At 72.1% G+C, this 224,416-nt stretch carries 220 protein-coding genes, 2 tRNA genes, 1 pseudogene and 1 riboswitch (1 of these 224 cut by a window edge); of the genes and pseudogenes, 82 read left to right on the top strand and 141 right to left on the bottom strand.

The window, feature by feature from the left end:
* Positions 1-357: helix-turn-helix domain-containing protein (locus NCI01_RS13985; RefSeq protein WP_254182110.1), on the bottom strand; the 357-nt coding region annotated here is incomplete at its 3' end.
* A 122-nt stretch (positions 358-479) separates the two neighbouring features.
* On the opposite strand from NCI01_RS13985, the gene NCI01_RS13990 reads away from it, so the two are divergent.
* Complete coding sequence (locus tag NCI01_RS13990) at positions 480-1,469, top strand: YihY/virulence factor BrkB family protein (RefSeq protein ID WP_254182111.1); 990 nt, start codon at positions 480-482, stop codon at positions 1,467-1,469.
* Here NCI01_RS13990 and NCI01_RS13995 read toward each other — a convergent pair.
* The 4 genes from NCI01_RS13995 to NCI01_RS14010 form a co-directional block, all read right to left on the bottom strand.
* A complete protein-coding gene (locus NCI01_RS13995; protein WP_372495182.1) occupies positions 1,459-1,983 on the bottom strand; it encodes an HAD family hydrolase in 525 nt (174 codons plus the stop codon). The two genes, NCI01_RS13990 and NCI01_RS13995, sit on opposite strands and share 11 nt — an antisense overlap.
* A gap of 129 nt (positions 1,984-2,112) precedes the next feature.
* A complete protein-coding gene (locus NCI01_RS14000) occupies positions 2,113-2,583 on the bottom strand; it encodes a PTS sugar transporter subunit IIA (protein ID WP_254182113.1) in 471 nt (156 codons plus the stop codon).
* Positions 2,580-2,813, bottom strand: coding sequence for a PTS sugar transporter subunit IIB (locus NCI01_RS14005; protein WP_254182114.1), 234 nt, complete (start codon positions 2,811-2,813; stop codon positions 2,580-2,582). The genes NCI01_RS14000 and NCI01_RS14005 overlap by 4 nt, the downstream gene beginning before the upstream one ends.
* The gene (locus NCI01_RS14010; RefSeq protein WP_254182115.1) at positions 2,810-3,880 is read right to left on the bottom strand and encodes an SIS domain-containing protein; all 1,071 of its coding nucleotides are present in this window, start codon (positions 3,878-3,880) and stop codon (positions 2,810-2,812) included. The genes NCI01_RS14005 and NCI01_RS14010 overlap by 4 nt, the downstream gene beginning before the upstream one ends.
* Before the next feature lie 94 nt (positions 3,881-3,974).
* On the opposite strand from NCI01_RS14010, the gene NCI01_RS14015 reads away from it, so the two are divergent.
* Genes NCI01_RS14015 through nagA form a run of 3 tightly spaced genes read left to right on the top strand, consistent with a single transcriptional unit; the run spans position 3,975 to position 7,127 of the window.
* Complete coding sequence (locus NCI01_RS14015; RefSeq protein WP_254182116.1) at positions 3,975-4,742, top strand: GntR family transcriptional regulator; 768 nt, start codon at positions 3,975-3,977, stop codon at positions 4,740-4,742.
* Entirely contained in the window at positions 4,742-5,995 is a 1,254-nt protein-coding gene (locus NCI01_RS14020; protein WP_254182117.1) for a PTS transporter subunit EIIC, read from the top strand. The genes NCI01_RS14015 and NCI01_RS14020 overlap by 1 nt, the downstream gene beginning before the upstream one ends.
* 1 nt (position 5,996) lies before the next feature.
* The gene (gene nagA / locus NCI01_RS14025) at positions 5,997-7,127 is read left to right on the top strand and encodes an N-acetylglucosamine-6-phosphate deacetylase (RefSeq protein WP_254182118.1); all 1,131 of its coding nucleotides are present in this window, start codon (positions 5,997-5,999) and stop codon (positions 7,125-7,127) included.
* A 470-nt stretch (positions 7,128-7,597) separates the two neighbouring features.
* Here the strand turns inward: nagA and NCI01_RS14030 are convergent, their stop codons facing one another.
* From NCI01_RS14030 to NCI01_RS14040, 3 genes are read right to left on the bottom strand one after another with little or no spacing between them, the layout of a single operon-like run.
* Positions 7,598-8,524: a carbohydrate ABC transporter permease gene (locus NCI01_RS14030; RefSeq protein ID WP_254182119.1), complete on the bottom strand. Its 927-nt coding sequence runs from the start codon at positions 8,522-8,524 to the stop codon at positions 7,598-7,600.
* Positions 8,521-9,468 carry a carbohydrate ABC transporter permease gene (locus NCI01_RS14035; RefSeq protein ID WP_254182120.1) on the bottom strand — a complete coding sequence of 316 codons (948 nt, stop codon included), beginning with the start codon at positions 9,466-9,468 and terminating at the stop codon, positions 8,521-8,523. Before NCI01_RS14035 ends, NCI01_RS14030 begins: the two co-directional genes overlap by 4 nt.
* 2 nt (positions 9,469-9,470) lie before the next feature.
* Positions 9,471-10,799, bottom strand: a complete 1,329-nt coding sequence (locus NCI01_RS14040; RefSeq protein ID WP_254182121.1) for an ABC transporter substrate-binding protein — start codon at positions 10,797-10,799, stop codon at positions 9,471-9,473.
* Between the two features lie 176 nt (positions 10,800-10,975).
* Here NCI01_RS14040 and NCI01_RS14045 point away from each other — a divergent pair, with 176 nt between their 5' ends.
* Genes NCI01_RS14045 through NCI01_RS14060 form a run of 4 tightly spaced genes read left to right on the top strand, consistent with a single transcriptional unit; the run spans position 10,976 to position 16,585 of the window.
* Positions 10,976-13,000 (top strand): beta-galactosidase, encoded by a 2,025-nt coding sequence (locus tag NCI01_RS14045; RefSeq protein WP_254182122.1) that lies wholly within the window; start codon positions 10,976-10,978, stop codon positions 12,998-13,000.
* The gene (locus NCI01_RS14050; protein ID WP_254182123.1) at positions 13,000-13,815 is read left to right on the top strand and encodes a DeoR/GlpR family DNA-binding transcription regulator; all 816 of its coding nucleotides are present in this window, start codon (positions 13,000-13,002) and stop codon (positions 13,813-13,815) included. The genes NCI01_RS14045 and NCI01_RS14050 overlap by 1 nt, the downstream gene beginning before the upstream one ends.
* Positions 13,812-15,938, top strand: coding sequence for an alpha-galactosidase (locus NCI01_RS14055; RefSeq protein WP_254182124.1), 2,127 nt, complete (start codon positions 13,812-13,814; stop codon positions 15,936-15,938). Before NCI01_RS14050 ends, NCI01_RS14055 begins: the two co-directional genes overlap by 4 nt.
* Before the next feature lie 29 nt (positions 15,939-15,967).
* Entirely contained in the window at positions 15,968-16,585 is a 618-nt protein-coding gene (locus tag NCI01_RS14060; RefSeq protein WP_254182125.1) for a class I SAM-dependent methyltransferase, read from the top strand.
* A gap of 24 nt (positions 16,586-16,609) precedes the next feature.
* On the opposite strand, the gene NCI01_RS14065 is transcribed toward NCI01_RS14060, so the two are convergent.
* Positions 16,610-21,241 carry a 3-keto-alpha-glucoside-1,2-lyase-like domain-containing protein gene (locus tag NCI01_RS14065; protein ID WP_254182126.1) on the bottom strand — a complete coding sequence of 1,544 codons (4,632 nt, stop codon included), beginning with the start codon at positions 21,239-21,241 and terminating at the stop codon, positions 16,610-16,612.
* Positions 21,242-21,496: 255 nt separating this feature from the next.
* On the opposite strand from NCI01_RS14065, the gene NCI01_RS14070 reads away from it, so the two are divergent.
* A complete protein-coding gene (locus NCI01_RS14070) occupies positions 21,497-23,698 on the top strand; it encodes an MMPL family transporter (protein WP_254182127.1) in 2,202 nt (733 codons plus the stop codon).
* Here the strand turns inward: NCI01_RS14070 and NCI01_RS14075 are convergent.
* A complete protein-coding gene (locus NCI01_RS14075) occupies positions 23,650-23,889 on the bottom strand; it encodes a hypothetical protein (RefSeq protein WP_254182128.1) in 240 nt (79 codons plus the stop codon). The genes NCI01_RS14070 and NCI01_RS14075 overlap by 49 nt on opposite strands.
* Positions 23,890-23,934: 45 nt before the next feature.
* Complete coding sequence (mca, locus tag NCI01_RS14080; RefSeq protein WP_254182129.1) at positions 23,935-24,834, bottom strand: mycothiol conjugate amidase Mca; 900 nt, start codon at positions 24,832-24,834, stop codon at positions 23,935-23,937.
* 38 nt (positions 24,835-24,872) lie between these two features.
* Here mca and NCI01_RS14085 point away from each other — a divergent pair, with 38 nt between their 5' ends.
* Together NCI01_RS14085 and greA are read left to right on the top strand one after the other, a co-directional pair.
* Complete coding sequence (locus tag NCI01_RS14085) at positions 24,873-25,262, top strand: DUF4307 domain-containing protein (RefSeq protein WP_254182130.1); 390 nt, start codon at positions 24,873-24,875, stop codon at positions 25,260-25,262.
* Between the two features lie 175 nt (positions 25,263-25,437).
* Entirely contained in the window at positions 25,438-25,929 is a 492-nt protein-coding gene (gene greA, locus NCI01_RS14090; RefSeq protein ID WP_254182131.1) for a transcription elongation factor GreA, read from the top strand.
* Between the two features lie 176 nt (positions 25,930-26,105).
* Here greA and ilvA read toward each other — a convergent pair whose 3' ends face one another.
* Genes ilvA through NCI01_RS14115 form a run of 5 tightly spaced genes read right to left on the bottom strand, consistent with a single transcriptional unit; the run spans position 26,106 to position 31,581 of the window.
* Positions 26,106-27,314 carry a threonine ammonia-lyase gene (ilvA, locus tag NCI01_RS14095; protein WP_254182132.1) on the bottom strand — a complete coding sequence of 403 codons (1,209 nt, stop codon included), beginning with the start codon at positions 27,312-27,314 and terminating at the stop codon, positions 26,106-26,108.
* On the bottom strand, positions 27,311-28,684 hold the full coding sequence (locus NCI01_RS14100) for an AI-2E family transporter (RefSeq protein WP_254182133.1): 1,374 nt from the start codon (positions 28,682-28,684) through the stop codon (positions 27,311-27,313). Before NCI01_RS14100 ends, ilvA begins: the two co-directional genes overlap by 4 nt.
* A 10-nt stretch (positions 28,685-28,694) precedes the next feature.
* Positions 28,695-30,101 (bottom strand): glutamate mutase L, encoded by a 1,407-nt coding sequence (locus NCI01_RS14105; RefSeq protein WP_254182134.1) that lies wholly within the window; start codon positions 30,099-30,101, stop codon positions 28,695-28,697.
* Positions 30,098-30,418, bottom strand: coding sequence for a YidH family protein (locus NCI01_RS14110; RefSeq protein WP_254182135.1), 321 nt, complete (start codon positions 30,416-30,418; stop codon positions 30,098-30,100). Before NCI01_RS14110 ends, NCI01_RS14105 begins: the two co-directional genes overlap by 4 nt.
* A gap of 2 nt (positions 30,419-30,420) precedes the next feature.
* Positions 30,421-31,581: a cystathionine gamma-synthase gene (locus NCI01_RS14115; protein WP_372495166.1), complete on the bottom strand. Its 1,161-nt coding sequence runs from the start codon at positions 31,579-31,581 to the stop codon at positions 30,421-30,423.
* Between the two features lie 76 nt (positions 31,582-31,657).
* On the opposite strand from NCI01_RS14115, the gene msrA reads away from it, so the two are divergent.
* Positions 31,658-32,308, top strand: coding sequence for a peptide-methionine (S)-S-oxide reductase MsrA (msrA, locus tag NCI01_RS14120; protein ID WP_254182136.1), 651 nt, complete (start codon positions 31,658-31,660; stop codon positions 32,306-32,308).
* Between the two features lie 15 nt (positions 32,309-32,323).
* Here msrA and NCI01_RS14125 read toward each other — a convergent pair whose 3' ends face one another.
* The gene (locus NCI01_RS14125; protein ID WP_254182137.1) at positions 32,324-32,734 is read right to left on the bottom strand and encodes a pilus assembly protein CpaE; all 411 of its coding nucleotides are present in this window, start codon (positions 32,732-32,734) and stop codon (positions 32,324-32,326) included.
* A 74-nt stretch (positions 32,735-32,808) separates the two neighbouring features.
* On the opposite strand from NCI01_RS14125, the gene NCI01_RS14130 reads away from it, so the two are divergent.
* From NCI01_RS14130 to NCI01_RS14145, 4 genes are read left to right on the top strand one after another with little or no spacing between them, the layout of a single operon-like run.
* Positions 32,809-33,714, top strand: coding sequence for a GNAT family N-acetyltransferase (locus NCI01_RS14130; RefSeq protein WP_254182138.1), 906 nt, complete (start codon positions 32,809-32,811; stop codon positions 33,712-33,714).
* A 39-nt stretch (positions 33,715-33,753) separates the two neighbouring features.
* Positions 33,754-34,674, top strand: coding sequence for a carbohydrate kinase family protein (locus NCI01_RS14135; protein WP_254182139.1), 921 nt, complete (start codon positions 33,754-33,756; stop codon positions 34,672-34,674).
* A 35-nt stretch (positions 34,675-34,709) separates the two neighbouring features.
* Positions 34,710-35,078 carry a YciI family protein gene (locus NCI01_RS14140; RefSeq protein WP_254182140.1) on the top strand — a complete coding sequence of 123 codons (369 nt, stop codon included), beginning with the start codon at positions 34,710-34,712 and terminating at the stop codon, positions 35,076-35,078.
* A 4-nt stretch (positions 35,079-35,082) separates the two neighbouring features.
* On the top strand, positions 35,083-35,442 hold the full coding sequence (locus NCI01_RS14145) for a hypothetical protein (protein ID WP_254182141.1): 360 nt from the start codon (positions 35,083-35,085) through the stop codon (positions 35,440-35,442).
* Here NCI01_RS14145 and NCI01_RS14150 read toward each other — a convergent pair.
* The 3 genes from NCI01_RS14150 to NCI01_RS14160 all read right to left on the bottom strand — a co-directional run bounded on the left by NCI01_RS14150 (position 35,420) and on the right by NCI01_RS14160 (position 37,993).
* Positions 35,420-35,962 carry a hypothetical protein gene (locus NCI01_RS14150; RefSeq protein ID WP_254182142.1) on the bottom strand — a complete coding sequence of 181 codons (543 nt, stop codon included), beginning with the start codon at positions 35,960-35,962 and terminating at the stop codon, positions 35,420-35,422. The genes NCI01_RS14145 and NCI01_RS14150 overlap by 23 nt on opposite strands.
* Positions 35,963-36,053: 91 nt before the next feature.
* On the bottom strand, positions 36,054-36,341 hold the full coding sequence (locus NCI01_RS14155; protein WP_254182143.1) for a DUF1905 domain-containing protein: 288 nt from the start codon (positions 36,339-36,341) through the stop codon (positions 36,054-36,056).
* Positions 36,342-36,505: 164 nt separating this feature from the next.
* Entirely contained in the window at positions 36,506-37,993 is a 1,488-nt protein-coding gene (locus NCI01_RS14160; RefSeq protein WP_254182144.1) for a S8 family serine peptidase, read from the bottom strand.
* Between the two features lie 122 nt (positions 37,994-38,115).
* On the opposite strand from NCI01_RS14160, the gene NCI01_RS14165 reads away from it, so the two are divergent.
* Together NCI01_RS14165 and NCI01_RS14170 are read left to right on the top strand one after the other, a co-directional pair.
* Positions 38,116-39,468: an ABC1 kinase family protein gene (locus NCI01_RS14165; protein ID WP_254182145.1), complete on the top strand. Its 1,353-nt coding sequence runs from the start codon at positions 38,116-38,118 to the stop codon at positions 39,466-39,468.
* 28 nt (positions 39,469-39,496) lie between these two features.
* Positions 39,497-39,901 carry a nuclear transport factor 2 family protein gene (locus tag NCI01_RS14170; protein WP_254182146.1) on the top strand — a complete coding sequence of 135 codons (405 nt, stop codon included), beginning with the start codon at positions 39,497-39,499 and terminating at the stop codon, positions 39,899-39,901.
* Here the strand turns inward: NCI01_RS14170 and NCI01_RS14175 are convergent.
* The 3 genes from NCI01_RS14175 to NCI01_RS14185 are packed head-to-tail and all read right to left on the bottom strand — an operon-like array spanning position 39,898 to position 43,821.
* Positions 39,898-41,892, bottom strand: a complete 1,995-nt coding sequence (locus NCI01_RS14175; protein ID WP_254182147.1) for a VWA domain-containing protein — start codon at positions 41,890-41,892, stop codon at positions 39,898-39,900. The genes NCI01_RS14170 and NCI01_RS14175 overlap by 4 nt on opposite strands.
* Complete coding sequence (locus NCI01_RS14180; RefSeq protein WP_254182148.1) at positions 41,889-42,425, bottom strand: GNAT family N-acetyltransferase; 537 nt, start codon at positions 42,423-42,425, stop codon at positions 41,889-41,891. The genes NCI01_RS14175 and NCI01_RS14180 overlap by 4 nt, the downstream gene beginning before the upstream one ends.
* A complete protein-coding gene (locus tag NCI01_RS14185; protein WP_254182149.1) occupies positions 42,418-43,821 on the bottom strand; it encodes a sigma 54-interacting transcriptional regulator in 1,404 nt (467 codons plus the stop codon). Before NCI01_RS14185 ends, NCI01_RS14180 begins: the two co-directional genes overlap by 8 nt.
* Before the next feature lie 158 nt (positions 43,822-43,979).
* Between NCI01_RS14185 and NCI01_RS14190 the strand changes: the two genes are divergently transcribed.
* Together NCI01_RS14190 and NCI01_RS14195 are read left to right on the top strand one after the other, a co-directional pair.
* The gene (locus NCI01_RS14190; protein WP_254182150.1) at positions 43,980-44,420 is read left to right on the top strand and encodes a pyridoxamine 5'-phosphate oxidase family protein; all 441 of its coding nucleotides are present in this window, start codon (positions 43,980-43,982) and stop codon (positions 44,418-44,420) included.
* A 16-nt stretch (positions 44,421-44,436) separates the two neighbouring features.
* Complete coding sequence (locus NCI01_RS14195; RefSeq protein WP_254182151.1) at positions 44,437-46,023, top strand: sensor histidine kinase; 1,587 nt, start codon at positions 44,437-44,439, stop codon at positions 46,021-46,023.
* Between the two features lie 84 nt (positions 46,024-46,107).
* On the opposite strand, the gene NCI01_RS14200 is transcribed toward NCI01_RS14195, so the two are convergent.
* The 3 genes from NCI01_RS14200 to NCI01_RS14210 form a co-directional block, all read right to left on the bottom strand.
* Positions 46,108-46,719, bottom strand: a complete 612-nt coding sequence (locus NCI01_RS14200; protein ID WP_254182152.1) for a hypothetical protein — start codon at positions 46,717-46,719, stop codon at positions 46,108-46,110.
* 125 nt (positions 46,720-46,844) lie between these two features.
* Positions 46,845-47,495 carry a response regulator gene (locus NCI01_RS14205; RefSeq protein ID WP_254182153.1) on the bottom strand — a complete coding sequence of 217 codons (651 nt, stop codon included), beginning with the start codon at positions 47,493-47,495 and terminating at the stop codon, positions 46,845-46,847.
* A gap of 49 nt (positions 47,496-47,544) precedes the next feature.
* Positions 47,545-48,027 carry a GNAT family N-acetyltransferase gene (locus tag NCI01_RS14210; RefSeq protein ID WP_254182154.1) on the bottom strand — a complete coding sequence of 161 codons (483 nt, stop codon included), beginning with the start codon at positions 48,025-48,027 and terminating at the stop codon, positions 47,545-47,547.
* A gap of 94 nt (positions 48,028-48,121) precedes the next feature.
* Here NCI01_RS14210 and NCI01_RS14215 point away from each other — a divergent pair, with 94 nt between their 5' ends.
* Complete coding sequence (locus NCI01_RS14215; protein WP_254182155.1) at positions 48,122-48,505, top strand: VOC family protein; 384 nt, start codon at positions 48,122-48,124, stop codon at positions 48,503-48,505.
* Here the strand turns inward: NCI01_RS14215 and NCI01_RS14220 are convergent.
* Both NCI01_RS14220 and abmR read right to left on the bottom strand, forming a co-directional pair.
* Positions 48,502-49,038 carry a DinB family protein gene (locus NCI01_RS14220; RefSeq protein WP_254182156.1) on the bottom strand — a complete coding sequence of 179 codons (537 nt, stop codon included), beginning with the start codon at positions 49,036-49,038 and terminating at the stop codon, positions 48,502-48,504. The two genes, NCI01_RS14215 and NCI01_RS14220, sit on opposite strands and share 4 nt — an antisense overlap.
* 17 nt (positions 49,039-49,055) lie before the next feature.
* Positions 49,056-49,598, bottom strand: coding sequence for an ATP-binding transcription factor AbmR (abmR, locus tag NCI01_RS14225; RefSeq protein ID WP_302182082.1), 543 nt, complete (start codon positions 49,596-49,598; stop codon positions 49,056-49,058).
* A gap of 51 nt (positions 49,599-49,649) precedes the next feature.
* Here abmR and NCI01_RS14230 point away from each other — a divergent pair, with 51 nt between their 5' ends.
* Positions 49,650-50,012 carry a YchJ family protein gene (locus tag NCI01_RS14230; RefSeq protein ID WP_254182157.1) on the top strand — a complete coding sequence of 121 codons (363 nt, stop codon included), beginning with the start codon at positions 49,650-49,652 and terminating at the stop codon, positions 50,010-50,012.
* Here NCI01_RS14230 and NCI01_RS14235 read toward each other — a convergent pair.
* The 5 genes from NCI01_RS14235 to NCI01_RS14255 are packed head-to-tail and all read right to left on the bottom strand — an operon-like array spanning position 50,005 to position 54,343.
* Positions 50,005-50,634 (bottom strand): YigZ family protein, encoded by a 630-nt coding sequence (locus tag NCI01_RS14235; RefSeq protein WP_254182158.1) that lies wholly within the window; start codon positions 50,632-50,634, stop codon positions 50,005-50,007. The two genes, NCI01_RS14230 and NCI01_RS14235, sit on opposite strands and share 8 nt — an antisense overlap.
* On the bottom strand, positions 50,631-51,680 hold the full coding sequence (locus NCI01_RS14240) for a YihY/virulence factor BrkB family protein (protein ID WP_254182159.1): 1,050 nt from the start codon (positions 51,678-51,680) through the stop codon (positions 50,631-50,633). Before NCI01_RS14240 ends, NCI01_RS14235 begins: the two co-directional genes overlap by 4 nt.
* A gap of 22 nt (positions 51,681-51,702) precedes the next feature.
* Positions 51,703-52,482, bottom strand: a complete 780-nt coding sequence (locus NCI01_RS14245) for a TSUP family transporter (RefSeq protein WP_254182160.1) — start codon at positions 52,480-52,482, stop codon at positions 51,703-51,705.
* A 14-nt stretch (positions 52,483-52,496) separates the two neighbouring features.
* Positions 52,497-52,952, bottom strand: coding sequence for a hypothetical protein (locus tag NCI01_RS14250; protein ID WP_254182161.1), 456 nt, complete (start codon positions 52,950-52,952; stop codon positions 52,497-52,499).
* Entirely contained in the window at positions 52,949-54,343 is a 1,395-nt protein-coding gene (locus NCI01_RS14255; protein WP_254182162.1) for a cystathionine beta-synthase, read from the bottom strand. Before NCI01_RS14255 ends, NCI01_RS14250 begins: the two co-directional genes overlap by 4 nt.
* Before the next feature lie 62 nt (positions 54,344-54,405).
* On the opposite strand from NCI01_RS14255, the gene NCI01_RS14260 reads away from it, so the two are divergent.
* Positions 54,406-55,446, top strand: a complete 1,041-nt coding sequence (locus NCI01_RS14260; protein WP_254182163.1) for an SGNH/GDSL hydrolase family protein — start codon at positions 54,406-54,408, stop codon at positions 55,444-55,446.
* Positions 55,447-55,498: 52 nt separating this feature from the next.
* Here NCI01_RS14260 and NCI01_RS14265 read toward each other — a convergent pair whose 3' ends face one another.
* The 4 genes and pseudogenes from NCI01_RS14265 to NCI01_RS14280 form a co-directional block, all read right to left on the bottom strand.
* Positions 55,499-56,368, bottom strand: a complete 870-nt coding sequence (locus tag NCI01_RS14265) for a Bax inhibitor-1/YccA family protein (RefSeq protein WP_254182164.1) — start codon at positions 56,366-56,368, stop codon at positions 55,499-55,501.
* 145 nt (positions 56,369-56,513) lie between these two features.
* Positions 56,514-57,839: a calcium-binding protein gene (locus tag NCI01_RS14270; protein ID WP_254182165.1), complete on the bottom strand. Its 1,326-nt coding sequence runs from the start codon at positions 57,837-57,839 to the stop codon at positions 56,514-56,516.
* Positions 57,840-57,872: 33 nt separating this feature from the next.
* Positions 57,873-59,222 (bottom strand): HNH endonuclease, encoded by a 1,350-nt coding sequence (locus tag NCI01_RS14275; protein WP_254182166.1) that lies wholly within the window; start codon positions 59,220-59,222, stop codon positions 57,873-57,875.
* 104 nt (positions 59,223-59,326) lie between these two features.
* Positions 59,327-59,806 (bottom strand): annotated as a pseudogene (locus tag NCI01_RS14280) (GNAT family N-acetyltransferase); the annotation flags it as partial.
* A gap of 378 nt (positions 59,807-60,184) precedes the next feature.
* On the opposite strand from NCI01_RS14280, the gene NCI01_RS14285 reads away from it, so the two are divergent.
* Both NCI01_RS14285 and NCI01_RS14290 read left to right on the top strand, forming a co-directional pair.
* Entirely contained in the window at positions 60,185-60,511 is a 327-nt protein-coding gene (locus NCI01_RS14285) for a hypothetical protein (RefSeq protein ID WP_254182167.1), read from the top strand.
* A gap of 83 nt (positions 60,512-60,594) precedes the next feature.
* On the top strand, positions 60,595-60,870 hold the full coding sequence (locus NCI01_RS14290; protein WP_254182168.1) for a hypothetical protein: 276 nt from the start codon (positions 60,595-60,597) through the stop codon (positions 60,868-60,870).
* Positions 60,871-61,004: 134 nt separating this feature from the next.
* Here the strand turns inward: NCI01_RS14290 and NCI01_RS14295 are convergent, their stop codons facing one another.
* From NCI01_RS14295 to eno, 21 genes are all read right to left on the bottom strand, one after another.
* Positions 61,005-62,177: a GmrSD restriction endonuclease domain-containing protein gene (locus tag NCI01_RS14295; RefSeq protein WP_254182169.1), complete on the bottom strand. Its 1,173-nt coding sequence runs from the start codon at positions 62,175-62,177 to the stop codon at positions 61,005-61,007.
* Entirely contained in the window at positions 62,174-63,397 is a 1,224-nt protein-coding gene (locus NCI01_RS14300; RefSeq protein WP_254182170.1) for an adenine-specific methyltransferase EcoRI family protein, read from the bottom strand. The genes NCI01_RS14295 and NCI01_RS14300 overlap by 4 nt, the downstream gene beginning before the upstream one ends.
* 78 nt (positions 63,398-63,475) lie before the next feature.
* Positions 63,476-64,801: a tyrosine-type recombinase/integrase gene (locus NCI01_RS14305; protein ID WP_254182171.1), complete on the bottom strand. Its 1,326-nt coding sequence runs from the start codon at positions 64,799-64,801 to the stop codon at positions 63,476-63,478.
* Positions 64,801-65,013 carry a hypothetical protein gene (locus NCI01_RS14310; protein ID WP_254182172.1) on the bottom strand — a complete coding sequence of 71 codons (213 nt, stop codon included), beginning with the start codon at positions 65,011-65,013 and terminating at the stop codon, positions 64,801-64,803. Before NCI01_RS14310 ends, NCI01_RS14305 begins: the two co-directional genes overlap by 1 nt.
* Positions 65,013-65,672, bottom strand: coding sequence for a recombinase family protein (locus tag NCI01_RS14315; RefSeq protein ID WP_254182173.1), 660 nt, complete (start codon positions 65,670-65,672; stop codon positions 65,013-65,015). Before NCI01_RS14315 ends, NCI01_RS14310 begins: the two co-directional genes overlap by 1 nt.
* Positions 65,673-65,838: 166 nt before the next feature.
* Entirely contained in the window at positions 65,839-66,594 is a 756-nt protein-coding gene (locus NCI01_RS14320; protein ID WP_254182174.1) for a hypothetical protein, read from the bottom strand.
* A gap of 165 nt (positions 66,595-66,759) precedes the next feature.
* Positions 66,760-67,881, bottom strand: a complete 1,122-nt coding sequence (locus NCI01_RS14325; protein ID WP_254182175.1) for an AAA family ATPase — start codon at positions 67,879-67,881, stop codon at positions 66,760-66,762.
* Complete coding sequence (locus tag NCI01_RS14330; protein WP_254182176.1) at positions 67,878-68,558, bottom strand: toprim domain-containing protein; 681 nt, start codon at positions 68,556-68,558, stop codon at positions 67,878-67,880. Before NCI01_RS14330 ends, NCI01_RS14325 begins: the two co-directional genes overlap by 4 nt.
* The gene (locus tag NCI01_RS14335; RefSeq protein ID WP_254182177.1) at positions 68,555-68,797 is read right to left on the bottom strand and encodes a hypothetical protein; all 243 of its coding nucleotides are present in this window, start codon (positions 68,795-68,797) and stop codon (positions 68,555-68,557) included. The genes NCI01_RS14330 and NCI01_RS14335 overlap by 4 nt, the downstream gene beginning before the upstream one ends.
* 92 nt (positions 68,798-68,889) lie before the next feature.
* Complete coding sequence (locus NCI01_RS14340; protein ID WP_254182178.1) at positions 68,890-69,096, bottom strand: helix-turn-helix domain-containing protein; 207 nt, start codon at positions 69,094-69,096, stop codon at positions 68,890-68,892.
* Complete coding sequence (locus NCI01_RS14345; RefSeq protein ID WP_254182179.1) at positions 69,089-69,514, bottom strand: hypothetical protein; 426 nt, start codon at positions 69,512-69,514, stop codon at positions 69,089-69,091. Before NCI01_RS14345 ends, NCI01_RS14340 begins: the two co-directional genes overlap by 8 nt.
* Positions 69,514-70,614, bottom strand: coding sequence for a hypothetical protein (locus NCI01_RS14350; protein ID WP_254182180.1), 1,101 nt, complete (start codon positions 70,612-70,614; stop codon positions 69,514-69,516). The genes NCI01_RS14345 and NCI01_RS14350 overlap by 1 nt, the downstream gene beginning before the upstream one ends.
* Before the next feature lie 194 nt (positions 70,615-70,808).
* Positions 70,809-71,036, bottom strand: a complete 228-nt coding sequence (locus NCI01_RS14355) for a hypothetical protein (RefSeq protein ID WP_254182181.1) — start codon at positions 71,034-71,036, stop codon at positions 70,809-70,811.
* Between the two features lie 369 nt (positions 71,037-71,405).
* Positions 71,406-71,479 (bottom strand) — tRNA-Leu (locus NCI01_RS14360).
* Positions 71,480-71,496: 17 nt separating this feature from the next.
* Positions 71,497-72,054 carry a peptide deformylase gene (gene def, locus NCI01_RS14365; RefSeq protein WP_254182182.1) on the bottom strand — a complete coding sequence of 186 codons (558 nt, stop codon included), beginning with the start codon at positions 72,052-72,054 and terminating at the stop codon, positions 71,497-71,499.
* Between the two features lie 11 nt (positions 72,055-72,065).
* Positions 72,066-72,584, bottom strand: coding sequence for a glycine cleavage system transcriptional repressor (locus NCI01_RS14370; RefSeq protein ID WP_254182183.1), 519 nt, complete (start codon positions 72,582-72,584; stop codon positions 72,066-72,068).
* A 13-nt stretch (positions 72,585-72,597) separates the two neighbouring features.
* Positions 72,598-73,431 carry a uracil-DNA glycosylase gene (locus NCI01_RS14375; RefSeq protein ID WP_254182184.1) on the bottom strand — a complete coding sequence of 278 codons (834 nt, stop codon included), beginning with the start codon at positions 73,429-73,431 and terminating at the stop codon, positions 72,598-72,600.
* Positions 73,428-74,360: a Ppx/GppA phosphatase family protein gene (locus NCI01_RS14380; RefSeq protein WP_254182185.1), complete on the bottom strand. Its 933-nt coding sequence runs from the start codon at positions 74,358-74,360 to the stop codon at positions 73,428-73,430. Before NCI01_RS14380 ends, NCI01_RS14375 begins: the two co-directional genes overlap by 4 nt.
* Positions 74,361-74,364: 4 nt before the next feature.
* Complete coding sequence (locus tag NCI01_RS14385; protein WP_254182186.1) at positions 74,365-74,889, bottom strand: DUF501 domain-containing protein; 525 nt, start codon at positions 74,887-74,889, stop codon at positions 74,365-74,367.
* On the bottom strand, positions 74,886-75,506 hold the full coding sequence (locus NCI01_RS14390) for an FtsB family cell division protein (protein WP_254182187.1): 621 nt from the start codon (positions 75,504-75,506) through the stop codon (positions 74,886-74,888). The genes NCI01_RS14385 and NCI01_RS14390 overlap by 4 nt, the downstream gene beginning before the upstream one ends.
* Positions 75,507-75,525: 19 nt before the next feature.
* Entirely contained in the window at positions 75,526-76,803 is a 1,278-nt protein-coding gene (eno, locus tag NCI01_RS14395) for a phosphopyruvate hydratase (protein WP_254182188.1), read from the bottom strand.
* Between the two features lie 131 nt (positions 76,804-76,934).
* On the opposite strand from eno, the gene NCI01_RS14400 reads away from it, so the two are divergent.
* Both NCI01_RS14400 and NCI01_RS14405 read left to right on the top strand, forming a co-directional pair.
* The gene (locus NCI01_RS14400) at positions 76,935-77,756 is read left to right on the top strand and encodes a helix-turn-helix domain-containing protein (protein WP_254182189.1); all 822 of its coding nucleotides are present in this window, start codon (positions 76,935-76,937) and stop codon (positions 77,754-77,756) included.
* The gene (locus tag NCI01_RS14405) at positions 77,753-78,994 is read left to right on the top strand and encodes an APC family permease (RefSeq protein ID WP_254182190.1); all 1,242 of its coding nucleotides are present in this window, start codon (positions 77,753-77,755) and stop codon (positions 78,992-78,994) included. Before NCI01_RS14400 ends, NCI01_RS14405 begins: the two co-directional genes overlap by 4 nt.
* A gap of 45 nt (positions 78,995-79,039) precedes the next feature.
* Here NCI01_RS14405 and NCI01_RS14410 read toward each other — a convergent pair whose 3' ends face one another.
* From NCI01_RS14410 to mfd, 3 genes are read right to left on the bottom strand one after another with little or no spacing between them, the layout of a single operon-like run.
* A complete protein-coding gene (locus NCI01_RS14410; RefSeq protein WP_254182191.1) occupies positions 79,040-79,459 on the bottom strand; it encodes a MazG nucleotide pyrophosphohydrolase domain-containing protein in 420 nt (139 codons plus the stop codon).
* Between the two features lie 4 nt (positions 79,460-79,463).
* Complete coding sequence (locus NCI01_RS14415; protein WP_254182192.1) at positions 79,464-80,141, bottom strand: hypothetical protein; 678 nt, start codon at positions 80,139-80,141, stop codon at positions 79,464-79,466.
* Positions 80,142-80,145: 4 nt separating this feature from the next.
* A complete protein-coding gene (mfd, locus tag NCI01_RS14420) occupies positions 80,146-83,736 on the bottom strand; it encodes a transcription-repair coupling factor (protein WP_254182193.1) in 3,591 nt (1,196 codons plus the stop codon).
* 157 nt (positions 83,737-83,893) lie between these two features.
* Here mfd and NCI01_RS14425 point away from each other — a divergent pair, with 157 nt between their 5' ends.
* Complete coding sequence (locus NCI01_RS14425) at positions 83,894-84,571, top strand: hypothetical protein (protein ID WP_254182194.1); 678 nt, start codon at positions 83,894-83,896, stop codon at positions 84,569-84,571.
* Between the two features lie 80 nt (positions 84,572-84,651).
* Here NCI01_RS14425 and NCI01_RS14430 read toward each other — a convergent pair whose 3' ends face one another.
* Entirely contained in the window at positions 84,652-86,580 is a 1,929-nt protein-coding gene (locus NCI01_RS14430) for a sugar-binding domain-containing protein (protein WP_254182195.1), read from the bottom strand.
* A 137-nt stretch (positions 86,581-86,717) separates the two neighbouring features.
* Here NCI01_RS14430 and NCI01_RS14435 point away from each other — a divergent pair, with 137 nt between their 5' ends.
* From NCI01_RS14435 to NCI01_RS14455, 5 genes are all read left to right on the top strand, one after another.
* The gene (locus NCI01_RS14435) at positions 86,718-87,725 is read left to right on the top strand and encodes a LacI family DNA-binding transcriptional regulator (protein WP_254182196.1); all 1,008 of its coding nucleotides are present in this window, start codon (positions 86,718-86,720) and stop codon (positions 87,723-87,725) included.
* A gap of 101 nt (positions 87,726-87,826) precedes the next feature.
* Entirely contained in the window at positions 87,827-89,137 is a 1,311-nt protein-coding gene (locus NCI01_RS14440; protein WP_254182197.1) for an ABC transporter substrate-binding protein, read from the top strand.
* Positions 89,138-89,141: 4 nt separating this feature from the next.
* Positions 89,142-90,119, top strand: a complete 978-nt coding sequence (locus NCI01_RS14445; protein WP_254182198.1) for a carbohydrate ABC transporter permease — start codon at positions 89,142-89,144, stop codon at positions 90,117-90,119.
* Positions 90,116-91,006, top strand: coding sequence for a carbohydrate ABC transporter permease (locus tag NCI01_RS14450; RefSeq protein WP_254182199.1), 891 nt, complete (start codon positions 90,116-90,118; stop codon positions 91,004-91,006). Before NCI01_RS14445 ends, NCI01_RS14450 begins: the two co-directional genes overlap by 4 nt.
* 49 nt (positions 91,007-91,055) lie before the next feature.
* Positions 91,056-92,528 (top strand): M28 family peptidase, encoded by a 1,473-nt coding sequence (locus NCI01_RS14455; RefSeq protein ID WP_254182200.1) that lies wholly within the window; start codon positions 91,056-91,058, stop codon positions 92,526-92,528.
* Between the two features lies 1 nt (position 92,529).
* On the opposite strand, the gene NCI01_RS14460 is transcribed toward NCI01_RS14455, so the two are convergent.
* Positions 92,530-92,940, bottom strand: coding sequence for a VOC family protein (locus NCI01_RS14460; RefSeq protein WP_254182201.1), 411 nt, complete (start codon positions 92,938-92,940; stop codon positions 92,530-92,532).
* A 49-nt stretch (positions 92,941-92,989) separates the two neighbouring features.
* Positions 92,990-93,055, top strand: a riboswitch (guanidine-III (ykkC-III) riboswitch).
* A gap of 12 nt (positions 93,056-93,067) precedes the next feature.
* Here NCI01_RS14460 and NCI01_RS14465 point away from each other — a divergent pair.
* Entirely contained in the window at positions 93,068-93,382 is a 315-nt protein-coding gene (locus NCI01_RS14465; protein WP_254182202.1) for a DMT family transporter, read from the top strand.
* A 23-nt stretch (positions 93,383-93,405) separates the two neighbouring features.
* Here NCI01_RS14465 and NCI01_RS14470 read toward each other — a convergent pair whose 3' ends face one another.
* Complete coding sequence (locus NCI01_RS14470) at positions 93,406-94,176, bottom strand: 3'(2'),5'-bisphosphate nucleotidase CysQ (RefSeq protein WP_254182203.1); 771 nt, start codon at positions 94,174-94,176, stop codon at positions 93,406-93,408.
* 9 nt (positions 94,177-94,185) lie between these two features.
* Positions 94,186-94,950, bottom strand: coding sequence for a helix-turn-helix transcriptional regulator (locus NCI01_RS14475; RefSeq protein WP_254182204.1), 765 nt, complete (start codon positions 94,948-94,950; stop codon positions 94,186-94,188).
* Between the two features lie 472 nt (positions 94,951-95,422).
* Between NCI01_RS14475 and NCI01_RS14480 the strand changes: the two genes are divergently transcribed.
* The 6 genes from NCI01_RS14480 to NCI01_RS14505 all read left to right on the top strand — a co-directional run bounded on the left by NCI01_RS14480 (position 95,423) and on the right by NCI01_RS14505 (position 102,599).
* Complete coding sequence (locus NCI01_RS14480) at positions 95,423-96,916, top strand: sensor histidine kinase (protein WP_254182205.1); 1,494 nt, start codon at positions 95,423-95,425, stop codon at positions 96,914-96,916.
* Entirely contained in the window at positions 96,894-97,577 is a 684-nt protein-coding gene (locus NCI01_RS22785; protein WP_254182206.1) for a LuxR C-terminal-related transcriptional regulator, read from the top strand. Before NCI01_RS14480 ends, NCI01_RS22785 begins: the two co-directional genes overlap by 23 nt.
* A 375-nt stretch (positions 97,578-97,952) precedes the next feature.
* Entirely contained in the window at positions 97,953-99,491 is a 1,539-nt protein-coding gene (locus NCI01_RS14490; protein ID WP_254182207.1) for an exopolysaccharide biosynthesis polyprenyl glycosylphosphotransferase, read from the top strand.
* Between the two features lie 42 nt (positions 99,492-99,533).
* Positions 99,534-100,304, top strand: coding sequence for a hypothetical protein (locus tag NCI01_RS14495; protein ID WP_254182208.1), 771 nt, complete (start codon positions 99,534-99,536; stop codon positions 100,302-100,304).
* Positions 100,305-100,309: 5 nt separating this feature from the next.
* The gene (locus NCI01_RS14500) at positions 100,310-101,575 is read left to right on the top strand and encodes an MFS transporter (RefSeq protein ID WP_254182209.1); all 1,266 of its coding nucleotides are present in this window, start codon (positions 100,310-100,312) and stop codon (positions 101,573-101,575) included.
* A gap of 7 nt (positions 101,576-101,582) precedes the next feature.
* The gene (locus NCI01_RS14505) at positions 101,583-102,599 is read left to right on the top strand and encodes a hypothetical protein (RefSeq protein WP_254182210.1); all 1,017 of its coding nucleotides are present in this window, start codon (positions 101,583-101,585) and stop codon (positions 102,597-102,599) included.
* A gap of 6 nt (positions 102,600-102,605) precedes the next feature.
* On the opposite strand, the gene NCI01_RS14510 is transcribed toward NCI01_RS14505, so the two are convergent.
* The 5 genes from NCI01_RS14510 to NCI01_RS14530 are packed head-to-tail and all read right to left on the bottom strand — an operon-like array spanning position 102,606 to position 108,379.
* Complete coding sequence (locus tag NCI01_RS14510) at positions 102,606-104,360, bottom strand: adenine nucleotide alpha hydrolase family protein (RefSeq protein ID WP_254182211.1); 1,755 nt, start codon at positions 104,358-104,360, stop codon at positions 102,606-102,608.
* 24 nt (positions 104,361-104,384) lie between these two features.
* Complete coding sequence (locus NCI01_RS14515; protein ID WP_254182212.1) at positions 104,385-104,645, bottom strand: acyl carrier protein; 261 nt, start codon at positions 104,643-104,645, stop codon at positions 104,385-104,387.
* Between the two features lie 53 nt (positions 104,646-104,698).
* Complete coding sequence (locus NCI01_RS14520) at positions 104,699-105,925, bottom strand: pyridoxal-dependent decarboxylase, exosortase A system-associated (protein WP_254182213.1); 1,227 nt, start codon at positions 105,923-105,925, stop codon at positions 104,699-104,701.
* Positions 105,922-107,493: an acyl-CoA ligase (AMP-forming), exosortase A system-associated gene (locus NCI01_RS14525; protein WP_254182214.1), complete on the bottom strand. Its 1,572-nt coding sequence runs from the start codon at positions 107,491-107,493 to the stop codon at positions 105,922-105,924. The genes NCI01_RS14520 and NCI01_RS14525 overlap by 4 nt, the downstream gene beginning before the upstream one ends.
* 25 nt (positions 107,494-107,518) lie before the next feature.
* Positions 107,519-108,379 (bottom strand): hypothetical protein, encoded by an 861-nt coding sequence (locus tag NCI01_RS14530; protein ID WP_254182215.1) that lies wholly within the window; start codon positions 108,377-108,379, stop codon positions 107,519-107,521.
* Between the two features lie 119 nt (positions 108,380-108,498).
* Between NCI01_RS14530 and NCI01_RS14535 the strand changes: the two genes are divergently transcribed.
* Positions 108,499-109,170, top strand: a complete 672-nt coding sequence (locus NCI01_RS14535) for a polysaccharide deacetylase family protein (protein WP_254182216.1) — start codon at positions 108,499-108,501, stop codon at positions 109,168-109,170.
* Here NCI01_RS14535 and NCI01_RS14540 read toward each other — a convergent pair.
* From NCI01_RS14540 to NCI01_RS14610, 15 genes are all read right to left on the bottom strand, one after another.
* Entirely contained in the window at positions 109,114-110,409 is a 1,296-nt protein-coding gene (locus NCI01_RS14540; RefSeq protein WP_254182217.1) for a rhamnosyltransferase WsaF family glycosyltransferase, read from the bottom strand. The two genes, NCI01_RS14535 and NCI01_RS14540, sit on opposite strands and share 57 nt — an antisense overlap.
* Entirely contained in the window at positions 110,406-111,881 is a 1,476-nt protein-coding gene (locus tag NCI01_RS14545; RefSeq protein ID WP_254182218.1) for an oligosaccharide flippase family protein, read from the bottom strand. The genes NCI01_RS14540 and NCI01_RS14545 overlap by 4 nt, the downstream gene beginning before the upstream one ends.
* Positions 111,882-111,886: 5 nt before the next feature.
* Positions 111,887-112,945 (bottom strand): glycosyltransferase family 2 protein, encoded by a 1,059-nt coding sequence (locus tag NCI01_RS14550; protein WP_302182085.1) that lies wholly within the window; start codon positions 112,943-112,945, stop codon positions 111,887-111,889.
* Positions 112,946-113,061: 116 nt separating this feature from the next.
* Positions 113,062-117,777 carry a DUF4082 domain-containing protein gene (locus tag NCI01_RS14555; protein WP_254182220.1) on the bottom strand — a complete coding sequence of 1,572 codons (4,716 nt, stop codon included), beginning with the start codon at positions 117,775-117,777 and terminating at the stop codon, positions 113,062-113,064.
* Between the two features lie 156 nt (positions 117,778-117,933).
* A complete protein-coding gene (locus NCI01_RS22790) occupies positions 117,934-118,926 on the bottom strand; it encodes a glycosyltransferase (RefSeq protein WP_254182221.1) in 993 nt (330 codons plus the stop codon).
* Positions 118,923-120,080 (bottom strand): DegT/DnrJ/EryC1/StrS family aminotransferase, encoded by a 1,158-nt coding sequence (locus tag NCI01_RS14565; protein ID WP_254182222.1) that lies wholly within the window; start codon positions 120,078-120,080, stop codon positions 118,923-118,925. The genes NCI01_RS22790 and NCI01_RS14565 overlap by 4 nt, the downstream gene beginning before the upstream one ends.
* On the bottom strand, positions 120,077-120,721 hold the full coding sequence (locus tag NCI01_RS14570) for a NeuD/PglB/VioB family sugar acetyltransferase (RefSeq protein WP_254182223.1): 645 nt from the start codon (positions 120,719-120,721) through the stop codon (positions 120,077-120,079). Before NCI01_RS14570 ends, NCI01_RS14565 begins: the two co-directional genes overlap by 4 nt.
* Positions 120,718-121,869, bottom strand: a complete 1,152-nt coding sequence (locus NCI01_RS14575; protein WP_254182224.1) for a DegT/DnrJ/EryC1/StrS family aminotransferase — start codon at positions 121,867-121,869, stop codon at positions 120,718-120,720. Before NCI01_RS14575 ends, NCI01_RS14570 begins: the two co-directional genes overlap by 4 nt.
* Positions 121,866-122,873: an NAD-dependent epimerase/dehydratase family protein gene (locus NCI01_RS14580; protein WP_254182225.1), complete on the bottom strand. Its 1,008-nt coding sequence runs from the start codon at positions 122,871-122,873 to the stop codon at positions 121,866-121,868. Before NCI01_RS14580 ends, NCI01_RS14575 begins: the two co-directional genes overlap by 4 nt.
* On the bottom strand, positions 122,870-123,994 hold the full coding sequence (locus NCI01_RS14585) for a Gfo/Idh/MocA family protein (protein WP_254182226.1): 1,125 nt from the start codon (positions 123,992-123,994) through the stop codon (positions 122,870-122,872). Before NCI01_RS14585 ends, NCI01_RS14580 begins: the two co-directional genes overlap by 4 nt.
* Positions 123,991-124,620 carry an acyltransferase gene (locus NCI01_RS14590; protein WP_254182227.1) on the bottom strand — a complete coding sequence of 210 codons (630 nt, stop codon included), beginning with the start codon at positions 124,618-124,620 and terminating at the stop codon, positions 123,991-123,993. Before NCI01_RS14590 ends, NCI01_RS14585 begins: the two co-directional genes overlap by 4 nt.
* On the bottom strand, positions 124,617-125,456 hold the full coding sequence (locus NCI01_RS14595) for a glycosyltransferase family 2 protein (RefSeq protein ID WP_254182228.1): 840 nt from the start codon (positions 125,454-125,456) through the stop codon (positions 124,617-124,619). Before NCI01_RS14595 ends, NCI01_RS14590 begins: the two co-directional genes overlap by 4 nt.
* Positions 125,457-125,567: 111 nt before the next feature.
* A complete protein-coding gene (locus NCI01_RS14600; protein WP_254182229.1) occupies positions 125,568-126,284 on the bottom strand; it encodes a hypothetical protein in 717 nt (238 codons plus the stop codon).
* 87 nt (positions 126,285-126,371) lie between these two features.
* Complete coding sequence (gene pth, locus NCI01_RS14605) at positions 126,372-126,974, bottom strand: aminoacyl-tRNA hydrolase (RefSeq protein WP_254182230.1); 603 nt, start codon at positions 126,972-126,974, stop codon at positions 126,372-126,374.
* Between the two features lie 132 nt (positions 126,975-127,106).
* On the bottom strand, positions 127,107-127,793 hold the full coding sequence (locus tag NCI01_RS14610) for a 50S ribosomal protein L25/general stress protein Ctc (RefSeq protein WP_254182231.1): 687 nt from the start codon (positions 127,791-127,793) through the stop codon (positions 127,107-127,109).
* A gap of 273 nt (positions 127,794-128,066) precedes the next feature.
* On the opposite strand from NCI01_RS14610, the gene pepN reads away from it, so the two are divergent.
* Positions 128,067-130,478, top strand: a complete 2,412-nt coding sequence (gene pepN / locus NCI01_RS14615; protein WP_254182494.1) for an aminopeptidase N — start codon at positions 128,067-128,069, stop codon at positions 130,476-130,478.
* Positions 130,479-130,635: 157 nt separating this feature from the next.
* On the opposite strand, the gene NCI01_RS14620 is transcribed toward pepN, so the two are convergent.
* The 3 genes from NCI01_RS14620 to NCI01_RS14630 all read right to left on the bottom strand — a co-directional run bounded on the left by NCI01_RS14620 (position 130,636) and on the right by NCI01_RS14630 (position 133,868).
* Positions 130,636-131,607, bottom strand: a complete 972-nt coding sequence (locus NCI01_RS14620) for a ribose-phosphate diphosphokinase (RefSeq protein ID WP_254182232.1) — start codon at positions 131,605-131,607, stop codon at positions 130,636-130,638.
* A gap of 111 nt (positions 131,608-131,718) precedes the next feature.
* On the bottom strand, positions 131,719-133,155 hold the full coding sequence (glmU, locus tag NCI01_RS14625; RefSeq protein WP_254182233.1) for a bifunctional UDP-N-acetylglucosamine diphosphorylase/glucosamine-1-phosphate N-acetyltransferase GlmU: 1,437 nt from the start codon (positions 133,153-133,155) through the stop codon (positions 131,719-131,721).
* A gap of 35 nt (positions 133,156-133,190) precedes the next feature.
* Positions 133,191-133,868 carry a hypothetical protein gene (locus tag NCI01_RS14630; RefSeq protein WP_254182234.1) on the bottom strand — a complete coding sequence of 226 codons (678 nt, stop codon included), beginning with the start codon at positions 133,866-133,868 and terminating at the stop codon, positions 133,191-133,193.
* Positions 133,869-133,979: 111 nt separating this feature from the next.
* Between NCI01_RS14630 and NCI01_RS14635 the strand changes: the two genes are divergently transcribed.
* Genes NCI01_RS14635 through NCI01_RS22795 form a run of 4 tightly spaced genes read left to right on the top strand, consistent with a single transcriptional unit; the run spans position 133,980 to position 138,329 of the window.
* Complete coding sequence (locus NCI01_RS14635) at positions 133,980-134,816, top strand: hypothetical protein (protein ID WP_254182235.1); 837 nt, start codon at positions 133,980-133,982, stop codon at positions 134,814-134,816.
* Between the two features lie 21 nt (positions 134,817-134,837).
* The gene (locus NCI01_RS14640) at positions 134,838-136,130 is read left to right on the top strand and encodes an O-antigen ligase family protein (RefSeq protein WP_254182236.1); all 1,293 of its coding nucleotides are present in this window, start codon (positions 134,838-134,840) and stop codon (positions 136,128-136,130) included.
* Positions 136,131-136,175: 45 nt separating this feature from the next.
* Complete coding sequence (locus NCI01_RS14645) at positions 136,176-137,075, top strand: glycosyltransferase (protein ID WP_254182237.1); 900 nt, start codon at positions 136,176-136,178, stop codon at positions 137,073-137,075.
* An 18-nt stretch (positions 137,076-137,093) separates the two neighbouring features.
* The gene (locus NCI01_RS22795) at positions 137,094-138,329 is read left to right on the top strand and encodes a glycosyltransferase family 4 protein (RefSeq protein ID WP_254182238.1); all 1,236 of its coding nucleotides are present in this window, start codon (positions 137,094-137,096) and stop codon (positions 138,327-138,329) included.
* 13 nt (positions 138,330-138,342) lie between these two features.
* On the opposite strand, the gene NCI01_RS14655 is transcribed toward NCI01_RS22795, so the two are convergent.
* Positions 138,343-139,299, bottom strand: a complete 957-nt coding sequence (locus NCI01_RS14655) for a hypothetical protein (protein WP_254182239.1) — start codon at positions 139,297-139,299, stop codon at positions 138,343-138,345.
* Positions 139,300-139,561: 262 nt separating this feature from the next.
* Here NCI01_RS14655 and NCI01_RS14660 point away from each other — a divergent pair, with 262 nt between their 5' ends.
* Together NCI01_RS14660 and NCI01_RS14665 are read left to right on the top strand one after the other, a co-directional pair.
* Positions 139,562-140,200 carry a class I SAM-dependent methyltransferase gene (locus tag NCI01_RS14660; protein ID WP_254182240.1) on the top strand — a complete coding sequence of 213 codons (639 nt, stop codon included), beginning with the start codon at positions 139,562-139,564 and terminating at the stop codon, positions 140,198-140,200.
* A 169-nt stretch (positions 140,201-140,369) separates the two neighbouring features.
* A complete protein-coding gene (locus NCI01_RS14665) occupies positions 140,370-142,055 on the top strand; it encodes a SulP family inorganic anion transporter (protein ID WP_254182241.1) in 1,686 nt (561 codons plus the stop codon).
* Here the strand turns inward: NCI01_RS14665 and NCI01_RS14670 are convergent.
* On the bottom strand, positions 142,027-143,388 hold the full coding sequence (locus tag NCI01_RS14670) for a glycosyltransferase (RefSeq protein ID WP_254182242.1): 1,362 nt from the start codon (positions 143,386-143,388) through the stop codon (positions 142,027-142,029). The two genes, NCI01_RS14665 and NCI01_RS14670, sit on opposite strands and share 29 nt — an antisense overlap.
* Entirely contained in the window at positions 143,385-143,669 is a 285-nt protein-coding gene (locus tag NCI01_RS14675; protein WP_254182243.1) for a hypothetical protein, read from the bottom strand. The genes NCI01_RS14670 and NCI01_RS14675 overlap by 4 nt, the downstream gene beginning before the upstream one ends.
* Positions 143,670-143,872: 203 nt before the next feature.
* Between NCI01_RS14675 and NCI01_RS14680 the strand changes: the two genes are divergently transcribed.
* Genes NCI01_RS14680 through NCI01_RS14690 form a run of 3 tightly spaced genes read left to right on the top strand, consistent with a single transcriptional unit; the run spans position 143,873 to position 147,537 of the window.
* Positions 143,873-145,402 (top strand): DUF4389 domain-containing protein, encoded by a 1,530-nt coding sequence (locus NCI01_RS14680; RefSeq protein WP_254182244.1) that lies wholly within the window; start codon positions 143,873-143,875, stop codon positions 145,400-145,402.
* Positions 145,399-146,412: a zinc-dependent alcohol dehydrogenase gene (locus NCI01_RS14685; RefSeq protein WP_254182245.1), complete on the top strand. Its 1,014-nt coding sequence runs from the start codon at positions 145,399-145,401 to the stop codon at positions 146,410-146,412. Before NCI01_RS14680 ends, NCI01_RS14685 begins: the two co-directional genes overlap by 4 nt.
* A 9-nt stretch (positions 146,413-146,421) precedes the next feature.
* Positions 146,422-147,537, top strand: a complete 1,116-nt coding sequence (locus NCI01_RS14690) for an alpha/beta hydrolase (protein ID WP_254182246.1) — start codon at positions 146,422-146,424, stop codon at positions 147,535-147,537.
* Between the two features lie 112 nt (positions 147,538-147,649).
* Here NCI01_RS14690 and NCI01_RS14695 read toward each other — a convergent pair whose 3' ends face one another.
* Both NCI01_RS14695 and NCI01_RS14700 read right to left on the bottom strand, forming a co-directional pair.
* Positions 147,650-148,027 carry a hypothetical protein gene (locus NCI01_RS14695; protein WP_254182247.1) on the bottom strand — a complete coding sequence of 126 codons (378 nt, stop codon included), beginning with the start codon at positions 148,025-148,027 and terminating at the stop codon, positions 147,650-147,652.
* 27 nt (positions 148,028-148,054) lie between these two features.
* Positions 148,055-148,133, bottom strand: a tRNA-Gln gene (locus tag NCI01_RS14700).
* Positions 148,134-148,258: 125 nt separating this feature from the next.
* Here NCI01_RS14700 and NCI01_RS14705 point away from each other — a divergent pair.
* From NCI01_RS14705 to NCI01_RS14720, 4 genes are read left to right on the top strand one after another with little or no spacing between them, the layout of a single operon-like run.
* Complete coding sequence (locus tag NCI01_RS14705) at positions 148,259-149,218, top strand: ABC transporter ATP-binding protein (protein ID WP_254182248.1); 960 nt, start codon at positions 148,259-148,261, stop codon at positions 149,216-149,218.
* Positions 149,211-150,107 carry an ABC transporter permease gene (locus tag NCI01_RS14710; protein WP_254182249.1) on the top strand — a complete coding sequence of 299 codons (897 nt, stop codon included), beginning with the start codon at positions 149,211-149,213 and terminating at the stop codon, positions 150,105-150,107. The genes NCI01_RS14705 and NCI01_RS14710 overlap by 8 nt, the downstream gene beginning before the upstream one ends.
* The gene (locus NCI01_RS14715; protein ID WP_254182250.1) at positions 150,104-151,015 is read left to right on the top strand and encodes an ABC transporter ATP-binding protein; all 912 of its coding nucleotides are present in this window, start codon (positions 150,104-150,106) and stop codon (positions 151,013-151,015) included. Before NCI01_RS14710 ends, NCI01_RS14715 begins: the two co-directional genes overlap by 4 nt.
* Before the next feature lie 13 nt (positions 151,016-151,028).
* A complete protein-coding gene (locus NCI01_RS14720; RefSeq protein WP_254182251.1) occupies positions 151,029-151,727 on the top strand; it encodes an ABC transporter permease subunit in 699 nt (232 codons plus the stop codon).
* A gap of 6 nt (positions 151,728-151,733) precedes the next feature.
* Here the strand turns inward: NCI01_RS14720 and NCI01_RS14725 are convergent, their stop codons facing one another.
* Genes NCI01_RS14725 through NCI01_RS14745 form a run of 5 tightly spaced genes read right to left on the bottom strand, consistent with a single transcriptional unit; the run spans position 151,734 to position 154,791 of the window.
* Complete coding sequence (locus NCI01_RS14725; protein ID WP_254182252.1) at positions 151,734-152,447, bottom strand: hypothetical protein; 714 nt, start codon at positions 152,445-152,447, stop codon at positions 151,734-151,736.
* Positions 152,435-153,703 (bottom strand): hypothetical protein, encoded by a 1,269-nt coding sequence (locus tag NCI01_RS14730; RefSeq protein ID WP_254182253.1) that lies wholly within the window; start codon positions 153,701-153,703, stop codon positions 152,435-152,437. The genes NCI01_RS14725 and NCI01_RS14730 overlap by 13 nt, the downstream gene beginning before the upstream one ends.
* Positions 153,700-153,993, bottom strand: coding sequence for a hypothetical protein (locus NCI01_RS14735; RefSeq protein ID WP_254182254.1), 294 nt, complete (start codon positions 153,991-153,993; stop codon positions 153,700-153,702). Before NCI01_RS14735 ends, NCI01_RS14730 begins: the two co-directional genes overlap by 4 nt.
* Entirely contained in the window at positions 153,990-154,385 is a 396-nt protein-coding gene (locus tag NCI01_RS14740; protein WP_254182255.1) for an SAV_915 family protein, read from the bottom strand. The genes NCI01_RS14735 and NCI01_RS14740 overlap by 4 nt, the downstream gene beginning before the upstream one ends.
* A gap of 10 nt (positions 154,386-154,395) precedes the next feature.
* Positions 154,396-154,791, bottom strand: coding sequence for a hypothetical protein (locus NCI01_RS14745; protein WP_254182256.1), 396 nt, complete (start codon positions 154,789-154,791; stop codon positions 154,396-154,398).
* 40 nt (positions 154,792-154,831) lie between these two features.
* Between NCI01_RS14745 and NCI01_RS14750 the strand changes: the two genes are divergently transcribed.
* Both NCI01_RS14750 and NCI01_RS14755 read left to right on the top strand, forming a co-directional pair.
* Positions 154,832-155,953: an ATP-dependent DNA ligase gene (locus NCI01_RS14750; RefSeq protein ID WP_254182257.1), complete on the top strand. Its 1,122-nt coding sequence runs from the start codon at positions 154,832-154,834 to the stop codon at positions 155,951-155,953.
* The gene (locus NCI01_RS14755) at positions 155,950-156,549 is read left to right on the top strand and encodes a hypothetical protein (protein ID WP_254182258.1); all 600 of its coding nucleotides are present in this window, start codon (positions 155,950-155,952) and stop codon (positions 156,547-156,549) included. The genes NCI01_RS14750 and NCI01_RS14755 overlap by 4 nt, the downstream gene beginning before the upstream one ends.
* 117 nt (positions 156,550-156,666) lie before the next feature.
* On the opposite strand, the gene NCI01_RS14760 is transcribed toward NCI01_RS14755, so the two are convergent.
* Positions 156,667-157,764: a sulfotransferase family protein gene (locus tag NCI01_RS14760; protein WP_254182259.1), complete on the bottom strand. Its 1,098-nt coding sequence runs from the start codon at positions 157,762-157,764 to the stop codon at positions 156,667-156,669.
* Between the two features lie 87 nt (positions 157,765-157,851).
* On the opposite strand from NCI01_RS14760, the gene NCI01_RS14765 reads away from it, so the two are divergent.
* A complete protein-coding gene (locus NCI01_RS14765) occupies positions 157,852-160,620 on the top strand; it encodes a stealth family protein (protein ID WP_254182260.1) in 2,769 nt (922 codons plus the stop codon).
* A gap of 135 nt (positions 160,621-160,755) precedes the next feature.
* Here the strand turns inward: NCI01_RS14765 and NCI01_RS14770 are convergent, their stop codons facing one another.
* Positions 160,756-161,838 (bottom strand): DNA polymerase domain-containing protein, encoded by a 1,083-nt coding sequence (locus NCI01_RS14770; RefSeq protein WP_254182261.1) that lies wholly within the window; start codon positions 161,836-161,838, stop codon positions 160,756-160,758.
* Positions 161,839-161,986: 148 nt separating this feature from the next.
* Here NCI01_RS14770 and msrB point away from each other — a divergent pair, with 148 nt between their 5' ends.
* The gene (msrB, locus tag NCI01_RS14775; protein WP_254182262.1) at positions 161,987-162,385 is read left to right on the top strand and encodes a peptide-methionine (R)-S-oxide reductase MsrB; all 399 of its coding nucleotides are present in this window, start codon (positions 161,987-161,989) and stop codon (positions 162,383-162,385) included.
* Here msrB and NCI01_RS14780 read toward each other — a convergent pair whose 3' ends face one another.
* Genes NCI01_RS14780 through hemG form a run of 3 tightly spaced genes read right to left on the bottom strand, consistent with a single transcriptional unit; the run spans position 162,386 to position 165,367 of the window.
* On the bottom strand, positions 162,386-163,228 hold the full coding sequence (locus NCI01_RS14780; RefSeq protein WP_254182263.1) for a hypothetical protein: 843 nt from the start codon (positions 163,226-163,228) through the stop codon (positions 162,386-162,388).
* Between the two features lie 38 nt (positions 163,229-163,266).
* Positions 163,267-163,998: a hydrogen peroxide-dependent heme synthase gene (gene hemQ, locus NCI01_RS14785; protein WP_254182264.1), complete on the bottom strand. Its 732-nt coding sequence runs from the start codon at positions 163,996-163,998 to the stop codon at positions 163,267-163,269.
* A 4-nt stretch (positions 163,999-164,002) separates the two neighbouring features.
* Complete coding sequence (hemG, locus tag NCI01_RS14790) at positions 164,003-165,367, bottom strand: protoporphyrinogen oxidase (RefSeq protein ID WP_254182265.1); 1,365 nt, start codon at positions 165,365-165,367, stop codon at positions 164,003-164,005.
* Between the two features lie 54 nt (positions 165,368-165,421).
* Here hemG and NCI01_RS14795 point away from each other — a divergent pair, with 54 nt between their 5' ends.
* Positions 165,422-166,282: an NYN domain-containing protein gene (locus NCI01_RS14795; protein ID WP_254182266.1), complete on the top strand. Its 861-nt coding sequence runs from the start codon at positions 165,422-165,424 to the stop codon at positions 166,280-166,282.
* 80 nt (positions 166,283-166,362) lie between these two features.
* Positions 166,363-167,355: a DUF4349 domain-containing protein gene (locus NCI01_RS14800; protein ID WP_254182267.1), complete on the top strand. Its 993-nt coding sequence runs from the start codon at positions 166,363-166,365 to the stop codon at positions 167,353-167,355.
* A 9-nt stretch (positions 167,356-167,364) separates the two neighbouring features.
* Here the strand turns inward: NCI01_RS14800 and NCI01_RS14805 are convergent, their stop codons facing one another.
* The 6 genes from NCI01_RS14805 to NCI01_RS14830 form a co-directional block, all read right to left on the bottom strand.
* Positions 167,365-168,711: an MFS transporter gene (locus NCI01_RS14805; RefSeq protein WP_254182268.1), complete on the bottom strand. Its 1,347-nt coding sequence runs from the start codon at positions 168,709-168,711 to the stop codon at positions 167,365-167,367.
* Complete coding sequence (locus tag NCI01_RS14810) at positions 168,708-169,325, bottom strand: flavin reductase family protein (protein ID WP_254182269.1); 618 nt, start codon at positions 169,323-169,325, stop codon at positions 168,708-168,710. Before NCI01_RS14810 ends, NCI01_RS14805 begins: the two co-directional genes overlap by 4 nt.
* Positions 169,322-169,846: an NADPH-dependent FMN reductase gene (locus NCI01_RS14815; RefSeq protein ID WP_254182270.1), complete on the bottom strand. Its 525-nt coding sequence runs from the start codon at positions 169,844-169,846 to the stop codon at positions 169,322-169,324. The genes NCI01_RS14810 and NCI01_RS14815 overlap by 4 nt, the downstream gene beginning before the upstream one ends.
* Positions 169,843-170,985, bottom strand: coding sequence for an LLM class flavin-dependent oxidoreductase (locus NCI01_RS14820; protein ID WP_254182271.1), 1,143 nt, complete (start codon positions 170,983-170,985; stop codon positions 169,843-169,845). The genes NCI01_RS14815 and NCI01_RS14820 overlap by 4 nt, the downstream gene beginning before the upstream one ends.
* A 46-nt stretch (positions 170,986-171,031) precedes the next feature.
* Positions 171,032-172,258, bottom strand: a complete 1,227-nt coding sequence (locus NCI01_RS14825; RefSeq protein WP_254182272.1) for an SfnB family sulfur acquisition oxidoreductase — start codon at positions 172,256-172,258, stop codon at positions 171,032-171,034.
* A 176-nt stretch (positions 172,259-172,434) separates the two neighbouring features.
* Positions 172,435-173,739, bottom strand: a complete 1,305-nt coding sequence (locus NCI01_RS14830; RefSeq protein WP_254182273.1) for an acyl-CoA dehydrogenase family protein — start codon at positions 173,737-173,739, stop codon at positions 172,435-172,437.
* A gap of 160 nt (positions 173,740-173,899) precedes the next feature.
* Here NCI01_RS14830 and NCI01_RS14835 point away from each other — a divergent pair, with 160 nt between their 5' ends.
* Positions 173,900-174,844, top strand: coding sequence for a LysR family transcriptional regulator (locus tag NCI01_RS14835; RefSeq protein ID WP_254182274.1), 945 nt, complete (start codon positions 173,900-173,902; stop codon positions 174,842-174,844).
* Here the strand turns inward: NCI01_RS14835 and hemE are convergent.
* On the bottom strand, positions 174,790-175,851 hold the full coding sequence (gene hemE, locus NCI01_RS14840) for a uroporphyrinogen decarboxylase (RefSeq protein ID WP_254182275.1): 1,062 nt from the start codon (positions 175,849-175,851) through the stop codon (positions 174,790-174,792). The genes NCI01_RS14835 and hemE overlap by 55 nt on opposite strands.
* 71 nt (positions 175,852-175,922) lie before the next feature.
* On the opposite strand from hemE, the gene NCI01_RS14845 reads away from it, so the two are divergent.
* Together NCI01_RS14845 and NCI01_RS14850 are read left to right on the top strand one after the other, a co-directional pair.
* Positions 175,923-176,543 (top strand): DUF3000 domain-containing protein, encoded by a 621-nt coding sequence (locus NCI01_RS14845; RefSeq protein ID WP_254182276.1) that lies wholly within the window; start codon positions 175,923-175,925, stop codon positions 176,541-176,543.
* Between the two features lie 4 nt (positions 176,544-176,547).
* On the top strand, positions 176,548-177,873 hold the full coding sequence (locus tag NCI01_RS14850; protein WP_254182277.1) for an HRDC domain-containing protein: 1,326 nt from the start codon (positions 176,548-176,550) through the stop codon (positions 177,871-177,873).
* A gap of 3 nt (positions 177,874-177,876) precedes the next feature.
* Here the strand turns inward: NCI01_RS14850 and NCI01_RS14855 are convergent, their stop codons facing one another.
* The 5 genes from NCI01_RS14855 to NCI01_RS14875 form a co-directional block, all read right to left on the bottom strand.
* Entirely contained in the window at positions 177,877-179,289 is a 1,413-nt protein-coding gene (locus tag NCI01_RS14855) for an ABC transporter substrate-binding protein (RefSeq protein ID WP_254182278.1), read from the bottom strand.
* A gap of 9 nt (positions 179,290-179,298) precedes the next feature.
* Positions 179,299-179,766 carry a type II toxin-antitoxin system PemK/MazF family toxin gene (locus NCI01_RS14860; RefSeq protein WP_254182279.1) on the bottom strand — a complete coding sequence of 156 codons (468 nt, stop codon included), beginning with the start codon at positions 179,764-179,766 and terminating at the stop codon, positions 179,299-179,301.
* A gap of 138 nt (positions 179,767-179,904) precedes the next feature.
* On the bottom strand, positions 179,905-180,498 hold the full coding sequence (locus NCI01_RS14865) for a hypothetical protein (RefSeq protein ID WP_254182280.1): 594 nt from the start codon (positions 180,496-180,498) through the stop codon (positions 179,905-179,907).
* A gap of 20 nt (positions 180,499-180,518) precedes the next feature.
* Positions 180,519-184,415, bottom strand: a complete 3,897-nt coding sequence (hrpA, locus tag NCI01_RS14870; RefSeq protein ID WP_254182281.1) for an ATP-dependent RNA helicase HrpA — start codon at positions 184,413-184,415, stop codon at positions 180,519-180,521.
* Between the two features lie 146 nt (positions 184,416-184,561).
* Positions 184,562-184,996, bottom strand: a complete 435-nt coding sequence (locus tag NCI01_RS14875) for a hypothetical protein (protein ID WP_254182282.1) — start codon at positions 184,994-184,996, stop codon at positions 184,562-184,564.
* A gap of 256 nt (positions 184,997-185,252) precedes the next feature.
* On the opposite strand from NCI01_RS14875, the gene NCI01_RS14880 reads away from it, so the two are divergent.
* The 6 genes from NCI01_RS14880 (at position 185,253) to NCI01_RS14905 (ending at position 190,630) form a co-directional block, all read left to right on the top strand.
* The gene (locus tag NCI01_RS14880; RefSeq protein WP_254182283.1) at positions 185,253-185,660 is read left to right on the top strand and encodes a YciI family protein; all 408 of its coding nucleotides are present in this window, start codon (positions 185,253-185,255) and stop codon (positions 185,658-185,660) included.
* Positions 185,657-186,832, top strand: coding sequence for an RNA polymerase sigma factor (locus tag NCI01_RS14885; RefSeq protein WP_254182284.1), 1,176 nt, complete (start codon positions 185,657-185,659; stop codon positions 186,830-186,832). The genes NCI01_RS14880 and NCI01_RS14885 overlap by 4 nt, the downstream gene beginning before the upstream one ends.
* Before the next feature lie 39 nt (positions 186,833-186,871).
* Positions 186,872-187,597 carry a response regulator transcription factor gene (locus tag NCI01_RS14890; RefSeq protein ID WP_254182285.1) on the top strand — a complete coding sequence of 242 codons (726 nt, stop codon included), beginning with the start codon at positions 186,872-186,874 and terminating at the stop codon, positions 187,595-187,597.
* Positions 187,597-189,012, top strand: coding sequence for a sensor histidine kinase (locus NCI01_RS14895; RefSeq protein WP_254182286.1), 1,416 nt, complete (start codon positions 187,597-187,599; stop codon positions 189,010-189,012). Before NCI01_RS14890 ends, NCI01_RS14895 begins: the two co-directional genes overlap by 1 nt.
* A 20-nt stretch (positions 189,013-189,032) precedes the next feature.
* On the top strand, positions 189,033-189,866 hold the full coding sequence (locus tag NCI01_RS14900; protein WP_254182287.1) for an SDR family NAD(P)-dependent oxidoreductase: 834 nt from the start codon (positions 189,033-189,035) through the stop codon (positions 189,864-189,866).
* A gap of 194 nt (positions 189,867-190,060) precedes the next feature.
* On the top strand, positions 190,061-190,630 hold the full coding sequence (locus NCI01_RS14905; RefSeq protein WP_254182288.1) for a ribonuclease FAU-1 family protein: 570 nt from the start codon (positions 190,061-190,063) through the stop codon (positions 190,628-190,630).
* On the opposite strand, the gene NCI01_RS14910 is transcribed toward NCI01_RS14905, so the two are convergent.
* Complete coding sequence (locus NCI01_RS14910; protein ID WP_254182289.1) at positions 190,608-192,029, bottom strand: threonine/serine exporter family protein; 1,422 nt, start codon at positions 192,027-192,029, stop codon at positions 190,608-190,610. The genes NCI01_RS14905 and NCI01_RS14910 overlap by 23 nt on opposite strands.
* A 79-nt stretch (positions 192,030-192,108) precedes the next feature.
* Here NCI01_RS14910 and NCI01_RS14915 point away from each other — a divergent pair, with 79 nt between their 5' ends.
* Positions 192,109-193,242, top strand: coding sequence for a glutamate--cysteine ligase (locus NCI01_RS14915; RefSeq protein WP_254182290.1), 1,134 nt, complete (start codon positions 192,109-192,111; stop codon positions 193,240-193,242).
* A gap of 116 nt (positions 193,243-193,358) precedes the next feature.
* Positions 193,359-194,771 (top strand): WS/DGAT/MGAT family O-acyltransferase, encoded by a 1,413-nt coding sequence (locus NCI01_RS14920; RefSeq protein WP_254182291.1) that lies wholly within the window; start codon positions 193,359-193,361, stop codon positions 194,769-194,771.
* Positions 194,772-194,862: 91 nt separating this feature from the next.
* Here NCI01_RS14920 and NCI01_RS14925 read toward each other — a convergent pair whose 3' ends face one another.
* Positions 194,863-196,089: a site-specific DNA-methyltransferase gene (locus tag NCI01_RS14925; RefSeq protein ID WP_254182292.1), complete on the bottom strand. Its 1,227-nt coding sequence runs from the start codon at positions 196,087-196,089 to the stop codon at positions 194,863-194,865.
* Between the two features lie 113 nt (positions 196,090-196,202).
* Here NCI01_RS14925 and NCI01_RS14930 point away from each other — a divergent pair, with 113 nt between their 5' ends.
* Complete coding sequence (locus tag NCI01_RS14930; RefSeq protein ID WP_254182293.1) at positions 196,203-197,654, top strand: phosphodiester glycosidase family protein; 1,452 nt, start codon at positions 196,203-196,205, stop codon at positions 197,652-197,654.
* A gap of 16 nt (positions 197,655-197,670) precedes the next feature.
* Here NCI01_RS14930 and NCI01_RS14935 read toward each other — a convergent pair whose 3' ends face one another.
* A complete protein-coding gene (locus NCI01_RS14935) occupies positions 197,671-198,279 on the bottom strand; it encodes a hypothetical protein (protein ID WP_254182294.1) in 609 nt (202 codons plus the stop codon).
* A gap of 98 nt (positions 198,280-198,377) precedes the next feature.
* On the opposite strand from NCI01_RS14935, the gene NCI01_RS14940 reads away from it, so the two are divergent.
* Positions 198,378-199,415, top strand: a complete 1,038-nt coding sequence (locus NCI01_RS14940) for a GTP pyrophosphokinase (protein ID WP_302182086.1) — start codon at positions 198,378-198,380, stop codon at positions 199,413-199,415.
* 33 nt (positions 199,416-199,448) lie between these two features.
* Positions 199,449-200,633 (top strand): calcium:cation antiporter, encoded by a 1,185-nt coding sequence (locus NCI01_RS14945; RefSeq protein ID WP_254182295.1) that lies wholly within the window; start codon positions 199,449-199,451, stop codon positions 200,631-200,633.
* A gap of 91 nt (positions 200,634-200,724) precedes the next feature.
* Here NCI01_RS14945 and NCI01_RS14950 read toward each other — a convergent pair whose 3' ends face one another.
* The 7 genes from NCI01_RS14950 to NCI01_RS14980 form a co-directional block, all read right to left on the bottom strand.
* Positions 200,725-201,540, bottom strand: coding sequence for an ABC transporter substrate-binding protein (locus NCI01_RS14950; protein ID WP_254182296.1), 816 nt, complete (start codon positions 201,538-201,540; stop codon positions 200,725-200,727).
* Positions 201,541-201,544: 4 nt separating this feature from the next.
* The gene (locus NCI01_RS14955; protein WP_056906137.1) at positions 201,545-202,141 is read right to left on the bottom strand and encodes a GTP-binding protein; all 597 of its coding nucleotides are present in this window, start codon (positions 202,139-202,141) and stop codon (positions 201,545-201,547) included.
* Positions 202,122-202,490 carry a DUF742 domain-containing protein gene (locus NCI01_RS14960; protein ID WP_254182297.1) on the bottom strand — a complete coding sequence of 123 codons (369 nt, stop codon included), beginning with the start codon at positions 202,488-202,490 and terminating at the stop codon, positions 202,122-202,124. The genes NCI01_RS14955 and NCI01_RS14960 overlap by 20 nt, the downstream gene beginning before the upstream one ends.
* Before the next feature lie 14 nt (positions 202,491-202,504).
* Complete coding sequence (locus tag NCI01_RS14965; protein ID WP_254182298.1) at positions 202,505-202,942, bottom strand: roadblock/LC7 domain-containing protein; 438 nt, start codon at positions 202,940-202,942, stop codon at positions 202,505-202,507.
* Complete coding sequence (locus NCI01_RS14970) at positions 202,939-206,403, bottom strand: sensor histidine kinase (RefSeq protein ID WP_254182299.1); 3,465 nt, start codon at positions 206,401-206,403, stop codon at positions 202,939-202,941. The genes NCI01_RS14965 and NCI01_RS14970 overlap by 4 nt, the downstream gene beginning before the upstream one ends.
* A gap of 343 nt (positions 206,404-206,746) precedes the next feature.
* Positions 206,747-206,959, bottom strand: coding sequence for a hypervirulence associated TUDOR domain-containing protein (locus tag NCI01_RS14975; RefSeq protein WP_254182300.1), 213 nt, complete (start codon positions 206,957-206,959; stop codon positions 206,747-206,749).
* 41 nt (positions 206,960-207,000) lie between these two features.
* Positions 207,001-207,561, bottom strand: coding sequence for a helix-turn-helix domain-containing protein (locus tag NCI01_RS14980; RefSeq protein WP_254182301.1), 561 nt, complete (start codon positions 207,559-207,561; stop codon positions 207,001-207,003).
* Between the two features lie 67 nt (positions 207,562-207,628).
* Here NCI01_RS14980 and NCI01_RS14985 point away from each other — a divergent pair, with 67 nt between their 5' ends.
* Positions 207,629-209,197: a bifunctional NAD(P)/FAD-dependent oxidoreductase/class I SAM-dependent methyltransferase gene (locus NCI01_RS14985; protein WP_254182302.1), complete on the top strand. Its 1,569-nt coding sequence runs from the start codon at positions 207,629-207,631 to the stop codon at positions 209,195-209,197.
* A gap of 27 nt (positions 209,198-209,224) precedes the next feature.
* Here the strand turns inward: NCI01_RS14985 and NCI01_RS14990 are convergent, their stop codons facing one another.
* Together NCI01_RS14990 and NCI01_RS14995 are read right to left on the bottom strand one after the other, a co-directional pair.
* Complete coding sequence (locus NCI01_RS14990; protein WP_254182303.1) at positions 209,225-209,743, bottom strand: gluconokinase; 519 nt, start codon at positions 209,741-209,743, stop codon at positions 209,225-209,227.
* Positions 209,740-211,107: a GntP family permease gene (locus NCI01_RS14995; protein ID WP_254182495.1), complete on the bottom strand. Its 1,368-nt coding sequence runs from the start codon at positions 211,105-211,107 to the stop codon at positions 209,740-209,742. The genes NCI01_RS14990 and NCI01_RS14995 overlap by 4 nt, the downstream gene beginning before the upstream one ends.
* 167 nt (positions 211,108-211,274) lie before the next feature.
* Between NCI01_RS14995 and NCI01_RS15000 the strand changes: the two genes are divergently transcribed.
* From NCI01_RS15000 to NCI01_RS15010, 3 genes are all read left to right on the top strand, one after another.
* Positions 211,275-211,595, top strand: coding sequence for a WXG100 family type VII secretion target (locus tag NCI01_RS15000; RefSeq protein WP_254182304.1), 321 nt, complete (start codon positions 211,275-211,277; stop codon positions 211,593-211,595).
* 117 nt (positions 211,596-211,712) lie between these two features.
* On the top strand, positions 211,713-212,042 hold the full coding sequence (locus tag NCI01_RS15005) for a WXG100 family type VII secretion target (protein ID WP_254182305.1): 330 nt from the start codon (positions 211,713-211,715) through the stop codon (positions 212,040-212,042).
* A complete protein-coding gene (locus tag NCI01_RS15010) occupies positions 212,039-212,338 on the top strand; it encodes a WXG100 family type VII secretion target (protein WP_254182306.1) in 300 nt (99 codons plus the stop codon). The genes NCI01_RS15005 and NCI01_RS15010 overlap by 4 nt, the downstream gene beginning before the upstream one ends.
* Here the strand turns inward: NCI01_RS15010 and NCI01_RS15015 are convergent.
* Both NCI01_RS15015 and NCI01_RS15020 read right to left on the bottom strand, forming a co-directional pair.
* Positions 212,328-213,086: an MOSC domain-containing protein gene (locus NCI01_RS15015; RefSeq protein WP_254182307.1), complete on the bottom strand. Its 759-nt coding sequence runs from the start codon at positions 213,084-213,086 to the stop codon at positions 212,328-212,330. The two genes, NCI01_RS15010 and NCI01_RS15015, sit on opposite strands and share 11 nt — an antisense overlap.
* A gap of 26 nt (positions 213,087-213,112) precedes the next feature.
* Positions 213,113-213,622: a hypothetical protein gene (locus NCI01_RS15020; protein WP_254182308.1), complete on the bottom strand. Its 510-nt coding sequence runs from the start codon at positions 213,620-213,622 to the stop codon at positions 213,113-213,115.
* Positions 213,623-213,772: 150 nt separating this feature from the next.
* On the opposite strand from NCI01_RS15020, the gene NCI01_RS15025 reads away from it, so the two are divergent.
* The 3 genes from NCI01_RS15025 to NCI01_RS15035 all read left to right on the top strand — a co-directional run bounded on the left by NCI01_RS15025 (position 213,773) and on the right by NCI01_RS15035 (position 216,281).
* Complete coding sequence (locus tag NCI01_RS15025; protein ID WP_254182309.1) at positions 213,773-215,146, top strand: RNase A-like domain-containing protein; 1,374 nt, start codon at positions 213,773-213,775, stop codon at positions 215,144-215,146.
* A 13-nt stretch (positions 215,147-215,159) separates the two neighbouring features.
* Positions 215,160-215,459: a contact-dependent growth inhibition system immunity protein gene (locus NCI01_RS15030; RefSeq protein ID WP_254182310.1), complete on the top strand. Its 300-nt coding sequence runs from the start codon at positions 215,160-215,162 to the stop codon at positions 215,457-215,459.
* 90 nt (positions 215,460-215,549) lie between these two features.
* Positions 215,550-216,281: a matrixin family metalloprotease gene (locus tag NCI01_RS15035; protein WP_254182311.1), complete on the top strand. Its 732-nt coding sequence runs from the start codon at positions 215,550-215,552 to the stop codon at positions 216,279-216,281.
* 155 nt (positions 216,282-216,436) lie between these two features.
* Here the strand turns inward: NCI01_RS15035 and NCI01_RS15040 are convergent, their stop codons facing one another.
* The 12 genes from NCI01_RS15040 to NCI01_RS15095 form a co-directional block, all read right to left on the bottom strand.
* The gene (locus NCI01_RS15040) at positions 216,437-217,918 is read right to left on the bottom strand and encodes a cryptochrome/photolyase family protein (RefSeq protein WP_254182312.1); all 1,482 of its coding nucleotides are present in this window, start codon (positions 217,916-217,918) and stop codon (positions 216,437-216,439) included.
* A gap of 40 nt (positions 217,919-217,958) precedes the next feature.
* Positions 217,959-218,180 carry a hypothetical protein gene (locus NCI01_RS15045; protein WP_254182313.1) on the bottom strand — a complete coding sequence of 74 codons (222 nt, stop codon included), beginning with the start codon at positions 218,178-218,180 and terminating at the stop codon, positions 217,959-217,961.
* A 62-nt stretch (positions 218,181-218,242) separates the two neighbouring features.
* Positions 218,243-219,076 (bottom strand): carbohydrate ABC transporter permease, encoded by an 834-nt coding sequence (locus NCI01_RS15050; RefSeq protein WP_254182314.1) that lies wholly within the window; start codon positions 219,074-219,076, stop codon positions 218,243-218,245.
* A 7-nt stretch (positions 219,077-219,083) separates the two neighbouring features.
* Complete coding sequence (locus tag NCI01_RS15055) at positions 219,084-219,980, bottom strand: carbohydrate ABC transporter permease (protein ID WP_254182315.1); 897 nt, start codon at positions 219,978-219,980, stop codon at positions 219,084-219,086.
* A complete protein-coding gene (locus NCI01_RS15060; protein ID WP_254182316.1) occupies positions 219,977-221,278 on the bottom strand; it encodes an ABC transporter substrate-binding protein in 1,302 nt (433 codons plus the stop codon). Before NCI01_RS15060 ends, NCI01_RS15055 begins: the two co-directional genes overlap by 4 nt.
* Positions 221,279-221,352: 74 nt before the next feature.
* Positions 221,353-221,862 carry a mycothiol transferase gene (locus tag NCI01_RS15065; protein ID WP_254182317.1) on the bottom strand — a complete coding sequence of 170 codons (510 nt, stop codon included), beginning with the start codon at positions 221,860-221,862 and terminating at the stop codon, positions 221,353-221,355.
* 4 nt (positions 221,863-221,866) lie between these two features.
* Positions 221,867-222,106: a hypothetical protein gene (locus NCI01_RS15070; protein ID WP_254182318.1), complete on the bottom strand. Its 240-nt coding sequence runs from the start codon at positions 222,104-222,106 to the stop codon at positions 221,867-221,869.
* Positions 222,107-222,163: 57 nt separating this feature from the next.
* Positions 222,164-222,487, bottom strand: coding sequence for a hypothetical protein (locus tag NCI01_RS15075; RefSeq protein WP_254182319.1), 324 nt, complete (start codon positions 222,485-222,487; stop codon positions 222,164-222,166).
* A 1-nt stretch (position 222,488) separates the two neighbouring features.
* On the bottom strand, positions 222,489-222,893 hold the full coding sequence (locus NCI01_RS15080) for a hypothetical protein (RefSeq protein WP_254182320.1): 405 nt from the start codon (positions 222,891-222,893) through the stop codon (positions 222,489-222,491).
* Entirely contained in the window at positions 222,890-223,186 is a 297-nt protein-coding gene (locus tag NCI01_RS15085; RefSeq protein WP_254182321.1) for a hypothetical protein, read from the bottom strand. Before NCI01_RS15085 ends, NCI01_RS15080 begins: the two co-directional genes overlap by 4 nt.
* Positions 223,183-223,776, bottom strand: coding sequence for a hypothetical protein (locus NCI01_RS15090; RefSeq protein ID WP_254182322.1), 594 nt, complete (start codon positions 223,774-223,776; stop codon positions 223,183-223,185). Before NCI01_RS15090 ends, NCI01_RS15085 begins: the two co-directional genes overlap by 4 nt.
* Before the next feature lie 40 nt (positions 223,777-223,816).
* Positions 223,817-224,416: the 3' portion of a serine hydrolase domain-containing protein gene (locus NCI01_RS15095; RefSeq protein ID WP_254182323.1), read on the bottom strand. It continues 552 nt past the right edge of the window; the window shows 600 of its 1,152 coding nt (coding positions 553-1,152); its start codon lies off the right edge, out of view; it ends in the stop codon at positions 223,817-223,819.

Below are 224,416 nucleotides of genomic sequence, written 5' to 3' on the forward strand. Positions count from 1 at the left end.
GCAGCGATAGCGGCTGAGGACCTTGTGCACGGTCGAGGGGTGCAGGCCGAGGTGGTACCCGATCCGGGCGGGGCCCCAGCGGCGGGTGATGCGGAGCCCGACGATGCGGCGTTCTGTGCGGCGCTCCAGCCGGGTCGGGCTGCGGCGCGGACGCGAGGACCGATCGAGCATGTCGCCTGCGACGGGGACGCGGCCGGTGGCCAGAACCTGCCGGTAGCGACGCACCCACCGTCCGACGGTCGAGGTGCCGACCGAGAACCGCTCCGCGGCACGGGCGTAGGGGAAGTCGCCTTCCACGACGAGCTGGGCCAGGCGTAGGCGACCTGCCGGGGTCAAGGTGGCGTTAGCGTGGGACATGAAGGCCTCCGTTGGTGAGACGTGGTTGCGTGGTAGCTCCACACCTCACCCGGAGGTCTTCGTCATCGTCCACCCGACCCGCCGTGCTCAACGTCCGTGGTCAGAACACCTAGGGTGCGCCCATGACCACCGCACGCACCGTCCCCGTCACCACCGAGATGGACGGTGACGAGCTGGACGCGATGGACGCCTGGCACCTCGCGCGCCAGCACGGCCTGCGGACCATCGCGGTCGAGTCGTTCGTGCGGTTCCGCTACGGCGACGGGTTCACCAACTCGCGTGCGCTCGCCCTGCAGGCGTGCCTCGCCGTCGTCCCCTTCCTGCTGGCCCTGACCGGCCTCGCCTCCGACATCGACGAGGAGCGTCCGGCCGCCGTCGTCGCCCACGTCGTCGACTCCCTCTCCCCCGGCTCGGGCGACGGCGACGCCCTCGCGTCGGCGGTCGACGGGTCGGACGCCTCCGAGCGCGCCGGGGAGATCGCGCTGGTCCTCGGCCTGGGCTTCGCGCTCGTCTCGATGACCACGGCGATGGCGCAGGTCGAGCGCGGCGCCAACCGCATCTACGGCATCCGACGCGACCGCAAGGCGCTGCACAAGTACGGCCGGGCGGCGGTGCTGACGGCCGTGCTCGCCGGTCCTGTGGGCATCGGGTTCGTGATGATCGTCGGGGGCGGCGCCCTCGGCGAGGCGATGGCGGACAACTACGGCTGGTCCGACACCTCGGTCGACTGGTGGAACGGCCTGCGATGGCCGATCGGCATCGCGCTGCTCGTCTTCGCGATCGCCGTGCTGCTCGACCACGCGCCGCGACGGCGCCAGCCGGCGCTGTCCTGGCTCGCCCTCGGGTCGGGCATCGCGGTCGTGCTCAACGCGATGGCCACGGCCGGGCTGGCGGCCTACGTCTCGTTCAGCGGCTCGTTCGGCAGCGTGTACGGCCCGCTCGCCGGCATCTTCGCCCTGCTGCTGTGGGCGTTGCTGTCCTCGGTCGCCTTCTTCTACGGCACCGCGGTGTGCGCGCAGCTCGAGGCGCTGCGCGCCGGCGAGGTCGCCCCGGCGCTCGACGACCCGGGGCGCCCGCACGCGCGCACCGTGGGCGACCAGGTCACGGGCTGACCGACGGCACGACGGCCAGCAGCGGACGGAGGTCGTCGTGCACTTCGACCGCGCCGGCCGCGCTGAGCTGCGCGTGCTCGTGCGTCGTCCGGATGCCGTGCACGCGACGTACGCCGGCGCCGAGGGCCGCGCGCACGCCTGCGGGTGAGTCCTCGGCGGCGACCGCGTGCTCCGGGTCGACGTCGAGCCGCTCGCAGGCGAGGGCGTAGCCGGCCGGGTGCGGCTTTCCGTCGACGACGTCGCGAGCGGTGACGACGAGGTCGACCGCGTCGAGCGGCAGGGACAGCGCCGCGAGCGACCGCTCGACCCAGGCGGGTCCGGCCGAGGTGACGATCGCGAGGGGTGTGTCCGCCGCGCGGGCGGCGACCAGCAGGTCGCGCGCGCCCGGCACCGGAGCGGGCGGCTCGTCGGGCACGAAGGCGACGACCTCGCGCGCCATGTGGTCCGGGTCGAGCCCCGACCAGGGACCGGGCTCGGTCGCGAAGACGTCCTCGGCGCGGCGGCCCGTGAAGATCGCGAGGTCGGGGAGCTCCCAGCCGCGGTGGGCGAAACCAGGCGACGTACGACGCGCGGTGGAGCGGCTCGGAGTCGACGAGGGTGCCGTCGAGGTCGAGCAGGAAGGCCGAGACCGGCGCGCGGCCGCTCACGGGGTCCTGAAGAGCAGGTCGCCGGCGGCGACGGCCGCACCGATCGCGTCGCTGGTCACCGAGCCCTTCTCGCCGTCCATCAGCACCACCGGCACGACTGGCGAGACGTCCTGACCGCCGGCGGTGGCCGGCAGCGCGGACGGGTCCCACGTGATCATCGGGTCGCCCGCGGCGACGTCGCTGCCCTGGGTGGCAAGGACGTCGAAGCCCTCCCCCTCCAGCCGCACGGTGTTGATGCCGAGGTGCACGAGCACGCCGACGCCGTCGCCGAGGACGACGAAGGCGTGCGGGAGGAGCTTGAGGACCGTGCCCGCGATCGGCGAGACCACGGTGGTGCGGCCGCCGGACGGGTCGGCGAGCGGCTCGATGGCGACGCCCGGGCCGACCATCTCCTCGGCGAAGACGGGGTCCGGCACGTCCGTCATCGCGACGACCCGGCCCGGGCAGGGCGACAGCACGTCCGTCACATCAGGTCCTCGATGTCGTCGGCCAGGTTGTCCGCCTCGGGTCCGACGACGACCTGGACGACCGCGCCGCTCGCCATCACGCCGTGGGCGCCGGCTGCCTTGAGGGCGGCCTGGTCGACCAGCGAGCCGTCCTTGACCTCGGTGCGGAGCCGGGTGATGCAGGCCTCGATCTCGACGACGTTGTCGGCGCCGCCGAGCCCGGCGAGGATCTGCTCTGCCTTGGTGCTCATCGATGGTTCCTTTCGGTCTGGGTGACCTTGTCGAGTCCACGGGGGTTGTCGGGATCGAGGCCGAGGCGTCGCGCCATCTGCTCGATCATCCTCTGCGCCGGGACGATCGACGCGAGGGGCTCGACCACCTCCGGGAGGTCCGGGCCGGCGAGGTGCAGGTCGCAGCCGCGGGCGAAGTCGCGCGTGCCCCCGATGCCGAGGACGTGGGCGCCGCGCTCCTGCAGGTCGCGCACGAGGTCGGCCATCGGCTCGGCCAGCGGTCCGCTCGCGGACGCGACGAGGACGGCGAGCAGACCCTCGCTGACGACGGAGATCGGGCCGTGCCGCAGGTCGGCGTAGGAGTAGCCGCGCACCGGGCGCAGGCAGGTCTCCTCCATCTTCAGCGCCGTCTCAAGCGCCGTGCCGAGCAGGAGCCCGCGACCCGACACGACCACCCGACCGGCGCTCGCGAGCGCCTCGGCCGCGGCGGAGACGTCGGCACCGAGCAGCCCCTCCACCTCGTCGGGCACCCGCGCGAGCTCGGCGGCGAGTGACGGTCCGGTGCCGAGCGCGTCGGCGAGGACGGCGAGCGCCACCAGCTGCGTGAGGTACGTCTTGGTCGCGGGCACGGCGACCTCCGGCCCGGCCTGCGTCACCAGCGCCACCTCGGCGGCGTCGACGAGCGGCGAGCCTGCGACGTTGCTGATCGCGACCGTCGTGGCGCCGCACGAGGCGGCCCATGCCTGCGTCTCGACGATCTCGGCCGTGGCACCCGACTGCGACACCGAGACCACCAGCGCGTCGGACAGGTCGAGGCGCGCGCGGTAGTGCGTCGCGACGCTGGGAGCGGCCAGCGCGGCGGGGACGCCGGAGGAGACCTCCAGCAGGTAGCGGCCGTAGGTCGCGGCGTTGTCGCTGGAGCCGCGCGCGACGAGCAGCACGCGGCGACGACCGGCGAAAGCCGCGCGCAGCCGCTCCTGCTCGGGCAGCAGGTGCTCGAGCGTGCGACGCACCGCATCGGGCTGCTCGGCGATCTCGGAGGCCATGCGGGTGCTGCCGGCGATCGCCGTGCTCGTGCTGGTGCTCATGGTGGTCCTTGACAGATTCGGCTCGCGGTGGCCATGCTCCCAACTGGTACGTACCAGACCGTACCAATGGATCCACCGGGAGTCGAGAGGTCAGATGAGCCGCAGGATCGACGACGGCCCGCGGCCCAAGCACGCGCAGCTGAGCGACGCGCTGGCCGAGCTCGCGACCCGCGAGCTCGACCCCGACACCGCCATCCCGTCGGAGCGCGAGCTGATGGCGACGTACGACGTCTCGCGCGCCACCGTCCGCAAGGCGATCGACGGGCTCGTCGCCAGTGGCCTGCTGCACCGCATCCAGGGCAAGGGCACCTTCGTCGCCCGCCCGCGCGTGGAGAGCCGGCTGCACCTCGCGTCGTTCACCGAGGACATGCGCCGGCGCGGGCTGACCCCCTCGACGCGGCTGATGCGTGTGGACGAGGAGCGCCCACCGGCGGAGATCGCGCGCACGCTCCGCCTCGGCGCACGCGGCACGGCGTGGCGCATCGACCGCGTACGCCTGGCGGACGGCCAGCCGATGGCGATCGAGCAGGGCTGGTACCCCCGCGCCCTCCTGCCCGACCTCGACACCGAGGACCTCACCGGCTCGCTCTACACCCTGTTCGCCGGGCGCTACGACCTCGTCATCGACGGCGCGGAGCAGACCCTGTGGGGCGAGGCCGCCGAGGGCGCGACCGCACGCCGCCTCGAGGCCCCCGTCCACACGCCCCTCCTCGTCTTCCGCCGCTTGTCCAGCGCGGCCGGCCGACCGGTCGAGCACGTCGTCTCGCGCTACCGCGGCGACCGCTACCAGGTCCACATGAGCCTCGGCGCCGCATCGGGCGACGCCGGGAGAACCAGCACCGCCAGAAGGGAACGATCCTGATGACCACCCAGGACACCACGCAGGACAGACGCAGGCTCAACCTCGCACCGGTCCAGAAGTTCGGGCGCAGCCTCATGCTCCCGATCGCCGCCCTGCCCGTCGCGGCGCTGCTGCTGCGCCTCGGGCAGCCGGACCTGCTCGGCGAGGACGGGGTCGGCTGGACGAACGTCGCCGCCGTCATCGGCGCCGCCGGCGACGCGCTGTTCGCCAACCTGCCGCTGCTCTTCGCCGTCGGCATCGCGATCGGCATGGCCCGCAAGGCCGACGGGTCGACCGCGCTCGCCGCGGTCGTGGGCTACCTGGTCTTCACCGGCGTCGGCGACGCGATGTCACCGGTCATCCTCGGCCTGCCCGAGGGCGACGCCGAGCAGGAGCTGATCAACTACGGCGTCCTCGGCGGCATCGTCACCGGCCTGGTCAGCGCGTTCCTCTGGCAGCGCTACCACCGGATCTCGCTCCCGCCCTACCTCGCGTTCTTCGGCGGGCGCCGCTTCGTCCCGATCATCACGGCCTTCGCGATGCTCGCCGTCTCGGTGCTGATGAGCTTCGTCTACCCCGCCTTCGACGCCGGCATCACCGGCCTCGGCGAGTGGGTGACCGCCAACGCGGTGCTCGGCGGTTTCGTGTACGGATTCCTCAACCGGCTGCTGATCCCGCTCGGGCTGCACCACATCCTCAACAACCCGCCGTGGTTCATCTTCGGCGAGTACCAGAGCGGCGGCGAGGTCTACCACGGAGACATCGCCCGCTTCCTGGCGGGCGACCCCACCGCCGGCGCGTTCATGACCGGCTTCTTCCCGATCATGATGTTCGCCCTCCCCGCCGCGGCGCTGGCGATCTGGCACGAGGCACGCCCGGAGAACAAGAAGCTCGTCGGCGGCATCATGCTCTCGGCCGCGCTGACCGCCTTCCTGACCGGCGTCACCGAGCCGCTCGAGTTCGCGTTCATGTTCGTCGCGTTCCCGCTCTACGTCATCCACGCGTTCCTCACCGGCACCTCGATGGCGCTGGTCAACGCGCTCGGGATCAAGGACGGCTTCGGCTTCTCCGCCGGACTCTTCGACTACGTCCTGAACTTCAACATCGCCACCAAGCCGCTGCTGATCATCCCGATCGGCCTGGCCTACGCGGCGATCTACTACGTGCTCTTCCGGTTCGTCATCCGCAGGTGGAACCTCAGGACTCCGGGCCGCGAGGACGACGGCGACCCGGCCGCCGGCGGCTCGATCGTCGAGCAGGACGACAAGGCCTGACGTGATCCTGACGGCAGCACAGGTGGTCACCCCGGCGCGCATCCTGGCGCCGGGGTGGCTGCTCCTCGACGGCGACCTCATCGCCGGTGTCGGCGAGGGACCGCCGCCCCGACCGGCCGACGTCGACCTGGGCCCCGTCACGGTGACCCCCGGCTTCGTCGACCTGCACGTGCACGGCGGCGGCGGGGCGTCGTTCGACGTGGGTACGGCGGACGCTGCCGCCGTCGCGGCGTCCACCCACCTCGCCCACGGCACCACCTCGATGGCCGCCAGCCTGGTCACCGACACCTCCGACCGGATGGCCGCCGCCGTCCGCGAGCTGGCGCCGCTGGTCGAGGACGGCCGGCTGGCCGGGATCCACCTCGAGGGTCCGTGGCTCAGCCCACGGCGCTCCGGCGCCCACCGGCCGGGCTCGCTGTCGGACCCCGGACCGGCGGCGATCGACGGCCTGCTGTCGGCCGGCGACGGCGCGATCCGCATGGTCACCCTCGCCCCCGAGCTGCCCGGCGGGCTCGACGCCGTACGACGACTCGCCGCGGCCGGCGTGCTCGTCGCGATCGGCCACACCGACGCGACGTACGACGAGGCGCGCGCCGCGATCGACGCGGGTGCCCGCCTCGGCACCCACCTCTTCAACGCCATGCGTCCCCTGCACCACCGCGACCCCGGGGCCGTGGGGGCGCTGCTCGACGCGCCCGTCGACGTCGAGCTGGTCGCCGACGGGGTGCACCTGCACCCCGTCGTCCTCCGCACGGTCTTCGCGACCAAGCCGGGCCGCTGCATCCTGGTCACCGACGCGATGGCGGCGGCCGGCGCACCCGACGGCGACTACCGGCTCGGCCCGATGGCGATCGAGGTGCGCGAGGGCGTCGCCCGCCTCGCCTCACCGGGCGGTGACGGCGCCATCGCGGGCTCCACGCTGACGATGGACGCGGCGGTGCGCTTCTGCGTGGGCACCGCCGGCCTCCCGCTGCTCGACGTCGTGCACGCCGCCAGCACCGCCCCCGCCCGCGCGTGGGGCCTCGACGACGTCGGCGCGGTCGAGCCCGGACGCCGGGCCGACCTGGTCGTGCTCGACGAGCGGCTGCACGTCGTCCGCGTGATGCGCGCCGGCGTCTGGCACGACTGGTGAGGGGTTGAGCAACGCCGCCGCAGCAACCTGCGACGGCGTTCCCCTGCATCTGGACGGGTTGGCTGCCTATCAGTAGTCGCTGGGGCACCAGAAGTTCGACGATGCGTACGCCCGGCCGTTGACCACTGCGAAGGCGCGGTACTTGCCGGCGTAGGACGGGTGATTCGCCCAACCAGTCCGGAAGGTGTTGACCGTGCCTACGAGTTCCAGCGCGCCTCGACACACCACGGTCGACGACCATGAGTTGTATCCGACTTCCTTCTGGAGGCAGAGCCGATCGCCCTGGCGAATCGTGCAGTCGTTGAAGCGTCCCTCTGCGGTGATCGTCCCCCACATGTATCGGGACACGTGCACGTTCGGTGCGCACGCTGCGTTGGCCGCAGGGATCGGAGCCAACACATTGACGAAGCCCGCCGCGAGCAACCCCGCAAAAACTGCCCCTTGTCGAGGAAACCCGTTGGTCCAGTCCGTCAGCCCTTGGTCGACCCCAACGTCAGACCGGAGACGAACTGCTTCTGCAGCGCGAAGAACACCACCAGCACGGGCAGCGCCACGATGATCGATCCCGCCGCGACCAGGTTCGTGTCGGTGAAGAACTGGCCCCGGAGGTTGTTGAGCGCCGAGGTCACGGGCAGCTTGTTGCCCTGCTGGATCAGCACCGTCGCCCAGAAGAACTCGTTGTAGATCCACGTCACCTGCAGCGTGGCGAGGGCGGCGAGGGCGGGGCGTACGAGCGGCATGGTGAGCTGCCAGTACTGGCGCCACACGCTCGCGCCGTCGAGCTCGGCCGACTCGTAGATCTCGTAGGGCAGCGTCTTCATGTAGTTGCTGAGCACGAAGGTGCAGAAGCCCATCTGGAAGGCGGTGTTGACCAGGATCAACGCCCAGAAGCTGTTGAGCAGGGAGCCGGTGTCGCTCATGAAGAGCGGGAGCGGCACCTCGCGGAACATCCGGAAGACCGGGATGAGCAGCGCCTGCGGCGGCAGCAGGTTGGCGGCGAGGAACACGCCGAGCAGGGTGAGGTTGAACCGGTAGCTGAACCGGGCCAGCACGAAGGCGACCATCGAGGACAGCCACAGCGTGAGCAGCACCGCGGGGACGGTGATGAGGAGCGAGTTGCGCAGGTGGAGCCCGAAGTTGCCGCGAGACCACGCGTCCTCGTAGTTGGAGGTGGTCCACCCGCCGAAGGAGAGGTAGCCGTTGGCCTGGGTGTACTCGTACTCGCGGAAGGAGTTGATCAGCGCCCACAGGAGCGGGAAGAGCCACGCCAGCGCCAGCACGGCGACGATCACCGTTGCGATCGCACCGCGGCGCCGGCTCAGCACGCCGCCCTCCTGCCGCCGTGGCGGCACGGGGGCCGAGGCCGGCGGCGCGGCGGTCGGGGTCTGGGTGCTCATCGGGTGCGCTCCTCACGGAAGACGTTGCGCAGGTAGATGGTGATGAAGACCGACGAGATGAGCATCATGATCACGGCCAGCGCCGAGCCGAAGCCGTAGCGCGTCGCCTCGCCGATGACGTTCTGGGCGACGAGGGCGCCGATGACCTCGAGCCCGTTGCGGCCCTTGTTGATGACCCACACGATGTCGAACGCGCGCAGCGACTCGATGACCACGATGACGATCACGATCAGGTTGATCGGTCGCATCACCGGGAAGATCACGTTGAAGAAGGTCTTCACCTCACCGGCGCCGTCGACCGCCGCCGCCTCGCGGAGGCTGGCGTCGACGCCCTTCAGGCCGGCCAGGTAGATGAGCATGATGTAGCCGGTGTGCCGCCACGCCGTGGCGACGAGCACCGCCCACAGGTTGATGTCGGGGTCGCCGTACCAGTCGATCTGGGTGCCGAAGACGTCGTTGATGAGGCCCTGGTCGCGGGAGTAGAAGAGCTGCCAGATGAAGCCGATCAGTGCCATCGAGAGCACGACCGGCATGTAGAACGCCGTCTGGTAGAACCGGCTGCCGCGCATCTCCCGGTCCAGGACGACCGCGAGGAGCATCCCGAGCACCGTCGGGAAGAGGAAGAGGAACACCAGCCAGATCAGGTTGTGCTGGATCGCCGGCCAGAACGGCGGGTAGATCGTGGCGATGTCCTTGTAGTTCTGGAAGCCGACCCACTCGATGGTGTCGAGGTCGCCGAAGCCGTTCCACTTCCCGAAGGACAGGGCGAAGGACAGGGCGGCCGGCACCCACACCAGCAGCACGACCAGCACGAGCGGGATCGTGACCATCGTGATGACGACCCACCGGTCCCGTGTGGGCAGCTTCTTCTCGCGCCCCTGGGGTGGCGCCGCAGCACGCTGCTGCTGCGGCGCCTCCGCTCGGGTCTGCTCGATGTCGGTCATGGTCAGAAGATCGAGTTCGCCTGCTCCTGGATGCTGGCGGTGATGCCGTCGATGTCGTCGGGGTTCTTCAGGAACTCCTGGATCGACGGGATCATCACCGTGTTGGCGAAGTCGGCGTTGGTGTCGCGGTCCATGAACTGCGCGATGTTGGCGGCCGCACTCACCACCTCCACCGACTTCTTCTGCAGGTCGCTGTAGGTCGAGGTGCTGGCGCCGGAGTTGGCCGCGATGAACGGCGCGTCGGCCGCGTTGTTGCCCGCGTCGGCCGCCTGGGCGCTCCCGAGCCACTTGATCATCTCCTTGCCGGCCTCCTGGTTCTGGCCGGCCGCCGCCACGCAGAAGCCGTCGATCGGCGCGTCGAGGGAGTCGGCCGGGATCGAGGAGTCGAGCTGGGGGAAGGTGAAGAAGTCCAGGTCCTCGCCGTTCTCACCGAGGGCGTCGACCACGAAGGTGCCGAGGAGGTACATGCCGCACTCGCCCTTGCCCATCGCGGTCGCCGCCTCCTGCCACGTGCGGCCGAGCGGATCGGCCTGGTGGTAGGGCAGCAGCGTGCGCCACGTGTCGAAGACGAGCTTGACCTCGTCGCCGTCCCACGCCTCGTCGCCGGCCATCAGGCTCATGTGGAAGTCGAAGCCGTTGAGGCGCATGTTGAGGATGTCGAACGTGCCCATCGCCGGCCAGCCGTCCTTGTCGCCGAAGGCGAACGGCGTGATGCCCTTGCCCTGCATGTCGTCCATGAGCGCCATGAAGTCGTCGTTGGTCTCGGGCGCCACCCAGCCGTTCTTCTCGAAGACGGACTTCCGGTAGAAGACCGCCCACGGGTAGTAGCTCACCGGCACGAAGTACTGCTTGCCGTCGGGCGCGGTGGAGGCCTGCTTGAACGAGTCGTTGAGGCCGTCGATCGGCCAGACGTCACTCAGGTCGGTGATCAGGCCGTTCTCCGCGAACTGCGCCATCCGGAAGCCGGCGAACCAGGTGAACACGTCGTCGGGCGTGCCCTGGAGGTAGGTGTTGATGCTCTCCTGGAAGGTGTTGTGGTCGACGGCGTTGAGGCTGACCTTGGTGTCGGTCTCCTTGGTGTAGGCGTCGGCCATCCCCTTGAGCCGGTCGTAGGCCGGGCCCGACCCGTCGGCCTCGTTGATGCCGAACTTCACGGTCGCACCGGAGCCCGACGAGGGCCCGGAGTCGTCGTCACCGCCGCACGCGGCGAGCAGGTTGGCCCCACCCACGGCGAGGCCGCTGAGCGCCATGCCGCGCAGCACGGTGCGGCGCGAGGCGGCCATGGTGGTGAGCGCCGAGCGGGGGATGGCGCTGGAACGGGACAGTGACACGACGGCCTCCTGGACACGCTTGGGACAAAACCAAACAGGGGAGCACAGCATGTGACGGTCGCCACAGCCCCGTCAACCCCTGGGGAGGGTCATTTCGCACCAGATCAAACATTTCCGAACCCAAATCCTCGTTGAACCGTTGACTTTGCGATGTGAGGGTCGACACAGTTGGCCGCATGCCGACATCCCTGCCCGCACTGGCCTTCGGCGGCGACTACAACCCCGAGCAGTGGCCCGCAGCGGCCCATCGCGAGGACCGCGAGCTGATGCGCGAGGCGGGGGTCGACCTCGTCACGCTCGCGGTCTTCTCGTGGGCCTGGCTGCAGCCGCGTCCCGGCGCGTGGGAGTTCGGCTGGCTCGACGAGCAGATGGACGACCTCCACGCGGCTGGCATCAAGGTCGACCTCGCCACGGCCACCGCCTCCCCGCCGCCCTGGCTGACCCACCGCCACCCCGAGATGCTCCCGGTCACGCAGGACGGACGCACGCTGTGGCCGGGCGGACGGCAGTCCTTCTGCCCCAGCTCGCCGGTCTACCGCGAGCACGCCCTCGAGCTCTGCACCCGGATGGCCGAGCGCTACCACGACCACCCCGCGCTCGCTCTCTGGCACGTGTCCAACGAGCTCGGCTGCCACAACGCCCGCTGCTACTGCGACACCAGCGCGGCGGCGTTCCGGACGTGGCTGCGGGCCAGGTACGACGACGACGTGGCCCGCCTCAACGACGCGTGGGGCACCGCGTTCTGGTCGCAGCGCTACGACGACTTCGCGCAGGTGCTGCCGCCCCGGGTGGCACCCACCCACGCCAACCCCACGCAGCAGCTCGACTTCGCGCGCTTCTCCTCCGACCAGCTCCTCGACAACTTCGTCGTCGAGCGAGACGTCCTGCACCGGCTCTCCCCGGGCGTCCCCGTGACGACCAACTTCATGGTGATGCGCCAGACGCCGCAGATGGACTACCTGCGGTGGGGCCGCGAGCTCGACGTGGTCTCCAACGACCACTACCTGATCGGCGAGGAGGACGGCGGCCACCGCGAGCTGGCGTTCAGCGCCGACCTCACGCGCGGCACGGCGGACGGGCGCCCGTGGCTGCTGATGGAGCACTCCACCAGCGCGGTCAACTGGCAGCCGCGCAACCGGGCCAAGCTCCCCGGCGAGATGATCCGCAACAGCCTGTCGCACGTCGCGCACGGCGCCGACGCGGTGCTGTTCTTCCAGTGGCGCGCCTCGCGCGCCGGGGCCGAGAAGTTCCACTCCGGGCTCCTCCCCCATGCCGGCACCGACACCCGCCAGTGGCGCGAGGTCGTCGAGCTCTCGCGCGTGCTCGACGCCGCCGAGGAGGCTGCGGGCAGCACGGCGCGCAACCAGGCGGCGATCCTCTTCGACTACGAGGCGTGGTGGGCCTGCGAGCTCGACTCGCACCCGAGCATCGACGTGCGCTACCGCGACCGGGCCGAGGACCTGCACCGGGCGCTGTCGGCCCGCGGCGTGGGCGTCGACGTCGTCCACCCGTCGACCGACCTGTCGTCCTACCGGCTCGTCGTGGTGCCCACCCTCTACCTCGTCGACGACGCCGCCGTGGCGTCCCTGACCGCGGCCGCGGAGGCGGGCGCCACGGTGGTGATCACCTACTTCAGCGGCATCGTCGACGAGTCCGACCACATCCGCCTCGGGGGCTACCCCGGCGCCTTCCGTGACCTGCTCGGCGTCCGCGCCACCGAGTTCCTCCCGTTGCTGAGCGGCCAGTCGGTGGTCGTCGAGGGACTCGGCAGCGACCCCGTCACTGCCGACACCTGGGCCGAGGACCTCGAGCTCGCCGGTGCGGAGGCGGTGGCGACGTACGCCGACGGGCCTGCCGCGGGGCTCCCCGCCGTCACGCGCCGGGCGGTCGGCGAGGGCACCGCGTGGTACGTCGCGACGCGCCTCGACCCCGCCGGCACCGACCGGCTGGTGGAGCGTCTCGTCGACGAGACCGGCGTCGAGACGCTCCCCGGCGCCGCGGACCTCGTCGAGGTCACCCGCCGCGTGGGCGAGGACGCGAGCTGGCTGTTCGTGATCAACCACGGGGAGGCGCCCGCCCCGGTCGACGTGCACGGGCGGGAGCTGGTCACCGGACGAGACGTCGCCGGGGACCTTCGGGTGCCGCCCGGCGGCGTGGCCGTCGTCCGCGAGTCCGCCCGACCGGCCGGCAGGGAGGCGTGATGCTCGCCGCCCAGCGCCGCGGACGGATCCTCGCCGAGCTCAACCGCGACGGGACGGTGCGCGTCACCGACCTCGTCGAGCTGCTGGGCGTCTCCGACATGACCGTGCGGCGCGACCTCGTGGCGCTGCACCGCGAGGGGCTGCTGGAGAAGGTGCACGGCGGCGCGCTCGCCGTCGACGAGCCGTCGTCGTCCGAGCCCGGCTTCGCCGCGAAGTCGGTGCAGCGTCGGCGGGAGAAGGAGGCGATCGCCGCAGCCGCGGCCGAGCTGGTGCACACCGGCATGGCGATCGCGGTCTCGGCCGGCACCACCACCCACGCCCTCACCGAGCACATCGCCCGGATCCCCAACCTCACCGTCGTCACCAACTCCGTGTGGGTGGCCGACGTGCTGCACCGCACCGGCGACGCCACCACCTCGGTCCTCCTCACCGGCGGGCTGCGCACACCGTCCGACGCCCTGGTGGGCCCGGTCGCGGTGTCGTCGCTGCGCAGCCTCCACGTCGACGCCTTCTTCATGGGTGTCCACGGCATGGACGTGCGCGCCGGCTTCAGCACCCCCAACCTGCTCGAGTCGGAGACCAACCGCGCGATGATCGAGCGATCGCGCCGCCTGATCGTGTGCGCCGACTCGAGCAAGTGGGGGGTCGTGGGGCTCAGCAGCATGGCCGGGCTGTCGGAGGCGGCGGTCCTGGTCACTGACTCCGGGCTCTCCGCCCACGCCAGCGGCGCCCTCGCCGACCACGTGGGCGAGCTGGTCGTCGTGGACCCGGTCGACGGCGACGACGACGCCCTGGCCGAGGCAGGCGACTCATGAGCGCCGCGCCCGTCCACCTCCAGCGTGGCGGCGTCAGCGTCGTGCTGGCCCGCGACACCGACGGCATCCCGCGCGTCGTGCACTGGGGCGCCGCGCTCGGCGACCTCGGCGAGGCCGACCTGACCGGGCTGGCCGATGCCCGGCGTCCAGGCGTGTCCCACTCGGCGTACGACGGACCGCGCACGACCGGGCTGGTGCCCGACGGCACGCGAGGCTACGCCGGCACCCCGGCCCTGTCCGGCCACCGCGTGGGCGGCAATGCCCGGGCGGTGACGCCGAGCCTGGTCGCGTGGGACGTGCACGTCGACGGTGACGCGAGCCTCACCTGCACCTCCACCGACGACGAAGCGGGCTGGTCCGTGCGGGTCGGGCTGTCGCTGGACGACGCCGGGCTCCTCCACGCCCGCACCTCGGTGACCAACACCGCCGCCGGCGACCTGCACCTCGCCTCGGTCCTGACCGCGCTGCCCGTCGGCGCCCACGCCACCGAGTTGCTGGACCTGACCGGGCGGTGGTGCAAGGAGCGCTCCCCGCAGCGGCACCCCTGGGTGCAGGGCACCCACCGCCGCGACGCGCGCCACGGCCGCACCGGCCACGACGCCACGCTGGTCATGGTCGCCGGCACTCCCGGGTTCGGCTTCGGCGCCGGCGAGGTGTGGGCCCTGCACACCGCGTGGAGCGGCAACCACACCCACTACGCCGAGCGCACGCCCGAGGGCGAGTGCCTGATCGGCGGCGGCGAGCTCCTCGACCCCGGCGAGGTCGTCCTCGCACCCGGCGAGACCTACGACGGGCCGCGCGTGCTGGGCTCCTGGTCGGGCACCGGCCTCGACGCGATGAGCCACCGCTTCCACGCCCACCTGCGCTCGCTCACGCCGCGGGTGCGCACCGAGCGGCCGGTCATCGCCAACTCGTGGGAGGCGGTCTACTTCGACCACTCCCTGGAGCGGCTCGCCGAGCTCGCCGACGCCGCGGCCTCCGTCGGCGTCGAGCGCTTCGTCCTCGACGACGGCTGGTTCCTCGGCCGCCGCGACGACAAGTCCGGGCTCGGCGACTGGGCGGTCGACCCCGACGTCTGGCCGCAGGGACTGGGCCCGCTCGTCGAGCACGTCACGGGCCGCGGCATGGAGTTCGGGCTGTGGGTGGAGCCGGAGATGGTCAACCTCGACTCCGAGACCGCTCGCAGCCACCCCGGTCGCGTGCTGCGCGGTCGCGCCGCCGCGCCGCCCGAGTGGCGCCACCAGCAGGTGCTCGACCTGCAGGACGAGGGGGCCTACGACGACCTGCGCGCCGCCCTCCTCGCCTTGCTCGACGAGCTCGACATCGCCTACCTCAAGTGGGACCACAACCGCGATCTCACCGACGCCGTCCACGACGGCCGCCCCGCGGTGCACGGGCAGACGCGCGCGTTCTACCGGCTCCTCGACGAGCTGCGCGACGCCCACCGGACGCTCGAGATCGAGTCGTGCTCCTCGGGCGGCGCGCGGGTCGACGCCGAGGTCCTGTCCCGCACCGACCGGATCTGGCCCAGCGACACTATCGACGCCCTTGAGCGCCAGCACCTCCAGCGCTGGACCTCGCTGCTCGTTCCGCCCGAGCTTATCGGCTCGCACGTCGGCGGCCCGACCGCGCACACCACGGGGCGGACGCACTCGCTGCGCTACCGGGCCGCGGCCGCCCTGCTCTACTGGTTCGGCATCGAGTGGGACGTGTCCCGACTCGACGAGGCGACCCTCGCCGAGCTGCAGGAGTGGGTCGCGCTGCACAAGCGGGTGCGGCCCCTCATCGGCACCGGCACCCTCGTGCACCCCGACCACCCGGACCCCGCGGTGGTGGTGACGGGCATCGTGGCCGAGGACCGCTCGGAGGCCTGGTACGTCGTCGCGACGGTGGCCGCCACCGCGACCCAGCACCCGGCACCGCTCAGGCTCACGGGGCTCGACCCGGACCGGCGCTACCGCCTGACCGAGGAGGTGCCGCGAGGCATCGGCGCCGACCTCAGCGGAGCCTGGTCCGGCGACGGTGCGGAGCTGAGCGGGCGCGTCATCGCGAGCTCCGGGGTCGCGCTGCCGGTCATGCGTCCGGAGGAGGCCCTGGTCCTGCGGGTCGTGGCCGTGGGCTGAGGCGGCCTCCCGGGCCTACCCTGCTGGACATGGACGCACACGCCTGGGACGAGCGCTACGCCGCGAGCGACCTGGTCTGGTCGCGCGAGCCCAACCAGTTCGTGGCCGCCGAGCTCGCCGACCTGGCTCCGGGCACCGCGGTCGACCTCGCCGCCGGCGAGGGCCGCAACGCCATCTGGCTCGCCTCGCGCGGCTGGTCGGCCACGGCGGTGGACTTCTCGCAGGTCGCCCTCGACAAGGGGGCGCGCCTCGGCGAGGGCCTCGACGTGGCGTGGGTGTGCGCCGACGCCACCGCCTGGACGCCGGACGAGCCGGTGGACCTCGTGGTGATCGCCTACCTGCAGGTGCCCGCCGCCGACCGCCGGCGGGCGGTCCGCAACGCGGTGCGGATGCTGCGCCCGGGCGGGACGCTGCTGCTGGTCGCCCACGACTCGACCAACCTGACCGACGGCACCGGCGGGCCGCAGGACCCTGCCGTGCTGATGAGCGCCGACGACGTCGTCGGTGACCTGACCAGCGCCGACGACCTCGACGTCGAGGTGCTGCGCGCAGAGCGGGTCGCCCGCGAGGTCACCTCGGACGACGGCCACGGTGGCGAGGAACGGCGTACGGCCTGGGACTGCCTGGTCCGGGTGGTCAGGCGCTGAGCGCGCCCGACCACCCGGGACCGGTCACGGCTTCGACGCTGGGGTGACCACTCTGACCTGTGCCGTCCCGCTGCCGGGCTGCACCTCGTCGTCACCAGCGTAGGTGGCGACCAGCTCGACGGTCCTCGGTCTGCCGAGCGGACCGATCGTGATCCGTGCCTGACCGTCCACCAGCTCCACAGCAGGCAGCTTCTTCCCGTCGACCGAGAGCACCACCTCGCCGGTCGGGGGCTCCTCTGCTGACGAGCTGACCTCGATCAGCACCTGGGCCTTCTTGCCGGTCCTCACCTCGTCCGGCGCCTGGATCGTCACCGTGGAGGCGACGGGTCCGGAGTCGACAACCTTCAGCTGCGCGCTCCCCTGGCCCGGGTCGGTGGCCACGTCGCCGGCGTAGTCAGCCACCAGCTCCACGGTCTTCGGGCCCCCGAACGGGCCGACCTCGAAGGTCGCCTTCCCGTCCTCGAGCTCCACCGCCGGCAGCTCGGTGCCGTCGACCGACAGCACCACCTCACCGGTCGGCGCCGCCTCGGCGGCCGAGTCGACCTCGACCACGACCTCGGCCTTCTTGCCCGTCTCGACCTCCTCGGGGGCGGTGACGGTCACCTCGGCCGGGACGTTCTCCGGGTCGGCGAGGTCCATGACCTGCACGTCGCGGTAGAACACGCTCTCACCGCCGCCGTGGTTCTGCAGGCCGATGTACGACGGCCAGGTCAGGCGCTTGGTCTCCGTCTCCGGGCTGGTGAAGTCGTTCACCAGCTCGTCGTTGAGGTAGATCCGGATCCGCTTGCCCTCCACCTTGATCTCGTAGTGGTTCCACTCCCCGACCGGGTTGAGCGCCGCGTCGCGAGCCGGCAGGTCGGCGGACTGGAAGTTGTAGACCGCGCCGGTGGTGCTGTCGGGGTCGTCGGTGGCGTCGATCTGGATTTCGTAGCCACGGTCCACGGCCACCCACGGGTCACCCGCCGGGTTGGCCGGGTCACCGTCGTACCGGGGCGTGGTCTCCGGGTTCGGGAACCCGACGAAGACGCCGCCGTTGTCGTCCTTGACGAGCTTCCAGTCCAGCTGCAGCGAGTAGTCGCCCTCGAGCGGCTCCGAGTGCCACAGCAGGCCCAGGCCGCCGTTGGTCTTCAGCGTGCAGTCGGCCTCGCGGGTGAACACGCCGGGACCGGCCATGTTCCACTCCTCCAGGCTCTCCGCCGTGCCGTCGAACAGCGTCCGGTAGCCGGGGTCGGCAGCGGTCGCCTCGCACGTGTCGGGCTCGATGACCGGGTCGCCGCTGACGCGGAACCAGTCGAACGCGCCGACCTGGCTGCCGGTGCCGTTGTAGGCGGCGACACCGATCTTGGGAGCGACCAGCCCCGTGGCGGGGTAGCCCGCGCCCATGGACTGCCACGTGGTGCCCTGGTCGGTCGACCACCGGCCCTGGATGGCGGAGCCGGTCGAGACCAGCTGCAGCTGGAGCTCGTCCGGAGCGGCGCCCTCGGGAAGGTCGGCGTTGGTGTAGACCATGTCGCCGTTGATGCGGCGACCCAGCTCGAGCACCCAGTCGCCGTCGGGCTTCTCCATCGCGACGAGCTTGGCGTAGTTGGTCGCGCTGGTCCAGGCGACCAGACCACCCTGGAGGTAGTCGTCCGTGCCCGTCATCGTGAGCTGCGTGGTGGCGGCCCAGGGACCCTCGGCGGGCGAGTCCTGCAGGACCATGTTCTTCGCGTCGACCGCGCCCCCGGAGAGGTCACCGGCCTGGGCGTTGATGCGCAGCTGGCCACCGGACACCGCGACGCCGCTCGCCGTCTTGTTGAGGATCGTGCTCCAGCGGCAGGTGTCGAGCGTGGAACCCTCAAACTCGTCGTCGGCACCCGGCGTCTCGCCCGGCGCACACGCCGAGCGGGCACCGAGGGCCAGGTAGTCGAGGTTGACGTTGCCGTTGTCACCGGCGTCGCGGGCGATCCTGACGACGTTGGCACCGGCCTCGAGCTCGATCTGGTCCTCGTAGGTCAGCCAGGTCTTCCACGACTCACCCGGCGGCAGGAGCAGCTTCTTGACGAAGACGTCGTTGACGTAGAGCGACATCTGCTTCGTCTGGTTGGGCTGCGGGTTGGGGCCGTTGGCGTAGCCGAGCTTGATCGCGTGGAAGCCGGCCGCCGTCGTGGTCAGGTCGAAGGTCACCGCGGTTCCGTCGTTCTCGAAGCCACCGACGTAGCCGGTGCCGCTGTAGCCCGCGTGCTCGGTCTGGACCCGGTTGCCCTGGCCCGTGATGGTGCCGTCCTCGGCCTCGACACGACCTCCGGTCGGGTCGATCAGCTTCACGTGGTCGAGGTTGACGTGGCCGTCGTCGCCCTGCTCGTAGACGATCTCGACCCTGGTGGCGCCGGCAGGAAGCGTCACCGGGACCGTGACGGTGCCCCAGGTCTTCCAGTCCGCGAACGGCGGCAGTGCGACCTCCTGGCGCTCCTCGCCGATGTAGAGGCTCATCTTCTTGGTCTGGTTGGGCTGCGGGTTGGGGCCGTTGGCGTAGCGGATCTGCAGCTCGTACGCCCCGGCCTTCGGCGCGACCACCTCGACCGCGCTGCCCGAGCCGACGGTCTGGATGCCGTCGACGAAGCCCGAGCCGGTGTATCCGGCGTGCTCGGTGTCGATGCCCGCCGTGCCGGACAGCTCGCCGTCCTCGAGCTCGTAGATGCCGTCCGGAGCCGGCTCCGGCTCCTCGGCGACGTAGCCCGGGTAGCTGTTGAGGGTGTACCACGCCTCGGTGCTCCAGAGCGTCTCGCCGGAGGCGGACTCGAACGGGCGCGGCGAGCGGACGTGGACGACCCGGTCGGGCTTCATGCCGTCGATCTGCAGGGTGACCGTACGGCCGTCCTCGCTGGCCGTCGCGCCGGTGACCTGGAGCGACTCCTCGTCCAGCTTGGGGCCGCCGTACTGCGCGGTGGCGCGGTAGCGCCACTGCTCGACCTGGTACTTGGACGCCAGGTCCTCCAGCGTCGCGGCGGAGAGGGGCTCGGTGTAGGTGACCTCGAAGCCGCCCTCGACGACGTCCATCGACGCCATGTCGAAGGGCACGTCACCGCTCAGGTCGAGCTTCTGCAGGCCGTAGCGCAGCTTGCCGGTCTGTCCCCAGTTGCCGCCGGCGCCGAGGCCACCGACGACGATCGAGCCGTCGGGGCCCTTGAGCACGCGGCTGATGCCGGCCTCGAGGCCCTGGGTCATCCGGAAGAGAGCGCCCTGGTAGCGGCCGTCGACCTTCTCGAGGTCGGCGCGCTGCAGACCGCCGTAGGTCACGTCACCGATGAACATCTGGCCCTGGTAGGGGCCGGCGTCGACCATGACGGGCGTGCTCGGCGAGTTGGCGATCTCGTTCTGCGGCATCCACAGGACGGGCTTGGTCACCGGCTGGTCGTCGAAGCGACCGGGCGAGCCGTCGGGCTCGGTCGTGAAGTGGTTGTAGAACTCTCCGGGCTTGACCTCGATGAGCTTGTTGGCAGGCAGCCAGCCGCCCTGGTTGTCGGTCACGAAGATCTCGCCCTCGGGACCCCAGCCCATGCCGTGCGGGGTGCGCAGGCCGCCGGCGACGTAGTCGATCGCGCCGGTCTCCTTGTCGATGGTGATGTGCGTGCCACGGTCGTAGGAGCCCTGCGGCACGGTGGTGGCACCACCGAGGTTGATCGACACGGACAGGTTCACGTGGAACTTGCCGTCCTTGTAGAGCATGCCGAAGCCGAACTCGTGGAAGTTCCCGTCGAACGGGTACTTCGCGATCTCCTGCTGGCCCTGGAACACGCCCTGGGCGTCCTCCTCGGTCAGCTTGATGAGCCCGGTCTTCTCCGAGATGTAGATCTCGCCGTCGACGACCTTGATGCCCTGCGGCTCCTTCAGGCCGCTGGCGATCCTGGTGCGGGTGACGTCGGCGGGCGACGTCGCGTCCTGCACGCCGCTGAGGCGGTGGAGCTCGCCGAGCTCGACGTTTCCCTGGTCGTTGCCGTTGCCGCCCCAGGTGAGGACGAGGAGGTCCTCGCCGTCCCACTCCAGGCCGGTCACCTGCGGCTCGAAGCCGTCGGGGCGCAGGTCGACGAGGTCGTAGGCCGGGTTGACGGAGTCGAGCTGGAGCCCGTCTCCCGCGGAGTCCTGCTGTCCCTCGCACTGCTTGAAGCCCGGGGCGGTGACGCGGGTGACGTCGGCCTCGGTGCTCAGCGCGCTGGCGGGGACCAGGGAGAACGTGGTGGCGCCCGGCGGCATCCACTCGAGGGTCAGCCGCTCGCCGCCACCGGCCTCGAAGTAGTCGACGCGCAGTGCGTGCACGGCGCCGGCGGTCAGCGTGACGCTGCCCTCCATGGCCGTGTCTCCGTGCAGCCCGTCGTGGTCGACGACCACCTGGTCGTCGATCGTCAGCCGTGAGCCGTCGTCGCTGGTGAGGCGGAAGCGGTAGGTGCCGCCCGTCTCGACGCTGAGGTTGGCCAGCGCCTCCACGACGAAGTTGTCCTGCAGGCCGCCGAAGTCGGAGGGCGAGCGCCAGTCGACGACCTGCTTGAGCTGGTCGACGTTGGGCGTCTGCCCGGCCTTGAGGGTGCACAGCTCCGAGATCGGCTGGCCCAGCTGGAAGGCGCGCATGGTGATGCCCGGCTCGTCGCCGGCAGGGATCGCGGACGCGCTGGGCGTCACCGCGGCGAGGCTGGCCGCCACAGCGGTGGCCAGGGCCGCCGTGGTCCAACGGGACCGGCGGCGAGACCGTGCGCCGACGGCGCGCGATCGGGTGTGGACGGGGAACGACGACACTCGGAACCTCCTGGGACCCCGACGGCACGACACACGTCGGGACGGTTGTGACGTCGCTCACCCTAGGACGCATCCGACGCTTTGTGAACAACTTTTGACTGGCAATCGCCAAAAGGGTGGACCACCGTTACAGTCACGCTCGTGCTCGACGACCTCGGACGACTGCTCCACCGGTGGCGACGGGGGGTCCTCGGGGCGTGGGCGGTCCTCGTCGTCCTCGGCGGGGTCCTCGGCGGGTCGGTCTTCGACGTGGCCGAGGCCCCCGACCCCCTCCGCGACGACGCCGAGTCGGCCCAGGTGGCCCAGCTGCTCGAGGCCAGTGACCCCGAGGGCGAGCTGGTGGTCGCGGTGCTCTCGGGCGCCGACATCTACGGCGTCGACCTCATCGACCAGGCCACGCGGGTGCTGCACGACGTGCGCGACCTGCCCGACGTCGTGGAGGTGCGCGACCCGTGGACCACCGGCGCGCAGGACCTCGTCCGGCCCGACCGCCTCGGCACGATTGTCACCGTCGAGATCGACCACACCGTCGATCGCGACCGCGCGCTGGCCGCTGCCGCGAAGGTGGAGGAGACGCTGCAGACGGTCGGGATGCCGGAGGTGCTGGTGGGCGGGCCCCTGCTCGCCGAGGAGGCGTTCGGGGAGCAGGCGGTGCAGGACGCCGCGCGCGGCGAGGGGGTTGCGGTCCTCGTGCTGGTCGTCGTCCTCGCCCTCGCCCTGGGCGGGCTCGTCGTCGGGCTGCTGCCCGTCGTCACGGCGCTCGGCTCGGTCAGCGTGGCCCTGCTGGCACTGGCCGGTCTGGCGCGCCTGACCCCGGTGAGCGACTACGCCGTCAACGTCGTCACGCTCCTCGGCCTCGGCCTGGCCGTCGACTACGCCTTGCTGGTCCTGGGCCGCTTCCGGGAGGAGCGGGCGGCGGCATCACGCGACGCCGACGTGGGCGCCGTGCTGGGACGCACCCTGGCCACCGCCGGACGTACGGTCCTCGTCTCGGGCCTCACGGTCGCGACCGCGCTGGCGGGGCTGCTCGTGCTCCGCGACCCGGTGCTCTCGCCCATGGCTGTCGGCGGCCTCGTCGCGGTCGCGGGCGCGACGCTGACCGGGCTCACCCTCGCGCCGGCCCTCGTCGCGGTCTCGCACGCCCGGATCCCCGCCCCGGCGGCCCGACGGGTCCTGGGCGGCACCCCCAGCGCACACGCGCTGCTGCCGCGTCTGGCACGGCTCGCCCAGCGCCGCCCGTGGCCGGTCCTGCTCGGGTGCACGGCCCTGCTGCTCCTGCTCAGCACTCCGCTCCTGGCGCTCGACCTGCGCAACTCCGACGCCCGCACCCTGCCCCGCGACAGCGAGCCGCGCCTGACCCAGGCGGCCATCGAGGCCGGCTTCCCCGACCAGGACGAGACCCCGATCACCGTGCTGGTCGAGGCGGAGTTCACCTCCCAGGAGACCGCCGACGCGATGGCCGGCCTCGCGGGCATCCCGGGCGTGGTCGACGTGCTGCTGTTCGACCCGGTGCCCGGCGAGGTCAGCCAGCTGCTGGTCGAGCCGGAGCCCGACGCCGCCGGCGACTACGACGGTCCGAAGGTCCAGGACCTCGTACGCCGCATGCGCGCCGCCGACCTCGGCGTGGACGTGCTGGTGGGCGGTCCCACCGCGGAGCTGGTCGACACCCGCGACGCCCTCGCCGACCGGGCGCCGTGGGCGATCCTGGTCGTCGCGCTGCTCACCGCCCTGCTCCTGGGCCGCCTGACCCGCTCCGTCGTCGTACCGCTCAAGGCGGTCGCCCTCAACCTGCTCTCCCTCGGGGCGACGCTCGGCGTCGTCGTCGCGGTCTTCCAGTGGGGCTGGGGGTCGTCGGTGCTGCGCTTCGACTCGTGGGGCGCGCTCGACGTCACCACTCCCCTGCTGCTGTTCATGTTCGCGTTCGGCCTGTCGATGGACTACCACGTCTTCCTCGTCGCCCGGATCCGCGAGGCCTACGACGAGGCCCTGGCGCGGCCGCGACGCAAGCGCGACGGCCCGGCCGACCTGCGGGCGCTGAGCGACGAGGCCGTCCTCACGGGCATCACCGCCTCGGGGCCGGTCGTGACGCTCGCCGCCGTCGCGATCGGGATCGTGTTCCTGGGGTTCGCGCTGGGCAAGCTCGTCGCGGTGAAGGAGATCGGCGTCGGCATGACCGTGGCCGTGCTGCTGGACGTCACCGTCGTGCGCGGGCTGCTCCTGCCGGCGTCGATGACGCTGCTGGGAGGGTGGAACTGGTGGCTGCCCGGGCGGGGGCGGCAGGACCGAGGAGCGGCTCAGCGCTCGTCGGTGGGAGCGGAGGAGTCCGCCTCCTCGGTGCGCTGAACCGGCTCGTCGCCGTAGACGCCGGCGTCCTTGGCCGCCTGGGCCTTGCGCAGCTGCTTGACCAGGCTGAACGCGATCACGACGACCGCCAGGATCATGAAGATCCACACCGCGAAGCCCAGCGGCCCGGCCTTGACCTCGGTGGGCTCGGGGGTCTGGTCTTCGAGGAGGACGATCAGCAGGTCGAGCATGCCTCCATCATCCCACTGACCTGTTCAGGAGCAGGCGTCGGCCCGTCAGGGAGCGGGCGTCGGGATGCCGGCGAAGAGGTCGTCCTCGGGGCGTGCGCTCTCCACGTGGGAGTGGACCAGCTCGTAGTCCTCGGTGGGCCAGACCTTCTGCTGGATCTCGCGCGGGATCGCGAACCACATGCCGTCGGGGTCGATCTGCGTGGCGTGGGCGAGCAGCGCCTGGTCGCGGACACCGAAGTAGTCGCCGCACGGCACCCGCGTGGTGATCCGGTCGTCCCACTCCGGCTCGCGCTCCCACTTCTCGAGGCGCTCGGTGTAGGGCGACTCGAGGTCGTGGGCGAGCATCGCCTCGTGGAGGGCGTTGGTCTTCGCCCAGCTCCAGCCGTGGTGGTAGTAGAGCTTCATCGGCTGCCACGGCTCCCCCGCGTCGGGGAACAGCTCGGGGTCCCCGGCCGCGTGGTAGGCGGCGACGGAGACCTCGTGGCAGCGGATGTGGTCGGGGTGCGGATAGCCGCCGCGCTCGTCGTACGTCGTCAGCACGTGGGGGCGGAACGAGCGGATCAGCCGGACCAGGCGCTCGGTCGCCTCCTCGAGCGGCACCAGCGCGAAGCAGCCCTCCGGGAGCGGCGGCAGCGGGTCGCCCTCGGGCCAGCCCGAGTCGACGAAGCCGAGCCAGTCCTGGCGGATGCCGAGGATGTCGCGCGCGCGGTGCATCTCCTCGCGGCGGATCTCGGTGATGTTCTCCCAGACCTCCGGGCGGTCCATCTTGGCGTTGAGCACCGACCCGCGCTCTCCGCCGGTGCACGTGACGACGTGGACGTCGACGCCCTCGGCGACGTACTTCGCGGTCGACGCCGCCCCCTTGCTCGACTCGTCGTCGGGGTGGGCGTGGACGTGCATGAGTCGGAGTCCGGCGCGGGGCCGGTCGGCGGGAGGCTGGGCCATGGCCCGCAGTCTAGGAGCCCCCGCTTAGGCTTCTGTGCGTGACCACCGACCTCGCAGACCGCTACGGGGCACCCGCGCGGTGGCGACGTCCCGCAGTCGTCGGGCTGGCGGTCGTCCTGGCCGTCGTCGGGCTCACCTGGCTCGGCTGGACGGCGTGGTTCCACGGCAGCCCCGACGTCCGCTCCGAGGTCGTCACCTTCGAGGTGACCGGCGATCACCAGGTCGAGGCGCGCGTCGACGTCCGGCTCGCCGACGGCGTCGAGGCCAGCTGCCGCGTACGCGCGCTCGCCGAGGACAAGACGGCGGTCGGCGAGCTCGCCTTCACCCCCGTCGACGGCGTCAACCAGGTGGTCATCCGCACCGAGCGCCGCGCGACCTCCGTGGAGAAGCTGGGGTGCACCGCACCCGACCAGCCGCGCCCCCGCTGAGCCGTCGGCCTGCACTTTTGCCGCAGGCTTGCTAACCTGATCGTTCTGCCCGTCCGGGTGCGCTGGCCGACGTCCGTCGCCGCGCCGACTCCGATCGGACGGAAGACACCACCGACCCGATGCGGGCGCGCTGAGGCACACCTGCATCCAGTACCACGTGAGCAGGAGCATCGACATGACCGACCAGGGCACCATCTGGCTGACCCAGGAGGCCTACGACAAGCTGAAGGCCGAGCTCGACGACCTCAAGGGTCCCAAGCGCCAGGAGATCATCGAGCGCATCTCGGCCGCCCGCGACGAGGGCGACCTGAAGGAGAACGGCGGCTACCACGCCGCCAAGGACGAGCAGGGCAAGCAGGAGGCCCGCATCCGTCAGCTCGAGGACATGCTGCGCAAGGCGGAGGTCGGCGAGACGCCGCCCAACGACGGCGTGGTCGAGCCCGGCATGGTCGTCACCGTCGACTTCGGCGACGGCGACACCGAGAAGTTCCTCCTCGGCGCCCGCGAGAACCTCTCCGAGGGCGACGACCTCGACGTCTACTCCCCCCAGTCCGCGATGGGGGCCGCGATCAACGGGCAGTCCCGCGGCGACAAGGTCTCCTACACCGCGCCCAACGGCAAGGAGCTGACCGTCACGATCGTCGACGCGGAGCCCTACAAGGCCTGAGCGTCACCGCCGCACGCGCTTCTCCTGAGCGGTGCGTGAGGGGCATCCCGGAGCCCGGGAATCCTCCTCGCGCACCGCTCAGCCGCATCTCCGGGCGCGTCGTCCCCCGAGCGGTGTCGCACGCGGCTTCGACGCCGGCCGTGTGCCCCTCATCCACCGCTCGTTGAGCACGCCGCTCAGGTGTTGACCCGGTAGCCCCGCTCGCGGAGGCGCTCCATCAGGTGCTCGGCGTGCGCCTCGCCGCGGGTCTCGAGCTGGATGCGCACCTCGACCTCGTTGAGGGTGAGCGACGGGGAGATCCGTTCGTGCGCCACCTCGAGCACGTTGGCCCCCTCCGCACCGACCTCGCCGAGGAGCGAGGCCAGGCCTCCGGGGAGGTCGGGGATGCACACGCGCAGGTAGAGGTAGCGCCCGGCCGCGGCGAGGCCGTGGCGGATGACCTTGCTCAGCAGGAGCGGGTCGATGTTGCCGCCGGAGAGCACCGCGACGGCCGGCGTCTCGAAGCCGGTCGGGTTGTCGAGCATCGCCGCGACGGCGGCCGCGCCGGCGGGTTCGACGACCTGCTTGGCCCGCTCGATCAGGGCGAGCAGCGCCCGCGAGAGCGACTCCTCGGAGACGGTCACGATCTCGTCGACGTGGTCGCGCACCGCCGCGAAGGTGATGTCACCGGGGCGGCCCACCGCGATGCCGTCGGCCATCGTGCTCATCGACTCCAGCGGGACCGGCCGGCCGGCCGCGAGCGACCCGGGATAGGCGGCGGCACCCTCGGCCTGCACGCCGACGACGCGTACGTCCGGGCGCAGCGCCTTGACCGCGATCGCCACCCCGGCCAGCAGCCCTCCCCCGCCGGTCGGCACCAGCACGGTGCGTACGTCGGGTGCCTGCTCGAGGACCTCGAGCCCGAGCGTGCCCTGCCCGGCGACGATGTCGACGTGGTCGAAGGGGTGGATGAGCACGGCGCCGGTCTCCTCGGCGAACTGCCGGGCGGCGGCCAGCGAGTCCTCGAGGTAGCGGCCGTGGAAGACGACGTCCGCGCCGTAGCCGCGGGTCGCCTTCTCCTTGGGGATGGGCGCCCCCTCGGGCATGAAGACCGTCGACTTGATGCCGAGGGTGGTGGCCGCGAGCGCGACGCCCTGGGCGTGGTTGCCGGCGGACGCCGCGACGACGCCCTTGGCCCGCTCCTCGGCGGAGAGGCGCGCGATCCGGACGTAGGCGCCGCGGGACTTGAACGAGCCGGTGCGCTGGAGGTTCTCGCACTTCAGCGAGACCGGCCCACCGACCAGCGCGGAGAGCCAGCGCGACTCCTCCATCGGCGTGGTCACCGTGACGCCCTCGAGCATCTCGCGCGCGGCGACGATGTCGGCCAGGGAGCATTCCTCGGTCATGACCGGTCCTTCTCGTCAGGGTCGTCGGGGGCGTCGGGGCCCGCGAGCGGGCTGTCGTCGTGGACCTCGTCGCGCTCGTGGGGAGGTGGCGCGATGTCCTCCTCGAGCGCGTCGTCCGGGTCGTCCTCGCCGACGTCGGTGTAGGACGCCAGGTGCTGGGCGACCGCGTTGCCCGCCGCGGCCAGGGGGACGGCGATGAGCGCACCCGCGATGCCGGCCACGAGCACTCCGCAGCCGATGGCGACGATCACGCCGAGCGGGTGCAGCGACACGAAGCGGCCCATCAGGAACGGCTGCAGCACGTGGCCCTCGATCTGCTGGACCAGGATGACGCCGCCCAGCATGAGGAGCGCCGTCCAGGGCCCCTGGTCCACGAGCGCGACGAGGATGGCGACCAGACCGGCGACGGTGGCGCCGATCATCGGCACGAACGCGCCGAGGAAGACCAGGACGCCGATGGCGACCACGAAGGGCACGCCGAGGAACCAGGCGACGAGCATGATGCCGATCGCGTCGGCGAGGGCGACCAGGACGGTGGCCCGCACGAACTGCGTCAGCGACACCCACGCCACGCGGCCGGAGGCGTCGACGCGCTCGCGCGCGGCACGGGGGGCGATGCGCACCAGCCACGACCAGATCCGTTCGCCGTCGGCGAGGAAGAAGTAGGTGGAGAACAGCACGATGAAGAAGCCCGCGACCACGTGGCCGACGGCCGTGCCGACCTCGGTCGCGCGGGTGAGGATCCCGTCGGCACCGGTGCTGCCGGAGACTGCGGACTGCACCTGCTCGATGTAGCTGTCGAGCTGGGACTCCGACACGTGGAAGGGCCCCGTTCGCAGCCACTCGCGGACCTGGTCCAGGCCGGTGACCACCGAGTCGGCGAGGTCGTTGGCACCCTGGGCGACCTGCTGGCCGACGAAGGTGAGCAGCAGCGCCACCGTGCCGATGCCGAGCAGCATGACGACACCGGTCGCGAGACCGCGCGGAACCCCGATCCGCCGCAGCCAGATGACCATCGGCGTGGCCAGCGCGGCGACGAGCAGCGAGATCGCGATCGGCAGCGCGATCACCGCGAAGAAGCGCAGCGTCCACAGCAGGCCGAGCGCCGCGACCGCGATGACGATCAGCCGCCACGACCAGGCGGCGGCGAGGTCGAGCCCCCACGGCACCTGGGCCCGGCTGAAGTTGGAGGGACCGGTCGTGAAGGCGGGTTCGGACCGGCGCTCGGCGCGCCCCTGGGCCCACTGCGCGACGATGCGCTCGGTGAGACCGTCCTCCTCCCGGGCGAGGGCGGCGAAGAGTCGCCGCCGCCCCCTCTCCAACTCGGTGTCACCCGGCGCGTCGGGTGACGGTCTGCCCTGGTCGCTCACGTCCGCCACGCTACCGATCCCCCGCGGACCTGAGACCACCCAGCAGACGGTGTGCGGCGACGGGGTGCTCCTCGGCCAGCAGGCCGGCGGCGGCGAGCACGTAGTCGTGGTCGACGACGACCCGAGGAGCGCGCGGCAGCTGCCAGCCGCCCTCGAAGGCGTCGCCGGTCGCCGGCGCCAGCACCCGGCGTACGGCGTCAGGGCCGCCGTGGCGCAGCACGCCGCCCGACCCGACCAGCAGGTCGACCTCGCGGAGGTCCTTGCCGCTGCGCTCGACCACGCGGCCCTCCGGGCTCACCACGACGCGGCTGCGGCCCGCGTGGCGCTCGAGGGCGATGCGGACCGCTGCCGCGGCGATGGCGAGGTCGGCCTCCTGCTCGGCGGCCGGGTCGGGGCAGCCGTCCGGGAGGAGGTCGGGACGTTCGCGACGTCGTACGGCGGCGGCGTGCAGGTCGTCGTGGCCCGCCGCCTCGACCGTGGAGACCGCCGACCAGCGCATGCCGAGGTCGCCCTCGACCGTGCGGGTCACGGGAGTGGTGGCCACGACCTCGCGGGCGAGAGCACCGTCCTCGGGGTCGAGCTCCACGACGCTGTGCACGTCGGTGGTGGCACCGCCGACGTCGACGACCACGACGTCGCCGGCCCCGCGGTGCTGGTCGTCGAGGCCGCGCGCGAGCAGCTCGACACCGGTGAGCACGACGTCGGGCGTCGCCCCGCGCACCATGGCGGTGAAGGTGCGGCCATGGGCGTCGGTGCGGCTGCTCAGGTGCTTGCCGCCGATGACGTGGCTCAGGAAGATCTCGCGGATGGCGCGCCGCGCGCCGTCGGGGGCGAGCACGCCGATGCGGGGCACGACGTTGTCGGCGAGCACGTGCGGGGTGCCGGAGGCGTCGAGCAGCTCGGCCACGACGGGCTGCGAGTCGACGTTGCCGGCCACGACGACCGGGCCCGGCCACCGCACGCCGGTCAGGAAGCGGGCGTCGCCCTCGAGCACCTCGGCGTTGCCGCCGTCGGTGCCGCCGACCAGCAGCACCACGTCGGGCTCCGCGGCCCGGAGCTCGGCCAGCTTGGCCTCGTCGAGGCCGCCATGCAGCACCAGCACGACCTTGCCGCCGCTGGACAGGGCGACACGGCGCCCGGCCTCGGCGGTGACCAGCTCCTCGTTGCCGACGACCGCGATCCGCAGCCCGCCGCCGGCGCTGGAGCAGGCGAGCACCTCGGCGTCGAGGGCGCTCGGGTCCTGCTCGGCGAGCGCGGCCACGCAGGCGTCGTAGCCGTCGAGGACGTCGCCGTCGCCCGACGCGTCGGGCAGCGTGGTGGGGTGGCTCGCGGTCGCGAGCAGCGCGCCGCTGTCGAGGTCGACGAGCGCGGCCTTGGTGAAGGTCGACCCGAAGTCGACGCAGACGACCGCGCTCACGCGACGAGCACGCTGGCGACGCCCGCGACGACGGCGACCAGCACGGCGCCCGTCATCACGACGGCGGTCACCGTGTTGGTGGGCAGCGTCTCGCCCCGGCGGATGGCGCGGTCGGCCCTCCTGAAGTGCGAGTAGCCCGCCACGCCCGACAGCGCACCCGCGGCCAGGAGGACGAGGGAGAGCGTCGTGGTCGCCACCGTGACCTCGAAGAGGTGGAAGACCGCGACACCGGCCGCGACCAGCCCGATCGCGGTGCGCACCCAGGCGAGGAACGTCCGCTCGTTGGCGAGGGTGAAGCGGATGTCCGGATCGGCCACGGTCAGCCCAGGGCCCGGTCGAGGTCGGCGACGAGGTCGTCGACGCTCTCGATGCCGACGCTGAGCCGGACGAGGTCGTCCGGGACCTCGAGGTCGGTGCCCGCGACGCTCGCGTGGGTCATCCGCCCGGGGTGCTCGATCAGCGACTCGACGCCGCCGAGCGACTCCCCCAGCGTGAACACCTCGGCGCGCTCGCAGACCGCGAGGGCCTGCTCGAGGCCACCCGCGACGCGGAACGAGACCATGCCGCCGAAGCGGCGCATCTGGCGCGCGGCCACCTCGTGGCCGGCGTGGCCGGAGAGGCCCGGGTAGATCACCTCGGTGACCCGCGGGTCGCCGTCGAGGAACGCCACGACCCGCTCCGCGTTGTCGCAGTGGCGGTCCATCCGCACGCCGAGGGTCTTGAGGCCGCGGTGGGTCAGGAACGCGTCGAAGGGTCCCGCGACCGCGCCCATGGCGTTCTGGTGGTAGCCGATCCTCTCGGCGAGCTCGAGGTCGCGCACGACGACCGCTCCCCCGACCACGTCGCTGTGCCCGCCGACGTACTTGGTCGTGGAGTGCACCACCACGTCCGCGCCGAGCGTGAGGGGCTGCTGGAGGTAGGGCGAGGCGAAGGTGTTGTCGACGACGAGCAGCGCGCCAGCGTCGTGGGCGACGGTGGCGAGGGCCTCGATGTCGCCGATGGTGAGCATCGGGTTGGTGGGCGTCTCGACCCACACCAGCTTGGTGCGGCCGGGCTCGACGGCCGCGGCCACCGCGTCGGTGTCGGCGACCGATGCCGAGCTGTGGTCGGTGCCCCAGACCTTGGCGACCTTGTCGAAGAGGCGGTGCGTGCCGCCGTAGGCGTCGTCGGGGATGACGACGTGGTCGCCCGGGCGGGTCAGCGCGCGGATGATCGTGTCCTCGGCGGCGAGGCCGGAGGCGAAGGCGAACCCCTTCTCGCCGTCCTCGACCGCTGCCAGCGCGCCCTCGAGCGCCGTACGGGTCGGGTTGGCGGACCGGCTGTACTCGTAGCCGCCGCGCAGGCCGCCGACACCGTCCTGCTTGTAGGTGCTGCTGGCGTAGATGGGCGGGTTGACCGCCCCGGTCATCGCGTCGGGCTCGTAGCCGGCGTGGATCGCACGCGTCTCGAACCCGGCCTTGTTGGCGCGTTCCTGGGTCACGATCCGAGGGTAGACCCCGCGGTCCTCGGCCCGGACAGGGGAACGACCGACTTGTGCGGGGCGCGACAATGGAGGCATGTTCGGATTCGGCAAGCCCACCACCCTGCCCACCCCCGACCAGGCGCTCCCGGGGCGCGAGCAGCAGACGTGGACCCTGGGCGAGCACGTGGTCCTGCACACCCCCGTCGTCAGCGACGACGTCCCCGACGGCCACGAGGTCGCGATCCTCGGCCTCGGCTGCTTCTGGGGCGCCGAGGAGATCTACTGGCAGGTCCCCGGCGTCTGGTCGACCTCCGTCGGCTACGCCGGCGGCAGCACCCCCAACCCCACCTACGACGAGGTCTGCAGCGGCCACACTGGCCACACCGAGGCCGTCCGTGTCGTCTTCGACCCGGCGAAGGTGTCCTACGCCGACCTGGTGAAGAAGTTCTTCGAGATCCACGACCCCACCCAGGGCATGCGCCAGGGCAACGACGTCGGCACCCAGTACCGCTCGGCGATCTACTGGACCACGCCCGAGCAGGAGCAGGTCGCCCGCGAGCTGACCAAGGCCTACGGCGAGGAGCTCGCCCGCCGCGGCCTCGGCGAGATCACCACCGAGATCCGCCCTGCCAGCGAGACGCCCTACTACTACGCCGAGGACGCCCACCAGCAGTACCTCGCCAAGAACCCCTTCGGCTACCGCTGCCACGCCAACACGGGCGTGAAGTTCCCCGAGACCGTCTGAGCAGGCTGCTGCCGGTCACACCTGGCGGCCACGCTCGATCAGGCTCAGCACGGCACGCGCCGCGGCGTCGGCCGCCCCGACGTCGACGTGGTCCTCCTGCTGCTCCCCCACCTGCAGCCGTACGACGTGCCCGCCCGAGCGCGCGGTGAGGCTGAGGAAGTGCCTGCCGAGGCGCTCGAGCAGCTGGTCGAGGCGCGGCAGCCACACCGCCTCGTGGTCCTCGATGGCGTCGAGGGCCCACTCGGTCGTGCCGTTGAGGGCGAGGACGCGGCCGGTGGGGTAGTCCCGCACCTCGACGACCATGTCGCTGACGGTGAAGACCTCCTGCTCGAGCTCGCGGTCGGGCAGCCAGAACCGGTCGCCGTTGGCGGGCGTCCACGCGAGCCCGGCGTCGTGCAGGCGGCGGGCGAGGTCAGGGGAGATCACCTCGCCAGTGTCGCTCAGGCCGGGTGACGCAATCTCGCTGGCGCGTCACGAGGTCACACCTGCACGATGACCCCATGACGGCCCCGAGCGGACTCCCCGACGGACTCACCACCCGGCCTCTCACCCTCGCCGACGCCGAGGCGGTGCACCGCGCCATCGCTGCCGAGGAGGTGGTGGACCTCGGCGAGGCGGAGATGACCCTGGAGGACGTCGTCGCCGACTGGCAGCGGCCCAGCTATGACATCGCCGCGCGCACGATCGGCGTCTTCGACGGCGACCAGCTCGTGGCCTACGGCGACTTCAGCGATGTCGACGTGGCCTACGCCGCGGTCCTCCCGACCTACCAGGGCCGCGGCATCGGCACCGCCATCGCGCGGTGGCTGCAGGCGACGGCCCGCGCCGCGGGGTCCACCAGGATCGGCACCCAGGTGCCGCAGGACAGCGCGGCGGACCGGCTCATGCGCGACCTCGGCTACGAGGAGCGCTGGACGGCCTGGGACCTCGAGCTGCCCAGGGACACCAGCATCGAGGCGCAGCCCCTGCCCGAGGGCTTCGTGCTGCGCGACGCCACCGAGTCCGACCGGGCCTCGGCCTGGACGCTGGTCGAGGACTGCTTCCTGGAGTGGTCCGAGCGCGACCGGATGAGCCTCACGGACTTCGGCGCGCGGGTGTGGGACCGACCCGGCTTCGCACCGTGGAACCTGCGCCTGCTCGTCTCGCCCGACGATGGGCTCGTGGGCGCCACCCATGTCTTCCTGGCCGGTGACAGCGCCTACGTGGCCCGCATCGCGGTCCGCCCCGACCACCGCGGTCGCGGCCTGGCGCCGTCGATGCTGGTGGACGCGTTCGGTCGAGCCCGCGAGCACGGCGCCGACCGCTGCTACCTCTCCACCGACACGCGGGCGGGGGCGCGCGGGCTCTACGAGAAGGTGGGCATGGTCGTGGCCTCGACGTGGGTGAACCGGGCCATCACGCTCTGACAGCACCGGGGTCCGACCCCGCCCGCTAGCCTCCTCGCCATGGTCGAGGTGGTCGTGCACGGCCCGGCGTCGTGGAACCAGGTCGTCGACCTGGACGAGCTTCCCGCGCCCGTGCCGCACATGCAGTTCGCGCGGGCGCACCGGAGCGTGCTCGGCGGCACGTCCGCGGGCAAGGCGGCGCACCTCCGGGAGCTCGGCGTCGACGTCGAGCTCCACACCGTCCTGGGCACCGACGCCGCGGCGGCGGAGATCGAGGCGGCGCTGCGGCGGGCCGCGGTCCGGAGCGTGACGACGTACGTCGACGGGCCGAGCGAGCGGCACCTCAACCTGATGGACCCCCGGGGTGGGCGCGTCTCGCTCTACCTCGACGTCCCGCGGGTGGGGCCCGAGCACACCGCCGCCGCGACGCCGACCCTGCGCCGAGCAGCCGCCGGTGCGCGCGCCGTCGTCCTCGACCTGAGCGAGACCTCACGCGCCGTGGTCGACGACGTCGTCGCGAGCGGCACCCCGATCTGGACCGACCTGCACGACTGGGACGGACGGAGCGCCTTCCACGCGCCCTTCGCCGACGCGGCGAGCTTCGTCTTCATGAACGGCGACCGCGCGCCGTCGGTGCGCGAGCTGCTCCGGGCCTGCGTCTCGCGAGGAGCGGAGCTCGCCGTCTGCACGCTCGGCGCCGACGGCGCCCTGGCGATGGACGGCCGGGGCGAGGAGATCCACGTCGCGGCCGAGCCGGTCGCGAGCGTCGTCGACACCAACGGGGCCGGTGACGGGTTCATGGCCGGCTACCTCGCCGCCCACCTCGACGGCGCGGACGTGCCCACGGCGCTGGCGGCGGGCGCGCGGCAGGCCGCCCGCGCCCTCGGCACCCACCAGCTCTGCCCCTCGCTCGACGGCTCGTCAGACCTCTCGTCCGACCGGGCTGTCGATCCGGGCGGGCCTCGTCCGTCAGAGTGGTGACGGGCCGCACGGGGCGGCCGCACAGGAGGAGCGACATGACGCAGTACGCCATCTACTTCAACCAGCAGTGGGTCGGGGACCACCCGGCCGAGTGGTTTCAGACCCGGGTCGAGCCGAGCATGGCGGTGATCGGCGAGATGAAGGCGGCCGGCGTCCTGGTCTTCGCCGGCGGGCTCGAGGAGGACATCTCCCAGGCCTTCAGCGCCGACGCGACGAGCGGGACCATCTCGATCACCGACGGTCCCTACACGGAGACCACCGAGTTCCTCGGCGGTCTCACCGTCATCGACGTCCCCGACGACGACGCCGCCCGCTACTGGGCGGGACGGGTCGCCGAGGGATGCGGCTGGCCGCAGGAGGTCCGCCGCTTCGGAGCCGTGCCCGAGCTCGGGTCGAGGGACTGAGCCGGTGGCCGACCGACCCGAGATCGTCTGCATCTGCGGCTCGACCCGGTTCGCGGACGAGATGAGCATCGCGAACCGCGACCTGACCTTCTCGGGGGTCATCGTCGTCGCGCCGGGCGTCTTCCTGCGGACCGCGGAGCACGGGACGGACGGGGCCGACGAGGCGGGCCGGACGATCACCGACGAGCAGAAGGCGGCGCTGGACGCCCTGCACCTCCGCAAGATCGACCTCGCCGACCGGGTCCTGGTCGTCAACCCGGGCGGCTACATCGGCGAGTCCACGAGCCGGGAGATCGCCTACGCCCACGCCACCGGCAAGCCGGTCTCCTACACCGAGGCGGCTACTGCGCCACCCAGCCGGTGAAGCTGCGCGGCTCGCCGAGCCAGTCGGTCGGGGTGGTGCTGCCGTCGGTGCGCGTGCCCGCGACCCGCACGGCGACGCGGACCTCCTCCGGTGAGCCGAGCGCCTCGCGCGAGATCCGGAACCGCACGTGCTCGGTGTCGTAGTCGACCTTCATCCGATACGAGCCCTCGACGGGCTCGCCACGCCTGTCCGAGAAGCCGTCGACCGCGAGCAGCTGGTAGTCGGTGCCCTCGAAGAAGCCACCCGAGAAGAGGTACTCCGGGCCGCGGTCGTCGGGGTCGGTGTCGAGGAACACCGAGCCGGACGACCCGGTCCGCCAGGACGGCCGCAGGTTGGTGTGGGTCGTCGTCACGACGACGTTGGCGCTCTTGTGCTCGACCTCGACCGACAGGAGGTCGACGCCGTGGCCGAGGTCCGCGGGGTCGGAGACGCCGATGCCGTCGGCGTTGGCCGCGGAGGTCTGGGTCAGGGCGAGGGCGGCGACCGCGAGGGTCGCGGCGCTCAGGAGGGTCGTACGCATCGGTGCTGGTCCGTTCTGTCGTCGGGCCCCCCGGGCGGGGGACTGACAGGAGAGACGCGATCGAGCGCCTCGAGGTTGCACCGGACGTCCCTCAGTCGCGCCCGACCTGCATCCGCACCTCGACGACCTGACCGAGATCGACGTCCTCGGCGCGACGCACGGCCACCTTCAACGGGAGGAACCACGTGTCCTCGCGGGGGAACATGGCCGTGGTGAACTCCGTCTCGCCGATCCACGCGCGGACGGGCACGACGCCCCAGTAGACGACCTCGGCCTTCACCTCGTCGACGAGGTCGGCCGCGTCGGACGGGAGCACGACGAAGACGTAGGGCGCCGGGCCGCGCCACTCGACCACCTCGCCGGCGAACTCGATCTCCATCGCCCCACCTTCCCAGCAACCGGGCCCGCGGGCGTGCAGGTGCCCGCACGGACACCGAGGCGGGCGGAAGACCCCACGGCCTCCGCCCGCCTCGCACCGTCGCGCCCCTGTCGCACGACGGCCCTCCTCGGAGGGTCTGGTCCAGCCCTGTGGTGAGCCGGTGCTCAGCCCAGGGCCGCGACTGCCGCCACGACGTCGACCAGGCCGTGGCCCTTGTCGTACGACGTGGTGCCGACCGGGCCGGACTGGTAGGCCGCCCCGTCGGTGAACTTGTGCGCCGATACCTTCAGCGCCCATTCGATGTCGGCGGGCGTCGCCGTCGGGTCGGCCTGGAACAGCTGGGCCACGATCCCGGCGACGTGCGGCGCCGCCATCGACGTACCGCTGATGGTGTTGAAGGTGCCGAGGTCGAGCGCGCCGGGACCGTTGCGGAAGTCCAGGCCGGTCGAGCAGATCGCCAGGTAGGGGCGGCACGAGGACGTGATGTTCTCGCCCGGCGCGGAGATGTCGGGCCAGGTCGAGGCGTCGGAGGCCAGGCCACGCGAGCTGTAGTCGGAGACGACGCCCTCACGCGTGCCGGTGTCCTGGTCGTAGTAGGACGCCACGGAGAGGATGCCGCCGGTGGGGTCCTGGCCGGGCGGGTTGGTGAGGCTCGTCGAGCCGTCGCCGCCGTCGTTGCCGGCCGCCCAGACGGTCACGACGCCCTCGGCCGCCAGCGCCCGCTGCAGCTTGACCGTGGCCGACTCCGGGTCGAAGTCGCCCCCGCCGCTGGGACCGTAGGAGTTGTTGGTGACCTTGATCGGCGGGCACGTCGACGCCGGTACGCCGGCCCCGCACGGCGCCTCGTGGTTCTCCAGCACCCAGTTGAGGGCGGAGTCGGCGCCGAGGATCACGATGCCCGCACCGGTGGAGATGGAGACGAGCTTGGCCCCGGGGGCGGCGCCCTGGAGCTTGCCACCGTCGGTCAGCGTGGTCGGCCGCCCGGCGACGATGCCGCTGACGTGGGTGCCGTGACCGCCGACCGAGAGGGTGTCGGTGTCGACGAAGGCGGGCACGCGCTGCACCGAGCAGGTCTCGGTCAGCGGCTCGCACAGCGCCTTGAGGTTGGCGACGACCGCGCTCGAGCCGTCGGCCTCCTCGAAGTAGGGGTGGGTCGGGTCGACGCCGGAGTCGATGACCGCGACGCTCACCCCGCGACCGGTCAGCGGCGTGCCGTCGGCGCCGGTGAGGGTGGCAGCCGCCTCGGCACCGCGGGTCGCGGTGTTGGAGGTCTCGGCCAGGTCTTGGCTGAAGAACTCGATCGGCTGCGCGCCGCCCTCGACGTAGGTCACGCCGGGCGCGGTGCGCACCGCCTGGACCTGGCTCCTCGACGCGTGGGCGATGACGACGCCGATGCGCTCGAACTCGCCGGCCTTGCTCATCCCGGTCGCCGCGACGGCCTCGCGCGCGGCGCGGATCGAGGTGCCGTGCACCATCACCGTCGTCCTGCCGGTCAGGCCGGCCAGCTGGCCGGCCAGGAAGTCGGAGACGTCGGCGGGCGCGGCGCTCTGCGAGGCGGCCTGCCCGGCGGCCGGCGCTGTGGCACCGACGCCGAAGGTCGCCGTCGCGGCGAGCACGCTCGCGGCGCAGGCGAGAAGGGTCTTGGGTCGCACGTGTTCCTCCCGAGAGGTAGCGGTCGTCGTGGGGCTCAACGAGGCGGCGGGCCGGAGGTCACGCACGGGTTCCGCGGAGTCGCCTCCAGCGGAGGTGACCGGCCATCAGCGATGATGGAGGCATGACCGACCTCCCGCGCAAGGCCGCCGCTCGCACGGCCCGGCTCGCTGCACTCCCGCTCGGCTACGCGGGCCGTCAGGCGATGGGGCTGGGCAGGCGTCTCGGCGGCGCGTCCGCGGACGCGGTGCTGACCGACGTCCAGCAGCGCACGGCCGAGCAGCTCTTCCGGACGCTGGGCGAGCTCAAGGGCGGGGCGATGAAGTTCGGCCAGGCGCTCAGCGTGCTGGAGTCGGCCCTGCCCGAGGAGGTCACCGCGCCCTACCGGGAGCACCTCACCGCGCTGCAGGACTCCGCTCCGCCGATGCCGACCTCGACGGTGCGCGAGCAGCTCACCACCTACCTGGGGGACGACTGGCGAGAGCGGCTGGTCTGGCTCGACGGCGCCCCCACCGCGGCCGCCTCGATCGGCCAGGTGCACCGCGGGACGTGGCGCGACCTCGCGTCCGACGAGATGACCGAGCGCGACGTGGCGGTCAAGGTGCAGTACCCCGGTGCCGGGGAGGCGCTGATGTCCGACCTGCGCCAGATCTCGCGGGTCGCACGCGGCATGGCGCCGGTCTTCCCCGGCCTCGACATCAAGCCGCTCGTCGCCGAGCTCCAGGCACGTGCCGCCGACGAGCTCGACTACCACCTCGAGGCGGAGGCGCAGTCGGCCTTCGCCGAGGCCTTCGCCGACCATCCCGACATCGTCGTGCCGGAGGTGGTGTCGGTCGGCGAGCAGGTGCTCGTGACCGAGTGGATGGAGTCGCCCCACTCGCTCGCCCACATCATCCGTGACGGCACGCAGGAGGAGCGCGACCACTACGGCGAGATCTTCGTCCGCTTCCTCTTCGAGGGGCCGAAGCGCACCGGCATGCTCCACGCCGACCCGCACCCGGGCAACTTCCGGGTCCTCCCGGCGCCCGACGGCAGTCCCGGCCGTCTGGGCGTCCTCGACTTCGGTGCCGTCGCCCGCCTCGCGGAGGGCGGGATGCCCGAGGCGACGGGGCGGCTGATGCGCATCGCGCTGGACAACGACGACGAGTCGTTGGTCGCCGGGCTCCGCGCCGAGGGCTTCATCAGGGACCGGATCGAGGTCGACCCGCGACAGGTCCTCGAATACCTCGCGCCCTTCATCGAGCCCGCCGCCCAGGAACGCTTCACCTTCACGCGCGAGTGGATGCGCGAGCAGTTCGAGCGCGTCAACGACCCGCGCTCGGAGTCGTTCACCCTCGCGATGAAGCTCAACCTCCCGACGTCCTACCTGCTGATCCACCGCACCTGGATCGGCGCCATCGGCCTGCTCAGCCAGCTGGGCGCCAGCGTCCCCTTCCGCGAGATCCTCGAGGAGTCGCTGCCGGGGTTCGCTGAGTAGCCCGTCCGGCACTGGCACGATGACGCGCATGGATGCAGCCGCCGCCCTCGCCCGCTGGCACGCCGTCGTCGAGAGCCGCGACCCGGCCGGGTTGCCGGGCTTCATCGCCGAGGACGCGGTCTTCCGGAGCCCGGCGGTGCACACGCCGCAGGTCGGGCGGGACACGGTGGTCGGCTACCTGACCGCCGCCTTCACCGTCCTCGGACCGGCACTGGCCTACGAGCGTGAGTGGCTCGGCGAGGACTCCGCCGTGCTGCAGTTCCGCACCGAGGTCGGCGGCCTCGACGTCTCGGGCGTCGACATGATCACGTGGGACGCCGACGGGCAGATCGTCGACTTCACGGTGATGGTGCGCCCGAAGAAGGCCCTCGACGTCGTCATCGAGCAGATGGGCGCCGAGCTGCTGCGGATGCTCGAGGCCGCCGGCTCCTAGACCCAGAACCCCCGCCCGCCGCCGTACCAGTCGCCGAAGTGCTCGCGGTAGGACGACGCGGGACCGCGCGAGCCGAGGTAGGACCCGACGACCGCCGCGCCGAGGTCGTCGAGCTCGGGGCTCACCATCCGCCCGTCGACCCGGCGCGCCATCGAGTCGATGAAGCGCGCGAGACCGGGGTCCTCGCCGAGCCGGAAGAACGTCGTCTGCGCCCCGAGGCGCGCCGCGGCGTCGAGCTCGCGCACCGAGTGGGCGATCGTCAGCGGGTGCGGCGGGTAGGAGAACCACACGTCCCCGTCGGGCTCGAGGTGCGCCGTCGGCTCGCCGTCGGTGACGACGAGCAGCACGGGCTGCGCGTTGGGGTGCTTGCTGAAGAACCGGTTGGCCAGCAGCAACCCGTGGTGGAGGTTGGTGCCCTTGTCCCACCGGGCGTCGAGGGCGGTCAGCTCCTCGATCTCCATCACCTGGGCGTGCCGGCCGAAGGCGATGAGCTGGATGTCGTCGCCCCGGAAGCGGGAGCGCACCAGCTGGTGGAGCGCCAGCGCCGTGCGCTTCATCGGCACCCACCGCCCGTCCATCGCCATCGAGAACGACGTGTCGACCAGCAGCGCGACCGCGGCCTGGGTGCGGGCCTCGGTCTCGACGACCTCGATGTCGTCGACCTGGATGCGCACCGGCGAGGCGCCGCCCCGCAGCACGGCGTTGGTGATCGTGCGGGGCACGTCCCACGGCTCGGTCGAGCCGAACTCCCAGCGCCGGGTGGCGCCCGACTGCTCGCCCGCGAGTCCCGTCGTACGCGTCTCGCGCGCGCCGGCACGCCCGCTCATCCGCTCGGCGACGTCCCGCAGCAGCGCCTTGCCGAGCTGGCGCATCGCCTTGGGCGAGAGCCGCAGCTCGCCGTCGGAGCCGCGCTTGAGGTAGCCGCTGTCCCGCAGCGCCCGCTCGAGCTCCTGCAGGGTCTTGGCGGCGACCGCGGCCTCGCTGCCGAGCTGCTTGGCCAGGGCGTCGAGGTCGACGTCGTCCATCCGCGCGCCGTGGTGCGACTGGGCGAGCTGGTCGGCGAGCGCGTCGAGCTGGGCGAGGTCCTGGAGCGCGCCGGTGCCGTCGCCGAGGCCCATGCCCTGGTCGCCCTCGAAGCTCTCCGAGCCCGACCAGTCCTCGCCCGGGCGGAGGGCCTGCAGGTTGGCGTCCATGCGCGCCAGCTGCTCCATCAGCTGCGGCGACCCGAAGGCCTGCTGGGAGAGCTCCATCAGCTCCTGGCGCTGCTCGGGCGTCATCGAGTTGAGCATCCGCTGGGCGGCGGCCGCGCGCTGGGCGAGCGAGTCGAGCAGCTCGTCCATGTCCTGCGGGTCGTCGGGGAAGAAGTCTCCGTGCTTGTCCATGAAGTCGCGGAACTCGTCGTCGGTGACTCCCCCGGCCGCGTGCTTCTCCAGCAGGTCGTTGAGGTCGGAGAGCATCTCTTGGACGGCCTGCCGGTCCTCCTCGGTCGCCCCCTCCAGCGCCTGCTTCATCCCGGCGAAGCGCTGGTCAAGCAGCTCGCGGCCGAGGAGGTCCTTGATCTCCTCGTAGGCCTCGCGTGCCTCGGAGGACTGCCAGTCGTACGACGACAGCTCGCCCACCGCGGCCGGCGTGGAGGTCGGCAGGTTGTCGAGCATGAGCTCGCGGAAGGCGCGGTCCCCGTCGTCCATCGTGATGTCGCGGGCGAGCTGTCCCCGCTCGGCGAGCACCGCCTTGTCGAGGAGCTCGCGGACCTCGCGCATCGTGCCGTCGAGGTCGTTGCGCTGGAGGATCTCGCGGCGCTTCTCCGCGACCCGACGAGCCAGCTCGTCGAGCCCGGCCTGGTCGGTGCCCCCGCGTCGCAGGAACTCGCGCATCGCGCGCTCGGGCGAGTAGCCGGCCATGACGTCCTGCCCGATGGCGTCGAGCGCCTCGGCCAGGTCGACCGGCGGGGCGAGCGGGTCGCCGCCGTCGTACTTGCGGAACCTGCTCATCGGAGCCTCTTCACCATCCACACGTCGTCGGGCCACTCGCCGTCACCGACGCGCTCGACCTCCTCGAAGCCGCGGGCGCGGTAGAAGTCGTAGGCACGGTCGTTGCCGGCGACGACCTCCAGCCACAGCTCGTCCCCCTCGACCATCGCCTCGATCCCGGCGAGCAGCCGGGAGCCGATCCCCCGGCCGTGGTGGTCGGGATGGACGTAGAGCTTCCACATCACCTCGCGGTCCCCGCCGGCGTGCGGGTCGGTGACGTGGGGGAAGTCGCGGTAGGACCGCGAGAGCCGGCCGAGGTTGGCCAGTGCGACCACCTCGCCGTCCACCTCGGCGACGAGGTGGACGTTGCGGGCGAGGGACGTCTCGAACACCTCGGGCACCCACCACTCGTCGAGCATCCGCTGGGCGTAGGCGGAGTCGATGGGACCGTAGGTCGGCGGCACGACCGCCTCGCCGAGCGCACGGAACGCCGCGATGTCGTCGGTCGCGCCGCGGCGGACGGTGACGACGTCGCCGACGGTCGCCTCAGCCATAGACGGTCTCTCCCGCTTCGGTGTCCTTGCCGATCCGGCGGGCGAGGTAGAGCCCCTCCAGCGCGAGCTCGATCGCGGCCGCCCGCTCGCCGTCGTTGGTGGCGCCGAGGCGGTCGCAGACCTCGTCGTAGAGGTCGGACTCCCCCAGCACCGGCAGCCCGGCCAGGAAGTCGCGGGCCCCGACGCGGGCGCCGGTGCTGACCATCGCGCCCTCCTCGATGGCCTCGACCAGCAGCCGCAGGTCGATCCCGGCCAGGTGCGCGCGCACGGTCTCGGCGACGGCGGTGCGGAGCAGGTGCGTGAGGATCTCGCTCTCGCGGCCCTCCTCGCCGGTCTCGAACTCGATCTTGCCGCCGAGCACGTCGACTGCGGTCTCGAGGTCGACGACCCGCGCCACGGCCTCGTCCTCGCCCTGGGTGGTCGCCCGGTGCAGCGCAGCGGCCGCGATCGTCTCCGCGCCGGCGATCGCGAATCGGGCGCTGACGCCCGAGCGCTGGTCGACCGACTGGGAGTCGCGCAGGTGGCGGGTGAAGCGCGCGAGCACTTCGAGGAGGTAGGCGGGCACCTCGGCGACGAGGTCGGCCTCCTGCTCGATGACCGCGATCTCCTCTGCGACCTGGCGGGGGTAGTGGGTCCGGATCTCGGCGCCGAAGCGGTCCTTGAGCGGGGTGATGATGCGGCCGCGGTTGGTGTAGTCCTCCGGGTTGGCGCTCGCCACGACGAGGACGTCCAGCGGGAGCCGCAGCACGTAGCCGCGGATCTGGATGTCGCGCTCCTCCATCACGTTGAGCATCGCCACCTGGATGCGCTCGGCGAGGTCGGGCAGCTCGTTGATCGCGACGATGCCGCGGTGGCTGCGTGGGATGAGCCCGAAGTGGATGGTCTCCGGGTCGCCGAGGTGGCGCCCCTCGGCCACCTTCATCGGGTCGACGTCCCCGATGAGGTCGGCGACCGAGGTGTCGGGCGTTGCCAGCTTCTCCGCGTAGCGCTCGTCGCGGTGGCGCCACGAGATGCGCAGGTCGTCGCCGTAGGTCGCCACGGCCTGCTGGGAGGTGACGGTCACGGGCTCGTAGGGGTGCTCGCCGAGCTCGGAGCCGGAGATGACCGGGGTCCACTCGTCGAGCAGCGCGACCAGCGAGCGCAGGAGGCGGGTCTTGCCCTGGCCGCGCTCGCCCAGGAGCACGATGTCGTGGCCGGCGAGCAGCGCCCGCTCGACCTGTGGGATGACGGAGTCGGAGAAGCCGTGCAGCCCGGGCCACGGGTCCACGCCCTCGCGCAACCGCGCGAGGAGGTTGTCGCGGAGCTCCTGGCGCAGGGGCTTGAGCTGGTGGCCGCTCTCCCGGAGCTGGCCGAGGGTGCTGGGTGATGGGTGCTGCTTCTGGTCCACGTCGGTCACGTCCTCCACGCTAGACCGGCCCGTCAACGTCGAGTGCGCTCGAAGTCGGCGCAGCCGGCGGTCGGACGACTCCCGCCCCTTTGACGAAGGGACCTTCGACCCTGCCCCGGGAGAGGGGCGTGGGCAAGGGTGGAGGCCCACCTACAGGAGGCACCCCCATGCACACCACCCACGACCTCTCCCGGGAGGACTGCGCGCGCCTGCTCAACGCCGGCGTCGCCGGTCGGGTCGCGGTCGGCACCCCGACAGGACCGCACATCGTGCCGGTCAACTACGCCGTGGACGAGGAGTCGATCCTCATCCGCACCACCGCCTACAGCCTCCTCGGCACCTACGGCCGTGGCGCGCTGCTGTGCTTCGAGGTCGACCAGTTCGACTACGAGCTCAAGCGCGGCTGGAGCGTCGTGGTGCGCGGACGTGGGTCGTTCGTCGACGACCAGGACGAGCTCGCCGAGATCTCCCGGCACTGGGAGCCGCGCCCCTGGGCGACAGGGCAGCGCAACCTCGTCGTCCGCATCCCGTGGACCGAGGTGACCGGTCGCCAGCTCGGTGGCGGCTGGGACCCGTGGGAGCATCTCCCCGTGCAGCGGCTCGCCTAGCGGCACACTGGTGGGTGTGACCCACACTCCCGCCCCCGATCTGGGGGCCGACGCCCGTTCGCTGCTCGAGGCCGTCACCGCGATCTCGAGCGACCTCGACCTCACGAGCGTGCTCACCCGCATCGTCGAGGCGGCGACCGCGCTGACCGGCGCGACCTACGGCGCGCTCGGCGTGCTGGGCAGCGACGGCGAGCTGGTCGAGTTCGTCACGACCGGCATCGACGAGCGGTCCCGCGCGCTCATCGGCGACCTGCCCCGCGGGCGCGGCATCCTCGGCGTGATCATCGAGGACCCGTCCGGCCTGCGGCTCACCGACCTCAGCGCGCACCCCTCGTCCGTGGGCTTCCCGCCCAACCACCCGCCCATGACGTCGTTCCTCGGCATGCCGGTGCGGATCCGCGGCACCGTCTTCGGCAACCTCTACCTGACCGAGAAGGCCGGCGGCGGCCCGTTCACCGACGCCGACGAGCAGCTCGTCGAGGAGCTCGCCCGCACGGCCGGCTACGTCATCAGCAACGCGCGCGCGTTCGCGCTGAGCGAGCGTCGGCGGCAGTGGCTGGAGGCGTCGGCCGAGCTCGCCGAGCTGCTGCAGCCGCCGGTCGACCTCGACGAGGTGCTGCCCCAGATCGTGTCGACGGCGCGCCAGGTCGCCCACGCGCGGGCGGTGGCGCTGTGGTCCTCGCGAGGTCCCGACCACGACACCGTCAGCGTCGCCCCCGACCTGGACGCCGACGACGACGGGGTCGCCACCCTCCTCGCCGAGGCGCGGGCCGGCCTCGACCACGGCAGCGGCGGTGCGGCGGTGACCACCACGATCGAGGGCGCGGGCGGCGTGCCGCTCGTCGTCGTCCCGCTACGGTCCCACCTCGCACCCGTCACCGCCCTGGTCGCCGTCGCCCAGCCCGGCTCCGGCCTGCTCGACGTCGAGGAGCGCGACCTCTTCACCGGGTTCGCCGACCAGCTGGCGCTCTCCCTCGACCGCACCCAGGCCCTCGCCGACCGCCAGGAGCTGGCACTGATCTCGGACCGCGAGCGGATCGCCCGCGACCTGCACGACGTCGTGATCCAACGGCTCTTCGCGACCGGCCTGCAGCTCCAGGGCGTCGCGGCGATGACCGAGGGCAGTGCGATCTCGGAGCGGCTCGACAAGTCCGTGGCAGAGCTCGACGACACCATCAAGGCGATCCGCGGCACGATCTTCGAGCTCCAGGACCGTCGCGGCGACTCCCTGCGCGCGGCGATCCGCAAGCTCGTCAAGGAGTACGTCCCGGTGCTGGGCTTCACGCCGGTCGTGCGCACCTCCGGGCCGGTCGACACCGCGGTCCCTCCCGCGCTGGGCGCCCAGCTGCTCGCCGTGCTCCGGGAGGCGGTGTCCAACGTCGCCCGCCACGCCCTCGCCGACGGCGCCGAGGTCGACGTCGGCGTGGTGGACGACCGCCTCGAGCTGCGGGTGGCCGACGACGGCGTCGGGGTGCCGGCCGAGGTGTCGGAGAGCGGCTTGCGCAACGCGCGCCGGCGCGCCGACGACCTCGGCGGGACGCTCGAGGTCTCCCGGGCCGGTGCCCGCGGCACCGTGCTCAAGTGGCGGGTCCCGCTGCACTGACCCGGCGTCAGCGGTTCCCGGACTGCGCCCACGCCAGAGGACCCGGCGCCGGGGAAGGCGCCGGGTCCCCGTGAGGGCCTGATGTCATCGCAGGACGGGGTACTTCCGTACCAGTCCGGTGCGGTTCCACCAGTGACCCAGCCCCCACGTGGTGCCGGCCGCGCCGAGTGCGAGGACGATCATCGCGATGAACCCGATGAGGTGGTCGTCGACGATCGGGTTGTTCTCCAGCGGGAGCACGGCGGCGTACATGAAGGCGTACATCAGGGCGCCGGCAGCGGTGCCGATCCGCATCCCGACCCCCAGCAGGAGGGTCACGCCGACACCGAGCAGGCCGGCCATGAAGAGCCAGTCGGCCCAGGCGTCACCGGCCATGTTGGTCCACATGTCCTTGAGCGGGTTGTCGGCGGGGACACCGAAGGAGAGGAACCCCTCGGTCGGGCTGCCGCCGTTGAGCCAGGCGGCGTCCTGTGCCATGAAGTCGATCCCCGCGCGGGAACCGTCTTCGGCGTACTGGGCCCCGGTGCTGAAGCCCAGGGCGAAGGTCTTGTCGAGGAAGGCCCACAGGAAGGTGAATCCGAAGGCGATCCGGAGGGCGGCCAGGGCGCGGGCAAGGCCGATGCTGCGGACCTCTTCCGTCTCCGAGGTGGTCACGCCCTCGTGACTGATGTGGTGCTGGCGGTGGATGACGTTCATCGTCATCTCCTCCTCGAGTGGTGGGTTTACCGGGTCACCACCAGAGTCCCAACACGGCGCTGCAGCCGTCAGGGTCGCCGGTCACCGCGTCGGCGGGACCTAGGTCCCGAGCTGCGCAGAGGGCCTCAGCGCGGGGTGTCGCCGAGGAGCTTGGAGGCCAGCACGGCCGCCTGCGTGCGCCGCTCGAGGCCGAGCTTGGCGAGGATGCTGGAGACGTAGTTCTTCACCGTCTTCTCGGCCAGGAACATCTGCTCGGCGATCTGCCGGTTGGTCAGGCCCTCGGCGATGTGTCCCAGCAGGATCCGCTCCTGGTCGGTCAGCGAGGCCAGCTCGTCGGGCGTCTCGGGACCCTTGCGGATCCGCTCCAGCACGGTCGCGGTCATCGCGGGGTCGATCAGCGACCTGCCGGAGGCGACGTGGCGCACCGCGGTCACCAGGTCGGAGCTGCGGATCTCCTTGAGCACGTAGCCCGCGGCGCCGGCCATGATGGCGGCGAACAGCGCCTCGTCGTCGTCGTAGGACGTGAGGATGAGGGCGTTGATCGTGGGGTCGACCGCCCGGACGGTCCGGCACACCTCGATCCCCGAGCCGTCAGGCAGCCTCGCGTCGAGCACGGCGACGTCGGGGCGCAGGGCCGGGATGCGGGCCGCCGCCTCGGTGGCGGACGCGGACTGCCCGACCACGACGATGTCGTCCTGCTGCTCGAGCAGGAACTTGAGGCCCTCACGCACGACGTCGTGGTCGTCGAGGAGGTAGACGCGGATCGGCTCAGCCATGGGGACATTCCACCAGACGCGGACCTGCCCGCGCCTCGTTCGCCACGGATCAGCCCAGGTCGAGGTACATCACGTGCAGCCCGACCCGGCCGTGCTGCGCGCTGTCGAACGCGCCGGGCACGGTGCCGACGATCGCGAAGCCCAGGTCCTGCCACAGCCGGACCGCGGCGGTGTTGGTCTCGACGACGGCGTTGAACTGGATGCCGGCGAACCCCTCCGCCCGGTGCCAGGCGACCATGTCCTCGGCCAGCCGCCGGCCGACGCCGCGACCGCGCGCGGATGCGTCGACCATGAACGACGCGGTGCCGACGTGGGCGCCGCGGCCCGGGCGGTTGGGACCCATCTTGGCGGAGCCGAGGATGCGGCCGTCCTCCTCGAGGACGGTCACGCGGCTGCCGTCGAACCACCACCCGCGGGCCTGGTCCGTCGTGGCGCCGAGCGGGTAGGCGTAGGTCTCACCCGCCTCGACGATGTCGCGCCAGAAGGGCCAGACCGCCGGCCAGTCGGTCTCGCTCGCCGCCCTGATCCCCATCCGTGCTCCCCTTCCTCCACCGGTCTGGAGCAGTCTCCCGACCCTGTCCCGACGGGCGCACACTGGGGGTGACCAGGCCGAGAGGGAGGATCCCATGTCGCTCACGCACCGCACGGTCGCGATGATGATGCCGGTCACCGACGTCGACCGCGCCCGCACCTTCTACTCCGAGTCGCTCGGGCTCGACTACACCGGCACCAACGACGAGGGCAGCGCGATCTACGCGCTCGACGGCGGGTCGACGCTCGTCCTCCTCCCCCGCCCCGACAGCCGTCCGTCCGACAGCACCGCGATGAGCTTCGAGGTCGACGACATCACCGCCGAGATCGATGAGCTCGAGCAGCGGGGCGTCGTGTTCGAGGACTACGACCTCCCGGACCTCAGGACGGTCGACCACGTGTGCGTCCTGGGCGCCGAGAAGGCGGCGTGGTTCAAGGACCCCGACGGCAACGTGCTCTGCCTGCACCAGGAGACCTAGACGTCGGTGGCGCCGTCGATGGACTGACGGATCAGGTCGGCGTGGCCGGCGTGGCGGGCGTACTCCTCGACCATGTGGACCAGCACCCAGCGGATGGTGGCGGTCTGGCCCTTCTCGAGCGGGCGCGGGCGCGCGACCGGACGGCCCAGGTCGGGGTCCTCCGCGAGCGCGGCGTCCAGGCAGGCGTCGGACCGCTCGATGGCGGCGGCGAGCAGGGCGTCGAGCTCGGCGTGGGTCTCGCCGGCGGCGCTGTGCCAGTCCCAGTCGGCGTCGTCGTCCCAGGGAGCGGTGTCCCACGGCGGAGCGGGCTCGTTGGCGGCGAGGTGGTAGGAGAACCACCAATCCTCCACGAAGGCGAGGTGCTTGAGCATCCCGCCCAGGGTGAGGTCGCTCGGCGCCAGCGGCTGGTCGAGCTGCGCGTCGGTGAGCCCGCTCGCCTGCAACCGGATGGTCGCGCGGTAGTGGTCGAGGAACGAGCGGAGCATCCCGACCTCGTCGTTGCTGAAGGTCGTCGCGGGCCGCTCGATCGTCATGCCCGCACGTTAGCTGCTCAGAGGGACGGACCCTCCCCCCGGAGCTTGTCGACCTCCGCCATGGCGTCGCGCAGCTGGTCGAGCCACTCGTCGGCGTGCTCGCCGACCAGGCGCACCGACCACGCCAGGGCGTCGGAGCGCGACCGGGCGACCCCGGCGTCGACGAGCGTGTCGAGCACGCGACGCTCGGGCTGGCGCAGCCGGGTCATCACCGGCGCGGCCACGTGGGTGAAGAGCGCCTCGGTGTCACCGAGCCGCACCCCCCACGACACCTTGCGCTCGTAGCGGGCCTGGGCCTCGAGGGCGATCTCGATGCGCTCGGCCTTCGTCTCGGAGCGGAAGCGGCCGATGCGGCCCTCGGCCTCGGCCCCGCTCACGTCGTCGGCACCGGCCAGGGTGCCGACGACCAGGATCTCCTCGCGGTCGACGGTGACGTCGACCGCGCTGAACCATGCCTCGGGCAGACGCCCGTGGAACCACTCGGACGCGTCGGACGCGTCCGGCAGGTCAGCGACCTGCCACCCGCCGCGGCGACCGCGACGGCTCTCATCTGTCTTCATGTATTACATGATTACACCGCAACACAAACGAGGGCCGGTACGGTCAGGAGCGTGCTCACCAGTCCCTGTCCCTGCGGGTCCGGCGCGACGTACGACGCCTGCTGCGGGCCGCTGCTCGCCAACGTCGCCCAGGCCACCTCGCCGGAGCAGCTGATGCGGTCGCGCTACACCGCCTTCGTCACCGGCGACGCCGACCACCTCTTCCGCACCTGGCACCCCCGCACCCGGCCCGACGACGTGCGTCCCGATCCCGCCACCCGGTGGACCGGGCTCCGGATCGTCGCCGCGGAGGGCGACACCGTCGAGTTCGTCGCCCAGTGGGAGACAAGCCGGGAGGGCGGCGAGATGCACGAGGTGAGCAGGTTCGAGCAGCGCGCCGGCCGGTGGTGCTACGTCGACGGCGACGTCACCTGAGGGAGTCGGTCCAGCGCTCGCCGACGCTCTCGAGGACGCCCTGCCCGGCGGTGGCCGCCGCGACCGCTGCTTCCACCCGGCCCACCTCGTCGGGTGCCGCGGCGAGCAGCACCCGCACGCGGGCGTCGTAGGCCACGTCGAGCACCACGACGCCGCGCGAGCGCAGCTCGCCCTCCACCCGCCCGGCGTCGGCGTGGTCGAGCTCGAGGGCCAGCTCGGTGAGCAGCGACCGGCGCAGCACCCCGGCCTCCGCCACGGCGCCGCGCACCGCGTCGCCGTAGGCCCGCACGAGGCCGCCGGCCCCCAGCAACGTGCCGCCGAACCACCGGGTCACGACGGCAGCGACGTCACTCAGCCCGGCCCCACGGAGCACGTCGAGCATCGGCGCACCGGCGGTGCCCGCCGGCTCGCCGTCGTCGGACGAGCGCTGGAGGCTGCCGTCCGGGCCCAGCACGAAGGCCGAGCAGTGGTGCCGGGCGTCCCAGTGCTCACGGCGCAGCGCCGCGACGAGCGCGCGGGCGTCGTCCTCGGTGGCCACGCGGCGGAGCGTGCAGAGGAAGCGGGACCCGCGGTCCTCGACCACGGAGGTCGTGCCGCGGGCGATGGTGAGGTAGGACGTCACGCCGGCCGCTGCGTCGGCTCGTCCGCGGTGCCCGGTGGGGCGGCGGGCTCCTCGTCCTCGTCCTTGCGGTCCGCCGGCCCGGGGTCCCAGCGGACCACCACCTTCTCGAAGCCCTTGTGCCGCTGCATCCGGGCGTAGAGGGCGTAGGCCTCGCGGTCCGCGTCGGTCAGCTGCACGTTGTCGGTGAAGGGGGTGAGCAGCGCCCGGGGCCACAGCCGCCGCGCCAGCACCACGTTGACCTCGGTGGCGAGCACCGCCATCACGGCGCCGATCCACAGGAAGCCGATGAGGCCGAGGACCAGCCCGAAGGTCTTGGTCATCGACGAGGTGTTGACCAGCACCCGGTCGACGTAGGCCGCACCACCGATCTGGAGCAGCTGCCACAGCACGGCCAGGGTGAAGCCGCCCGGCGCCGCCCGCCAGAACGAGTGCTGGCCGGTGGCGGCGAAGCGGAAGAGGTAGGTCAGCCCGGTGCCGACCACCAGGACCGTCAGCACCGGCAGCAGCGCCTTGAGCCCGTTGCCGATCACCTCGGTGAAGACGTCGGTGGTGCTCGCGATCGTCGACACCACGGTCACCGCGAGCAGGGAGAGCCCCGCGGTGAGGAGCAGCAGCAGGGTCTTGACGCGCGCGTAGAACGGGTTGGGGCGGCTGTTGCGCGGCACCGACCACGCCACGTGCTGGGTGTTCTGGAGCGCCTGGCCGAGGCCCATCGCGCCGTAGAGGGCCGCCAGGCCACCGATGACCACACCACCGACCGAGCCCTGCAGCCCCTGGGGCCGGCCGAGCTCGTCACCGATGATCGGGAACTGCGACAGCGCGGAGTTGAGGATGGACTCCTGCCACTGCGGCTCCCCACGCAGGATGAGGCCCAGGATCGAGGTGCCGAGCAGCATGAGCGGGAAGATCGCGATGAAGGCGTAGTAGGCGAGCGCGGCCGCGAGGTAGGGACCCTGGTCGTCGAAGTACTTGTAGACGACCGCGATCGGGAAGCCGAGCACCCGGTGGCGCCGCTGGAACCCGTCGACTGCCGAGACCGCTCCCACGAGGTGGAGGCTACCGGCCGGGTCACCACCAGCCGAGCAGGCCGCCGCCGAGCCGCACGACGAAGCCCGACACGACGACGAGGAAGAAGGCGCGCACGAAGCGGGCACCGCGTGCCATCGCGGTCCGGGCACCGAGGTAGCCGCCCGTCACGTTGGCCGCCGCCATCACCAGCGCGAGGTCCCAGATGACCGCTCCCTGAGGGATGAAGACGGCGAGGGCGGCGAGGTTGGTCGCCCAGTTGGCGAGCTTGGCCTTGGCGGAGGCCTCGAGGAAGTTGTAGCCGAGCAGCCCCACCAGCGCGAAGACCAGGAACGACCCCGTGCCGGGGCCGATCGCGCCGTCGTAGAAGCCGATCGTCAGGCCGGTCAGCGCGACGACGGTGAGGTGCCGGCCGCCCTGGAACCGCAGGCTGGTGAGCTCGCCGACGCTCGGCTTGAACCACACGTAGCCGCCGACGAGCACGAGCACCACCAGGATGATCGGGTCGAAGGCGCTGCGCGGCAGCATCGAGGCGACCAGCGCTCCCCCGGCCGACCCGAGCCCGGCGGCGAGCATCAGCGGCAGGAAGGTGCGGGGGTCGGGCCGGATGCGCCGGACGTACGTCGCCGCGCTGATGGAGGTGCCGCAGAACGACGCGAGCTTGTTGGTCGCCGCGATCTGCACGACCGACGCGCCGGGCAGGCCCACGAGCAGGGCCGGCAGCTGCACGAGCCCACCCCCGCCGACCACCGCGTCGACGAAGCCGGCGACCAGCGCCGCGGCCACCAGGAAGAGGATGACCTCCACGGAGAGGTCACCCATGGCGAGCCCCCACGTCAGCCGGAGGTCGTGTCTCGGCTGAACTCCTGCACCACGACCGCGTCGTAGTCCTCGGGCATCGTGGCGCTGAGGCCGGGACAGACGAACTGCTGCGACTGGTCGGGGAGCATCGACCGCGCCGAGCAGTTGACGGTCGCCAGCGCCGACCCGTCGGCGGAGAAGACCATCTGGAAGAGGGCGGTCCGCTCCTCGTCGGAGGTGTTCTTGATCGTCCCCTTCACCTCGGGGGTGACCACCTTCTCGTCCATGCCGGCCGAGCGCTCGATGCCGGTGAGCTCCCAGCCGTCCTCGACCGCGAAGTCGTTCCAGGTGAAGGCCTTGCCGACCTCCACCTCGACCGGGTCGGTGCCGGCGGCCGCGCCGGAGCCGTCGTCGTCGCTGCAGGCGACCAGGGTGGCGAGGCACGCGACCACGACGAGGCCCCTCGTGAGCCCCGCTGCGGGGCGCCTCACGAGGCGGCCACGAAGGTGAGCAGGTCCTGCCTGGTCAGCACGCCGATGGGCTTGCCGTCCTCGTGGACCAGGACCGCGTCGGCCTTCTCGAGGAGCGACACGGCGTCGGCCGCGGCCTCGGTCGAGCCGATCGTCGGGAGTGCCTCGGACATGTGGTCCTCGACCTGGTCGGTGAGCCGGGCCGTGCCGGCGAAGAGGGCGTCGAGCAGGGTGCGCTCCGACACCGACCCCGCGACCTCGGCGGCCACGATCGGCGGCTCGGCACGCACGACCGGCATCTGGCTGACGCCGTACTCCTGGAGGATGTGCACGGCCTCGGCGATCGTCTCGCCGGGGTGGGTGTGCACCAGGTCGGGCAGCTGGCCCGACTTGCCGCGCAGCACCTCGCCGACGGTGCGCTGGTCGGCCTGCGCGCCGCTGGCGAAGCCGTACTGGGCGAGCCAGTCGTCGTTGAAGATCTTGGTGAGGTAGCCGCGACCGGAGTCGGGCAGCAGGACGACGACGACGGCGTCGGTGCGTCCCTCGGCGGCGAGCTCGTGGGCGACCTGCCGCGCGGCCCAGGCCGCCATGCCGCAGGACCCGCCGACGAGCAGCGCCTCCTCGCGGGCGAGGCGGCGGGTGAAGGCGAAGGAGTCGGCGTCGGAGACCTCGATGACGCGGTCGGCCACCGTGCGGTCGTAGGTGTCGGGCCAGAAGTCCTCACCGACGCCCTCGACGAGGTAGGGGCGGCCCGTTCCGCCGGAGTAGACCGACCCCGCCGGGTCGGCGCCGATGACCTGGATGTCCGGGTTCTGTTCCTTGAGGTAGCGCCCGACGCCGCTGATCGTGCCGCCGGTGCCCATGCCGCACACGAAGTGGGTGATCTTCCCCTCCGTCTGCTCCCAGATCTCGGGGCCGGTGGTCTCGTAGTGCGAGCGCGGGTTGTGCGGGTTCGCGTACTGGTTGGGCTTCCACGCACCCGGCTGGGAGGCGAGGCGGTCCGAGACGTTGTAGTAGGAGTCCGGGTGCTCGGGCGCGACCGCGGTCGGGCACACCACGACCTCGGCGCCGTAGGCCTTGAGCACGTTGCGCTTGTCGACGCTGACCTTGTCGGGGCACACGAAGACGCACTTGTAGCCCTTCTGCTGGGCCACCATCGCCAGGCCGACACCGGTGTTGCCGGAGGTCGGCTCGACGATCGTGCCGCCGGGCTGGAGCTCGCCGGACGCCTCGGCCGCCTCGATCATGCGGGTGGCGATGCGGTCCTTCACCGACCCGCCCGGGTTGAGGTACTCCACCTTCGCGAGGACCAGCGGACCGTCGGACGCGGTCTCGGGGAGGTCCAGGGTCCGGCTGAGCCGGACGAGGGGGGTGTTGCCGATCAGGTCGATGACGGAGTTCGCGTACTGCACCCGGCCAATCTAGCCGTCTACTCGTCCGTAGCCGTCACTGCCGGTTGCGTAGCATCGACGCCGTGGGGGCAACTGGAGCAGCACGCAAGCTGGCATCGGCCGCGGCCCTGGGCGGCGGCGGACTCTCCGTGCTCGGCGCCGGGCTCTACGGCGTCCTGGTCGCCGAGGCGAAGATCGCGCGGAGGGTGATCGGCAACGCGACCGACGTACCTCCCCAGGCGACGGGCTGGTACGGCCGCGGCCGGCCCGGCCCGGCGATCCGCATCGCCCTCCTCGGTGACTCCGCCGCGGCCGGCTACGGGGTCGACCGCGTCGAGGACACCACCGGCGCCCACCTCGCCACCGGCGTGGCGGCCCAGGCCGACCGCCGGGTGCACCTGCGGTCCTTCGCCGTCGTCGGGGCCCAGTCCAGCGCGCTGGCCGAGCAGGTCGACGCCGCGATCGGCACCCACCCGGACGTCGCCGTCGTCCTCATCGGCGCCAACGACGTGACCCACACCGTGCTGCCGTCGGCGTCGGTGCGCCACCTCGCCGAGGGCGTACGACGCCTGCGCGAGGAGGGCGTCGCCGTCGTGGTCGGCACCTGCCCCGACCTCGGCACGATCCGACCCATCCCGCCGCCGCTCAAGCAGGTGGCGCGCGAGTGGTCGCGCCGCCTCGCGGCCGCGCAGACCATCACCGTCATCGAGAACGGCGGCCGGACGGTCTCCCTAGGCGACATCCTCGGCCCCGAGTTCGACGCCGCACCAGCCCTGATGTTCGGCCCCGACCGCTTCCACCCCTCGGCCGACGGCTACAAGCAGCTCGCGTCGGTGCTCATCCCGTCGTGCCTCGCCGCGCTCGACCTGCTGCCCGAGGACGAGGCGCTGCCCGAGCCGCGCCGGCGCGAGGGCATCCTCCCGGTCGCGGCCGCGGCCGTGCGTGCTGCTCGTACGCCGGGCACCGAGGTCGACGGCACCGAGGTCGGCGGCACCCAGCGCGGCCTCCGCGGCCGCTGGGTCGAGCTGCGCCACCGCCGCCGTCGTCCCTCCACCGACGCCGAGTCGCCGCGCGAGCACGAGGAGGACTCGGCCTCCGACATGCCGACGGCCCGCCCGAGCTGAGCTCGAGCGGGCCGGCGGGGTTGATCAGCGGTGGATCAGCTGAGCGGCTGGATCAGTCGCCACGCAGGATCGCGAGGATCCGGAGCAGGTTGGTGTAGATCCAGACCAGGCTGACGGTCAGGCCGAAGGCCGCGCGCCACGACTCGCGGTCCGGGAGGCCTGCGGCGACGCCGTTCTCGACGAAGTCGAAGTCGAGGATCAGCATGAAGACACCGAGCACCAGGCCGGCGATCGCCATCACGAGGCCGAGGGGACCGAAACCGAAGAGACCCGTCTGGATGCCGAAGAGGCTCAGCACCATCGACAGCAGGCCGAGGCCCACCATGCCGAACATGGCCGCGATCACGAAGGTGCGGAACTTGGCGCCGACCTTGATGTCGAGGAACTTGTAGGCGGCCAGCGTGCCGGCGAAGGCGGCGAAGGTGCCGAGGACCGCCTGCGTGACGATGCCGTCGCCGAACTGGGCGTCGAACACCTTGCTGATCGCGCCGAGCGCGACACCCTCCGCGGCGGCGAAGGTCAGCACCAGGGCGGGGCTGATGACGCGCTTGAAGCTGTTGACCAGCGACAGCAGGAAGGCCGCACCGGCGCCCAGCATGGACAGCGTCAGCGCGCGGCCATAGGCCTCCTGGCTGACACCGTTGACGTCGACGATGTCACCGATCCACCACCAGGTGGCGAAGGCTGAGGCGAAGACGAGGGCGATCGAGATGGCGGTCTTCTGGACCACCGAGTCGACCGTCATCCGGCCCTGGTCCACCTGCCCGGGCGTGCCGGTGCCCCACTGCGAGGGGTCGGTGCCGGTGTCGCCGTAGCCGGGGTAGGACGAGCCACCCGCGGGGTAGGTCTGGCTGCCGTAGGCGTTGGAGGAGGCTCGGTTGAACTCCTCGGATCGGGCGAAGACAGGGTTGTTGCTTCTCATGGTCTCTCCTTGGAGGCCGCCTCCGGAGCTTCCGGAGGGTCGACGCCGTCGCGGTGACGGCGCCTGTCGTGTCAGCCCACTCTAGCCGGGGTGACATCACGTCAAACGTGGGCGGACGGCGCGCTGTTCCCGTCACAGCAACTTCTCAGGATGCGCGTGGCCGCTCGCAGCCGAGCAGCTCCTCGCCGCGACAGCGGTCCTCGCCGCGGCCGCCCACGACGCGGTCGCGACCCCGTCCGCCGAGAAGGACGTCGTCCGCGGCCGACCCGATCAGTACGTCGTCGCCCCCGCGGCCGCGCGCGGTGTAGGCCGAGCTCCCCCTGACCCGGTCGGGCCCCGCGGTGCCGAGGTAGGTCCACCGCCCTGCGCCGGACGGCATCACCACCCGCTCGACCCCCGTGAGCGTGGCGCGGACCGCCCGCTGGCGCGCGAGGCGTACGACGAACCGCCCCCGCGCGAGGTCGACCACCCCGCGGGCCCGGCGGCCGGTGTTGCCGACCGACAGCAGGACCTCGTCGCGTCCGTCACCGCCTGCGACCGTGTGGCGTCCGACGTCGAGCTGGGCGACCAGACGGTCACGGCCGGAACCGCCGTCGAGGGTCGCGGGACCGCGCGTCTTGGTGAGGTCGTCGCGGCCGGCACCGCCGAGCAGCACGTCGTCGCCCCCGGACGAGTCGAGGGAGTCGTCTCCGTCTCCCCCGTCGAAGACGTCGTCGGCCGGTTCGCCCGGGGCGGGTGAGTACTCGTCCCAGTCGTTGAGCACGAGGTCGTCGCCACCGCGGGCGTCGACGCGGTCGCCGCCGCCCTTGCCGATCAGCTGGTCGGAGCGCTCGGTCCCGAGCAGGTGGTCGGCGTGCGTGGAACCGATCAGCTCGACGACGTAGCCGATCCTCGGCTGCGGCTGGTCGACGACGACGGTGTCGTTGCCCTCACCCGTCGCGACGCCACTGACGAGGTCGACGGTCACGCCGGCCCCCGAGCCGGAGTAGTCGATGGTGTCCGGGGGGTTCCAGCCGTCGCCGCGCAGGACGGTGTTGACGCCGACGTCGACGAGGTCGTCGCCCGGACCGGGCACGAGCGCGTCGCCGGCGGGCTCGTCGGCGCTCTCGAAGACGTTGACCAGGCCGTTGGTGCCGCCGAAGAGGCGGTCGTCGCCCGGTCCTCCCGCGAGCTCGTCGGGCCCGGCGTCGCCGCAGATGGTGTCGTCGCCCCCGCCGCCGACGATGACGTCGGTCCCGTCGAGGCCGGCGATCACGTCGTCGCCCGCGGTGCCGACGAGGCGGTCGGCGCCGTCGGTGCCCACGATCATGGCCGGCAACCCGTCACAGGTCGCCGCGACCGACCGCGCGGGCACAGCGGATGAAGCGGTCACGGCGCCCGACGCGGGAGCGACCGCGACGACAGCGCAGGCGAGGCAGGCGAGGCAGGCGAGGCAGGCGAAGGTGGCGCCGAGCGCGTTCCGAGATGGCATGGGCCCACCATGCACCCCGCCGCGCCCGAGCGCCTACGACGCGAGGGTGAAGCTGCTCGCCAGCCGGAGCTCGGCGGGCGACCAGGTCACCTCCCCCGCCGGACCGCCGGGGAGCGGCGGGGAGGTGGACCGGATGATGCGGAGGTGCTCGGTGACGCCGTGGACCTCGTGGCGGCTGGTCTGACCCGGATCGGCCACCCAGGAGGCCCAGCCGGGTGACTCCTTGACGTAGTTGCAGCGCTCGCACAGGCCCTGGCCGTTGCTGGCCTCGGTGCGGCCGTCGGCGGCGGCAGGGACGACGTGGTCGTGGTGCCGGATGGCAGCGTTGCAGCCAGGGGTGCGGCAGGTGCCGCCGTCGCGGAGGTGGATGAGCTCGGCCAGCAGCCCCTCGAAGCGGCGGCTCGTGGACTCCATCGCGACAAGGGCGCGGTCCTCGGGGCTCGCGAAGAGCCGCCGGAGGGCAGCCTTGGCGGCGTGGCTGGCGCGACGCACCCACGCAGTGCACAGCTCCGCGGGCAGGAAGCCCTCGCCCTGCACCAGACCGGGCTCGGTGCCGTCCCCGAGGAGCGACTCGACGCCGATGACGAGGTTGACCCGCACCGGGACGGCGTCGGTCACGGTCTCGTCGCCGGTGATCCGCGCCGCGAGGGTGTCGGCCCGGACCTGGCCGGCGGTGCGCTGGTCGCCCTGCGCCCGGGCGGTCGCGGCCGCGTCGTCGAGGGCCGCTCGGACCGCGGAGAGGACCTCGAGGGGCAGCGTCGCGGTGAGCTGCCCGGTGCCGTCGTCGAGGCGCCGCGACGTCACCCGGCGCTCGGCCCGGGCCCGGGCGTGCCGCCTCGCCTCTGCCTCCGCGGCGACGGTCAGGCACGAGCGTCGGACCGCCTGGCGCAGGCGGGCGTCGCCGAGTCCGGCGAGCCGCGGGGCGAGGTCGTCGTCGACACGGGCGCGCTGCTCGGGCGCGAGGTGGGCGACCTCGCGGGCGATCATGAAGGCACGGTCCTCGGTGAGCTCGCCGCGGCCGAGCGCGGCCAGCGTGAGCGGGAGGTCGTCGCGGAGCCGCCGCGACAGCAGCACGCGCTGCTCCCCCGCATGCGGGCTGGCCAGCGTCGCGAGCGCGACCTCCGCGCCGATCGACATCGCCCGCGGCGGCGTACGACGTCCGGCCGCCGGCACGTCCTCGGTGGCGGCGTCCTCTGCGAAGGTGGTCGTGACGACCGCCTGGGCGGCCGCGGCCGCGGACTTGATCCGCTCCAGGGCCTCGAGCCGGTCGAGCAGGTCGGCACCCCCGCCGGCAGGCGCCAGGGCAACCAGGGAGTCAGCCAGGAGGTCGGCCAGCGCGTGCAGGTCATCGGCCTGCCACGCCTGGCCTCCTGCCTGAGCCACCATTCCGACACCTCCCGTGTTGGTCGAACGTATGTTCGATTGTCTCACGCCTCTCGGCCCAGGTCAACGGCCCGAGAACATGTGGAGATGCCCCAAGCGCCTCGTCAGCGGGGGTCGGTCGCAAGGACGTCGTAGGTGAGCTCGTCGGTGAAGGTCCCGTCGAGGAGCAGGTCGCTCTGGCGCATGCGTACCGTTCGCCGGAACCCGGCCGCCTCAGCCACTCGCTGCGAGCCCACGTTGCCCACGGCCACCACCAGCGTGATCCCGGCCAGACCTCCACCACCGTCACTCACTGGCGTGAAGGCCTCGCCGACGACCGCCCGAGCAGCGGCGGTGGTGACGCCGGATCCACGCGCTTCCGGATGTGCCCAGTAGCCCAGTGCAGCAGTGTCGGTCAGCTCGCCGCCGCGGCCGATCAGGCTGATGTGACCGAGCAGGTCGTCGGTCGCCGTGTCGGCGATTGCCCAGCTCATGTGGGTGCCCGCCTCGACGCCGGCGAGCGCGCGTTTGATCAACCCGTGAGCATGGTCGAGGCCGTACCGCTCGTTGATGACCTCACCTCCGAGCCACGTGACCGTCTCCGGGTCCGCGCATGCCTGCTGCCCCCGCTGGCCACTCGGTGCCCCGGCTGGGGTTCGAACCCAGACTGTGCGGTTTTTAAGACCCTCAACTAGACCCTATAGGGTCCACGGCGGTCCGGGTCGGTCCGCGCCCTCGTCAGCCGTTTGTGCTGGTCAGCCTGAGTTTTGCACGCCTCGCACACGGTTTCAGTGGGGATTCACGTCGAGGCCGAATGCGACTGATGCCGGAGCGCCGAAGGAGCGCCGTGACGCGTGGGCACTCGGCAGTGCAACCCACGCACACCCCGACCTGCGGAATGAGGAAGACGCCCAACGGCAGGCGTACGGTTCGCCGCTCCTCGCGCTCTGCAAGGGAGCGCCGAACCGAAGGGAATGGCTGCCATGCCCGAGAACAGCACCCGAGTCCGACACGCGGTAAGCCGCTCCACAGGAGCGACGACCTGGACCCGCAAGGACGGCGACGAGTGGCGCACGACCTGCCTCAACCACGGGGCGGAGACGACCGCCTCCGCTCGCGGCCAAGCTTGGAAGAACGGCTCGACCCCAGCCAACTTCTGCTCCAAGTGCAAGGCCATCGTTGCCGGCAAGGCGGAGAAGATCACGGAAGGTCGGCTTGACCTCCCCGCCCCCAAGGCGAAGAAGCCGGCAACGAAGAAGACCGCCGCGACGACCACCGTCAAGAAGGCCGCTCGGGTTAGCGCCGCGTAGTCGTCCAGTCACACCCCGCTCGCAAGGCTGGCCCGTCGAGGCCCGGCCTTGCAGCACACCCGCTGGGAACCAACTATGTAGCCATGGACATTAGTGAGACCAGCGAGGTCATCAAGGCCCTAAATGCTGCCGCATCCGGTTCGGAGACATGGCGCCAGGAAACGTTCGTTATGCAGCGTGAGAGCGAGACTCACGGCTGGCAAGACGTCACGATCACCATCCTTGATCGGGGGCCCTCAATCTCACCGCGTTACGCGGTGTCGGCCGAGACCGCCGGTGGGCAACGGTGCGCGGGCAATTCGGGCGACGACCTCGAGGTCGTCATTGCGACTGTTCATTGGTACCAACTCGACCACTGACGAGGCGACCGCAAGTTGTGCTTAGGCGGATCGGTAGGTCGCGCTGGGCGCTCGCCCCAGCCGCCCGGCCTAGATCCGCCTCAGGTGGGTTTGCGGGCTGTCGGGTGGGGCGTGCGCCGCTAACTCGGCGGAATCTAGCGGTTGCCCTTCGCTTGATTGTGGGTCTTGCAGAGCATCTCGCAGTTCGCGAGATCCGTCTTGCCGCCCTTCGACCAGGCGGTTACATGGTCGGCGTCCATCTCGGCCCGCTTGTAGATCCGAGCTTGGTTGGCGTTGGTCAACCCCGCGCACGTCGGGCAGTTGGACACGCCCTTCGCCTTGGCCGCTTTAGTCTGCTTTTCGTAGGCGGCGCGCTTGACGGGCTCCTCGAAGAGACGGATGTCTAGAAGCTTCGGATCGGATTCGCCGCCGAGCAAGTACTCATAGATGCCCTTGGGCGCTCTCACGGCGTCGTCCGCGCGCAACTCGTCGATCCGCTTGTCAAGCGCCGCGGCGCTGTAGGAGGTCTTGTTGTACTCCTCGTACAGACGACCCCACTCAAGACCCTTCATCTCTGGGTCCGGGGAACGGGTGAACACGCTCCCGATCCAGTCGATCACTGTCGTGAAGTAGGTCTTGAGGCCGTCGATATTGGTGTCATTACGATGAGCCGCCATGTAGGCGTCGATCGATTGGCCCTCCGACGCTGCAACCCAGTTGAGTGCAACCCCGAGGACTTCCTGACGCTTCACATCGCCTCTGATGTACGACTGCCACTTCTGGAGGTTGGCGTTGCGAGGGTTGCTGTACTCAGCCTTGGCCGCAGTGATGAACGGCCCGGAGTAGATCGCATTGAGAAGTTCCTGAGCGTTCAGCGGGACGCCAGCGATATTGATCGTCTGGAACCACTCCTTAATCTCCTTCTCTTTGCCTTCGCACTCGTAGACCAAGAGATCGCTGTCCAGGATCTTCTGCTGCTCATCCTTAGGAAGCGACGAGAAGGTCTGCTCGTTGCCATTGACCTTGATGGCGAACTTGCCAGTAACGAAGCGCCCCACGCTCGTGATGCGCTGCTGGCCGTCCAAGACCTCTAGGTCGCCGTCCGGCTTGACGTTGAAGTAGATAAGTCCGAGTGGATACCCCTTTAACAGCGAGTCGATGACAGCCTTGTCGCGGCCCTTGGCGTCATCGTAGATGTAGTTCCGCTGATACTCCGGCTGGATCGTCAACTTGCCGTTGAGGCCGAAGACACCCTTCGCCTCCAGCATGTTGAAGACAAAGCCCTCAACAACCTGTTCGACGGTGTAGTGCTTGAGGTTGGTCTTCACTTGGCGACCTTTCGCTTGATCAGGACTCGCTTGAACGAAGACACGTAATACTCGCCATCAACTTCGTAGTAGGGCTCGCCGTCTGGAGGGCTGTCGAGCTTGAACGCGGGACCACTGTTTAGGGCCCCCACCTTCTTGCGCGACCCATCGGGCTTCACCAGTGTCTGACCAGGATAGGTCTTCGTGGATATGTCCGACCACGTTTGAGTGAGGCTTACGATCTCAAACTGGTCAGGGTTATACCTATCAAGAAATGAGATCGGAACGCCCATCAAGCCGTCGTAGTCACTGGGGATGGCATCGGTCCGCGGGACGTCGATGGCATCGAAGTTGTCCATCGTGCGATAGCCCTTGCCTCTGACCACCTTGTGCTTGCTGAACTTGATGTTGTCTTCCATAGACATCAACTGCATCGGCTCGTGACGACGGCCGTGATCCAGGTTGGTCCACCAGCAAGAATTTCCGAGCCTGGTGAAGTTGTGCAGATCGTTGGGCGCGTACCCGAGACGCTTTGCCTTCGCAGCGTCCTTCGGATCCACCGCCATGCCCTTCGGGACGCCGAATACCATGTCGGATGTGTTGCCAGTCGCACCCTTCCAAATCGTGTTGCTCCTGACGAGGGCGAAGAAGTCCTTCGTCGTGACGGCGGCATCGCTCCCGATGACGGAGAACTTCTTGTTGCTCTCGATGAGCCAAGCGATGAATGCTCGGAACATGCTGAACGGCGGATTGGTGATGATGACGTCCGCCTCATCGCGAAGCGCCGTCACTTCCGCGCTTCTGAAGTCACCGTCGCCCTCGAGGTACTCCCATTGGAGGTCGTCGATATTGATGACGCCGTCACCGTTGTGGTCCTCGCGCTCTAGGACAAACTTCTTGCCGTTGACTCGAGTCCTCGACGGGTCGAAGTGCTCGTCCTCTGTCTCGAACAGAGTCGGAGCGTAGAAGCTTCCAGCCGGGTTGCTGTCTGGCGCATACGACGTTGAGATCAACTTCTTGAGACCAAGTGTGGTGAAGTTGAGAGCGAAGTACTTGGCGAAGTTGGACCACTCGGGATCGTCACACGGGCAGAGGACGACCTTGTCGCGGAACACGTCAGGGTCGTACTCCCGGTAGGCGTTGATCTCACTTTCGATGTCAGCCCACTGCGTGTAGAACTCGTCCTGCTTCACTCGCCGCGCTGTCGAGAGATGGCTGTTGTTGAACCCGGTTGACGTCACAGGGCGACCCTAGAGGAACGCGGCGACAAGACCCGACGATCCCGTCCCCAAAGCAACTTTGGTCTCAGTCCGCGGCTCTCAAGAAGCCGACACCGGCAGGCGCGTGACGTTAGGGGCCGCCCACATGGCTGCGGTGGCGTTGCGCTTGTCCCGGTCGGGCTGTGAGTGTGAGTAGCGGTCGAGCGTCATCTTGGTGCTGGCGTGGCCCAGACGCTCGGCGATCTCCACGATGCTCAACGCGCCTGGCCGGCCGATCTGCTCGACCAGCCACGAGGCGTGGAAGTGCCTCAGGTCGTAGAAGCGCACCGACGTCGGCAAGCTTGCGCTGGTACGCAGGCTCGACCAGTAGCGCATCGTGAACCACCCGTGTCGCAATGGACGGTTGAACACCAGCCAGTCGACGTCCGTCCCGGTCTTGCGCTGCTTCGCGCCGCGCTTGAACTCCCCCACCCCGGGGACCACGGGTAGGAGGGAGGGGTCAGCGGGTAGCCGGTCGGGGTGAGCGGCGAACCACCTGGCGGCTCGGGCCTGCTGCGTCGTCAGGTGAACGCGGAGCGCATCAGCGGTGAAGTCATCGAGGTCGATGGTGCGGCGGGAGCGTCGAGTCTTGGGTACGTCCTCGTAGATCGACTCCCCCGTGGTCCGGTCCTTCACGAGCACGCGCCGAACGAGTATCTGGTCGCACGCGGCTGATACGTCGCGCAGTTGCAGCGCGCACAGCTCTTCTGGTCGCATCCCCGTCGCAGCGGCTAACCGGACGTAGATGCCCCACGGCTCAGGAGTGTTTGCGATCAGCAAGTGAACCTGCTCGACGGTCGGGATGACCCGCTCGGCCTGCTGCGTGCTCAAGTCACGCTGTCCAGGGACTGCGACGCCGACGGTCGGATCGCGCAGGATCAGTCCGTTTTGCACGGCGTACCGGATCACTCGACGGAACGTGTAGAAGTTCTTCCGCGCCGTGCTGGGGCTTCGGGTGGCCGTGGTCTCCTTCAACCACGCCGTGACCTCGCGGTGGGTGATGTCGCCGATTCGCCTGTGGCCCCAGTGGGTGCGGACGAGCGACCGCGACCCGAGCACTACCTGCGCGTGCTGGCTGTAGCCAGCCTTCTTGCCCGACGCACTCGTGTAAGTGCCTAGCCATTCCTCAGCGACGGTCTGGAAGGTGGCGTCGCCGCGCGCCGGGTCGACCCACGCGAGCCGCTGGGAGTGCTTGGCGGCCGGTGACTCTTCGTCGCGCCAGCGCTCGGCGTCGCCCTTCGTGCGGAACCCACCCTTGGTGCGCTTCTTGAAAGCTTGATGCGGGTCCTCATACAGAACCTCCCACCGGCGCTTGCTCGATGGGAGGTTCTTGGTGCGGTACGACTCGCGTATCCACGCACGCGGTCCTGTCTTCCTTCTGGCCATCAGTCGGCCTCCTTCTTCTTGGGTCGTCGAGGTCTCCCGAGCAACTGCGTGGGGTTCGGCTCGTCCCGCAACGGGTAGCCGAGAATCTTCTTCTGGTCAGCGAGCGGCACGAGTGCTGAGAAGACCTTGCGCCGGGCTTCCTCGCGCTCGCGCTCAATGCGGCGGTCGTACTCGTCCGGGTCCCAGGGAGGGGGCGAAGCGGGGGTGGTCATCAGGCCACCGCCTTGGTTGCGCTGTTGTAGATGCGCCGCACCGTCGAGGGCTGCCAGTGCGGACGACCCTCTGGACTACGGATGCCCTCATCCGTCAGCACCTGGGCGATGGCGTTGAAGGACTTGCCGTCCTCGCGCTCGGCACAGATGCGCTTGACCACCGCCGTGGATGCGACGCGCTTGCGGCCGAGCGGCTTGCCCTCACGGCGACGCTGCGCCATGCCGTCACGGATGCGAGTCCGGATCAACTCCCGCTCCAACTCGGCGAACGTCGCCAGCATGTGGGCGAGTGCGCGGCCTTGAGGCGTCGCTAGATCGATGCCCAGGTCGAGCACCACGAGGTTCCAGCCCTGCGCCTGCGCCGTGGCGAGGATGTCGGCAGCGTGCGCCACCGACCTGGCCAGCCGGTCAAGCTTGCTCACGACGAGGGCGTCAGCCCTACCTCCGGCGAGCATGTCGAGTGCTCGCGCTAGGTCGGCGTTGATGTACGCGCCCGAACAGCCGGGGTCACTCGCCCACTCGACCTCCCATTCCTCTCGAGCAGCCCTCTCTCGAATCGCCTCGCGTTGAGCGTCGAGCGAATGGCCGTTGGCGGCCTGCTCTCGCGTGCTCACGCGGGTGTAGCCGATCACGTGCATCGGCTCTTGCCTCTTGCCCATCAGCACTCCTCTCGTCGGTTCCGACGGGGCGCTAACTACAGGTCGAGCCTTACGCCCCGCCCCGCGACGCTAGGTTGCGGCTGTGAGGCAGCGCTGCTCTCGCACGTCACTTGGGGTTTGCCGGGGCCGCGCGGCTCGGTTGGGGCCGAGCCCAGCCGGCCCGGCCTCACCCAGGCTCACGCCCATACGGCCACGCGGTCGTGTGTCCCCGGTCGTACTCGCTCGGCACGCCTCGGGTGTCAGGCGGCTCCGGAAGGATGCTCACTACCTCGCCGGGCACGGTGTCGGCGTCGGGGTCGATGCGCTGAGGCTCGTCCTCGTCGTCGTACGGAGCCCAAGCTTTCGCCTGCGCTTCCGTGGCGTGCGTCTCCATGTCCTCCCATGAGTGATCACCAGATGCGAGGGCTGATGGTGAGTGGCCCCGGTCGAGTTGGACGGTTCCCGTCGCCGGGTCCAAGCCGACGGCATCGGCCAACACCTGGTCGAACTTGGTCATCCCGACCTCGATCACCATGCCCGGCTTGAAGCCGGTGCGGTCCAGCACCAGTTGCGCGGCCCGGACCTTGTTGTGGTCGTCGGTGTTCGGATCGGTCAGCACCTTGTGGAGTGCCGCGAGTGCCGGATCGACCAACTCGAGAAGCCGTTCCTTGGCGGCCTTCTTCTGCCCCGGGTGGTTGCCTCCGTGCTTGATGCAGACGAGTGCTCCCGCACGTGGGTTCGCTCCGCACGGCTTCCCCGCGTTGGGGCCGTGCTTGGTATGACCGGCGCATCGCCCGTGAACCTGACCGCACTTGTCGCATGGCGGTCGCTTCGCGGACGGCGCCGCACTTTCACGCTGCTTCGTGCTGCGGGCCTTGCCCCGGCCGTCCTTGCCAACGGTCGTTCTAGGCGCGCTCCCCTTGCCCTTGTTCTTCTTGCCCATCACTTCCTCCTTCGATCCGAACCGGTCGAGCGGTTCGTTCGTTTGGGGTCCGAGCGGTTCGGTTCGGGCGGTTCGCCCCTACGGGGCGCGCGAACCGCCGAACCGCTACCCGTACGCGGTTCGCGATCGGACCGCCGAACCGTTCCCGAACCGCCGAACCGCACATCAGTCAGCACCCCCAGGAACCACTCGAAGCGCCGAGAACTCCTGCTTGACCACGTACTGCGCGCGGTTGCCAGAGCCCTCATTCGCCACGAAGCCATCACGGCACAGGTGCTCGACGGCGAGGGCGATGCGTTCGTTGGTGCCCTTCACGCCGCTTCGGACCAGACGCAGTGAGGCACCGGGGTTCTTACCGATGAAGTCACAGACGTCCTGCATGAGCATGCGGAAGCCGTACTGCTCAGCGAGCGGCTTGTCCGCTTCAGGATCGACGGCCTCGTTGACCTCCGTGGTCTCGATCCAGGCATCGACCCCGGCCCCGCCGCCAGTCGCGTCGCAATGAAGGTCGGCTACGTAGCGCTGGCGGGCCTTTCCGCCAATCGATACGTACGCCACGCCGCCTGGGCTGTCCTTGGCGAGCAGCAGCCGGGAGACGCCGTGCTTGCCCGCCCCGAACGGCCGCAGCGACTCGACCATGTACATGGCGCCCTTGATGCCGGCCTTCTTATGCTGCGTGCCGATCGTCCAGTTGCCGCGTCCGTCGCGATCCTTCACGACGTGATCCAGTTCCACGATGGCTGGCCCGTCGTAGCCATCAACCGCCCCCTTGGTCTGGAAGCGGCGAGCGAACAACGCGAACCAAGCGGCAGCGTCCTCGGAAGAGTTGATGCTGAGCCCGTGCAACGAGTAGGCCTCCGTCACGCCATCGAGCACCACCAGCGACGGCGACCATCGCTTCACCATCAGTCGGAAGCGCCGCTGGTCCTCCTCGCTGATCGCATCATCAGGCCGGAAGTAGTGGAAGTGCTTCTTGATGCGAGCGTTGGTCGCGCCGAGCAACTTCAGCCGGTAGACGATGGACCGGTCGTTCGCCTCCATGTCGACGTACATGACATGTCGCCCGAGCTTGATCTCCTGCACGCTGGCCAAGAGCAGTAGCCACGACTTCATCGACTCCGGCTCGCCACCGACGCTGTGGACCTCGTTCGGATAGAACAGGGCGCGAGTACGGCTCTTGTCGCCGCTCGTGTCCGTCCACGTACCCACGGCAGGCTCAGGCGGCGGAGCACCGGCCAGAGCAGCGTCGAGGTTGATCGGCTTCGACCAGTGCGTGCGCTCGCTCATTGCGCGACCCCGCTCTGGTATTCGCGCCAGGAGATGCGCTCGCCGGACGCCCGCAAACTCGCCCTGTAGGTGCCTGCGCGCTCCCGAACCTCGCTAGGCCGCAGGCGCTCGTAGGCAGACAGCCCTAGCCCCACCCCAGCCACGTCAGTGAGGTCCTTATGGGCCGGGTCGATGGGCCGGTAGAGGCGTATCCGCTTCGGGTCGACACCCGCGCCGACCAGCCGCCTACGCCGCAGGTTTGCTGCGTAGTGACCGGCGTCGTCGTTGTCGACGAGGATCTTGATCCGCGACCGCGACCCGTACCGCGTGAACCACTCGGCCTGATCGGGGTTGAACTCAGCGGCGCCTTGCCAGTTCGTAGTCGTTGCCCAGCCCCAGAGCGCGGTGCCGGTGTCGCAGTCGCGCTCGCCCTCGCAGAAATAGACCGGAGCATGCACTCGCAAGGCAGACAGGAGGGAGGGGAGGTTGTACATGGCCTTGGCCGACCAGTCGGGCTGGTACCGCTCAAGACAGCCGCGACTGCCCTTCCACGCCATGTATCCGTCGCGGTACACAGCGGCCTGCTGACGGAACTTGTAGCGCCTCTCTTCCCACCCCTCCCTCCTGATCTTGCGCAGGACGGGACGGCCTCGGACGTCGGTGTAGTGGTAGACCGCACCATCGCGCTGCATGGTCACACCAGCGCTTGGGCCCACGCGGGGCCAACGGTCATGAACTCGGTGACGTCTGCTAGATCGGTGATCCGATCCCAAGGGATGATCACTGTCCAGCCGTCTTGCTCATGTCCGGTGTCATCGATGTGGAGCACGAGGCTGTGCTCACAGGAGCCGATGACCCAACCGAGCGCATCAGCGCCGGTGTCGGTCTCTACGCGGACGATGAGGTCCGTACGGGAACTAGCCTTGAAGTGCGACATGGGAACTCCTTCCACGGGTTTGTCGCGAGGGTGCAGCGCCGGTGAGGCTGCTCGGATCGACGTAAGGCCCCCACCGGCGCTGCGGATCGTGGTCAGGCCTCGCCGGGCCTGTACTGCGCTGCGAGCCAGCGCTCGAATGACTCGGGGCTGACGCGGATCTTCCCGAGCCGGATGGACTCGACTTCTCCAGTGGCGACGAGTCGCCGCACCATGCGGAATGAGACCTCGTATTCCTCTGCAAGCTCGCGCTGGTCGGGCCAGTCGGCCGCCTGTCGAGCGATCGTCTTCATGTCAGCCATCGGTGGCCTCCTTCGTGATGAGCACGTCAGGTCGCAGGCGACTCGCGCACGAGCCGCACAACAGCAGCGGGACGAGGTTGCGAGGCACAGCGATCACCGCGGCACCCGCGATGCGCCGCACGGAGCGGCATCGGTCGCACTCCCCACCTAGCGGCATGCTCCCGATGACTTGCCGAGTGATGTCGTGCTCGCTGATCGCGTCGTCGAGGTCGACCAGCCGGCCATTGGCCCACAGCAGGTATGCGCGGTCGTCGCGCAGACCCGGCCAGTCGTCCCCCAGCCGCTCAAGAACGACGCGCTCGACCTCGGCATCGGCCATGAGTTGCTGATTCCAAGGCCACGCGTGCTCGACCTCATTCACCAGCGCCAGCACTTGATCAACATGCGCTCGCTGTCCAGGCGTCAGTCGGATATCCATCAGCCGACCCCGACGAACTGCGACGGCGCGGTGTACGTACCGCTCGCGGTGACCTGCAGAACCGCAGCCGCACCCCGGTGCCGCACGCCGGTGCCGAAGCCACGGACGAACAAGGCATCCTGTAGCGGATAGTCAGGAACACGACCTCGCACGATGTTGAGGCCGCGCAAGCTTGTCGTCGGGTGCTCGCGGAAGCCGACGGGGTTGAACTGACTGTTGTCGCCGCCCGTGGATACGCAGAGCACGTAGCCAGCAGGGATGAGCGAATTCTCCCCAACCCACGCGGGCCCGTACGCACCGATGAGCGGCTGATCGCCGATCGATGCCGGAGGCGTGTCACCGACCACCGTCTCAGTCGTGAGCCGAGCCGGAGCGCCAGCGCCAGGGATGAAGTCGAACGAGCCAGAGCCGCCACTGGCGGTGCTGCGGAACCCGCGGATCACGTTCGCCTGCGCGCGGTTCACCAACAGGACGAGCCGACCGTTGCGGCCTTGCCCGTAACCGTGCTCCAGAACAAGCTCCATGAGCGCATCCACGCTGACCTGAGTGAGGCTCGCGTTGGCCGTCGTGACGTAGTGAGTGTGAGTCGGTCCGAAGGTCCTTCCGTCGTAATCCGGCGGCACCATCGAGTCGCCGTTCCACAACGGCAGAACCGCCTTCCCCTCCTTGTTGGTGCGGGCGGTGTTGTTGAACAAGGCCGCCATAACGCCTTGAAAGACCTGCTTGGAGTCGGCCTCCATCACTGAGTTCGTGATGGCGTCCGTCTGCTCCTTGGTAGCGTCGGCGAGGAACTGCCAGGTGAATCGCGTCGCCGCGTCGCGCCAGCGGAACATGAAGCCCAGTTCCGCCTGAGTGATAGTGGGCCGCGTGCCAACCGGCTCGCCGTACTCGGACGCGTCCTCGAAGTCGTTGCCGGTGAAGGTCTGGAGGACCGCGTCAACAGAGAGCGTGGTCTTGAACGAGAGCAGGTTGACGATCGTGCCGCGGCGAGCGTTGTACTCGGCGACCGCGTCGCTGTAGTCCTGCCAAAGCTTGTTGAGATCGGTGCCGTCAGCGAGCGCAGTGAGCAGATCGCCTCCGGCGTTGATGCCCCTTGCCATGAGCGTCCCCTTCCGGGATTGATTGAGCCTTCAATCAACGACGCTAAGGTGCTCGCTCGACCGGTCTGTGCCGTTCGTGTGCGCCCCGTGCGGCGCTCACTCCTCTGGCGACCTCTATTGAGTTGTCAATCCGAGCGTCCTGCTGAGCGCCCTCACCCACCCCCGACGACTTGGTCAGGAGTGAGAGACAGCGCTCAGGAAGCGCGTTTTGGAGCCCGACCGGCCTTCTTGCCGACGGGCACCATCGACCGCTCCATGAGCGCTTCGAGGTCGGCGGTCTTGAAGAAGCACGGCCCTGTGGGACCGCCCGGATAGAAGCGGTTCAGCCGCCCCTCGTACGACCAGCGCTTGAGTTGGCGCTCGGACAGTCCGAATACGGCGGGGACGTCCTGCTTGCGGATGTACATCGGGTGCTCGGTCACGCGAGGCTCCTCGGATCAGCGGGTCCGAAGACGACATTGGCCACCAGACCCGACGTTGCTGTCGGATCGGTGGCCCATGGAGCACCAGCCGTCACTGGTTGGGCTACCGCGTACCAGGGTGCGTCCTCTGCCAGCGATCTCTTTCGCTGCGGGGCTCGTCGCCTGCCTGACGTTCTGCCGCGATCCTACGCCGGTCCACGAGCATGCGGTTGCTGCTCAGCAGCCTCCCTCGACCGCCTCCGGCCGCCGTGGACCGCGGTGAAGCCGTGGTGTTGTCGGAGCGCCGAAAGAGCGCGACATTCCCTGCACGTCGAGCGCTCCGATCCCGAATCGCGGTCGCCGCCGCAGGTAGGCGTGGGTTTCACTCGGTGCCCCGGCTGGGGTTCGAACCCAGACTGTGCGGTTTTTAAGACCGCTTCCTCTACCGGTTGGGATACCGGGGCGTCGACCCGCAGTCGGGTCAGAGGTAGGTCTTCCGAGCGTAGACGGCGTGCGCGCCGGCCGCGCGGTCGAGGAAGAGCAGCCCGTCGCAGTGGTCGATCTCGTGCTGCAGCGCCCGCGCCTCGAAGGCCTCGGCCTCGAGCTCGACCTCCTCGCCGGTGCCGGGCAGCCATCCGCGTACGACGATCCGGCTGGGGCGCTTCACGTCGCCGGTGAAGTCGGGCACGGACATGCAGCCCTCGCGCGCCTTCTCGTTGCGGCTGCCGGAGACGACCTCGGCGTTGCACAGCACGAAGGTGCCGTGGTGCCCGCGGGTCTTGGGGTGCTCGGACACGTCGACGCAGAACACCTTGGCCCCCACCCCGACCTGGGGCGCGGCCAGCCCGACGCAGCCGGGCGAGACGCGCATGGTGGCGACGAGGTCGGCGGCGAGGCGTACGACGTCGGGCGAGGTCGGGTCGACCGTCTCGCCGAGCGTGGACAGCACGGCCGCGGGCGCGCGGACGACCTCGCGCACCTCTCCGGCCACGCCGAGATCGGTCTCGGCCCACTCCAGGACCCGAGTGTTGACGACCATGGCGCGGCCGCTCAGAGCTCGTCGGCGTCGGCCGGGTGGAGCGAGACCCCGACACCGAGGTCGGCGGCGACGCGCGTCAGCTCGCCCTCGACGGCGGCCACGTCGGCGCCCGCCGGCAGGTCGACCTCCGCGACGAGCAGGTAGAGGTCACCGGCGAGACGCGTGGTGAGGTCGGTGATGTTGCCTCCCGCCCCGGCGACGACCGCAGCGACGGCCGACACGATGCCGGGGCGGTCCGCGCCGTGCACCGACAGCACCCACGCGGTGCCGTCGCCGGCTTCCACGTGCTCGGTCGGGACCTCCCGGACGGTGACGGTGAGGCTGCCGTCGGCGGTGAGCGGCGCGAGCGCCTGCTCGATCTCCGCGTCGGGCGCCGCGCCCTCGCACACCAGCATCATCGCGAAGTGGCCGCGCAGCAGGGTCATCGTCGAGTCCTCGAGGTTGAGGCCCAGCCCGGCGAGCTTGTCGGTGGTCTCGGCGATGATGCCGGGACGGTCGTGGCCGAGGACGGTGATGGCGTGGAGGGTCACGTCCGACATGGTCTCAGAGGTCGGAGCGTGTCAGCGCCCGTGCCCGCTCGAAGACCTCGTCGGTCATCTCGCGGGTGAGCCGGCGGGTGTAGGTGTTGTGCGGCGAGGGGTGGTAGCAGCCGAGCAGCGTCACGTCGCCCAGCGCCACCTCGGCACCGTGGGCGAACTTTGGACGCCTCGCCGGTGCGGGCGCCCCGGCCGCGACCAGCGAGCGGACGGCCCCTTCCCACCCGAACGCCCCCAGCGCCACGACCGCCCGCACGGTGGGGAGCAGCGCCAGCTCGGCGGCGATCCACGGCGCGCAGGTGTCGCGCTCGACGGCGGTCGGCTTGTTGTCCGGGGGCGCGCACCTCACGGTCGCGACCATGCGCGCCCCGACGAGCCGCTGCCCGTCGCCGGCGTGGTCACTGGTCCCCTGCGCCGCCCAGCCCGTGCGGTGCAGGCTCGCGAAGAGCCAGTCGGCGCTCGGGTCGCCGGTGAAGATGCGGCCGGTGCGGTTGCCGCCGTTGGCCGCCGGGGCCAGCCCGACGACGAGCAGCGACGGCTCGGGGTCGCCCCAGCCCGGGATCGGGCGCCCCCAGTAGGGCTGGTCGGCGAACGACGCCCGCTTCTCCACCGCGACGCCCTCGCGCCACGCGACCAGCCGCGGGCACGCCGAGCACACGCTCACCCGGGCGTCGAGCTCGGGCAGCGGCGCGTCGTGGGCGAGTCGTCGTACGTCGTCGGCGTCGCGCGCCACCGGCGTGTCCGGCGCGCCCGGGTCGTCGGGCCACCCGACGCCGGGAGCCACGGGGCTGGTGAACGCCCCGCCGACGACGGGGTGGGGCAGCAGGACGGGGCCGGTCATCGCGCGATGGCGGCGGCGATGCCGTGCAGGATGTCGGCCTCGGAGACCACGTGCTCCATGACCGGCACGCGGTCGAGGATGCGGGTCCAGATGAGGGCGCCCGCGCCGATGACGTCGGCGCGTCCGGGGTGCATGTAGGGCAGCGACCGTCGCTGGGCGACGGTCATCGCGAGCAGGTCGGCGACGTAGGAGGCGGTCGCGGCGTTGGGCAGGACGGCCTGGTCGAACGCCTCGCGGTCGTAGCAGCCCAGGCCAAGCACGCCGCACGCGACGGTCTTGATCGTGCCCGAGGTGCCGACGACGGTGCGCGCGCGCCCGAGCGGGATGCCGGAGTCGTCGAGGTGCCGGTCGATGTCGGCGACGCACGCCGCGACCTCGTCGGCGGTGGGCGGGTCACCGGCGAGGTGGCGCTCGTGGAGCCGGACGGAGCCGATGTCCATCGACACCGCCCTCCGGTCGCCGCCGCGCCCCAGCACCAGCTCGGTCGAGCCGCCGCCGATGTCGACGACGAGCACCGGCTCGGGCGGCATCGGGACCTGCGCGGCGATGGCGCCGGCGTAGACCAGCGCCGCCTCCTCGTCGCCGGACAGCACCTCCGGCTCGATGCCCAGCCGACGGCGTACGCCCTCGGCGAAGACCGCGGCGTTGCTCGCGTCACGGGTGGCGGACGTGGCGCAGAAGCGCATCCGCTCGGTCGGGACACCGTGGCGCCGGATCACCTCGGCGAACTCGTCGATGGCCGCGAAGGTGCGCTCCAGCGCCTCGTCGGCGAGCAGGCCCGTGCGGTCGACGCCCTGGCCGAGCCGCACGACGCGGGAGTCACGCAGCGCGACGTCGAGCCGTCCGTCGTCGCGGACGGTCCCGATGAGGACCTTGATCGAGTTGGTCCCGCAGTCGATCGCCGCGACGGTGGTCTCCGACTGGGTCATGCCGTCATTGTGCCGGGGGCCGCTCGACGCAGGGACCGGACGCCCACCAGTCGCCGAGCAGGTCGAGGACCTCGTCGCCCAGCGGGTTGACCCCGCGGCCCATCGCGAGGGACTGGCCGGCGAGCACGTGGAGGCACTTGACCCGGTCGGGCATCCCGCCGGCGGTGATGCCCTCGATCTCGGGGACGTCGAGCCCGGCCCGCTCGCCCACCTCGGCGCGGAAGGCGAGGTAGCGCTCGTGCGCCGTCCGGTAGGCCGCCGCGAGCTCCTCGTCGGTGCCGAGGCGCTCCTGCATCTCCTTCATCAGGCCGGACCCCTCGAGGGTGCCGATGCGTGAGGCGGCGCGCGGGCAGGTCAGGTAGAAGGTCGTCGGGAACGGGGTGCCGTTGGGCAGCCGGGGCTCGGTGGTCACCACGTCGGGGTTGCCGCACGGGCACCGGTGGCCGACGGAGTCGATGCCGCGGGGTCGCCGCTTGAGCTGGGCGTGGATGGCGGCCTCGTCGGCCGGGTCGATCTTCTGCTGGTTCACTGCTTCGTCCCGTCGACGAGGTCGACCGGCTCCTGTTCGGGCGGGGGCGGGTTGCCGGCGAGCTCCATCGACTCCCACGCCGATGTCCACCAGGCCTTGGGCACCGTCTTGATGACGTCGTCCGGGTCGTTGAGCGAGGCCTGTGCCTCGATGGGCTCGCCGTCGGGCCCGATCACCTCGAAGCCGGCCTCGCCGGGCATCAGGTAGCCGAACCGGGCGCGGGCCTGCGCCTTGACGTAGGCGGGATCGTCCCACCGCTTCTTCTCACGCTCGAGGTCGTTGATGCTGGCCTCGCGCTCGGCGATCTGGGCCTTGAGGTCGCCGATGTGGGACCGCTGCTGGAGGTAGGCCCGCAGCGAGGACGCGTAGGACACGGTCAGCACCGCGAGCACGAGCACCAGCACCGCGGCACGCCCGGTGAAGCGAGGCCGGCGCGCGGTGCTGCGCGTGGCAGGACGCGCCGTCGCGGCGAGGGGCTCCGCGGTCCGCGAGGACGTCGTACGCGTCCCGGCCGCCCTCGGTCGTGAGCCGCGGGCGCCGGGGTGCGTGCTGGAGCCCTGCCTCGGACCGCGCGACCCTCCGGGCCCGCCCCGAGGCGTACGGCGCTGGGAAGGCATGCAGGCCAGTCTGCCTGCTTCAGCCCTTGAATCGCGGGAAGGCGCCCCGGCCGGCGTAGCGAGCCGCGTCACCCAGCTCGTCCTCGATGCGGAGCAGCTGGTTGTACTTCGCGACGCGGTCGGAGCGGGCCGGCGCACCGGTCTTGATCTGGCCGCAGTTGGTGGCCACGGCGAGGTCGGCGATGGTGGTGTCCTCGGTCTCGCCCGAGCGGTGGCTCATCATGTTGCGGAAGCCGGCGCGGTGGGCGAGCTCGACGGCGTCGAGGGTCTCGGTGAGCGAACCGATCTGGTTGACCTTGACGAGCATCGCGTTGGCCTGGCCGCCGTCGATGCCGCGCTGCAGGCGCTCGACATTGGTGACGAACAGGTCGTCGCCGACGAGCTGGGCCTTGGTGCCGAGCGCCTCGGTGATCGCCTTCCAGCCGTCCCAGTCGTCCTCGTCGAGCGGGTCCTCGATGGAGACGATCGGGTAGCTGGCGACGAGGTCGGCGTAGTAGTCGACCATCGCGTCGGTCTTCACCTTCTTGCCCTCGAAGGTGTAGGAGCCCTTCTCGAAGAACTCGCTCGCGGCGACGTCCATCGCCAGCGCGATGTCCTTGCCGAGGGTGAAGCCGGCGGACTTGACGGCCTCCGCGATGAGGTCGAGCGCGGCGCGGTTGCTCTCCAGGTCGGGGGCGAAGCCGCCCTCGTCGCCCAGGCCCGTCGACAGGCCCTTCTTCTTCAGCACCGACTTGAGGGCGTGGTAGACCTCGGCGCCGTGCTGGAGGGCCTCGCGGAAGGTCGGCGCGCCGATCGGCGCGATCATGAACTCCTGGACGTCGACGTTGGAGTCGGCGTGGGCGCCGCCGTTGACGATGTTCATCATCGGCACCGGCAGCAGGTGGGCGTTGGGGCCGCCGACGTAGCGGAAGAGCGGCAGACCGGCCGACTCCGCGGCCGCCTTGGCGGTGGCGAGCGAGACGCCGAGGATGGCGTTGGCGCCGAGCTTGGCCTTGTTGGCGGTGCCGTCGAGGTCGAGCATCGTCTGGTCGACGAGGCGCTGGTCGTCGGCGTCGAGGCCGACGACCGCGCCGGCGATCGAGTCGATCACGCCGTCGACGGCCTTCTGCACGCCCTTGCCGAGGTAGCGCTTGCCGCCGTCGCGCAGCTCCACCGCCTCGAAGGCGCCGGTGGAGGCGCCGCTGGGCACGGCCGCGCGGCCGAAGGCCCCGTCGTCGAGCATGACCTCCACCTCGACGGTGGGGTTGCCGCGCGAATCGAGGATTTCGCGGGCACCGACTGCAGCGATGATCGACATGGCAGGACTCCTGTGGGGAACGTCTGAGGATCTCGAGGGACCCGGTGGGATCCCGTGGGGCGGCTGCCAGCCTAGTCACGCGCGAGACGTACGTCGTCGGGGTGTCCGTGCGCGCCGCTACCGTGCGCCGCGTGCCGACCCCCGCCGACCACCTCCTGGCCCTCGTCGAGCGCGCCGGGCGGGCCGGGGAGGACGACGCGATGCTCGACCGGCTGCGCCTGGCGATGGCCGGGGAGTCCCCGGCGAGGTTCGCCGGCCGCCTCGTGCTCGAGCGGGCCGCCCACCTGGTGGCGACGACCGATCGCACCCTCGGCGACATCGCGTCCGAGTCCGGCTTCCGGGGCTACGACGTCTTCGCGCGCGCCTTCCGGCGCGAGCTCGGCGCCCTGCCGTCGCAGTGGCGGGCCGACCCGACGTCCCACCTGATCGACGCCCCGGGCGACGCCCACGTCCACCCGCCGGACGGCGTCCGGCTGCCCGCTCGGTGGACGATGGACTCCGTGGACCTGGTCGTCGACATGGCAGAGCGCCACGTGCGCCTCGTGACGAGCCTCGTCGAGGCCGCCGCACAGGTGGCCGGGCCCGAGCTCGACCGACCCGTCGACGGTGGCGCCCTCCGATCGGCCCTGGCCTCCGCCGTGCGGCAGCTGACCGTCTTCACCGCCCTCGCCCGCGACACCGACGCCGACACCGACACACCGGCCGACGACGAGCACCTGGGCGTGCTGCTCGAGCGCGTGGCGCGGGTCGGTCCCGACTTCGTCGGGTCGGTCGCCCGGCTGGGCGCGACCGGTCGCTTCGACGAGGCGTTCGTCGAGGCGTTCGGGCCGGAACCCACCACGACCTCGTTCGCCTCGATGCTCACCCGCATGCTCACCGACGCCGACGACACGCTCCTGCTCGTCCGGACCCGGCTCCGCGAGTGCGGCGTCGCCTGGCAGGTGCCCGCATGAGCGCCCAGCCCGCCCTCGCCCGCCGCCTGGGCACCGCCGACGCGGTCGTGGTCGGGCTGAGCGCGATGCTCGGGGCGGGCGTCTTCGTGGCGTTCGCCCCGGCCGCGGAGGCCGCCGGTCGCGGGCTCCTCCTCGGCCTGGCGATCGCGGCCGTCATCGCCTTCTGCAACGCCGTGGCGTCCGCCCAGCTCGCCTCGTCGCACCCCGCGTCGGGCGGCACCTACCTCTTCGGTCGCGAGGTCCTCGGCCCGTGGTGGGGCTTCCTGGCCGGGTGGGGGTTCGTCGTCGGCAAGACCGCCTCGTGCGCCGCGATGGCCATGACCTTCGCCGCCTACGCCGCGCCCGGCGCCGGCGCGTGGCAACGCGCACTCTCGGCGCTCGCGGTGGTGGCGTTCACCGTCCTCAACCTGCGCGGGGTCACCCGCACGGCGACCGCGGCCAAGGTCCTGCTCGCCGCCACCCTCGTGGTGCTCGTCGGGTTCCTCGTCCTCACCGCGGCGGGCGACGCCGCGCCGGTCGGCCCCCTCGCCGCGACCGGGGGCGCGTGGGGCGTCCTGCAGGCCGCGGGGCTGCTGTTCTTCGCCTTCGCCGGCTACGCCCGGATCGCCACCCTCGCCGAGGAGGTCCGCCGCCCCGAGGTCCTCGGTCGCGCGATCCTCGTCGCGCTCGGCACCGCGGTCGTCCTCTACCTGCTCGTCGCCCTGGCCCTGGTCCACGTCCTCCGCGACGCCCTCCCCACGTCCGAGGTGCCCGTCGCCGACGCGACCGCGTCGCTAGGCGCCGACTGGGCCGTCCCGCTGGCCCGGGTCGGAGCCGCCGCGGCCGCCCTCGGCGCCCTGCTCGCCCTCCTGGCCGGTGTCGGGCGTACGACGCTCGCGATGGCCCGCGAGCGCGACCTGCCGGCGCCCCTCGCCTCGGTCGACGAGCGCCACCGGGTGCCCGACACCGCGCAGGTCGTCATCGGCGTCGCGGTGGTCGCGCTCGTGCTGCTCGCCGACCTGCGCGGGGCGATCGGCTTCTCGTCGTTCGGGGTGCTCGTCTACTACGCCGTCGCCAACCTCGCCGCGATGCGCCAGCCGCCCGAGCAGCGCCGCTGGCCGCGGGCGCTCCAGGTGCTCGGCCTGGTCGGCTGCGTCGTCCTGGCCGCCGCTCTCCCCCTCGGCTCGGTGCTGGCCGGGCTCGCCGTGCTCGGCGTCGGGGTCCTCGGACGGGCGGTCGCGCTGCGACGCCGTACGTGACCGATCGCTGACGTCATGGGAATCGGCGGTGCGAACCGACGATCCTCATGACGTCCCGTCGCCGGCCGCCTTCTCCGCCTTCTCCGCCTTCTCGGCTGCCTTGGCCGCGTTCCACAGGCGCAGCACCTCGGCGGCGTCGGTGGCGACCGCGTCGCCGAAGACGTGGGGGTTGCGCCGCTCCATCTTGGCGATCACCCCGCGGGCCACGTCGTCGAGGGTGAAGTCACCCGCCTCCTCGGCGATCACCGCGTGGATGACCACCTGCAGCAGCAGGTCGCCCAGCTCGTCGCATAGCGCGGCCGGGTCGCCCGACTCGATCGCCTCGACGACCTCCTCGGCCTCCTCGCGCACGAACGGGATCAGCGAGGTGTGGGTCTGCTCCCGCTTCCACGCGCACTCGCGCCGCAGCACCCGCATCTGCTCGGCGAAGTCCTCCAGGGCCGAGCCCTCGGGCGAGGCGGTCACGAGCTCAGCCGCAGCGGTGGCTGACCGGGAGCGTCTCGGCGAAGGCCGGGTCGGGCTCGGTCGCCAGGCCCGCCTTCGCGGTCTCGCCGACCGCCACCGACGTGTTGGTGTCGACCGCGGACAGCACGCCGTCGACGTTGCGCAGGCCGAAGCGCGGGTCGATCTCGAGGTCGTGGGTGTTGGGCCACTGGTTGAACACGTCGATGCCCGCCTGCGTGGTCTGCTCGGCGGTCGGCTCGGTGACGCCCTGCTCCTCCAGGACGATCCGGCCGACCTGGTCGAGGATGTCCTGGGCGTAGGCCGAGGTGGACGCCAGCTCGACGAAGTCGTCGCGGACCTCCTCGGGCTGGGCCTCCGCCGCGGTCTGGCGCTGCGCGACGTCGTCGTAGTAGGTCGAGCCCGGCTCCACGCCGTACTCGTCGGCGATCTGCGAGGCCTGCGAGCGCAGCGTCAGCAGCTGGACGACGTACTGGCGCACGAAGCCCATCGGCACCGCCGACTCGAGCTCGCCCACCGCCGTGCAGTAGTTGGACGTGACCTCGTCGACGTGGCGCGTCGAGATCTCCTCGTCACCGACCTTGACCGCGACACCGGGGCTGGCGCTGCCGCATCCGGTCAGCAGCAGTCCTGCGAGGGCCACCATCACCCAGGTGGGCGCGGCCGTCAGGCGGGTCTTGCTCACGAGGTCACTCCTTGGTCGAGACGGTCGAGGCGGTCGAGGCGGCGACGGGCGCCGGAGCGGCGATGACGTCGTCGATCACGCCGCGGGCCCATTCAAGCAGGGCGACACCCGCCACCGGGCGTACGGGGAAGCCGTTCTCCTGCGGCCGCGGCACCAGGATCGTGCTCGTGGGCGCCTTGACGACGCTCTTGGGGTGCAGCCGCTGGAGGCGTACGACGCGCGAGTCGGGCAGGTCGACCGGGGCGAACCGGACGAACTTGCCGGCCAGCGTCACCTCGCCGACCCCGACCTGGCGGCAGCGGGCGCGGAAGCGCGCCACGACGAGCAGCGACTCCACGACCGCGGGCGGGTTGCCGTAGCGGTCGAGCAGCTCGGCGCGGACCTCGTCGACGTCGGCGTCGGTGCGCACCTCGGCCAGCCGCTTGTAGATCTCGAGCCGCAGCCGCTCGCTGGGGATGTAGTCGTGCGGCAGGTGGGCGTCCACCGGCAGCTCGATGCGGACCTCGGCGAGCTCCTCCTCGTTGCCGCCCTTGAAGTCGGCGACGGCCTCGCCGACGAGCCGGACGTAGAGGTCGAAGCCGACGTCGGCGATGTGGCCGGACTGCTCACCGCCGAGGAGGTTGCCCGCCCCGCGGATCTCGAGGTCCTTCATCGCGATCGCCATGCCGCCACCGAGGTCGGAGTGCTGCGCCAGCGTCGCGAGCCGCTCGTGGGCGGTCTCGGTCAGCGGCTTCTCCGCCGGGTAGAGGAAGTAGGCGTAGGCCCGCTCGCGGGAGCGGCCGACGCGACCGCGCAGCTGGTGCAGCTGGGAGAGACCGAGGGTGTCGGAGCGCTCGATGATCATCGTGTTGGCGTTGGACACGTCGAGGCCGCTCTCCACGATGGTCGTGCAGACCAGGACGTCGAAGCGCTTCTCCCAGAAGTCGAGCATGACCTGCTCGAGGGCGTGCTCGCCCATCTGGCCGTGGGCGGTGGCGACGCGCGCCTCCGGGACGAGCTCGCGGATCCGGGCGGCGGCCTTCTCGATGGACTGCACCCGGTTGTGGATGTAGAAGACCTGGCCCTCGCGCAGCAGCTCGCGGCGCACGGCCGCGACGACCTGGCGGTCCTCGTAGGCGCCGACGTAGGTCAGGACCGGGTGGCGCTCCTCCGGGGGCGTGGTGATCGTGGACATCTCGCGGATGCCGGTGACCGCCATCTCCAGGGTGCGCGGGATCGGCGTCGCGCTCATCGAGAGCACGTCGACCGACGTGCGCATCCGCTTCATCTGCTCCTTGTGCTCGACACCGAAGCGCTGCTCCTCGTCGACGATGATGAGGCCGAGGTCCTTCATCTTGATCTCGGGGTTGAGCAGGCGGTGGGTGCCGACCACGATGTCGACCGAGCCGTCGGTCAGGCCGGCGATGACCTCCTTGGCCTCCTTGTCGGTCTGGAAGCGCGACAGGCCCTTGATGACGACCGGGAAGCCCGACATCCGCTCGGAGAAGGTCGACATGTGCTGGGTGACGAGCAGCGTCGTCGGCACCAGCACCGCGACCTGCTTGCCGTCCTGCACCGCCTTGAAGGCTGCCCGCACCGCGATCTCGGTCTTGCCGTAGCCGACGTCACCGCACACGAGGCGGTCCATCGGCACCACCTGGCGCATGTCGGCCTTGACCTCGTCGACGGTCGTGAGCTGGTCGACGGTCTCGGTGAACGGGAAGGCGTCCTCGAGCTCGCGCTGCCACGGGGTGTCGGGGCCGTAGGCGTAGCCCTTGGTGGCCTGGCGCGCGGCGTAGAGCTTGATCAGCTCGGCCGCGATCTCGCGGACCGCGCGGCGCGCCTTGTTCTTGCGCTTGGTCCAGTCGCCGCCGCCGAGGCGGTCGAGGCTGGGGTTCTCGCCGCCGACGTAGCGGGTGACCTGGTCGAGGGTGTCGGCCGGGACGTAGAGCATGTCGTTGGGACCGCCGCGCTTGCTGGGGCCGTACTCGAGGACGAGGTACTCCCGCACCGCGCCGCCGATCTCGCGCTGCTTCATCTCCACGAAGCGGCCCACCCCGTGCTGCTCGTGCACGACGTAGTCGCCGGCCTTGAGCTCCAGCGGGTCGATCTGCTTCTTGCGGCGCGTGGGCATCTTCCGCATGTCGCGGGTCGAGGTCTTCTGCCCCGACAGGTCGTCACCGGTGACGACGGCGACCTTCGCCTCGTCGTCGACGATGCCGTGCACGAGGTGTCCGCACGTCACGGTCACCACGTTGGCCCCGGCGGACTCGCCCTCCTCGACGAGGCGCGCGGCGAGGTCGTTCTCGCCCAGCAGCTCGACGAACCGCTGCGCGGGTCCGTGACCCGCGTGGACGACCACCACGTCGACGCCGTCGGTGAGCCAGCCGCGGATGTCGTCGACGGCCTGCTGGAGGTCGCCGCGGTAGGCCTCGGCGGGGTGCGTGGGCAGCGCGAGGGAGCTGTCGTCCTCCTCGATCCCGAAGGGGCTGACCGTCCACCACGCGTGCCCGAGGCCGAGGGCGTGGAGGCGTACGTCGGCGATCTCGCGGTAGGACGCCGCGCCGAGGTCGATGGGTGCGGTGCCGCCACCCGCCGCGGCGGCCCACGAGGCGCCCAGGAACTCCTCGCTCGTCGCGACCAGGTCGTGGGCGCGGGTGCGGGCGCGCTCGGGGTCGAGGACGAGGACGGTGGTGTCGGCGGGCATCAGGTCGACGAGCAGCTCCATGGAGTCGACCAGCGCGGGCGCGAGCGACTCCATGCCCTCGACGGCGATGCCGGCGGCCATCTTGTCGGTGAGCTCGAGCAGCTGCGGGTGCGCCTGGCCGAGCTCGGCGGCGCGGCGTCGTACGTCGTCGGTGAGCAGCAGCTCGCGGCATGGGGGCGCCCAGAGCCGGTCCACCGCCTCGAGGGTGCGCTGGTCGGCGACGGAGAAGCTGCGGATCTCCTCGACGTCGTCGCCCCAGAACTCCACACGCAGCGGGTGCTCCTCGGTGGGCGGGAAGACGTCGACGATGCCGCCGCGGACCGCGAACTCGCCGCGCCGCTCGACCATGTCGACGCGTGAGTACGCCGCGTCGGCCAGGCCGCGCACGACGTCCTCGAGCGAGGTGGTGTCTCCCGGGGCCAGCTCGACCGGCTCGATGTCGGCGAGCCCGGTGACCTGGGGCTGCAGCAGGCTGCGGATGGGCGCGACCACCACCTTCAGCGGCCCGTTGGCGGCGTCGGTGCCGGGGTGGCGCAGGCGGCGCAGGACGGCGAGCCGGCGGCCGACCGTGTCGCTGCGCGGGCTCAGGCGCTCGTGGGGCAGCGTCTCCCAGCTCGGGTAGTAGGCGACCGCGTCGGGGTCGACGAGGTCGGCCAGCTCCTCGACCAGGTCCTCGGCCTCGCGCGAGGTCGCGGTGACCGCGAGGACCGTCCGGCCGCGCTCCACGAGGCCGTGGACGACGAAGGGCCGGACCGCGCCGGGCCCGGTCAGGTCGAGCGAGGACTGCACCGCGGCGTCGGCGAGGGCCCCGCCCAGCGTGGGGGCGGCGACGACGCGCCGGGCGACGGCGGCGAGGGGCGTGGACGGCACGGGAGGTTCCTTCGAGAGCACGCGGAAGAGCCCCCACATGGGCAGGAGGCGGGGGAGGATGAAAGTCTACGGGGGCTGCCGGACACGGGCGCGCGGGGGACGAGGGGTTTGTCCCGTGCGGCTCAGGGGTAGCACCAACCTCAACGCCCGGCGTCGCCGGGCGGACAGAACTTCTCCTGAGAGGAACAACGGGGACATGCGCACCACTCGTCTCATCGCCGGCGCGGTCAGCGCCGGACTGCTCGGCCTGACGCCGATCGCCATCGCGGCGCCGAGCCAGGCGGCCGACACCTGGACCACCGCCACCACCGCCACGCCGAGCACCGACAAGGTGGTCTACGGCGGCGACCTCTACATCACCGTCGACCTGACGAGCTCCGACGGCTACGCGCCCGGCGGCACCGAGGGCACCGTGACCCTGATGGCCCTGGAGGCCGGCGGCAGCGCCTGGGTCCCGGTCGCGACCGCGGAGAACACCTACGCGTCGTTCTACGACGTGAAGCCGCAGATGAACACCCAGTACAAGGTCGTCTACAGCGGGTTCACCGCCACGACCAGCTACCAGGACAACTACACGCCGAGCGAGTCCGCGCCCTTCACCATCGGCGTCGCGCGCAAGATCACCGCGCCCAAGTCCGGCTTCGTGATCAAGGGCAAGGTCACGCCCGACTACGCCAAGAAGAAGATCGTCATCAAGGTCTCCAAGAAGGAGAAGAAGGGCTACAAGTCCTGGAAGACGATCAAGACCAACAAGAAGGGCAAGTACGAGGTCCGCCTGCCCCGCCGCGGCGGCACCTGGTACTGGACCTTCACCACCAAGGGCGACTCGAAGTACCTCGCCAACGGCTTCGGCTGGCGCACCTGGGTCTCCTGACCCCCTCGCACCTCACGCACGTCCCGCGCACGGCCCGGCAGAGCACCGCTCTGCCGGGCCGTCGCACGTCCGCCCAGCGGTCAGGGGGCGCCGTCGCGGGTCGGCTCGGCGGCGTCGGCGCGCGTCTCGTCGACCTCGCTCGCCGGGTCGGAGCGCGCGGGCCGCGACAGGGCGGCACGGATGTGCTCGACCGGGGCCTTGGGCTGCCGGTCGGCCGTGAGGAGCCCGTTGTCCTCCTGCTCGGTGTCGGTCAGCTGGGTGTAGCAGAACCCCGCGATCGTGGGGCTGTCCACGAGCGCATCGACGAGCTCCGCCAGCTTGGCGACGAGGTCCTCGGCGCTGGCGACGGTCGAGTAGCCGAACCACTCCTGGCCCTCGTCCGGCTTGAAGGACAGGCCGCCGAACTCCGTGACGACGACGGGTTGCCCGCGCTCGGTGCCCTCCTCCAGCAGCACCCTGCGGCGGCCCGGCCGCCCGTCGCGCAGGCTCCGGTCGAGGGCCTCCTGGGTGCCGTAGCGCTCGCGGAGCCCGCGGCCGCTCGGGCCGTAGTCGTGCACGCCCCAGATGTCGCTGTCCGTGTGCTCCCAGCCGTCGTTGCTGATCGCCGGCCGGCTGGCGTCCACCGACCGCGTGAGGTGGTAGAGCGCGGAGGCGAAGTGCCGCTGGGCGGGGTCGTGCTCGACCATCTGGAAGCCCCAGCTCTCGTTGAGCGGCACCCACGTGACGATGCAGGGGTGGCTGCGGTCGCGCCGGACGACCTCCAGCCACTCGCGGGTGAGGCGCTCGACCATCGTCGGCGAGTAGGCGTAGGGGCTCGGCATCTCCCCCCAGACCACCAGGCCGAGGCGGTCGCACCAGTAGAGGAAGCGCGGGTCCTCCACCTTCTGGTGGACGCGGACGCCGTTGAAGCCGAGGGCCTTGATGAGCTCGACCTCGCGGCGCAGCGCCCCGGGCGAGGGCGCGGCGAGGTGGGACTCGGGCCAGTACCCCTGGCCCAGCACCAGCCGCAGGAAGTAGGGCTGGTTGTTGAGCAGGAAGTGACCGTCGGCGTAGCCGACCCGGCGGAAGCCGGTGTAGCTGGTGACCTCGTCGACCGGCTCGCCGTCGCGCAGCAGCGCGAGGTCGACGTCGAGGAGGTTGGGCCACTCCGGTCGCCACGTGATCCGGTGGACCTCTTGGTAGTTGCGCGCGAACGGCAGCTCCACCGAGACCCGCACCTCGGGGTCGATGACGGCCACCGTCGTCTCCGCCAACGTCTCGCCCTCGAACCGCACGCGGCACCGCAGGGCGAGGCCGGTCCCCGCGGACCGTGGGACGCGCGCCTCGACGTCGACGCGACCGCGGACGACGTCGGGGCTGATGTGCAGGTCGGTGAGGTGGGCGGGGCTGACCCGCTCCCACCACACCGGCTGCCAGATCCCGGTCGTGCGGTGGTACCAGATGGTGTGGGGCTTCTCGGCCCAGTCCTGCTTGCCCCTCGGCTGGGTGACGTCGTCGTGCCAGTCCTCGGCGCGGACCACCACGACCTGGTCGTCGGTGGAGGCGTCGAGGGCGTGGGTGACGTCGAGGGTGAAGGAGGAGTGCCCACCTTCGTGGTCGCCGACGCGGTGGCCGTTGACCCAGACCGTGCAGCGGTAGTCGACCGCCCCGAAGGTGAGCAGGATCCGGTCGCCGTCGTCAGGACGCGGGCACGGCACGACGCGTCGGTACCAGACGACCGGGTGGTAGCCGGTGTCGTGGATGCCCGAGAGCCGGGACTCGGGCGGGAACGGGACGACGATCTCGCGGTCGAACACGGCCTCCTGCGTCCACCACGACTCGTCGAGGCCGCGGTCCGCGTCGTCGTGGGCGAAACCCCACGCGCCGTCGAGCTCGACCCACTCCGCCCGGGCGAACTGCGGCCGGGGATGCAGGACCTCGTCCTCCTCCGTGACGTCCGGTGCTTCCTGGGCGTCCGCGGTCTCCGGCGCTTCCGGTGCTTCCGGTGCGGTGGCGGGCGGCTGGGGCACGTGCTCTCCTAGGGTCGAGGCGGGCGCCGGGCGGCACGCTGGCGTGCGGCGATGGGGGGCTCCCCGTATGTTTACATCGTTGGAGAAGCCCAGCAACCCGCGCGTCACGCCGCGCAGTGCGTCACGGAGGACAGGTCATGGCTGTCAGGCTGAAGGACGTCGCCGAGATGGCCGGCGTGTCGGTGAAGACGGTCTCCAACGTCATCAACGGCTACCCGCACGTCAGCGCGACGACGCGCGCCCGCGTGGAGGCGGCCGTCGAGGCGCTGGGCTACCGGCCGAACCTCCAGGCGCGCAGCCTCCGCACGGGTCGCAGCGGGGTCATCGCACTGGGGGTGCCCCGGCTCGACGAGGTCTACTTCGCCGAGGTGGCGGCGCACGTGATCGACGCCGCCGGCGCGCTGGGACTGACCGTGCTGGTGGAGCAGACCGACGGCGAGCGGGAACGCGAGCTCGAGGTGCTGTCGGGGATCCGGCCGGGGATGGTCGACGGGGTGATCCTGAGCCCCCTCGGGTTGAGCCGCACGGACGTCGACGAGACCACGCGTGGGGTCCCGGTGGTGCTCCTGGGCGAGCGGGTGTCGGGAAGCGCGGTGGACCACCTGCGCATCGACAACGTCGAAGCCGCTCGACAGCTGACGCGCAGCCTGCTGACGAGCGGCCGGCGACGCGTCGCTGTCGTCGGCGTACCCACCGGCTCGCACGCGAGCGCCGCCCGGCTGCGCCTCGACGGCTACCAGCGCGCGCACGGGGACCTCGACGTCGCCTGGGACGACGAGCTGTGGATGTCGGTCGCCGGCTATCGGCGCGCCGACGGCGCGGAGGCCGTGCACCGGCTGGTCGGGACCGGGAAGCCGTTCGACGCCATCTTCTGCTTCAACGACCTACTCGCGCTCGGCGCCCTCGCGGTCCTCCGCCGGCACAGCGTCCGGGTGCCCGAGGACGTTGCCGTCGCGGGCTTCGACGACATCGACGAGTGCTCCTACAGCGTCCCGACGCTGACCTCGGTGTCCCCCGACAAGGGTGAGCTCGCGCTGCGCGCCGTGCACACCCTGCAGGCGCGCATGGACGGGGCCGGCGACGTCCCCGACCCGGAGGTCCCCTTCGCCGTCGTCCAGCGCGAGAGCACCGCGTCCAGCCGCTGAGGCGCGCGTACGAGGCCCGGAGCGCGGCTATTTACATCGTTGGAGAACCGGTGTAGACCAGTGGCCGTGTGAACCCCGACACACGCCCGAGGAGTTGAGTGATGGCCCTGACCCGACGACAGCTCCTGGCGATCGCCGGTGGCGCTGCCATGACGTCCGTCGTGAGCGGGTGCGGCGGATCGACGGTCCCGACCATCGACACCGGATCGGCCCTCGGCGCGAGCTATGACGGGCCGCCCGTGACCATCAGCTACTGGCACGGTTTCACGGGCGGCGACGGTCCCGCCATGCGCGACCTGGTGGACCGGTTCAACTCCGAGCAGGACCGCATCACGGTGGAGCAGAACACGATCAACTGGGCGCAGTACTACCAGCGGGTGGTGGCCGCGATCCACGCCGGCCGCGGGCCCGACGTCGGGGCGATGCACCTCGAGCAGCTCGCGACGCAGGCGGCCCGCCAGACCGTGAACCCCCTCGACGACGTCCTCGAGGAGCTCGGCCTCAGCGCAGAGCAGTACCCCGAGCAGGTGTGGAACGCCGGGGTCGTCGACGGCGTCAGGTACGGCGTCCCGCTGGACGTGCACTGCCTGGCCAGCTACGCCAACCGGTCGATGCTCCAACGCGTCGACGTGTCGCAGCAGCCGCGCACCGGCGCCGAGCTCCGCGAGGTGCTCGACGCGATGACCGCCGCCGGCCTCGAGACGCCGTTCTGGATGCCCAACCGCTGGCCGGCCCACCTGATGTTCCTCTCCCTGCTGTGGCAGTTCGGCGGCGAGCCCTACGCGGAGGACGGCAGCGAGGCGCTCTTCGACAGCGACGCCGGCGTCGAGGCCCTGTCCTGGATGCGCCAGCAGGTGGAGGACGGCTACAGCCCGGACAACGTGGCCGTGGACACCCAGTACACCGCGTTCAAGAACGGCGAGGGTGCCTTCACCTGGGACGGCATCTGGCAGGTCAACGACCTCCAGGCGGCCGCGGAGGACCTCGACTGGGGCATGGCGCCGATCCCGACCATCGGCGAGAAGCCGGCGGTGTGGGCCAACTCCCACCACCTCGTCCTGTTCCGCGACCGGAGCCCCGACGACGACCGGCTGCAGGCGGGGAAGGCGTTCATCCGCTACCTCACCGAGCAGTCGGCCGCGTGGTCGGGCGCCGGCATGATCCCCGCCCGCAACGAGGCGCGGGAGACCCCCGAGTTCACCGACTCCCCCCAGGCGGCGCTGGCTCCGGCCATCCCCGCGATGCGCTTCCTGCCCAGCGTCCCCGGCGTGCCCGACGTGCAGGCGCAGACGCTGGAGACCGCGGTGAGCGAGGCGATCCTCGGGCGCCTGGCCCCCGACGCCGCCCTGCGCGACGCCGCCGGCCGCGCGACCAAGCTGCTGCAGGCCAACCTCGACAAGTTCGGGCGGTGACACGATGACCACGACCCAGACGCGGGACGACGCGAGCCAGGACGTCCGACCCGACCCGGCGCGAGGCACGCCGGGCAGCGGGCGGCGCCCGCACGAGAACCGCGACGCCTACCTGTTCCTGGCCCCCTACCTGCTGCTGTTCGTGGCGTTCGTGATCGCCCCGTTCGGCTACGGCCTGTGGATCAGCCTCCACGAGTACGACTACTCGCTGCCCGAGAAGCCCTGGGTGGGCCTGGACAACTACACCGGGCTCCTCGACGGCACGTCCCCCTACGCCGAGGCGTTCTGGGACTCGATGAAGGCGACGTGGATCTTCACCGTCCTCTCGGTGCCGCTGCTGCTGGTGCTGCCGCTGCTCGTGGCCATGGTGATGAACGAGAAGTTCCGCGGCCGCAACCTCTTCCGGGCGATGTACTTCGCGCCCTACGTGCTCGGCGTGGCCGTGGTCGCCGTGCTGTGGCGCTACCTCCTCGACTCCAACATCGGGCTGGTCAACCACTACCTCGGCGTGCTCGGGCTGCCGTCCGACACCGCGTGGCTGACCTCGCAGCCGTGGGCGTGGATCTCCCTCGTCGCCGTCACCGTGTGGTGGACGCTGGGGTTCAACGCGATCATCTACCTCGCCGCGCTCGGGGAGATCTCCCCCGACCTCTACGAGGCCGCCCGGATGGACGGCGCCAACGGCTGGCAGCGCTTCGTCCACGTCACGCTGCCGGGCCTGCGTCCCGTGCTGCTGTTCGTCACCAGCGTGACGATCATCGCCTCCGTCAACATGTTCGGCCAGTCGTTCCTGATGACCCAGGGCGGACCGGGCACCGAGACACGCACCGCGATCTACCAGATCGCCGACACCGGCCTGACCAACTTCAACTCGGGGGACTCGACCGCGATGTCGATGATCTTCTCGTTCTTCCTGATGCTCGTCAGCGTCCTGGTCTTCTTCCTCTTCCGCGACCGTGAGCCGGAGGGCAACCGACGATGAGCACTGCCACCCCCACCCGCGAGCACGACACCGAGCGACCGCACGAGGACGACGGCGGCAGCCCTGCGCGGCTGCGCCGGATCCTGAAGTACGGCGTCCTCGGCGTCCTGACGCTGCTCTTCGTCAGCCCGCTGCTCTACATGCTGTCCACGGCGTTCAAGACGACGGGCGACGCCGCCTCACCCGACCCGCAGTGGATCCCCGACAACCCCACCACCGGTGCCTTCGAGGCGATCCTGGGCAACGACGGCACGCCGGTCGTGCGCTGGCTCGTGAACTCGCTGGTCGCAGCAGGCCTGCAGTCGCTGCTCATCGTGGCCACGGCGGCGCTCGCCGGCTACGCGCTGGCCCGCATGGACTTCGCCGGGAAGAAGTGGGTCTTCGGCATCATCATCGGCACGCTGTTCATCCCGCCGGTCATCCTGCTGATCCCCAACTACCTGATCACCAGCCGCATCGGGTGGCTCGACACCCTGGCGGCGGTCATCGTGCCGGGTGCCGCCGGCGCGTTCGGGGTGTTCTTCATGCGCCAGTTCTTCCTCGGCATCCCGCCCGAGCTGGAGGAGGCGGCCTCCATGGACGGCGCCGGACGGTTCCGCACCTTCGTCACCGTGGTGCTCCCGCTGTCGCGGCCGGCACTGGTGACGCTCGGCATGCTGTCGTTCCTCACCAACTGGAACGACTTCCTGTGGCCGGTCTACGTCCTGTTCTCCCCGGAGAGCCAGACCCTCCCCGCAGGTCTGGCCACGCTGCAGAACGCCAACGCCGTGCGCTACGACCTGCTCATGGCGGGCGCGGTGATCGCCTCGGCGCCCGTGCTGGTCCTCTACGCCGCCGCCCAGCGCTTCGTCGTCGAGGGGGTCTCCCGAGCCGGGTTGAAGGGCTGACGCCCCAATCCTTTACCGTTCGACTGCCGAACACATAGGTTCGCTCTCCATGAACCACATCTCGGGATCCGACCAGTCCACCCTGCGCAGGAGAAGCCTGCTCGCCGGAGCCGCCGGCACCGTCGCCGTCGTCGCGGCCGGCCAGCCCGCCTGGGCCGCCGACACCACACGTCCGGGCGCCGTACGAGCTCCGTCCCTCGCCGTCCTCGACCGCCAGGTCGTGAAGGGCATCCGCCCCTCGCGCGCGCTGGCCGACCTGCAGGTGCTGTCCGAGCGCATCGGCCCGCGCATCGGCGGCACCGCCTCGGAGAAGGCGGCCGCCGAGTTCGCCCTGACCTCCTTCCGCAGCGCCGGCTGCAGCGACGTCCGCCTCGAGCCGTTCGCGGTGGCCGACAAGTTCCTCGCCGACATCGGTGACCCGGACGGCCAGCTGCCCGACGACATCTGCTGGCAGGCCGGCGCGTCCCCCGACGCCGGGCTCGATGCCGCCCCCGTCACCGGGCGCGTGGTCGACGTGAAGGCCGCGACCGCACCCGCGTGGCCCGCCGACCCGGCCGCGATCACGGGCGCGGTCGTCCTGGCCGACGACGCGCAGGACCCGGTCCCGGCGACGCGGGTCAACCTGCGCGCCGCCTTCGTGCTCGAGGCGCAGCGGCGCGGGGCCGCGGCCGTGATCCTGCTGCCGGCCGACCTCGAGTACCCCCGCCGGGCGTCGGCGGCGTCCCTGCGCCTGGTGCCCACCACGGGCACGTCGGCGCCCCCGTGGACGCCTGTCGCGGCGATCCCCGTGCTGGGGGTCGCGCAGGTGCAGAAGCGGGTGCTGCGCGAGGACCTGGCGGTCCGGCCCCTGCGGCTGACCGTCGGCACGACCTCGCACCGCGGGCTGACGAGCAACAACGTGTTCGCCGACATCCCCGGCCGATCCGGCGCGTCCGGACCGCTCGTCTACATCTCGGGCCACTACGACTCCGTCATCGGTGCGCCCGGCGCCAACGACGACGGCTCGGGCACCGTGCTGACCCTCGAGCTCGCCCGCGTCCTCACCCGCCTGCGCAAGCCCGAGGCCACCGTCCGGCTGGCGCTGTGGGGCTCGGAGGAGCAGGGTCTGATCGGCTCGCGCTACCACGTCGCCCAGCTGCCCAGCGCCGACCGCGCCCGCATCCGCGGGGTCTTCCAGAACGACATGGTCGGCACCAGCTGGAGCCCGGCCACCCGCTACTGGCAGCTGTCGTTCTCGGGCACCGGCAACGCCACGACCGACCAGATCACGGCCGCCGCCGGCCGGCTGGGCTACGAGCCGCAGATCTCACCGGTGACCCAGCGGGGCGCCAGCGACCACCAGTCCTTCCAGGAGGTCGGGATCGCCTCGGCCAACTTCTCCTGGCGCGGCGAGGCGACGCCCGCCCTGCTCGAGCCGCCCTACCACTCGCCCGAGGACACCATCGAGAAGAACATCAGCATCGACCGGCTGACGGTGAGCACGGAGATGATCGGCTGCGCGGCCTACGCCCTGGCCCAGTGAGTCACGCGGGCGGGGGTGGACCGGCGTCCACCTCCGCCTGCGAGCGCAGCACGCAGAACTGGTTGCCCTCCGGGTCCGCGAACACGACCCACCCGGTGCCGGGCCCGTACTGCCCGCGCTGGTCGGCGACCTCCGTGGCGCCGAGGCCACGCACCCGCTCGATCTCGTCGTCCCGGCTGCCCTCCCGCGGGCGCAGGTCGAAGTGGATCCGCTTGGCGGGCAGGTCGGCGTCGGGCAACTCGATGAAGAGGATGCTGTGTCCGGTGTCGGGGTCGAGGATCATGCACTCCTCGTGCCCCGGCTCGTTGGGGTCGCCGTCCACGTCGACGTAGCCGAGCAGCGACTTCCACCACTCCGAGAGCGTGTAGGCGTCGTGGCAGTCGACGGTGGTGTGCGAGACGAAGGAGGTCATGGCGCCACGCTGTCGCGAGGCAGCGTCTCCCCGCAAGCGGATATGCTCGAACCTGCCCCGACCCGGGGCGACCGGACGAGGGAGCCGTACCCGGAGACGCGACAAGACGGCCGTCGAGGAGATGGCCATGGCGTGGTTCGTGCTCGTCCTGTCGGGAGTGCTGGAGGCCGTGTGGGCCACCGCGCTCGGTCGTTCGGAGGGCCTCACCCGCCCGGTGCCGACCGCCACCTTCCTGGTCGCGCTCGCGATGAGCATGGGCGGCCTGGGCTACGCCATGCGCACGCTGCCGGTCGGCACGTCGTACGCCGTGTGGGTCGGCATCGGCGCGGTGCTGACCGTGGTCGTCGCGATGGCCACCGGCACCGAGGCCTTCTCGGTGGTGAAGGCACTGCTGCTGACCGGCCTCGTCGGCTGCATCATCGGGCTCAAGCTCGTCCACTGAGCCTGAGCCCGCCCGGCTTCGGCTCAGGAGGTTCCGTGGCGCTTGACGAAGTCCACGATCTGCTCCGCGAGCTCGGGGCGGCAGACGATGAGGTCGGGCAGCGAGGTGTCGTCCTCGTTGTAGACCAGCGGTGAGCCGTCGACGCGGCTGCAGTGCAGGCCGGCGGACCGCGCCACCGCGACCGGGGCCGCGTTGTCCCACTGGTACTGCCCACCGGCGTGGACGTAGGCGTCGGCGAGGTCGCGCACGACGCTCATCACCTTCACACCGGCGCTGCCCATCGGCACGAGCTCGGCGTCGAGCTCCGCGGCGAGGGCCTCGACGAAGGCCGGCGGACGGCTGCGCGAGACGGCGATGCGGGGACGCTGCGACGTCCGCGGCGGCACCACGCTGGGTCGTCCGGTGCTGAAGGTCTCCCCCAGCGCCGGCTGCGCGACGGCGCCGGCGACCAGGTCGCCGTCCTCCCAGAGGGCCACGTGGACCGCCCAGTCGTCGCGGGGCGGCTCGGAGAACTCCCGGGTGCCGTCGAGCGGGTCGATGATCCACACGCGCCGGGCGGTCAGCCGCGACTTGTCGTCGGCCGCCTCCTCGGAGAGCACGGCGTCGTCGGGACGGTGCTGGGTGAGGATCCGGTCGAGCTCGGCCTGCGCGGCGGCGTCGCCGGCGTCCTTGAGCGCCTTCCCCTCCAGGCCGTCGGCCTGCGCCCCGGCGCGTACGTCGAGGAGCACCGAGCCGGCCCGTTCGGCCGCCCAGACGGCGAAGGAGTGGTCGTCGAGCGTGGTGGGATCCATCATGGGCGCAGCCTATCGACGGGCGACGCCCACCCTCTCGCCGCGGCTGCGGTCGTCACCCGGGTCGTCGCCCGGGTCCTCACCCGCCTGCCGGGGTCGGGGCACCAGGTCGGAGCCCGTCACCTCGTAGACCTCGTGGAACATCGCGACGGCCTTGAGCTGCGTGGAGGCACCCAGCTTGGCGCGCAGCGCCTTGACGTGGCTGCGGACCGTGCCCTCGGCGACCCCCATCTCCACCCCGACCTCGGCGACCCGCCGCCCGGAGGCGAGGAGCTCGAGCACCCGACGCTGCTGGGGGGACAGCGACTCGAGCTGCTCTCGCACGTGCCGGCGGCGGTCGCGGTCGAGGGCCCAGGAGGTGCGCAACGCCGCTCGCTCCTCGGGGTCCATCGACGAGGCGCCGGCGGTCAGGCGTTTGACGACCTCGGCGAGCTGCGTGACCGAGGTCGTCACGGTCACGACGTCGACGGCGTCGTTGGCGAGCAGCCCTCCCCAGCGGGTGGAGGCGTCGGCGGAGCTGACCACGACGACGCGCACGTCGCCGGGCTGGGCGAACGCCTCGACATGGCCGACGACCGCGGAGTTGTCAACCCCGTCCACGATGGCGATGACCACCGCAGGTCGAAGCGGTGTGGACGACTCCGAGACGTCCTCCTCGAGCACCGACTCCCACCTCCGGGTCTCGGCCGGCACGCCGACCGAGCGCAGGGCGGCCGTGACCGCCTGCGCCACCAGGAGGTGCGGGGACAGCACCCACACCGGACCTGCCACGCTCATGAGCCCCTCCCTCCGCCTGACAGTGGGACCAGCCTCTCCGGCGCGGGCCCCGGCACGTCGACCCTTTGGCGAACGTGCACCTATTTGGGGACGCGGCCCGCCTCGACCTGCCCCACGACCCCGGCCCGGCACCCTCGCTTACCCCCTTGAGGGGAAATCGGCCCGCGCTGACACCGCGCTGGGGACGTCCTGAGGGGCTCCTTGACGAAGCCTCCACGACTCCTGCGAACGGCGGACCAGACCGCCTTTGCCCCAATTGCGGTACGACCACACAATCGTTGGACCCCCCGCACCGTGAGCTGCAGTCTCGGCCGAGAGCCTGGCTCACACGAATGACGCACACGGCAACAGGGACACACGCAACAAGGACACACGACGGGTCGACAGCTTTGGGAGGCGGTCGACGCGTCTCGACGACACACGGCAGTAGCAGGGGGGGTAGCAGGAGATGCTGGGGTTCTGCAGGGGGAACATGCGCCACCGGTGCCGGACGGGCGTCACGGGGCTCGCCTCGTTCCTCGTCCTGGTCTGGATCGGCTCGGGGACGGACCACGCGTGGTGGTCGCCGCCGTCGGCGTCGACGGCGCCGTCGCTCGGCGAGGGGGTCGTCAGCGGGGTGTTCGTCGCCGCCGCCGGCTGCACCGCGCTCGTCATGTGGCGCAAGCACGCCGGTGCGGTCGCGGGCTGGATCGTGGCGACGGGCGCGCTCGTGGCCGCACAGGCCCTGGGCGTGACGCTCATCGCGCTGCACAGCGCGCCGCCGCGGGGGACGCTCGTGCAGCTGCTGCTGCTCGCGGTGGGCCTGGTCGGGATGATCGGGGTGGTCGTCCCGCTCCTGGCGCCCGAGCGCGTACGACGTGTCGTCGACGAGACCTTCGTGATCGGCCTCGGGCTGGGACTCGTCGCGGCGGGTCACCTGCTGCTCCAGTTCCCGCGGGTCCAGCCGCCGTCGTCGATGATGCAGCTGCTCATCGGGGTGCTGCTGGCGACCCACCTGCTGTCCGCCGTCCTCGTGCTGCAGCAGCGTGCGGCGTCACGGCCGGTCAGCGCGCTGCTGCTCGTCACGGTGGGCGTGGTGGTCCTCGGCCAGCTCGTCCCCCCGACGGGGCTCGCCGGTGGCAGCATCGATGCCGCCCTGTGGCTCGCCCGCACCGCGGTCGGCGCCGCCTGGCTCGGCATCGCCTGGGCCACCCTGCGCCGCGCCCTCGAGGACGAGCAGCGACGCATCGACTCCTTCGAGCACGTGCTCGTCGACGCGACCCGCGAGCAGCGCGAGCGGATGCACGAGCTGCGCAGCACGATCGCCGGGCTGGTCACCGGATCAGCGATGCTCGACCGGGAGGACCTCCCCAGCGAGACGCGTGAGCGGCTGTGGACATCCCTGCGCCGCGAGCTCGACCGGATGGAGCGGATGCTCGCCGGGACCGGCCCGCAGGCCACGGACCTGCGCCTCGACGACGCGCTCACCAAGATCCTCGACCTGCAGCGGCTCAAGGGCCGCCACGTCGAGCTGCACTCCACCGGCGACGTGGTCCGGGCTCCCTACGACGCCCTGTCCGAGGTGCTCAACATCCTCGTGGACAACGCCGCCAAGCACGGCGGCACCGACGAGAGCGTGGTGGAGGTGATGCGCCGCGACGAGGAGACCGTCGACATCACGGTGACCGACTTCGGCCGCGGCATCCCCCACGAGCAGCGACCCCAGATCTTCGAGTGGGGCAAGCGCGGCACCGGGTCGCGGGGCGAGGGCATCGGCCTCAACGTCGCCCAGCGCCTCGTCACCGAGGCCGGCGGGTCGCTGCGGCTCGCGGACCGGGACGGCGCGGGGTCGTCGTTCGTGATCTCGCTGCCCGCGGTCCGACGCTCACCGGAGAACGACCTCCAGCCCACGCGGCTGGTCCCGTCCGCCCCGGCCATGCCCGACCTGACGATGGAGGACGGCCGTGCCTGGCGCTTCTCGGGGTGAGCACAGGGTCCTCATCATCGACGACCACGTGCTCTTCGCGGAGTCGCTCGAGCTCGCCCTCTCCCTGGAGGGCTACGACGTACGACGCCTGGAGCCGCCGGACGAGGGCGGGTCGATGGCCACGCTCCGGTCGCTGGCCCTGCGGGCCAACCCCCGCACGGTCCTGCTCGACCTCGACCTCGGCCGCTTCGGTGACGGGATGAACCTGGTCGCGCCGCTCGCCCGGGCCAACGCCAACGTGGTCGTGCTGACCGCGTCCGACGACATCGGTCGCTGGGGGGCGTGCATGCGGCTGGGGGCGCGCAAGGTGCTGTCCAAGACCGGCGCCCTCCAGCAGGCGCTCGCCACCGTGCGGCGGCTGCACCAGGGGCTGCCGGTGGTCACCCGCGAGGAGCTCGAGTCGCTGCTCGAGGCGTGGGCCCGCGACCGGCAGGCCCACGACGACGTACGCCGCCGGCTCGACCTGCTCACCCCGCGCGAGCGCCAGGTGCTCGGTGCCCTCATCGAGGGGCGCACGGTGCGGGCGATCGCCCAGGACAGCGTGGTGTCGGAGGCGACGGTCCGCACGCAGGTGAAGTCCATCCTCGGCAAGCTCGAGGTGTCCTCGCAGCTCGCCGCCGTCGGCATGGCCAACCAGGTCGGCTGGAAGGTCGGCGTCTGAGCCCACCGGCTCTCGCTGTGCTGGTCGGCAGAGCCGCGTTCCCCGGGTGGGGGGACGCGGCGGTCGAGGAGGGGGACCTCGACCGCCGCCCACTGGTTCACATCGGTTCCGGGTGACGAAGCGTGGGGTTCCGCGTCACGCCAGCGGCCACCAAGGGCGGCCAGTGCGGGGCTGGCCCGAGATAGCGAACCAGTGTGTGGTGCACCACATCGAGAGTAGGTCCGCCCGGCCTGACCTGCCCATCCCTTCGAATGGGTATCTCCCGGGCGTGCAGGGCTTTCGCTCATTTACGGCATGCCCGCCCGGTCAGGCGTTCCTAGGCTCACTGGAAGGTCAGCAACGGGTGCCTTGGGCGGTGTCCCGGAGGGGGTTGAGATGACGCAGGTCGTGAGCGACAGGGTCGCTGAGGTGGTCTCCGAGGTGGCGGCCGGGCTGGTGCCCGACATCGTCGCGGAGGCGACAGCGGACGGCGCCCTGCTGGACCCGCAGGTCCCCCGCCCTCGCGAGGCCACGACCCTGCCGCCGGTCGCACCCGGCGCCGCCCCGGCCGAGCCGCTCGCCGACCCGGCCCCGCGCCGGACGGCCACCCGGCCGGCCGCGAGCTGGCTGGCGCCGGCCCTGGACCTGGTCCTCGCGCTGGCGCTCGCCGTGCTGTGGGTCTCGCAGGACCGCCTCCAGCTCCTCCCCGCGGCCGCGACCGCCCTGGCCTGGCCGGCGCTGCTCGCGGTGTCCGGTCGCTACCGGCGCCAGGCACTCGGGCAGTCCCGGGGAGCCCGGGCGGCGGTCGTGCTCGCCGCCGGAGGGCGCACCGCGGTGCTCACGCTGGCGGTCTCGCCCCTGCTCTGGCACGCCGACCCGCTCGCCCTCGCCGCCTTCGTCGGCGCCCTCACCGTCGCCAGCGCCGGGCCGTTCGTGGCCGGCGTACGTCGTCCCCGTCCGCGCGTCGTGCTGGCGGGCCGGCCGCGTGACGTCCGTGAGGCCGTTGCGCAGCTGCGGGCCAGCGGGACCCACGAGGTCGTGGCGGCCTGCCTGACCCGCTCCTCCAAGACCCCGGTCGAGGGCGACGTCCCGATCTACGTCGGGCTCGAGGCGTCCTCGACCGCGGCCCACGACCACGCTGCCGATGCCCTGGTCGTGCTGCCCGGGGCCAAGCTCTCCCCCGTCGAGGTGCGGCGGCTGCACTGGTCGCTGTCGGGGCTGGGCACCGAGCTCTTCCTCGGCACGGGGCTGCTCGACGTCCACCCGCAGCGGACGCGAGTCATGTCGACGGCCGGCCTCGACGTCCTGCACGTCGGCAAGCCCACGCTCCGCGGACCGCGCCGGCTGCTCAAGGACGTGGTCGAGCGCACGCTCGCGCTCGTCGCGCTGGTCCTGTCCCTCCCGCTGCTGGCCGCCCTCGCCGTGGCCATCCGGATGGAGACCCCCGGCCCCGCGTTCTTCCGCCAGGAGCGCATCGGTCGCGACGGCGTCCCCTTCACCATGCTCAAGCTGCGCTCGATGGGCGTCGACGCCGAGGTGGCGCGGCACGAGCTGGCCGAGGACAACGAGAAGGACGGCGTCCTGTTCAAGATCGCGCAGGACCCGCGCGTCACGCCGCTGGGCAGCAAGCTGCGCCGCTACTCGCTCGACGAGCTGCCGCAGCTGTGGAACGTCGTCCGCGGCGACATGTCCCTCGTGGGCCCCCGCCCGGCCCTGCCGTGCGAGGTCGCCCGCTACGACGTCGACCCGCGGCGCCGGCTCGTGGTCAAGCCCGGCGTGACCGGCCTGTGGCAGGTGTCGGGGCGCTCGGACCTGACGTGGGCCGAGTCGGTGCGGCTGGACCTCAGGTACGTCGAGAACTGGTCGCTGCGCCACGACCTCTCGATCCTCGTCCGCACGGTGCGCGCGGTGCTCGGCCACCGCGGCGCCTACTGAGCGCGCACCGTCTCGTCAACGACCGTGGGGGTCGAGAAGCAGATGAACACCAGACCTGTGCGGGTCGCCGTGATCGGCGTCGTCGCCGCCCTTCTCCTCGGCGGCTGCGGCGCCGACGGCGCGCCCCCGGACGCCGGTCCGTCGGTCGCGGGCTCGTCGGACGCCGGATCGCCGGGCGCCGGATCGCCGGGCGCCGGGGAACGCACGAAGGACCGGCGGGACGACCGCAGGGCCCGGTCGGCGGACCAGGGCGCCGACGAGACCAAGGGGGCCGAGGGGGCCGAGGACGCGACGCCCAGCCCCGATGCCGCGCCGAGCACCGACGCGGACGCCGACGGGGCTGAGGACGGCACCGCCGACGGCTCGGCTCCGGCACTGGAGATGCCGGAGGCGCCGGCGCCGACGGTCGACAGCCTCGCCGACCTCCTCCCACCGTCGAGCACGGCCCCACTCGTCACGACTCCGCTCCCGCGTGCCGCGAGCGCACAGGGGCGGCTGCTGCCCGGCTTCCCCGACGCACTGCGACCCGACCGGGCCACGCGGGTGCAGAGCAGCAGCGTCTCACCGTCGGGCGACCGGCTGCAGGTCGGGCTGGTGGCGACGTCGTCCCGGTCCCCCGAGCAGGTCCTGCTCGCCTACCGCACCCGCCTGGCCCGTCGCGGGATGGCGGAGACAGCGACCCCGCCGAGCGTCGCCGGCTCCCGCGCGGCCGCCTTCCGGCGCGACGGCAGCGTCGTGACCGTCACGGTCACCCCCCGGGGCTCCGGGACGAGCCTGGCCGTCCACGCCTCGCTGCGCGCCGAGCGCGGGTGACCGGGATGTACATCTCGGTCCGCGACCGGCCGGCCGCCGGCACCACCAGCACGCGCGGCGCGACCTCGACCCGGCCCCCCGTCGGCCGGGTCGTCGTCACGCTCGGGGTCGTGTCGCTCCTGACCGACGTCTCGTCGGAGTCGGTCTCGGCGATCCTGCCGCTCTACCTCACCGCGGTCGTCGGCCTCACGCCCGTGGCGTACGGGCTCGTCGACGGTCTCTACCAGGGGGTCAGCGCCCTGGTCCGGCTCGGCGGCGGCTGGCTGGCCGACGCCTCGGACCGTCCCAAGTGGGTGGCGTTCCTCGGCTACGGGCTCTCCGCGGTGGCACGCGTGTTCCTGCTGTTCGCCTCGGGTGCTGCCGGGATCGCCGCCGTGGTCACCGCCGACCGGATCGGCAAGGGCATCCGGACGGCACCGCGCGACGCGATGATCAGCACCTCGACCCCCACCGAGCACCTCGGCCGCGCCTTCGGCGTGCACCGGATGCTCGACACCATCGGGGCCGCCCTGGGCCCGTTGATCGCCTTCGCCCTGCTGTGGCTCGTGCCCGGCGGCTACTCCGTGGTGCTCGTGGTGTCGCTCGCCTTCGCGATCGCCGGGGTGGCGCTCCTGGGCCTGCTCGGACCGGACGTGCGGACGCGGCGTGACGCGGCGACGCGCAGCGGGCCCACGCCGCCGCCGTTCCGCTGGCGCGACCTGACCGACGCGCGGCTGCGGCCGCTCCTCGCGGTCGCCGGCGTGCTCGGCCTGCTGACGATCGGCGACGGCTTCATCTACCTCGCCCTGCTCGACCACGGCGGCGCCAACGTGGCCTGGTTCCCGCTCTTCTACGTCGGCACCAACGTCGCCTACCTGCTGCTGGCCGTGCCGGTCGGCCGCCTCGCCGACCGGGTGGGGCGGGCCCGCACCCTGGTCGTGGGCCACCTCGCGCTCGTCGGCGCCTACCTGTGCGCCGTGCTCCCGACCTCGACCGCCGCCGCCACCGTCGGGACGCTGCTCCTCCTGGGCACGTTCTACGCCGCGACCGACGGCGTGATCGCCGCGATCGCCGGCCGCCTCGTCCCGGTGCAGGCGCGCTCCAGCGGCATCGCCGCCGCGCAGACCGTGGTGGCGCTCGCGCGGATGCTCGCCTCGGCCGGGTTCGGCGTGCTGTGGCTGGTGCTCGGTCCCACGGCGGCGATGACGACCGTCGCCGGGCTCCTGGTCGTGGCCGTCCTCGCCGCCGCGACCCGGATCACGCGTCTCGACGGCGCCGCGGTCACCCGATGAGCAGCTCGTGAGCCCCCGCGTCCGCGTGCTGGCCTTCGTCGCGGTGGTCGTGGCGATCGCCCTCGCCGCGACCGCCTACGTCGTCGTCGAGCGTCGTGAGGTCCGTGCCGAGCGGGCCGCCGATCCCGAGGCCGAGCAGGCGCCGATCGCGGAGGTGACCGACGGACCGCGCATCGTGTTCCGGCACACCGGCAACGACAGCCAGTACGGCGTGGTGGCCGTGGTGCCGCTCGACGACCCGGGCGGCCCCCGCGCGTTCACCGGCGTCACCTGCGACCGGGTCGCGGCCCGTGCGGAGGGCGCCTCCTGCCTGGTCACCGACCCGGGGGTCGCGGCCGCGTACGAGGGGTTCGAGCTCGACGCCGACTGGCAGCAGGTCGCGAGCCACGACCTCCCGGGCATCCCGAGCCGCACCCGGCTCAGTCCCGACGGGACCCTGGTGGCGACGACCGTGTTCGTCGCGGGCCACTCCTACATGTCCACCGGCTTCTCGACGGCCACCGAGGTCCACGAGTTCGGCGACGGCGAGCGATGGGGCAACCTGGAGGACTTCCGGCTCGTGATCGACGGCCGCGAGGTCGACTCCGTGGACCGCAACGTCTGGGGGGTCACCTTCGTCGACGACGAGACGTTCTACGCGACGGTCGCCACCGGCGGCCGGACCTGGCTGGTCGAGGGCGACCTGGCCGAGCGCACGCTGACCTCGGTGTCCCGGGACGCCGAGTGCCCCGCGTTGTCGCCCGACGGCACCCGCGTCGCCTTCAAGGTCGACGTCGACCCGGGTCGTCGGGTCGTGTGGCAGCTCGCCGTGGAGGACCTCGCGACGGGTGACCGCACCCTCCTCGAGGCGGGTCCGCGCGGGCTCGACGACCAGGTCGAGTGGCTCGACGACGACACCCTGATCTACGGCCTGCCGCGTGCGGACGAGCCCGGAGTGACCGACACCTGGGCCGTCGACACCTCGGCGGAAGCGACCCCGCGGCTGCTCATCGAGCAGGCGTGGTCGGCCACCGTCGTGCGCTGAGGGACGTCACACCGTGGCGGGCATCGTCGCGCCCAGCGGCAGGTTGGCGACGTTGAGGACGAACGACACGGTGCTCGGTGCCGGATCGACGCGGCGGCGGAGCATGTCGTCCACCCACTGCTCGTCGAGGACGGCGCTCACCGTGGTCCGGTCGAGCAGGTGCGGGTGGGCGCGCCAGTGATCGACCACCTTGCCGGCCAGCACCGTCCCACCGACAGGCGGGCGGGTGCTGTGTCCCCACCGCTGCCGCGCCTTGACCACGGCCTTCCGACCGAGCTTGTGGAGTGCCTGGACCCGGTCACCCACCCCGGGGTACGCGAAGGCGCGCGGCGCGGGACGCCCGTCGAGCGGCACCTGGGCGAGGTCGTCGTCGAGCGCGACCTGGAGTCGGGCGAGGAACAGCGAGCCGCGCTTGCTCTCGGGAGCCATCGATCGGGCGATGTGGATGAATCGGTCGTCGAGCATCGGGTTGACCACCGAGCGGTCCAAGCAGATCGCCGTGTCGGTGACTCCGGCCCAGCGCTGCATCCGCTGGTCCAGGTAGAACTCGTCGGTGGCCTCGAACCAGTCCTTCCCGCTCGAGGCCATGAGGTGGTGGACGCGGTCCACAGCCCGGTCGCGCGCCCCCTCCCGCAGGTGCGGTGCGAGGGCGAGTGGGTCGATCGCCTCGTTGGCGAACATGCGCCACGAGGTCAGCCGCGCCACTCGCTCCCGCGTGACCGGCACAGGACGCGGGCGGCCGAGGTAGTAGAAGCCGCGGGCCACTTCACCGCCGAGGCCTGCGATGCGGTGGCCCTGGTCGAAGCGCTGCTCGGCGATCGACAACGCCGCGAGGGCGAGGGGGTCGGCCATCCCCTCCAGCCGAGCACTCGAGCGCACTGCCAGGGCGTGGGCCTCGTCCGCCGGCATGCGCGCGAGGTCCTCGAGCGCCTCGACGTGGTGTCGTACGCCGGTGCGCGCCGCCAGGTCTGCGGCGATCGCCACGTCCGGCGAGCCGGGGACCGCGAGCGTGATCGCCGCGAGCCCCCTCCGCAGGTCCGGCGGGACGGCGCTGAGCAGGATGCGGGAGTCCTGCCCGCCGGTGAGCTGGAGCGTGGCGTCAGGGTGGTCGGTGACGTACGTGGTGAGGTAGCGGCGGAGCAGGTCTGCCGCCTGGTCCACGGCGTCGTCGAGCTCCAGCCGCTGGAGGGAGGCCGCAGGGGCCCTCACGACGTCGAGGTGCCCGTCACGCACTCGGACGAGCTCGCCAGGAGCGAGCTTGGTCACCCCGTCGAAGAGGGTCCACTGCCCGACCTGCCAGCCGAGCAGCGACTGCAGGGTCAGCGCATCGTGGTCGAGTCCGCGATCACCGAGGACTGCCAGGACCCGGGCCGAGGTGCTGATGGCGGCCCACCCCGGACCATGTGAGTGGTAGACGTGCCGGAAGCCCAGCGCGTCGGTCACCGCGACCGCCTCCGAGACACCGGTCCGCGTGAATGCCGCGAACGGAGGAAGCACCTCCCGGAGAGCCCCGACATCACCGCGCACCATCAACGGCGTCACGTCACCCGCGTCCAGGTCGGCCTCGTGGCGGCGCGTCGCGCGCGTCAGCATCGCGGAGCCGTCGCCGTCGAGCTGCAACCCACCCCACGTGGCCACCAGCAGTCCGGGTGCTTCCCGCACGACGGCTGACGGGACACCCGCCATTCTCAGCACCTCGCGAGCGCCCTGGAGGTCCGGCAGGCCGCCGGCACGCGAGATCGCGAGCACGCCCGGATCCATGTCAGGCTCCCCGCCGGCCGGCCATCATGACCGCCTCGCCGCGACGAACTCGGCGAGTCCTCCGACGGTGGCGAACACCTCGCCCGTGACGTCCTCGTCGTCGACCTCGATGCCGAACCGGTTCTCCAGCGCCACCGCCAGCTCGACCACGCCCAGGGAGTCCAGCTCGGGCAGCTCTCCGAACAGCGGGGTGCCGGCATCCATCGTGGCGGCCTGGTCCTCGATGCCAAGCGTCGAGACCACGACCTCGATGACTGCCTCGACGTCCTCGCGCGTTGCCTGCATGGGCCTTTCCTCTCTACGTCCTCTGATCGGGTCTGCGAATGTCGCCGGTCGTTTCACACGAGCACCTCGGCCGGGCCCGGATGACCGAGGAAGGCGGTCGGGCTGGCGGTGAGTCCGTAGGCACCGGCCTGGAAGACGACGACCAGGTCGCCGACGTCGGCGCGCGGGAGGGTGACCTTGTCCCCCAGCACGTCCAGCGGCGTGCACAGGCAGCCCACCACCGTGACCTCCTCGTGCTCCCGGTCCTCCGGGACGCCCGCGACGGCGATCGGGTAGTTGCGGCGTATCACCTGGCCGAAGTTGCCCGAGGCGGCGAGCTGGTGGTGCATGCCCCCGTCGACGACGAGGTATGTCGTACCCCGCGACGTCTTCCGGTCGACCACGCGGGTGACGTAGAGCCCTGCCTCCCCGACGAGGTAGCGGCCCAGCTCGATGCCCACGGACACGTCGCCGAGCACGGGCCGCAGACGCTCCTCGGTCAGGCGGTGCAGGTTGTCGCCCACCGCAGCGAGGTCGAGCGGCCGGTCCTTGGCGAAGTAGGGGATCCCGAAGCCGCCGCCGAGGTTGAGGTAACGGACGGGTCGCGGCGCGGCCTTGGACAGCTCGAGCACGAGGTCCACCGTGCGCGACTGCGCCTCCACCAGGATGTCGGCGTGCAGGTTCTGCGACCCCGCGAAGACGTGGAACCCCTCGCACTGCAGTCCCAGGTCATTCATCATCGACATCAGCGGCACGACCTGCTCGGCGTCGACGCCGAACTGCTGGGGTCCGCCGCCCATACGCATCCCGGATCCCTTGACGGCGAAGTCCGGGTTGACCCGGATCGCGACGTGCGGGACGGCGCCGACCTCCTCGGCAGCGCGGGCGACCCGGCGCGCCTCCCCCGCCGACTCCAGCTCGACGAGCACGCCGGCCGCGACGGCACGAACGAGCTCGGCGTCCGTCTTGCCGGGCCCCGCGAACGTCACCTTCTCCGCGCGCTTCCCCGTGTCGAGCGCCACGGCCATCTCACCGACGGACGCGACGTCGAGAGTGTCGACCAACGGCGCCATGTGCTGGACGACCGCAGGCATCGGGTTCGCCTTGATCGCGTAGCCGAGGTCGAGGCCCTCCGGGAGGGCGGCTCGCACGGCGGCCACACGGCGACTGATCGCCTCGCGGTCGTAGGCGAAGAACGGCGTGCTGCCAACCCGTGCGGCCAGACGCTCGAGTCCCACCCCGCCCACTGCCAGCATGCCGTCGGGGCCGAGGTGCGCGGCCACGTGCTCCTCGTCGTTCATCCGCGCACCGCCTCGGCGAGAGCGACGCGGTCGAACTTGCCGTTGGGCGAGCGCGGCAGCTCCTCCATGACCAGCACCTCCGACGGCACCATGAAGAGAGGCAGCTCGCGCCGGAGCACGGACGTGAGGTCTTCCGGAACCAGCTCGGACCCCTGCGGGCCGGCGACCACGAGCACCACGCGGTGGCCGAGCCTCTCGTCGGGGACGCCGAGCGCCACCGCGTCCCGCACCAGGCCCGTCTCGTAGACGGCCTCCTCGATCTCCGTGGGGCTGACCCGGTAGCCCGAGGTCTTGATCATCTCGTCGGCACGACCCACGAAGCTGAGGAAGCCCTCCTCGTCCGCCACGACGGTGTCGCCCGACCAGACGGCCCTCTCCTCGGGCTGCCAGGGCTGTCGTCCCGGGAGCGCCCTGAATCGCTCGGCGGTGCGCCCGGGGTCGTTCCAGTAACCCTGCGCCACCAGCGGCCCGCGGTGGACGAGCTCGCCCTCCTCGCCCGGTTCGCACTCCGTCCCGTCGGGGCGCAGCACGAGGATCTCCGCGTTGGGGATCGCCTTGCCGATCGAGTCGCCCCGGCGATCGACCTCGTCGGGGTCGAGGTAGGTCGACCGGAACGCCTCGGTGAGGCCGTACATGAGGTAGGGGCGCGCCGTGGGGAAGAGGTCGCGGAGGCGCTTGAGCGTGGCGGACGGCATGCGACCACCGGTGTTGGCGAAGTAACGCAGGGACGAGCGTGCTCCCTCCGGCCACTCCTGCTCCACCAGCTGCACCCACAGCGGAGGGACGCACGTCAGCCCCGTCACCCGGTGCTGCTCGCACAGCTGCACCACGTCGCGGGCGCCGAGGTAGTTGGCGAGCACCACGTGGGCGCCCACGGCGAGTGCTGTGGTGACCTGGCTCAGTCCGGCATCGAAGCTGAGCGGGAGGGCGGCCAGGATGACGTCGTCCGCGTGGTTGTGCAGGTAGCTGCTCACGCTCTCCGCGCCGACCACCAGGTTGCGGTGACTGAGCACGACACCCTTCGGACGGCCCGTGCTGCCGGACGTGTAGAGGATGGCGGCGAGGTCGGAGTCGGGCGGACGCGGAGTGGGTCCGGGCGCCGCGGCCGTGCGGTGGAGGTCCGCGAGCGCGTGGAGGGCCGGCGACCCGGACGACTCAGCGGAGCGCAGGCCACCACCGTCCACCAGGACCACGTCGCGCAGCCCCGTTCCCGCCAGCGTCGGCGCCAAGGTGGTCCAGCGACGAGCCGTCGTCACCAGGACGCGAGCGCCGCTGTCGCCGACGATGTGCGCCACCTGCCGCGGCTTGAGCACCGGGTTGACCGGGACGAAGACGCCCTCGGCGAGGGAGGTGGCGAGGAGCGCCGTGACGGTCTCGATCCGCTTGTCGAGGAACACCGCGACGCGGTCCCCCGCGCCGACGCCGAGGCCGGACAGGCCGGACGCGGTCCGGCTCACGGCCTCCCAGGTCTCGCCATAGGTGGCCGTGTCGTGGCCCGCCGTCAGCGCAGGAAGGTGCGGGTGCATCCCGGCACGCTCCTCGAGCAGGTGGTGGATCCGCGTCCTCATGCGCCGGGCCCCTTCTGTGTCGTCGTCACCATGCCACGCATGCCAGCTCGCTGTAGAGGTAGTCGACATCCGAGGCGTCGAGCGTCTCGCTGCGGAACATCTTGGGTCGGGCCCGCGGCAGGTCGATCGCCCGCGCCGGGCGCCAGCCCGCCACCCGATCCTCGAGCAGGGTGGCGAACGCTCCGTGGCTCAGCAGCAGGTGGGTGGAGAGCCGGTTCCACACGCGTGGCAGCTGCTGGCGGTCCGAGACGTGCAGCAGCGACGCGAACACGGGCAGGCGCTTGCGCCGGTCCTTGCGGAACATGACGTAGACGTCGGCGCCGCTGGACCGGAGAACGACGTGGCGGGCCGCGGGCGCGTGCCTGTGGTCCTCGAAGATCTGCCGCTGACGACCATGCAGGAGCATGGCGATGCGCTCGTGCTCCGACACGGCGGTGACCCCTCCCCCCGGCAGCACCAGGTTGGGGACCAGAGCGCTCGCGGTGTCGAGGTGCTGGAACTTGAGACGCTCGTTGAGCGCGACCACGTTGCCACTCGGGGAGAGGTCGGTGAAGTGGTAGCCGCGCTGAGCGAGGAGCGCAAGGACGAGCCGCAGGCCGTGCGACCGCTGGTCCTCGTCGACGCACCAGGCGGCGAGGTTGCACACCCGCTCGGTGCGACCACGGACGTCACGCTCGGCGTAGAAGGCGACCGCGGCGCCGACCACCCGGCCTCCGCTGCGCAGGTGGAACCCGTGGTTGGGAGCGTCGTGCTGCCACGGCGGCACGATCGAGCGCTCCCACTCGCGGGCGCTCAGCCGCGCGTTGAGACTGTGGTGCAGGTAGTCCGCCACGTCTGCGACGTCGGCCCGCGTGGTCGGCGCCACCACGACGCTCCTCTCCCCCATGGGACCAGCATCCGACGGCGGGCTCGGTCCGGTGGCCGTTGCTGACGGCAATACCGCATTTTTGGCAATGCTTCCGGCGCAGCCCTACGTCCCGACCCGGTAGCCGTACGGTCATGGCCATGGGATGGGGGGACGAACGGGTCAACGTGTGCTTCCACGGCATCGGCTCGCCCCAGCGGCCGCTCGAGCCCGGTGAGGCCCGCTACTGGATCACGGTGGACACGTTCCACGAGGTTCTCGACCTCTTGGCCGACAGGCCGCAGGTCCGCATCAGCTTCGACGACGGCAACGCCTCCGACGTCGAGATCGGGATGCCCGCGCTCGTGGCGCGCGGACTGTCCGCGACCTTCTTCCCCCTGGCCGGCCGCCTCGACGCCCCCGGGAGCCTGTCGACGTCCGACCTGCGCGACCTGGCGTCAGCCGGCATGACGGTCGGGACCCACGGCATGGACCACGTCCCCTGGCGCGGCCTCGACCCCGCGTCCCGGCACCGCGAGCTGGTCACGGCGCGCGACCGGCTCGGCGAGGCGGTCGGGATGCCGGTCGACGAGGCTGCCCTGCCCCTCGGTCGCTACGACCGTCAGCTGCTGAACCACCTGCGCCGCCTCGGCTACACCCGGGTGCACACGAGCGATCGCCACCGGGCCAGGCCCGGTTCGTGGCTGCAGGCTCGCTACTCGATCCGCAGCGAGGACACCGCCGCCTCGTTCGGCGACACCGTCCTGTCCAGCCCGTCAGCGGGCCGACGGGTCGAGCGCCTCCTGGCCGGCACCGTCAAGCGCCTTCGCTGACACGGTCGGTCCGGCCGCGGACCGGCCGTGGGCGAGGTCCTCGATCACCCGCACCACGTCGCTCCCAGTCCGTCCCCAGCTGGTCCCGGCCACACTGGCTGCCGCTGCTGCGGCGGTCGCGGGTGACGATCGGGTGACGGCACGCTCGAGGGCCAGCGCCAGCGACGTAGGCGTGGGGAGGGCCCACTCTGCGTGCGGGTTGTCGAAGTCCGCACGCACGTCAGGACTGTCGTTCACCACGGGCAGGCACCCGGCGGCGAGCATCTCGTCAGGCACCATCGAGACGTTGGTGAAGGACAGCGCGAGCCCCGCCGCGCAGCTGTTGTAGAGCTCGTTCAGCTCCGCCGGCGTGGGTCTGCCGTGACAGGTGACGGGGAACCCGAGGCCGGCCACGTCCGCCCCGAAGACGTGGATCTCCTGGTCGGGGTTCCTGCGGTGGAACTCCGCGAGCGCGAAGACACCGAGGCGGTAGCCCCGCCGGGGTGTGTCCGGGCGCGCGAAGAACGCGACCCCCGAGCGGTGCCCTCGGTTGGAGAGGGAGTACGTGTGGGTGTCCCGACCCCAGGCGACCGGGGCGGACGGGACACCCGTCATCGTGAGCCAGCGGTGGACCATCCCGCCCAGCGCGATGTTGGTGAAGCCGAACCGGTAGGTGTCGGCGGCCAGGGCGTGGTCGGTGCCGTGGGGGTAGAACAGCGGCTCGTAGTCCTGGATGAAGTAGGCGCGGTGCACCACCTCCTCGGAGCGGCTGGCGAGCACGTGGGCCGTCTCCCACCCGGTCGCGACGACCACGTCGAGACCACCGAGGCCGTCGTCGATCGAGCGCACCCTGGTCTCGGCCCACGGCCATGACGAGTGGATGACGGCCGCGCTCGCCGACGTGTCACCCCGGTGCCGGTCGTAGAGGACGACCTCGCAGGTGTGACCCGCGTCGACCAGCGCCCGAGCCACGCGGAACATCGTGGTGTGACCGCCCGACCCCGCCATCGGGGGCGTGCAGAGCCACCCGACGCGCAGCGGGCGCCCGTCGGGGACGAAGGGCGGCGTCCTGAGCACCAGGGCCGTCGAGTCGGCGACGTCCTCCGGGAGCAGGTTGAAGTCGAGCGCGGCGCCGTCGAGCCTCTGGTGCAGTCGCCGCACCACCCGGCGGGCCACGCCACCCGGTCCTTCCGTCCGCAGCTTGGCGCTGAGGTTCGCGGACAGGTGGCCCGCTCGTCGCATCGCGGTGGGTCGGCTCATGCCGGGATCCTCTCGACGGCCTCGGCGTCGCCGAGGGGATGGCGCAGCTCGGACAGCCGCCGTCGCGCCCACGGCAGCATCGGCAGGAGGTAGAGGCCGACCACGCACGCGGCGCCGCCCGCCAGGAGGAGCAGTGGGGGGCCGCCGGACCGGGCCAGCACCCAGCATGCGACGGTCGCGGGGACCGCGGCCACGAGGGGCAGCACGCACGTCCCGGCGAGGGCCGACACGTCGACCCCCACCCGCCGCAGTGCGACACCGTAGGCCGGCACGACGACCACGACGACGACCACGACGTGCGCCCACCCTGCTCCGGCCAGGCCCCAAGCGCGGACGGCGACCACCATGGCAGGCACCATGCACGCCAGCCAGAGCAGCTGCACGAGCAGGACCGCTCGCGTCTCGCCGGCCGCGATGAGGAACGTCGCCACCAGGTCCAGCAGCACCCGGGAGGCTCCGAAGACCGCCAGCCCGACGAGTGCGCCTGCAGCGGCCGTCCACCTCTCGCCGTACAACAGGGTGACCACGGAGGTGGCCATGGTTGCCAGCCCGACGCCCATCGCTGCCGCCACCATCACGAGAAGACCGGTCGAGCGAAGCAGGCCCTCGTTGCGCTCGCGCGCCGACTCCGTCTCGGCGAACGCCGGCAGGGCGACGACGCGGACCGCCTGCCCGACGGCCGACATCGGCCACGACGACACGTTGAACGCCAGGACGTAGAGGCCGAGCGCGACGATGCCCAGCTCGCGGGAGACGATGAGGTTGTCGACCGTGATCAACGTCCACGAGACCAGGTTCGCGACGGCGAGCGGGATGCTGAACGACAGGGACTCCCGAGCCAGCCGACCGTCGAGCCCGAACCGGGGACGGTGACTGGCCGCGACGTGCAGCGCGACGAGCATCACGGCCTGGCCGGCGACCTGTCCCCACGCCAGCGCCGTCGCGCCTGCTCCGAGCAGGATCAGCGACACCGTGCACCCCGCCGAGGCCACCAGCCCGGCTGCGTAGACGCCGAACAGCGCACGCTGGCGGTACGCGCGCTGCAGCAGCGCAGCCGGGACGATGGTGAGCCCGAAGAGCGCCGGCACGAGGGACATGACGCGCAGGGCGTCCGTGGACTCCGGGCTACCGAACGCCGCAGCGACCTCCCCGGCGGTGACGGCCATCGCGGCCGCGGCGACCAGGCCGATGACCGCGCCGAGGGTCGCCACTGTCGGTGCGCGTCGCGCGGGGTCCTGGGCGCGGACCAGGTCGGCACCGAGCCCGAACTCCGACAGTGCGCTGAGCAGCATCCAGACGGTGAGCGCCACTGCGAAGACGCCGTAGGTCTCTGGCGCCACCAGCCGGGCGACCAGGACGCTCACGGCCAGGTTGCCCACGCGCAGGAGGACGGTGCTGAGAAGGCTCCAGCCGAGACCGCGTCCCACCCGGGAGGCCTTCCCGGGCGTCGCGTCGCCCACCTGGTCCGCCACGGCGTTCAGACCCCCCACCGTCGCTCGCGCCTCCACTCAGCGTGGTGGCGCACGCGCTCGCCCCACGCATGGACGGCGGACGCGCGGGTGCGGTCCCCGTGGGCGAGCAGCATGCGGGTGGCTCGCGCGGTCGGCGAGGTCATGCCCTCAGGCCACGTCTCGCGGGCGAACGCCAGATAGGCATCGACCTCCGCCGCACCGACGGAGCCCGACCCCCGGGGGACCGATCTGGCTCGCCGCAGCGCCTCCCGAGCGAGTGCGCGGCTCGCGACCGGCCGCAGCCGGGTCACCTCGGTGACGTCGTGCGCACGCTCGTCGAAGAGGATGTCGAAGGTGAGCCGGCGAGCCTTGAGGTCGGTCAGCCAACCGGCGTACGAGGTCAGGTGCATGTTGGCCTCGTGCACGCGGTAGTGGGCCTGCGCGGGACCGTTCACCCGCCCGATGTCCCACCGCACCGCGGTGCGCAGCCACATGTCGAAGTCGCCCGAGTGGGGCAGCCGGGGGTCGTAGAGGTCGGTCTCGGCGAGGGCCTCCCGCCTCATGACCGCCTCCGGGCTGACCAGCAGGCAGCGCCCCATCCGAGCCGAGAGGCCCAGCCACTGCCGGCCCGGCCAGACCGACCAGTTGCGCGTCACGTCGGGCGCGGGCTGCGGCGAGCTGGTGAAGGAGCGCGCGTAGCCGTAGACCAGCCCCACCGTGGGGTGGTGCTCCATGAGCGAGACGGCGCGGGTCAGGGCGTTGCGGGGCAGCAGGTCGTCCGCGGAGAGCAGGACCACGTAGTCGCCGGTGGCTCGCTCCAGGCCGTCGTTGTAGGTCCGGATGTGGCCGGTGTTGACCTGGTGCTCGAGCACCTCGACCCGCGGGTCCTTCTCCGCGAGGCCACGTGCCACGCGCGCGCTCCCGTCGGGAGAGGCGTCATCGACGATGAGGACGTCGACGTCGAGCCCGTGCTGGTCCAGCGCGCTCGCCACGGCGTCAGGCAGGTAGTGCCCGTAGTTGTAGCACGGGATCACGACTGACACCCGTGGCCGGCGCTCCAGCCCACGCGGGCGGTGGAACCTCATCCTCGGCACTCCCCTCGATGTGCTCAGGTCGACGTGGTGAAGCCTGCCCAGAGTGCGCGTCCCGGTCGGCTCGTGCCGTGGTTTGTCCCCAATTTTTGGTGGCCCGCGCCTGCCGGTCAGGGGGCGGCACGGAAGAGGACGTCGACGAAGTAGTTGGTCGAGTTCCACGAGCCCGTCGGGTGCCCGCCGCCGGCGCCGTAGCGGTAGCGCCCGTTGGCGCCGGCCGGGGCTGTCAGCGGTCCGACCGTGCGCGGAGTCGCGAAGTAGCCGCCCGTCGCCGAGAAGCGACCGGTCGGTGAGTAGTAGGAGACGACGTAGGTCTGGCCTGCGGTGACGGGGACCGCGGTCGAGAACTCGGCGGACTGCCACCCCGACGCCGTCTCGTCGGTGAAGGTGACGGTGCCGAGACGGTTGCCGTCGGGGTCCCACAACGACCCGGTATGCGTGCCCGTGTTGCCGGCGCCCTTCCAGAACCGGACCCCGACGACCGATCCGGCGGTCGAGGGCGTGAACGCCATGCCCAGCTCGATCGGGTCGGAGTCCTGAGTGTCGACCGCTGGCGTCACCCCGTCGAGCAGACGCGACACGGGTGTCGTGGCAGCAGCCGTCGTGAAGGACCAGGACTCGGCCGTGAGAGCGATCCCATCGCTCGAGCGCACTCCCGACACGTCCACGGTGTACGTCGTGCTGGCGGCCAGCGGCGCGTCGGGGGTGAAGCTCAGCTGCTTGCCGTCCGCGGACAGGGCCGCCGAACCGGGCACACCGGTGCTGCCCTGGCGTACAGTCATCGACCACCCCGACGGCTGGATGGCGTCGGAGAACGTGATGCGTGGCGTCACGTCGGCGGGAACCTCGGTCGCGCTCGCCACTGGTGCCCTCGACGAGACCGTCACGGGGCTCGGGTCCCTCTCGAACACGACGTCGACCCAGTAGTTGGTCGCGTTGTGGCTGTAGGTCGGGAACCCGCCCGCGCCGTAGAGGTAGCGGCCGTTGGAGCCACCGGGGACGGTGAGGTCCCCGGAGGTGAAGGCATTGCCGAAGAAGCCGCCCGACGTCGCGTAGTGACCGTTCGGCGCGTGGTAGGACACGACGTACGTCGTGCCGGCCGTGAGCCGTACGGGCGAGGCGAGCATCGCCGTCTGCCAGCCCGATGCGGTCTCCCCCACGAAGGTGACCTCGGCCAGCTTCGTGCCCGTCGCCGACCACAGGGTGCCTCGGTGGATACCGGTGTTTCCGGTCCCCTTGTAGAACCGGATGCCGGTGACCTGTCCGTCCTTCGAGGGCACGAAGGACACGCCCACCTCGACAGGGGAGCTGTCGTCGGCCGCCGCCTGGGCGGGCTGCTGGCTCCCGAACAGCGTCTGCTCGGCGGCGGGTTCGCCGGACCTCGTGGTGAAGCTCCACGCCTGGTTGGCGAGGGACACGCCCTCGGTCGACCTCAGTCCCGTCACGTTGACGGCGACGACGCCCCCGTCGGGGAGCAGCCCGGACGGGGTGAACGTTAGCCGCGTGCCGTCGTCGCTCAAGGCGGTGCTGCCGGGCACGGCGGTCCCGCTCGACGTGACCGACATCCCCCAGCCCGGGGCGAGGGGCGTGCTGACCTCGAGGACGACCGAGCTGGTGCGCCGCACCATCGTCGCGCCGGACGCGGGTGCCTGTCCGACCACGGTGAGGGGCGCTGGTGCGCGCTCGAAGACCACGTCGACGAGGTAGCTCGTGCTGGACGTGGCCGCGGGATATCCGGACCCGTAGGTGTAGGCGCCCGAGCCGGTTGCCACTACGAGTGGCGATCGCGACATCGACACGAAGCCACCGGGGGTGGCGGAGTATCGGCCGCCGGGGGCGCGGTATGACGCGATGTACTCGGTGTTGCGGGTGATCGGTACCGGCTGGTCGAGCACGAGGGTCTGCCACCCCGCCGTCGTCTCACCGCTGAAGGTGCCCGTCGCGAGCTGCGTGCCGCCAGTCGACCACAGCGTCCCCGTGTGGACACCGGTGTTGTTGGGCCCCTTGTAGAAGCGGATCGCGGTGGCGAACCCGTCGACCGTCGCGCTGAACCTGGTCCCGAGCGTCACGGGAGACCGGTCGGAGTCCTCGAGCACCGCGGGCTGGGCGTCGTCGTCGTAGAGCGTGCAGGGGCACACGCCGGGCGCCGCTGCGGGCTTTGCGGTGCGGAAGCGCCACGTCGCGCCGGAGCTGACGTCCTGCCCGAGCGTGTCGGTGCCGGCGACCGTCGCGGTGTACTCGACGTAGCCGGCCAGCGGCGTGGCCGGGGTGAAGACGACTGTCCGGGTCGCGGCGTCGTACGTCGTGCTGCCCTGGACCGTCTGGCCGAGCTCGTCCTTCAGCACGAGGGACGCCGAGCCTGCTGCCACGGGCTTGGAGAAGGTGGCGCGCACGGTGGTCCCTGTGGGGACGCTGCCCGACCCGGGGATCGGCAGGCGGTCGGTCACCGACAGCGGCGAGGTGTCGACGGTCGTGAAGAGCACGTCGACGTAGTAGTTGCTGCTCTGGTGGGAGCCGGCCGGGAACTGCCCGGGTGAGCCGAAGACACCCGCGGGAGCGGCTCCGAACCCACCCGAGACGGTGAAGGGCGGAGCCGTCCTCGGTCCGGCCCAGAAGGCGTCGGGCTGCAGGGCGTACCGGCCCTGCGGCGCCGTGTAGGACACCACGTAGGTCTGGCCGGCGCTCACCGCCACGGCCGAGGTGAACTCCAGCGACTGCCAGCCGGTCGCGGTCTCGTTCGCGAACGTCCCGCGCGCCAGCAGCTCCCCCGTCGAGCTCCACAGGGAGCCCTGGTGGGTGCCGCCGTTGCCGGTGCCCTTGTAGAAGCGAACGCCGGAGACGTAGCCGCTGCTAGTCGGGGTGAACCGAAGGCCGAGCTCGACGGCGCCGGAGTCGTCGGTCGCGGGCACGGGCGGCACCTCGGCCCCGAAGACCGAGCACGGGCACGTCACGTTGACGGTGCGGCTCACCACCGGGCCGATGTTGGCGCTGTCGTCCGAGGCGCGCACCTTGAGCGAGACGTCCCCCATGCCCTTCTGGACGTAGGAGTACGACCACGACGTGGTCCCGGTCGCGGGGTGCCACGTGTCGCCGCCGTTGGTCGAGACCTCGACCCCGGCGACGCGACCCCCGCCCGAGTCGGCAGCGGTGCCGGTGATGGTGCGCTGCGAACCGTTGGCGAGGGTCGCACCGGCGGCCGGTGAGGCGATGGTGACGGTCGGACCGGTCGTGTCGGTCGACCCGGTGGACGCGACCAGCCCGGCCATCAGGGTGCTCGGTTGGGCGCCCATGTCGGCGAGGAGGTTGACCTGCGCCTGCTGCATGCGGACGTCGGCCGGTTCAGGTGCGAACGGGCTGTCGTGCTGGGAGTCGAGCCCCCACGTCCACTGCACAGAGCCCGCGCTGAAGACGAGCGCTCCGCTCGGGGCCTTGTAGAGGGTGAGGTTGTGGGTCGTGGTCCCCGGGGTCACCACGTTGCCGTAGTCACGCAGGTACTCGGGCGTCGGTCCCACGGTCGTCGAGAGTCTCACCAGGCCAGCAGGTCGGTGGCCGTTGTCGACGTCCTCGTTGGACTCGTAGCCGACGGTGTGGGGAGCCAGTGCCCTCGTCTGCCCCGCGGTCATCGTGGCCAGCGACGTGTTGCGCCAGAGCCGGTACTTGCCCTCCTCAGCGCTGACCGTCACCGGCAAGTCACTGTAGTTCGCCTGGTACATCGTGCCGGTGAGCGCGTTCTCGGGAAGCCCACCGCCCAGCTCCTGCGGCGCGTAGCGCGGGTCGCGCCACGTTCCGGTCCACTGCGGGCTCGGGTCTGACTTCCGCCGGTCCCACGTCTCCTTGTAGGTGACCAGGGTCCGGTAGGGCGTGCGGCTGCTGTCGAGTGACGACTCGTAGCGCGTGCGCCAGTAGACCTCGTTGCCGCTGAGGAACTGCAGGTTCACACCCGCGTCGCGGGCCGCCTCGACGTTGGCGCGCTGCGCTCCGCTCCAGTACTCGTCGTGCCCGACCGAGAGGAAGACCTCGTGGTTCTTGAGGAGGTGTCCTCGACGGTCGGTGTCCACGCCCGCCATGTAGCTGATGTCGTATCCGTTGCGCTCGAGGAAGCGGACGAGCGGGTACTCGTTGGCGAAGAAGAAGTCCCGCCCGCCGACGCCGCCGCGTGTGTACATCGGGCGGTTGTAGGAGACCTTGAACGCCCTTCCGTTGGCGCCACCGTTGTAGAAGTTCGACCCGCCGTAGTTGTTGTACGCCTGCCACGTGGGGTCTGAGGTCTGGAAGACCACGTCCGACGTGCTGGCGTCGTCGCGGACGATGAAGGTGATGTGGCTCGCGTCGCCGTTGCTCCGCTCGAGGTGGGCGATGTAGACACCCGAGACGGCGGTGGACGGCACGTTCCACGAAGCCGAGACGGCCCAGTTGCCGCAGTCGACGGTCTCGGTGGTCAGGTCGTTGAGGCAGTTGGGCTGGTTCTGCGGGAGGGGCACGCTCGGGGCGATGGAGGTGATCTTGCGGGCCCCGTTGCCCTGGTAGTAGCCGATCCGGTAGATGTCGATCGTGTAGGCGGACGCGTCGGTGTCGATCTTGAAGTCGATGCGCTGGCCGACGTTGACGGAGATGTCGGTGGAGAACCCCTGGATCGACTCGGAGCCCGCCCCCCACAGGTCGTCCCAGATCGCCGGATCGGTGCCGGGCTTGGAGTTCTCGCAGGCGATCTTGTTGCCGCCCGGGGCGCACGGATCAGCCGCGTTCGCGGGCGCAGGTCCGCCCAGCAGGACCGGACCGAGAAGTGCATTGAGCGCTGCGACCAGCACCAGAGCAAGCAGCCTCACCGTCCATGCCCGCCCGAGACCCACCGTGTGACTCGCGACAGCACCCATCTCATCCCCATCCTTCGGCGCACCCCAAAGGCGCCACGGTCAGATCTTCTTGGCGCGACGCCCGAGCGACCACCGAGGGGACCGGATATCCCCAATTTCAGGACGTCCTCATGCGCCGGTCATCGCGACCGGCGTCCGACGGCCGCGCTGGCGAGGGATCCGCACGCCGCTGATGTGCAGCGGGGGCGGGTCGGACACCTTGGTGACCGTGCGGCTCGCGGCGGCCACGAGGTCGCGCGCCTTGAGGCTGTCGGCGTCGCGGGAGATGCAGAGGTCGCGGAGCGCGAGCTCGAGCGCGATCGTCAGCTGGTGGTCGTCGACGTGCTCGCCGTGCATCGCGCGGCGGGGCACGAGGACGGGGCACTTGCCGTTCTCCAGCGCCATCAGCGCGATGCCGGTGCCGGCGTGCGCCACGACGACGTCGGCGTCGCGGATCGCCGCCGACATCTCCTCCGACGGCACCCGCACCCGGGCGTCGATGCCGAGTCCGGTGGTGTCGGTGCCCCCGGTCTGCCACAGCACCTCCGCGTCCGGCGGCACCAGCGGCACCAGCCGGTCGAGGAGCCGCCGGAACCCGTAGCCGTCCTGCGTGCCGAGGCTCACCACCAGCGAGCGCACCGGACGCTCGGCGGCCGGGGTCGTCTCGTAGAGCTCCCAGGGCGAGGCCAGGAACTGCCAGTGACCCCGCGCCAGCGCGCTGGACTGGCTGAAGGTGGTGATGCCCGGCACCATCGCGAGCGCGCGACCGGACAGGGAGGGGGCGTCGAGCCGGGTGGCGCTCTCGATGTAGACCGTCTCGATGCCCCGCAGGCGCGCCTGCGGGAGCACCGCCAGGGCGAGCGCCGCGCCGGTGCTGACCACCAGGGACACGTCGTGGTCGGAGAAGAGCACCCGGCAGGCCATCGCGTTGCGGGCCAGCGCCCGGGTATCGCGGGGCGGGCAGGGGTGGGCCCAGTGGACCCGCTCCCCCGCCAGCAGCGACTCGGTCTGCGGGGTCCGGGGGGTCACCCACACCACGTCGTCGCCCACGCCGAGCCGCGGCCGCAGGGTGTGCAGCTGCATCAGGTGGCCGCCGTCGTTGGCGACGAGGAGGGTGGTCACGACGGGCCGCCTGCCACCGCGTCGGCCAGCACCTCGACGACGCGGTCCTGCTGCGCCTCGGTCAGGTGCGGGTGCATCGGCAACGAGAGGATCTCCCCCGCGGCGGCCTCGGCGACCGGGGCCGTCCCGGGGCCGAGACCGAGGTGTGCGTAGGCGCCGGTCCGGTGGACCGGGTAGGGGTAGTGGATGCCGGCACCGACCCCGGCCCTCCCGAGCTCGGCCAGCACCCGGTCCCGCTCGGCGACCCGGACGACGTAGAGGTGCCACACGTGCTGCCCCTCGGCGCCCAGCAGCGGGCGGCGTACGCCGGGGACGTCGGCCAGCAGGCTGTCGTAGCGAGCGGCCGCGCGGACCCGCAGCTCGTTCCACTTCTCGAGCCGGTCGAGCTTGGCGCGGAGGTAGACCGCCTGCACGGTGTCGAGCCGGGAGTTCATGCCGATCACGTCGTGCACGTAGCGGGTCGAGGAGCCGTGGTTGCGCAGGCGCCGCACCTCGGCCGCGACCGTGGCGTCGTCGGTGGTGACGGCGCCGGCGTCGCCGGCCGCGCCGAGGTTCTTGCCGGGGTAGAAGCTGGTCGCCGCGACCGTGCCGAGCGCACCGGCGCCGCGACCTCCGAGCCGGGCGCCCTGGGACTGGGCGGCGTCCTCGACCAGCGGGACACCGGCATCCTCGCAGACCTGCGCGAGGCGCTGCATCGGCGCGAGCTGGCCGAAGAGGTGCACGGCCACCACGGCCTGCGTGCGGTCGGTGATCGCGTCCTCGACCAGGGCGGGGTCGATGAGGAGGCGCTCGTCGTCGCAGTCCACGAGCACCGGCACCGCCCCGATCCGCGAGACCGCCTCGGCGGTGGCGATGAAGGTGTTGGCCGGGATGACGACCTCGCCCTCCGGAGCGACACCCACCGCCCGCAGGGCGAGCTCGAGCGCGTCGGTGCCGTTGGCGACGCCGACGCAGTGGTCGACGCCGACGAACGAGGCGTACTGGTGCTCGAAGTCGGCGACGGCCGGCCCGTCGACGAACGCGGTGGCCGCGAAGACCGCGGCGATCCCCGCCTCCACCTCGGCCGCGACCTCCGCGTGCTGCGAGGCGAGGTCGACGAAGGGGACGTTGCTGGTCTTGCTGGTCTTGCTGGTCATGCTGGTCTTGCTGGTCATGCATGGACTCCTGTCCGGATCGGTCGGGCGGGCACTCCCGCCCAGGTCTCTCCTGCGGGGACGTCGTCGAGGACCACGGCCCCCATCCCGACGGTGGCGTCGGCCCCGATGTGCACGCCCTCGCGCACCGACGCGTTCATGCCGATGTAGGCGGCCTCGCCGACCTCGACGTCACCGCCGAGGGACACGCCGGCGCACAGGGTGGCGAAGTCGGCGACGGTGCAGCCGTGCGTCAGCGTGACGTGGGGCATCAGCACGACGTGCTCGCCGACCTCGACGTCGGCCGTCAGCACCACGCCGTCCAGCGCGATCGAGCCGCGCCCGACGTGGCAGCTGCCCGGCAGCACGATCCGTGGGTGGAGGAGCGTGGCGTAGCGCGACGCGCCGAGGCCGACCATGGCGAGGCGTGTCGCGACGCGGCGACGCAGCCGGCCCTTGCCGAGGGTCAGGACGACCTCGTCGTCGACCAGCTCGGTGACCAGGTCGACGCCGCCGAGCACCGGCGCGAGCCCGTGCAGGGTGCCCCACCGGGCGGGGTCGTCGTCGACGACCTGGACCGGGCCAGGGTGCTGGACCAGCACGGCGACCGCGGTCGCCTCGCGGGCCAGCCCGCTGGCGCCGACGAGGACCAGCCCGCTCACGACCGCCCCGCCGATCCGAGCGCGTCGCACACCCGCTGGTGCTCGGCGTCGCTCATCTGGTGGAAGAGCGGCAGCACCAGCGTCGCGTCGGTGAGCCGCTCGGTGACCGGGAGCGGCGCGTGCGGGCGCTCGGCGTGCGCCGGCTGCCGGTGCGCGGCCATGATCCCGCGTCGGGCCGAGATGCCGGCGGCGGCGAGGTGCTCCATCATCTGCTCGCGGTCGAGCGGGTGCTCGGGGAGGACCTCGAGCCAGCAGGACTGGAAGTTGCTGGTGCCCCAGGCGGGGTCCCCCACGAGTCGGAGGCCGGGCAGGCCGGCCACCGCGTCGGCGTACCTCGCGGCGAGCTCGCGCCGGCGGGCGACCATCTCGGGGAGCCGGCCGAGCTGGACGAGCCCGACCGCCGCCTGCAGGTCGGTCATCCGGAAGTTGAAGCCGACCTCGTCGAAGCTCTCGGGCGGTGCGAGCAGGCTGGCGTGCCGATCGGCGGCCGAGACGCTCATCGCGTGCTCGCGCAGGCGCCGGGCACGCGCGGCCCAGTCCGGCCGCGAGGTGGTGAGCATCCCGCCCTCGCCGGTGGTGAGCAGCTTGCGGGGGTGGAAGGACCAGGTGGCGATCTCCGCCTCCGCCCCCGCCGGGCGGCCGTGGGAGGTGGAGCCGGCCGCGCAGGCCGCGTCCTCGACGACCGTGATGCCCAGGGGGTCGCACCACGCGCGGATCGAGCGCAGGTCGAGCGGCACGCCGCCCTGGTCCACGGCGATCACCGCGCGCGTCCGCGGGGTGACCACCGTGGCGATCGTGGCAGGCGTGAGGTTGCCGGTGACGGGGTCGACGTCGGCGAAGACCGGTGTGGCCCCCACGTAGGTCGGCGCGTTGGCGGTGGCGACGAAGGAGAACGACGGCACCACGACCTCGTCTCCCGGACCGACGCCTGCGACGACGAGCGCCAGGTGCAGCGCGGTCGTGCAGCTGCTCAGCGCGACCGCGTGCGCGACCTGCTGGGACTCCGCGAAGGCGGCCTCGAAGGCGGCCACCCGTGGACCCTGGGCGACCCAGCCGGAGCGCAGCACCTCCGAGACGGCCGCGACCTCCTCCTCGCCGAGCCACGGCTGCATCACGTTGATGCGCGTGAGCTCCTGGTCGACGCTCACCGCGCCACCGCCACGGCACGTCCCGCGGCGATCTGCTCGCGCTGCGGGCGCCACCACTCGACGAGCTGGCGCAGGCCGTCCTCGAGGCCGGTGGTCGCTGTGAAGCCCAGGTCGCGCTCGGCCGCGGTGGTGTCGGCGAGGCGGCGTACGACGCCGTTGACGCCACGCTCGGGACCGTGCTCCACGGGGAGGTCGGAGCCCATGACGCGCAGCAGCGCCTCGGCGAGTCCCAGCAGGCTGGTCTCCTCGCCGCGGGCGACGTTGTAGACACCCTCCACGACGTCGGAGGACGCCGCCAGCACGTTGGCGCGGGCGATGTCGGTGGTGAAGACGAAGTCCATCGTCTGGCGGCCGTCGCCGAAGATCAGCGGCGGCAGCCCGTCGTCGATCCGCTCCATCCAGCGCACCAGGACCTCGGTGTAGAGGCCGTGCACGTCCATCCGCGGCCCGTAGACGTTGAAGTAGCGCAGCGCCACGTAGTCCAGCCCGTGCATGGCCCGGAAGCTGCGCAGCATGCCCTCGTTGAAGGTCTTGGCGGCGCCGTAGAAGGTGTCGTTGTCGTAGGGGTGCTGGTCCTCGGGCGTCGGGAACCGCTCGGCCAGCCCGTACACCGACGCCGACGACGCGGCGACCAGCTTGTCGACGCCGGGCGCCGACGCCGCGGCCTCGATGACGTTGAAGGTGCCGTCGACGAGCACCTCGAGGGCGAGCCGGGGCTCCTCGGCGCACTGGGTGATCCGGATGGCGGCCTGGTGGAAGACGACGTCGCACCCGCGGGTGAGGTCGTGCACGAGGTCGCGGTCGCGGATGTCGCCGCGCGCCACCACGAGGTCGGCCCCGTCGCGCCCGAGGGCGTCGGAGAGGTTGGCCTCGCGGCCGCGGACGAAGTTGTCGAGGACCCGCACCTGGGCGGCCCCGGCGTCGAAGAGCTGGTCGACCAGGGTCGAGCCGATCGTGCCGGCCCCGCCGGTGACCAGCGCGGTCGCGCCTGCCAGCGCGGTCATCGCGCGCCCTCCATCACGGGCTCGCCCACGGGTGCGCCGACCTGGCGGGGCACCGGCGGCGGGCCGGCCGCGACCGGAACCGTGGTGTCGTACGACGTCTCGGCGCGCGCGGCCAGCCGGTGCGAGGCGGCCTCGAGCACCTCGAGGACGCGGAGCCCGGACCGGCCGTCGGTCAGCGCCGGGCGGCCCTCGTGGATCGCCGAGGCGAACTCGGTGACCATCGACCCGAGGGCCTCGCGCTCGGGCAGCGCCGGCGACCAGGTGTCGCCGAGGCGGTAGGACACGGTGGAGGCGGCGCGGTCGGCGCCGGCGACCGACGTGCGGGCCAGGTCGACGCCCCGGTCGTAGATGCTGAGCCGCTGCTGCGGGTTGAGGTCGTCCCACACGAGCGTGCGGCGCGAGCCGCCGATCACCATCTGGCGGATCTTGGTGGGGCTGAGCCAGTTGACGTGCACGTGCGCCAGCCCGTCCTCGGGCAGCGGCAGCGTCAGGTGGCCGACACAGGCGCGACCGGCACCGATGGGGTCGGCGCCGGTCGCGCCGATGCCGGTGGTCGGCAGGCCGCCCGGCAGCACGAAGTCGAGGATGGCGAGGTCGTGCGGGGCGAGGTCCCACAGCACGTCGATGTCGGGCTGCACCAGCCCGAGGTTGATCCGCACGGAGTCGACGAAGTGCACTTGGCCGAGCTCGCCGCTGCTGACGAGGTCGCGCATCTTCTGAACGGCCGGCGTGTAGCAGTAGGTGTGGTCGGTCATCAGGGTCAGGCCCTGCGCGTCCGCCAGGTCGACCATCGTGCGGCCGCGGGTGACGCTGTCGGCCAGCGGCTTCTCGACCAGCACGTGCTTGCCCGCGCTCAGCGCCTGCAGCGCCAGCCCGTGGTGGGTGCGGGCCGGGGTCGCGATCGCGACCGCGTCGATGCCCGGGTCGTCGAGCACCCGCTCCACGCTGTCGGTGACCTCGACGTGCGGACCGGCCACCCGGCGCGCCCGCTCCAGGTCGAGGTCGCAGACCAGCCGGAGGTCCCAGTCGGGGGACGCCCCGAAGTTGCGGACCAGGTTGGGGCCCCAGTAGCCGGCGCCGATCACGGCGATGCCCAGCGGGCCGGGCGTGCGGGTGCTCATCGTGCTTCCTCCAGTCGGCCGTCGGCCTCCACGTAGACCTCTCCGGTGACCGGGCAGATCCACCGGTCACGGTTGTCCGAGACGAGCGGGACGCCGCTGCGGCCCACCCAGCCGATCCGCCTCGCGGGCGAGCCGACGACGAGCGCGTGCGCGGGCACGTCGCGGGTGACGACCGAGCCGGCCCCCACGCTGGCCCACCGGCCGATCCGCACCGGGGCGACGCACACGGCGCGTGCCCCGACGGACGCTCCCTCCTCGATGGTCACCCCGACGGGCTCCCAGTCCTCGGCGCCCTTGCGCCGGCCGTCGGTAGTGACCGCGCGGGGGTAGGTGTCGTTGGTGAGCACGACGGCCGGGCCGATGAAGACCCCGTCGCCCAGGACGGCCGGCTCGTAGACCAGCGCCTGGTTCTGCACCTTGCAGCGCTCGCCGATGCGCGCCCCCGGGCCGACGTAGACGCCGCGCCCGAGGATCGTGCCGTCGCCGACCTGCGCGCCCGACCGGACGACGGTCTGGTCCCACACCTGCGCGCCGGGACCGACGCGGGCGCCGTCCTCGACGGTCGCCGTGGGAGCGACGAGGGCACGGTCGCGTGGGCGGGGCCGCGCGTTGGACAGTGAGGTCATGTGCGTGAGCTTTCGTCTCGTTGCCAGGTGGTGAAGTCCCCGGACCTCAGCGCCTCGCGGGCGCCGAGCCGGGCGGCGACGTGGACGGCCACGAACACCGGGAGTCGGAGGGCCAGGCCGGGCCGGGTGACGGCGAGGCCGAGCAGGGTGCGCGCGCTGGTGCGCGAGGCGGGACGTCGCACGCCGAGCTGCGCGGCCTGGGTGTTGCCCGTCGCGATGCGGATGCGCCGGCGCACGAGGTCGCGGACGGTGCGCGGCGGGTGCACCACCGCGACGGCGGTCGGCACGACGCGGCGCTCGTCGCTGCTGAACGAGTCGGACATGCCGAGGTCGTCGCTCATCATCCGCGGCAGCGCGGTGACCCGCGCCTGTCCCTGCTCGGACAGGACGACGACGCCGCGGCCGAAGAGGCCGGCCTCGACCTGGGGCAGCGCCTCCCAGACGTCGTAGTACCACCGCACCCAGCGCGAGCAGCCGGTGCGCGGCACGTCGCGGCGTGGGGCGGTGGCGAGGACCTCCTCGCGGGCGACCGGCTCGATGAGCCGGAGCGCGGCGGCGCCGTCGAGCTCGATGTCGGCGTCGAGGTGGATGCGCGGGAAGACGTCGGTGGCGGCGTTGCCGACCCGGACGGCCTCGGCCTTCGACGGCTGCGGGATCTCGATCACGCGGGCGCTCGGGTCGGCGGCGCGGGCCGCGTCGGCGGTGGCGTCGGTGCAGCCGTTGCAGACCACGACCACGTCGAGGTCGGCGCCGGTGCCTCGGCGCAGCGCACGCAGGTTGCGGCCGATGGTGGCCGCCTCGTTGTGGGCGGGTATGACGACACTGGCGACAGCCATCTCACTCCCCCGGCTCGAGTGCCGGGCCCCACGCCCGGCACGGTCCGATCTTGTTGACCGCGACGGCCCGGACGGACCGGGCACGGGGGCTTTCGCCCATTTTGGGGAGCCCTACCGGGCAGCGGCGGCGAAGGTGATGTCGGCCGACCTCAGGTCGCGCAGGTGGAGCACGAGGAGGTCGAGCTCGGCCACCGACCACGTGTCGTCGACCGAGACGCCGGAGGCCGTCGTGCGCAGTGTCCGGTAGAGCTCGAGCGGCTGCTTGCGCAGCTCGGCGTGCAGGGTGCCCTCGAGCACGAGGCGCAGATAGTCGTGCTGGGCCACCGGGTCGGATCCGTAGCGGTAGGCGGCGTCGACGTCGTTGTCGGCGGCGAGCCGCGCGAAGGTCCGCCAGTCGATCGCCATGACGTGGTCGACGCGACGGCCCGCCGACGACTCCACCGCGGCCACCGCCGCGCTCGCCGGCCCGGCACCCAGCCCGGCGCGGTCGTCGTACGGCATCGGCACGGACACCACCCTGGCGCTGCGCCCGTCGGCCGGGACCTCGACGAGCATCACGGACTCGACGGCCTGGTCGCCCGGCAGCCAGGCCACGTCGTCGTCGCCGCCGGGCCGGGTGCCGACCATGAGGATCGTCTCGCCAGGCTGCTCCGGCGGTCGCTCGCCCAGGCCGTCGAAGGCGCCCTCGATGCGGCCCATCCGGTGGGTCAGGCTGAGGTTGAGGCCCACGGCGGCGGCGAGGCCGAGCACGCCCAGCAGCGTCGCGACCGCCAGCAGGCGGCGCAGCCGTGGGCGCCCAACCCGGCCGGATGATCCGGCTCGTGCCATCGATGGTCCCCCGTCCGTCCGGTGCCCGACGCTAGGCGGCGGGGCGGGAGAACCTCATGCCCCAAACAGGGGACCGTCCAGCGGAGGCTAGGAGTTGAAGCGCTGCTGGGTCTTCTCGAGCCCGTCGGTGATGAGCGAATCGACGGCGTCAGCGGCGTCGGCGACCTGGAACGGCAGCTCCTTGCGCTCGACCGTGGAGTAGTTGGACAGCACGAAGTCGGCGACGTCCTGCCGGCCGGGCGGGCGACCGATGCCGGCGCGCACGCGGTGGAAGTCGCCGGTGCCGAGCGAGGACCGCATCGACTTCAGCCCGTTGTGGCCGTTGTCGCCGCCGCCGAGCTTGATGCGCAGCGTGCCGAAGGCGATGTCGAGCTCGTCGTGGATGGCGATGATGTGCGCGGGGTCGACCTTGTAGAACGTGGCGAGCGCCTTGACCGGCCCGCCCAGCTCGTTCATGTAGCCGCGGGGGCGCGCGAGCACCACCCGCGGGCCGCCCAGCGACAGCCGGCCCTCGACGACGTCGGCACGGCCCGACTTGTGGCTCCTGAAGGGCGACCCCATGCGCGAGGCGAGCTCGTCGGTCACGAGGTAGCCGATGTTGTGGCGGTGCCCGGCGTAGGCGGGGCCGGGGTTGCCGAGGCCCACCACGAGCCACACCTCGCTCGCCGTGGTGGCCTGCTCTGTCGTCACGTCCCCATCCTTCCATCGCCGACCGGGCACTTCCTCGCGCTACGAAGCGTCGACCGGGCACTTCCTCGCGCTGTAGCGCGAGGAAGTGCCCGGTCAGTGCGGTTCAGCGCGAGGAAGTGCCCGCTCAGTGGGTCACTCGGAGTCGGTGCCCTCGGCAGCGCCCTCCGCGGGAGCCCCGGCGCCCTCGGCAGCCTCGGTCTCGGCCTCGGGGGCGTCGTGCTCGATGCCGGCCTCGGCCTCGGCCTCCTCCAGCTCGGCCTCGAGGGCCTCGGCGGAGATCTGCTGGGTCACGTTGACGATCAGGAGGTCCTCGTCGGCGAGCAGCGTGGTGCCCGACGGCAGGTCGAGGTCCTTGGCGAGGACCTGGGTGCCCTCGGCAGCGCCCTCGACGGAGACCTCGAAGAACTCGGGGATGTGGGTGGCCTCGGCCTCGACGGAGACGACCGAGTTCTCGGTGACGACCAGGGTCTCGGGAGCGGCGTCGCCCACGACGTGGATCGGGACGTCGACGGTGACCTTCTCGCCGCGGCGCACGGCGACGAAGTCGAGGTGCTCGATGACGCGGCGGATCGGGTCGATCTGCACGTCCTTGGTCAGGGCGAGCTGCTCGGAGCCGTCGACGTCGAGCGCGAGGAGCGCGTTGGCGCCGCCGTGCTTGAGGGCCATCATCGTCTGGTGGCCGGGCAGGATGACGTGGACGGGCTCGTTGCCGTGGCCGTAGATGACGGCGGGGATCTTGTCCTCGCGGCGGATCCGGCGGGCGGCGCCCTTGCCGAACTCGGTGCGGGGCTCGGCGGCGATCTTCTCGGGGGCAGACATGATGTTCTCCGTACGTCGGTGGCTGGGTGCTTCGTGCTGCGTGCGTCGTGCTGGGCGCGGCCCGGGGTGTGCTCGCGCGTTCAGTTCGGGGGCCTCGGCCGGAGACGACGAACGCCGCGCTCCGGATCGGGGGCGCGGCGCAGCGGGTGCGGTCCGGCCCAGTCGATCACGGAGTCCCGTCGTGCGGGCTCCCTCGCCGAGGCAACCCCAGAACTCTAGACGGGGTCGGGCGTCAGGTCGAATCTGCGCAACTAGGGTGGCCCGGTGCCCCTGATGCTCCCCGAGGCGCGCGAGCGCGCCGCCCTGCTGACCGACGTCCACTCCGAGCTCCACCTCGACCTGACCTCCGCCGAGGACTTCGGCGTCGAGGCGACGATCTCGTTCAGGTGCACGCAGCCGGGGGCCTCGACGTTCCTCGAGCTCAACGGCGGCACCGACGTGACGCTCGACGGCCGCCCCGCGCCCTACGCCGACGGACGGATCGCCCTGACCGACCTGGGCGAGTCCAACACGGTCCGCGTGACGGCCCGGATGCCCTACGTCACCGACGGCGACGGCATGACCGTGACGATCGACCCGGCCGACGGCGAGCGCTACGTCTGCGCCCACACCTCGATGGACATCACGCAGAAGGTCGTGCCCTGCTTCGACCAGCCCGACATCAAGTCGACCTTCACCCTGACCGTCACGGCGCCGTCGCACTGGACGGTCTTGGGCAACGGGCCGCTCGAGGCGCGCACCGCGGGTGACGGCGCGGACACCTGGACCTTCGGCACCACCCCGCCGTTCTCGTCGTACCTCTTCACCCTCGTCGGCGGACCGTGGGTCTCGGTGACGTGGGACGAGCCCTACGCCCCCGCACCGGGCGGCACGCTGCCCTTCGGCTGGCACGCGCGGGCCTCGCAGGGCCGCGAGCTGCAGCGCGACGCCGACGAGCTCAAGCGCATCACCAGCGCCTGCTTCCAGCACTACACGACGATCTTCGAGCCCGACTACCCCTACGCCGACTACCAGCAGGTCTTCGCGCCGGGTCTCAACTGGGGCGCCATGGAGTTCCCCGGCTGCGTGGTCTTCCGCGACCAGGCGCTCACGCAGGGCACGCCGACCGAGCTCGAGCGCGAGTGGCTCGCCTCGACGATCGCCCACGAGATGGCCCACATGTGGTTCGGCGACCTCGTGACGATGAAGTGGTGGGAGGACTCGTGGCTCAACGAGTCGTTCGCCGACTTCATGGGCTACGACGTCGCCGGCGTCGCGGCCGGCTACACCGACGCCTGGACCTCGGCCGCCATCACCCGCAAGCCGGCCGGCTACCGCGCCGACCGGCGACGCTCGACGCACCCGATCGCCGAGGACACCGACAAGATCGTCGACGTCGACACCGCCTTCGCCAACTTCGACATGATCACCTACGCCAAGGGCAACTCCGCGCTCGCGCAGCTCGGCCACTGGCTCGGCGAGACCGACTTCCTCGCGGGCGTCAACAAGCACCTCACCACCCACGCCTTCGGCAACGCGACGCTGGCCGACTTCCTCGACTCCCTCGACGCCGCCAGCGAGAAGGACGTCCGCGCCTGGGCCGAGGCGTGGCTGCGGACCACCGGCTTCGACACCCTGCGCGTGACGCGCGGGGCCGACGGCGTCCCCGTCCTGACCCGCGAGGGCTCGCGGCCGCACCGCCTCACCGTGTCGGCGTACGACGACGCGATGCGGCTCGTGGACTCCCGCGACGTGCAGCTCGGCGACGAGCCCGTACGCCTCGAGGAGCTCGCCGGCCGGGTCGTCGTGCCCAACTCCGGCGACGAGACCTTCGCCGTGGTCCGGCCCGACGAGCAGTCATGGGCCGCGATCACCGCCGGCCTGTCGACGGTGGAGTCGCAGCTGACCCGGGCGATGCTGTGGTGGACCGCGGTCGACCTCTGCGAGTCGCAGGTCATCGGGGTCGGCGAGCTCGTCGACCTGGCCGACCGCCACCTGCGGCCGGAGAGGCACCCCGTGGTGTTCGAGGGCGTGATGCGCGCCCTGCAGTCGGTCACCCGCCGCTACACCGACCCGGCCGCCGCGGCCGGCCACCTCGCCGTCATCGCCGACATCGCGCGCGGGGCGGTCGACGACGGCTCCCCCGCCCTGGCGCCCGGCGCCTCGCGGGTGCTCGCCCGGACCAGCGCGGACCGCGGCTTCCTCGTCGACTGGCTCGGCCAGGACGACGTCGACCAGGCCATCCGCTGGGCGGCGGTGCAGCGGCTCGCGGAGCTCGGCGACGACTCGTGGATCGGCCCCGAGGAGGAGCGCGACAAGTCGGTCTCCGGCCACCACGCCGCGCTCACCGCCCGGGCCGCCGTCCCCACCCCCGAGGCGAAGGCCGCCGCGTGGGAGCAGCTGATGGGCGGCGAGCTGGGCAGCCACGAGTTCGACGCCGTCGGCGCCGGCTTCTGGGGCTGGGACCAGGCCGAGCTCGTCCGCCCCTACCTCCAGCGCTACGTCACCGACGGCCTCGCCCTCGCCCAGCGCTCAGGACAGGCGATGGGCGACGTGATCGGCGACGCCTTCCCGCTGCTGCCGCTCCCGGTCGACGTACGCCACGAGCTGCGCGCCGCGGTCGCCACCGCCCTCGAGGGCGACGTCCCCACGGTCCTCGCGCGCTCGTGGAACGACTCGCTCGACGACCTGGACCGCACGCTCTGACGGGCGCCGAGGGGCGGTCACCGGATATCCGGTGACCGCCCCACTTTGCACCCGTGATCTGGGGTGCGAAGCGGGAGTCTCGGGTGCACAGTCACCGATCGACAGGCGAGAACGGCCGTCGTGGCGGCGCCCGGCGATCTCAGCTGCTGGATGCGACCTAGGCGTGACCGTCGAACATCGAGGTCACGGAGCCGTCCTCGAAGACCTCGCGGATCGCCCGGGCGATGAGCGGGGCGATCGAGAGGGTCGTGAGCTTGTCGAACTGCTTGTCGGCCGGGACCGGGAGCGTGTTGGTGACCACGACCTCGATGGCCGACGAGTTCTTGAGCCGGTCGACCGCGGGGTCGGAGAGGATCGGGTGGGTCGCGGCGATGATCACGCCGGCCGCGCCCGCGTCGACGCACGCCTCGGCGGCCTTCACGATCGTGCCGCCGGTGTCGACCATGTCGTCGGTCAGGATGCAGATCTTGCCCTCGACCTCGCCGACGACGCGGTTGGCGACGACCTCGTTGGCGACGTCGGTGCGGCGGGTCTTGTGGATGAACGCCAGGGGCACGCCGCCGAGGCGGGCCGACCAGCGCTCGGCGACCTTGATCCGGCCGGCGTCCGGGGAGACGACGGCGAGCTGCTGGTCGCCGTACTTGTGCTTGACGTAGTCGGTGAGGATCGGCAGCGCCATCAGGTGGTCGACGGGGCCGTCGAAGAAGCCCTGGATCTGGTCGGCGTGGAGGTCGACCGTGATCAGCCGGTCGGCGCCGGCGGTCTTGAAGAGGTCGGCGACGAGGCGGGCCGAGATCGGCTCACGGCCGCGGTGCTTCTTGTCCTGGCGGGCGTAGCCGTAGAACGGCATGACCACAGTGATCCGCTTGGCCGAGGCCCGCTTGAGGGCGTCGACCATGATCAGGTGCTCCATGATCCACTCGTTGATCGGAGCGGTGTGGCTCTGGATCACGAAGGCGTCGCACCCTCGCACGGACTCCTCGTAGCGCACGTAGAGCTCGCCGTTGGCGAAGGCCCGTGCGTCCTGGGGCACCAGCCCGCACTCGAGGAGGTCGGCGACCTCCGTGGCGAGGTCGGGGTGCGCCCGGCCGCTGAAGACCATCAGGTTCTTCTCGGTGGTCCGCTTCATTCCGGTCACGCGACGCGACTCCTCGCTGTCCTGGTCAAGCCTCGGGGGTGGCTCGTTCGGAGGTGCTCGACAGCAGTCTGACCCACAAGCCGCCCACCACCAACCCCGGGGTCACTGGTCGGTCGTCTCCTGCTGTTCACGCGCCGTTCGCGCGGCCTCGGCCTGGGCGGTGCCGGCGCGCTTGGACTCCGTCCAGCCCTCGAGGTTGCGCTGCGGGGAGCTGCTGACGGCCAGCGCGCCGGCCGGCACGTTGCGGCGTACGACGGTGCCGCCCGCGGTGCCCGCGCCGTCGCCGACCTCGACCGGCGCGACGAAGGTGTTGTTGGAGCCGGTCTTGGCGTGGCGGCCGATGACAGTGCGGTGCTTGGCGACCCCGTCGTAGTTGGCGAAGATCGTGCCGGCGCCGATGTTGGTCCCCTCGCCGATCTCGGCGTCACCGACGTAGGACAGGTGCGGCACCTTGGCGCCGTCGCCGATCGTCGAGTTCTTGGTCTCCACGAAGGTGCCGATCTTGCCCGCGGCACCGAGCCGGGTGCCGGGGCGGAGGTAGGCGAACGGCCCGACGGAGGCCTGGTCGCCGATGACGGCGAGCTCGCCGTGCGTGCGTACGACGCGCGCGCCGGCGCCGACCTCGCAGTCCTTGAGCGTCGTGTCGGGGCCGACCACGGCGTCCTCGTGGACGACGGTCGCACCGAGGAGCTGGGTGCCGGGCAGGATCGTGGCGTCGGGCTCGAGGACCACGTCGGCCTCGATCCAGGTGGTCGCCGGGTCCATGACCGTCACGCCCTCCTTCATCCAGTGGGTCACGATGCGCCGGTTGAGCTCGCGACCGAGCTCGGCCAGCTGGGCGCGGTCGTTGGCGCCGGCCGTCTGGGCGACGTCGTCGATGAGGTGGGCGCCGACGGTGAGCCCGTCCTCGCGCGCCAGGCCGACGGCGTCGGTGAGGTAGTACTCGCCCTTGGCGTTGTCGTTGGTGATCCGGGCCAGCGCCGAGACGAGGAACTCGGCGTCGAACGCCAGGATCCCCGAGCTGATCTCGTCGATCTCGCGCTGCTCCGGCGTCGCGTCCTTCTCCTCCACGATCGCCTCGACGTCGCCCTCGTGGTTGCGCACGATCCGGCCGTAGCCGAAGGGGTCGGCCAGCCGGCCGCTCAGGATGCTCACCGCGCGCTGCGCGGCGTGGTGCTCCTCGGCGAAGGCGCGCAGCGACTCGCCCTCGAGCAGCGGGGTGTCGCCGGCGGCCACGATCACGGTGCCGTTCGTCGTGCCCGAGGCCTCCATCGCGACGCGTACGGCGTGACCGGTGCCCTGCTGCGTCTCCTGGACCGCCAGCACCGCGGACGGCAGCAGCCCGGTGATGTGCGGCCCGACCTGCTCGCGCTGGTGACCGACCACCGCGACGACCCTGGTCGGCTCCACGGCCTGCACGGCGTGCAGCACGTGGCCGATCATGGAGCGCCCGCCGATCGGGTGCAGCACCTTCATGGTCTTGGATCTCATGCGGGTGCCGCCGCCGGCGGCGAGGACGATGACGGTGAGGTTGTCCATGGCCGCAGTGTGTCACCGGTCGACCGTCCAGCGGATCAGCGGCCTGCAGCCGCCAGCTCCCGTCGCTGCGGCAGCGGCTCGACGCGACGCGATGATCGACGAGCCTCGAGGGTAAGGACGGCGGCCAGGGTCAGTCCGGCACCGAGCAGACCCGTCATCACGAGCGCCCGGGGACGGCTTCCGGTGACCCCGTAGACCGTGGGGACCTGGGGTGAGGCCTTCACCGTGATCCGGTTGCGCTGCGAGACACCCTCCGCCTCCTGCAGGTCGTCCAGGCTGGTGGCGATCCTCTCGCGGAGCTCGCGCACCTTGTCCAGCACGAACGTCTGCGAAGGACCCACGGCCTCGATGCTGAGCACCTGGCTGTCGAAGTTCGTCGCCCACTGGCCGCCGTTGTCCGGGAGTCCGATGGACCATCCCTCGCGGACACCGGCGCCGACCAAGGTCGCCTCGGGAGAGGCGTACTTGGGGACCCGGCCGGGTCCGAGCACGACCTTGGCAACGGCTCCGGCGGTGATCACGATCGACTCCGACGACGACAAGGCGTTGGGGTGGAACTCGTTGCGGGGCACGAGGAAGACGACCTCGGTCCGGGTCCAGTACACCGTGCGGTACTGGATCGCGAGCAACCCCGCGGCCAGGGTGACGACCAGGCCCAGCACGACGACGACTCGGTGACGCCACGCGGTGGCGAAGAGATCTGAGAGTGTCATCGGTCCGGTTCTCGCCGTGGGAGTACAACTTGAGACAGGTTGCTATCGTACGCGCCAGCCTCCAGTCAGACTCAGGGGCCAAGCACGCCGACTCACGGGACACGGACTCTCATGGACAAGCCAGCCCTCATCGGCATCGCTCGCCGACGCTGGTACCTCTTGGTGCTCGGGGTCCTGGCATCCGCCGTCCTCGGGTTCGGAGCCTCGGTCTCCAGTCCGCCCACCTACACCGCGCGCGCACTCGTCATGCTGCTGCCGTCGCAGACCACGGTGGGCGACGACGGCAACCCCTTCCTCGAGCTCAGCGGCCTCGAGCTCCCGGCACGCGTCGTCGTCGCCTCGCTCAGCAGCACCTCGGTGCGCGACAAGTTCGGTGACCAGTTCCCCGACGTCGGCTACGCGGTGACCATCGAGGAGTCCACCCGCGGGCCAATCGTCGCGATCGACGTCTCCGGGTCGTCGGACGACACGACGCTGGCAGCGCTGCCACCCCTCATCCAAGAAGCGATCACGACGCTCGAACGACTGCAGAACGAGGTGGGCACGCCCCCGGAGGCGACGGTGCGGGCGATGGTCCTGACCCAGGACGAGACCGCCACGGCAGACAGAGGAGGAACCGTCCGCCTGGTCATCGCAGCCGTCGCTCTCGGGCTGGTGGCCACGGTGCTCCTCGCGAGCGCCATCGACGGGCGGAGCCGTCAGCGCCGGGTCCGCGCGATCGCGGCGGAGAGCGGCGCGGTCGCACCGGAAGACCCCCCGCAGGACGATCCAACCGGACTTCCTGACCGGGCCGGCGGCGTCCAGCCGGAGGACGCGGAGCCGAACGGGTCCGATCCGGTCGACCCCGAACCACAGCCAGCCTCGCGTCCTGTCGCAGGCAGCCCAGCACAGCGAGGCCGGACCGGCCGGCCTCGCAGCGGCAAGGCCCGCTCCAGGAAGCCGCACTGAGCACGACCTCGAGCCCTGACCATGAACCCGATCTCCTGGCTCACCGCCTACCTCGTGCTCCTGCTCGGTGTCCCGTCGACCCAGATCATCGGGCCGTTGGGGAGCGCGGGATCGCTCGCCATGGTGTTCGGCCTCGCCAGCTTCCTGCTCTGGGTGGTCCTCCGGACGGCGGCCGCCCAGACCAGCGACGCAGGGCCGCAGCCCGTGCGTCGCGCGCTCGCGTTCTTCCTCTTCTGCGTCGGCCTGACCTACGCCTGGGCCATGTCCCACCCGATCAGCCCCGACGAGGTCAGCCCGGCTGACGTCGCGGTGCTGGCCCTCATCTCCTGGTCCGGCACCTTCCTCGTCGCCCATGACGCGCTGGACACCCTGCCCGAGCTCCGCACCCTTGTCCGGCGCATCGCCTTCGGCGGGGGCCTGCTCGCGGTCCTGGGACTCCTCCAGGCATTGACCAGGCAGTCCTGGGTGGACCGCGTGTCGATCCCGGGGCTGACGGTCACCCAGGTGGCGGGCAACTTCGACCGCGGCGGCTTCCCACGACCGTCCGGCACGTCGGTCCACCCCATCGAGTTCGGTGTGGTCATCGCCCTGCTCCTCCCCATCGCGCTCCACGTCGCCTTCCACGACACGACGCATCGCGTGTGGGTCCGGTGGTTCCCGGCGGCTGCTATCGGGGCGCTCGTCCCCCTGACGTCCTCCCGCTCTGCCTACCTGGGGGCGATCGTGGGCCTGGTGATCTGCATGACCGGCTGGGAGGCACGTCGTCGTTGGCAGATCCTCGGGCTGGCGGGCGTCGGTGTCGTCGCGATGCTGGTGGTCACGCCCAACCTCCTGAACTCAATCGTGCGGCTGTTCTCGGGAGCCTCCGAGGACCCGAGCGTCGCCTCCCGCACCGGGAGCTTCGACCTGGCCGCGACCTTCATCGAGCGCGCTCCCGTGCTGGGGCGAGGGCTGGGCACCTTCCTGCCCAAGTACCGCATCTTCGACAACCAGTACCTCCTGCTCCTCGTCACGGTCGGTCTTCTGGGAACCATCGCCTTCCTCACCCTGGCCGTCGTCGCCGTCCGCACTCTGCTCCGCGTCAGGCGGCAGAGCGACGACCCCGCCAGCAGGGATCTCGCGACCAGCCTCGTCGCCAGCGTCGTGGTGGGGTTCGTGAGCCTGGCCCTCTTCGACGCCTTCGCCTTCTCCCAGACGATGGGCACCCTCTTCCTGCTGCTGGGCCTCAGCGGGGCACTGCGCCGCCTGACGTCGGAGGGGGCGCCCGTCCCGCCCTCTCGGCCACCCACGCGCCAGGACGCGCCGTCCGCATGATCCCACGAGGGTCCTGCGGACCCTCGGCGTGGCTATAGTGCGTTCGTGCTCCTGGACGTGGCGGTCGTGGTGGTCACGTACAACAGTGCGGCGCACGTCTCTGAGCTGCTCGACAGCGTGCCTGCAGCGATGGGTGACCTGACCTACAGCGTCACCGTCGTCGACAACGGGTCGACCGACGGGACCCTCCCGCTCCTCGACGCCCGGACCGACTGCCGGGTGATCCGATCGTCCAACGTCGGATACGCGGCCGGGGTCAACCGTGGCGTCGCGGAGTCGAGCCCCGCACGGACCTATCTCATCCTCAACCCGGACGCCGCGCTGGACCCGGGCGCCGTGCCCGCCATGGCCGCGGTCGCCCGCCGACCGCACGTCGGCGTGGTGGCACCGCGCGTGCGGGAGGCGGACGGCACCCTCTCCCCCACGCTCCGGAGGAAGCCGAGCCTGGCACGGGCGGGGGGCCTCAGCTTCACCGGACTCGCCACCTTCGCCGAGCGGATCGAGGACCCCGCGGCCTACGAGCACGAGCATGCAGTGGACTGGGCGGTCGGGGCCATCCTCCTGATCGACGCCGAGTGCTACCGCGCCGTGGCGGGACTCGACGAGACCTACTTCCTCTACTCGGAGGAGACCGACTTCAGCCTTCGCGCGAAGGACCTGGGATGGATGACCGTCTACACCCCGAGCGCGGGAGGGATGCACGTGGGCGGCGGCTCCGGCGAGAGCGCGACGACGCACACCATGAAGATCGTCAACCGGATTCGGATCTATCGTCGTCGTTCCGGCACGGCGCTCGCCTGGGTCTACTTCGTGATCACGGTCCTCAACGAGCTCCGACGCGCGGTCATGGGGCACCGCCGCTCCTGGCCGACGCTCCACGCGCTCCTGCGCCCTGGCCGGCGCCCAGTGGTGCTCGGCGCCTCCGACCACCTGCTTCCGAGCTGACCCCGACGAGGAGGACCAGTGCGCGACGTACTGCTGATCGCCCCCGCTTGTGACGGACAGGACGTCGGTGAGTCCTGGCTCGCCCACCAATGGGCCGAGCTGCTGTCGCAGCGTGCCGACGTCACTCTCCTGACCAGCCACAAGCGCGACCACGTCCCCCCTTCCCAGCAACTCAGCGGCGTACGGATCGTCGAGTGGCCCGAGCCCCCGGGCGTGGGCCGCTTCGAACGGTTCAACAGCCTCCTGCAGCCCGGATACGCGCCGTTCTACGTCCGCGCGCGCCAGTGGATCCGCCGTCGGACCGCCGAGGGGGAGCACTTCGACGTCGTGCACCAGGTCGTCCCGGTCGCGATGCGCTACCCGAGCCCCGCGACCGGTCTGGGTGTGCCGGTGGTCCTCGGCCCCGTGGGCGGCGGCCTCGAGTCTCCGCCGGCCTTCGTCGAGGAGGAGGGCGGGACACCGTGGTACCAGCGGCTCCGCGCGCTGGATCAGGCGCGACTCGCGCACGACCCGCTGCTCAGGCGTACCTACGAGCAGGCCGCATGCGTCGTGGGGATCGCGCCCTACGTCGGCGACCTCCTCGCCGGGCTGACGTTGACGCGGTTGGCGATCATGAGCGAGACCGCGGTGCGCGAGCTCCCCCCCGAGGTGGACCGCTCGGCCCGTCGCGGCAGCGTCCGCCTGCTCCACGTCGGACGCACGATCCGGACCAAGGGCCTTCGCGACGTCATCCGGGCGCTCGACCAGCTGCGCGACCTCGACGTCACGCTGGACGTCGTGGGCGACGGCAACGACCGGAGCGCGTGCGAGGAGCTGACCACCGCGCTGGGGCTCGGTGCGCGGGTCCGCTTTCACGGCTCGCTCCCTCGCGAGCAGGTGATCGGCTTCTACGAGCGCGCCGACGTCTTCGTCTTCCCCAGCTATCGCGAGCCCGGGGGCAACGTCGCCCTCGAGGCGATGGCAGCCGGCCTGCCCGTGGTGGTGTGCGCGCGCGGCGGCCCCGGCGCCAACGTCGACGACGATTGCGGCTTCAGGCTCCGGGCCGAGAGTCCGACACAGCTGGCCGAGGACGTCGCAGCCGCCCTGAGGCGGCTCGTGACCGACCCCGGCCTGCGGGCCCGGATGGGTCGGGCAGGGCGGCGCAAGGTCGAGTCCACCCACTTGTGGGAGCACCGGGTCACGCAGATGCTCGACCTCTACGAGGAGGTCATCGACGCGCATCCCGTGCCGAGAGTCGGACAGTCCCGACCCTGACCCGTCCCCCGCCTCAGGCCGGAGGCACGCGCTGCTTGCTGTGGCGCCACCGGTTGCCGCTCCAGACGTTGCCGGGCGCGGACTTGTCGAAGTCGGTGATGGCGAACCAGTAGCCGCAGTTGCCCGTCGGGCCACGCTCGAAGACGTTGTCGATGAACCTGATGTTGTTGACGCCCTCGGAGTAGGGCTTGCCGCGCGTGGAACCGCCGTAGGCACACGCACCCCCGGTCGAGGCGAGGAACAGGTTGTTCTCGATGAGGTTGTCCTCGACGACCGCGCCGTCTCCGTAGCCGGTGAGGCTGGCCGAGCAGCCGGCGTCGGGCGGGACGTCGGGAGCGTCGCAGGTCAGCGTGTTGTGGATGAGCTTGGCGCGCGACCCCATGCGGATGCCGGACTCGTGGTGCACGCCCGTCTCGTCGGTCATCTGACCGTGGACATAGCTGTCGATGACCTTGCACTTGAACCAGCACATGATCGAGCGTGACCCGCCCACCACCTCGACCCGCCGGGCGGTGAACCTGATCGAGCCGATGCCCGTCCAAGGCTCGTCGCCGGCGTCCACGTTGGACCGCTTGATCTTGAACGAGGTGTCGTGCGCCTCGTAGTCGTTCCACACCGTGCCGTTGATCCTCGACCTCGTGATCACCACGCCCGCCGCCTGGATCTCGAGGTCGCAGTCGACCAGCTTGGCGTCGATGACCGTGCCGTCACGGGTGATCGTGCAGGGACCGCGGTAGGGCTGCAGCTGCACGCCTGCGGGCACGCCGGTGTTGGCAGCGGACGGCCACGGCTTGCGTCGTGCCTGCTCACGCGGTTGTGCGACCGTCTCGCTCGCCGAAGGTCGGGGCGATGACGCCTCCGAGAGCGGCACGGCGCCCTGCACCCCGGTTGGTGCGACCAGGAGGCTGAGGGCCAGTCCCGGCAGGGAGACGAGCGCCGCAGGCCGAAGCCAGGTGGGCTTTGAGCTCATGGCAATTCATCCTTCGAGGCATTGGGCATCGTCGTTTCGGTGCATGGCACGAGCGCCCCCTGCCATCACGCAGAGGCAAACGTAATGCACATCCGGGGTATGCCTGCGGGCAAAATTTGGGGATTCTCCTACGAGCGTTCGCGAGATCTCGGGACAACGGTGTATCCGGTTGTGCGAGACGCAGACGCGACCGACTCGCCCAACCCGGCCGCACCTGAAGCGTCCGGCCGCTGGATGGCCTGCTTGCGACGGGGGAACTTCATTGAGCACCGACAAGTCACTCGAACAGCTGAACCGCGAGATGGAAGTCGCGGAGACCGACCCCTTCACCGTGCGACGCTACGGGCAGTTCGCCCAGCGCCTGCCCGGCTCGGTCGAACGGATTCTCGACGTCGGGTGCAACACGGGGCGAGGTGGGTCGGTCATCCGAGCAGCCTTCCCCTCGGTGACGCTCCACGGAGTCGACCTCGTACCGGAGTACGTCGCCGAGATGGCGCCCGGGATCTACGACCGGCTGAGTGGGGGGTACCTGCAGGACTACGTCGGCGACGGTGAACCGTACGACGCGATCCTCCTCGGGGAAGTGATCGAACACGTCCCGCTGGACGCGATCGACGCGTTGCTCGAAGCAGTGCGGCGACTCCTGCGACCATCAGGGAGACTCCTCCTCACCACGCCGAACCCGCACTACTTCCTCCTGCGACTTCGATACGGCGGCACGATGTTGGGCAGTGCCCACGTCAGTGCGCACTGCCCGACGGCTCTCACGCAATACCTGCGCTTCAAGCAGTTCTCGGTCGAGGAGGTCGCCGGGACTGGTCGGTGGTCGTCCGTGATCGGAAGACGGCTCCCGCTACCCCTCTATGGCAGCTACCTGATGACCGTCCGACGACCAGCCTGAGGTTCGCACGAGCCTGTCGACCGGCCGCGTCGTCGATCCGGTCCGTCGCGCCTCGCTGCCGGCCGTCCCTGAGCCCACCGGGTCGCGGGTGGCGGGGCGGGACCTTCAGCCCTATCCCGCACGCCCTGTGCGCGCTCGACTGGGCGAACCGCATCGGGAAGGGGGCCACATGAACGCGTCGAGGCGTCCCCGGGGTCCACGACCTCCCGGCGGACGGGTGCTGCGGCGCGACGTCCTCGCCGGGATCACTGTGGCCGCCTACCTCGTTCCCCAGGTGCTGGCGTACGCCGGTCTGGCCCGCATGCCGCCCGAGGCGGGGCTGTGGGCGGCGTTCGTCGCCCTCGCGGTCTACTTCGTGGTCGGCTCCTCGCCGCAGCTGTCGGTGGGGCCGGAGTCCACGACCGCGCTGATGACGGGCGCCGCGCTGGCGTCGATCACGGCACCCGGCGCGTCCACCAGGGACACCGCGGCGCTGCTGGCCCTCGCCGTCGGCGCGGTGTGCCTGCTCGCCTGGGCCGGCGGGCTGGGCTTCCTCTCCGACCTGCTCTCCAAGCCCGTGCTGGTCGGCTACATGGCCGGCATCGCCGGCCTGATGATCCTGTCCCAGGCCGGCCGCGCCACGGGCGCCGACGTCCCCGACGGCGACCCGCTGGCCGAGGCGTGGTGGCTGGCGCAGCACCCGTCGGCGATCCACGGGCCCACCCTCGCGGTGTGCCTCGGCACGCTGGCCGTGCTCCTGCTCGGGGCCCGCCTGTGGCCCACCGGGCCGGTGCCGCTGGCCGGGATGCTGGCCGCGACGCTCGCGGTCTCCGTGGCCGGGCTGTCCGACGACGGGGTGGCGGTCGTCGGCACGCTGCCGTTCGCGCTGCCGACGGTGGGCCTGCCGTCCGTGTCGTCCCTGGGGTCGTGGGCACTGCTGACCACGGCCCTCGCCATCGCGGTGGTCGGCTTCACCGACAACGTGCTCACCGGGCGCGCGTTCGCCGCCCGGCACGGCGACCGCGTCGACGCCCGGCGCGAGCTCCTCGCGCTGGGCGCCGCCAACATCGCGGCGGGGGCGGTGCACGGCTTCCCGGTCAGCAGCTCGGGCAGCCGTACGGCGATCGCCGACGCGGTCGGGGGCCGGACCCGCTGGACGGGGCTCGCCACGCTCGGCGCCGCGCTGCTCCTGGTCGTGGCGCTGCGCCCCGTCCTCGCCCGGTTCCCCGACGCGGCCCTGGCGGCGGTCGTGGTCTACGCCGGCCTGCGCCTGGTCGACGTACCCGAGTTCGCCCGGATCGCCCGCTACCGGCGCGCGGAGCTGCTGATCGCCCTGGCCACCACGTTCGGCGTGGTCGTCGTGGGCGTGCTCGAGGGCGTGCTGGTCGCGGTCAGCCTCTCGCTCGTCGACGTGCTCCGCCGGGTGGCCCGGCCCCACGACGCGGTGGAGGGACTCGTCCCCGACCTGGCGGGCATGCACGACGTCGACGACTACGACGACGCCGAGGCCGTGCCCGGGCTGCTGGTCTACCGCTACGACGCCCCATTGTTCTTCGCCAACGCGGAGAACTTCCTGTCCCGCGTGCGCGAGTCGGTGGTGGCCTACGACCCCGAGTGGGTGCTGCTCAACTTCGAGGCGATGGGCGAGGTCGACCTCACCGGCGCCGACGCGCTCGAGACCCTGCGCGCCGAGCTCGCGGAGCAGGGTGTCGTGCTGGCGATCGCCCGGCTCAAGCAGGACCAGCGCGACGTGCTCCAGCCCAGCGGGGTGCTGCAGCGGATCGGGGCCGAGCACATCTTCCCCACCCTGCCCACCGCGCTGGACGCCTACCGGGCGGCCTCCGGGCCTACCCCTCCCCCATCAGCTGCCCCATGAGCTCGACCCACTGGATGAGGTGCCGGTCGGCCAGGTAGTGCTCGTGCACCCGGAGGTGGGCGGCCCGACCCATGGCCTCGCACCGGGCGGGGTCGGACAGCAGCGACGCGAGGGCCGCCACCAGCGCCGCCCCGTCGTGCGGGTCGTCGAGAAGCAGCCCGCTGACGCCGTGCTCGACCTGGTCCCGGATGCCGCCGACGGCGGACGCCACGACCGGCCGGCTCTTCCACATCGGCTCGGTGACGGTGAGGCCGAACCCCTCGGCGAGGCTCTTCTGGACCACGACGGTCGACCACCGCTGCAGGGCGTTGACGGTGAGGCCGTTGACCTCGACGTCGTCCATCGGCACCGACACCAGGTGGCTGCGCTCGCGCGCCGGTGCGCGCAGGGTGCGCCACTGGGCGCGGCACTCGGCCAGCACGCCGGCCGCTTCCGGGTCGTCGGCCACCGCGGTCACCTCGGGTCCGGCGAGCACCAGGTGGACGTCGGGCGGGAGCTGCTCGAGGTGCCGGGCGAACGCGTCCAGCACGCCGGCCATGTCCTTGAGCCGGTCCCACCGGCTGACCTGCAGCACGACCCGCCCGTCCACCGGCAGCGGGGCGCCCTCGACGACCAGCCCCTCGCGGTGCACCAGCGCCCGGACCTGCGTGTCGGAGAGGTCGGTGTTCTTGGAGCTGAACGGGTCGAGGGACGGCGGGATCACGCGCAGCCACGTCCGGTCGACCCAGTCGGGCGCGAACTGCGCGCGCGAGAAGACGCAGGAGTGCGCGGGCTCGACGAGCTCGCGGAGGAACCCCCAGGCCTGACGCGTCCACGCGTTGTGCTCGTCGAGGCCGACGTGGCACCGCCAGATCACCCACGCGCCGCGGTCGCGGAGCGAGACGGCGAGTCCCGCGGTCTGGGGGTCGTGGAGGAGCACCACGTCGCCCGGCCGGACGAGGTCGAGCACCTCCCGGCCCTGCCGCGCAAGGGTGGCGTCGTACGTCGCACGGGCGGCGGCGTCGAGCGCACCCGAGTCGCCCGCGACGCCGTGCAACCGGTTGTGGATCCGCTTGGTGATCGCGAAGAAGTCGGGGTCCCCGCCCACGACCAGCCAGCGGATGTCGACCCCCGTGCCGGCGGCGTACGCCACCAGCCCGTGGAGCATCTCCGCGACCCCGCCGCCGCGCGCCGTCGAGTTGACGTTCCACAGCGTGCGGCCGTCCAGCATCCGGCGGGCAGCGTCGGCGTAGCGCTCGAGGCGCTCGACGCGGTCCGGCGGGAGCAGCGACGCCAGGCGCTCGAGGGGGACCGGGACGACCCCGACCTCCCGCACCCCCGTCGTCACGGTCACGTCGCGCGCCGGGGCCGTGGTGGCTCGACCGGGCTGCCCACGCGGATCTGGAGACCCGGCGCCGCACGCCGGGCGACGTCGAGGGCCTCGTCCATGCGGCGGATCACGCGGGCGCGCTCCTCGTGGTCGCACGCGGGCACGGTCGGCTCGACGAGCTCGACGGCGCGGGCCGAGGCCCGGGCTCGTCGCGCGGCGACCCTGACGCGCTCGGCGAGGTCGGGGACGTCCTCCACGAGGACCCGCACCGGGTCGGGCGGGCTGGGGGCTGGCGCGTAGGGCATCACGGGAGTTCCTCCTCGGCTGTGTGGTCCGAGTCTCGTCCGGCCCTTCCCGGGCCGACAGGGTCCTAGGTCCTGCCCCGGGACTCCCGCGGAGAGGTCGTTCGGCCCTGCCTGCCCGCCCGTGCGCACGGCGACGATCGAGGCGAGGAGCGGTCCGGCCGGGCCACGCCGGGCCGGGCCGCCTACTGGAGAGGAGACCCCCGATGACCACCTCGACGGCTCCGACCGCCTACCCCGTCCACGTCGACGCCGACCTCGACCCCCGCCTGAGCCGGGGGCTCTGGCTGGTGAAGTGGCTGCTCGCCATCCCCCACTACGTCGTGCTCGCCTTCCTGTGGCTGGCCTTCTTCGTGATGAGCGTGGTCGCGTTCTTCGCCATCCTGTTCGCCGGCCGCTACCCGCGCGCGATCTTCGACTTCAACGTCGGCGTCATGCGGTGGAGCTGGCGCGTCTCCTACTACGCCTACGGCGCGCTCGGCACCGACCGCTACCCGCCGTTCACGCTGGCTGACGTGCCGGACTACCCCGCCCACCTCTCCGTGGACTACCCCGAGCGGCTCTCGCGCGGACTGGTGCTGGTGAAGTGGTGGCTGCTGGCCATCCCCCACTACCTGATCGTGGCGCTGTTCGCGGGCGGGGTCGCCTACGGCGTGGACGCGGCCGACGACGAGAACTGGATCGGCATCAGCCTGATCGGCGTCCTGGTCCTGGTCGCCGCGGTCGTCCTGCTGTTCACCGGCCGCTACCCGCAACAGGTCTTCGACCTCGTCCTCGGCCTCAACAGGTGGGTGCTGAGGGTGGCGGGCTACGTCGCGCTGATGACCGACCAGTACCCGCCCTTCCGCCTCGACATGGGCGGCCACGAGACGTACGACACCGCGCTCCCGCCGGCGGGCCCGTCAGCGGGCGCGTCACCCGCTGCGTCGTCCGCCGTACCACCCGCCGTGCCGCCCGCCGCGCCTCCGCCGGCCACCCAGCAGGCCCCCGGTCAGCCCCCTCCGCAGGCTCCCGTGCCCCCGTCGCCGTACGGGCCGCAGCCCCCCGGTCCCGGCGGGCGGGGCGGCTGGTCGACCGGTCGCGTCGTCTCCGTGGTGATCGGCTCCCTGCTGGTGCTCATGGGGCTCGGCTTCGCGGGAGCCGGCGGCACGCTGGCCCTGGCGAGCGCCACCGGGCGCGACGACGGCTTCCTGATGACCCCGACGACCTCGCTGGAGAGCGCGACCTACGCCATCACCACCGAGGACGCGGAGATCGACACCGACGGCGCGACCTCGTGGGTGCCGTCCGTGTGGCTCGGCGAGGTCCGCGTCCACGTCCGGGCGGACTCGGGGACACCGCTCTTCGTGGGCGTCGCCCCGACGTCCGACGTCGACCGCTACCTCGGTGACGTCTCCCGCGACACCCTGCGCGACTTCCGCGACGGCGAGGCCGTCCTGGACGCCACGGACGGAGGAGCGCCGGAGGCGGCGCCCACCGACCAGACGTTCTGGACGGTGCAGGCCACCGGCAGCGAGGCCACGCTGACCTGGGACCTCGAGGACGGCGACTGGACCGTCGTGCTGATGCGCGCGGACGCCGGCAAGGGCGTCGCGGCCGACGTCTCCACCGGAGCCGAGCTGCCCGTCCTCAACGCGGTCATCGCCGTCCTGTTCATCCTCGCCGGCATGTTCCTGCTGGCCGGCGCCCTGCTCATCGCCATCCCCATCCGATCCGCGACAAGGAGTCACCCATGAAGGCAGCAGTAGTCCCCGCCCTCGGCGAACCGCTCGAGATCCGCGACGTCCCGGTCCCCGAGCCCGGCCCCGGCCAGGTGCTCGTCCGCATCGACACCTGCGGGTTGTGCCACACCGACATCCACGCCGCGCGCGGCGAGTGGCCGGCGAAGCCGAAGGACCTGCTGATCCCGGGCCACGAGGGCGTCGGCACGGTCGAGGCGGTGGGCCCGGGCGACGCCGAGCTGCCGGTGCGGGTCGGCCAGCGCGTCGCCCTCCCCTGGCTCGGTCACGCCTGCGGCCACTGCCGTGCCTGCGTCGCCGGCTGGGAGACCTACTGCTCGACCCCCGCCTACATGGGCTTCAGCATGGACGGCGGCTACGCCGAGTACGCCGTCGCCTGGGCCAGCCACGTCGTGCCGGTGCCCGACACGGTCAGCTCCCGCGACGCCTCCCCGCTGACCTGTGCCGGCGTGACGACCTACAAGGGGCTCAAGGTCGCCGCCCCGCAGCCCGGCGAGACCGCGATGGTCGTCGGCATCGGCGGGCTGGGCCACCTCGGCCTGCAGTACGCCCGGGTCTTCGGCTCCCGCACCGTCGCGGTGGACGTGCACGACGACAAGCTGCAGCTGGCCCAGGACCTCGGTGCCGACCACGTGGTCGACGGCCGCGGCGACCAGCAGGCCGAGCTCGAGGCCCTCGGTGGCGTCGACGTCGCGCTGGTGACCGTGCCGTCCCCGGCGGCGATGCGCGCGGCCCACGCCGCCCTCAACCCCCACGGGCGGCTCGTCCTGGTCGGCCTCCCCGCCGACAACCGCCTCGAGCTCCCGGTCTTCGAGACCGTGCTGAAGGGCATCTCGGTCATCGGGTCGCTGGTGGGCACCCGCAACGACCTCACCGACTGCTTCGACCTCCACGCACGCGGCCTGACCCGGGTGGTCACCGAGCCCCGCCGCCTCGAGGACGTCAACGCCTGCTTCGAGGAGGTCCTCGCGGGCGAGGTGCCCGCGCGCCTGGTGTTCGAGATGTAGGAGCCGGTGGTGGGCACGGCCGCACGCCGCGGCGTCACGTGCCTGGTCCTCGTGGCCGGGCTCGTCCTCCTCGCCGTCGGCGTCGGCACCGGCCCCCGCCACTACGCCGAAGCAGGTCCCACCGCCGCCGCGGCGTGGGGGTTCGCCCTGCTGGCGGTCGGTCTCGTCGGGTCCGCGTGGGCCGCGGTCGTGCTCCTGCGCAGCACCCGGCGGCGGTGGTGGGTGGTCACGGTGCCGCTCCTCCTGCTCGGCACCTACCTGTCGCTGTGGACGATCGGGCAGGCGGTCGCGGCCGCCTACCCGCCGCGTCCGGAGCTCGACGGCCGCACGCCGGCCGACGTGGGCCTGGCCTATCGCGACGTCGCCTTCCCCAGCAGCGACGGCGTACGGCTGGAGGGGTGGTACGTCCCCTCCCGCAACGGCGCCGCGGTCGCGCTGCTGCACGGCGCGGGCTCCACCCGGACCGGCGTGCTCGACGAGGCGGCGGTGCTCGCCGGGCACGGCTACGGCGTCCTGCTCTACGACGCACGGGGCCACGGCGCCAGCTCGGGCCCCGGCATGGACTTCGGGTGGTACGGCGAGCAGGACGCGGCCGGGGCCGTCGACCACCTGGCGGACCTGCCCGACGTCTCACCCGGGCACATCGGGCTCGTCGGCCTGTCCATGGGTGGCGAGGAGGCGATCGGCGCCGCCGGCGTGGACGACCGCGTCGCGGCCGTCGTGGCGGAGGGGGCGACCAACCGCACCGCGGACGACAAGGGCTACCTGTCGGCGTACGGCGCGCGCGGGGAGGTCCAGCAGTGGATCGACGACCTCACCTACGGCGTCACCGACCTGTTGACCGACGCCCCGGAGCCGGCCTCCCTGCGCCAGTCCGTCGACACGGCGACCGGTCGCGGCGACCCGACGACGTTCCTGCTCGTCGCAGCGGGCGGGGTGGAGACCGAGACGCTGGCCGCCGACTTCATCGCCGGCGACAGCACGGGCGTGGAGGTCTGGACCGTCCCCGAATCCGGGCACATGCAGGGCCTCCGGACGACGCCCGAGGAGTGGGAGCGCCGGGTGGTCGGCTTCCTCGACCGGGCGTTGCTGCCCGACGCCGCGGACGGGTCCGCCGACCAGTAGCCGCGGCCAGCCGGGCTAGTCAAGGGACATCCGTCCCTCGACGGGCCCGACCCGGCCCACCTCTCCCTTGACTACCCCCGGACGGACGAGGGCCCGGGGGGGTGTCGACGCGTCAGGCCTCGTCGCGCACTGCGAGCCGGCTGCGGACCACGGCCTCGAACGCGGCCACTGAGCCGTCCATCTCGTCCAGCTCCTGCGCGCCGACCAGCTCGCGCCACGCCCCGCCGTCGAGCGCGAGCACGACCGGGGCCCGCGTGGCCGCGACCGCCGCCGCCTGGGCCTCGTCCACCTCGTTGAGGTGCAGCATCCGCACCGGCACCGGGAGGGTCGCCACCATCCGGTCCCACTCGCGCTTGCGGCGGACCGTCGCGTGGGTGATGTCGCACAGCCCGCAGTGCCGGGTGCCGCGCACCTTGCCCCAGACGTACGCCACCTCACCGAGCAGGCCGCCGTCCGCGTCGTAGACGCCGACGATCTCGGAGATGGCCATGCCGCGACGCTACAAGGGACCGGCCAGCTCCCCGGGTAGGAGTCGAACCTACGTCGCTAGTCCTGATTCAAAGTCAGGCGGGCCCTACCGGCAGACCAACCGGGGAATGTGGGCCCAAGCCTAGGGCCCGCCTCGGGCTGGACTGCCGAAGACCCGATCTTCACGACACCTCCACAGGGATCGGGACGATCCCTGATGCCATGCAGTGGTCACCCCGCTAGCGTGGCGGTCGTGACGGGGGAACTCATGGGGCTCGCGCCGGTCATCTCGACCGCGGGGCTCACCAAGCACTACGGGACGGTCCATGCGCTGACCGACCTCACGGTCGAGGTCGGCGACGGCGTGACGGGACTGGTGGGCGCCAACGGCGCCGGCAAGTCGACGCTCATCAAGGTCCTGCTCGGGCTGCTCGAGCCCACGGGCGGGCACGCGAGCGTGCTCGGTCACGACATCGAGCACGAGGGCCAGGAGATCCGACGGCTCGTCGGCTACATGCCCGAGCACGACTGCCTGCCTCCCGACGTCAGCGCGAGCGACTTCGTCGTGCACATGGCCCGGATGTCGGGCCTCGGGGCGTCGGCGGCGCGCGAGCGGGCCGCCGACGTGCTGCGCCACGTCGGCCTCGACGAGGAGCGCTACCGGCCGATGGGGGGCTACTCCACCGGCATGAAGCAGCGCGCCAAGCTCGCGCAGGCGCTCGCCCACGACCCACGCCTGGTCTTCCTCGACGAGCCGACCAACGGCCTCGACCCGGCCGCCCGCACCGACATGCTGAACCTGGTGCGGCGCATCGGCACCGAGTTCGGCATCGCCGCGCTCGTCACGTCCCACCTGCTCGGCGAGCTCGAGCAGGTCAGTGACCACGTGATCGTCCTCGACGGCGGCCACCTGCTGCGCAGCAGCGCGACCGGCGACTTCCTGCAGCGGACCGGCGGCCTGCTCGTCGAGGTCGTCGGCACCGAGACCGAGCGCGACCGGCTCGGTGAGGCGCTCGCCCAGCGCGGGCTGACCTGCCGGCCCCGCGGGACGATGGTCGCGATCGACCCACCGCCACCCGAGCTGGCCGAGGGCGGGGCCGTCCACGACCTGATCCGCGACGTCGCCGCCGACCTCGGCCTGGGCCTGATGCGGCTCCAGCCCGACCGGCGCCACCTCGAGGACGTCTTCCTCGAAGGAGGCACCCGTGTCTGACCTCTCCCCCGACGCCGGTCGCCCCGGCGTCATCCACGACCTCGGCTACCGCCACTTCGACGGCGCCCGCGAGGGCACACCGGCGATCGCGCGCACCCTGTTCGTCACCGGCCTGCGCCACGCCTACGGCCTCGGACGGTCGGGCAAGTCCAAGGTCATGCCGTTCGTCCTGCTGGCGATGTCGCTCCTGCCGGCCACGATCGTCGTCGGCGTCGTGGTGCTCACCGGCCTCGGCGAGCTCCCGGTGTCCTACGCCGACTACACCAACCAGACGCAGCTGCTGGTCAGCCTCTTCGCGGCGGCGCAGGCGCCGGTGCTGTTCTCCCGCGACCTCCGCCACCGCTCGATCGTGCTCTACCTCGCCCGCCCGCTGCCGGCGCCGTTGTTCGCGGTGGTGCGGTGGGCCTCGCTCACGCTCGCGATCTTCCTCTTCACCGCGATCCCCACCGTCGTGCTCTTCGCGGGCGCGATGCTGGCCGGGCTCGACAAGAGCGACCAGACGACCGCCGTGCTCAAGGCGGTGGTGCTGCAGGCGCTGCTCGCCCTGATGCTCGCCGGTGTCAGCGGGCTGATCTCGTCGGTCTCCCTGCGCCGCGGCTTCGCCGTCGTCGGCTCCGTGATGGCGCTCATCGTCCTCACCGGGATCGTCACGGTGCTGCAGAACATCGCCTACTACGAGGGCGACAGCGAGACGGTCCCGGTCGCCCTCGGGCTGTTCTCGCCGTGGTCCCTGGTCAACGGCCTGGCCAACGCCTGGGACGCCGGCGTCGACACCCCGGTCCCGGTCGACGGCGCCTGGGTGCCCGCGTACGCCATCGTGGCGGTGCTGCTCGTCGCCGCCTGTCTGCTCGGGCTGGTCGCCCGCTTCCGGAAGGTGGGGTCGCGATGAGCACCCTCGTCCTCGACTCCGCGTCACGCTGGTTCGGCAACGTGATGGCGGTCAACGACGTCTCGCTCACCATCGGCCCCGGCGTCACCGGCCTGCTCGGCCCCAACGGCGCCGGCAAGACCACGCTGATGGCGATGATGTCGGGGTTCCTCGCGCCCTCTGCAGGACAGGTGACGCTCGACGGCAAGCCCGTGTGGCGCAACACCAAGACCTACCGACGGATCGGCCTGGTGCCCGAGCGCGAGCTGAGCTTCGGCTACCTCACCGGTCGCCAGTTCGTCCGTGCCAACGCCGACCTGCACCGCCTGCCCGACGCGGCCGCCGCCACCGAACGGATCCTCGAGGTCGTCGACATGGTGGAGCCGGGGGGCCGCCGCCTCGACACCTACTCGAAGGGCATGCGGCAGCGGATCAAGATCGCCGCCGCCCTCGTCCACGACCCGGCCGTGCTGCTCCTCGACGAGCCGTTCAACGGTGTCGACCCGCGGCAGCGGATGCACCTGATGGACCTCCTGCGCCGCCTCGGTGACGAGGGCCGCACGGTGCTGTTCAGCTCCCACATCCTCGAGGAGGTCGAGCGGCTGGCCCGCCACATCGAGGTGGTGGTCTCGGGCCGCCACGCCGCCTCCGGCGACTTCGGCGCGATCCGCCGGCTGATGACCGACCGGCCGGTGCAGTACGCCGTCCAGTCGAGCGACAACCGCCGGCTCGCCACCGTGCTGATGGCCCAGGAGTCGGTGCGGTCGGTCGGCCTGCGCCGCGACTACCTCGACGTCCAGGTCGGCGATCTCGGCAGCTTCGCGGTGGACCTCCCCGCGCTGGCCCGGCAGCACGACGTGACCCTGTTCGAGCTCTCCCCCAGCGACGAGTCGCTGGAGAGCGTCTTCGCCTACCTGGTGGCCCGATGATCAAGGACCCCTCATGAACGGGACCATTGCCAAGCTCGCCCTGCAAGCCCTGCTGGGTCGACGCCGCTTCCTCCTGCTGCTGGCCTTCCCGGTGCTGCTCATCGGGCTCGTCGCGCTGGTCACCGTGCTCGTCGACGGCGACGCGGCCTACGAGGTCCTGCCCAACCTCGGCTACCCGCTCGTGCTCCCGCTCGTCGCGATCCTCGCGGCGTCCTCGGTGCTCGGCCCGGAGGTCGACGACGGCTCCATCGTCTACCTGCTGTCGAAGCCGGTGAACCGCTACGGCATCGCGATCAGCAAGTGGCTGGTGGCCCTCGGCGCCACGCTGGCGGCCGGCGCGCTGCCGATCCTCGTCGCCGCCCTCATCGCCGGCGACAGCACCCGGGCGACCGCGCTCTTCGTCGGCGCCGTCGTCGCCGGGACGGCGTACTCCGCGCTCTTCCTCGCCATCTCGGCGGTCACCCGCCACGCCGTCATCGCGTCGCTGATGTTCGTGCTGATCTGGGAGAGCCTGCTCGGCAACCTCTTCAGCGGCATCGCGTGGCTGAGCATCGGCCAGTGGGGCCTGCGCATCGGCCACGAGATCTCCGCCGAGCTGCCCGACCCCGCCGACCTGGGCTACGCGATCGTCGCCGGGATCCTCGTCACGGTCGTCGGGGTCTGGTTCGCCGGCGACCGGTTGCGCTCGTTCTCCCTCAGGGGCGAGGACTGACCGGCGTCAGCGCCGACTGGCCGCCACGGCCGCCCGCACCTCGGCGGCGAGCACCTTGCTCCCCCCGGGGTGCGCGCCGGCGTCCACGACCAGGTCGCTACCGCGCGACCGGGCGCACCACGGCCACGGCGCGAGTCGACGATGCTCGACGGACACCGAGTCGACCGGAGCGAGGTGGACGGTCGTGCTGCGCGGTGTGACCGTGTCGACGTCGGCGAGGGCCAGCTCGCTGCGCAGGCCGCGCTGCTCGTCGACCACCCGCGTCGAGGTGAGCCAGGTGCCGCCGACCCGGAACCGCCCCAGCGCCGCAAGCACGGGGAACCCGAGGAAGTAGACGGCGGGCACGACGGCGAGGACCGGCCAGACCCAGCTCTCCTCGAGGGCACCCACGACGCCCATCGCGGCGAACCAGCCACCGAGCAGGGTCATGACGACGAGCCCGAGCAGCTGGGCGCGTCTCCCCGGGCGGGGCAGGAACCTGGCCGGTTCGCCCTCCCAGGTGACCTGGCGCTCGACCGGAGCAGGGTCCTGCCCCGCACCGACGAGGGACAGGACCACGACCAGCCCGAGCACGACGAAGAGCGCCGCACCCGTCGCGCCGAGGGCGCTCTCGGCCCGCAGCAGCAGGGACACGCCGATGGCGATCGCGACGAGACCGACGACCAGGCCGAGGAGACGCGTGCCGGGCGTCTGCGGGGTCGGGGTGCTCAGCTGAACCACCCACCCACGGTCTCGGCGACCCCGGAGACGCCGTCCACGATGGCGTCCCCGGTGTCGGCGAGCGCGTCCACGCCCTCGTCCCACGCCTGCCCCACGTCGGGGCCGTTCTCGAAGAGCGAGTCGATCGCGCCGTCGGCGAAGATCGCGACGCCGGCGCCGACGGCAGTGCCGACCACGGCGCCGACCGCCGTGCCGACGCCAGGGACGACCGAGCCGAACATCGCGCCCACAGCGGCGCCGGACGCCGCGCTGGCACCGATGCCGGCGGCGACACCGAGCCCGGTGGAGACTCCTTGGGAGACCGCGACCTGGGTGGTGCTCTCACCCTCCTGGTAGTCGTTGAAGACCCCGAGCCCGAAGCCGATCGGGCCGAGGACCCGACCGAACCGGCCGAGGTAGCGCGGGGCCCGGGCGTCGTCGAGGCGGCGCGACTGGTCGAGCAGGTCCTGGGCCTCGTCGAGCTTGCCGGCGATCGCGAGCCGGTCGGCCTCGAGCCTGGCCTCGTCGAGGGTCTGGAAGAAGAACCACTTGCGCTTGAGGTAGCGCTCCGGGTGGGCCTGCAGGTCGTCGATCATCCGGGTCGCCTCGTCGAGCAGCCCCTGGGCGCGCCCGTGCAGGTTCGACTTCTTCGAGGCGATGTCGACGCCGATGGCGCCCGCGGCAACGTCGCCGAGGATGTCACCCACGGTGAGCAGCCACGCGGCGTGCTGGCCGGGCGTGTACTGGTCCTGGAGGTCGCGGCACGCGGTCGCGTAGTAGCGGTCGATGCGGGAGGCCTCCGCCGAGGCTGCGCTGTAGGCGCGGATCTTGTCCTGGTGGGCGTCGTAGGCCGCGACGCGGCCGTTGTGGGCGTCGACCTCGGCGGGGGTCCCCTCGAAGCCGTCCGGCGGGCGGACCGGGCCGGCCCCGGGGTCCTCCACGACGAAGCCGTTGACGGTGAGGTCGGCACCGCGTGCCTCCGTGCGCACGTCCCCCATCTGCTCCTGGGCGCGGCGCAGCTTGCCGGCGAACTTGTCGAGGTCGTCGGCCATCGTCCTGACGGCGCCCTCGAGGTCGTCGATCTTGCCCCGGGCGCGCGCCATCACGCCGACGAACTCGTCGCCGGCCTCGGAGTTCCACGACCCGTCGGCGGAGCGCCGTGCGTCGTTGGCCCGATCGGCGGCGTCGGCGAGCTCGGTGGCCAGCGAGGAACGCAGCCAGTGGGCCGCTCCCTCGATGGCGGTCGGGCTGCCCTGGATCTCGGTGTCGACGCTCATGGCTGCATCGCCCGGCGGATCTCGTCCATGCCGGCCGAGGACTCGGCGTCAGCGCTCTGGTAGTAGGTGCGGGCCAGCCGCACGCTGTCGGCGGCGCCGGTGAGCGCGACCGACACGTTGCCGGCGCTGTCCACGACCTGGCTCAGCATGCTCGCGACGACCGCGGACATCGGCCCGGCGTCCACGCCGGACGGGACGCCGCCGGCCAGCCCCTCGAGGCCCGAGGCCCCGCTGTCGAGGCCGCCGGCGATGGTGGCGAGGACGGAGAGGTCGACGTCGATGCCGCTCATGCCGTCACCTGCTCGCCCGCCTCGGCGTCGCGCAGGCCCGGGTCGACGTCGAGGAAGAGCAGGTCGTAGGGCGTCTGGTCGTGGACCCGCTGGAGCGCGGCCACGTCGCACACCACCCACGGTGAGTCGGGGAGGTAGAAGCGGTGCAGCCGGTCGATCGCCGAGTAGGTGTAGAGCGCGGTCCGCCCGTCCTGGACCTGGTGCATCAGCACGCGACGCGTGGCCGGGTCGTCCTCCCCGGTGGTGGGGACGTAGACCACGGGAGGGAAGCTCGGCCGGCTCCTCTCCTCGGGGAGCGGCGGCGTCGAGGCGTCGTACATGCGGGCCTTTCCTTGGGCTGCGCGGACGAGGACGCCGCTCATCATGCCCACGTCGAGCAGGCTCGACCCCACCGGCCCCACGTCAGGTCGAGAGCCGGCGCACGACGCGCACGAGGAAGAAGACCCCGACCGCCGCGACGAGCAGGCTCGGGACCACCCAGTCGCCACCGGCCCGCAGGCCGAGGACGGTCAGCCAGCCTGCCAGGACGAGCAGGCCGAGGTCGAGCGCGGTGGTGTGCCGGAGGTCGGCGACCGCCACAGCCGCGTCGGTCCCCCTGGCACGCGCGATCGCCAGGAGGAGCGTCGCCGCAGCGGCGTAGAAGGTGTAGACCGCCAGCGCCTGCATCGCCGGCAGGTCGCCGGCGTCGGAGGCGACGACGCTCCACCCCAGGAGGGCCGCGACCGCGGCGAGCACGAGGTCGAGCACGACCTCGACCCATCGGCCCCGGGTTCGCGACGGTGCGACGGCGCGTGTCATGCCGGAAGTCTAGGAACGTGCGCCCGACTAGGCTCTGGGTGTGGACCTCCCCGTGATGCCGCCGGTGCAGCCGATGCTGGCCAAGAGCGTGAGCGGTGTGCCCGACCCGGCGAGGCACGGCGGGTTGAGCTTCGAGCCCAAGTGGGACGGCTTCCGCTGCCTGGTCTTCAAGGACGGCGACGAGGTCGAGCTCGCCAGTCGCAACACCAAGCCGCTGACCCGCTACTTCCCCGAGGTCGTCGAGGCCGTGCGCGAGCAGCTGCCGGAGCGCATCGTGCTCGACGGCGAGATCTTCGTCGGCCTGCAGGGCCCGGACGGGTGGCGCCTGGAGTTCGAGACGCTGCAGGAGCGGATCCACCCCGCGGCCAGCCGCGTCGACAGGCTCGCGGCCGAGACGCCTGCCGGGTTCGTCGCCTTCGACCTTCTCGCCCTGGGCGACGAGTCCTTCATGGGTCGCCCGTTCTCCGAGCGCCGCGCCGCCCTGCTCGAGGCGCTGGGCCACCTCGACGGGGGCGGACCCTGCTTCCTCACCCGCACCACCGAGGACCCGGCCGAGGCCGAGCGGTGGTTCGAGGAGTTCGAGGGCGCGGGGCTCGACGGCGTGGTGGCCAAGCCGCTCGGGGCGTCGTACGAGCCCAACAAGCGCACCATGCTCAAGATCAAGCACGAGCGCACCGCCGACGTCGTGCTCGCCGGCTACCGCGAGCACAAGACGTCGACGCCCGACGAGCCGCTGGTGGGCTCCCTGCTGCTCGGGCTCTACGACGACGACGGCGAGCTGCAGCACATCGGCGTCTCGGCGAGCTTCACCGCCAAGCGGCGCGCCGAGCTGTGGCAGGAGCTGCAGCCGCTGGTCTGCGACATCGCCGACCACCCGTGGGGCCGCTGGAACGAGTTCCTCACCGCCAACCCCGACCGCGTCCCCGGCACCCAGAGCCGCTGGAGCGCCGGGAAGGACCTCGGCTTCACCGCGCTGCGGCCCGAGCGGGTGCTCGAGGTGAAGTACGACCACATGGAGGGTCGGCGCTTCCGGCACACTGCGCACTTCAAGAGGTGGCGTCCCGACCGCGACCCGGAGAGCTGCGGCTACGCCCAGCTCGACGAGCCGGCGGGCTACGACCTCACTAGAATTCTCAGCACCGACCCCGGAGGCGCGTCATGACCGAGCACACCGACATCCCCCACGACTCGAGCTCCGACGACTCGATCCACGACGGGCAGGGCACCTACGACGTGGTGCTCCTCGTCGAGCAGGCCCTCACGCCCGCCGACGCCAAGCAGGTGCGCTCGCTGCACACCGAGATCGAGGACCCCGTCGTCTACCACGTGCTGCTGCCGCTCGAGGACGCCGCGGCGCGCATCGAGGCGTCCCTCGGCACGCTCGGCGCCGGCGACCTGATGGCCGCGCCCGCCCTCGCGATGAACGACGTCGACATCGAGGCGCTGCGCCGCGAGTGCGAGGAGCACTCCTCCTCCGACCTGAAGAAGACCCTCCTCGCGATCCACGACGCCGGCGGGAAGGCGACCGGCAAGGTCACCTCCGAGCCCCCGGTCGACGCGCTCGCCACCCTCGTCGCCTCGGTCGACGCGCGGGAGGCCATCATCCTCACCCGCTCCCACGTGGTGGCGGAGTTCTTCCACGTCGACTGGACCTCGCGCGCCCGCCGCAAGCTCGGCGTGCCGGTCCTCCACCTCATCGAGCACGAGAACTTCGACGAGCAGGCCTCCGGCGCCGGCGAGGGCGTCAGCGGCGTCTGACGCGGAGGTCCCACCTGAACTTGTCAGGCAGTGCAAGGGCCGACCTGTTCAGGGATCACCGGTCGGCCGGGGGTTCCTGAACTTGTCAGGCCGTGCACCGGCCGACGAGTTCAGCGGTCAGCGGCGTCTGACGCGACGTACGACGGCGCGGCGGAGGATCCCGGCCGCCTCCCGACCGCCGACGGCGGGCTGCGGCGCCGAGCGGGCCCGCTCGAGGTCGCGGCGCAGCTGCTGGACGGTCGCGCGCTGCGCGTCGCGCGCCTGTCGTCCCGCGAGCGTCGACTCCGCCTTGGTGTGGTCGAAGGTGAGCGCGACGGCGTCGGCGTAGCGCGCGCGGTAGTCCTCGTGGATCGCGTCGAGGCGGGCCAGGGTGTCGGGGTCGTGCGGCGTCGCGGTGAGCACGCCGAGCAGCTGCCAGACCTCCTCGGCCATCTCGCGCAGCCAGTCGGGGGTGCGGACGTCGTCCCAGGTGAGCTGCGACTTGCGCATCGACGGCTCGATGAAGTCGTCGACGGGGTGGTGCTCGCGCTCGCCGGGAGGGGCCGACAGGTCGGTGTCGAGGTCGAGCTCGAGCTGCTGCTGGACGGGCGCCAGGGCGGCGCGCCAGTCGGCCAGCAGGTCGACGTAGCGCACGAACGAGCGCTTCGAGCCCCGCCCGGCCTGCTCGGTGAGGAGCGCGGCGTGCACCCAGCCGGCGACGTTGGAGGTCTCCTTGGTGAGGCGGAGCTCCTCGGACTGGCTGGAGAGGTAGGCGATGTCGCGCGAGCCGACGACCTCCGCGGGGTGGCGCAGCGCGGTCAGCCACCGCAGGTCGGCACCGAGCTCGGCGCTGACGACCTCCCAGACCTGGGCGAACCAGAACGCGTGCGGGTCCTTGACCACGATCTGCGCGTCCTGGTGCTCGGGCAGGGCGAGCTGGCCCGCGAGCCACTCGTGGAGCTCACCGGTCGGCACGCCGGTCTCGACGTGCCGGGCGACGATGTCGACGGCGGCCGGACGGCTGTCGATGTTGAAGAGCGCGAGCTCCTTGAGGTGCCGCTTGTGGAAGTCGATGACCCACTGCGGCTCGTAGAACCCGCGCGGGTTGGTCTCCGAGGCCTCGACCTCGGGCTGCGGCACGTGGAGGCCCAGCCGCTTGAGCGTGCCGGCCAGCGAGCTGGTGCCGCTGCGACCCGACCCGGAGACGAGGACCAGCGGCGTGGGGGACGTCGGCATGGCCGTCACCCTATCCGCCGGGCCGGCTCCCCCTAGGATCGTGGCGATCCTGCCCCCACCGTCGAGACGCAGAGGACTGAGGACCACGTGGCACTGACCGACAGGCTCGGCGGGAAGGTGCGCTCCGCGATGCGCCGGGTGCGCCGTGACGGCCCGCTGGACGTCGTCTTCGTCCTCTTCAACGCCGACGGCATGGGCGGCACCGCCCGGTCCGGGATCGAGCAGGCCAACGCCCTCGTCGGCCTGGGCGAGGGCCACCGCGTGCGCATCCTCAGCGTCACCCGCAGCGGTGACGCGACCCACTACCCGCTCGCCGAGGGGGTCGAGGTCACCTACCTCGTCGACGTACGTCCCGAGCGCCCGGTCGCGGTCTCGGACAGCCCCCCGGCCGAGGTCGCCCACGAGCTGGCGGAGCGCGAGTCGACGATCGTGCCCCGCAGCTGGGACGCGCTCTACAACGCCCTCACCGACGCGACGATGCGCGAGGCCCTCGGCAGCATCGCGGCCGACGTGCTCGTCACCACCAACCCCGAGCTGCTCGCCGCGGTCGCCCAGCTCGCCCCCGCCGACGTGGCGCTGGTGCACCAGGAGCATCGCGCGTCCTCCAGCCGCGTCAACGACCTCGGCGCGCTGCTGCAGTTCGCCCCGCGGGCCGACGTCGTGGTCTCGCTGACCGAGTCGATGTCGCGCTGGCTGGCCGGGCGCCTCGGCGGCGCGGCGCCCGAGCTGCAGGTCATCCCGAACCCGCTCCCCTCGCACCCGCAGGCCCGTTCGTCGCTCGACCAGAGGACGTTCGTGACGGCTGGCCGGCTCGCGCCGGAGAAGCAGTTCGAGCACGTCGTCGACGCCTTCTGGCGCATCCACGAGCAGGTGCCCGGCTGGACGCTGACCATCTGGGGCGACGGGCCGCGCGCCGACAACCTCGCGGCGCAGGTGCGCAAGCTCGGCCTCGAGGACCGGGTGCACCTGCCCGGCTCGACCGACGACCTGTCCGCCGAGTGGGCCCGCGCGAGCGTCGCCGTCCTCGCCTCCCGCGGTGAGGGCTACCCGCTCGTCCTGCAGGAGGCGATGTCGGCGGGCGTGCCCCCGGTGACCTACGACTGCCCGTCGGGACCGCGCGAGATGATCACCCACGACGTCGACGGGCTGCTCGTGCCGCCGGCCTCGAAGGCCGCCCTGGCCGCGGCGATGCTGCGGATCGCCACCGACGACGATCTGCGCACCCGGCTCGGCGCCGCCGCCCTCGAGCGCTCGCACCGCTGGGACGGCGAGGTGCTGGCCCGCCAGTGGGTCGAGACGTTCCGCACCGCCGTCGCCCGCCGCGCCGACCCGCTCGCCCCGCGTCGGGTGCTGCACGGCCTGCGCCCCGGACCGCTGGGCGACCTGCCCGAGACCACGGGCGCTGCGGGCGTCACCCCCGCCCAGGCGCGTACGACGTCCCTGCGGGCGCTGACCTCCGCCGCCGCGGCGACCGGCGACGGGTGGTTCGTGATGCCGGCGCGCGGGCTCGACCCGCACCCCGTGGTCGTCGTCCCCTCCTCGGCCCGTGGTGCCTTCCTGTCGGCGCTGGCCGCCGGCTCGGTGCCGGAATGGCTGTCGGTGCGCGACCCGGCCGAGCGCGGCTGGCCCGAGCGCCGCGGCACCGTCGCGGTCATGACCGAGGAGCTGGCCCGCACCCGGACCGCGACGCTCTTCCTCGAGCCGTGGCCGATGCGCGGCGGCCACGACGGCGTGCTCGGTGAGGGCGTCGAGGTCGGCGTGCAGTTCTGGGAGGAGTCGCCGGAGGGCGACCTGCTCGCGCCCGGCCCCAACCGCTACGGCGACCGCGTGCCGGCCGGCACGCCCCGCACCACGACGCGGGTCGAGGACGTCGAGGTCCCGACGCTCGAGGTGATGGCGCTGCCGACGATCGACGACGTCCGCTTCGATGTCGACGTCGTCTACACCTGGGTCGACGGCGACGACGAGGCATGGCTCTCCGCCCGCGACGACCGCATCCGCTCGCTCGGAGGCACGCCGAGCGACCGCGCCGGCGGGGCCTCGCGCTACCGCAGCCGCGACGAGCTGCGCTACTCGATGCGCAGCCTCCACCTCTTCGCGCCCTGGGTGCGGCGGATCCACCTCGTGACCGCCGGGCAGGTGCCGTCGTGGCTCGACCAGAGCAACGACCGGATCCGGGTGGTCGACCACCGCGACATCCTGCCCGAGTCGGCCCTGCCGACCTTCAGCTCGCACGCCATCGAGACCCGGCTGCACGCCGTGCCCGACCTCGCCGAGCACTTCGTCTACGTCAACGACGACGTCTTCCTCGGCCGGCCGCGGCGCAAGGAGCACTTCTTCGCCCCCGGCGGGCAGTACGCCGCCTTCGTCGCCGACCACCGCGCCGTCGGCCTCCCCGGCACCGACGACCGGCCCTACCTGACCGCCGCGCAGAACAACCGCCGCGTCCTCGAGGACGCCTTCGGGGTGGCGCTGACCCACACGATGATGCACAGCCCGCACCCCCAGCGGCGTACGACGCTGGAGGAGATCGCCGCCCGCTTCCCCGAGGAGGTCGACCGCACGACGCACGCGCCCTTCCGCTCGGAGACAGACCTGTCGCTGCTGTCGTCCTTCGCGCAGAGCTACGGGCTCGTCACCGGGCAGGCCTTCCGCGCGGGCGCCCACCACGGCTACGTCGACCTCGGCCACCAGCAGCTGCCGGTCCAGCTCAAGCAGATGCTCAGGCGCGACCGCGACTTCTTCTGCATCGCCGACAACCTGCTCGCCGCCTTCGACGAGGAGCGCGCCGACGGGCTGCTCCACGACTTCCTCGAGCAGTACTTCCCGATCGCCGCCCCCTGGGAGAAGTCCTAGTGGCCGGGCGGCGGGCGGCGCCGGTTCCGGAGTCACCGGATATCCGGTGACCGCCCCGCTTACAGGTAGAGATCTCTACCTGTAAGCAGGCAACTCGGGTGCAGAGTACGGGCGAGCCGCGCGGCCGTACGCCGGTCAGTCGGCGATCCGGTTGCCGTCGGCGTCCCAGTGCGCCTCGACCTTCTTCGACGGCTGCACGCGCGGCGGCTCGCCGGGCATCTTCGGGTGGTCGGGCGGGAAGTTGAGCTCGACCGGGTGCTCGTCCCACAGGTCGAGGAGCGGCTGGAGCGAGTGGTGCACGTCGTCGATCGCTGCCCAGGGGTCGCCGACGGCGGCCAGCCGCTCGGGCACGGTGAAGAGGCTGAAGTCCGACGGCGAGGAGAGCGTGGCGAGCTCGTCCCACGTCACCGGCGTCGAGACCGGCGCCCCGGGGATCGGGCGGAGCGAGTAGGCCGAGGCGATGGTGCGGTCGCGGGTGTTCTGGTTGTAGTCGACGAAGATCCGCTCCCCTCGCTCCTCCTTCCACCACGCGGTCGTCACGCCGTCGTCGCGCTTCTCCAGCTCGCGCCCGAAGGCGATGGCGGCGTGCCGGACGGCGGCGAAGTCCCACTCGGGCCGGATCCGCACGTAGACGTGGATGCCGCGGTTGCCCGAGGTCTTGGCGAAGCCGGTCATCCCGAGGTCGGCGAGCAGCTCCCGCGCCACCCCGGCCACGCGTACGGCGTCGCCGAACGTCGTGCCCGGCTGCGGGTCGAGGTCGATCCGCAGCTCGTCGGGGTGGTCGACGTCGTCTCGCCGCACCGGCCAGGGATGGAAGGTCAGCGTGCCCATGTGCGCGCACCAGACGGGCACCGCGATCTCCGTCGGGCAGATCTCGTCGGCGGTGCGGCCGGACGGGAAGGTGATCGTCGCGGTCTCGAGGTAGTCGGGAGCGCCCTTGGGCACGCGCTTCTGGTAGAACGCGTCGGCGTTGCGGTCCTGCGGACCCGTCGCGAGCTTCATGCCGGGCCGGACACCGGACGTCCACCGCTCGAGCGCCGTGGGCCGGTCGCGCAGCGCGCGCATCAGCCCGTCCTCGACGCTCGCGAAGTACTCCGCGACCATCAGCTTGGTGACCTCGGCGGTGGTGTCCGTCGCCTCGTAGATCACCCGCTCCGGCGAGGAGATCCTGACCTCGCGCTCCCCCGCCCGGACGTACGCCTCCGACGCCTTCGCCATGTCACGACCCTAGCCGGGAACGACGCAGTCGTGCCCGGCGTGGGTCGGGAGGTTGAGCAAGCGCGCGAGCGAGCCTGCGAGCTCGCGACCGCGCGTCGAAACCGTGCTCCGCCGATGCCGCGCTGGAGCGCCTCCGTAAACTGGGGACATGGCCTACGACGTGCAGAAGACCGACGAGCAGTGGCGCGAGGAGCTGACCCCGGAGGAGTACGCCGTGCTGCGACAGGCCGGCACCGAGCGTGCGTTCACCGGTGAGTACACCGACACCGAGACCGAGGGCACCTACTCCTGCAAGGCCTGCGGATCCGAGCTGTTCACCAGCGACACCAAGTTCCACTCCGGCTGCGGCTGGCCGAGCTTCTACCAGCCGATGACCGACACGGTGGAGTACATCGAGGACAACTCCCACGGCATGAAGCGCGTGGAGGTCCGCTGCGCGACGTGCGGCTCGCACCTCGGCCACGTCTTCCCCGACGGGTTCGGCACGCCGACCGGCGACCGCTACTGCATCAACTCGATCAGCATCACGCTCAACGAGAAGAAGTGATCACGAGGTCGGCTCCAGCGCGGAGCTGACCTCCACCAGTCCCTCGCCGTAGGTCGCGTCGGCCCACGCCTGGATGGAGCCGTCGTCGTAGACGACCTGTGCGTCGAGGGAGTCCGGCGCGAAGGAGCCGCTGGTCAGCAGCTGGTCGCCGAGCGCGGTCTGGAGCTCCTGGTTGACCTGGTTGAGGTCGGCATCGGTCTTCTCGACCGTGGTGACGCAGAGCATCCCGCCCCACGTCCTGCGCAGCTCGGCCTCGGCGCCCTCCGGGTCCTCGGTGACCGCCACGTTGATCGTGTTGCCGGTGAGCCAGGCGGAGGCGTACGACGGCAGCGCGGAGGCCGCGGCCAGGGTGGCGTCCATGTCCTCCGGCGTCGCCTTCGCGGTGTCGGTCGTGGTCGGCTCGTCGCACGCGGCCGCGAGGGGCTCCTGCTCGGGCGCGGCCATGGTGTCGTAGAGCGCGGCGGGGATGGCGTCGGTGACGGTGAAGGTCTCGCCGTCGAAGGTGCCGGTGAGGGCGTAGGAGCCCCACCGCACGCCCGACGCCTGCTCCGAGCCCACGTCACCCCAGTCGAAGTCGACGAGCGCGGGGCCGCCGCACTGCGGCGGGTAGGACTCCGCGATGGCGCCCAGGCACATCTCCGGGCCGTCGCCGTCGTCGATCACCATCACCAGTCCGCTGGTGCGCACCTCCCCGTCGGGGACCGGCCGGGGCGCCTCGCCCGAGGAGGCGTCGGCGGCGGCCGCCGAGCCCGACGGGTCGACGGCCTTCATCTCGGCCTCGGTGGAGCAGGCGGTGGCAGCGCCCAGGACGGTCAGCACGGCAGCAGCGGCGAGGATCCTCATGATTCTCCGACGCTACTGCGCGCCGAGGCGTTCCCGCGTCAGGGCAGGCGGTCGAGCAGCTCCTGGGGCGAGACGCGGGCGCCGGTGTAGAACGGCACCTCCTCGCGCACGTGGCGACGCGCGTCGGACGCGCGGAGGTCGCGCATGAGGTCGACGATGCGGTGCAGCTCGTCGGCCTCGAAGGCGAGCAGCCACTCGTAGTCGCCGAGGGCGAAGGACGCGACCGTGTTGGCGCGGACGTCGGCGTAGCCGCGGGCCTGCTGGCCGTGCTGGGCGAGCATCCGGCGGCGCTCGCCGTCGTCGAGGAGGTACCACTCGTAGGAGCGCACGAAGGGATACACGCACACGTGGGCGCGCGGCTCCTCGTCGGCGAGGAACGCGGGGATGTGCGACTTGTTGAACTCCGCTGGCCGGTGCAGCGCCATCTGCGACCAGACCGGCTCGAGGCGCCGCCCGAACGAGGTGCGACGGAGGGCGTTGTAGGCGCTCTGGAGCTGCTGGGAGTCGGCGGCGTGCCACCACACCATGAGGTCGGCGTCGGCGCGCAGGCCGCTGACGTCGTAGAGGCCGCGGACCTTCACGTCCTGCTCGGCCAGCACCTCGACGAGTGCGGCGAGGTCGGTGGCCTCGGCCGCGCGGTCGGCGTCGTCGCCGAGGACGTCGCGCAGCTTGAAGACCGACCACATCGTGTAGCGGATCGTGTCGTTGAGCTCGCGCGTGCGGGCGGCGTTGGTCTGCGTCTCGACAGAGGTCGGGGTGGGCTCGGTCATGCGTTCATTCTGCCCGTGTGACCGAGGCCACGGCCTGCCGGGCCGAGCCGATCACCGCGGGGATGCCGACGCCGTCGTACGACGCCCCGCAGACCGCGAGCCCCCGCTGGGCGGCGACCGAGGCGCGGACCCGGGCGACCCGGTCGAGGTGCCCCACGGCGTACTGCGGCAACGCGCCGCCCCACCGCTGGACGTGGGTGTCGACGGGTCGGGCGGTGATGCCGGCCATGGCGGCGAGGTCGGCGAGGGAGACCCGCACCAGCCCCTCGTCGCCGGCCTGCAGGGTCGCCTCCTCGCCGTGGCGTCCGAGGGAGGTGCGCAGCACCACGACGTCGGGGTCGAGGTCGCGCACCCACGCCCACTTGGCGAAGGAGAAGGTCGAGGCCTTGATGGTGCGGCGCTCGACGGGCGGCACCAGGAAGCCGGACCGGTCGAACAGCGCGTCGGGGACGTCCTGGGCGCGGAAGGCGAGGGTCACGACCGCGACGCTCGCGGCCTCGACCGCGCCGAGCTCCGCAGCCGCGTCGGGCAGCACGTCGCCCAGGAGGCGAGCGGTGGCCGCAGCCGGCGTGGCGAGGACGACCGCGGCGGCCTCGACGGTCTCGGCGCCGGTCGTCGGGCCGACGGTGAGCGCCCAGCCCGACCCGGACCGGCCCGAGGTGACGGGGCGCAGGGCACGGACGGTCGCTGAAGTGCGCACCTCGAAGCCACCGCCGTCGACGACCAGGCCGGGCAGTCGTCCCATGCCGCCGGGGAGCGCGGCGAAGACCGGCGCCGTGGAGGTCGGCAGGTCGGCGACCTGCTCGAGCAGGCTGCCGCGGCGGGCCATGGCGAGCAGCTGCGGCACGGCCGCGGCGGCGGAGATGCGCCGGGCGTGGCCGGCGTACACCCCACCCAGCAGCGGCTCGACGAGCCGCTCGACGAGCTCGTCGCCGAGGCGTCCGGCCACCAGGTCGCCGACCGAGACGTCGTCGTCGACCGCGGTGCCGGTCTCGGCGCGCGCACGGGCCAGCCCCCCGGGGCTGAGAACCCCGCTGCCGGCCAGCTGGTCGAGGTCGAGGGGGACGCCCATGAGCGAGCGCGGCAGCGCGCGCAGCGCCCCGCGCGACCAGACCGCGGACGTGGCGGGCGTCGGGTGCACCACCTCGGCGCCGACCTCCTCGGCGAGGGCCAGGCCCTCGGGACGGCGGGCGAGCATCGCCTCGGCGCCGACGTCGACGGTGAGCCCGGCGACCTCGGCGCTGCGCAGCTTGCCGCCGACCTGCGGGGAGCCCTCGAGGAGCAGGACGTCGCGCCCGGTCGCGGCGAGCCCGCGGGCGGCGACCAGTCCGGCGATCCCGCCGCCCACGACCACCACGTCCCGCCTCACGCCACCAGCCTGCCAGAGCCGTCCCGCTCGCCTGCGTGGACCTAGGCTGCACGCATGGAGTCCACGGGAGCCGCCGACCGGGTCGCGGTCATGATCGATGCCGACAACACCCGCCCCGCCTACGCCGACGAGGTGCTGGGCGAGGTCGCGAAGTACGGCGACCCGACGATCCGGCGCGTCTACGGCGACTGGACCAACCCCCACCTCACCCAGTGGGCGCGCAAGCTCAACCGCCTCGGCCTGCGGGCGATGCACCAGAACGCATACACCTCGGGCAAGAACTCCACCGACCTCGCGCTCGTGATCGACGCGATGGACCTGTTGTACGACGGCAACGTCGAGGCGTTCGCGCTCGTCACCAGCGACAGCGACTTCACCAGCCTCGCCCACCGGCTGCGCGAGTCGGGCAAGAAGGTCTACGTGCTCGGGGAGAACAAGGCGCCGGAGTCGCTGCGCAACGCCTGCGACAAGTTCATCGACCTCGCGGTGGTCACCGACCGCCAGGACGACGCCGAGGACGTCGACGACGAGTCGGACGACGCCGGCGAGGCCGAGGCGCCCTCGATCAACCTGCAGAGCGCGCTCACCCGCGCGGTCAACGCGGTCTCCGACGACGACGGCTGGGCGATCCTGCCCGCGCTGGGCAACCAGCTGATCCGCACCCACCCGTCCTTCGACGCGCGCAACTTCGCCGGGCCCGGGGCGCGGCTGAGCACGCTCGTCACCGCCCAGCCCTACCTCGAGACCGCCGGCTCCGGCAACGCGATGCGGGTCCGGCTCAAGGGTCACAAGCCCGACGGGAAGAAGGCCGCGGCGACCAAGGTGACCGCGCCCAAGGTGACGGAACCCAAGGCGACGGCACCCAAGGCGACGGCCACGAAGACCCGGTCGAGGAAGGCGCCGCCGGCCCCCTGACGCATCACGGTTGCGTCACGGGTGCGTCACGGCTGCGCGACGGCCGGAACCGGCGGCGGACGTCGCGGCGTCGGACGGCCATGACCCTCTCGACGACCCTCACCGTGGCCCGCGCCCGCACCGCCGGAGTCCTCACCGCCCTCACCATGACGGCCCTGCTGGCCGCCTGCTCCGCCGGCGACAGCGGCGACGGCGGAGGCGACGCCACCTCCGGCGACGTGTCGAGCGAGGCGTCGAACGACGCCTCGGGCAGCTCTTCCGGCAATTCGTCCGGCAGCTCGTCCGACCGGTCCGCGCCGGGGGCGGACGCCGGCGCCACGGCTGAGGACTCCACGGCGGGCGACACGGCTGGCGACGGCCCCACCACCCCGGAGCTGCGGCGCTCGGTCATCTCGAGCGGCACCGTCTCGCTCGCCGGCGAGGACGTGCGCGAGACCCGCCGCGACGTGCAGCGCGTCGTCGACGCGCAGGGTGGCGAGATCACGGAGGAGACCACCGAGACCGACTCCGACGGCGACACCTCCTACGTGCGGATGGTCGTGCGCGTGCCCAGCGCGAAGTTCGGCGAGACGATGTCGGCGCTCGAGCAGGTCGGGGTGCTCCGCTCGTCCGACCGCGGCTCCGAGGACGTCACGACCCAGGTCATCGACAACGGCGCCCGCGTCCGCGCCCAGGAGGCCAGCCTGCGCCGCGTCGAGCTCCTGCTCGCCGACGCGCGCGACCTCAAGGACGTGATCTGGATCGAGTCCCAGCTCACCGGCCGCCAGGCCGAGCTGGACTCGCTGAAGTCGCAGCAGTCGTGGCTGGCCGACCAGACGTCGCTCTCGACCATCACCGTCGACATCTCCACCCACCAGGTCGTCGAGGACGCGCCCGAGGAGAAGGAGCGGCCCTCGGGCTTCCTGGCCGGGCTCGACGGCGGCTCGAAGGCGCTCGGGGCCGTGGTGACGGTGCTCAGCACCGTCCTCGGCGCGCTGCTCCCCTTCGCCGCGGTGGCGCTGGTGATCGGCCTCCCGGTCTGGCTCGTCGTCCGACGCCGCCGGGGCGCCACGACCCGTACCCCGGCGGCGTAGACGCCGCGTCTACGCAGGCACCCGCTCGTGCACCGGCTCGATCGTCGGGTCCTCGCGGTCGAGCCGGGCACCTCGGGTCTCGGGCAGGAAGCGCGCGCAGGTCAACGAGATCGCGGCGACCAGCACGTTGTAGCCGGCGACCCACCACAGCGTGCCGTCACCGCGCGTGACCAGCCAGGCGCAGATGAGTGGCGTCAGGCCGGACGCGACGATGCCGGAGACCTGGTAGAGGGTGCTGAGCGCGGTGTAGCGGTAGCGAGTGTCGAACAGCTCGGACCAGAAGGCCGCGAGCGGTCCGTAGACCGTCCCGTAGACGACGCCGAGGCCCACGACGAACACGAGCGAGATGGCCCACCGGTCCCCCGTCTGCACGAGGAACGCCGCCGGGAAGGCGAAGAGCAGACCCACCCACGCGCCGACGCGGTAGACCGGCTTGCGGCCGACCTTGTCCGACAGCGCCCCGGCGAGCGGAACGAGGACGACACCGAGCGCCGCGCCGACGATGATCGCGTCGAGCGCCCAGGCGCGCGGCAGCTCCAGGTTGGTCGCGACGTAGGCCAGCAGGTAGACCGAGAACAGGTTGAAGGTGAAGCCCTCGACGAAGCGAGTGCCCATGCCCAGCAGCAGCGGCCGGGGCTGCTCGCGCAGCAGGTCGCGCAGCGGCAGCCGCGAGATCTCCTTGCGCTCCTGCACCTTGGCGAACTCCGGCGTCTCCATCACCGAGAGCCGGATGTAGGCGCCGATGCCGAGCAGGACGATGCTGACGAGGAAGCACGCGCGCCAGCCCCAGGCGAGGAAGTCCTCCTCCGGCAGCAGCCCGGCGAGCGAGAACGCGCCGGCGGCCAGGACCAGCCCACCGGGTACGCCGATGTGGGCGAAGCTGCCGTAGAGGCCGCGGCGCCCGGCCGGGGCGTACTCCACGGCCAGCAGCACGGCGCCGCCGTACTCCCCACCCACGCCGATGCCCTGCGCCACCCGCAGCAGCACCAGGGCGATCGGCGCCCAGACGCCGATCTGGTCGTAGGTCGGCAGCAGGCCGATGAGGGCGGTGCCGACGCCCATGATGACCAGGGTCAGCAGCAGCATCTGCTTGCGTCCGATGCGGTCGCCGTAGTGGCCGAACACCAGCCCCCCGATCGGGCGGGCGAAGAAGCCGACGGCGAAGGTCGCGAAGGCGGCGAACTGGGCGGCGGGGCCGTCGAGGCCGTTGAAGTAGAGCTTGTCGAAGACGACGGCGGCGGCCGTGCCGTAGAGGAAGAAGTCGTACCACTCGATCGTGGCGCCGACCGCCGAGGCGAGGGCGACGCGTCGGGGCGTCGGTGCCGTCGGGGTGGGGCGCGCGGCATGGGCGCTCACGCGGCGTCCTCCGCGTCGTCGCGGGACCCGGCGGAGCCCGGGTCGGCTGCGCCGCGGTCGACCTCGGCGCCGTTGATCCGGCCGTCGAGCCGGGCCGGGTCGAGGTCGTCACGGTGCAGCTTGGCGAAGGCGGAGCGGTGGAAGACGAGCGGGTGCTCGCCGTCACCGGCCCCGACCTCGTGCACCTCGAGCAGCACGATGACGTGGTCCCCGGCGACGACCTCCTCGTGGAGGGAGCAGTCGTAGGTCGCCACGGCCTCGTCGAGCAGCACCGCGCCGTTGCCGGTGACCTTGAACGGGAGGCCGGCGAAGCGCTCCTCGCGGGGCCCGGCGAGCTGCCGGCAGACTGCGTCGTGGTGGTCGGCCAGCACGCTGATGCCGAGGTGCTCGGCCTCGCGCAGCAGCGGCCAGGTGGAGCTGGTCGTCGAGATCGAGAACGACACGAGCGCCGGGTCGATGCTCACGGAGGTGAACGACGACGCCGCGATGCCGGTGAGCTGTCCCTTCACCGACGCCGCGACGGCGACCACCCCGGAGGGGAAGGCGCCGAAGGCGTCGCGCAGCGTGCGCTGGTCGATGGCAGGGACGGTCGCGGGGTGTGCGTGTGCGGTCATGCGGACGTGACCTCCAGGGCGGGAGCGGGAAGGGTCGGCAGGAGCTGCTCGGCGGTGGCGAACCACGCGTCGTAGGGCTCGCGCCGGTCGTGCTCGGAGTCGAGGACGTAGAGCCCGCGCGTCGGCACGGTCGCGCCGAGCTCGACGAGCAGGGGGCGGAGCCCGTGCTCGGTGGCGAGCGCGTGCACCGGCGACGCCCCGAGCATCAGCGGGATGGCGGTCACACCACCGAGCCCCTGGTGGGGGAAGCGGTCGAGGAACGCCTTGAGCAGACCGGTGTAGGTCGCCTTGTAGGTCGGGCTGGCGACGACCACGACGAGGCTGGAGGCGACCTCCTCGACCAGCTCGGCGACGCGCGGGGCCTCCCGGTCGAAGAGCTCCGAGGCGTGGTCGGCGAGGTCGACGACGAGGTCGGCACCACCCAGGCGGTCGGCGAGGGTCAGCGCCGACTCGTAGGTGCGCGAACGGGGCTTGGGGTTGCCGACCACGACCGCGACGCGGGCGGCTGCCCGGGCGCTCACGAGGCCGCCCGCTGTCCGCCGAACGGCACGGACGCGCGCGCCGCCGTCGGCGCGGGGTTGGTCCACAGGCCACGCTGCTCCAGCACCGGCAGCACGCCCTCGCCGAAGTGGTAGGCGCCCTCGAGGTGCGGGTAGGCCGAGAGCACGAACTCCTCGATCCCGAGCGCGGCGTACTCCTCGATGCGGTCCGCGACCTCCTCGTGGCTGCCGACCAGCGCGGTGCCGGCACCGCCGCGGACCAGGCCCACGCCGGCCCAGACGTTGGGGTGGATCTCGAGGCCCTCGCGCGAGCCGTTGTTGAGGGCGAGCATGTTCTGCTGCCCGACCGACTCCGACTTCTTGAGTCCCTCCTGGACGCGGCGGATCTCGGCGTCGTCGATGCCCTCGAGCAGGCGGTCGGCCTCGGCCCAGGCCTCCTCGGACGTGTCGCGGTTGATGGTGTGCATCCGGATGCCGAAGCGGATCTCCCGCCCCTGCTTCTCTGCCAGCTCGCGGATCCACGCGATCTTCTTCGCGACCGCGGCCGGCGGCTCGCCCCAGGTGAGGTAGACGTCGGCGTGCCTGGCCGCCACGAGACCGGCTGCCGGCGAGGAGCCGCCGAAGTAGATGCCGGGGACCGGGTCCGGCAGCTGCTGCAGGCGCGCCTGCTCCACCCGCAGGTGTCGCCCGGCGAAGGTCACCTCGTCGCCGGTCCACAGCCGCCGGACGATCTCGAGGAACTCGTCGCAGCGCTCGTAGCGCGCGTCCTTGTCGAGGAAGTCGCCGTAGGCGCGCTGCTCGTGCGACTCGCCGCCGGTCACGACGTTGAGCAGCAACCGGCCGCCGGAGAGGTTCTGGAAGGTGGCGGCCATCTGCGCGGCCAGCGTGGGCGAGGTCATCCCGGGCCGGAACGCGACGAGGAACTTCAGCCGCTCCGACAGCGGCGCGAGCATGGCCGTGGTCAGCCAGGCGTCCTCGCACCAGGCGCCGGTCGGGGTCAGCGCCGCCTCGAAGCCGAGCTGCCCGGCGCTGCGGGCGACCTGCCCGAGGTAGGGCACGCTCGCAGGCCGCCCTCCGGCGCCGTGGGAGACGCCGTGGCCGCCGCTGACGACCTGTCGGCCGTCACCGCCGTTGGTGGGCAGGAACCAGTGGAACTTCATCGTTGATCCTTTCGCGAGGGTCAGGGATGGCCTGGGAAGCGGGCCGTCAGAGCTGGCCGTGGTTGGGCGGTGGCGTGCCGTCGGCGACGTACCTGCCGAGGTGCTGCACCTTCCACGCGGCCGGGTCGTGCAGGGTGTGCGTGCGGGCGTTGCGCCAGTGGCGGTCGAGGTTGAGCGAGTCGAGGGCCGAGCGGGTGCCGGAGACCTCGAAGAGCCGGCTGGACACCTCGACTGAGACGCGTGCGGAGTGGGCTCGTACGGCGGCCACCGCCAGGCTCGCGGTCGTCGCGGTGTCGGCGGTCAGGTCGGCGTCGGCGGCGTCGACCGCCCGGGCGGCCTCGCGCAGCAGTGCCTCGGAGGCGCGTACGTCGAGCTCCATCTCGCCCAGCGCCTGCACGACCAGCGGGTCGTCGACCGCCCGGTCCACGCCGGCGTCCGGGTAGGGACGCGACCTCGTGCGGACGAAGGCCGCGGCCTCGGTCAGCGCGGCGCGGGCGATGCCGACGTCGAGGGCGGCGTGCAGCACCTGGGCGAAGGCGCCGTAGGTCTGCGGCCCCTCGAAGGTCAGGTGGTAGGGGGTGATGCGGTCCGTGGCGACCTCGACCTGGTCGAGCCGTACGGTGCCGCTGGCGGTGGTCCGCTGGCCCATGCCGTCCCAGTCGTCGGTGACGCTCACGCCGGGCGCGTGCCGCTCGACCCAGGCCACGTGGAGCGGGCCGGTGCCCGGGGCGGCCAGCGTGTCCTGACGGGCGAGCACCGGGATCCAGTCGGCGAAGAGCGCGCCGGTGCTGTAGCCCTTGGTGCCGGTGAGCGTCCACCGCCCGTTGCCGGCCGGCGTCAGGGTGGTGCGGATGTCGCGGACGTGCCTGGTCCCGACCTCCGACTGGGCGTTGCCGAACCGCTTGCCGCTCAGCACCTCGCGGAAGAAGAACCACTGCTGCTCGCGGGTGCCCTGGTGGCGCAGCGCGTTGACGTAGACGAAGTGGCTGTGCGGCACCTGGGCCACGCTCGGGTCACCGGTCGCCAGGATCCGGAAGACCTCGGCGAGGGTCTCGACCGGCAGACCGGCGCCACCGTGCTCGACCGGCACCGTCACCGCGAGCAGGCCCGAGGCGGAGAGGCGGTCGAGCTCGCGCTCGGGGAGCAGGCGGTCCCGGTCTCGCTCGAGCGACGTGGCGGCGAGCTCGGCGGCGATGCCCGTGGCGACCGCGATCGCGTCGTCGCGGGACAGGACCGGGACGGCCTCGACCTCTCGGACGGTGGCGGCGCTCATCTCTCTCTCCTCGCAATTAACTCTATTGATCTTGTAGACAAACGTAGCAGCGCTGCGCCCGGTACCGGGGACCGGCGCCGCGCGGGGGTGTCGAGGGGGTGGAAGGCAGCGCCTTGCAGGCAGCGCGAGGCACGTCCCTCCACCCCCTCCGGAGCCGGTGCGTGACCGGTCGGTCCTCAGTCCGCGGCATCCCCCGTGCGCGGCCGGGAGTCGTCCCAGTCCTGGCGCCGTCGGGTCCCGCCGATGGACCAGGCGTAGGGCGGCGGCGTGCCGTTGACGGCGTGGGCGCCCACGACCCGGGCCTTGAGGATGCGCGGGTTGTGCGAGGCGACCGTGCGGGCGTTGCGCCAGTGGCGGTCGAGCGCGAGGGGGCGGGCGGTCGCCGAGGCACCCAGGGCGTCGAAGATGTCGGACGTGGCGCGCAGCACGAGCTCCGACACGACGACCTGGGCGGTCGAGGACTCGATCTCGCCCACCTCGACGAGGGCGGCGACCTCCTCGCCGCTCGCCAGCGGCGCGTCCGCGACGGCCTGGATGCTGGCCGCCACCCGCAGCGTGGCGGCCTCGGCGGCGTAGACGGCCGCGGAGACCTCGCCGACCAGGGCGAGCACCTGGGCGTCGTCGCGCACGCGCGGCGCGTTGGCGTGGGAGAAGTTGCGGGTGCGCCGCTGCACGGCGTCGACCACGTCGCGCAGCGCCGCCCGGGCGATGCCGGTGAGCGTGGCGAGCAGGTTGAGCTGGTAGAAGGCGGTCTGGTAGGGGAAGCGGTCCTCGAAGGGCAGCACGTGGTCGGCCGGCACGCCCACGTTGTCAAAGGTCGTGGTGCCGCTGCCCGTGCCCTTCTGGCCGAAGCCGTTCCAGTCGTCGACGGTGCGCACACCCGGGTCGCGGGTGTCCACGAGGGCGATCGCGGTCGGGTCCTCCACCTCGTCGGGGTGCCCGGGCCGCGCGACGCGGGCGTGCACGTCGGCCCACTCCGCGAAGATGGTGCCGGTCGTGTAGTACTTCATGCCGTCGAGCCGGTACGACCCGTCCGCGCGTGGGCGGAGGACCGTGCGCGGCAGGTCGATGTCGGAGCCGACCTCCGACCACGCGTTCCCGGCCATCTCGCCGGCGACGAAGCGGTCGAACCACACCCGCTGGTCACTGGTGCGGGCGTGGTGCCACAGCCGGTCCTCGACGAGCGCGAAGTGCCCGCGGAACGCCTGCGGGAGGTTGGCGTCGACCGCGGCGAGCTCGATCCACAGCCGGGCGAGGTCGACGAGGTCGAGGCCGCCGCCGCCGAAGGAGACGGGCACGCGCAGCGCGCCGAACCCCTCGGCCTTGAGCAGCCGCACCGCCTCGACGGGCAGCTCGCCGTCGACCACACGCTGCAGCGCGCCGTCGGCGATGGACGCGAGGACCGCGCCCCAGTCGGTGGGCCGGGGCTCGGTCGGGGAGCTCGTCCGGCTGAGGACGGGCCGGACACGCAGGGTGGTCATGGGTGGGTTCCTCCTGTTTTGTATAGTTACTTAGTAGACTTTAGGGAGTCGACGTCGCGGACCCCGCAATCCCGGTAGCAGGTTTTGCCGTCCACCCGTGATCCGGCCCCACCAGACCCCCCGACAGACCCCCCGACAAACCCACCGGCAGGAGCAGAACGTGCGGATCGAACAGCTTGAGTACCTCGCGGCGGTGACCGAGCACGGCTCTCTGCGCCGCGCGAGCGAGGCCATGCACATCTCGCAGCCGGCCCTGAGCGAGGCGGTGACCAAGCTGGAGAAGGAGCTCGGCGCGACCCTGCTCGACCGCCGGCGCACGGGGTCGCGGATCAGCCGTCAGGGGCTCGACCTGCTCCAGAACATGACCGAGGTCCTCGAGGCCGTCGACCGGTTGCGCCAGGCCGCGGGCCAGCAGTCCGTACGCCGTCGCGACCTGCGGATCGGCACCGTGGTGACCGCGTCCGCCAGCCTCCTCGCCCCCGCCCTGCGCGACCTGCACGCCCAGCACGGGTCAGGAGGCGTCGAGGTCGTCAACGGGCGCCAGGTCGACATCCAGCAGGGCCTGGCCGAGGGGTCGCTCGACCTGGGCCTGGTCAACGTGCTGCCCGGCGACGAGGTGCCGCCGACGCTCGTGGCGGACCGGCTGATCGAGGGCACCCCGGTCGCCTGCCTCCCGGTCGGGCACCCGCTGACCGCCAAGGAGCGGGTCACCGTCGACGACCTCCGCGCCGAGCCGCACGTCCTGATGCGGCCCGGCTTCGTGATGCACCGCTACGCGCACCGCCTCTTCGCCGGCAACCTGCCGGGCACGACGTACGCCACCGACGGCGCCGAGATGGGCAAGGCGATGGTGGCCGCGGGGCTGGGGCTCTCGGTGCTGCCGGACTTCTCGATCGTCGCCGACCCGCTCGTCGGGGCGGGCGTGCTCACCACGCGTCCGATCCAGACCGACCAGACGACCGTGACGCTGCTGATGCTGCGCCGGCGGGCCGAGCGCGTGCCCGAGCCGCTGCGCGACCTGCAGCGGGCGCTGGCGCGCCGGGCCCGGATCTACCTCGCGTCGGCCGACCAGCCCTGGACGAACTCGGTCAGCGCCGTGAGCTGACCCGGGTCGGTCGCGGGGATGACACCGTGCCCGAGGTTGAAGACGTGACCCTTGGCGTGCCGGCCGGCCTCGAGGACCTCGGCGGCCCGCGCGGTCATCACCTCGGTCGGCGCGAAGACGAGCGTCGGGTCGAGGTTGCCCTGCACGGCGCGGTCGCCCACGAGCGGGATCGCGTGCTCCAGCGGCGTACGCCAGTCGACGCCGACCACGTCGGCACCGGCCTCGCCCATCAGGCCGAGCAGGTTGGTGGTGCCGACGCCGAAGTGGATGCGCGGCACCCCGAGCTCGCCGGCCGCGGCGAGCACCCGCTGGGAGTGCGGCATCACCGACGCGCGGTAGTCGGCAGGCGTGAGCGCGCCCGCCCAGGAGTCGAAGAGCTGCACGGCCGACGCGCCGGCCCGGACCTGGATGGCGAGGTAGGCCGCGGCGATGCCGGCGATCTTGCGCATCAGCGCGTCCCACACGTCGGGTGCGCCGAACATCATCGCCTTGGTCTTCGCGTGCTCCTTCGACGGCCCGCCCTCGACGAGGTAGGACGCGACGGTGAAGGGCGCACCGGCGAAGCCGATCAGCGGCGTCGCGCCGAGCTCGGCGACGAGCTGGCCCACGGCGCGCGTGATGTAGGGGACGTGCTCGGGCGTGAGGTCGGGGATCGCCTCGACGTCGGCCAGGGTGCGCACCGGCGAGGCCACGACCGGACCCACGCCGGGCTTGATGTCGAGGTCGACGCCGACCGCCTTGAGGGGCAGCACGATGTCGGAGAAGAAGATCGCCGCGTCCACGCCGTAGCGGCGCACGGGCTGCAGGGTGATCTCGGTGACCAGGTCGGCGTCCATGCAGGACTCCAGCATCCCGACGCCCTCGCGCACCTTCAGGTACTCCGGCAGCGACCGGCCCGCCTGCCGCATGTACCAGACCGGGGTGTGGGAGGGGACCTCCCCGCGCGCCGCCGCGAGGAAGGGGCTCGAGGCCAGTCCGGGGTGGGGCGTGCGTACGGCGTCGGTCACCCACGAATCTTCGCAGGTCAGGCGGCGTGGCGGCACATCGGCAGAGGCGGGCGCTGGCCTACGCTGACCTCATGGTGGCCCGTCACGAGACCCACCCGGGCAATGCTGCCGCGGCTGGGCCCGCGGAGTTCCGCGCGGCTGTGAAGTCGATGCGTCGGGCCACGCTGCGCCCGGAGGTCTTCTGCGAGGAGATGCCCGCCCCGCAGCGCATCGCGCCGTGGTCGTCGGCGCTCAGCGGTGACGTCACGGTCGACGAGGAGGACCTCGGCACCGGCCGGCTGATCCTGCTGCACGACCCCGCCGGCAACGACGCGTGGGACGGCACCTTCCGCTGCGTGGCCTACGCGCGCGCCGACATCGACCCCGAGCTCGGCGCCGACCCGATGCTCGCCGCCGTCGGCTGGTCGTGGCTGGTCGAGGCGCTCGACGCCCACGGCGCCGGGCACCACGCGGCGTCGGGCACCGTCACCTGCGTCACCACCGAGAGCTTCGGCGGGATGGCCGACGAGGCCGGCTCCGCCCAGGTCGAGATCCGCGCCTCGTGGACGCCCGAGGTCGACGAGGACGGTGGCCTCGACATGACCGCGCACGTCGAGGCATGGGGCGAGCTGATGTGCACCGCCGTGGGCCTGCCGCCGGTGCCCGAGGGCGTCACGGCCATCCCAAGCCGACGCGGGCAGCGCGGCACCTGACCCGATGCCCGACACCGCTGACCACTCCCCCACTGGCGCCCGACCCGAGGGCGACCCGGCCGACGTCGCCGCCACCGAGACCCCGGCCGCCGAGACGCCGGCCGCGGAGCCCGAGGCCCCGCCCGCTCCGCTGCTCGAGCTGCGCGACGGCCTGCCCGACGTGGTCGACACCGACGCGGGCCTGCTGGAGGCGTGCGCGGCGCTCGCGGCCGCGACCGGGCCGGTCGCCATCGACGCCGAGCGGGCCTCGGGCTACCGCTACTCCAACCGCGCCTACCTCATCCAGCTGCGCCGCGAGGGCGCCGGCACGTGGCTCGTCGACCCGATCGGCATGTCGACGCTGGCGCCGCTGCAGGAGGCGCTCGAGGGCACCGAGTGGATCCTGCACGCCGCCACCCAGGACCTGCCGTGCCTGCGCGAGGTCGGCCTCACGCCGACCAGCCTCTTCGACACCGAGCTCGCCGGCCGCCTGCTCGGCTACCCCCGCGTCGGTCTCGCCACGCTGGTGGAGACGGTGCTGGGCCAGCGGATGCGCAAGGAGCACTCCGCGGCCGACTGGTCCACGCGCCCGCTCCCGGAGTCGTGGCTCGAGTACGCCGCGCTCGACGTCGAGGTGCTCCTCGAGCTGCGCGAGCACATGGTCACCGAGCTCGAGCGAGCCGGCAAGGCCGAGTGGGCCCGCCAGGAGTTCGACCACCTGCTCGACTTCGAGCCCACCGTCCGCGTCGACGCGTGGCGTCGTACGTCCGGGGTGCACCGGCTGCGCGGGCGTCGCGCCCTCGGCGCCGCCCGCGCCCTGTGGGAGGCGCGTGACGAGATCGCCGCCGAGCGCGACGTCACACCGGGCAGGATCCTGCCCGACTCGGCGATCGTGGTCGCGGCGACGGCCATGCCGACCGACCGGCGGGCCCTGCTCGCCACCCAGGGATTCCACGGCCGCGGCGCCAGCCGCTACGCCGCGACCTGGGTCGAGGCCCTGCGCCGCGTCCGCGAGATGGACGAGGACGAGCTCCCCACCCGGGCTCCCCGCGGCGACGGCCCCCCGCACCCGCGCACCTGGGCCGAGCGCGAGCCGGTCGCCGACCGTCGCTTCAAGGCCGCGCGTGAGGCCATGCTCAACCTCGCCGAGGTGCACCACCTGCCGGTCGAGAACCTGCTCACCCCCGACTACCTCCGCCGGCTGATGTGGTCGCCCCCGGAGACGCGCGAGCCGGCCGAGCTGGCCCAGGCCGTCCGCGCGCAGCTGGCGTCCTACGGCGCCCGGCCCTGGCAGGCCGAGCTGGTCACCGGCGCGCTGGTCGGCGCGATCCTCGGGGCCGAGCGGGAGTAGCAGTCACTCCGACGGGGACTCGCTCGGGTCCTCCGTCGGCTCCGGGCTCTCCGACTCCTCCTCCGGCGAGAGGATGGTGCGCGACGTCTCGTCGATCTGCTCGGTCGTGGCCTCGAGGTCGAGCACGCCCGGGGAGGTGACGAGGCTCTCGAGCAGCGGGGTGACCGCCTCGACGAGCTCCTCGCGCTGGTCGATGAACGGCGGCACCACCATGTAGCGGATGTTCTGGTTGAAGATGTCCGCGCTCGCCGGCTCGTCGTAGGGCGCGAGGAACTGCGGCGAGGCGGCGACCGAGGTGTTGGCCGGGACGATGTAGCCGGTCGTCGCGACCGTGGCGCTCGCGGCGTCCGACACGGCGTAGGCGATGAAGTCGGCCGCGTCGCCGGTCACCTCGGAGTCGGCCGAGATGCAGAGCCCGCTGACGTCACCGACGGTGGCGCGGGTGTCGATGATCGGCATCGGCAGGACGTCGAAGTCGAGGTCGTCCGCCGCGCGCAGCTCCGGGACGAGGTTGCGGAAGCCGGCGATCATCGCGAGCTCGCCGCGCTTGAAGAGCTGCACGGGCGTGGCCCGGGCGAGCTGGGCGTTGGTCGGCGTGAGCGTCGGGTCGCGCAGGATCTGCAGGGTCTGCTCCAGCGCTTCGCGCGTGTTGTCGTCGGAGAAGGCCAGGGACGTCGGCTCCTGGTCGTCGTCGAAGACCTGGCCGTCGCCGGAGTAGATGAACGGCGCCAGCCCCTGCAGGGTCGGGTCGATCCAGACGCCGCGCGGGTCGCCGCGCCGGCTGGCGAACCGGGCGGCCGCCTCGAACTGGGCCAGCGTCCACCGCTCGCGGACGCCCTCGTCGTTGACGGTCGGCACGTCGAGCTCGCGCCGCTCCATCTTCTCGAAGTCGACGATGTCGGTGTTGTAGTAGATGACCATCGGGGAGACCGAGTAGGCCATGCACTGCAGCTCGTCGTCCATCGCGAAGGCGTCGACGGCGTCGCGCGAGAAGCGGTCGCCGAAGTCGACGCCGCGCTCGTCGAGCAGCAGGCTGACCGGCTGCAGGGCCTCCGCGTCGACGAGCTCGTCGAGGTCGATGCGCGAGGTGAGGAAGGCGTCCGGGGCGTTGCCGGCGAGCACGTCGGCGAGCGCCGACTCGTGGTCGGGCCACGACTTGAGGGTGACCTTGCGGGTCGTGGAGGAGGCGTTGAAGGAGTCGACGACGCTCTGGAACGCCGCCACCTCCTCCTCGCTGCCGTAGGCGCCGAAGGTGACCTGGCGCGGCTTCTCCGTCGGCTTGCCCGACGCCCCGGCGCTCGGCGAGCGGGTCGGCTGCGGGTCGGGCTCGGCCTGGCTGGTGCAGGCGGCTGTCGTCAGCGCGACCGTGAGGGCCGTCGCAAGCAGGGCACTGCGGCGTGAGGAGGAGCGAGACACGGCGAAACCCTAACGTCCGAGACCACGCCGGGCCTCGACGACGGACGTGAAGATCGTCTCGTCGAGCGCAGCCCCCTCCCGTCGTACGCGGCCGCGCTCGAGGTGGATCAGCCGGTCGAGCCGGACCTCGCTGGGCCGGCCCTGGGAGTCCCACCCGCCGGTGCCGACGTCCATCCAGTAGCGGCCCCATCGGGCCTCGTCGGCGGCATCGCGGTCGTGGTCCTGGCTGCTGAGCATCAGCCCGACCCAGCCGTCGCCGTCGGTGTCGAGGACCAGCACGGGCCGGTCCTTGCCCTGGCTCGGGTCGTCCTCGTAGGGCACCCACGCCCAGACGACCTCGCCGGGGTCGGGCTCTCCGTCGATCTCCGGCGCGTACGACGCCCCGGCCGCCGGGCTGCCCGGGCTGGCCGGGCTGGAGGTGCCGCTCGGGGTCGAGGATCCGGAGAAGAACGCGCTGATGCGCTTGGCGATGCCCACTCCCGGAGCGTAGTCGCGGGACGAAAGTGAGTGAGTGCGCCGGACCGGGAGCGCCTCACGGCGCGTGGCCGCTCGTAGCGGCTTATTTTGGGACCCGGGGCTGCCACAGCCCGACGCACTCACGGATATTTTAACGCCTCAGGCGAGACTGTCCCTGATTTCCACCTGTCCGGCGGCCTCGAGCTGCTCGGAGAGGGCCAGCATCCGGGTGATCTCGCCGTGCGACGCGCTGCCGAGCGTGGCGCGGCCGGCGGCGACGATGCGGGCGAAGGCGGCGGCGCGGAAGAGGGTGACCGCGAAGTCGCCGCGGGTGATGCCGCGCAGCACGTCGTCGACCATCCGGCGCAGCTCGTCGGGACCGGGCGGGTCGGCGACCCCGGCGACGACGCGGGCGACGTCGACGCGACGTTGCCCGGCCTCGTAGTCCCCCGCCACCCGGTCCGGGTCGGCGTGCACCCACGAGCGCAGCAGGAACAGTCGCCACAGGCTCCCCGCGAGCGTGTCGGCGGGGGCGCCCGACCAGACCTCGGCGAGCGTCTCGAGCCCCTCGGTGTCGGCGAGGTGCACCACGCGCTCGGCCAGCTCGGGGTCGTCGGACGCGCGGGCGCCGCGCACGAGGACCGTCGCGGCCAGGTCACCGGCCTCGCGCACCTGCGCAGGATCGGCGCCTCCCACGATGTCGGCGAAGAAGCCGTCGCCGGGCGTCATCGGGCGGTGGTGCTGGCGGGTCACCGGTCCAGCGTAGGACGCCGCTAGGAGGACGCGCGCGCCATCACCTTGCGGATGCGCTGGTCGCTCACCTTGGTCGCCGTCCCGAGCTGCTGGGCGAAGAGCGAGACGCGGTACTCCTCGAGCAGCCACCGGGCGTCACGCAGGTGCTGCGGCACCGGCTGCCCCTCGGGGAGCGCGGCGACGGCGTGGAGCCACGCCTCCTGCAGGCCGGCGAGCTGGTCCATCAGCTGGCGGTCACGCGCGACCTGGCCGTCGAGCCGCTCGCGCCGATGGGTGACGGCGGCGAGGTAGCGCGGGTAGTCGCGCAGCCGGCGCACGCCGGCCTCCCCGATGAACCCGGGCGCCATCAGCCGGCCGACCTGGGCGCGCATGTCGGTGAGCGCGGGGAGCGTCATCAGGTCGGCCCGCCCCGAGATCGCCTTGTCGGTGGTGCGCCACGCCTCCAGCACCCGCATCACGTCGTGCACCGCCGGGCCCAGCCCCGCGGCGACGGCCTCGCGGGAGGCCGCCACCACGGCGTCGTACGCCGCCTCGTCGCGCACGGTCGGGTGCTGGTCGACGACCTCGCCGACGATGCCCGCCCGGACGTCGTCGAGCAGGTCGGCCACCGACGGGTAGGGCGAGCCGACGAGGGCGAGCTTGGCGCGCTGGTCGAGGCCGGCCGCGGCCAGCACGTCGTCGACCGGGTCGGCCGGGCCGAGCGCGAGGAGCACGAGACGTCGTACGCCGAGCCGGTGGTGGGCCGCGGCCTCGTCGGCGGTCGCGAGCACCTGGAGACCGACGGTCGTCCCCTCGTCGACGAGCGCCGGGAAGCCGCGGACCTCGTGGCCCGCGCGGCGCTGGACGAAGGACTCCTCGACGGTCCCGAAGGTCCACCCCACCTGGCCGGTCGCGGTCACGCCCGAGTCGGACGCGACGTCGGCCATCGCCCGCTCGAACGTGGGCCGCAGCGGCTCCTTGAGCGCGTCGAGGTCCTTGCCGCGACCGGCCTCGGCACCCTCCTCGGTCACCACCCGGTAGGTCGGCTGGAGGTGCGCCGGGACCTTGGACCAGTCCCACGCCTCGCGCGGGATGACGAGGCTGCGCGTGCTGCGGGCGAAGCGCTCGAGGGCGTCGAGGATCGGCTCGGCTCCCGGCGGGGTCGTGTCGAGGAACTCGCGGGCGGTGTTGGGCGCGGGCACCATGGCGACGCGGAGGTTCTTGGGCAGCGAGCGGATCAGCTCGGTGACCAGCTCCTCGCGCAGCCCGGGCACCAGCCAGGAGAAGTCGTCGGCCTCGATGCGGTTGAGGGTGGCGACGGGGACGTCGATGGTGAGCCCGTCGTCGGCGGCACCCGGCTCGAAGTGGTAGCTGATCGGGAAGGTCAGCCCGGCCTCGTCGCTGTCGTGCCACTGGGTCGGGAAGTCGTGCGCCCGCACCTCGCCGGCCGTGTCGTGCGTGAGCATCTCGGGGTCGAAGGTGAGCAGGTCGGGCAACTTCTGCCGCGCGCGCTTCCACCACTGGTCGAAGTGCTGCCCGCTGACGACGTCGGCGCCCACGCGCGCGTCGTAGAACTCGAAGAGCGTCTCCTCGTCGACGACGATGTCGCGGCGCCGTGCCCGGTGCTCGAGCTCCTCGGCCTGCTCGAGGAGGCGGGTGTTCTCGACGAGGAACCGGTGCCGGGAGTCCCACTCGCGCTGCACGAGGGCGTGGCGGATGAACAGCTCGCGGGCGAGGGGGGCGTCGATTCGGCCGTACTGCACGAGCCGGTCGGCGACCAGCGGGACGCCGTAGAGGGTGACCCGCTCGCGTGCCATCACCGCGGCGCGCTTGCGCGACCAGTGCGGCTCCGAGTAGGTCCGCTTCACCAGGTGGGCGCCGAGGCGCTCGGCCCACTCGGCCTTGATGGCGGCGTTCTGGCGGGCCCACAGGCGCGAGGTCTCGACCAGCTCGGCGCTCATCAGGAAGTCGGGGTTGCGGCCCTTGAGGACGCTGCCGGGGAAGATCGCGAAGCGGGCGTTGCGGGCACCGAGGTACTCCCGCATCGGGCGCCGCTCCCCCGGCTTGGCCTTCTCGCGCTCCTCGAGCGCTCCGACGTGGCTGAGCAGGCCGGACAGCAGGGCCTGGTGGATGCCGTCCTCGTCATGGGCAGCCCCACCTTCTGCAGCCTTGTCGGTGGTCGAGTGCGCGGCGAGGGACGAGCCGCGTGTATCGAGACCCATCTCCTTGCACACCTGGCGCAGCTGGGACTCGTAGTCCTGCCACTCACGGATGCGGAGGTAGTTGAGGTGCTCGCGCTTGCACATCCGCCGGAAGGCGCTCGAGGACAGCTCGCGCTGCTGCTGCTTGAGGTGGCGCCAGAGGTTGAGCCAGGTGAGGAAGTCGCTGGTCTCGTGCTTGAAGCGCGCGTGCAGCTGGTCGGCCTGCGCCCGCTGCTCCTCCGGCCGCTCCCGCGGGTCCTGGATCGACAGGGCGGCCGCGATGACCAGGACGTCGCGTAGGCAGCCGAGGCGCTCGGCCTCGAGGATCATCCGCCCCAGCCGCGGGTCGATCGGGAGCCGGGCGAGGCGGCGGCCGACGTCGGTCAGGCGCACGCCGGGACGGGACGTCATGGGTCTCGCCGGTTCGGACCGACGATTCTCATGACGCCCGGCATCGGCGGCAGTCGTCACCGCGCCGAGCTCCTCGAGCAGGTCGGTGCCGGCCTTGATGTTGCGGCGGTCCGGCGGCTCCACGAACGGGAAGCGGGCCATGTCCCCGAGTCGGAGGGAGGCCATCTGCAGGATGACGCTGGCGAGATTGGTGCGCAGGATCTCCGGGTCGGTGAACTCCGGGCGCGCCTCGAAGTCCTCCTCGGAGTAGAGCCGGATCGCGATGCCCTCCGAGACGCGGCCGCAGCGCCCCGAGCGCTGGTTGGCCGAGGCCTGGCTGATGGGCTCGATCGGCAGCCGCTGCACCTTGGTGCGCACGGAGTAGCGGCTGATCCGCGCGACGCCGGTGTCGACGACGTAGCGGATGCCGGGCACGGTGAGCGACGTCTCGGCGACGTTGGTCGCGAGCACCACGCGGCGCACCAGCGAGGAGTGGCTGGAGAAGACCTTGTGCTGGTCGGCCGCGCTGAGCCGGGAGTAGAGCGGCACGATCTCGAGGCGATCGCTGCGCAGCGCGTCGAACGCGTCGGCGGTGTCGCGGATCTCGCGCTCGCCGGGCAGGAAGACGAGGACGTCGCCGGGCCCCTCGGCCGAGAGCTCCCGCACGGCGTCGAGGATCGCCTCGGTCTGGTCGCGCTGGACCGGCTCGCCCTCCTCGTCCTCCTCGGGAAGCTCCAGGAGGGGGCGGTAGCGGACCTCCACGGGGTAGGTCCGACCGGAGACCTCGACCACGGGCGCGTCGAAGTGCGCGGCGAAGCGGTCGACGTCGATCGTCGCGCTGGTGATGATCACCTTGAGGTCGGGCCGGCGCGGCAGCAGCCGCTTGAGGTAGCCGAGCAGGAAGTCGATGTTGAGGCTGCGCTCGTGCGCCTCGTCGATGATGATCGTGTCGTACTTGCGCAGGTCGCGGTCGCGCTGGAGCTCGGCGAGCAGGATGCCGTCGGTCATCAGCTTGACCCGGCTCGCGCGGCTGGTGCGGTCGGTGAAGCGGACCTGGTAGCCGACGACGTCGCCGAGCTCGGTGCCGAGCTCCTCGGCGATCCGCTCGGCCACCGAGCGGGCGGCGATCCGGCGCGGCTGGGTGTGGCCGATCAGCTTGCCACCGTCGGCCGACCCCAGGCCGCGACCGAGCTCCAGGCAGATCTTCGGCAGCTGGGTGGTCTTCCCCGACCCGGTCTCGCCGGCGACGATGACGACCTGGTGGTCGCGGATGGCCGCCGCGATGTCGTCGCGGCGCGCGGAGACCGGGAGCTCCGGCGGGTAGGTGATCTTCACAACGGGCGCCATTCTCGCCCACCGGTGGAAGTGATTTTCGGGCGCGGTCCTCTTCAGCGATCCCCGGCCGGCCGGGGATCGCTGAACATGTCGGCCCGTGCAGCGCCTGACAGGTTCAGGGAACGCCTGACAAGTCGCCCACCTCGGGCGGTGCGACCTCAGCTGGCGGAGCCCTCCTCGTCGTCGGGCGCGGTGGTGGGCGGCAGCTGACCCGGTACGCCGCGGGGGCCGCCGGGCATGCCACCGCGGTCGCCCGGACCGCGGTCGTCGTCGCGCTGCACCCAGCCGTCGCGATCCGGGCCGTGGTCGTCGTCGACCGCGGCACTGACCGCGGCCCACCCCAGGCCGCCGACGATGAGGCCGGCCAGCGCGGACGCGATGAGGGCAGCGAGCCCGTACGTCCGGTCGCCGTCGCGGGAGCCGCGCCACGTCCGCAGGCGCTCGCGGAAGCCGCGCCTCTGCGCGGCGTACGCGGCCGCCGGGGGCTCGGTGGCCGCCGGCGTCGGCGGGGGCGTCGGCGGGGCCGTCGGCCGGGGCTCGGCACCGGCGGGCCGCACCGGCTGGGTCTCGTCGTGGGGCTTGTCATCACTCATGGTCCGAGCGTGCGCGTCGTTGCTGTGCGCGGGCTGTGGACCGTCCCTGAGCCCGCCGTGAGGCGCTCGGAAGAACTGCGGCCGAACGACGCTCGCACGGCTCCGCGGTCGTCGTACGGCCGCAGTTCTTCACCCCTCGTCGACGCGCCGGACTCCTCTCGGAAGAAATCCTCTGGTGGATGTCGAGGACCCGCGTCCGGCTCCGTCCCCGGGGTGGACGCGGCCACAATGGGCTGCACCTGACAAGGAGAACGACATGCCGAAGTACCTGCTCCTCAAGCACTACCGCGGCGCCCCGGCCGCCGTGAACGACGTCCCGATGGACCAGTGGGCACCCGAGGAGGTCGATGCGCACATCCAGTACATGGACGACTTCGCCAACCGACTCCGGGAGACGGGCGAGTTCGTCGACGGGCAGGCGCTGGCGCCCGACGGCATGTGGGTCCGCCACGACGGTCCGGGGAAGGCGCCTGCGGTCGACGGCCCGTTCGCCGAGACCAAGGACCTCATCGCCGGGTGGATGATCATCGACGTCGACGACCGCGATCGGGCGGTCGAGCTAGCCGGCGAGCTGTCGGCAGCACCCGGTGCCGGCGGCAAGCCGATCCACGAATGGCTGGAGGTGCGTCCGCTCCTGCAGCACCACTCCGAGAGCGTGGAGTGAGCGACCCCTTCGACGGGGCCACGCTGCGTCCGCTCGTGCCGGCGGTCATCGGCGTCCTCGTCCGCCGCGGAGCCGACTTCGCGACGGCCGAGGACGCCGTGCAGGAGGCGCTCGTCGAGGCGTGGCGCACCTTCGGCGCCGGGTCGGCGGAGCCGCCGCGCGACCTCAAGGGCTGGCTGGTCACCGTCGCCTGGCGACGGTTCCTCGACGTCGTACGCGCCGAGACCGCGCGGCAGCGGCGCGAGGTGGCGGTCGACCTCGAGCCCGAGCCGGGCCCGACCGAGACGGCCGACGACACGTTGCGGGTGTTCTTCCTCTGCGCGCACCCGGCGCTCTCGCCGACGTCGGCGGTCGCGCTGACCCTGCGCGCGGTCGCCGGGCTCACGACGCGGCAGGTCGCCGAGGCCTACCTCGTGCCCGAGGCGACGATGGCGCAGCGGATCAGCCGCGCGAAGCGGACGGTGTCGGGCGAGTCGTTCGACCGGCCCGGCGACCTCGCGACGGTGCGCCGGGTGCTCTACCTCGTCTTCAACGAGGGCTACACCGGCGACGTCGACCTCGCCGCCGAGGCGATCCGGCTGACCCGCCAGCTCGCCGCGCTCGCCGGCCCCGACGGACCGGACCCGGAGACCGACGGCCTGCTCGCGCTGATGCTCCTCCACCACGCGCGTCGCCCGGCGCGCAGGCGCGACGACGGTACGATCGTGCCCCTCGCCGAGCAGGACCGTGGCCTGTGGGACACCGCCCTGATCGAGGAGGGCGTCCGCGTCCTGCAGGCCGCGCTCGCCCGCCAGCGCCGCGGCGAGTACCAGCTCCAGGCAGCCATCGCCGCCCTCCACGCCGACGCCCCGAGCGCCGCGGAGACCGACTGGGTGCAGGTCGTGCAGTGGTACGACGAGCTGCTGGCGCTCACCGGCAGCCCGGTCGTGCGGCTCAACCGGGCGGTGGCCGTGGGCGAGGCCGACGGACCCGGGGCAGGCCTCGCGGCGCTCGCCGAGGTCGACCCCGCGCTGCCCCGCCACCGCGCCGCAGCGGCGTACCTCCACGAGCGGGCCGGCGACCTCGCCACCGCCGCGCGGCTCTACGCCGAGGCCGCCGAGCTCGCGACCAACCTCCCCGAGCGCACGCACCTGACCCGGGAGGCCGCCCGCCTCAACCGGGCAGCCCGCTGACAGGCGACGCACAGCAACCCCACAGGAAGTCGGGGCAGGATGCTGTCCGTGCAGCAGCTCACCCGCCCCGACGGCTCCCCCGTGCGCGTCCTCGTCGTCGACGACGAGGTCAACATCGCCGAGCTCCTCGCGATGGCGCTGCGCTACGAGGGCTGGGACCTCCGCATGGCGCACAGCGGCAGCGACGCGGTCGCCGCCGCGCGCGACTTCCGGCCCGACGCCGTCGTGCTCGACATCATGCTGCCCGACTTCGACGGGCTCGAGGTGCTGCGCCGGATGCGCGCCGACGGCAGCGACGTGCCGGTCCTCTTCCTCACCGCCAAGGACGCCGTCGAGGACCGCATCGCGGGCCTGACCGCCGGTGGCGACGACTACGTCACCAAGCCGTTCTCCCTCGAGGAGGTCGTGGCCCGGCTGCGCGGGCTGATCCGGCGCGGGGGCACCGCGGCCCAGGCCGAGGCGAGCAACGTGCTCGTCGTCGGCGACCTCACCCTCGACGAGGACAGCCACGAGGTGCACCGCGCCGGCGAGGAGATCACGCTGACGGCGACCGAGTTCGAGCTGCTGCGCTTCCTGATGCGCAACCCGCGGCGCGTGCTGAGCAAGGCGCAGATCCTCGACCGGGTCTGGCAGTACGACTTCGGCGGGCAGGCCAACGTCGTCGAGCTCTACATCTCCTACCTGCGCAAGAAGGTCGACGCCGGCCGCGAGCCGATGATCCACACCATGCGCGGCGCCGGCTACGTGCTGAAGCCGGCGTCCTGATGGACCTCACCGGCCCGCGGCTGCCGCGCACGCTGACGGCGCGCCTGGTCGCGGTCGTCGTCGTGCTCGTCGCCGCCTCCGCGCTCCTGATCGGCGCCGCCACGGCGCTGGCCATGCAGCGCAACCTCGACCAGCGCCTCGACGCCGACGTCCGGGATGCCGCGCGCTTCGTCGCCGGACCCCGTCGACCGGACCGCGACGACGACGACTTCGGTCCCGGCCAGCGGTACGGATCGATCGAGGCCTACTACCCCGACTCCGGCGAGTCGTGGGGAAGCGTGCTCTCCGAGCGTGAAGGGGAGGGCTGGTCCGCCTCGACCGCGCTCGACACCGCCCAGCTCACCGCGCTGGACTCCCTCCGCGCGGACCGCGACCCCCAGAGCGTCGACGTCCCCGACCTCGGCAGCTACCGGGTGCTGGTGACCGACGTGTCGGGTGGGACGGTCGTGGCCGGGCTCCCCCGCAGCGAGGTGGCCGAGACGGTCGAGCGGCTCGTCCAGCTCGAGCTCCTCACCGGCCTGCTCGGCGTGCTCGCCGCCGCCGGCGCGGGCACCTGGGTCGTACGCCGCCAGCTGGCCCCGCTGCGCGAGGTGGCCGCGACCGCGCACCGGGTCGCCGAGCTGCCGCTGGCGTCCGGTGAGATCGAGATGACCGAGCGGGTGCCGGCCCGGCTGACCGACGAGCGCACCGAGGTCGGCCAGGTCGGCTCGGCCCTCAACGCGATGCTCGACCACGTCGAGGCCTCCCTCGGCCAGCGCCACCGGAGCGAGCAGCAGGTGCGCCAGTTCGTCGCCGACGCCTCGCACGAGCTGCGGACGCCCCTCGCGACCATCGCCGGCTACACCGAGCTGGCCCGCCACCGCCCCGAGACGAGCGGCACGGCGCTCGACAAGGTGGAGACCGAGTCGGCGCGGATGACGGCCCTCGTCGAGGACCTGCTGCTGCTCGCCCGCCTCGACTCCGGCCGGCCGCTGGAGCGGCGGCCGGTCGACCTGTCGCGGCTGCTGCTCGAGGCCGTCGACGACGTACGGGTGGTGGACGCGGAGCGGTCGTGGCGGCTCTCGCTGCCCGACGAGCCCATCACCGTCACCGGCGACGAGGCCCGCCTGCACCAGGTCGTCAGCAACCTGCTGACCAACGCCCGCAAGCACACGCCGCCGGGGAGCACGGTGACCGTGACCGCGACCGACCGGGGCTTCACGGTCCACGACGACGGTCCCGGGTTCGCCCCCGGCCTGGCGCCGCACGCGTTCGAGCGCTTCACCCGCGGTGACGCCGCCCGCACCCGCGGTGGGGCGGGCCTCGGGTTGTCATTGGTGGAGGCGATCGTCGGCGCCCACGGCGGGACCGTGACGCTCGACAGCCGGCCCGGTGACACGACGATCGCCGTCGAGCTGCCCTCCCCCCGGCCGTAAACGCGAGTTACGGTGGCGGCATGAGCCTGGGCACCCTCACCGACAAGGTCGTCGTCATCACCGGGGCGGGCGGCGGCATCGGCCGCGCCCTCGCCCTCCGCAGCGCGCGGGCCGGGGCGCTGCTCGCCCTGTCCGACTGGGACGGCGACAGCCTGGCCGAGACGGTGGGGCTGGCGGAGCAGGCGGGTGCGACCAAGGTGCGCCACGACGTCGTCGACGTCTCGGACCGGGCCGCCGTCGCGGCGTGGGCGGACGGCGTCGCCGAGCAGTTCGGCCGGGTCAACCTGGTCGTCAACAACGCGGGTGTCAGCGCCACCGGCGACTTCGCCGACCTGACCTACGACGACCTCGACTGGATCGTCGGCATCAACTTCTGGGGCGTGGTGCACGGCTCCAAGGAGTTCCTCCCCCACCTCGTCGCCAGCGGCGACGGCGCCCTGGTCAACATCTCCTCGCTCTTCGGCCTGGTGTCCGTGCCCGGCCAGTCGGCCTACAACGCCACCAAGTACGCCGTCCGCGGCCTGACCGAGGCCATCCGCGGCGAGATGCTCGTCGCCGGCCACCCCGTCACGATCACCTGCGTGCACCCCGGCGGGATCCGCACCGGGATCAGCCGCCACGGGCGCAAGGCCGCCGGCCTCGACGCGGCCCGCATCGACGCGCTCTTCGACACCAAGCTCGCCACGATGTCGCCCGACCGGGCGGCGGAGATCATCCTCGACGGCGCGCTCGCGGGGAGGCCGCGCGTCCTCGTCGGCCTCGACGCGCACGTCATCCACCACTTCGCGCGGATCCTGGGCGCCCGCTACCAGGACGTCGTCGCCCGCTGGACCGCCCGCATGCCGCTGCGCTGACCGGGCACTTCCTCGCGCACCACCCCGCTGACCGGGCACTTCCTCGCGCCCCACCCCGCTGACCGGGCACTTCCTCGCGCACCCTCTCCCCCTCTAGCGCGAGGAGCTGCCCGGTCGGCGCTCCCTAGCGCGAGGAAGTGCCCGGTCGGCACCATCTGGCGCGAGGAAGTGCCCGGTCGCCTAGGTTGAGGGCCATGGAGCCCGGGACCCCGATCCGCTGCGAGATGACCAAGTGGGGTGACCGCCCGCACTGGCAGTTCCCCGGACTCCACCTCGGCGCCGACGAGCACGGCGAGTGGCTCGGCTTCCCCGCGGGCACGCACAACCAGCGCCCCGGGCACCAGTTCCACTCCGCCGTCGCCGCCGTGACGCTCGTCCAGCCCGACCGGTGGCACCTGCCGACCTTCCAGGCGCCCGGCATCTGGTGCGACCTCTACATCGACATCACCACCCCCGCGACGTGGGACGGGCACGTCCTCCGGGCGGTCGACCTCGACCTCGACGTGATCCGGCTGTCCGACCCGCTGCCCGACGAGGTCCGCGACGAGGCCGTGGACGAGGGTCGCACCGCCGGCGAGATCTTCGTCGACGACGAGGACGAGTTCGCCGAGCACCAGGTCGCCTTCGGCTACCCCGCCCACGTCGTCGCCGGGGCGCAGGCCAGCTGCGACGAGCTCGTCGCGGCCGTGCGCGCCGGAGTGCCGCCCTACGACGGCGCGCACCGGCGCTGGCTCGACGAGCTCAGCCGTCTGACGTCTGCCTGAGGGCGCGTCGCTCGGCCCGGGTCATCGCCCGGAACGGGCCGACCAGTCGCGGCCCGGCCAGCCTGCTCTCCAGCTTGCGCGCCTCCCGCTTCAGCGGCTGGGCGACGTACTCCCCGAGGATCACGCCGGACGCCAGCGCGATGGCGACCGTGATCGCCGTCATCAGCGCGAGGATCCCCTGGGAGGTGAAGGCGCCGCCCTCGGCGAGGAAGGTGAGCCCGCGGTAGATCGACAGGCCGGGCAGGAACGGCACGATCGCCGGCACGGCGACCACCAGCGGCGGCACCCGCACCCGCCCGGCCACCGCGTAGGCGACGAGGCCGATGAAGAACGCCGCCGCGCCGGCCGCCGTGGCCCGGCCGAAGCCGGCCACCGAGATGCCCTGCGAGATCAGGGCCGCGACGGCGGTGATGAGCGCGATCGGCAGCACCGCGCGCCGAGGGGCGTACGACGCCACGCTGAAGGCGGCCGCCGAGACGGCCGCGCCGCCGAGCACCGCGGGCAGGTCGGAGATGCCGAGCGCCCCGGGCACCAGCTGGCCGAGCTCGAGCCCGGCGCCGGCCGCCACCGAGATGCCGAGCCCGACGCCCGCGATGATGCCGGCGGTGGCCATCATCGCCTCGATGAGCCGGGCGCTGGAGGTCAGGTAGAAGCCGGTGAGCGCGTCCTGCACGGCGCCCATCAGGCCGATGCCGGCGAGCAGCAGGATGATGTTGGCGGTCACCACCACCGACGGGTCCACCTCGATCGGTGTCGCCGCCACCGCGGCGGCGAGGAGCGTCGCGATCGCCCCGCCGGCGACCTGGAGGTAGAAGAACGGCAGCCGCCGCCGCGCCAGCACGATCTGCACCCGGTCGATGAGCGCGGCCGCGACCGCCGCCACGATCGAGACCACCGGCCCGCCGCCCAGGAAGACGCCGACGGCCGCAGCCATCACCATCCACGCGACGGTGACGCCCCAGCGCGGCAGGGCATGGCCGAGCGAGACGATCGTTGCCATCCGCGACCGCGCCAGGTAGAGGTCCGCCTGGTCGGTGAGGATGTCGCGGACCAGGTGGTCCACCGCGGTCAGGTCCTGGTAGTCGATGTCGCGCTGCTGGACGTGGCGCAGCATGAGCGTCGGTACGTCGTCGGGCGAGCGCTGGTGGCTCATCGACAGGGCCGTGAAGGTCACGTCGATCTCGGCCGAGCGCAGGCCCAGGTGGTCGGCGACCGAGCGCATGGTCGCGGTCACGTCCGCCGCGCCCGCGCCCGAGGACAGCAGCATCTCCCCGATGCGCAGGCAGAGGTCCATCGTCAGGTGCACCTCGCGGGCCCGCTCGGCCTCGAGCCGGGCCTCCGGGTCGGTCTCCGGACCCTCGTCGTCCGGCGTGCTCGGTCGTGCGTCCACCTGGTCCACGCGGCCATGGTGGCAAAGGCGGCGTCCGGCCCGACACAGGGGTGAGCCCGCACCGCGGGGGCGTCCTTAGACTCGAGGCATGCGCATCGACTTCCACGCGTCGCCGGAGCCGACGCTCGGCGTGGAGTGGGAGTTCGCCCTCGTCGACCGGACCAGCCGCGACCTCGTCAGCGTCGCCTCCGAGGTCCACGAGCTCGCCGCGGGGCGGCTCGACCGGCCCGAGCGGCTGCACAAGGAGCTGCTGCGCAACACCGTCGAGGTCGTCACCGGCATCTGCGACACCGCCGGCGAGGCCGTCGCCGACCTGCGGGACACGCTGGCCGTCGTCAGGCCCGCGGCCGCCGAGCTGGGGGTCGACCTCCTCGGCGCCGGGTCGCACCCCTTCGCCGACTGGTCCCACCAGCAGCTCACCGAGGGCCACCGCTACGCCGAGCTGATCAACCGCACGCAGTGGTGGGGCCGCCAGATGCTCATCTGGGGCGTCCACGTGCACGTGGGGATGCCCGAGCGCGACCGGGTGATGCCGGTCCTGGCGTCGATGCTGACGACGTACCCCCACCTCCTCGCGCTGTCGGCCAGCTCCCCCATCTGGGCCGGCCAGGACACCGGCTACGCGTCCAACCGCGCGCTGATGTTCCAGCAGCTGCCGACCGCCGGGCTGCCCTTCACGTTCGAGACGTGGGCCGAGTTCGAGAAGTGCATCGCCGACCAGACCACGACCGGGATCATCGACTCGATGGCCGACGTGCGGTGGGACCTGCGCCCCGCGCCCCACCTCGGCACCCTCGAGCACCGCGTCTGCGACGGCATGTCCGACCTGGGCGAGCTCGGCGCGCTCACCGCGCTCGTCCACTGCCTCGTCGTCGACCTCGACACGCGGCTCGCCGCCGGCGAGGACCTGCCGACCCTGCCGCCGTGGCAGGTGCAGGAGAACAAGTGGCGCGCCGCCCGCTACGGCGTCGACGCGATCATCATCCTCGACGACCGCAACCGCGAGCGGCTGGTCACCGAGGACCTCGACGACCTGCTCGAGCAGCTCACGCCCGTGGCCAAGCGGCTCGGCTGCGAGGACGAGCTGCGCACGGTGGCCGACATCCCGGTCCGGGGCGCGTCCTACCAGCGCCAGCGCGCCGTGGCCCACGAGTCCGGCGGCGACCTGGTCGCGGTCGTCGACGCCCTGGTCGACGAGCTGGCGCACTCGCTGGAGTCCTGAGGCCCCTCTCCCGGGCGCGGTCCTTGCGTGCGCCCTTGTGGCGCCCGCCGGGGGACGAGAGGATGCCCGGACCTCGCGCCCCACCGGGCGCGAGGGCAGACACGGAGGAGCAGCCAGTGGTGGACCCGATCGACCCGACCGCGACCGGCTTCCTGCTCGCCGAGAACCGCAACATGCCGATGCACGTCGGCGGGCTGCAGCTCTTCGAGAAGCCCGAGGGTGCGGGCCGCGGCTACGTCCGCGAGATGTACGAGCAGATGCGCGACGTCGAGCAGGTCGCCCCGCTCTTCCTCAAGCACCCGCACCGCTCCGTGCGTACGGCGGGGCAGCTGGTGTGGGTGCCCGACGAGCAGTTCGACATCGAGCACCACGTCCGGCACAGCGCGCTGCCGAAGCCCGGCCGGATCCGTGAGCTGCTGGAGCTCTGCTCGCGGCTGCACAGCACCCGGCTGGCCTGGGAGCGTCCGCTCTGGGAGGCCACCGTCATCGAGGGCCTGCGCGACGGCCGCGTGGCGATGTACACCAAGACCCACCACGCCCTCGTCGACGGCGTCTCGGCCATGCGCCTGCTCGCGAGCGTGCTGTCGACCGACCCCGACGAGCGCGACATGCCCGCCCCGTGGGCGATGCGCCCGCGCACCCGCACCTCGTCGGAGGAGTCCTCGAGCACCGGCGACGCGTCTCTGGCCGACGTCACGGCCGCCACGATGCGTACGGCGCTCGCGATCGCCTCGGAGGCCGCCGGCATGCCCGGCGCGCTGGTGAGGACCCTCAACAAGAGCGTGCGCAACGAGACGTCCGCGCTGTCGCTCTACGCCCCGCGCACCATGCTCAACCAGAACATCACCGGATCGCGCCGCTTCGCCGCCCAGGACTGGCCGGTCGAGCGGCTGCGTGCCGTCGGCAAGGCCACCGGCACCACCATCAACGACGTCGTGCTCGCCATGGTCAGCGGCGCCATGCGCACCTACCTGCTCGACCTCGACGCGCTGCCCGACACCACGCTCATCTCGATGGTGCCGGTCGGGCTCAACGCCAAGCAGTCGCAGCTCGCCTCGACCGACGGGGGCAACGCGGTCGGCTCGGTCATGGTCCAGCTCGGCACCCACCTGCCCGACCCCGCCGACCGGCTCGCCGCGATCCACCGCTCGATGAAGGACGGGAAGGACAGCCTCTCGTCGATGACGCCTACGCAGATCCTCGCGATGAGCGCGCTGGGGCAGGCGCCCGCCATCCTCGGCCCGTTCCTCCGGATGCAGGGCATCGTCCGCCCGCCCTACAACCTCATCGTCAGCAACGTCCCCGGCCCCCGCACCACCCACTACTGGAACGGCGCCAAGCTCACCGGCACCTACCCGCTCTCCATCCCGATCAACGGGATGGCCCTCAACATCACCTGCACGTCCTACGACGGCAAGATGTGCTTCGGGCTCACCGGCTGCCGCCGCACCGTCCCCCACCTCCAGGTGCTGCTGCAGTACCTCGACTCCGAGCTGAAGGCCCTCGAGCGCGCCGCCGGCGTCCGCTGATCCTCGCGGCGCCACTCCTGTCCCTGGAGTCACCGGATAACGGCTGAGACTCCCGCTTTGCACCCCAGATCTGGGGTGCAAAGCGGGGCGGTCACCGGATATCCGGTGACCGCCCCTCGGCGACCTCGAGCCCGCCGCCGACCCGGTCCGCGACGGCGGTCAACCGGGCGCGGGTGATGTCGGCGACGGTGTCGAGGCCGGCGAGCCGAGCGTTGGAGCCCTCCCGGGTCGGCTCGGCGGAGTTGATGCTGATGCAGCGGCGGGTGCCGCCGTCCGCGGCGTTGGCGAGCGCGACCGCGTGCCCGGTGGTGCCGCTGCCGGCGAACGGGTCGAGCACGACCACGTCGGAGGGCAGCGTGGACAGGATCCGGCGGACCAGGCCCGTCGGCTTGGGGGACTCGAAGACGTGGCCGACGAGCGCCTTGAGCTCGGCGACGGCCGTGTCGGTCGAGCCGATCTCCTCGGCCAGCCAGATGGTGCGCAACTTCTTGCGGCGCCCGCCCTCACGGTGCAGCCAGTCGCGCTGGAAGATGTCGGCCCGCTCGCCGCCGCGGCCGCGGATCACCCGGCACTCGAGGTCGTCGGGGCGCTCCTCGACCCGCGGCCGCGACCACCGCCACACCGCCGGACGCCCGTCGCCGAAGACCGGCGTCAGCGCCGTGCTGCCGGCGAACTCGGTGATGGAGACCCGGCCGGTCACCGGGTCGCCGTGCAGCGGGTAATGGAGGGTCGGGGTGCTGACGGGGTTGAACTTCTTGTTGGTGTTCCTCAGCGGCAGGTAGCGGAACCGTCGCCCGTCGGCCGTCGTCAACGGGAAGTCGGCCTCGTCCACGGCCTCGGTCGTCGACCCGTCCACCACGCAGGAGGGCAGGTCGCGCGCGTACGCCAGGACGTACTCGTGGCTGGTCGCGAACCCGCGGCCGAGCTGGCGGCCCTTGGGGTTGAGGTTCACCACGACCTGGGCGAGGAAGTTGGCCTCGCCGAAGACCTCGTCCATCAGCAGCCGCAGATGGGCGGCCTCGTTGTCGTCGATGCTGACGAACACCGCCCCGTGCGGTGCCAGGACCTCGCGGACGGCCTCGAGGCGCGGGCGCATCATCGCGGTCCACGCCGCGTGCCGGCCGGCGTACGGGTCGGTGTGCGAGGCGTCCCGGAAGCGGTCGGCGTAGGCGAAGTCGTTGCCGGTGTTGTAGGGCGGATCGGTGTAGACGACGTCCACCGACCCCGCCGGGAGCAGCGGGAGCACGTCGAGGTTGTCGCCGACGTGGAGCGTGTTCCACGGCTGACCCCGGTGCGGGTACGTCGACGCGTCGGGCACGCCCGGAAGCCTAGGCGCTCGGCCGGGCCGAGGGCCCGACGTGGCCGGCGAGGGCGGAAATCGGTGATCCCAATTTTCCCACCAGTCCCACAACGTCCTTTACTGTGGAGCGCGTGTCTTCCTCCACGCGCCGCTCCCAGCCCGCCGCCCGCCGCTCCGCGCCCGCTCGCGGACGGGCGCTGACGCTCGCCACCGCGGGGGTCCTCGTCGCGGGCCTCGCGCTCAACGTCGGCGTGGCACCGTCGGTCGCCGACGACGGCGACCGCACCGGTGACGTGCAGGGCCGCGGGCTGACCCAGGGCGGCGACAGCGGCTACCGGGGCCGCAACCAGACCTCCGACGGCAAGCCCGGACTCGTGGTCGGTCCTCCGGTCAACGCGCGTGGCCGCACGGCGCGGGTGCTCAACGACGTCAGCTACGAGATCGCGCCCGGCGTCGTGCTGCGCGAGTGGGACCAGGTCGACGGCCGCCAGCCCATCGGCCAGGTCCGGATGAACCTCGTGACCGTCAGCCTCGACGCCCCCAACATCTCCTTCGAGGAGTTCTCCCCGACCTACGTCACCAGCCGCAAGAAGGTCAGCCAGCTCGGCGGGTGGAACGACGCGCTGACCGCCGTCAACGGCGACTTCTTCGACATCGGCCGCACCGACGCCCCGCTCGGCGTGACGATCAACCGCGAGGACGGCATCCTCACCGGGTCGCGCGAGGGCTGGATCCCCGGCGTGAACTCGTCGCTCTGGTTCGACGACTCCGGCCCGCACGTCAGCCCGCTGGCCATCGACTGGACGATCCGCCAGCGGCGCGCCTGGACCGTCAGCGGCGTCAACCACCCGATCGTCCCCTCGGGCCAGATCGGTGTCTTCACCTCCGACTGGCACCGCACCGAGGGCTACCAGGTGACCGCCGGAAAGAAGCGGGCGCGCGAGGTCGTGCTCCACAAGAACCGCGTCATCTCCAACCGGCCCAAGCTCTCCGACGGCCGCAAGATCAAGCAGAAGGAGCGGGTGCTCATCGGCACCGGCCCCGCCGCCGCCAAGCTCAAGACCCTCAAGCGGGGCAAGAAGCTGACGATCTCCCAGCGCATGGTGGGGGGCAAGCCGACCGTCGCGATCAGCGGCGACCGCCCGCTGCTCGTCAACGGCGTCCGCAGCGTCGTCAACAACACCATCGCCCACCCGCGCACCGCGGTCGGCATCGACGCCGACGGCCGCAAGCTGCTCATCCTCGTCGTCGACGGACGCTCGTCCGCGAGCCGCGGCTACACGATGGTCGAGCTCGCCGACATCATGACCGCCCTCGGCGCGGAGAACGCCATCAACCTCGACGGCGGCGGCTCCTCGGCGATGTACACCCGCACCGGCACCGGCGCCTTCGGCATCGTCAACGAGCCGTCCGACGGCGGCGAGCGCCTGGTGCCCAACTCGTTCGGCGTTGTCTACCACGCCGAGCTCCCGCCGGTGGTCCCGATCCTGCCGACCACCCCGACGCCCACGCCCACCCCGACGCCCACCCCGACGCCCACCACTCCTCCGACGACGCCGCCCACCACGCCGCCGGTCCCCTGACGGGGCTGACGGGGGCTCAGGCGTCGGGCGCGGCGAAGACCACGACGTAGGTCACCGGCGCGAAGCACTGCACGGTGTTCTTCGGCAGCGTCGGCACCACCTGGAAGCCGGCCTCGCCCGCGTCGACGGCCACACTGCTCGGCGGCTCGCAGCCGGTCGACACGACGGCACCGTAGGGCGTCGCACCGGGCGAGCCCACCTCGGCCACCGCGTCGGTGACCAGCTCGGGCAGGCCCGCCTGGAGGCCGACGACGAAGTCGTCGACCGCCTGCTCGGTGTCGAGGGCGAGGGCCATCGTCGAGGGCGCCCCTCCGCCCTCGGTCGCGCTCACGACGACCGCCTCGGTGACACCGGCGGACCCGGTCGTCCGGATCGGCGCGACGTCGCCCGGCGTCGACGCGGACGGCGTCTCCGTCGGCGACTCGCTGGGCGACTCGGAGGGCGTCTCGCCCGGGGTCTCCGACGGACTGGGCGTGCTCGTCGTCCGTGCCGGGTCGGTGGCCGTGGTGCCGTCGTCGTCACCGCAGGCCGCGAGCCCGCCTCCCAGCGCGAGAGCGGCCAGGACGGCGGGGACGACGGACGCGGACCGGGTGCGGGCGCCCGATCGGCGCGGTGAGGTGCTCATGGTGCTTCGACGATAGCGACGCCCGTCCGGCTCCCCCGGAGGCTCGCGCGCGGGACGTCGCATCGACGTCGTACGGCCCGCACTGGCAGGCTGGCGCCATGAGTGGCCCCGAGAACCAGGCCGAGCCGGTCAACCAGTCCGAGCTGGTCAACCAGGCCGAACCGGTCCGCGAGGCCGTTCGCGCCTACGCCGCCCGGCAACCGCAGCTCGTGGCCGCGACCGCCGGGTGGGTGACGCTGGTGCGCACCCTGCTCGACGACGCGGGCATCGACTACCTCAGCGTCACCGGACGCACCAAGAGCGTCGCGTCGTTCTCGGCCAAGGCCAACCGCGTCCACGACGGCCGCCCGCTCTACGCGGACCCGCTGCAGCAGGTGACCGACCAGATCGGCGTCCGCGTCATCACCTACGTCCACAGCGACGTGGCCGCCGTCGCGGAGCTCCTCGACGAGGAGCTGACCATCCTCGACGACCGCGACCTGGGCGAGGAGACCGCACGCGCGGGCCGGTTCGGCTACGCCAGCCGGCACCTGCTCGTGCGCACCGACGCCGGCGACGACCAGCACCCCGAGCTCGTCGGCGAGCGGGCCAGCATCCAGGTGCGGACGGTGCTGCAGCACGCCTGGGCGGAGTTCGAGCACGACATCCGCTACAAGGGCAACGTCCCCGAGGACGCGGCCGCCGACCTCGACCGCCGCTTCACCCTCGCCGCCGGGCTGATCGAGCTCGCCGACCGGGAGTTCGCCACGATCCGCGAGCGCATCCAGCAGGCCGCGCCCGGCAGCACCACCGAGGCCGACGCCGACCACATCGTCGGCCAGGAGCTGGCCACCTTCCTGGCCGGCCACTACAGCGACGCCGGCTGGTCGCACACCGACCACTACGACTGGATCGCCGGGCTGCTCACCCAGCTCGGCATCGACAGCGTCGACGACCTGGCCGACCTGCTCACGTCCGTCGACGCCGACGCAGTGATCCGGCGCATGGGCTACCGCTACCCCGCCGGGGCCGTACGCCGCCTCGACGACGCGCTGCTCGCGATCTTCGGCGAGCAGTACGTCACCCTCGAGGGCAACAGCCACCGGGTCCCGCTGCTGCGCGCGCGGCTGGAGAAGCTCACCACGCCCGAGGCCTGAGGTCGGCTGGAGCTGCGCCCCTAGGGTTGGCCCATGCTCCGGCCGTCGTGGACCACCGTCACCCCTCTGCTGGCCGCGATCGCGCTGGGGATCGCCTGGCCCCTGCACCCCGACAGCGCGCCCGTGCTGGGGGTCCTCTCGGTGCTGCTCATCGGCGCCGTGCTCGCGGCCGTGCACCACGCCGAGGTCGTCGCCCACCGCGTCGGGGAGCCCTACGGGTCGCTCGTGCTGGCGGTCGCGGTGACGATCATCGAGGTCGGCCTCATCGTCACGCTGATGGTGACCACCGACAAGGACACCGCGGGCCTGGCCCGCGACACCGTCTTCGCGGCCGTGATGATCACCCTCAACGGCATCGTCGGGATCTCGCTGCTCGTCGGTGCGCTCAAGCACCACCTCGCGGTCTTCAACCCCGAGGGCACCGGCGCCGCCCTCGCCACCGTCATCGCCCTCGCGGCGCTGTGCCTCGTCGTCCCGTCGGTCACCACGTCGGAGCCCGGGCCGGAGTTCACCGGCGCCCAGCTCACCTTCGCCGCGATCGCCTCGCTCGCGCTCTACGGGATGTTCGTCTTCACCCAGGCCATCCGGCACCGCGACTTCTTCCTGCCGGTGACCCAGGACGCGCACTCGCCCCTCGTCACGTCGAGGGCGGCGGCCGACGCCGCAGCGGACGCTGCCGCCGCCCGCGCGGCCGCCGACGCCGGCTCGTTCGAGCACGAGCCAGTGGACCTCGACCACGACGGGCACGCGGACCCGCCCACCGACCGGGCCGCCCTGACCAGCCTCGGCCTGCTCGTCGTGGCCCTCGTCGCGGTGGTCGGCCTGGCCAAGATCGAGTCCCCCGCCATCGAGTCCGGCGTGGCGGCGCTCGGCTTCCCGCCGGCGGTCGTCGGCGTGGTCATCGCCCTCCTCGTGCTCGCCCCGGAGACCATCGCGGCCGTCCGGGCCGCGACCCGCAACCGGGTCCAGGTCAGCCTCAACCTCGCGCTCGGCTCGGCGATGGCGTCCATCGGCCTGACCATCCCCGCCATCGCGGTCGCCAGCATCTGGCTCGACGGTCCGCTCGAGCTCGGCCTCAACCAGCTCCAGACCGTGCTGCTGGTCCTCACGGCGGCCGTCGCGATCCTCACCGTCGTACCGGGCCGGGCGAAGCCGCTCCAGGGCGGTGTCCACCTCGTGCTGCTGGCGGCGTTCCTCTTCCTCACCGTCGCCCCCTGAGCGCCCCCTGATCGCCCCCTGAGCGCCCCTCGAGGCGCCGGACGCAGCGCGGCCCGGCAGATGTCCCTGCCGGGCCGCGGGCGGAGGTCGATCAGCCGAAGTAGGTGGCGTAGATCTTGTCGTAGGTGCCGTCCTCGCGGAGGTCGGCGAGCGTGCTGTTGATGACGCGCAGGAGCGGGATGTTGCCGTCCTTCTTGACCGCCATGCCGTACTGCTCGCCCGTCTCGAACTCGCGCGACAGCTTGAGCTTGCGGTTGTCGGAGACGAACTGGCCCGACACGGTGTTGTCGAGCATCGCGGCGTCGAGCTCGCCCGCCGCCAGCGCGGCCTGCAGGCCGGCCGCGTCGTCGTACGCCATCACCTGGGTGGTCTCCGGGGCGAAGTCGCTCAGGTAGGTCTCGCCCGTGGTCTCCTTCTGCACACCGACCCGCTTGCCGGCGAGCTCGGGGAGCTCGTCGAGGCCCGAGCCGCGCGGCGTGATGAGCGCCTGCTTGGCGTCGAAGTAGGGGCTGGAGAAGTCGAGGACGCGCGCCCGCTCGCCGGTGATCGTCATCGCCGAGATGGCGACGTCGCACACGTCGTTGTTGAGCGAGTTGCCCGACGTGATGTCGTCGAACGACACGTCGATCACGTCGAGCTCGGCGTCGAGGCTCTGCGCAACCTTGCGCACCAGGTCGATGTCGAAGCCGGTGGGCTTGCCGCCCTCCTCGTACTCGAACGGCGCGTAGGGCATGTCGGTGCAGACGGTGAGGGCGCCGCTGAAGACCAGCGACACCTCGCTCAGCGCGTCGGCCTCGTCGGCGCTGGCGCTGCCGCCGCAGGCGCTCAGCGTGGCCATGAGGGCCACGGAGGAGAGGGCGGCGAGGGCCGTGCGGGCAGGGCCCAGCCGTCGGACGGTGCGGTTCATGGCGTCAGTTCGCATTCACGGTGAGCGACTCGCGCAGTCGCATGAGGGCGTATTCGGTGATCTTCACGAGCGCACCCTTGGCCTGCTCGCGGTCGCGGGCGTCGAGGCTGATGATCGGTACGTCGGCGGGCAGGGCCAGCGCGGCGGCGATCTCCTCGGCGGGGTAGCGCGGGACGCCGTCGAACTCGTTGACGGCGACGATGAACGGGATCCCCTTGGACTCGAAGTAGTCCAGCGGCGAGAACGACTCGTCGAGGCGCGCCACGTCGACCAGCACGATGGCACCGATGGCGCCGCGGCACAGGTCGTCCCACATGAACCAGAAACGGCGCTGACCGGGCGTGCCGAAGAGGTAGAGCACGAGGTCCTCGGCCAGGGTCAGGCGGCCGAAGTCCATCGCCACGGTCGTGGTGGCCTTGGTGGGCACGGCGGCGAGATCGTCGACGCCCTCGGACTCGTTGGTGACGAGTGCCTCGGTGCGCAGCGGGTCGATCTCCGACACGGCACCGACGAGCGTCGACTTGCCGACGCCGAAGCCGCCGGCGATGACGATCTTCGTCGACGCGGCCGCACGCTGTGCCTTAGTAGTTTCGAAGTCCACGGAGGGTCCTTTCGATGAGCTCGAGACGCTCATCTGTCGACGTGCTGTCGTTGATGGTGGCCTGGATACGGACCAGGCCCTGCTCGATCAGGTCGCCCAGCAGCACCCGGGTGACTCCGATCGGCATCTTGGTCAGGGCCGACACCTCGGCCACGGAACGCCGGTCGCAGACCTCGAGAACCTGCGCGGCGGACGGCGAGAGGGCGGGAGCCTCCGCGCCCGCCTGGAGACGGAGCGTGGCCTCCATGGCCAGCTCGATCTTCGCGGCCGTCCGGCCTGCGGTGAGGGTGTAGGACCGGATCAGTCGTGGGCGGTAGCCCTCGTCCTCCGGCTCGGGTGGCGGCGTCACGGCACGGGTCCGGCTCAGCCGCCCGTACCGACGCGGGCCTGGGCCTCGACGGTACGTCCCACGCGGTCCACCAGCAGGGCCATCTCGTAGCCCACCTGGCCGATGTCGGCCTCCTCCGTCGTGAGGACGGTGAGGTTGGAGCCGTCACCGACGCTCATGAGCATCAGGAAGCCCATCTCCATCTCGACGATGGTCTGCATCACCGAACCGCCCTCGAAGAGGCGGGCGGCGCCGACCGCGAGGCTGGCCAGACCGGACGAGACGGCCGCGACCTGCTCGGCGCGCTCACCGGGGATGCTGGTGCTCGAGGCCATGAGGAGACCATCGGCGGACACGAGGATCGCGTGCGCGGCGTCGGGTACGTCGTCGACGAAGCGCGACATCACCCAGTCGAGGTCTCGGTCGTCACCGGTCGAGCTGGCGACGGGGGCGGCGGAGGTGTCGTGAGTCATGCGGGGCCTGCTTCCGTGTGCTGGGTGGAACTCTGGGCTGCTCGTCGACCGCGGGAGACTCCTGCGGTGTGAGCCTGGAGACGGCGGCGGATCGCTTCGGGGTCGCGCGTCTTGGCCGCCGTGGGGGGTGTCACGCTACCGGGGACGAGGCGCTCCCCCGGCGCACGTCGCGGCAGTCCGACCGGGGTGGACTCGACGACCGGAGCCGGCTCGGCGACGGTCTCCGCGATCTCCCAGCCGCGGTCGACCTCGGTCTCGTGCCACTCGCCCTTGCCCTCGCCGGCGAGCCATCCGGACCGCATCGACTTGAAGATCGGGGACTCGCCGCCGGACCGGGCGGGCTCGGCGTCGTGGTGCGACAGGCCGTTGCTGCCGTGGCCGTTCGTGCCGTTGGTGCCGTGGCCGTTCGTGCCGTTGGTGCCGTGGCCGTTCGTGCCGTGGCCACTGGCGCCGTGGCCGTTGGTGCCGTGGCCGTTGACCCCGTGGCCCTCGGTGAGCAGGGCGGCGGCGTCGTAGGACGGCACCGGCTCGAGCTCTGGCTCCGGGCGCGACTGCGGCTGGTGCTCGGCGACCTCGGTCGCCTCCGGCTTCGGCTCGGTCACACTCTGGGTCGGCCGGACCGGGGCGCCGAGACCTAGCGGGTCGTCGGCGTCGACCTCGACCTCGCCGTGGTGGCCGTGGTCGGACCGGGCCGCGGGCTCGGTCTCGACGACGGGCTCCGGCTCGACGACGGGCTCGGGCTGGGCCGCGACCCCGGCAGCCGGCTCGGGCTGCTCGGTCTGCTCGACCTCGACAGCCGGCTCGGGCTGCTCGGCGGCGACCGGCTCGTCGAAAGCGTCGGCGGGCAGCGGGTCGGACAGGGGGTCGGACAGCGGGTCGTGCGCCCGAGCGGGCTGCTCGACAGGCTGCTCGACGGGCTGCTCAGCCACCGGTGCCTCGATCGGCTCCTCGGCGACCGGCTCCTCGACCACCGGCTCCGCGGGCGCCTGGGCGCTGCGGGCCTCCTGCTCGGCCTGGGCGCGCTGGCGCGAGGCCAGCGCAGTGATCGGGACGACGCGGGCGACCTTCTCGGCACGCTCGGTCGCGGCCCCCGCGTCACCGGAGTCCGCCTTCGCCGCGGGAGCACCCGCGGTGTCGGCGCGCTTGCCGAAGAGCGGGCCGGTCGCGCCGGAGGTCTCCGGCGGCAGGAAGGCCTCGGCACCCGTGCGGGGCATGTTGGCGCCCGGGTCGCGGCGCGGCAGGAGGCTGCCGAGCGGCGGGCGGTCCGGGGTGGGCTCAGACGACGACATCGACGACGACGACGAGGAGGCAGTCGGGGCAACCGCGGCGGCCGGCTCGGCGACCGGGCCGGTGGCGGGCTCGGCGACGGCGTCGCCCGCGGTGGTCGTCGTACCGGTGGCGGCCGGCAGCGGCTCCAGGTCGGACTCCGACTTGGCGGCCTTCGCCTTGGCCTTGGCCTCGTTGGCGGCGGCGCGCTCGGCGGCCTTGGCCTCGGCCTTCTCGGCGCGGGCGCGGTTGCGGGCCTCGCGCTTGGACAGGACGGGGGCGGCTCCGGCCCCGACGAGCTCGGTGGAGCCGGTCGAGGAGGCCGTCGCGGACGACGCGGCCTCGGCGGCAGCCGGGGCGGCCGGCGCACCGGACTGCGGCACGTCGGGCAGCACGGACGGCGGGAGCAGCACGGTTGCGGTCATGCCGCCACCGGGGTTGCGCGCCAGGTGGGCGTCGATGTCGTGGCGCTCGGCGAGGCGGGACACCACGAACAGGCCCATGCGCCGTGCGGTGTCGGGCGTGGCCTCGGCGCCGTGCTGGAGGTCGCCGTTGAGCTGCTCGAGCTCGGCCGGCGGGACGCCCAGGCCGGAGTCGGTGATCGTGATGGTCACACCCTCGGGGCCCTGCTTGGCGGCGAGGCGCACCGGCTCGGACGGGGGCGAGAAGCTGAGGGCGTTGTCGACGATCTCGGTGAGCAGGTGGACGACGTCGGCCGCGGCCTCGTCACCGACGCGGGTGTTGAGGTTGGAGAGGATCTGCACGCGCTGGTAGTCCTGCACACCGGACGTCGCGGCCTGGAGGGCCTCGCCGACGGTGAGGCTGAACTGGCCGGCGGCACGGTTGGGGGCGTCGGCCAGGATCAGCAGCGAGTCGGCCGTACGACGCATGCGCGAGGCGAGGTGGTCGAGGCGGAAGAGCGACTCGAGGCGCTTGGGGTCCTCCTCGTCGTGCTCGAGGCGCTCGATCTGGGCGAGCTGCTGGTTGACCAGGGAGGTCGACCGGCGCGAGAGCGTCACGAACATCGCGTTGACGGTCTGGCGGAGCTGGGCCTCGCCCGAGGCGAGGTGGATGGCCTGGCGGTGGAGGTCGTCGACCGCTCGCGCGACCTGGCCGATCTCCTCGTTGGTGTGGACGTCGATCGTCTTGATCGGCTCCGGCTCCTGTCCGGCGCGGATCCGGGCGACCGCGTCGGGCAGCCGGTGGCGGGCTACCGCGAGGGCGCCGTCGCGGACCTTGCCGATGGGACCGAGGAGGCTGCGTGCGATGAAGAAGGCGAGCGCGATCGCGGCGGCGAGGGCGAGGAGCGTGAGCACCGCGCCGACGAGCGCGGCGCGCTGGGCGGCACCGGCCGCCTCGTCGAGGGTCTCGGTCACGCCGGTCACGAGCGTCTCGGTGATGGCGTCGTAGGGCGCGTAGGCGTCACGGCCGTCGAGGTCGGTGGCGGCGTCGTCGCGGATCTCACCGGCGTGGCGGGTGTTCTGCTGGCGCAGGAGGGCGGTCTGGTCGTCGGCACCGGTGACGGATCCGGCCAGACGGTCGATGGCCGCGGCCTCCACGCCGATCTCGGAGAAGAGCTCCTGGGAGCTGGACTGCGACAGCGTGGTCGCGAGGAGGCCCTGCTGGAGCGCGAGCGACAGGCGACCGCTCATCGCCTGCGAGAGCTGCTCGAGGCGCGGCTCGGGCGTCTCCTGGGCGGCGTTGACGCTGGTGATGAGCTGGCTGACGCTGGACTCGAGCTGACGCACGAGCGCGATCCAGGTGGCCGGGCCGAGCGTCTCAGCGCCCTCGCCCCGCATGGCCTGGCTCAGGTCGAGCAGCGCGTTGACGTGGGCGGTCTGCAGCTCGTCGAGGTCGGCCTCGCCGCGCGCCTGCTCGAGGGCCTCGGCGTTGCTCGAGATGTCGCTGATCGCGTCGATCAGGTCGCCCTGGCTGGCGGCGCTGTCGGACTGTGCGGCCACCATGGCGGCCTCGGAGGCGGTCAGGTAGTCGACCGCGGGCTGGATGATCGTGACCTGCTGGGCGCTCCGGGCGGCCTGCCGGGAGTCGCCGTAGTCGCCGACCACGCGCAGTCCACCGAGGACGGCCGCGAGCAGCAGCGGGATCGCCAGGGCCAGGGCCATCTTCCGGCCCAGTGGCCAACCGGCGACCGAGAGACCAGCGCCCTTCCGGGCCTGGGCTGCATCCTGAGTCATGTGTGCCTCGCGTTTGGTGAGCGACTACGTCGAAGTCAGAACGCACCGGTCGGACCGGCGCAGGCTCAACCTAAGGAGTTCCGCGACATTCCGTGGCGTTTTCGCAGAACTGGGCGCGCGGGGTGTAAAGAGCCCTCGGAGGTTCCCCGGGCCTTCGACGCGGAGCGGGCCGGGCGATCCGGCGCCGGCCCCCGGTCGACAGTGGAGCCCGCGGCCCGTAGGTCCGGCCGGTGGCTCCACTGTCGCGCTCCCTCATCCGGGGGATGCCGTCGCTGCGCGCGGTACCTGCTGTGCGGACATGCGTCGAGCCCTGTTCACGCCCGCCTGAGCCGGCGCAGCGGCCTCAGGCCCGCTCGACCTCGCTCTGCAGCTTGAGGACGGTGGTGCCGTCCTCCTGCTCGATGACGTAGGCGGGGTCGTCGTCGCTGCCCTTGCGGGTCACCTTCTCGCCCTTCGTCGTGCGGGAGACCTCCTCGTGGTGGACCTCCTTCACGGTGCCCTCGGCCCACGAGGAGCCCCACTTCCACTTCACGGTCGTGCCGGTGCGGATCGCCATGGATCCACCGTGCCACCTCGCGCCCGGACCGCCCTCACCCCTCAGGAGCGGACATGCATCCGCTCGCCCTGGGGGCCGAAGATCGCCAGCACCTCCGCCGGTGTCGGTCCGGGGTTGCCGATCCAGTGCGGCGTCCGGGTGTCGAACTCGACGACCTCGCCGGGCTCGAGCACCAGGTCGCGGGTGCCGAGCAGAAGACGGATCCGGCCGCTGAGGACGTAGAGCCACTCGTAGCCCTCGTGGGTCTGCAGCGTCGGGCGCGGGTCCTTCTCGACCGGCATGACCATCTTGAAGGACTGCAGCCCGCCGGGGCGGCGGGTCAGCGAGATGAAGGTGCGTCCGTGCCGCACGACCGGCTTGGAGCGGATCCGCGGGTCGCCCGTCTCCGGCGCGTCGACCAGCTCGTCGAGCGCGACGCGGTGGGCGCGAGCCAGCGGCAGCAGCAGCTCGAGCGTGGGCTTGCGCTGGCCGGACTCCAGCCGCGACAGCGTGCTGACGGAGATGCCGGTCTCCTCGGCCAGGTCGGTCAGCGTCGCCTCGCGCTCGAGCCGGAGCTGGCGCAGTCGCGGCCCGACGGCACGCAGCACTCCCTCGTCGTCCATGCGCCCAGTTTGCCACTACGGCAAGAATGTTTGTCAATCGGGCACGCCTGCCTGGATGCTCGGTGACATGAGCGAGAACAAGATGTACGACGTGGTGGTCATCGGTGGCGGCGTGGCGGGGCTGAGCGGCGCGATGGCGCTGGGCAGGTCGAGGCGGTCGGTGCTGGTGATCGATGCCGGCGAGCCGCGCAACGCCCCCGCGGACCATGCCCACAACTACCTGGGGCGCGAGGGGGTCCCCCCGCTGCAGCTGCTCGAGGACGGCCGCGCCGAGGTGGCGGCGTACGGCGTCGAGGTGCTGACCGACCGCGTGGTCGGGCTGTCCGGCGCGGCCGACGCCTTCCTGGTGACCACCGCGGGCGGACGGAGGTACGTCGCCCGGCGGGTGCTGGTCACCGGCGGCGTGGTCGACGAGCTGCCCGACGTGCCGGGGCTGGCCGAGCGGTGGGGCGTCGACGTGCTGCACTGCCCCTACTGCCACGGCTGGGAGGTGCGCGACCAGCCGCTGGCCGTCCTCGCGACCTCGCCGATGGCCGCCCGCCAGGGCCTGCTGTTCAGCCAGCTGTCCGACGACGTCGTGATGGTCGTGCACGACGGCGTCGAGCTGCCCGACGAGGAGGTCGAGAAGCTCGGGGCGATCGGCGTCCGGTTCGCGCACGGCACACCGCAGGAGGTCGTGGTCGAGGACGACGCGCTCGTCGGCCTGCGTCTCGCCGACGGCTCGATGCTCGAGCGGCAGGCGATCGTCGTGGCGTCGAGGCCGCACGTGCGCGCGGACTACCTCGGCCCGCTCGGCATCGAGCCGCAGCCCTTCGAGATGGCCGGCACCGTGCTGGGGACCGTCATCGCGGTGGAGCCCACCGGCGCCACCGCGGTCCCCGGCGTCTTCGCCGCCGGCAACGCGACCGACATCTCGATGACGCTGATGGCCTCGGCCGCGCACGGCAACCGGGTCGGCGCCTGGATCAACGCGGAGCTCGCCTCCGCCGACGCCACCGCCGCGGTCACGGCGCTCCGGGACGGGTTCTTCGAGCGCCCCGCGTGGGAGGAGCGCTACTCCGGCGACCGCGTCTGGAGCGGGCGGGTCAACGTCCAGCTCGCGGCCGAGGCGCCGCGGCTCAAGCCGGGCCGCGCGCTCGACATCGGCTGCGGCGAGGGCGGCGACGCGATCTGGCTGGCTCAGCAGGGCTGGGAGGTGACGGCCGTCGACTTCGCCGAGGCGGCGCTGGCGCGCACGGCCGAGCACGCCCGGGAGGCCGGGGTCGGCGACCGGGTCGACACCCGCCAGGTCGACGTACGCGCCTTCGAGCCGGCAGGTGAGACCTGGGACCTCGTGACGTCGCACTTCTTCCACCTGCCCGACGGCGGCATGCCCGGCGTCGTACGACGTCTCGCCGCCGCGGTCGCTCCCGGTGGCACCCTGCTGGTGGTGGGCCACGCGCCGAGCGACCTGCACACCGGGTTGCGGCACGGCCACCACTCGTTCATGCACACCGCCGACCAGCTCGTCCCGGCCCTGCCGGAGGACTTCGTCGTGGAGGCCTGCGAGTCGCGGCCGCGCACCCAGGCGCACCCGGAGACGGGCGAGGAGATCGCCATCGCCGACACGGTGCTGGTGGCGCGCCGCCCGGCCTGATGACCGGCTGCCCGGCCCGGGCTCGCGTCAGGCGAGCCCGAGCCGGGCGAGCACCATCGCGGCGAGCCGCTCGGGCGGCAGCGCCGGGTCGACGTCCATCCCGCGCTCGTCGGGTCGCAGCGGCTCGAGGGTGTCGAGCTGGGACTCCAGCAGGCTCGGCGGCATGAAGTGCTCGCGGGCGTTCATCCGGTCGAGCAGCATGTGCTTGTCGCCGGTGCAGTGCACGAAGAACGTGCCCTCTCCCCCGCGGCGCAGGACGTCGCGGTAGGACTTGCGCAGGGCGCTGCAGGCCATCAGCGTCGGCTCACCGCGAGCGTCGCGCTCGGCGGCCCACTCCGCCAGCGACTCCAGCCACCCCCAGCGGTCGGCGTCGGTCAGCGGCGTGCCCTCGCTCATCTTCGCGACGTTCTCCGGCGGGTGGAAGTCGTCGCCCTCGGCGAATGCCCAGCCCAGCCGCTCCTGGACAGCGCGTGCCACGGTCGACTTCCCCGAGCCGGAGACGCCCATGAAGACGAGGTGGAGCGGCGGCTCCTGCGTTGGTGTCATCCGACCGCCCAGAGGCCGAGGGCGAGCACGAAGATGCTGACGCCGAGGGTGGTCTCCATGACGGTCCAGGTCCTCAGCGTGGTCTTGACGTCCATCCCGAAGAACCGGCCGACCAGCCAGAAGCCCGAGTCGTTGACGTGCGACAGCACGGTGGCGCCCGCCGCGATCGCCAGCACCAGCGCGACGAGCTGGAGGCTGGACGGGTCGGCGTCGGCGACACCGGCCGAGATGAGCCCGGCGGTGGTGGTCAGCGCGACGGTCGCCGAGCCCTGGGCGACGCGGAGGATCGTCGCGATGACGAAGGCGCTCACGATGAGCGGCAGGCCGAGGTCGGAGAGGGAGTCGGACAGCGCGGCGCCGATGCCGCTGTAGCGCAGCACGCCGCCGAACATCCCGCCCGCGCCGGTGATGAGGATGATCGCGCAGATGGGGCCGAGGGAGTCGTTGAGCAGGGTCTCGACCTCGCCGCGCGGGTAGCGACGGACGGCCAGGGTGTAGGTCGCGACGAGCAGCGCGATGAGCAGCGCCACGGGCGTCTGGCCGACGAAGACGAGGACGTCGACGAAGGTGCCCTCCTCGGCGATCGAGCCGTTGGTCCGCAGGGTCGTGAGAACGGTGTTGGCGCCGATGAGCACGAGCGGGAGAAGCAGGATGCCGAGCACGTGGGCGAACGCGGGCGGGTTGTCCGTGTCGGCCTCGCGGCCGCCGGTGAGGACCGAGTCGTCGATCGGGACGTAGACCTTGCCGAGCCACCCGACGGTGACGAGGTAGACGCCGACGAACCACGCGATGACCGCCACGACGACGCCCACCAGGAGGGTGAGGCCGATGCTCGCGTCGATCTCGGTGGCTGCGGTGACCGGCCCGGGGTGGGGCGGGACGATCGCGTGCATGGCGGCGAAGGCGCCCGCGGCCGGGAGGGCGTACATCAGGACGGAGCCGCCGAAGCGCTTGGCGACCGAGAAGATGATCGGGAGGAAGACCACGAGCCCGGCGTCGAAGAAGATCGGCAGGCCGAACAGCAGGGCCGCGACGCCCAGCGCCAGCGGCGCCCGCTTCTCCCCGAAGCGCCCGACGAGGGTGTCGGCGAGGACCTGGGCTCCTCCGGTCACCTCCAGGAGGCGCCCGATCATCACGCCCAGCCCGACGAGCAGTGCGACGGTGCCGAGCGTGCTGCCGAAGGCGGCTATCGCGACGGTCGGCACGTCGACGACGGGTACGCCGGCGGCGACCGCGGTGCCGAAGCTGACGAGCACGAGCGCGACGAACGCGTGCATGCGCAGCACGATGATCAGGACGAGGAGCACGGCGACGGCGAGCGCCGCGATCAGCAGCAGGGTGCTCGAGCCGTAGACCGGCGTCATGGTGTCCACGTGGGGGCCTCCGAGATGGGCGGGAACGGTCGCCCCACCCTAGGACCTCCATCGCGCCGTGTGCGTCGCCTCTCCGCGCGCGAAAGGAGCGGTCGCGGTTGTCTCCAGATCCCCTCAAGGACGTGTAGACCCCGGGGGGCCGTGGGTAGTGGCCCCCCTTGATCATCTCCGGCCACCTCCAGCACGACCGCTCCGGCCGCGCCGTCGTGTCCTCGTTCACCGCCGCTCGTGTCGCCGAGGTCGACGCCCGGCGACGCGCCGCGCAGGCCAGCATCGACGATCTCGTCGTGGCCTGGCAGGGAGGGACGGCCCGCCACCAGAGGTCGGGCTGGGAGGAGTGGGACGAGGCCGCGCGCGACACGATCGACGCGCTGGCCGCGCTGCTCGGGGCGATCGACCTCGCACGCGAGGAGATCGGGGACCTCGAGCGCGGGCCGATGGTGCCTCGCCAGGTCGGCCGACGCGCCGTCGACCGCTGAGGTCGGAGCGCTCCTCAGCCGATCGCTCGTCCCCGGGTCGCTCGTCCCCGGGTCGCTCGTCCACAGATCGCTCGCGAGGGGTGTCGCCGGGCCACCCTCGGCGACGACGATCGGGACATGATCATCTCGGGAACCCTCCAGCTCGACCCGCAGGCCCATGCCGCCGCCACGGCCTCGCTCGGTGACCGGCTCGCCGACCTCGACGCGCGCCGGCGGGCCGCCGAGACCGCCGTCCAGGCCCTGCTGGCCACCTGGCGCGGCGACGCGGCCGCCGCCTTCCGCGAGCAGTGGGAGGTGTGGAGCCGCGCCGCGACGGACGTCGTCGACGAGCTCGGCTCGGCCGTCGCCGCACTGACCCCCACCGCGTCCGACCTCGTGGGAGCCGACGAGCGCCGAGGTGCCGCGAGCGACCTCCTGCGCGGGCGCCTCGGCGGGAGACTGCCGTGAGGGCCTACGACGTCGACCTCGCCGAGGTCCGGCACGCCGTGGCGCAGCTCGCCGCCTGCCAGCGGGACCTCCTGGGCCTCGCCGTCGACATCGACCACGCGCACGACCGGCTGCAGGCCGACTGGCTCGGCCGGGCGAGCGACGCCGAGGCGACGTCGTACGACTCCTGGCGTGACGGGTGCGCCGACATGGTCACCGCGCTCGCGGCGCTGCGCGGGATCGTGGCCGCCGCCGACGACCACTACTCGTCGGCCGTCGAGGCCAACGTGGCGCTGTGGCAGCGGGTCAGCGGCTGACGACGACCCGCCCCGGAGCCACGCACGTCGCGTAGACACCCAGCATCGGCTCGCCGGCGCGGTTGGTCGGCCGCGCGCGCACGAGCGCCGCCAGCAGGCGGACGTCCTTGGCGCCGGTCTCCGGGTGGTGGTCGATCACGGCACAGCGCGGGACCGGTCCGCCGACGCACACCACCGCGTCGCCGACCGAGAACTCCCGCCCCGCCCAGGAGTCCTCGACGTAGGGCTCGTCGGTCTCGACGACGAGCGTCGCGCGGAGGCGGCCGGCCTGGTCGGCGAGCTCGGCATGTCCCGTACGACGCGCGAGCTCGCGCAGCGACGCCGTGCCGACGACGGTCAGCGGATCGCCGAACACCACCCCGCCGCGTGGTGCGGCAGCCACGCGCACCCGACGGCCGAGCCAGTCGGAGACCAGCTCGCCGTGCGGGCCGTCGGTGAGGTCGAGCTCGACGGCGCGACCCCAGTAGTCGCAGGTGATCGTCTCCCCGGTCCTGCCGGCCGTCGCCCTCGTGGCGTCGCCGGTCGGCAGGGTCAGGTCGAGGACGTCGCCCTCGGCCCGCGCGACGACGCCGATGAGCGAGGGGTGCTGCACGGTCTTGAGCACCCGCGCCTCGTCGGGGTCGACCAGGCACCAGGCCCGGTCGCCGACGGCGCCCCGCGCGTCGAGCTCGACCGCCTCGAGAGCCAGGTGGCGCATGCCCTTGACCGGCGCGAACCCGGCCCGGCGTACGACGAGCTCCTCCGGCATGCGGCCATGCTCGCACGGGCGTCGCCTCAGGCGCGGCGTGGCCGGAACTCGATGACGTTGTCGAACTGGCCGTCGTGGGACCGCGCCGGCTGGGGCGTCGCCGTCACCTCCTCGCACGGGGTCGGCATCGACGTACCGGTGACGAGGTTGTCCTCGACCGTGACGATCCGCGCCGCGCGCTGGCCGAGCCCGCGCCCCACGACGGCGCCGGACGCCACGTGGTCGAAGGTGAACCCGGCCAGCCTGGGGTGCCCCTCGCCCTTCGCCCCGGGCCGCAGCAGGTGATCGACGACGAACCGCAGCGACTCGACCATCCACCTGGGGTCCTCGAGGTAGGGGTTCCACTGCAGGCAGCACCCGGCGGGGCACGGCTCCCACGCGAGCCGCGCGAACGGGACGTCGGCGTCGCCGCGGCCCGTCGGCGTGCCGCGCAGGGTGCGGTCGGAGTCGAGGACGTCGATGAGGAAGTCGCACTCGGCGTCGTTGAGCGCGGGCTGGATCCGGATGCAGCCGATGAAGCGTGGGTCGAGCGCCATGAGTCCTCCTCGTCGTGTCGGGGCGTAAGAGGTGTCTGCCCGCCCTGGGGCGTCGGAAACGTGAGGGGCGACGGCTGTGGAGAACGGGGTTGTCCACAGATCGCCCGGACCGTCTGGTGCGCCGAGTGCGGCGTCGGGAGGCTTGCCGTCATGCGGATCACCGTGGAGTGCAGCGGGTTCACCCGGGCAGCTGACGCCTGCCTCACCGCCAACCACGTCGCCGCCCTGCTGACCCAGTCGCTCAGCTCGCGGCTCGCCTCCATGGGAGGAATGGCGGGCGACGACGCCACGAGCGTCGACTTCGCGACGGCCTACGACGCCGGGGCTGCAGAGGCCGTCGCCGCCCTCGCCGACCTCACCCACGCGTTGACCGGGGCCGGCCGGCTGCTCGCCGCGACCGGCGACAACCACGACCGGGCCGAGACCGCGGCGGCGCAGCTGCCCTACGACGGGAGCACCGGCCCCGACGACGGCGCCTTCGCGACCGTCGACCCGCCTGCGCCGCCGTCGAGCCTGGGCGCGCAGGAGCCGTCCCTGGGGGCCGTCGACGCGTGGATCCTCGACCAGGTCGAGGGCTTCGTGTGGCCGGGAGCCGACGTGGACGCGCTCGCCACCGCGGCATCGGCGTGGCGCCACGCGGCCTCCACGACGGCCCGGCTCGCGGACCACGTCGACGTCGCCCTCACCCTCCTCGAGGCCCAACGCTCCCCGGAGGTGCCGCTCGCCATCGACGCCCTGACCGAGCTCACCACCCTCATCGGCGACACCGCCTGGCAGCTGTCAGCCCTGGCGACGGCCTGCGAGGACTACGCCGCCGCCGTGGAGTCCGCGCGCGACCGCACCCGCGCCCTGCTCGCCGAGGTCGCGCAGATGATCGTCGAGGGCGCCGTGATCTCGGTGATCGCCGCCGGCCTGTCGGGTGGTCTCGGCGGCGGCGCCGCAGCGGCCGCCGCAGCGGCCCGCGTGCGCTCGGTGGCGCCGCGCTTCTACGCCCTGCTGGCCACCTTGCGCGCCGGCGTCGCGACCGCGGCGGCCAGGCTCGAGCGGGCCCGCGACGAGCTCTCGGAGGTCCGGGCAAGGCTTGAGAAGTTCCTCCGGATCCAGGCGCGCGACGAGGCCGGGACGATCAAGCATCCGGGTGGGTGGTTGCCGCGGCGGCCGGGGTGGCTGAAGGATCACGAAGTTCCCGGGCACACCATCGAGAGACATGTCGGTATGTCTGAGCAGCAACTCGTCGATCGATTGCAGCGCCACCCCCGACTGCGCCAAGCGTCCACGTTCGACAACGAGTCGACCGCCGAGAGGCTGATCGCGACTGTCTTGGAGCGGCGAGCAGCCGACGTCGACGCGTGGTCGCGGAGTCCCACCGGTCGTCTGACCCTGACCGAGGACCTTGGCGTGCGCACTGGCACGAGCGTCGGGCGAGACGGAGGCGCGGTCACGCCCACGGGCGTTCGGGTGATCCTGCAAGCTGATGACGGCGCGCCGACGGGTTGGCGCATACTGACAGCGTTCCCCGACTAGGTGAGGTCGAGTCATGGAAGCCGTGAAGTATCTGATGAGCGCCTACTTCCACCAGGACTGGGACCTGGACGGTGGCGCTGTCTCCGACACCGTCGCCTCGTTCCTCAACGAGCGTCGCGACCTGGTCAGCTCGTGCGCGGATGAGATCGACGAGCTCCTGCAGCAGGACTTCCCCGAGGGCGGGCTTGCCGCGCAGCTCGCCGAGTGGGGCTGCGACTACTTCGCCGGAAACAGCGATCAGGACTATCGCCAGTGGCTCGACGAGATCCGTCAGCAGATCAGAGCGGCGTTGGCGAGCAGCGCTGCTTCCTGACACGCGCCTTCCTGACCCGACGCCGGAGGACCGCCGGGTTCATGACCCGATCCACCGCGCACTCGTGGGCACAACCCTCACACTGTCCGGGTGTCCCGCTCCTCGACGAGGCTGACCGTGGTGCTCACCGCGGCGATGCTGGCTGCGGTCGTCGCCTGGCACCCGGCCGACCAGGTCGAGTTGATCCGGCGCGCGATCGGGCTGGGGCCCGAACGGCCGATGCCGGCACCGAGCGTCGTACAGCGGGGTGGGACCTTCACCTGGGCGATGACCCAGCCCGGGAGCGACGACCCGGTCGGCTGGGACCCGTGCCAGGCGATCCGCTACCGCATCAACCCGGCCGGCGGGCCGCCCGGCGGGGACGAGCTGGTCAGGAGGGCCATCGACCGCGCGAGCGCGGCGACGGGGCTGGCGTTCGACGACGAGGGCGAGACGGAGGACCGGCCGTTCCCGGGGGGCGTGAAGCTCTTCGGGCGGCCCGACCCGGTCGTGATCGGCTGGGCCGACGAGGCCGAGTACGCCGACCTGGCCGGGCAGGTCGCCGGGGTCGGCGGGGCGGTCGCCGAGCGCGACGGCGGCGGGCGGCTCCGGTTCGTGAGCGGGGGCGTGGTGCTCGACGTCGACGCCTTCACCGCCACCGCGGTCGCCCAGCAGCCGCGGGTGATGGAGGCGATCGTGCTGCACGAGGTCGCGCACGTCGTCGGGCTCGGGCACGTCAGCGAACCCATGGAGCTGATGTACGCCGACAACACCGGGCAGGTCGAGCTCGGGCCCGGCGACCGCGAGGGCCTCGCCCGCCTCGGCTCGCTCCCCTGCCGCTGACCGCGCCGACATACGACGCCGCCCGGGGCCGCACCCCCCGCACGTGCGGCCGACGCGTGCACCATGAAGGCAGTTCGCGTGTCCGTCCCCCGGTCCCACGCTCAGTCAGCCGGCGCGAGCCACGAACTGCCTTCGTGGTGTCCGGCCACAGTGCCTCAGGGCGCCCGGTTGCCGCGCGCGTCCTCCTGCTCGACGAGCTCGGTGAGGTCCTTGAGCCGGTCGAGCCCGCGCACCGCCCGGCTCATCCGGTGGTTGCCCTCGAACCTCTCGCGGTGCCGGTCCAGGAACCACCAGTAGCCCGCGCTGAACGGGCACGCGTCCTCCCCCACCCGCACCTTCGGGTCGAAGCGGCACGAGCCGCAGTGGTCGCTCATCGTGTTGATGTAGGCGCCGCCCGACGTGTAGGGCTTCGTCATCATCTGCCCGCCATCGGCGTGCTGCGACATCCCGACGATGTTGGGCACCATCACCCAGTCGTAGCCGTCGACGAAGGCCCGGTGGAACCAGTCGGTGACCTGGCTCGGCGCCCACCCGCGCTGGAGGGCGTACGACCCCAGCACCATCAGCCGCGGGATGTGGTGCACCCAGCCGTGCTCCGCCACCTGGTCGAGCGTGTGCGAGAGGCAGCGGGCGTCGGTCGCCGCACCGTCGAGCTCGGCGAACCACTGCGGGATCCGCTCCCGAGCGGCCAGCGCGTTCTCGCGGCGGTAGCCCTCGCCCATGTGCCAGTAGACGTGCCAGACGTAGTCGCGCCACCCGATGACCTGCCGGACGAAGCCCTCGACGCTCTCGATCGGCGCCGCACCGCTGCGGTAGGCCTCCTCCGCACGCTCGACGACCTCGAGCGGGTCGAGCAGCCCGAGGTTCATCGGTGCGCTGACCAGGCTGTGGGCCATCCACGGGTCACCCTCGAGGATCGCGTCCTCGTGCGCCCCGAACTCGGGGAGCCGGTGCTCGACGAAGTGGTCGAGCGCCGCCAGCGCCTGGCGCCGGGTGGCCGGGAAGATCCGCGGGCCGTCCCGGCCGATGAACGACACGTCGCCGTCGCGCTCCCACCGGTCGAGGTCCTCGCGCACCTGGGCGTCGATGTCGTCCTCGGCCGGCCACCACGGCTCGGTGACCCCGAGCGTCTCGGCGCCCTTGGGAGGTGGCTGCCGGTTGTCGTGGTCGAAGTTCCACTGCCCACCCGCGGGCTCGCCCCCGTCGAGGAGCACGCCGTGCGCCTGGCGTGCGCGCCGGTAGAAGTCCTCCATCAGCAGCCGCTTGCCGCGCCGTCCGTCGGCCCACCGCTCGAAGTCCTCCCGCGCGGTCGCGAAGCCGCGCGGCGGCAGCACGGTGCAGCCGAGCCGCTCGACGAGACGCAGGGCGGCGTACGACGTCGGGTGCACGACCTGGACGGACTCCTCGTCGAGCCGCTCGCGCACCACCTCGGCGTAGGTCTCCGCCTGCACGTAGGTCAGCCGGTCACCGAGCTCGGCGGCGCGGTGCCGCATCGCGCTCAGGACCAGGTGCGCCTTGGCCCGGTGGAAGCGCCGACGCCGGAACACCCCGACCGACTCCACCATGAGCAGCGGGCCGCGGTGGTCGTCGACGAAGTGCGGTCCGAGCTGGTCGCCGAAGAGCCACCGGGTCGTCATGTCGCCACCCTAGAGAGCCGCCCCCACGGGCGGCAGCGCCTCAGAGGTGGTGCAGCTTGGGGTAGGGGTGCGCGATGCGGACGGCCTTCGACCCGAAGTCGACGGTCACCGCGTGGCTGTCGAGGTGGGTCACCTGGCCGAGGCCGTAGATGTCGTGCGTGACCCGGTCGCCGACCTCGAACACCTCGACCACGGGCTCGACGGCGGGCTTGAACGGGCTGCTGGGGAGGTGCTTCGGCCGTCGGCCGCTCGGAGTCGTCATCACCCCTGAGTATGCGCCCCCCGGAGCGCCGGTGGGACATCCCGGGCCCAATCGTGACCTTCTCAGCCCCGCACCGAGCCCGCCGTCAGCCCCGCCACGAAGTAGCGCTGGAGGAAGACGTAGGCCACCACGAGCGGCGTCGAGGCGACGAGCACCCCGGTGAAGAGCAGCGGGTAGTTGGTGAGGAACTCGCCCTGGAAGTCGAGCAGTGCGAGCGGCAGCGTGCGCTTCTCCGGCGTCTGGATGAACAGCAGCGGGTAGAGCAGGTCGTTCCACTGGATCACCACGAGGAAGATCGCGGTGGCCGCGACCGACGGCAGCGACAGCGGCAGGACCACGGACTGCAGCGTGCGCCACGGACCGGCGCCGTCGAGCGCCGAGGCCTCGTAGAGCTCGGGCGGCAGGGTGCGCATGAAGCCGGCGAGGATGAAGACGGCGACCGGCAGGCAGACGACGGTCTCGATGAGCACCAGCCCGACCAGGCTGTTGAGCAGGCCGAGCTGGTCGAAGAGGACGTACTGCGGGATCATGTTGGCCTGCGCCGGCACGGCCATGCCGAGCACCAGGAAGCCGTGGATCGCCCAGCCGCGCCACCCCGGGATCCGGGCGATGCCGTACGCCGCCAGGATCGCCAGCGCCAGCGTGAGGGTCACGCCTCCCGCGGTGACGAGCGCGCTGTTGCGCAGGGCGGTGGACATCGCCTGCTCGCCCAGCACCGTGCGGTAGTTGTCGAGGCTGAGCGAGTCGGGCAGGCCGAACGGCGAGTCGAAGAGCTCCGGGGTGGTCTTGAAGCTGCCGGTGAGCACCAGCGACACCGGCAGCAGGATGAGTAGGGCGTAGCCGACGAGCAGCACCCCGCGGCTGACGGTGACGGTGGTGGCGGTGGTGGCGGGCACGGCGACCTCACGCCCCCTTCTGCGTGAGCTTCAGCGCGCGACGCTGCAGCACGGTCACCGCGAGGATGATCACCATGAAGAGCAGCGACTGCGCCGCGGCGTAGCCGAACTCGGAGTTGGTGAACGTCGTGTAGATGCGGGTGGACAGGATGTCGAGCGAGCCCCGCGGCGGGTTGCCGCCGAGGCCCAGGACCAGGTCGAAGGCCTTGAACGACTGGATGGTCGTGTAGGCGACGACGATGGCCGTGGTCGGCGCGACCAGCGGCCAGGTGACGTGGCGGAACTGCTGCCAGCGCCCGGCGCCGTCGAGCCGCGCGGCCTCGTAGAGGTCCTCGGGGATCTGCTGCAGGCCGGCGATGAAGATGACCATCAGCTGCCCGGCGTGCGCCCACACCTGAGTCATCGCCACCCAGTAGATGGCCTGGTCGGGGTCGCCCAGGAAGCCCGACTGGAGGCTCTCGAGGCCGATCGCGGCGAGACCCTGGTTGATCGGCCCGACGTTGGGGTCGTAGACGAAGCGCCAGATGAAGGCCACCGACACCGACGACAGGATCGCGGGCAGGAAGTAGACCGAGCGCACGAAGACCGACACCTTGGTGTTGCGCAGCAGCATCAGCGCGAGCCCCAGCGACAGCAGCGTCTGCAGCACCACGACGACCAGCAGGAACTTCAGGTTGTTGGTCAGCGCGTTGGTGAACAGCGAGTCGCCACCGGTGGCGAGCTTGACGAGGTTGTCGGCGCCGACGACCTCGTAGTCGGGGCTGAAGCCGTCCCAGTCGGTCATGGCGTACTGCACCGCCTGCACCGTCGGGATGACGAAGAAGACGATGTAGAGGACGACCGCGGGGAGGGGGAACAGGTAGAGGGCCGGGTGGGGACGTCCCGGCCCGGTCAGCTTCCTCATCCGATCTGCTCGTCGACGATCTTCTGGGCCTCCTCGGCGGCCTGCTCGGGGGACTGCCCGCCGACGACGGCGACGCACGCGGCCTCGACCGCGGCCTCCACGTCGAGGTCGAGGAACTGGTAGCGCGGGGCGAGGGCGGTGTTCTTCGACAGCCACGGTTCGAGGCGCTTGAGGTCGGCGTTGGTGTACTCGACCCCGTCGACCGTCACGTGCTGCGCGGTCCCGTTGGCGTACTCACCCGCGACCTCGGGGTCGGACAGGTGCTCGAGCCAGGCGACCGCGGTCTCCTGCTTCTCCGAGGCGCTGTTGACGCCGAGGATGAACGTCGCGTTGTGCACGCCCTCGAAGCGCGCCTCCTCGGCGGTGGTGGTGATCGGCGAGAGCACGTCCATCGCGAACTCCGCGCCGAGCGCGCGAGTGGCGGCGATGTGGTAGCTGCCGGTGGCGAGCATCCCGGCCTCTTGCTCGGTGAAGAGCTGCTGCAGCGGCTCGGGGGCACTGCCGGAGGCGTTCTTCTGCATGTAGGGAGCGAGCTCGGCGTACTGGCCCAGGGTCTTGAGGAACCAGTCGTCGGTGCACTTGTAGTCCCCCGACTCGATCTTGGCGCAGTAGTCGTCGGAGGGCGCGTTGTTCATCGTCATCGAGTTGAACAGCTGCGCCGCGTTGCCGGCGTCACCACCGGGCCACGCGATCGGGGTGACGTCGGCCGACCGCAGCTGCTCGCAGAGCGCCAGGAAGCCGTCCCAGTCCTGCGGCAGCTCGGAGACACCGGCCTTCTCGAAGAGGTCGACGTTGTAGATCGGCATCAGGAAGACGACCTGGTAGGGCAGGCCGTACTGCGTGCCGTCCTTCTGCCCGACCGGCCGGAAGCGCTCGCTGTAGGCGGAGACGAAGTCCTGGTCGGCGAGCTCGGCGAAGAGCCCGGCGGCGACCATGTCCTCGAACTGAGCACCGCGGAAGGCGGTGAACGCGTCGCCGACCTCGCCGCCGCGCAGGCGCTGGATCGCGCTGGACTGGTAGTCCTGGGACGGCGAGATGTCCTGCTCGACGCCGGCGTCGCTGTTGGAGCCGGTGAAGCCGCCGATGATCGAGTCGAAGACCTGCTGGTCCTCGGCGCGCCAGTGGGCGAAGGAGATCGTGTCGGTCGCCGACCCGCCCGTGGGCGCGGGTCCGCCACCGCCCGACGTCGAGCCGGGACCGGCGCAGGAGCTGGCGGCGTACGCGACTCCCGCGGCCCCCATCAGGCCCATGAGCCCCCGTCGGTCGATGCTGATCGGGAGTCGGTGGGAGGACGGCATGGTGGTTCCTTTCGGCCTTGACTACTAACTCGACTACCTTAGTCGGGTTAGGGCTGGCCTCGACACCGCCCCTGTCAGGACGTGCGCGACCCGAGAAGTCCCTTGACGTAGGCAGCCTGCCCGAGATGTTGCAGACAGTCACCCTGGATGCTCACCAGGCGTACGCCGGCGGTGACCGGCGGGTCCCACCGCTGGTCGACCTCGCGCTCGAGCTCCGCCTCGTCGACGGTCTGCAGGTAGCGCGCGGTCGCGAGGGTCACCTCGTGGTGGTAGTCGGCCAGCAGGGCCGGGTCCTCGATCCGCAGGGCGTCGACCTGTGCGCTGGTGTGGCCGTAGCCGATGTCGTCGGTGCCGTTGGGCAGGCCGAAGCGCTCCTGGAACCGCTCCCAGACCTGCGACTGCCCGGCGAGGTCGGCGACGTGGTCGTCCTGCACGCGCGCCAGGTGCCACAGCAGCCACCCGATCGGGTTGCCGGAGCCGCCCGGGCGGTGGTGGAGACCCGCGTCGTCGAGGTCGTCCAACACGGTGGTGTAGAGCTCGGTGATGCGACCGAAGCCCTCGGTCAACAGGCCACGCACGTCCACGACGTCACTCCACCGGTGCCGCGGACCTGACCTGCGGCGCTGAGGAGTGCTCGTCCTTCATGCCGTCGATCTCGGCGAGGATGCGGGTGCGCTCGTCGTCGCTCACCGAGACCCCGGCCTTGGCCAGGCCCCGGTCGAGCTGCTCGGCGATGGTGCTGTCCTCGGCGCTGTACTGCCAGGAGGAGACCTCGTCGACCACTCGCTGGGCGGCCTCGATCGCTGCCTGCTTCACCTCGTCAGTCATGCGACCACCGTAGTGAGCCGACCGGCCGGGACAACCGTCCAACGGGGTGTGCTCACCTCACGCGGTGCGTCGGACCCAGGCGAAGTCGTCCACCCACGTCCGGTCCTCCTCGAGGAACCCCAGGAAGGCAGCCACCAGCTGGTCGACCTCGGCGACCTCCGCCTGCACGTGTCCGTTGACGTGCTCGCCCGCGGTCTCGAGCAGGAAGTGCCCCGGAGGCAGGCCGGCCGCGGGCCCCCAGGCGGCCTGGACGAACCCGCCGGCCGTCTCGCGCAGGACCACGAACTCGATGCGGGCACCCAGGTTGCCGACGGCGTCCCGCACCGTGTCGGCGGACGCCGCGTCCACCTGCGCACCGTCGACGAGCTCCAGCCGTTTCACCTCAGTCGCTCCCCAGCCCGACGCCCTCGACGGTGCCGCCCGGGGCGTAGAGGCCCACCGACAGGCTCGGCACCAGGGCGCCCATCTCGTCCGGCACCGCCTCGATCCCCTTCGCGCCGAGCGCCTCGACGAGTGACTCGACGCTCTCGCCGACCAGCCGCACGCCCTCGATCTCCACCTCGGCCGAGTCCGCCAGCTCGAGCAGCACGAGCAAGCCGTCCGCGTCGTACGTCGCCATCGCGCCGCTGTCGACGAACTGGTCGGCCTCCTCGCTGTCCGGCGTACGACGGAAGGTGCGGAAGTCGCCGAGCGTCCCGCGGACGTCGTCGCGGCTCTGGCCGAGGCTCACGACGTCGGTCTCCGTCGCGCTGAGGATCCGGAACGTCCTCGTCGTTCGAGCGGTCATCGTGTGCCCTCCGGCTCGAGGTAGGCGTCGTGGGTCGCGTAGTGGATCACTGCGTCGGCCAGCTCCTCCGTCGTCGGCGTCCGCCCGTCGCGCCACGAGCTCCAGACCTCGGCGACGTCGTGGACCAGCTCGACCTCGAGGAGGTAGGTGAGCCCTGACGGGGCGTGGCTCCCGCCGTCAGGTTCGACCTGGCACGCGGCGTCGCTGTGGCGCGTCCAGGGTCTGGCCGCGTAGATCACCTCGTCGCGGTCGAGGTCGTCCAGCCGGCCCAGGAGCTCGACGAGGGAGCTCATCGCTCCCCCAGCTGCTTGGCAGCGTTCACGCCCAGGTCCGGGTCGTCGAGGAGGCCCTCGAGCGCTTCCGTGGCCGCCGACGTCCGCAACCGCTTCAGCCCGAGCAGGAGGATCAGCCGGGACTCGCCGTGCTCCTCCCGGTGCGCCTCCGCGACGAGCTCGTCGACGGTGTCGTCGGTGACGGTGCCGGCCATCGCGACCGCGAGTCCCTGCTGGAGGTCGAAGGAGTCGGTCGTGGAGCGGTAGAGCTCGACGATCGCCGGCCAGGCGGGCGCCGCCCTGCGGAACGACAGCGACCGGGCGATGCCCTCGCGGACGCGGTCGGGGTAGGACTCGTCCTGCAGGTGCTCGACCAGCACGGGGACGGCATCGGCGTAGTGGTCGTCGTCGCTGTTCACCAGGTCCCAGACCGACCGCACCTCGACGCCGACCTCGGCGAGCGCGGCCACCACTGGCGCCTCCGCCTCGGCATACCGCGCGTCCTTCTCGGCCACCCGGCGCTCGTTCTCGGCCTGGGCTGCCCGCCACTCCGGGTCCGCCTCGAGCTCCTCCATGAGCTCGTCCGCCGCTATCGGCTTGCGCCTGCTCACCGCTGCCTCCCCGGCCGACCTGTTGTCGGTGCGTCCGACCCTAGGCACCCGTCGGGGGTCTGTCGCCCGCCGTGCGGGTGAAGGTCCAGAACGCCTTCATCAGGTCCTCGATGCCGGGCGAGCCGACCACGACCTGGGTCAGCAGGACCGCGACGGTGCCGTCGGGATGGACGTACGCCGACGTGCCGGTGCCGCCGACCCAGCCGTAGCGCCCGACGACGTTCCACGGGTCGACCAGTGCGGTGTCGACTCCTCCGCCGAACCCCCAGCCCTGACCGTCGAGGAAGAAGCCGCCCATCTCCCGGTGCTGCGGTGTCGTGTGGTCGGTGGTCATCAGCCGCACCGACTCCGGGCTCAGCAGCCCTCCCCCGTCGGCCAGCAGCATCCGGCCGAAGGCCAGCCAGTCGTCCGCGGTGGTGAGGAGCCCGCCCGACCCGGACGCGAAGGCCGGTGGGCGGGTGAGGGAGCCGTCCGGCTCGTCGCGCACCCGCAGCGCGCCGTCGTCGTCGGTGCCGTACATCGTGGTGAGCCGGTCGCCACTCCCCTCCCGGAGGTGGAAGCCGGTGTCGGTCATGCCCAGCGGTTCGAGGAGCCTCTCAGCCATCACGTCGGCGAGGTCCTGCCTGGCGGCGCGGGCGAC

Source organism: Nocardioides pinisoli (genome assembly GCF_024199985.1).
GTDB classification, from domain to species: Bacteria; Actinomycetota; Actinomycetes; order Propionibacteriales; family Nocardioidaceae; genus Nocardioides; species Nocardioides pinisoli.

Bases quoted from the DNA above. Each gene is read 5' to 3' on its own strand.
- NCI01_RS13990 (WP_254182111.1), top strand. From the start codon at position 480: ATGACCACCGCACGCACCGTCCCCGTCACCACCGAGATGGACGGTGAC.
- NCI01_RS14005 (WP_254182114.1), bottom strand. From the start codon at position 2,813: ATGAGCACCAAGGCAGAGCAGATCCTCGCCGGGCTCGGCGGCGCCGAC.
- NCI01_RS14010 (WP_254182115.1), bottom strand. From the start codon at position 3,880: ATGAGCACCAGCACGAGCACGGCGATCGCCGGCAGCACCCGCATGGCC.
- NCI01_RS14015 (WP_254182116.1), top strand. From the start codon at position 3,975: ATGAGCCGCAGGATCGACGACGGCCCGCGGCCCAAGCACGCGCAGCTG.
- NCI01_RS14020 (WP_254182117.1), top strand. From the start codon at position 4,742: ATGACCACCCAGGACACCACGCAGGACAGACGCAGGCTCAACCTCGCA.
- NCI01_RS14030 (WP_254182119.1), bottom strand. From the start codon at position 8,524: ATGAGCACCCAGACCCCGACCGCCGCGCCGCCGGCCTCGGCCCCCGTG.
- NCI01_RS14035 (WP_254182120.1), bottom strand. From the start codon at position 9,468: ATGACCGACATCGAGCAGACCCGAGCGGAGGCGCCGCAGCAGCAGCGT.
- NCI01_RS14045 (WP_254182122.1), top strand. From the start codon at position 10,976: ATGCCGACATCCCTGCCCGCACTGGCCTTCGGCGGCGACTACAACCCC.
- NCI01_RS14050 (WP_254182123.1), top strand. From the start codon at position 13,000: ATGCTCGCCGCCCAGCGCCGCGGACGGATCCTCGCCGAGCTCAACCGC.
- NCI01_RS14055 (WP_254182124.1), top strand. From the start codon at position 13,812: ATGAGCGCCGCGCCCGTCCACCTCCAGCGTGGCGGCGTCAGCGTCGTG.
- NCI01_RS14060 (WP_254182125.1), top strand. From the start codon at position 15,968: ATGGACGCACACGCCTGGGACGAGCGCTACGCCGCGAGCGACCTGGTC.
- NCI01_RS14075 (WP_254182128.1), bottom strand. From the start codon at position 23,889: ATGCTCGACCTGCTGATCGTCCTCCTCGAAGACCAGACCCCCGAGCCC.
- mca (WP_254182129.1), bottom strand. From the start codon at position 24,834: ATGGCCCAGCCTCCCGCCGACCGGCCCCGCGCCGGACTCCGACTCATG.
- greA (WP_254182131.1), top strand. From the start codon at position 25,438: ATGACCGACCAGGGCACCATCTGGCTGACCCAGGAGGCCTACGACAAG.
- ilvA (WP_254182132.1), bottom strand. From the start codon at position 27,314: ATGACCGAGGAATGCTCCCTGGCCGACATCGTCGCCGCGCGCGAGATG.
- msrA (WP_254182136.1), top strand. From the start codon at position 31,658: ATGTTCGGATTCGGCAAGCCCACCACCCTGCCCACCCCCGACCAGGCG.
- NCI01_RS14130 (WP_254182138.1), top strand. From the start codon at position 32,809: ATGACGGCCCCGAGCGGACTCCCCGACGGACTCACCACCCGGCCTCTC.
- NCI01_RS14135 (WP_254182139.1), top strand. From the start codon at position 33,754: ATGGTCGAGGTGGTCGTGCACGGCCCGGCGTCGTGGAACCAGGTCGTC.
- NCI01_RS14140 (WP_254182140.1), top strand. From the start codon at position 34,710: ATGACGCAGTACGCCATCTACTTCAACCAGCAGTGGGTCGGGGACCAC.
- NCI01_RS14150 (WP_254182142.1), bottom strand. From the start codon at position 35,962: ATGCGTACGACCCTCCTGAGCGCCGCGACCCTCGCGGTCGCCGCCCTC.
- NCI01_RS14155 (WP_254182143.1), bottom strand. From the start codon at position 36,341: ATGGAGATCGAGTTCGCCGGCGAGGTGGTCGAGTGGCGCGGCCCGGCG.
- NCI01_RS14165 (WP_254182145.1), top strand. From the start codon at position 38,116: ATGACCGACCTCCCGCGCAAGGCCGCCGCTCGCACGGCCCGGCTCGCT.
- NCI01_RS14170 (WP_254182146.1), top strand. From the start codon at position 39,497: ATGGATGCAGCCGCCGCCCTCGCCCGCTGGCACGCCGTCGTCGAGAGC.
- NCI01_RS14175 (WP_254182147.1), bottom strand. From the start codon at position 41,892: ATGAGCAGGTTCCGCAAGTACGACGGCGGCGACCCGCTCGCCCCGCCG.
- NCI01_RS14180 (WP_254182148.1), bottom strand. From the start codon at position 42,425: ATGGCTGAGGCGACCGTCGGCGACGTCGTCACCGTCCGCCGCGGCGCG.
- NCI01_RS14190 (WP_254182150.1), top strand. From the start codon at position 43,980: ATGCACACCACCCACGACCTCTCCCGGGAGGACTGCGCGCGCCTGCTC.
- NCI01_RS14200 (WP_254182152.1), bottom strand. From the start codon at position 46,719: ATGAACGTCATCCACCGCCAGCACCACATCAGTCACGAGGGCGTGACC.
- NCI01_RS14205 (WP_254182153.1), bottom strand. From the start codon at position 47,495: ATGGCTGAGCCGATCCGCGTCTACCTCCTCGACGACCACGACGTCGTG.
- NCI01_RS14210 (WP_254182154.1), bottom strand. From the start codon at position 48,027: ATGGGGATCAGGGCGGCGAGCGAGACCGACTGGCCGGCGGTCTGGCCC.
- NCI01_RS14215 (WP_254182155.1), top strand. From the start codon at position 48,122: ATGTCGCTCACGCACCGCACGGTCGCGATGATGATGCCGGTCACCGAC.
- NCI01_RS14220 (WP_254182156.1), bottom strand. From the start codon at position 49,038: ATGACGATCGAGCGGCCCGCGACGACCTTCAGCAACGACGAGGTCGGG.
- abmR (WP_302182082.1), bottom strand. From the start codon at position 49,598: ATGAAGACAGATGAGAGCCGTCGCGGTCGCCGCGGCGGGTGGCAGGTC.
- NCI01_RS14245 (WP_254182160.1), bottom strand. From the start codon at position 52,482: ATGGGTGACCTCTCCGTGGAGGTCATCCTCTTCCTGGTGGCCGCGGCG.
- NCI01_RS14265 (WP_254182164.1), bottom strand. From the start codon at position 56,368: ATGAGAAGCAACAACCCTGTCTTCGCCCGATCCGAGGAGTTCAACCGA.
- NCI01_RS14270 (WP_254182165.1), bottom strand. From the start codon at position 57,839: ATGCCATCTCGGAACGCGCTCGGCGCCACCTTCGCCTGCCTCGCCTGC.
- NCI01_RS14285 (WP_254182167.1), top strand. From the start codon at position 60,185: ATGCCCGAGAACAGCACCCGAGTCCGACACGCGGTAAGCCGCTCCACA.
- NCI01_RS14290 (WP_254182168.1), top strand. From the start codon at position 60,595: ATGGACATTAGTGAGACCAGCGAGGTCATCAAGGCCCTAAATGCTGCC.
- NCI01_RS14305 (WP_254182171.1), bottom strand. From the start codon at position 64,801: ATGGCCAGAAGGAAGACAGGACCGCGTGCGTGGATACGCGAGTCGTAC.
- NCI01_RS14310 (WP_254182172.1), bottom strand. From the start codon at position 65,013: ATGACCACCCCCGCTTCGCCCCCTCCCTGGGACCCGGACGAGTACGAC.
- NCI01_RS14315 (WP_254182173.1), bottom strand. From the start codon at position 65,672: ATGGGCAAGAGGCAAGAGCCGATGCACGTGATCGGCTACACCCGCGTG.
- NCI01_RS14320 (WP_254182174.1), bottom strand. From the start codon at position 66,594: ATGGGCAAGAAGAACAAGGGCAAGGGGAGCGCGCCTAGAACGACCGTT.
- NCI01_RS14325 (WP_254182175.1), bottom strand. From the start codon at position 67,881: ATGAGCGAGCGCACGCACTGGTCGAAGCCGATCAACCTCGACGCTGCT.
- NCI01_RS14335 (WP_254182177.1), bottom strand. From the start codon at position 68,797: ATGTCGCACTTCAAGGCTAGTTCCCGTACGGACCTCATCGTCCGCGTA.
- NCI01_RS14340 (WP_254182178.1), bottom strand. From the start codon at position 69,096: ATGGCTGACATGAAGACGATCGCTCGACAGGCGGCCGACTGGCCCGAC.
- NCI01_RS14345 (WP_254182179.1), bottom strand. From the start codon at position 69,514: ATGGATATCCGACTGACGCCTGGACAGCGAGCGCATGTTGATCAAGTG.
- NCI01_RS14350 (WP_254182180.1), bottom strand. From the start codon at position 70,614: ATGGCAAGGGGCATCAACGCCGGAGGCGATCTGCTCACTGCGCTCGCT.
- def (WP_254182182.1), bottom strand. From the start codon at position 72,054: ATGGTCGTCAACACTCGGGTCCTGGAGTGGGCCGAGACCGATCTCGGC.
- NCI01_RS14375 (WP_254182184.1), bottom strand. From the start codon at position 73,431: ATGACCGGCCCCGTCCTGCTGCCCCACCCCGTCGTCGGCGGGGCGTTC.
- NCI01_RS14380 (WP_254182185.1), bottom strand. From the start codon at position 74,360: ATGACCCAGTCGGAGACCACCGTCGCGGCGATCGACTGCGGGACCAAC.
- NCI01_RS14390 (WP_254182187.1), bottom strand. From the start codon at position 75,506: ATGCCTTCCCAGCGCCGTACGCCTCGGGGCGGGCCCGGAGGGTCGCGC.
- eno (WP_254182188.1), bottom strand. From the start codon at position 76,803: ATGTCGATCATCGCTGCAGTCGGTGCCCGCGAAATCCTCGATTCGCGC.
- NCI01_RS14405 (WP_254182190.1), top strand. From the start codon at position 77,753: ATGAGCGCCCAGCCCGCCCTCGCCCGCCGCCTGGGCACCGCCGACGCG.
- mfd (WP_254182193.1), bottom strand. From the start codon at position 83,736: ATGTGGGGGCTCTTCCGCGTGCTCTCGAAGGAACCTCCCGTGCCGTCC.
- NCI01_RS14425 (WP_254182194.1), top strand. From the start codon at position 83,894: ATGCGCACCACTCGTCTCATCGCCGGCGCGGTCAGCGCCGGACTGCTC.
- NCI01_RS14435 (WP_254182196.1), top strand. From the start codon at position 86,718: ATGGCTGTCAGGCTGAAGGACGTCGCCGAGATGGCCGGCGTGTCGGTG.
- NCI01_RS14440 (WP_254182197.1), top strand. From the start codon at position 87,827: ATGGCCCTGACCCGACGACAGCTCCTGGCGATCGCCGGTGGCGCTGCC.
- NCI01_RS14445 (WP_254182198.1), top strand. From the start codon at position 89,142: ATGACCACGACCCAGACGCGGGACGACGCGAGCCAGGACGTCCGACCC.
- NCI01_RS14450 (WP_254182199.1), top strand. From the start codon at position 90,116: ATGAGCACTGCCACCCCCACCCGCGAGCACGACACCGAGCGACCGCAC.
- NCI01_RS14455 (WP_254182200.1), top strand. From the start codon at position 91,056: ATGAACCACATCTCGGGATCCGACCAGTCCACCCTGCGCAGGAGAAGC.
- NCI01_RS14460 (WP_254182201.1), bottom strand. From the start codon at position 92,940: ATGACCTCCTTCGTCTCGCACACCACCGTCGACTGCCACGACGCCTAC.
- NCI01_RS14465 (WP_254182202.1), top strand. From the start codon at position 93,068: ATGGCGTGGTTCGTGCTCGTCCTGTCGGGAGTGCTGGAGGCCGTGTGG.
- NCI01_RS14470 (WP_254182203.1), bottom strand. From the start codon at position 94,176: ATGATGGATCCCACCACGCTCGACGACCACTCCTTCGCCGTCTGGGCG.
- NCI01_RS14475 (WP_254182204.1), bottom strand. From the start codon at position 94,950: ATGAGCGTGGCAGGTCCGGTGTGGGTGCTGTCCCCGCACCTCCTGGTG.
- NCI01_RS14480 (WP_254182205.1), top strand. From the start codon at position 95,423: ATGCGCCACCGGTGCCGGACGGGCGTCACGGGGCTCGCCTCGTTCCTC.
- NCI01_RS14490 (WP_254182207.1), top strand. From the start codon at position 97,953: ATGACGCAGGTCGTGAGCGACAGGGTCGCTGAGGTGGTCTCCGAGGTG.
- NCI01_RS14495 (WP_254182208.1), top strand. From the start codon at position 99,534: ATGAACACCAGACCTGTGCGGGTCGCCGTGATCGGCGTCGTCGCCGCC.
- NCI01_RS14500 (WP_254182209.1), top strand. From the start codon at position 100,310: ATGTACATCTCGGTCCGCGACCGGCCGGCCGCCGGCACCACCAGCACG.
- NCI01_RS14510 (WP_254182211.1), bottom strand. From the start codon at position 104,360: ATGGATCCGGGCGTGCTCGCGATCTCGCGTGCCGGCGGCCTGCCGGAC.
- NCI01_RS14515 (WP_254182212.1), bottom strand. From the start codon at position 104,645: ATGCAGGCAACGCGCGAGGACGTCGAGGCAGTCATCGAGGTCGTGGTC.
- NCI01_RS14520 (WP_254182213.1), bottom strand. From the start codon at position 105,925: ATGAACGACGAGGAGCACGTGGCCGCGCACCTCGGCCCCGACGGCATG.
- NCI01_RS14525 (WP_254182214.1), bottom strand. From the start codon at position 107,493: ATGAGGACGCGGATCCACCACCTGCTCGAGGAGCGTGCCGGGATGCAC.
- NCI01_RS14530 (WP_254182215.1), bottom strand. From the start codon at position 108,379: ATGGGGGAGAGGAGCGTCGTGGTGGCGCCGACCACGCGGGCCGACGTC.
- NCI01_RS14535 (WP_254182216.1), top strand. From the start codon at position 108,499: ATGGGATGGGGGGACGAACGGGTCAACGTGTGCTTCCACGGCATCGGC.
- NCI01_RS14540 (WP_254182217.1), bottom strand. From the start codon at position 110,409: ATGAGCCGACCCACCGCGATGCGACGAGCGGGCCACCTGTCCGCGAAC.
- NCI01_RS14550 (WP_302182085.1), bottom strand. From the start codon at position 112,945: ATGAGGTTCCACCGCCCGCGTGGGCTGGAGCGCCGGCCACGGGTGTCA.
- NCI01_RS14565 (WP_254182222.1), bottom strand. From the start codon at position 120,080: ATGACCAGCAAGACCAGCATGACCAGCAAGACCAGCAAGACCAGCAAC.
- NCI01_RS14580 (WP_254182225.1), bottom strand. From the start codon at position 122,873: ATGACCGCGCTGGCAGGCGCGACCGCGCTGGTCACCGGCGGGGCCGGC.
- NCI01_RS14585 (WP_254182226.1), bottom strand. From the start codon at position 123,994: ATGAGCACCCGCACGCCCGGCCCGCTGGGCATCGCCGTGATCGGCGCC.
- NCI01_RS14590 (WP_254182227.1), bottom strand. From the start codon at position 124,620: ATGACCTCACTGTCCAACGCGCGGCCCCGCCCACGCGACCGTGCCCTC.
- NCI01_RS14595 (WP_254182228.1), bottom strand. From the start codon at position 125,456: ATGGCTGTCGCCAGTGTCGTCATACCCGCCCACAACGAGGCGGCCACC.
- NCI01_RS14600 (WP_254182229.1), bottom strand. From the start codon at position 126,284: ATGGCACGAGCCGGATCATCCGGCCGGGTTGGGCGCCCACGGCTGCGC.
- NCI01_RS14610 (WP_254182231.1), bottom strand. From the start codon at position 127,793: ATGTCTGCCCCCGAGAAGATCGCCGCCGAGCCCCGCACCGAGTTCGGC.
- pepN (WP_254182494.1), top strand. From the start codon at position 128,067: ATGCTCCCCGAGGCGCGCGAGCGCGCCGCCCTGCTGACCGACGTCCAC.
- NCI01_RS14620 (WP_254182232.1), bottom strand. From the start codon at position 131,607: ATGAAGCGGACCACCGAGAAGAACCTGATGGTCTTCAGCGGCCGGGCG.
- glmU (WP_254182233.1), bottom strand. From the start codon at position 133,155: ATGGACAACCTCACCGTCATCGTCCTCGCCGCCGGCGGCGGCACCCGC.
- NCI01_RS14630 (WP_254182234.1), bottom strand. From the start codon at position 133,868: ATGACACTCTCAGATCTCTTCGCCACCGCGTGGCGTCACCGAGTCGTC.
- NCI01_RS14635 (WP_254182235.1), top strand. From the start codon at position 133,980: ATGGACAAGCCAGCCCTCATCGGCATCGCTCGCCGACGCTGGTACCTC.
- NCI01_RS14640 (WP_254182236.1), top strand. From the start codon at position 134,838: ATGAACCCGATCTCCTGGCTCACCGCCTACCTCGTGCTCCTGCTCGGT.
- NCI01_RS14655 (WP_254182239.1), bottom strand. From the start codon at position 139,299: ATGAGCTCAAAGCCCACCTGGCTTCGGCCTGCGGCGCTCGTCTCCCTG.
- NCI01_RS14665 (WP_254182241.1), top strand. From the start codon at position 140,370: ATGAACGCGTCGAGGCGTCCCCGGGGTCCACGACCTCCCGGCGGACGG.
- NCI01_RS14675 (WP_254182243.1), bottom strand. From the start codon at position 143,669: ATGCCCTACGCGCCAGCCCCCAGCCCGCCCGACCCGGTGCGGGTCCTC.
- NCI01_RS14680 (WP_254182244.1), top strand. From the start codon at position 143,873: ATGACCACCTCGACGGCTCCGACCGCCTACCCCGTCCACGTCGACGCC.
- NCI01_RS14685 (WP_254182245.1), top strand. From the start codon at position 145,399: ATGAAGGCAGCAGTAGTCCCCGCCCTCGGCGAACCGCTCGAGATCCGC.
- NCI01_RS14695 (WP_254182247.1), bottom strand. From the start codon at position 148,027: ATGGCCATCTCCGAGATCGTCGGCGTCTACGACGCGGACGGCGGCCTG.
- NCI01_RS14715 (WP_254182250.1), top strand. From the start codon at position 150,104: ATGAGCACCCTCGTCCTCGACTCCGCGTCACGCTGGTTCGGCAACGTG.
- NCI01_RS14720 (WP_254182251.1), top strand. From the start codon at position 151,029: ATGAACGGGACCATTGCCAAGCTCGCCCTGCAAGCCCTGCTGGGTCGA.
- NCI01_RS14730 (WP_254182253.1), bottom strand. From the start codon at position 153,703: ATGAGCGTCGACACCGAGATCCAGGGCAGCCCGACCGCCATCGAGGGA.
- NCI01_RS14735 (WP_254182254.1), bottom strand. From the start codon at position 153,993: ATGAGCGGCATCGACGTCGACCTCTCCGTCCTCGCCACCATCGCCGGC.
- NCI01_RS14745 (WP_254182256.1), bottom strand. From the start codon at position 154,791: ATGACACGCGCCGTCGCACCGTCGCGAACCCGGGGCCGATGGGTCGAG.
- NCI01_RS14755 (WP_254182258.1), top strand. From the start codon at position 155,950: ATGACCGAGCACACCGACATCCCCCACGACTCGAGCTCCGACGACTCG.
- NCI01_RS14760 (WP_254182259.1), bottom strand. From the start codon at position 157,764: ATGCCGACGTCCCCCACGCCGCTGGTCCTCGTCTCCGGGTCGGGTCGC.
- NCI01_RS14770 (WP_254182261.1), bottom strand. From the start codon at position 161,838: ATGGCGAAGGCGTCGGAGGCGTACGTCCGGGCGGGGGAGCGCGAGGTC.
- msrB (WP_254182262.1), top strand. From the start codon at position 161,987: ATGGCCTACGACGTGCAGAAGACCGACGAGCAGTGGCGCGAGGAGCTG.
- NCI01_RS14780 (WP_254182263.1), bottom strand. From the start codon at position 163,228: ATGAGGATCCTCGCCGCTGCTGCCGTGCTGACCGTCCTGGGCGCTGCC.
- hemQ (WP_254182264.1), bottom strand. From the start codon at position 163,998: ATGACCGAGCCCACCCCGACCTCTGTCGAGACGCAGACCAACGCCGCC.
- NCI01_RS14795 (WP_254182266.1), top strand. From the start codon at position 165,422: ATGGAGTCCACGGGAGCCGCCGACCGGGTCGCGGTCATGATCGATGCC.
- NCI01_RS14800 (WP_254182267.1), top strand. From the start codon at position 166,363: ATGACCCTCTCGACGACCCTCACCGTGGCCCGCGCCCGCACCGCCGGA.
- NCI01_RS14810 (WP_254182269.1), bottom strand. From the start codon at position 169,325: ATGACCGCACACGCACACCCCGCGACCGTCCCTGCCATCGACCAGCGC.
- NCI01_RS14820 (WP_254182271.1), bottom strand. From the start codon at position 170,985: ATGAAGTTCCACTGGTTCCTGCCCACCAACGGCGGTGACGGCCGACAG.
- NCI01_RS14825 (WP_254182272.1), bottom strand. From the start codon at position 172,258: ATGAGCGCCGCCACCGTCCGAGAGGTCGAGGCCGTCCCGGTCCTGTCC.
- NCI01_RS14830 (WP_254182273.1), bottom strand. From the start codon at position 173,739: ATGACCACCCTGCGTGTCCGGCCCGTCCTCAGCCGGACGAGCTCCCCG.
- NCI01_RS14845 (WP_254182276.1), top strand. From the start codon at position 175,923: ATGGTGGCCCGTCACGAGACCCACCCGGGCAATGCTGCCGCGGCTGGG.
- NCI01_RS14850 (WP_254182277.1), top strand. From the start codon at position 176,548: ATGCCCGACACCGCTGACCACTCCCCCACTGGCGCCCGACCCGAGGGC.
- hrpA (WP_254182281.1), bottom strand. From the start codon at position 184,415: ATGGCGCCCGTTGTGAAGATCACCTACCCGCCGGAGCTCCCGGTCTCC.
- NCI01_RS14875 (WP_254182282.1), bottom strand. From the start codon at position 184,996: ATGAGTGATGACAAGCCCCACGACGAGACCCAGCCGGTGCGGCCCGCC.
- NCI01_RS14880 (WP_254182283.1), top strand. From the start codon at position 185,253: ATGCCGAAGTACCTGCTCCTCAAGCACTACCGCGGCGCCCCGGCCGCC.
- NCI01_RS14890 (WP_254182285.1), top strand. From the start codon at position 186,872: ATGCTGTCCGTGCAGCAGCTCACCCGCCCCGACGGCTCCCCCGTGCGC.
- NCI01_RS14895 (WP_254182286.1), top strand. From the start codon at position 187,597: ATGGACCTCACCGGCCCGCGGCTGCCGCGCACGCTGACGGCGCGCCTG.
- NCI01_RS14900 (WP_254182287.1), top strand. From the start codon at position 189,033: ATGAGCCTGGGCACCCTCACCGACAAGGTCGTCGTCATCACCGGGGCG.
- NCI01_RS14905 (WP_254182288.1), top strand. From the start codon at position 190,061: ATGGAGCCCGGGACCCCGATCCGCTGCGAGATGACCAAGTGGGGTGAC.
- NCI01_RS14915 (WP_254182290.1), top strand. From the start codon at position 192,109: ATGCGCATCGACTTCCACGCGTCGCCGGAGCCGACGCTCGGCGTGGAG.
- NCI01_RS14935 (WP_254182294.1), bottom strand. From the start codon at position 198,279: ATGAGCACCTCACCGCGCCGATCGGGCGCCCGCACCCGGTCCGCGTCC.
- NCI01_RS14940 (WP_302182086.1), top strand. From the start codon at position 198,378: ATGAGTGGCCCCGAGAACCAGGCCGAGCCGGTCAACCAGTCCGAGCTG.
- NCI01_RS14945 (WP_254182295.1), top strand. From the start codon at position 199,449: ATGCTCCGGCCGTCGTGGACCACCGTCACCCCTCTGCTGGCCGCGATC.
- NCI01_RS14950 (WP_254182296.1), bottom strand. From the start codon at position 201,540: ATGAACCGCACCGTCCGACGGCTGGGCCCTGCCCGCACGGCCCTCGCC.
- NCI01_RS14965 (WP_254182298.1), bottom strand. From the start codon at position 202,942: ATGACTCACGACACCTCCGCCGCCCCCGTCGCCAGCTCGACCGGTGAC.
- NCI01_RS14970 (WP_254182299.1), bottom strand. From the start codon at position 206,403: ATGACTCAGGATGCAGCCCAGGCCCGGAAGGGCGCTGGTCTCTCGGTC.
- NCI01_RS14975 (WP_254182300.1), bottom strand. From the start codon at position 206,959: ATGGCGATCCGCACCGGCACGACCGTGAAGTGGAAGTGGGGCTCCTCG.
- NCI01_RS14980 (WP_254182301.1), bottom strand. From the start codon at position 207,561: ATGGACGACGAGGGAGTGCTGCGTGCCGTCGGGCCGCGACTGCGCCAG.
- NCI01_RS14985 (WP_254182302.1), top strand. From the start codon at position 207,629: ATGAGCGAGAACAAGATGTACGACGTGGTGGTCATCGGTGGCGGCGTG.
- NCI01_RS14990 (WP_254182303.1), bottom strand. From the start codon at position 209,743: ATGACACCAACGCAGGAGCCGCCGCTCCACCTCGTCTTCATGGGCGTC.
- NCI01_RS14995 (WP_254182495.1), bottom strand. From the start codon at position 211,107: ATGACGCCGGTCTACGGCTCGAGCACCCTGCTGCTGATCGCGGCGCTC.
- NCI01_RS15005 (WP_254182305.1), top strand. From the start codon at position 211,713: ATGATCATCTCGGGAACCCTCCAGCTCGACCCGCAGGCCCATGCCGCC.
- NCI01_RS15015 (WP_254182307.1), bottom strand. From the start codon at position 213,086: ATGCCGGAGGAGCTCGTCGTACGCCGGGCCGGGTTCGCGCCGGTCAAG.
- NCI01_RS15020 (WP_254182308.1), bottom strand. From the start codon at position 213,622: ATGGCGCTCGACCCACGCTTCATCGGCTGCATCCGGATCCAGCCCGCG.
- NCI01_RS15025 (WP_254182309.1), top strand. From the start codon at position 213,773: ATGCGGATCACCGTGGAGTGCAGCGGGTTCACCCGGGCAGCTGACGCC.
- NCI01_RS15030 (WP_254182310.1), top strand. From the start codon at position 215,160: ATGGAAGCCGTGAAGTATCTGATGAGCGCCTACTTCCACCAGGACTGG.
- NCI01_RS15040 (WP_254182312.1), bottom strand. From the start codon at position 217,918: ATGACGACCCGGTGGCTCTTCGGCGACCAGCTCGGACCGCACTTCGTC.
- NCI01_RS15045 (WP_254182313.1), bottom strand. From the start codon at position 218,180: ATGACGACTCCGAGCGGCCGACGGCCGAAGCACCTCCCCAGCAGCCCG.
- NCI01_RS15055 (WP_254182315.1), bottom strand. From the start codon at position 219,980: ATGAGGAAGCTGACCGGGCCGGGACGTCCCCACCCGGCCCTCTACCTG.
- NCI01_RS15060 (WP_254182316.1), bottom strand. From the start codon at position 221,278: ATGCCGTCCTCCCACCGACTCCCGATCAGCATCGACCGACGGGGGCTC.
- NCI01_RS15070 (WP_254182318.1), bottom strand. From the start codon at position 222,106: ATGACTGACGAGGTGAAGCAGGCAGCGATCGAGGCCGCCCAGCGAGTG.
- NCI01_RS15080 (WP_254182320.1), bottom strand. From the start codon at position 222,893: ATGACCGCTCGAACGACGAGGACGTTCCGGATCCTCAGCGCGACGGAG.
- NCI01_RS15085 (WP_254182321.1), bottom strand. From the start codon at position 223,186: ATGAGCTCCCTCGTCGAGCTCCTGGGCCGGCTGGACGACCTCGACCGC.